Origin of the sequence: Flavisolibacter nicotianae, assembly GCF_003628535.1 — a bacterium.
Classification (GTDB): Bacteria; Bacteroidota; Bacteroidia; order Chitinophagales; family Chitinophagaceae; genus Flavisolibacter; species Flavisolibacter nicotianae.
The window spans coordinates 1-230,686 of record NZ_RBCI01000014.1; the positions used below are offsets into that span (position 1 = coordinate 1).

At 50.4% G+C, this 230,686-nt stretch carries 179 protein-coding genes, 2 tRNA genes and 2 pseudogenes; 71 read left to right on the forward strand and 112 right to left on the reverse strand.

The genetic code is table 11. From position 1 onward, the window contains the following. The 5 genes from D6024_RS26900 to D6024_RS22685 form a co-directional block, all read right to left on the reverse strand. On the reverse strand, nucleotides 1-1,696 hold a 1,696-nt coding region (locus D6024_RS26900), incomplete at its 3' end, for a glycine-rich domain-containing protein (protein WP_205573354.1). 559 nt (nucleotides 1,697-2,255) lie between these two features. Then, complete coding sequence (locus tag D6024_RS22665; RefSeq protein WP_121357110.1) at nucleotides 2,256-7,340, reverse strand: beta strand repeat-containing protein; 5,085 nt, start codon at nucleotides 7,338-7,340, stop codon at nucleotides 2,256-2,258. A gap of 915 nt (nucleotides 7,341-8,255) precedes the next feature. Next, nucleotides 8,256-8,519 carry a PID-CTERM protein-sorting domain-containing protein gene (locus tag D6024_RS22675; protein WP_121357297.1) on the reverse strand — a complete coding sequence of 88 codons (264 nt, stop codon included), beginning with the start codon at nucleotides 8,517-8,519 and terminating at the stop codon, nucleotides 8,256-8,258. Between the two features lie 143 nt (nucleotides 8,520-8,662). Beyond that, nucleotides 8,663-13,411, reverse strand: coding sequence for a T9SS type A sorting domain-containing protein (locus D6024_RS22680; RefSeq protein WP_121357112.1), 4,749 nt, complete (start codon nucleotides 13,409-13,411; stop codon nucleotides 8,663-8,665). Nucleotides 13,412-13,860: 449 nt separating this feature from the next. Continuing rightward, nucleotides 13,861-14,298, reverse strand: coding sequence for a type I restriction enzyme HsdR N-terminal domain-containing protein (locus tag D6024_RS22685; RefSeq protein WP_121357113.1), 438 nt, complete (start codon nucleotides 14,296-14,298; stop codon nucleotides 13,861-13,863). Nucleotides 14,299-14,427: 129 nt separating this feature from the next. Between D6024_RS22685 and D6024_RS22690 the strand changes: the two genes are divergently transcribed. The 3 genes from D6024_RS22690 to D6024_RS22700 all read left to right on the forward strand — a co-directional run bounded on the left by D6024_RS22690 (nucleotide 14,428) and on the right by D6024_RS22700 (nucleotide 17,385). After that, nucleotides 14,428-15,198, forward strand: coding sequence for an AMP nucleosidase (locus D6024_RS22690; protein ID WP_121357114.1), 771 nt, complete (start codon nucleotides 14,428-14,430; stop codon nucleotides 15,196-15,198). Between the two features lie 103 nt (nucleotides 15,199-15,301). Further along, on the forward strand, nucleotides 15,302-15,682 hold the full coding sequence (locus tag D6024_RS22695; protein WP_162944951.1) for a hypothetical protein: 381 nt from the start codon (nucleotides 15,302-15,304) through the stop codon (nucleotides 15,680-15,682). Between the two features lie 2 nt (nucleotides 15,683-15,684). Further along, complete coding sequence (locus D6024_RS22700) at nucleotides 15,685-17,385, forward strand: ABC transporter ATP-binding protein (RefSeq protein WP_121357116.1); 1,701 nt, start codon at nucleotides 15,685-15,687, stop codon at nucleotides 17,383-17,385. Nucleotides 17,386-17,391: 6 nt separating this feature from the next. On the opposite strand, the gene D6024_RS22705 is transcribed toward D6024_RS22700, so the two are convergent. After that, complete coding sequence (locus D6024_RS22705; RefSeq protein WP_121357117.1) at nucleotides 17,392-21,117, reverse strand: TraB/GumN family protein; 3,726 nt, start codon at nucleotides 21,115-21,117, stop codon at nucleotides 17,392-17,394. A gap of 231 nt (nucleotides 21,118-21,348) precedes the next feature. Here D6024_RS22705 and queA point away from each other — a divergent pair, with 231 nt between their 5' ends. Next, nucleotides 21,349-22,398: a tRNA preQ1(34) S-adenosylmethionine ribosyltransferase-isomerase QueA gene (gene queA, locus D6024_RS22710; protein WP_121357298.1), complete on the forward strand. Its 1,050-nt coding sequence runs from the start codon at nucleotides 21,349-21,351 to the stop codon at nucleotides 22,396-22,398. Nucleotides 22,399-22,487: 89 nt separating this feature from the next. Here queA and D6024_RS22715 read toward each other — a convergent pair whose 3' ends face one another. The 3 genes from D6024_RS22715 to D6024_RS22725 all read right to left on the reverse strand — a co-directional run bounded on the left by D6024_RS22715 (nucleotide 22,488) and on the right by D6024_RS22725 (nucleotide 25,789). After that, the gene (locus D6024_RS22715) at nucleotides 22,488-23,300 is read right to left on the reverse strand and encodes a hypothetical protein (RefSeq protein WP_162944952.1); all 813 of its coding nucleotides are present in this window, start codon (nucleotides 23,298-23,300) and stop codon (nucleotides 22,488-22,490) included. A 25-nt stretch (nucleotides 23,301-23,325) separates the two neighbouring features. Continuing rightward, nucleotides 23,326-24,648: an aspartate kinase gene (locus D6024_RS22720; protein ID WP_121357119.1), complete on the reverse strand. Its 1,323-nt coding sequence runs from the start codon at nucleotides 24,646-24,648 to the stop codon at nucleotides 23,326-23,328. A 61-nt stretch (nucleotides 24,649-24,709) separates the two neighbouring features. Continuing rightward, the gene (locus D6024_RS22725) at nucleotides 24,710-25,789 is read right to left on the reverse strand and encodes an Ldh family oxidoreductase (protein WP_121357120.1); all 1,080 of its coding nucleotides are present in this window, start codon (nucleotides 25,787-25,789) and stop codon (nucleotides 24,710-24,712) included. Between the two features lie 378 nt (nucleotides 25,790-26,167). On the opposite strand from D6024_RS22725, the gene D6024_RS22730 reads away from it, so the two are divergent. The 7 genes from D6024_RS22730 to D6024_RS22760 all read left to right on the forward strand — a co-directional run bounded on the left by D6024_RS22730 (nucleotide 26,168) and on the right by D6024_RS22760 (nucleotide 38,252). Next, nucleotides 26,168-28,171: a tetratricopeptide repeat-containing sensor histidine kinase gene (locus tag D6024_RS22730; protein ID WP_162944953.1), complete on the forward strand. Its 2,004-nt coding sequence runs from the start codon at nucleotides 26,168-26,170 to the stop codon at nucleotides 28,169-28,171. Between the two features lie 41 nt (nucleotides 28,172-28,212). Continuing rightward, on the forward strand, nucleotides 28,213-31,176 hold the full coding sequence (locus tag D6024_RS22735) for a SusC/RagA family TonB-linked outer membrane protein (protein ID WP_121357122.1): 2,964 nt from the start codon (nucleotides 28,213-28,215) through the stop codon (nucleotides 31,174-31,176). Between the two features lie 49 nt (nucleotides 31,177-31,225). Continuing rightward, nucleotides 31,226-32,755 (forward strand): RagB/SusD family nutrient uptake outer membrane protein, encoded by a 1,530-nt coding sequence (locus D6024_RS22740; protein ID WP_121357123.1) that lies wholly within the window; start codon nucleotides 31,226-31,228, stop codon nucleotides 32,753-32,755. 209 nt (nucleotides 32,756-32,964) lie between these two features. Then, nucleotides 32,965-35,994, forward strand: coding sequence for a sensor histidine kinase (locus D6024_RS22745; protein WP_162944954.1), 3,030 nt, complete (start codon nucleotides 32,965-32,967; stop codon nucleotides 35,992-35,994). After that, nucleotides 35,987-36,727, forward strand: coding sequence for a LytR/AlgR family response regulator transcription factor (locus D6024_RS22750; protein ID WP_121357125.1), 741 nt, complete (start codon nucleotides 35,987-35,989; stop codon nucleotides 36,725-36,727). Before D6024_RS22745 ends, D6024_RS22750 begins: the two co-directional genes overlap by 8 nt. A 210-nt stretch (nucleotides 36,728-36,937) precedes the next feature. Continuing rightward, nucleotides 36,938-37,426 carry a hypothetical protein gene (locus tag D6024_RS22755; RefSeq protein ID WP_121357126.1) on the forward strand — a complete coding sequence of 163 codons (489 nt, stop codon included), beginning with the start codon at nucleotides 36,938-36,940 and terminating at the stop codon, nucleotides 37,424-37,426. A gap of 169 nt (nucleotides 37,427-37,595) precedes the next feature. Then, nucleotides 37,596-38,252 carry a YdeI/OmpD-associated family protein gene (locus D6024_RS22760; protein ID WP_121357127.1) on the forward strand — a complete coding sequence of 219 codons (657 nt, stop codon included), beginning with the start codon at nucleotides 37,596-37,598 and terminating at the stop codon, nucleotides 38,250-38,252. A gap of 1 nt (nucleotide 38,253) precedes the next feature. Here the strand turns inward: D6024_RS22760 and D6024_RS22765 are convergent, their stop codons facing one another. Continuing rightward, nucleotides 38,254-39,381, reverse strand: coding sequence for a M14 family zinc carboxypeptidase (locus D6024_RS22765; protein ID WP_121357128.1), 1,128 nt, complete (start codon nucleotides 39,379-39,381; stop codon nucleotides 38,254-38,256). Nucleotides 39,382-39,527: 146 nt separating this feature from the next. Between D6024_RS22765 and D6024_RS22770 the strand changes: the two genes are divergently transcribed. Continuing rightward, nucleotides 39,528-40,934, forward strand: a complete 1,407-nt coding sequence (locus D6024_RS22770; protein WP_162944955.1) for a DUF4403 family protein — start codon at nucleotides 39,528-39,530, stop codon at nucleotides 40,932-40,934. On the opposite strand, the gene D6024_RS22775 is transcribed toward D6024_RS22770, so the two are convergent. Beyond that, nucleotides 40,917-41,471 carry a GtrA family protein gene (locus tag D6024_RS22775; protein WP_121357130.1) on the reverse strand — a complete coding sequence of 185 codons (555 nt, stop codon included), beginning with the start codon at nucleotides 41,469-41,471 and terminating at the stop codon, nucleotides 40,917-40,919. The two genes, D6024_RS22770 and D6024_RS22775, sit on opposite strands and share 18 nt — an antisense overlap. A 151-nt stretch (nucleotides 41,472-41,622) precedes the next feature. Here D6024_RS22775 and argS point away from each other — a divergent pair, with 151 nt between their 5' ends. The 3 genes from argS to D6024_RS22790 all read left to right on the forward strand — a co-directional run bounded on the left by argS (nucleotide 41,623) and on the right by D6024_RS22790 (nucleotide 44,535). Continuing rightward, complete coding sequence (gene argS, locus D6024_RS22780; protein ID WP_121357131.1) at nucleotides 41,623-43,533, forward strand: arginine--tRNA ligase; 1,911 nt, start codon at nucleotides 41,623-41,625, stop codon at nucleotides 43,531-43,533. Between the two features lie 77 nt (nucleotides 43,534-43,610). After that, a complete protein-coding gene (locus tag D6024_RS22785; RefSeq protein ID WP_121357132.1) occupies nucleotides 43,611-43,988 on the forward strand; it encodes a glyoxalase superfamily protein in 378 nt (125 codons plus the stop codon). A gap of 31 nt (nucleotides 43,989-44,019) precedes the next feature. After that, complete coding sequence (locus D6024_RS22790) at nucleotides 44,020-44,535, forward strand: hypothetical protein (RefSeq protein ID WP_162944956.1); 516 nt, start codon at nucleotides 44,020-44,022, stop codon at nucleotides 44,533-44,535. A 280-nt stretch (nucleotides 44,536-44,815) separates the two neighbouring features. Here D6024_RS22790 and D6024_RS22795 read toward each other — a convergent pair whose 3' ends face one another. From D6024_RS22795 to D6024_RS22805, 3 genes are all read right to left on the reverse strand, one after another. After that, nucleotides 44,816-45,181, reverse strand: a complete 366-nt coding sequence (locus tag D6024_RS22795; RefSeq protein ID WP_121357299.1) for a DMT family protein — start codon at nucleotides 45,179-45,181, stop codon at nucleotides 44,816-44,818. A gap of 350 nt (nucleotides 45,182-45,531) precedes the next feature. Further along, nucleotides 45,532-46,116 (reverse strand): peroxiredoxin-like family protein, encoded by a 585-nt coding sequence (locus D6024_RS22800; RefSeq protein WP_121357134.1) that lies wholly within the window; start codon nucleotides 46,114-46,116, stop codon nucleotides 45,532-45,534. 62 nt (nucleotides 46,117-46,178) lie between these two features. Beyond that, the gene (locus D6024_RS22805) at nucleotides 46,179-47,336 is read right to left on the reverse strand and encodes a galactokinase (RefSeq protein WP_121357135.1); all 1,158 of its coding nucleotides are present in this window, start codon (nucleotides 47,334-47,336) and stop codon (nucleotides 46,179-46,181) included. A gap of 211 nt (nucleotides 47,337-47,547) precedes the next feature. Between D6024_RS22805 and D6024_RS22810 the strand changes: the two genes are divergently transcribed. Next, complete coding sequence (locus D6024_RS22810) at nucleotides 47,548-48,672, forward strand: cellulase family glycosylhydrolase (protein WP_121357136.1); 1,125 nt, start codon at nucleotides 47,548-47,550, stop codon at nucleotides 48,670-48,672. Between the two features lie 106 nt (nucleotides 48,673-48,778). Here the strand turns inward: D6024_RS22810 and miaA are convergent, their stop codons facing one another. Continuing rightward, nucleotides 48,779-49,678 carry a tRNA (adenosine(37)-N6)-dimethylallyltransferase MiaA gene (gene miaA / locus D6024_RS22815; protein WP_121357137.1) on the reverse strand — a complete coding sequence of 300 codons (900 nt, stop codon included), beginning with the start codon at nucleotides 49,676-49,678 and terminating at the stop codon, nucleotides 48,779-48,781. Between the two features lie 306 nt (nucleotides 49,679-49,984). Between miaA and D6024_RS22825 the strand changes: the two genes are divergently transcribed. Beyond that, entirely contained in the window at nucleotides 49,985-50,410 is a 426-nt protein-coding gene (locus D6024_RS22825; RefSeq protein WP_121357139.1) for a nuclear transport factor 2 family protein, read from the forward strand. A gap of 217 nt (nucleotides 50,411-50,627) precedes the next feature. Here the strand turns inward: D6024_RS22825 and D6024_RS22830 are convergent, their stop codons facing one another. The 4 genes from D6024_RS22830 to D6024_RS22845 all read right to left on the reverse strand — a co-directional run bounded on the left by D6024_RS22830 (nucleotide 50,628) and on the right by D6024_RS22845 (nucleotide 54,461). Beyond that, nucleotides 50,628-51,200: an IS1096 element passenger TnpR family protein gene (locus tag D6024_RS22830; RefSeq protein ID WP_121357140.1), complete on the reverse strand. Its 573-nt coding sequence runs from the start codon at nucleotides 51,198-51,200 to the stop codon at nucleotides 50,628-50,630. A gap of 158 nt (nucleotides 51,201-51,358) precedes the next feature. Then, a complete protein-coding gene (locus D6024_RS22835; protein WP_121357141.1) occupies nucleotides 51,359-52,789 on the reverse strand; it encodes a CCA tRNA nucleotidyltransferase in 1,431 nt (476 codons plus the stop codon). 114 nt (nucleotides 52,790-52,903) lie between these two features. Further along, on the reverse strand, nucleotides 52,904-53,479 hold the full coding sequence (locus tag D6024_RS22840; RefSeq protein ID WP_121357300.1) for an L-threonylcarbamoyladenylate synthase: 576 nt from the start codon (nucleotides 53,477-53,479) through the stop codon (nucleotides 52,904-52,906). Continuing rightward, nucleotides 53,469-54,461 carry a glycosyltransferase family 9 protein gene (locus D6024_RS22845; protein ID WP_121357142.1) on the reverse strand — a complete coding sequence of 331 codons (993 nt, stop codon included), beginning with the start codon at nucleotides 54,459-54,461 and terminating at the stop codon, nucleotides 53,469-53,471. Before D6024_RS22845 ends, D6024_RS22840 begins: the two co-directional genes overlap by 11 nt. A 28-nt stretch (nucleotides 54,462-54,489) precedes the next feature. On the opposite strand from D6024_RS22845, the gene D6024_RS22850 reads away from it, so the two are divergent. From D6024_RS22850 to D6024_RS22865, 4 genes are all read left to right on the forward strand, one after another. Continuing rightward, nucleotides 54,490-55,302 (forward strand): 2,3,4,5-tetrahydropyridine-2,6-dicarboxylate N-succinyltransferase, encoded by an 813-nt coding sequence (locus D6024_RS22850; RefSeq protein ID WP_121357143.1) that lies wholly within the window; start codon nucleotides 54,490-54,492, stop codon nucleotides 55,300-55,302. Between the two features lie 27 nt (nucleotides 55,303-55,329). After that, nucleotides 55,330-56,349, forward strand: a complete 1,020-nt coding sequence (locus D6024_RS22855; protein WP_240410128.1) for a DMT family transporter — start codon at nucleotides 55,330-55,332, stop codon at nucleotides 56,347-56,349. Nucleotides 56,350-56,395: 46 nt separating this feature from the next. Continuing rightward, nucleotides 56,396-56,477, forward strand: a tRNA-Leu gene (locus tag D6024_RS22860). A 114-nt stretch (nucleotides 56,478-56,591) separates the two neighbouring features. After that, nucleotides 56,592-56,762 (forward strand): hypothetical protein, encoded by a 171-nt coding sequence (locus D6024_RS22865; protein ID WP_162944957.1) that lies wholly within the window; start codon nucleotides 56,592-56,594, stop codon nucleotides 56,760-56,762. A gap of 79 nt (nucleotides 56,763-56,841) precedes the next feature. Here the strand turns inward: D6024_RS22865 and D6024_RS22870 are convergent, their stop codons facing one another. Next, a complete protein-coding gene (locus tag D6024_RS22870; protein WP_121357145.1) occupies nucleotides 56,842-57,156 on the reverse strand; it encodes a hypothetical protein in 315 nt (104 codons plus the stop codon). A gap of 502 nt (nucleotides 57,157-57,658) precedes the next feature. Beyond that, the gene (locus D6024_RS22875) at nucleotides 57,659-58,585 is read right to left on the reverse strand and encodes a sterol desaturase family protein (RefSeq protein ID WP_121357146.1); all 927 of its coding nucleotides are present in this window, start codon (nucleotides 58,583-58,585) and stop codon (nucleotides 57,659-57,661) included. 322 nt (nucleotides 58,586-58,907) lie between these two features. Between D6024_RS22875 and D6024_RS22880 the strand changes: the two genes are divergently transcribed. The 3 genes from D6024_RS22880 to D6024_RS22890 all read left to right on the forward strand — a co-directional run bounded on the left by D6024_RS22880 (nucleotide 58,908) and on the right by D6024_RS22890 (nucleotide 67,260). Then, entirely contained in the window at nucleotides 58,908-63,227 is a 4,320-nt protein-coding gene (locus tag D6024_RS22880) for a T9SS type A sorting domain-containing protein (RefSeq protein ID WP_162944958.1), read from the forward strand. A gap of 135 nt (nucleotides 63,228-63,362) precedes the next feature. Continuing rightward, nucleotides 63,363-66,482, forward strand: coding sequence for a choice-of-anchor tandem repeat GloVer-containing protein (locus D6024_RS22885; RefSeq protein WP_121357148.1), 3,120 nt, complete (start codon nucleotides 63,363-63,365; stop codon nucleotides 66,480-66,482). 193 nt (nucleotides 66,483-66,675) lie between these two features. Then, nucleotides 66,676-67,260 carry a pentapeptide repeat-containing protein gene (locus D6024_RS22890; protein WP_121357149.1) on the forward strand — a complete coding sequence of 195 codons (585 nt, stop codon included), beginning with the start codon at nucleotides 66,676-66,678 and terminating at the stop codon, nucleotides 67,258-67,260. Nucleotides 67,261-67,274: 14 nt separating this feature from the next. Here D6024_RS22890 and D6024_RS22895 read toward each other — a convergent pair whose 3' ends face one another. Beyond that, entirely contained in the window at nucleotides 67,275-67,487 is a 213-nt protein-coding gene (locus tag D6024_RS22895) for a hypothetical protein (RefSeq protein WP_162944959.1), read from the reverse strand. Between the two features lie 226 nt (nucleotides 67,488-67,713). Between D6024_RS22895 and D6024_RS22900 the strand changes: the two genes are divergently transcribed. Continuing rightward, nucleotides 67,714-70,488, forward strand: a complete 2,775-nt coding sequence (locus tag D6024_RS22900; protein WP_121357151.1) for a TonB-dependent receptor — start codon at nucleotides 67,714-67,716, stop codon at nucleotides 70,486-70,488. A gap of 189 nt (nucleotides 70,489-70,677) precedes the next feature. On the opposite strand, the gene D6024_RS22905 is transcribed toward D6024_RS22900, so the two are convergent. Genes D6024_RS22905 through D6024_RS22915 form a run of 3 tightly spaced genes read right to left on the reverse strand, consistent with a single transcriptional unit; the run spans nucleotide 70,678 to nucleotide 73,881 of the window. Next, complete coding sequence (locus D6024_RS22905) at nucleotides 70,678-71,484, reverse strand: hypothetical protein (protein WP_121357152.1); 807 nt, start codon at nucleotides 71,482-71,484, stop codon at nucleotides 70,678-70,680. Between the two features lie 11 nt (nucleotides 71,485-71,495). Then, complete coding sequence (locus tag D6024_RS22910; RefSeq protein WP_162944960.1) at nucleotides 71,496-72,305, reverse strand: TssN family type VI secretion system protein; 810 nt, start codon at nucleotides 72,303-72,305, stop codon at nucleotides 71,496-71,498. A 43-nt stretch (nucleotides 72,306-72,348) separates the two neighbouring features. After that, nucleotides 72,349-73,881, reverse strand: coding sequence for an energy transducer TonB (locus tag D6024_RS22915; RefSeq protein ID WP_162944961.1), 1,533 nt, complete (start codon nucleotides 73,879-73,881; stop codon nucleotides 72,349-72,351). A gap of 312 nt (nucleotides 73,882-74,193) precedes the next feature. Between D6024_RS22915 and D6024_RS22925 the strand changes: the two genes are divergently transcribed. The 3 genes from D6024_RS22925 to D6024_RS22935 all read left to right on the forward strand — a co-directional run bounded on the left by D6024_RS22925 (nucleotide 74,194) and on the right by D6024_RS22935 (nucleotide 77,148). Continuing rightward, the gene (locus D6024_RS22925) at nucleotides 74,194-75,393 is read left to right on the forward strand and encodes an MFS transporter (protein WP_121357302.1); all 1,200 of its coding nucleotides are present in this window, start codon (nucleotides 74,194-74,196) and stop codon (nucleotides 75,391-75,393) included. Between the two features lie 144 nt (nucleotides 75,394-75,537). After that, the gene (locus tag D6024_RS22930) at nucleotides 75,538-75,933 is read left to right on the forward strand and encodes a cupin domain-containing protein (protein ID WP_240410139.1); all 396 of its coding nucleotides are present in this window, start codon (nucleotides 75,538-75,540) and stop codon (nucleotides 75,931-75,933) included. Between the two features lie 93 nt (nucleotides 75,934-76,026). Continuing rightward, nucleotides 76,027-77,148, forward strand: a complete 1,122-nt coding sequence (locus D6024_RS22935) for a Gfo/Idh/MocA family protein (protein ID WP_121357156.1) — start codon at nucleotides 76,027-76,029, stop codon at nucleotides 77,146-77,148. 49 nt (nucleotides 77,149-77,197) lie between these two features. On the opposite strand, the gene D6024_RS22940 is transcribed toward D6024_RS22935, so the two are convergent. Then, the gene (locus D6024_RS22940; RefSeq protein WP_240410129.1) at nucleotides 77,198-80,158 is read right to left on the reverse strand and encodes an FAD-binding and (Fe-S)-binding domain-containing protein; all 2,961 of its coding nucleotides are present in this window, start codon (nucleotides 80,156-80,158) and stop codon (nucleotides 77,198-77,200) included. A 170-nt stretch (nucleotides 80,159-80,328) separates the two neighbouring features. Between D6024_RS22940 and D6024_RS22945 the strand changes: the two genes are divergently transcribed. Both D6024_RS22945 and D6024_RS22950 read left to right on the forward strand, forming a co-directional pair. After that, the gene (locus D6024_RS22945) at nucleotides 80,329-80,802 is read left to right on the forward strand and encodes a nucleoside deaminase (protein WP_121357157.1); all 474 of its coding nucleotides are present in this window, start codon (nucleotides 80,329-80,331) and stop codon (nucleotides 80,800-80,802) included. Nucleotides 80,803-80,859: 57 nt separating this feature from the next. Continuing rightward, nucleotides 80,860-81,923 (forward strand): annotated as a pseudogene (locus D6024_RS22950) (NADH:flavin oxidoreductase/NADH oxidase). Nucleotides 81,924-82,064: 141 nt separating this feature from the next. On the opposite strand, the gene D6024_RS22955 reads toward D6024_RS22950, so the two are convergent. The 7 genes from D6024_RS22955 to D6024_RS22985 form a co-directional block, all read right to left on the reverse strand. Further along, nucleotides 82,065-82,547 carry a hypothetical protein gene (locus D6024_RS22955; protein ID WP_121357158.1) on the reverse strand — a complete coding sequence of 161 codons (483 nt, stop codon included), beginning with the start codon at nucleotides 82,545-82,547 and terminating at the stop codon, nucleotides 82,065-82,067. Between the two features lie 32 nt (nucleotides 82,548-82,579). Beyond that, a complete protein-coding gene (locus tag D6024_RS22960) occupies nucleotides 82,580-84,484 on the reverse strand; it encodes a protein kinase domain-containing protein (protein WP_121357159.1) in 1,905 nt (634 codons plus the stop codon). A gap of 268 nt (nucleotides 84,485-84,752) precedes the next feature. Then, entirely contained in the window at nucleotides 84,753-86,000 is a 1,248-nt protein-coding gene (locus tag D6024_RS22965; RefSeq protein WP_240410130.1) for a serine/threonine protein kinase, read from the reverse strand. Nucleotides 86,001-86,420: 420 nt separating this feature from the next. Beyond that, nucleotides 86,421-87,209 (reverse strand): FHA domain-containing protein, encoded by a 789-nt coding sequence (locus tag D6024_RS22970; protein ID WP_121357160.1) that lies wholly within the window; start codon nucleotides 87,207-87,209, stop codon nucleotides 86,421-86,423. Nucleotides 87,210-87,433: 224 nt separating this feature from the next. Continuing rightward, the gene (locus D6024_RS22975; RefSeq protein WP_121357161.1) at nucleotides 87,434-91,561 is read right to left on the reverse strand and encodes an FtsW/RodA/SpoVE family cell cycle protein; all 4,128 of its coding nucleotides are present in this window, start codon (nucleotides 91,559-91,561) and stop codon (nucleotides 87,434-87,436) included. A gap of 8 nt (nucleotides 91,562-91,569) precedes the next feature. Beyond that, nucleotides 91,570-92,970: a PP2C family protein-serine/threonine phosphatase gene (locus D6024_RS22980; protein WP_121357162.1), complete on the reverse strand. Its 1,401-nt coding sequence runs from the start codon at nucleotides 92,968-92,970 to the stop codon at nucleotides 91,570-91,572. A 93-nt stretch (nucleotides 92,971-93,063) separates the two neighbouring features. Further along, nucleotides 93,064-94,026: an FHA domain-containing protein gene (locus D6024_RS22985; protein ID WP_121357163.1), complete on the reverse strand. Its 963-nt coding sequence runs from the start codon at nucleotides 94,024-94,026 to the stop codon at nucleotides 93,064-93,066. Nucleotides 94,027-94,435: 409 nt separating this feature from the next. Here D6024_RS22985 and glgX point away from each other — a divergent pair, with 409 nt between their 5' ends. The 4 genes from glgX (at nucleotide 94,436) to D6024_RS23005 (ending at nucleotide 104,069) form a co-directional block, all read left to right on the forward strand. After that, nucleotides 94,436-96,562 carry a glycogen debranching protein GlgX gene (glgX, locus tag D6024_RS22990; RefSeq protein ID WP_121357164.1) on the forward strand — a complete coding sequence of 709 codons (2,127 nt, stop codon included), beginning with the start codon at nucleotides 94,436-94,438 and terminating at the stop codon, nucleotides 96,560-96,562. A gap of 2 nt (nucleotides 96,563-96,564) precedes the next feature. Further along, a complete protein-coding gene (gene treZ / locus D6024_RS22995) occupies nucleotides 96,565-98,385 on the forward strand; it encodes a malto-oligosyltrehalose trehalohydrolase (protein WP_121357165.1) in 1,821 nt (606 codons plus the stop codon). A gap of 19 nt (nucleotides 98,386-98,404) precedes the next feature. Further along, nucleotides 98,405-102,616, forward strand: a complete 4,212-nt coding sequence (gene treY / locus D6024_RS27355; protein WP_121357166.1) for a malto-oligosyltrehalose synthase — start codon at nucleotides 98,405-98,407, stop codon at nucleotides 102,614-102,616. A gap of 130 nt (nucleotides 102,617-102,746) precedes the next feature. After that, nucleotides 102,747-104,069 carry a DUF2130 domain-containing protein gene (locus tag D6024_RS23005; RefSeq protein WP_121357167.1) on the forward strand — a complete coding sequence of 441 codons (1,323 nt, stop codon included), beginning with the start codon at nucleotides 102,747-102,749 and terminating at the stop codon, nucleotides 104,067-104,069. Nucleotides 104,070-104,091: 22 nt separating this feature from the next. On the opposite strand, the gene D6024_RS23010 is transcribed toward D6024_RS23005, so the two are convergent. Next, nucleotides 104,092-104,772 carry a 4'-phosphopantetheinyl transferase family protein gene (locus D6024_RS23010; RefSeq protein ID WP_121357168.1) on the reverse strand — a complete coding sequence of 227 codons (681 nt, stop codon included), beginning with the start codon at nucleotides 104,770-104,772 and terminating at the stop codon, nucleotides 104,092-104,094. A 70-nt stretch (nucleotides 104,773-104,842) separates the two neighbouring features. Here D6024_RS23010 and dcd point away from each other — a divergent pair, with 70 nt between their 5' ends. After that, complete coding sequence (gene dcd / locus D6024_RS23015; protein WP_121357304.1) at nucleotides 104,843-105,379, forward strand: dCTP deaminase; 537 nt, start codon at nucleotides 104,843-104,845, stop codon at nucleotides 105,377-105,379. Between the two features lie 69 nt (nucleotides 105,380-105,448). On the opposite strand, the gene D6024_RS23020 is transcribed toward dcd, so the two are convergent. After that, on the reverse strand, nucleotides 105,449-108,007 hold the full coding sequence (locus D6024_RS23020; protein ID WP_121357169.1) for a WG repeat-containing protein: 2,559 nt from the start codon (nucleotides 108,005-108,007) through the stop codon (nucleotides 105,449-105,451). A 681-nt stretch (nucleotides 108,008-108,688) separates the two neighbouring features. Here D6024_RS23020 and D6024_RS23030 point away from each other — a divergent pair. After that, on the forward strand, nucleotides 108,689-109,798 hold the full coding sequence (locus D6024_RS23030) for a DUF2911 domain-containing protein (RefSeq protein WP_121357171.1): 1,110 nt from the start codon (nucleotides 108,689-108,691) through the stop codon (nucleotides 109,796-109,798). Nucleotides 109,799-110,017: 219 nt separating this feature from the next. On the opposite strand, the gene hisF is transcribed toward D6024_RS23030, so the two are convergent. The 4 genes from hisF to hisH are packed head-to-tail and all read right to left on the reverse strand — an operon-like array spanning nucleotide 110,018 to nucleotide 112,502. Further along, nucleotides 110,018-110,776, reverse strand: a complete 759-nt coding sequence (hisF, locus tag D6024_RS23035; protein WP_121357172.1) for an imidazole glycerol phosphate synthase subunit HisF — start codon at nucleotides 110,774-110,776, stop codon at nucleotides 110,018-110,020. Nucleotides 110,777-110,778: 2 nt separating this feature from the next. Then, nucleotides 110,779-111,498 carry a 1-(5-phosphoribosyl)-5-[(5-phosphoribosylamino)methylideneamino]imidazole-4-carboxamide isomerase gene (hisA, locus tag D6024_RS23040; RefSeq protein ID WP_121357173.1) on the reverse strand — a complete coding sequence of 240 codons (720 nt, stop codon included), beginning with the start codon at nucleotides 111,496-111,498 and terminating at the stop codon, nucleotides 110,779-110,781. A 29-nt stretch (nucleotides 111,499-111,527) separates the two neighbouring features. Further along, nucleotides 111,528-111,878, reverse strand: coding sequence for a four helix bundle protein (locus D6024_RS23045; RefSeq protein ID WP_121357174.1), 351 nt, complete (start codon nucleotides 111,876-111,878; stop codon nucleotides 111,528-111,530). A gap of 30 nt (nucleotides 111,879-111,908) precedes the next feature. Next, the gene (hisH, locus tag D6024_RS23050; protein ID WP_121357175.1) at nucleotides 111,909-112,502 is read right to left on the reverse strand and encodes an imidazole glycerol phosphate synthase subunit HisH; all 594 of its coding nucleotides are present in this window, start codon (nucleotides 112,500-112,502) and stop codon (nucleotides 111,909-111,911) included. A 104-nt stretch (nucleotides 112,503-112,606) separates the two neighbouring features. Here hisH and D6024_RS23055 point away from each other — a divergent pair. Then, nucleotides 112,607-112,679 (forward strand) — tRNA-Gly (locus tag D6024_RS23055). 76 nt (nucleotides 112,680-112,755) lie between these two features. Here the strand turns inward: D6024_RS23055 and trpA are convergent. The 9 genes from trpA to D6024_RS23100 all read right to left on the reverse strand — a co-directional run bounded on the left by trpA (nucleotide 112,756) and on the right by D6024_RS23100 (nucleotide 120,433). Then, a complete protein-coding gene (gene trpA, locus D6024_RS23060; protein ID WP_121357176.1) occupies nucleotides 112,756-113,526 on the reverse strand; it encodes a tryptophan synthase subunit alpha in 771 nt (256 codons plus the stop codon). After that, nucleotides 113,523-113,945, reverse strand: coding sequence for a DUF695 domain-containing protein (locus tag D6024_RS23065; protein WP_121357177.1), 423 nt, complete (start codon nucleotides 113,943-113,945; stop codon nucleotides 113,523-113,525). The genes trpA and D6024_RS23065 overlap by 4 nt, the downstream gene beginning before the upstream one ends. A 65-nt stretch (nucleotides 113,946-114,010) precedes the next feature. After that, entirely contained in the window at nucleotides 114,011-115,270 is a 1,260-nt protein-coding gene (trpB, locus tag D6024_RS23070) for a tryptophan synthase subunit beta (protein ID WP_121357178.1), read from the reverse strand. Between the two features lie 79 nt (nucleotides 115,271-115,349). Next, nucleotides 115,350-115,709, reverse strand: coding sequence for a cupin domain-containing protein (locus D6024_RS23075; protein WP_121357179.1), 360 nt, complete (start codon nucleotides 115,707-115,709; stop codon nucleotides 115,350-115,352). Further along, entirely contained in the window at nucleotides 115,696-116,379 is a 684-nt protein-coding gene (locus tag D6024_RS23080; protein ID WP_121357180.1) for a phosphoribosylanthranilate isomerase, read from the reverse strand. Before D6024_RS23080 ends, D6024_RS23075 begins: the two co-directional genes overlap by 14 nt. Nucleotides 116,380-116,497: 118 nt before the next feature. Next, a complete protein-coding gene (gene trpC, locus D6024_RS23085) occupies nucleotides 116,498-117,274 on the reverse strand; it encodes an indole-3-glycerol phosphate synthase TrpC (RefSeq protein ID WP_121357305.1) in 777 nt (258 codons plus the stop codon). A gap of 67 nt (nucleotides 117,275-117,341) precedes the next feature. Further along, nucleotides 117,342-118,334, reverse strand: a complete 993-nt coding sequence (gene trpD / locus D6024_RS23090; RefSeq protein WP_121357181.1) for an anthranilate phosphoribosyltransferase — start codon at nucleotides 118,332-118,334, stop codon at nucleotides 117,342-117,344. 102 nt (nucleotides 118,335-118,436) lie between these two features. Further along, the gene (locus D6024_RS23095; RefSeq protein ID WP_121357182.1) at nucleotides 118,437-119,009 is read right to left on the reverse strand and encodes an anthranilate synthase component II; all 573 of its coding nucleotides are present in this window, start codon (nucleotides 119,007-119,009) and stop codon (nucleotides 118,437-118,439) included. A gap of 8 nt (nucleotides 119,010-119,017) precedes the next feature. Next, nucleotides 119,018-120,433 (reverse strand): anthranilate synthase component I family protein, encoded by a 1,416-nt coding sequence (locus tag D6024_RS23100; RefSeq protein ID WP_121357183.1) that lies wholly within the window; start codon nucleotides 120,431-120,433, stop codon nucleotides 119,018-119,020. 159 nt (nucleotides 120,434-120,592) lie between these two features. Here D6024_RS23100 and D6024_RS23105 point away from each other — a divergent pair, with 159 nt between their 5' ends. Both D6024_RS23105 and D6024_RS23110 read left to right on the forward strand, forming a co-directional pair. Continuing rightward, on the forward strand, nucleotides 120,593-120,913 hold the full coding sequence (locus D6024_RS23105) for a GNAT family N-acetyltransferase (RefSeq protein ID WP_121357184.1): 321 nt from the start codon (nucleotides 120,593-120,595) through the stop codon (nucleotides 120,911-120,913). A gap of 87 nt (nucleotides 120,914-121,000) precedes the next feature. Beyond that, nucleotides 121,001-121,846 (forward strand): MBL fold metallo-hydrolase, encoded by an 846-nt coding sequence (locus D6024_RS23110; protein WP_121357185.1) that lies wholly within the window; start codon nucleotides 121,001-121,003, stop codon nucleotides 121,844-121,846. Here D6024_RS23110 and D6024_RS23115 read toward each other — a convergent pair. The 10 genes from D6024_RS23115 to ureA form a co-directional block, all read right to left on the reverse strand. Continuing rightward, nucleotides 121,841-122,812 (reverse strand): ABC transporter ATP-binding protein, encoded by a 972-nt coding sequence (locus tag D6024_RS23115; RefSeq protein WP_121357186.1) that lies wholly within the window; start codon nucleotides 122,810-122,812, stop codon nucleotides 121,841-121,843. The two genes, D6024_RS23110 and D6024_RS23115, sit on opposite strands and share 6 nt — an antisense overlap. A 640-nt stretch (nucleotides 122,813-123,452) precedes the next feature. Next, nucleotides 123,453-123,662, reverse strand: coding sequence for a hypothetical protein (locus D6024_RS23120; RefSeq protein ID WP_162944963.1), 210 nt, complete (start codon nucleotides 123,660-123,662; stop codon nucleotides 123,453-123,455). A 221-nt stretch (nucleotides 123,663-123,883) separates the two neighbouring features. Beyond that, complete coding sequence (locus D6024_RS23125; protein WP_121357188.1) at nucleotides 123,884-124,585, reverse strand: hypothetical protein; 702 nt, start codon at nucleotides 124,583-124,585, stop codon at nucleotides 123,884-123,886. Continuing rightward, the gene (locus D6024_RS23130) at nucleotides 124,575-125,396 is read right to left on the reverse strand and encodes an urease accessory protein UreD (protein WP_121357189.1); all 822 of its coding nucleotides are present in this window, start codon (nucleotides 125,394-125,396) and stop codon (nucleotides 124,575-124,577) included. Before D6024_RS23130 ends, D6024_RS23125 begins: the two co-directional genes overlap by 11 nt. After that, nucleotides 125,387-126,025 (reverse strand): urease accessory protein UreG, encoded by a 639-nt coding sequence (ureG, locus tag D6024_RS23135; RefSeq protein ID WP_121357190.1) that lies wholly within the window; start codon nucleotides 126,023-126,025, stop codon nucleotides 125,387-125,389. The genes D6024_RS23130 and ureG overlap by 10 nt, the downstream gene beginning before the upstream one ends. Nucleotides 126,026-126,396: 371 nt before the next feature. Further along, nucleotides 126,397-127,086 carry an urease accessory protein UreF gene (locus D6024_RS23145; RefSeq protein ID WP_121357191.1) on the reverse strand — a complete coding sequence of 230 codons (690 nt, stop codon included), beginning with the start codon at nucleotides 127,084-127,086 and terminating at the stop codon, nucleotides 126,397-126,399. Beyond that, nucleotides 127,079-127,594: an urease accessory protein UreE gene (locus D6024_RS23150; protein WP_121357192.1), complete on the reverse strand. Its 516-nt coding sequence runs from the start codon at nucleotides 127,592-127,594 to the stop codon at nucleotides 127,079-127,081. Before D6024_RS23150 ends, D6024_RS23145 begins: the two co-directional genes overlap by 8 nt. A gap of 26 nt (nucleotides 127,595-127,620) precedes the next feature. After that, nucleotides 127,621-129,342 carry an urease subunit alpha gene (gene ureC / locus D6024_RS23155; protein WP_121357193.1) on the reverse strand — a complete coding sequence of 574 codons (1,722 nt, stop codon included), beginning with the start codon at nucleotides 129,340-129,342 and terminating at the stop codon, nucleotides 127,621-127,623. Continuing rightward, nucleotides 129,339-129,713, reverse strand: a complete 375-nt coding sequence (locus tag D6024_RS23160) for an urease subunit beta (RefSeq protein WP_121357194.1) — start codon at nucleotides 129,711-129,713, stop codon at nucleotides 129,339-129,341. The genes ureC and D6024_RS23160 overlap by 4 nt, the downstream gene beginning before the upstream one ends. A gap of 103 nt (nucleotides 129,714-129,816) precedes the next feature. Further along, nucleotides 129,817-130,119 (reverse strand): urease subunit gamma, encoded by a 303-nt coding sequence (gene ureA, locus D6024_RS23165; RefSeq protein WP_121357195.1) that lies wholly within the window; start codon nucleotides 130,117-130,119, stop codon nucleotides 129,817-129,819. Between the two features lie 670 nt (nucleotides 130,120-130,789). On the opposite strand from ureA, the gene D6024_RS23170 reads away from it, so the two are divergent. The 4 genes from D6024_RS23170 (at nucleotide 130,790) to D6024_RS23185 (ending at nucleotide 135,433) form a co-directional block, all read left to right on the forward strand. Continuing rightward, complete coding sequence (locus D6024_RS23170) at nucleotides 130,790-132,718, forward strand: DUF3857 domain-containing protein (RefSeq protein WP_121357196.1); 1,929 nt, start codon at nucleotides 130,790-130,792, stop codon at nucleotides 132,716-132,718. A gap of 3 nt (nucleotides 132,719-132,721) precedes the next feature. Beyond that, nucleotides 132,722-134,623, forward strand: a complete 1,902-nt coding sequence (locus D6024_RS23175) for a DUF3857 domain-containing protein (protein ID WP_121357197.1) — start codon at nucleotides 132,722-132,724, stop codon at nucleotides 134,621-134,623. A 61-nt stretch (nucleotides 134,624-134,684) separates the two neighbouring features. Then, nucleotides 134,685-135,170, forward strand: coding sequence for a hypothetical protein (locus tag D6024_RS23180; RefSeq protein WP_162944964.1), 486 nt, complete (start codon nucleotides 134,685-134,687; stop codon nucleotides 135,168-135,170). A 29-nt stretch (nucleotides 135,171-135,199) separates the two neighbouring features. Beyond that, a complete protein-coding gene (locus tag D6024_RS23185) occupies nucleotides 135,200-135,433 on the forward strand; it encodes a hypothetical protein (protein WP_121357199.1) in 234 nt (77 codons plus the stop codon). Between the two features lie 75 nt (nucleotides 135,434-135,508). On the opposite strand, the gene D6024_RS23190 is transcribed toward D6024_RS23185, so the two are convergent. The 7 genes from D6024_RS23190 to D6024_RS23220 form a co-directional block, all read right to left on the reverse strand. Further along, nucleotides 135,509-135,850, reverse strand: a complete 342-nt coding sequence (locus tag D6024_RS23190; protein ID WP_121357200.1) for an L-rhamnose mutarotase — start codon at nucleotides 135,848-135,850, stop codon at nucleotides 135,509-135,511. 7 nt (nucleotides 135,851-135,857) lie between these two features. After that, complete coding sequence (locus D6024_RS23195) at nucleotides 135,858-136,892, reverse strand: nucleoside hydrolase (protein WP_121357201.1); 1,035 nt, start codon at nucleotides 136,890-136,892, stop codon at nucleotides 135,858-135,860. Between the two features lie 97 nt (nucleotides 136,893-136,989). Then, the gene (locus tag D6024_RS23200) at nucleotides 136,990-139,716 is read right to left on the reverse strand and encodes an alpha-L-rhamnosidase (protein ID WP_121357202.1); all 2,727 of its coding nucleotides are present in this window, start codon (nucleotides 139,714-139,716) and stop codon (nucleotides 136,990-136,992) included. Nucleotides 139,717-139,842: 126 nt separating this feature from the next. Further along, a complete protein-coding gene (locus D6024_RS23205) occupies nucleotides 139,843-141,648 on the reverse strand; it encodes an ABC transporter ATP-binding protein (RefSeq protein WP_121357203.1) in 1,806 nt (601 codons plus the stop codon). Between the two features lie 53 nt (nucleotides 141,649-141,701). Further along, complete coding sequence (locus D6024_RS23210; protein ID WP_121357204.1) at nucleotides 141,702-143,330, reverse strand: amidase; 1,629 nt, start codon at nucleotides 143,328-143,330, stop codon at nucleotides 141,702-141,704. 117 nt (nucleotides 143,331-143,447) lie between these two features. Next, nucleotides 143,448-143,834, reverse strand: coding sequence for a Dabb family protein (locus D6024_RS23215; protein WP_121357205.1), 387 nt, complete (start codon nucleotides 143,832-143,834; stop codon nucleotides 143,448-143,450). A gap of 109 nt (nucleotides 143,835-143,943) precedes the next feature. Then, nucleotides 143,944-146,028, reverse strand: coding sequence for a beta-galactosidase (locus D6024_RS23220; RefSeq protein ID WP_162944965.1), 2,085 nt, complete (start codon nucleotides 146,026-146,028; stop codon nucleotides 143,944-143,946). 670 nt (nucleotides 146,029-146,698) lie between these two features. On the opposite strand from D6024_RS23220, the gene D6024_RS23225 reads away from it, so the two are divergent. The 3 genes from D6024_RS23225 to D6024_RS23235 are packed head-to-tail and all read left to right on the forward strand — an operon-like array spanning nucleotide 146,699 to nucleotide 151,093. Beyond that, a complete protein-coding gene (locus D6024_RS23225; RefSeq protein ID WP_121357206.1) occupies nucleotides 146,699-149,236 on the forward strand; it encodes a PAS domain S-box protein in 2,538 nt (845 codons plus the stop codon). Continuing rightward, complete coding sequence (locus tag D6024_RS23230; protein ID WP_121357207.1) at nucleotides 149,229-149,666, forward strand: response regulator; 438 nt, start codon at nucleotides 149,229-149,231, stop codon at nucleotides 149,664-149,666. The genes D6024_RS23225 and D6024_RS23230 overlap by 8 nt, the downstream gene beginning before the upstream one ends. Further along, complete coding sequence (locus D6024_RS23235) at nucleotides 149,666-151,093, forward strand: ATP-binding response regulator (RefSeq protein ID WP_121357208.1); 1,428 nt, start codon at nucleotides 149,666-149,668, stop codon at nucleotides 151,091-151,093. Before D6024_RS23230 ends, D6024_RS23235 begins: the two co-directional genes overlap by 1 nt. 215 nt (nucleotides 151,094-151,308) lie before the next feature. Here D6024_RS23235 and D6024_RS23240 read toward each other — a convergent pair whose 3' ends face one another. Then, nucleotides 151,309-153,777: an outer membrane beta-barrel family protein gene (locus D6024_RS23240; protein ID WP_162944967.1), complete on the reverse strand. Its 2,469-nt coding sequence runs from the start codon at nucleotides 153,775-153,777 to the stop codon at nucleotides 151,309-151,311. A 136-nt stretch (nucleotides 153,778-153,913) separates the two neighbouring features. Further along, on the reverse strand, nucleotides 153,914-154,063 hold the full coding sequence (locus D6024_RS26905; protein ID WP_162944968.1) for a hypothetical protein: 150 nt from the start codon (nucleotides 154,061-154,063) through the stop codon (nucleotides 153,914-153,916). Nucleotides 154,064-154,144: 81 nt separating this feature from the next. Between D6024_RS26905 and D6024_RS23245 the strand changes: the two genes are divergently transcribed. After that, nucleotides 154,145-154,648, forward strand: a complete 504-nt coding sequence (locus D6024_RS23245; RefSeq protein WP_121357210.1) for a hypothetical protein — start codon at nucleotides 154,145-154,147, stop codon at nucleotides 154,646-154,648. Nucleotides 154,649-154,942: 294 nt separating this feature from the next. Here D6024_RS23245 and D6024_RS23250 read toward each other — a convergent pair whose 3' ends face one another. Together D6024_RS23250 and D6024_RS23255 are read right to left on the reverse strand one after the other, a co-directional pair. Beyond that, a complete protein-coding gene (locus D6024_RS23250; RefSeq protein WP_121357211.1) occupies nucleotides 154,943-155,965 on the reverse strand; it encodes a phosphatidylserine decarboxylase in 1,023 nt (340 codons plus the stop codon). 98 nt (nucleotides 155,966-156,063) lie between these two features. After that, complete coding sequence (locus tag D6024_RS23255) at nucleotides 156,064-156,966, reverse strand: cyanophycinase (protein WP_162944969.1); 903 nt, start codon at nucleotides 156,964-156,966, stop codon at nucleotides 156,064-156,066. Nucleotides 156,967-157,462: 496 nt separating this feature from the next. On the opposite strand from D6024_RS23255, the gene D6024_RS23260 reads away from it, so the two are divergent. Then, a complete protein-coding gene (locus D6024_RS23260; protein ID WP_162944970.1) occupies nucleotides 157,463-157,750 on the forward strand; it encodes an FAD:protein FMN transferase in 288 nt (95 codons plus the stop codon). 120 nt (nucleotides 157,751-157,870) lie between these two features. Here D6024_RS23260 and arr read toward each other — a convergent pair whose 3' ends face one another. From arr to D6024_RS23290, 7 genes are all read right to left on the reverse strand, one after another. Next, entirely contained in the window at nucleotides 157,871-158,287 is a 417-nt protein-coding gene (gene arr, locus D6024_RS23265) for an NAD(+)--rifampin ADP-ribosyltransferase (protein WP_317125286.1), read from the reverse strand. 278 nt (nucleotides 158,288-158,565) lie between these two features. Beyond that, nucleotides 158,566-159,069: a hypothetical protein gene (locus D6024_RS23270; RefSeq protein ID WP_121357214.1), complete on the reverse strand. Its 504-nt coding sequence runs from the start codon at nucleotides 159,067-159,069 to the stop codon at nucleotides 158,566-158,568. Between the two features lie 217 nt (nucleotides 159,070-159,286). Beyond that, nucleotides 159,287-159,466 (reverse strand): hypothetical protein, encoded by a 180-nt coding sequence (locus tag D6024_RS26910; RefSeq protein ID WP_162944971.1) that lies wholly within the window; start codon nucleotides 159,464-159,466, stop codon nucleotides 159,287-159,289. 30 nt (nucleotides 159,467-159,496) lie between these two features. After that, nucleotides 159,497-159,712, reverse strand: coding sequence for a hypothetical protein (locus D6024_RS23275; RefSeq protein WP_121357215.1), 216 nt, complete (start codon nucleotides 159,710-159,712; stop codon nucleotides 159,497-159,499). A 383-nt stretch (nucleotides 159,713-160,095) separates the two neighbouring features. Further along, entirely contained in the window at nucleotides 160,096-161,109 is a 1,014-nt protein-coding gene (locus tag D6024_RS23280) for a PAS domain-containing sensor histidine kinase (RefSeq protein ID WP_121357216.1), read from the reverse strand. Nucleotides 161,110-161,153: 44 nt separating this feature from the next. Further along, on the reverse strand, nucleotides 161,154-162,665 hold the full coding sequence (kaiC, locus tag D6024_RS23285) for a circadian clock protein KaiC (protein ID WP_121357217.1): 1,512 nt from the start codon (nucleotides 162,663-162,665) through the stop codon (nucleotides 161,154-161,156). Between the two features lies 1 nt (nucleotide 162,666). Next, a complete protein-coding gene (locus D6024_RS23290) occupies nucleotides 162,667-162,963 on the reverse strand; it encodes a circadian clock KaiB family protein (RefSeq protein WP_121357218.1) in 297 nt (98 codons plus the stop codon). Between the two features lie 540 nt (nucleotides 162,964-163,503). Between D6024_RS23290 and D6024_RS23295 the strand changes: the two genes are divergently transcribed. Further along, nucleotides 163,504-163,926, forward strand: coding sequence for a response regulator (locus D6024_RS23295; protein WP_121357219.1), 423 nt, complete (start codon nucleotides 163,504-163,506; stop codon nucleotides 163,924-163,926). A 33-nt stretch (nucleotides 163,927-163,959) separates the two neighbouring features. On the opposite strand, the gene D6024_RS23300 is transcribed toward D6024_RS23295, so the two are convergent. After that, on the reverse strand, nucleotides 163,960-165,045 hold the full coding sequence (locus tag D6024_RS23300) for a sensor histidine kinase (RefSeq protein WP_121357220.1): 1,086 nt from the start codon (nucleotides 165,043-165,045) through the stop codon (nucleotides 163,960-163,962). A gap of 273 nt (nucleotides 165,046-165,318) precedes the next feature. On the opposite strand from D6024_RS23300, the gene D6024_RS23305 reads away from it, so the two are divergent. After that, nucleotides 165,319-165,972 (forward strand): response regulator, encoded by a 654-nt coding sequence (locus D6024_RS23305; RefSeq protein ID WP_121357221.1) that lies wholly within the window; start codon nucleotides 165,319-165,321, stop codon nucleotides 165,970-165,972. Nucleotides 165,973-166,213: 241 nt separating this feature from the next. Here D6024_RS23305 and D6024_RS23310 read toward each other — a convergent pair whose 3' ends face one another. The 12 genes from D6024_RS23310 to D6024_RS23385 form a co-directional block, all read right to left on the reverse strand. Then, nucleotides 166,214-166,747, reverse strand: a complete 534-nt coding sequence (locus D6024_RS23310; protein ID WP_121357222.1) for a UpxY family transcription antiterminator — start codon at nucleotides 166,745-166,747, stop codon at nucleotides 166,214-166,216. Between the two features lie 487 nt (nucleotides 166,748-167,234). Further along, nucleotides 167,235-167,651, reverse strand: coding sequence for a response regulator (locus D6024_RS23320; RefSeq protein WP_121357224.1), 417 nt, complete (start codon nucleotides 167,649-167,651; stop codon nucleotides 167,235-167,237). A 762-nt stretch (nucleotides 167,652-168,413) separates the two neighbouring features. Beyond that, nucleotides 168,414-168,695 (reverse strand): hypothetical protein, encoded by a 282-nt coding sequence (locus D6024_RS23330; RefSeq protein WP_121357226.1) that lies wholly within the window; start codon nucleotides 168,693-168,695, stop codon nucleotides 168,414-168,416. A 594-nt stretch (nucleotides 168,696-169,289) separates the two neighbouring features. Then, nucleotides 169,290-169,943 carry a gluconate 2-dehydrogenase subunit 3 family protein gene (locus D6024_RS23335; RefSeq protein WP_121357227.1) on the reverse strand — a complete coding sequence of 218 codons (654 nt, stop codon included), beginning with the start codon at nucleotides 169,941-169,943 and terminating at the stop codon, nucleotides 169,290-169,292. 9 nt (nucleotides 169,944-169,952) lie between these two features. Continuing rightward, nucleotides 169,953-171,698, reverse strand: a complete 1,746-nt coding sequence (locus tag D6024_RS23340) for a GMC family oxidoreductase (protein WP_121357228.1) — start codon at nucleotides 171,696-171,698, stop codon at nucleotides 169,953-169,955. A 413-nt stretch (nucleotides 171,699-172,111) separates the two neighbouring features. Then, nucleotides 172,112-173,659, reverse strand: a complete 1,548-nt coding sequence (locus tag D6024_RS23345) for a RagB/SusD family nutrient uptake outer membrane protein (RefSeq protein ID WP_121357229.1) — start codon at nucleotides 173,657-173,659, stop codon at nucleotides 172,112-172,114. Between the two features lie 22 nt (nucleotides 173,660-173,681). Beyond that, on the reverse strand, nucleotides 173,682-176,831 hold the full coding sequence (locus tag D6024_RS23350) for a SusC/RagA family TonB-linked outer membrane protein (RefSeq protein WP_121357230.1): 3,150 nt from the start codon (nucleotides 176,829-176,831) through the stop codon (nucleotides 173,682-173,684). A gap of 431 nt (nucleotides 176,832-177,262) precedes the next feature. Next, nucleotides 177,263-178,000 carry a 3-keto-disaccharide hydrolase gene (locus tag D6024_RS23360; RefSeq protein WP_240410132.1) on the reverse strand — a complete coding sequence of 246 codons (738 nt, stop codon included), beginning with the start codon at nucleotides 177,998-178,000 and terminating at the stop codon, nucleotides 177,263-177,265. A 452-nt stretch (nucleotides 178,001-178,452) separates the two neighbouring features. After that, a complete protein-coding gene (locus tag D6024_RS23365) occupies nucleotides 178,453-180,669 on the reverse strand; it encodes an alpha-galactosidase (RefSeq protein WP_240410133.1) in 2,217 nt (738 codons plus the stop codon). Nucleotides 180,670-180,813: 144 nt separating this feature from the next. Next, entirely contained in the window at nucleotides 180,814-181,875 is a 1,062-nt protein-coding gene (locus D6024_RS23370) for an aldose epimerase family protein (RefSeq protein ID WP_121357233.1), read from the reverse strand. A 381-nt stretch (nucleotides 181,876-182,256) separates the two neighbouring features. Continuing rightward, nucleotides 182,257-184,035 carry a RagB/SusD family nutrient uptake outer membrane protein gene (locus tag D6024_RS23380; protein WP_121357235.1) on the reverse strand — a complete coding sequence of 593 codons (1,779 nt, stop codon included), beginning with the start codon at nucleotides 184,033-184,035 and terminating at the stop codon, nucleotides 182,257-182,259. 26 nt (nucleotides 184,036-184,061) lie between these two features. Next, nucleotides 184,062-187,232, reverse strand: a complete 3,171-nt coding sequence (locus D6024_RS23385) for a SusC/RagA family TonB-linked outer membrane protein (RefSeq protein WP_162944972.1) — start codon at nucleotides 187,230-187,232, stop codon at nucleotides 184,062-184,064. Between the two features lie 293 nt (nucleotides 187,233-187,525). Between D6024_RS23385 and D6024_RS23390 the strand changes: the two genes are divergently transcribed. Beyond that, on the forward strand, nucleotides 187,526-188,215 hold the full coding sequence (locus tag D6024_RS23390; protein WP_121357237.1) for a FadR/GntR family transcriptional regulator: 690 nt from the start codon (nucleotides 187,526-187,528) through the stop codon (nucleotides 188,213-188,215). Between the two features lie 135 nt (nucleotides 188,216-188,350). Here the strand turns inward: D6024_RS23390 and D6024_RS23395 are convergent, their stop codons facing one another. Continuing rightward, nucleotides 188,351-189,391: a hypothetical protein gene (locus D6024_RS23395; protein WP_162944973.1), complete on the reverse strand. Its 1,041-nt coding sequence runs from the start codon at nucleotides 189,389-189,391 to the stop codon at nucleotides 188,351-188,353. A gap of 25 nt (nucleotides 189,392-189,416) precedes the next feature. Further along, entirely contained in the window at nucleotides 189,417-190,229 is an 813-nt protein-coding gene (locus D6024_RS23400; RefSeq protein WP_121357239.1) for an SGNH/GDSL hydrolase family protein, read from the reverse strand. A gap of 109 nt (nucleotides 190,230-190,338) precedes the next feature. Between D6024_RS23400 and D6024_RS23405 the strand changes: the two genes are divergently transcribed. From D6024_RS23405 to D6024_RS23455, 11 genes are read left to right on the forward strand one after another with little or no spacing between them, the layout of a single operon-like run. Further along, nucleotides 190,339-191,283 (forward strand): succinylglutamate desuccinylase/aspartoacylase family protein, encoded by a 945-nt coding sequence (locus D6024_RS23405; protein ID WP_162944974.1) that lies wholly within the window; start codon nucleotides 190,339-190,341, stop codon nucleotides 191,281-191,283. Next, on the forward strand, nucleotides 191,273-192,085 hold the full coding sequence (locus D6024_RS23410) for an SDR family NAD(P)-dependent oxidoreductase (RefSeq protein ID WP_121357241.1): 813 nt from the start codon (nucleotides 191,273-191,275) through the stop codon (nucleotides 192,083-192,085). The genes D6024_RS23405 and D6024_RS23410 overlap by 11 nt, the downstream gene beginning before the upstream one ends. Beyond that, nucleotides 192,082-193,161, forward strand: a complete 1,080-nt coding sequence (locus D6024_RS23415) for a PLP-dependent lyase/thiolase (protein WP_162944975.1) — start codon at nucleotides 192,082-192,084, stop codon at nucleotides 193,159-193,161. The genes D6024_RS23410 and D6024_RS23415 overlap by 4 nt, the downstream gene beginning before the upstream one ends. A 4-nt stretch (nucleotides 193,162-193,165) precedes the next feature. Continuing rightward, on the forward strand, nucleotides 193,166-194,083 hold the full coding sequence (locus D6024_RS23420) for a dihydrodipicolinate synthase family protein (protein ID WP_121357243.1): 918 nt from the start codon (nucleotides 193,166-193,168) through the stop codon (nucleotides 194,081-194,083). An 11-nt stretch (nucleotides 194,084-194,094) separates the two neighbouring features. Then, on the forward strand, nucleotides 194,095-194,475 hold the full coding sequence (locus D6024_RS23425) for a RidA family protein (RefSeq protein WP_121357244.1): 381 nt from the start codon (nucleotides 194,095-194,097) through the stop codon (nucleotides 194,473-194,475). Beyond that, nucleotides 194,450-195,943 carry a M81 family metallopeptidase gene (locus D6024_RS23430; RefSeq protein ID WP_121357245.1) on the forward strand — a complete coding sequence of 498 codons (1,494 nt, stop codon included), beginning with the start codon at nucleotides 194,450-194,452 and terminating at the stop codon, nucleotides 195,941-195,943. The genes D6024_RS23425 and D6024_RS23430 overlap by 26 nt, the downstream gene beginning before the upstream one ends. Further along, nucleotides 195,940-196,761 (forward strand): SMP-30/gluconolactonase/LRE family protein, encoded by an 822-nt coding sequence (locus tag D6024_RS23435; RefSeq protein WP_121357246.1) that lies wholly within the window; start codon nucleotides 195,940-195,942, stop codon nucleotides 196,759-196,761. Before D6024_RS23430 ends, D6024_RS23435 begins: the two co-directional genes overlap by 4 nt. Then, entirely contained in the window at nucleotides 196,754-197,677 is a 924-nt protein-coding gene (locus D6024_RS23440) for an aldo/keto reductase (RefSeq protein WP_121357247.1), read from the forward strand. Before D6024_RS23435 ends, D6024_RS23440 begins: the two co-directional genes overlap by 8 nt. Beyond that, nucleotides 197,674-198,471 (forward strand): SDR family NAD(P)-dependent oxidoreductase, encoded by a 798-nt coding sequence (locus D6024_RS23445; RefSeq protein WP_121357248.1) that lies wholly within the window; start codon nucleotides 197,674-197,676, stop codon nucleotides 198,469-198,471. Before D6024_RS23440 ends, D6024_RS23445 begins: the two co-directional genes overlap by 4 nt. A gap of 14 nt (nucleotides 198,472-198,485) precedes the next feature. Further along, nucleotides 198,486-199,730, forward strand: a complete 1,245-nt coding sequence (locus tag D6024_RS23450; protein WP_205573355.1) for an MFS transporter — start codon at nucleotides 198,486-198,488, stop codon at nucleotides 199,728-199,730. An 8-nt stretch (nucleotides 199,731-199,738) separates the two neighbouring features. Then, nucleotides 199,739-201,049, forward strand: a complete 1,311-nt coding sequence (locus D6024_RS23455) for an aspartate aminotransferase family protein (protein WP_121357250.1) — start codon at nucleotides 199,739-199,741, stop codon at nucleotides 201,047-201,049. A 786-nt stretch (nucleotides 201,050-201,835) separates the two neighbouring features. Here the strand turns inward: D6024_RS23455 and D6024_RS23460 are convergent. Together D6024_RS23460 and D6024_RS23465 are read right to left on the reverse strand one after the other, a co-directional pair. Beyond that, the gene (locus D6024_RS23460; protein WP_121357251.1) at nucleotides 201,836-205,654 is read right to left on the reverse strand and encodes a T9SS type A sorting domain-containing protein; all 3,819 of its coding nucleotides are present in this window, start codon (nucleotides 205,652-205,654) and stop codon (nucleotides 201,836-201,838) included. A gap of 2,195 nt (nucleotides 205,655-207,849) precedes the next feature. Continuing rightward, nucleotides 207,850-208,020, reverse strand: coding sequence for a hypothetical protein (locus D6024_RS23465; RefSeq protein WP_162944976.1), 171 nt, complete (start codon nucleotides 208,018-208,020; stop codon nucleotides 207,850-207,852). Between the two features lie 278 nt (nucleotides 208,021-208,298). Here D6024_RS23465 and D6024_RS23470 point away from each other — a divergent pair, with 278 nt between their 5' ends. Beyond that, nucleotides 208,299-208,490, forward strand: coding sequence for a transposase (locus D6024_RS23470; RefSeq protein ID WP_162944977.1), 192 nt, complete (start codon nucleotides 208,299-208,301; stop codon nucleotides 208,488-208,490). A gap of 227 nt (nucleotides 208,491-208,717) precedes the next feature. Here D6024_RS23470 and D6024_RS23475 read toward each other — a convergent pair whose 3' ends face one another. The 9 genes from D6024_RS23475 to D6024_RS23520 form a co-directional block, all read right to left on the reverse strand. Beyond that, nucleotides 208,718-209,077, reverse strand: coding sequence for a hypothetical protein (locus D6024_RS23475; protein ID WP_121357254.1), 360 nt, complete (start codon nucleotides 209,075-209,077; stop codon nucleotides 208,718-208,720). A 273-nt stretch (nucleotides 209,078-209,350) separates the two neighbouring features. Continuing rightward, on the reverse strand, nucleotides 209,351-209,887 hold the full coding sequence (locus D6024_RS23480) for a dihydrofolate reductase family protein (protein WP_121357255.1): 537 nt from the start codon (nucleotides 209,885-209,887) through the stop codon (nucleotides 209,351-209,353). A gap of 1,813 nt (nucleotides 209,888-211,700) precedes the next feature. Further along, nucleotides 211,701-212,966 (reverse strand): PorY family sensor histidine kinase, encoded by a 1,266-nt coding sequence (locus D6024_RS23490; RefSeq protein ID WP_121357257.1) that lies wholly within the window; start codon nucleotides 212,964-212,966, stop codon nucleotides 211,701-211,703. Nucleotides 212,967-213,022: 56 nt separating this feature from the next. Next, the gene (locus D6024_RS23495; RefSeq protein WP_121357309.1) at nucleotides 213,023-213,700 is read right to left on the reverse strand and encodes a response regulator transcription factor; all 678 of its coding nucleotides are present in this window, start codon (nucleotides 213,698-213,700) and stop codon (nucleotides 213,023-213,025) included. Between the two features lie 97 nt (nucleotides 213,701-213,797). Continuing rightward, entirely contained in the window at nucleotides 213,798-215,294 is a 1,497-nt protein-coding gene (locus tag D6024_RS23500) for a trypsin-like peptidase domain-containing protein (RefSeq protein WP_121357258.1), read from the reverse strand. A gap of 326 nt (nucleotides 215,295-215,620) precedes the next feature. Continuing rightward, a complete protein-coding gene (locus D6024_RS23505; RefSeq protein WP_162944978.1) occupies nucleotides 215,621-215,908 on the reverse strand; it encodes a hypothetical protein in 288 nt (95 codons plus the stop codon). Between the two features lie 25 nt (nucleotides 215,909-215,933). Further along, nucleotides 215,934-216,938, reverse strand: coding sequence for a hypothetical protein (locus D6024_RS23510; RefSeq protein ID WP_121357260.1), 1,005 nt, complete (start codon nucleotides 216,936-216,938; stop codon nucleotides 215,934-215,936). Nucleotides 216,939-217,085: 147 nt separating this feature from the next. Beyond that, complete coding sequence (locus D6024_RS23515) at nucleotides 217,086-217,514, reverse strand: hypothetical protein (RefSeq protein WP_121357261.1); 429 nt, start codon at nucleotides 217,512-217,514, stop codon at nucleotides 217,086-217,088. Between the two features lie 60 nt (nucleotides 217,515-217,574). Then, the gene (locus D6024_RS23520) at nucleotides 217,575-217,784 is read right to left on the reverse strand and encodes a hypothetical protein (RefSeq protein ID WP_162944979.1); all 210 of its coding nucleotides are present in this window, start codon (nucleotides 217,782-217,784) and stop codon (nucleotides 217,575-217,577) included. A gap of 470 nt (nucleotides 217,785-218,254) precedes the next feature. On the opposite strand from D6024_RS23520, the gene D6024_RS23530 reads away from it, so the two are divergent. From D6024_RS23530 to D6024_RS23540, 3 genes and pseudogenes are all read left to right on the forward strand, one after another. Continuing rightward, nucleotides 218,255-220,102, forward strand: a complete 1,848-nt coding sequence (locus D6024_RS23530) for a sensor histidine kinase (RefSeq protein ID WP_162944980.1) — start codon at nucleotides 218,255-218,257, stop codon at nucleotides 220,100-220,102. Further along, nucleotides 220,068-220,676 (forward strand): response regulator, encoded by a 609-nt coding sequence (locus D6024_RS23535; protein ID WP_121357265.1) that lies wholly within the window; start codon nucleotides 220,068-220,070, stop codon nucleotides 220,674-220,676. The genes D6024_RS23530 and D6024_RS23535 overlap by 35 nt, the downstream gene beginning before the upstream one ends. A 369-nt stretch (nucleotides 220,677-221,045) precedes the next feature. Next, nucleotides 221,046-221,369 (forward strand): annotated as a pseudogene (locus D6024_RS23540) (integrase core domain-containing protein); the annotation flags it as partial. 103 nt (nucleotides 221,370-221,472) lie between these two features. Here D6024_RS23540 and D6024_RS23545 read toward each other — a convergent pair. The 5 genes from D6024_RS23545 to D6024_RS23565 all read right to left on the reverse strand — a co-directional run bounded on the left by D6024_RS23545 (nucleotide 221,473) and on the right by D6024_RS23565 (nucleotide 225,300). Continuing rightward, nucleotides 221,473-221,928 carry a chromate resistance protein ChrB domain-containing protein gene (locus D6024_RS23545; RefSeq protein ID WP_121357266.1) on the reverse strand — a complete coding sequence of 152 codons (456 nt, stop codon included), beginning with the start codon at nucleotides 221,926-221,928 and terminating at the stop codon, nucleotides 221,473-221,475. A 30-nt stretch (nucleotides 221,929-221,958) separates the two neighbouring features. Beyond that, entirely contained in the window at nucleotides 221,959-222,390 is a 432-nt protein-coding gene (locus D6024_RS23550) for a hypothetical protein (RefSeq protein ID WP_205573356.1), read from the reverse strand. Nucleotides 222,391-222,605: 215 nt separating this feature from the next. Then, a complete protein-coding gene (locus D6024_RS23555; protein ID WP_121357267.1) occupies nucleotides 222,606-223,460 on the reverse strand; it encodes a chromate resistance protein ChrB domain-containing protein in 855 nt (284 codons plus the stop codon). A 3-nt stretch (nucleotides 223,461-223,463) separates the two neighbouring features. Next, entirely contained in the window at nucleotides 223,464-224,465 is a 1,002-nt protein-coding gene (locus D6024_RS23560; protein ID WP_121357268.1) for a YncE family protein, read from the reverse strand. Between the two features lies 1 nt (nucleotide 224,466). After that, nucleotides 224,467-225,300, reverse strand: a complete 834-nt coding sequence (locus D6024_RS23565; RefSeq protein WP_240410134.1) for a DUF1259 domain-containing protein — start codon at nucleotides 225,298-225,300, stop codon at nucleotides 224,467-224,469. A gap of 181 nt (nucleotides 225,301-225,481) precedes the next feature. Here D6024_RS23565 and D6024_RS23570 point away from each other — a divergent pair, with 181 nt between their 5' ends. Together D6024_RS23570 and D6024_RS23575 are read left to right on the forward strand one after the other, a co-directional pair. After that, nucleotides 225,482-225,658, forward strand: a complete 177-nt coding sequence (locus tag D6024_RS23570; RefSeq protein ID WP_162944981.1) for a hypothetical protein — start codon at nucleotides 225,482-225,484, stop codon at nucleotides 225,656-225,658. Nucleotides 225,659-225,734: 76 nt separating this feature from the next. Further along, entirely contained in the window at nucleotides 225,735-226,184 is a 450-nt protein-coding gene (locus D6024_RS23575; protein WP_162944982.1) for a recombinase family protein, read from the forward strand. Between the two features lie 479 nt (nucleotides 226,185-226,663). On the opposite strand, the gene D6024_RS26915 is transcribed toward D6024_RS23575, so the two are convergent. Next, nucleotides 226,664-226,876: a hypothetical protein gene (locus tag D6024_RS26915; protein WP_162944983.1), complete on the reverse strand. Its 213-nt coding sequence runs from the start codon at nucleotides 226,874-226,876 to the stop codon at nucleotides 226,664-226,666. A 634-nt stretch (nucleotides 226,877-227,510) separates the two neighbouring features. Between D6024_RS26915 and D6024_RS23585 the strand changes: the two genes are divergently transcribed. Continuing rightward, nucleotides 227,511-228,062 (forward strand): response regulator, encoded by a 552-nt coding sequence (locus D6024_RS23585; protein ID WP_121357273.1) that lies wholly within the window; start codon nucleotides 227,511-227,513, stop codon nucleotides 228,060-228,062. Between the two features lie 224 nt (nucleotides 228,063-228,286). Here D6024_RS23585 and D6024_RS23590 read toward each other — a convergent pair whose 3' ends face one another. From D6024_RS23590 to D6024_RS23600, 4 genes are all read right to left on the reverse strand, one after another. Beyond that, entirely contained in the window at nucleotides 228,287-228,745 is a 459-nt protein-coding gene (locus D6024_RS23590) for a protein-L-isoaspartate O-methyltransferase family protein (RefSeq protein WP_240410135.1), read from the reverse strand. A 91-nt stretch (nucleotides 228,746-228,836) separates the two neighbouring features. Next, nucleotides 228,837-228,986: a hypothetical protein gene (locus D6024_RS27360; RefSeq protein ID WP_240410136.1), complete on the reverse strand. Its 150-nt coding sequence runs from the start codon at nucleotides 228,984-228,986 to the stop codon at nucleotides 228,837-228,839. Nucleotides 228,987-229,193: 207 nt separating this feature from the next. Then, entirely contained in the window at nucleotides 229,194-229,418 is a 225-nt protein-coding gene (locus D6024_RS23595) for a YidH family protein (RefSeq protein ID WP_121357274.1), read from the reverse strand. An 8-nt stretch (nucleotides 229,419-229,426) separates the two neighbouring features. Further along, nucleotides 229,427-229,951 (reverse strand): YciE/YciF ferroxidase family protein, encoded by a 525-nt coding sequence (locus D6024_RS23600; RefSeq protein ID WP_121357275.1) that lies wholly within the window; start codon nucleotides 229,949-229,951, stop codon nucleotides 229,427-229,429. Nucleotides 229,952-230,222: 271 nt separating this feature from the next. Between D6024_RS23600 and D6024_RS23605 the strand changes: the two genes are divergently transcribed. Together D6024_RS23605 and D6024_RS27650 are read left to right on the forward strand one after the other, a co-directional pair. Next, nucleotides 230,223-230,444, forward strand: coding sequence for an Hsp20/alpha crystallin family protein (locus tag D6024_RS23605; protein ID WP_121357276.1), 222 nt, complete (start codon nucleotides 230,223-230,225; stop codon nucleotides 230,442-230,444). Next, complete coding sequence (locus D6024_RS27650; protein ID WP_121357277.1) at nucleotides 230,419-230,622, forward strand: Hsp20/alpha crystallin family protein; 204 nt, start codon at nucleotides 230,419-230,421, stop codon at nucleotides 230,620-230,622. Before D6024_RS23605 ends, D6024_RS27650 begins: the two co-directional genes overlap by 26 nt. Nucleotides 230,623-230,686: the final 64 nt, after the last annotated feature.

Here is a 230,686-nt window from a genome sequence, read left to right on the forward strand (position 1 = left end):
TGTAGCTGATCGTTGAGACGCTGCCAGGCAAAAGACCCGTAAGGTTGATGGTGGCAGAGGAGTTCTCACAAACGGTTGCCGCCTGCGATGCCCCACTCAGCGTTGGCGTAGGGTTGACCGTGATGGTTTGTGTTCCGGACAGGCTATTGCTGCAACCCGGCGCACCGTCCTGGTAGGCCACGCTAACCAAGGTATAGGTGTAACTGCCCGAGGCCGTCGTTGGCTGGGCAACTGTTGCCGTTGCATTAGCCGGTACAGTGATCGTTTGTGTAGCGTTCGCCGGATCTTTATAGGTGACTATTACCGGTAAGCTTTGCGGATTTGAAAAGGTAATATTTGGTGAAGAGGCGTTTTGACATACTGTTACAGCTCCACTAAATGTTGCCGTCGGCGTGGTACGAACCGTGACAGTCGTGGTATTATTCGCTGCTACGTTTGTAATACAGTTGGCTGAACTTTTAATTGACGTAATTGTCACTGTTGTCGTTCCCGTACTGGCAAGTGAGGGGGTTGTGAAAGGCCCGGTTCCACCGGAAAATGTCATTGATGACGTGAGGCCTGTTGCTGCGTTTGGAGCCGAGAGATTATATGTTACCGTGTATGTTCCATTTGCCAGCGTAGAGGAATTAACGTTCAGTGTGGCAGAGCTTCCCACGCAGATCGTTGCAGAACCAATACTTAGGTTCGACAGATCGGGAGTTTGATTTACTGTGACAGAAGCCGTATTGTTCGCAGATAAAGCATTGCTAATAATTCCTGAAGCAATATTGGTAACTGTGACTGTGGTTGCACCGGCATTTGCTAAAACAGGCGTTGTGAAAGAGCCTGATCCTGCGGTTGTCACAACCATTGTTGCGGTGCCACTGCTAGAATTTGCACCACTTAAAGTATAACTGATTGTGTACGTTCCGGTCGGCAAATTTGAAGAATTGGCCGTTACGGAAACCGTGGTCGAATTTCCCGAACAAATCGGACTGGAAGCAGTTGTTGAGTTGAGCGGTCCATAGTAAGAAATTATGACCTGTCCGTCCGCACCTTTACCACCATTCTTACTTCCATTTGCGCCACCTCCACCTCCGCCTGGTGAACTTCCAGCAGACCCGTCTGAACCATTAGACGTTGAACCACTTCCACCTGATCCACCACCAGTTGGTGCAACTGCCCCTGTGACACCGCTGGCACTATTTCCATTTGCTGCAGTTCCTGCAGAGGAACCACCACCTCCACCTCCTGAGCCAGAACTTAAACCATTAGCGCCATTTCCTCCGTTGTAGGCAACATCGCCGATGCTTGCCAGTGCACTTCCACCCAAAGCACCGATGTTAGTGGTCGAAGTGTTGCCGCCCTTTGCTAAAATCGTTGCATTTGTACTGAACCAAGTGTCGCCACCTGCTGCTGTACTTGTACTTCCAAGTCCGACTGTTACAGTATATGTTTGACCAGGTATTACGCTAACCACTTTGCGTGCATATGCGCCTCCACCGCCACCGCCACCGTTAACACCAGAAACAGAACTGCCCCTTCCACCACCGCCCCATGCCTGGACAGTAATGCTTGTGACGTTTGCAGGGCAAAGCCAACTTCCACTAGTTGAGAAAGGTACTACTGTCTGTCCGTAAATTGTGTTGACAGTGAGTAAACATGTTATTAAAGAAATGAACGAGGGGAATATAGACTTGCGTAAAAATGTCTTCATAAGGCGTCGTTTAAGGGTTGAGTTGAAAAACCGGAAACAGGCAAATGGCGTGAATGGAAACCGGATCGAACACCGGGACGCAATGAGCCCAGTGGACTCAAGACGTTTACCGTCGCTGATACGAAGAAGGCGTGGGCTTTTTCCATAAAGCATTTTTGGCACTAGTGCTCGGTTTTCAAACGGGCGGTTCTACAGGGAAATGGAAATACAGGACCCCAAAAGCTGGTTTGTTCAAGCGGTTGGGGGATTATTTTCAATAAGGCTTTCGAGGAAGCTGGATGGATTTGGCTTTTGGACATGGACACAAGCAGTTGTTTCGACAGGAATGGATTCCGGTCGCAAGATAGACATATAAGAAGAATTATACAAGCGCCCCGCAAAGATTTCGGGTATGGGAAAACAGGGTTTGAACCGGCGCCCTTCCGTGCGACGGCGAAACCCTTCCTCCAGCCACCTTCTAACCCTCTGGGGCAACCGAAAAGAGATGTATGAGCAGTTGGCGATCAGCCATCAGTGGCCAGCGGTCAGCCATTGACAATTAGCCATTAAGAAAATTCTTCTACCTGATCCGTTCCAGCTTTTGGCGCAGAATCAACCCCTTGCCGCATCTCACTTCCAGCGTGTAGATTCCATCCGGAAGGCCCGGGGTCAAATCAAAATGCCAGGTTGCCGATCCACCGGCATGCGCTTTTGCCGCCTGCCAAACCAATTGATCAGCCATGTTGTAAAGTGCCAGGCGGTAATCGCCACCGGCCTGCCCCCGAAGCAGGAGATCAAAGCCGTTGCTTTTTACCGGGTTTGGAATGATGCCGGTGCCTGGAGCCAGGGATGCCGGAAGTGCTATCCTGATGATCTCTGAAAAGCTTACTTCTCCCCTTTGGTTCACCAGCCGCAGGCGGTAAAAACCCACCGGGAGCGGGGTCGTATCCCGCTGCCCGTAAACTTCCACACCCGTGCCACCCCGTGCTGCTACTGTGAACAGCGCGGCGAAATCGCGGCCATCCGCCCCTCTTTCGACCACATAGTGATTTTCCTCCTGCTCCCCGTCTACTTCCCAACGGAGGTCTACACAGGTGGAAATTGCCCGGGCCGTAAAGCTGCGCAGCCGAACCGGCAGGGTATTCAATGGAAGGCTACGGAAGACCAGGTAAAAGCGCTCCGGATTCGTTGCAGCCGCGTTACCGGCGACGGCAAACGGGTAGGACGCGGTGTCTTCCGGCAACGGCATTTCCGTTCCCAAATAGCGGTCAACCAGGACGGCCGTCAATCCCGACGAGGCAAAGCCAGTGGTTCTGAGCTCCAGCCGGTATTCTTTTTGCGACGCGTTCCACCATTTCAGGCGGACCGTATCGCCGGCATGGGGCAGAGCCTGTGCTGCCGCCACGACCAGTTCGTGGTTGTCTTTGCGGATCGCCAGATTTTCGTCGTTGTTGACGGCTTTTGTGATATCATCGCTCCCTGCAGGCCAACCAAATTCAGCCAAAACACCATCGAGTACGGTTTTCGTTCCGTTGAGGTCTGTTGTGAGGTTCACCGCCAGTTTTGCGGGGACAGCCTTGCCGTTACTGTTTTTTGCCTGTCGCAATACCGGGTGCATGGCCTCGCCGGTTGACTTGTGGGCCTGCCGAATGGTCAATGCTGTAGCCGACGGATTGCTAACCGGGACCACGAAAAAGCCTTCGCCGGACGCAATAACGGGGGAGACTATGGGATTAGCAAGGTTTCCACCGGGTACCGCTTCGTAGGCACCCGACCCATCCGGCTTGATGAGGGTGTAACCCCCGGCCGTGCCCAGCGCCGACTGCCAGATCCAGAAGTAAGGCTTCACGGCACCGGCATTGGCCGGATCATCGCAGATCTTTTGCCAGTCGATGGGTGAAGCGAAGGGATTCCCGACCAAGGTATGGCTTTGTGCCTGTATAACCGGGATGCTGTAACTATCCGATTCTTTCAAGCTTCCTCTTGCCCGAAGAACAACCGTATTTCCCGGTCCTGTGGATACAGAGCGATCGCCGCGCACAAAGAGCAGGTAAGCCTGGTGGTTGTCGAAGGCCCCGGAAATAGTTGTGGAGGAAAGCGGTTGCCAGGTTGCGTTGGCGTGGGAGACGGCGCCTTTGTACCACCGAACCGAGGCTGCAGCGGCGGCAATGGTCGACCAATAGTCGAACCCTTTTGCATTGGCGGCCGCCGCCGAACCCTGTTGCTGGCCTGTGACCAGGGTGCCGAATCCCGGCGAAAGATTGTCTGTCCCCGCACCGTTCCAGGTTCTCCCCTCCTGCCAGGCCGCATTGATGGAAGTGTTCAGGACCGGTGCCGTCAGCAGGCGCCAGCGCCGGTAGAGGTTTGCGATCGACCGTTCGACCGTGACGTTGGTTGCGCCAGCCAGGATCCCTTTGCGTTCGGCAACACGGGCTGTTTGCAGGTTGTTGGATTTCAGCACGAGGGATTGATTGGCCAGGTTCAGACTGCCGCCGGCAATGTTTAGCTCCCTGTAAATATTCAGCCTGGTCCCCAGGGTAACCGTGCCACCGTTGACAGTGAATGAACCCAAGGCATTCGAAACGCCATCCGTTGCCTGCGAAAAGTTGAATGTTGCATTGGCACCATTGCTCACCAGCGAGGACAGGCTGCTGCCGATAAAGGTGCCGGTGCCCGTGCAATTGCCGTTGATCGTCAGCTCTTTCCCGTTCAGGTTCACCGACCCGGCGATCATCGCCAGCGTGCCGCTGACCGTCTTGTCTGTATTGAGCACAAGGGCGGGGCTGCCTCCGCCACTGAGGTTTATTGTGAAATGGGAAGGTGCGTTCAGCGAAGGCCATTCCAACCCAGCGGTATAGGTTCGGCCCGCACCGCCGTCGATGTAGGCCAGCGTGGCGCCGGGCGGGAAAACCGGGCTGCTGCCGGCAAGTGCAGCCGTTCCACCGCGAATAAAGGTTTGGGTTACGGTAAACGGGACGGCCGCCGTTTTTGTGCCGCTGCCGGCCACCCGGAGATTGCTGTACACAAATCCCGGCGTGATCACCTGGTTTGCACCTTCGTATTCCACAGTAGACCCGGGGTTCAAAACCACTGCGGGATTGTTCGCACTTAAGACGGCAGCATTGATGGTTCCGTACAATCCATTTACCGAGGTGGTTTTTAAACTGCCACCGTTTTTGACCTTCAGGGTTGTACCTGCCTGCATCATTATCCCACTTAACGGCGCCGAAACATTGCTACCTGAAATCTCCATGTTGGCATATTGAATGGCCGGACCTCCACCCTGCCGCATGATACAGGTGGTGGTATTGGAATTTGTGAATTCGATAGTGGTTGCCGGCGACAGTGTGTATGTGCCAGCCAGGTCGGGTTTTGTACCGGTACCGCCAACTAAAAAACGGCTGGTTCCGGTCATCACCAGGCCATTTCCCAGGCCCCCGATGGAATGCAGGGACCCGTCGAGGATTACCGAACCGTCGATGGTGACTGCTCCTGCCAGCGCAATTGCGCTCGTGGGTGTTTTGGTTCCGGCGCCGCTAAAAACCAGGTTTTCATAGGCCAAGCTGGCCTGGACCGTTTGATCGCCCAGGCGGCCATAGTCGACGGTGCAACCCGGCACCAGGACCGGGACTAGCGAGGGAAGGCAGGTTCCCGATCCGACGAAGCCCTGTTGGTCGCGGGTGATGAACCGACCGCTGACCGTGACAGTTGGTGTACCGCCCAGAAAGGTGACGGCACTTTCTCCGCCATTATCGAAGGTTGCACCCGGCTGGACCAGCAACTGCGCATTGTTGTTCAGGTAAAGATTTTCCGTAGCCAGGCCGGAAAGCGCCATGGTTGCACCGACTGCGACGGTGCACGATCCCTGCACAATTAGATTTCCCCCGCCCTGTGCGGTCTTTTTCCCGGTTCCGGATATGTTGAGGTTGTGGTAGGCCGGGCCAGTCGTCGTGATGAGCTGATCGCCGCCCGCGTTGTAATCGATAGCAGAACCTGCAGCAAGACTGATTGAGAAATTGCCGGTCTTCAACGTACCCGAAGCGTTCACGAATCCGGCAGCATTGGCCGTTTTTACCATGCCCGTTGCCGCAACGGAAAAAGACGCCGTACCCGATGCGGTTTGCAATTGCGCGGTGCCGGCATCCAGTGTTCCGTTTATGACCATTTTGTTATTGGCAGAAAGCGTTTTGTTTGCTGTTAACGATGCCGCACAACCGCTTTCGATAGCCAGGTCGCTGTTGAGCCTTCCGGCACCGCCGATTTCTGCGGTTGCGCCGGTGAGATGGATGGTTGTTGCTGCCACCAGATCGCCGCTGCCGGTGATGCCATTCCGGATCTCCAGCGTTCCGGTCACAGCTTTGAGGTTGAGAGTCCGGCCTGCCGATACATCCAGTTCTCCAAGGATCGTCGTCGCACCGGGACCGCCAAGATTGGACGTATTGGGCGAATTGTAGCGAAAGACAGGAATGGCCGCGGCATCCTGCGCCGGGAAAAATGTACCGGTCATCGCCGGTGTTCCCGTATTGGTATATTCAAACACGGCCCCATCGGCATACCTGTAAGAAGGCGTCTGATAATTCAACACAGTGGTGTTTCCACTCAGTGTGAGCACCGCACCGGAGCCGACCCGGAAACTTGCGCCAGGGTTGAGTACCGGCGCAACCGCAGCCGCTATGTCGAAAACGCTTCCGGCGCCCTGCAGCACGATGTCATCGCCTGGCGAATCGGTTACCACCAGGTTGCCACCTGCGTAAACAATTCTGCCTCCCGGTTTCACTGCCAGCTTACCAATAACCAGATCACGGCTAACTGTCACCACGTGCCCACTTAAGATCGATATGCCTGCGGCAAGGCTGGAGGGAACGGTGTTGGTAGCAAGTGTCCACGTCAATCCATCCGGTGAGGATTCCCATGTATTCAGATCATTCCAGTTGCCACTGGCTCTCGTTCTGAAATATGCGGAAGATGCGGGGACCAGGGAAAGGGAAAAATCGTCGATTCCCATTCCAGCAGACGATGTTGGCGTTGCATCGGTCCAACGGAATGTAACGGTTGTGCCATCCGGGATATTCAATCCCACAATGTTCACGGGTGCGATGACGGTGCGATTCGCGTTGCTGTTCCCATCCACAGCCGCTGCGGCACCGGTGCCCGGCGTTGTAAATTCAAGTTCCGGTACAGCGGTCCATCCCGAAGCGGCATTCAGGGCCACATCGCCTAGCTGGTAGGAAAACGACAGCTTGTCCGCAACCCCGCTCAATCGCCATAGTTCACCAGTATACCCAACCGAAATTGTCGAAATCGTTTGCCCGGTGTTATTCGTAAATTTCCACCCAATGAACGACTGTAAATTACCGGATTGAAAAAAGCCGAAGGCCCGGTCGGTTGCGGGATTGATCCCCGATACACCAAAGCTATACGTGTCGCCGGCTGCGTTGCTCCCGGTACCGGCGAGGTAAGTCCCATTTTGGTTGATACCGGTTTCCAAAAAGGACCAGCCTTCTGCAAAAATTCCTCCCGACTGAGTAGCGGAGCCACTCGATACCAAGGCGTCAAAATTTTGCAGGACCGGCGTGTTGACCGTTGCCAGGCTGACCTGAGCCCATGTGAAGGTTCCCGGAATATTGATTGCCAGGAAAATGAAAACCCTGTATGGCTTTATCATGATTGCAGGTTTGATCGATCGCAGGAACGATGAATACGGCAATGCATTCGCGGCATGGCAGTAACGTTCATACCAAACCGAAAGGAAGGGAGGGAGATGTTGGCAGTCAGACGTCAAAAGTGAAACAGGGAAAATCTTTCGCTTCGTCGAGGACGTCTTTCTCACCATTCCCTTTTCCGTTTCACCACCAGTTGTCTCCTTCTTGAGCGGTTGGGCATCAGTTCTGCTTTTCATGGAAAAACAATTACAGCTTCCCGAGAGAAACGAATTGGAAAGGTTTGATCAGACGATATTCAAACCAGTCCTGGGTTGTGGTTACCATCTTCGCTACTGGGCTGTAAGAAAATAAGGGAGAGAGAGTCATTTTTTACAGCTAGTTATCCTGGTTGCTTCAGGGCCATTCTGCAGCCAAACCCGGTTCATCATCGGGAATCAGGCGATTTCTGCAGAAAACCCGGATAAATATAGTTAATATTTTATTTATATGTAATTTATCTTCAATTTATTTTTCGTGGGTTTCTCTTCTTATTTGTGATGAGGAGATGGTGGATGACGGATGAAAATAGGGCAATCGGCAATCAGACGTTGGTTGTAGGGGGAGTGTATAGCGACCCTATGGGGTCGGGCCAGGAAGTTCAAGCCGATTTCGTCCTTACAGGGCTTGCGAAATGTTTTTCGTTTGTCTGCCGGTTTACCGGCCGCTTGAGACATTTGTCCTTCGGGGTCAGCCCGAATCGCTGTCCTGGCAGCAGGTTGTTTCCTTCGGTCTGCCGGCGATTTAAAAATGTGCGTGATAACTTCTTTGTGAAGGAAAAAATATTGCCTGTGACAATTCCAGAATGTTACGTTGTTCTGAAACTGGATGCCCATCCCCTATTGCCAGGAAAGGTTGTGACGGAAGATGCATTGGATGATTTAGCCTAGCGTGTCGTAACCGGCACTTTCTTTCTTCTGGCCGGTGCTGTATTTCCTTACGCCATAAACCGCTCCTGCTGCCAAAAGAAAAACAAGGCCGCCGTCGAGGGGGCAGTAAGGATCGGGTTGTGTATCCGGGTCGGGGCTGGGCGGACATTCGGTAGGAGGCGGTTCGTCAAGTCCCGTCTGCGCCATCAGCATTTTACTCATGCCGAAAACGGAAAAAAAGAAAATGAAGACGATCTTTTTCAGGGCTTTCCTCATTACCGCTAGAATTGGGTTCAAATATAACAGAAAATCCTGCGAGATGGAAGTGCCGTTTTCCGGTACCGCTGAATGATCGACGAACTTTTGTGCCGGCAAGTCCAGCATGGCTTTTCCACTACAGGTAATCACCGGTTCCCGTGTTATTTTACCACCTGCAGGTTTTGCACTGTGCGCTGACCGGAACCATCCTTCACTTCAAGGTGATAGACTCCCGCCCCGATGTTTTGCGGCAATGCCAGCTTTTCGGCAAGCGTGCCACCGGTGTACTGAACGGTTTTGCGTAAAACCGTTTGCCCGGCCATCGTATACAGGGAAAGCGAATAGGTTCCCGGTAGCCTGTTCTGCAGCAAAAGACTACACTCATTGCCAAGAACCGGGTTTGGATACACGGCCATTGTTTGATTTGCCTTTTGCAACTGCACCTTTACAATGGCTGAATATTTTATCTCGCCATTACTCCCGGAAATTTTGACCCGGTAATAGTTCATGGCTGCCGGCTGGCCGTCCAAATACGTATAGGTTTTTTCGCCTGCTCCAGGCGTTTTTTCGATTGTTGCCAAGGGCGTGAAGGTAGCCGCGTCGACCGATCGCTCAACCTGGTAATTTTTGCAGTCCGTTTCATCGGTAACTGACCATTGGACAGAGACTTCTTTTGTGCTTTTTGCCTCCGCTTTTATGCCGGTGATCGAAAGCGGTAATGCAATGGCGGCACGGAAGGCAAGATAAAAACGCGAGGGATCTTTTGACGCAGCATCGGACGTCACGTTGAAAGAATAGGTTGTGGTTGCATCATTGGGATCCAGCGGCGTTTCTTTTTTCAGGAAGCGATCCCCAAGCACCGGCGCAAGGCCTGTACCGGTAAAGTTGACTGTTTTTAGTTCCAGCTGGTAAGGCTTACTTGTTGTATTCCACAACCGGAATTTCAGCGTATCGCCCAGTTGCGGCTCAGCTCCTGAGGTCACGATGTAATCACCGCCTGTTTTTTGTATGGAAAGGTTTTCGGAACTGTTGATCGCCTTGACCATGTTGTCGCCGGCCGCCGACCTGTACGTATCGTTGTACTGGGTGAGGGCACCGTCTACCAATACCGGGTTAGCATTGTCTGTTGCGTCGTATAAATTGACGTAGAGTTTTGCATCTTCACTACCCAAAAGCCGGAAGACCGAAATGCCCGGGGTGGCTGATGATTTTTGCGATTCTTTGAGGGTGATGGCATTATCGGCAGTGGCCGTTGCTGTTGGCATAACAAAGAATCCTTCACCGGAATGGATGTAGCGGTTGGCCGGTGACTGGCTTCCGTTTCCAGGGATCGCTTCGTACTGGCTGCTGCCCGCCGTTACCGGTCGCATCAGCACATAGCCACCGGAGGAGCCCAGAGAAGCCTGCCAGATATAAAAGGAAGACTGAATTTTGGTATTGTTGGCGTCGTAAACCGCCTTGAAATCCAGGGGAGACGCATAGGGATTCCCGATCAGCGTGTGTGTGTTTGCTTTGGAAACAGGCACTGTGAACGTTCCTTTCTTCAGGGTTCCCGTGGGCCGTAAGGTTGTTGCACCCGCGGCAGTGCCGGAGTAGACAGAACGATCGCCGCGAACAAACAACAGGTAGGCCTGGTTGCTGTTGAAAGCCGTTGCCGTTACCGTCGAGGAAACGGGCTGCCAGGATGCCTGGGAGTTGGTCGTCGCCGGAGCATAATAGCGCAGTGAGGCAGCGCCATTGGCAATGGCCGTCCAAAAATCGAATCCTTTTGCATTGGCTGCCGCAGCGGTCCCCTGCTGCTGACCGGTGATCAGGGTACCTGTGCCGGTGGCCGGAATGGTCGTCGTACCGTTCCAGGTACTGCCTTCCTGCCAGGCTGCACTGATGGTTGTATTCGACACCGGAGCGGTGACAAGGCGCCAGCGACGGCTGCTCCAGGCCGGGATATACCGTTCGACCGTTACATTGGTTTCTCCTGCGAGGGTGCCCCTGATCTCTGCTACATAGGCGGTCTTACTTGCACCAGATTTCAGCACCAGGTTTTTGGCCGCCAGGTCGAAGGTTCCGCCGGCAATGTTCAGTGCCGTATAAATATTCAGCTTGCTGCCCAGGGTTGCCGTACCCGATGAAACGGACATCAATGCCAGTGCATTGGTTGTGCCATCGGTTGTCTGATCGAAATTCAGCGTGCCTGCCACACCCGAAGCTGCAACGGTCAACGCCGACGCAGACGACCCGCGAAGTGAACCGGAGCCGGAGACCGTTCCGCCAAGTGTCAATGTTTTACCGTTCAATGCCAGGAAACCGGATTGCAGGGCCAGGGCCGTTGCTACGGTATAGTCGTCATTTATCGTCACGCCTGCCGCATTAGCGACTGTCAAATTTTTAATCGTTGCTGAAACGCTGCCGGCGGGTATGTTTTGTGCCGCCGAACCATTGAACACAAGGGATCCTGCTGCCGCGTTGATGGTGCCAGCGGACCGGTTGATGGTGCCTGAAATGGTTTGGGTACTCGTGCCCGCATCATAAGTTCCACCCGTGAGTACCAGTGAATTGCTAATCGTGGTGTTGTCGGCCGTTGATACCCCCGCCGTGTTGTTGATGGTGAGGTCTTTTACGCTACCGGTGAAGGTGCCGGCCGGGACCGATTGTGCCGCGGTGCCGCTAAAGACAATGCCACCGGCATTTGCGCTAATGGCGCCGGCTGTTCTTGCCACATTACCATTAATCGTAACCGTATTGGTGCCAACAGCAAATGTTCCTGCAGTCAGCGACAGAGAATTGCCAACGGTAAGGTTTCCTGCGGTTGTCACGCCGGCTGCGTTGTTGATAGCCAGGTCTTTCACACCGCCCGTGAACGTGTTGGCCGGGATGGTTTGCGCTGTTGTGCCACTGAAAACAACACCGCCTGCACCTGCGCCTATTACGCCGGCCGTTTTCGCCACATTACCATTAATCGTAACTGTATTGGAGCCAACAGCAAATGTTCCGGCAGTCAGCGACAAGGAATTGCCCACGGTGAGGTTTCCTGCGGTTGTTACGCCAGCTGCGTTGTTGATAGCCAGGTCTTTTACGCTACCGGTGAAGGTGCCGGCCGGAATGGTTTGCGCAACTGACCCGTTAATGATGAAAGCGCCATTACTTGCGTTTACCGTTCCACTGGTTTTGGTAATCGTGCCTTTGATTGTTTGCGTGGATGTCCCGGTGTTATAGGTTCCGGCATTCAGAGCCAGCGTACCGGTCAGGGTCAGGTCGGCATTCACATTGACGCCCGCTTCATTGCTGACCGTGAGATTGTTGACCGTAGTGGTAAAGATGCCCGCGGCAACGGTTTGGGCACTTGTTCCATTGAATGCTACTGTTCCGGTTGCCGCATTGATGCTGCCGGCGGACCGGGTTACGTTCCCACCCAGAGACAAAGTTGTCGTACCCAGCGCTAATGTTCCAGTCGCCAAATCCAGGGTATTGCTCACCGAGATATCGGACTGCGGTGTCAGCCCCATCGCGTTGTTGATGGTGAGGTCTTTTATGCTTCCGGTGAAGGTATTGGCCGGAATCGATTGTGCCGTTGTGCCACTGAAGACCATTGCACCGTTGCCGGCATTGATAGCCCCTGCGGACCTGGTAATGGACCCTTTTATCGTTTGGGTGCTTGAACCGGTATTGTAGGTTCCGGCAGTTAGCGCCAGGGTGCCTGTCAGGGTCAGATCTGCAGCTGTATTCACACCCAGTGAATTGTTTACCGTCAGGTTGTTGACGGTGCCGGCAAACACGCCTGCGGCAATGGTTTGAGCACTGCTTGTCCCATTAAATGCGATCGTTCCAGTTGCTGCGTTGATGGTGCCGGACGTACGAGTCATATTCCCACCAAGTGACAGGGTTGTCGTACCCAGGGCAAATGTTCCTGCCGACAGATCAAGGGTATTGCTTACGGTCATATTTGCTGCCGTTGTTACACCCTGTATATTATTGATGGTCAGGTTTTTTACCGCCCCGCTAAAGACGCCGGAAGGAATTGACTGGGGGACCGTACCGCTGAACGCGACGGTACCGCTTCCGGCCGATATAACCCCACTGGTCCGGCTGATCGAGCCTTTCACGGTCAGGGTTTTTGTGCCCGTTTCCAATGTACCCGAAGGCAGGCTTAACGTGCCCTGCAATGCCAGGTTGCCACCGAGAATGACCGTTGTTCCTATCCCGGTTACAGTCAGGTTATTATAGGTCGGTTCAAACGCCGTTCCGGACGTCAGCGACAAGCCCAGTGCGCTGTAATCCAGCAGCGTTTTGGATGTGTTAATGGTGGTCGCATTCAGCGTTACATTGTCAATCATCACTGCATTACTGACATTGTTGGCCGCGTTATAGGCATAAATCTTTAGAAAAAGGTAAGGCTGGTTTTCGGAGCCGGCAGGAAGGCTAAACTGCAGATTGGAAAAGGTTGTGGAAAGTGAAAGCGACCCTGTTGTCGACGCTACGTATGCTGATGAAGAGGGAGCCGTGGTCGATGTATTGGTTGCCCAAGCAATTGCAAGAAAGGTTCCCGTTGTCGATGCCATTGCATCCAGGCTCAGTGTCAAACCACTAAAACCGGACGTGTTCGTCATGAAACCAAAATAATCGCTTGTGCTGGCCCCGGGATTTGACCCAGGCCATTTGTTGCTGGAAAATGCGGTTCCGGCGGACGTTCCGTGGTTAAAAATCCCGGCACCTGCTGCGGCGATATCGATCGGTGTTGGCGGACTGTAGGTCCGTACAATGGAGGTGCTGCCTGAATTAATCGCCTGTTCGGGTGTTTGTTCAAGTGTTGTCCGTGACGAATTGTTCTCAAAATCGTAGTATAAGACAGGGACCTGCGCCGAGGCAGAAGCAGAAAGCAAAAGGGAAAACAGTAGCAGTACTGTCGTTTTCATTCCGGTACGATTTTTTAATAGAAACCCGTTCGTTTCTAAACAAGGATTTACGGATCGGGGACAAACATAGACTTTCCCCTCAAATTCTCCTAGTAGTTCTTACCGAGGAAACCTAAGTAATTCCACCTAGATTAGGTGGAATCCAATACAGGCAAGGGTTTCAGCGAAAATCGTTTGTTTGAAAAAAGTTATTCACACCGGGTTCATGCGTCTTCTGATGCGTATTTTTTACACGATCCTGACTCTCTGACCTTCCAGATAAACGGTTATCCACAAGCGATTCCGGGAACTCCCCTCTTTGTTAGCGGTTGATGAAATCCGGACCGAACAAACCTTGCGAAAGTGCCGTCCGTCGCCTTCATTTGCATTTTTTCTGCCGGCTGCTGCACCCGTTTTACCGATGCACATTTCGTTGTTAATGCAATTTTTAAAAAATTAAGGTAATCCACCTAGCGCCAACCGGGAAAGGCTGTTGAAAGTTCGAGGCTGCTGCCTGCTTTTTTCCAGGCGACCGTTGAAACGCCGTTACAGATGACGAGGTATTCGACCGGAACAGAAAGGTGGTAGCGGAGTGCCTGCTGCAGAACATCCTCGCTGAGCACCACGGCCGGGGCCTTGCATTCGACCAGCATCCAGGGCTGATGGCCGGCATCGTACACAAGAATATCGAACCGTTTTTTCAGCCCGTTGACAAAAATTTCCTTTTCGAGTGCAATGGCTTGTTTGGGATAGTGAAGGACAGTTGTAAAATAGGCCACCAGGTTTTGCCGCACCCATTCTTCTTCTGTTAACAGAAGCCAAGACTTGCGAATGGCATCGAAGATGTACTGCTTCTCCCCCTTTTTCTTGATCCGGAATTGCGGCGGCGGGAACGGCACCTGAATCATGCGTCAAACCTAGGACAAAAACAGTTCACGAGTTCGCGAGTTCACAAGTTCACCGTTTAGGCGCCAGGGTGGAGAGGGATTGCGCAAGTTCTCCGTAACCAACAAGCGAAGTTTTCTAAATTCGTGGCCATGAAGACGAAAGACGATATCGTACGGAACTGGCTGCCCCGGTATACCGGCCAGCCGTTGGAAAGCTTTGGGAAGTATATTTTATTGACGAATTTCAGCAATTACGTACGGCTTTTTGCCGAATGGCACCAGGTGGAGATCGGCGGCCCGGACAAACCGATGCAGTGCGCCACGGCCGACGGCATCACCATTATCAATTTCGGGATGGGCAGCCCGACGGCTGCCACCGTAATGGACCTGCTTACCGCGATCAACCCCGAAGCCGTGCTTTTCCTGGGAAAATGCGGCGGACTGAAAAAACGCAACAAACTGGGTGACCTGATCCTGCCGATCGCCGCCATTCGCGGGGAGGGTACATCGAACGATTACCTGCCGGAGGAAGTGCCTGCCCTGCCGGCCTTCGCCCTGCAAAAAGCCATTTCCACCACCATCCGCGATCACAGCGTGGACTATTGGACCGGAACCGTTTACACCACCAACCGCCGCGTGTGGGAGCACGATGAAGAGTTTAAAGCCTACCTGCAGAAAGTACGTGCCTATGCCATTGACATGGAAACGGCAACCATTTTCATGGTTGGATTTGCCAACCGCATTCCCACAGGGGCGCTACTGCTGGTGAGCGACCAGCCCATGACACCGGAAGGCGTGAAGACCGAGGAAAGCGATAAAAAAGTGACGGAGCAATACGTGGAGCGCCACCTCCGGATCGGGATCGATTCGCTGAAGCAACTGATCAATAACGGACTGACGGTACGGCACTTACGGTTTTGATATTGGATATTGGATATTTGATATTGGATATTCGTTATTTGTTATTGCGTTATTCATCTGACAGATGGGCATTGGCATTCTGCCTTGCCGTGACTATTTTTTTATGAAAGTACTCTTCATCAGCATCCTGGCCGCAGTGGCGCTGGTTCAGCAGAAATGCAACCGGGAAAGTCTTCCTGCCCACTGTTACAAGGGGCGACTGGAGATCAAAGCCATCTGCGGCAATTACACGATCTCGGTTTTGGAAGGCGCCATCGATTCTTCGCAGGTTGAAAACTCCTGGACGGACGAGAACACGAAGAAAACCTACCGTAAGGTGTTTGCACTGGCAAATCCCTGCAGCTTCCCCGATTCGATCCGCGAAGGACAGGAATTTTATTTTACACCTGGTACAACAGTTCAAAACTGCATGGTGTGCCAGGCTTATTATCCCAAACCCGCCAAAGCGCTTGCCATCCGGGTGCTTGACAAACCCTGCCGCTAACCATGGAGCCACTTCTCCGGATCGAAAACCTGTGCATTGATTTTGTGTCGGAAGGCCGAACCAACCGCGCCGTTGATTCTGTTTCCTTTGCTGTTGAAAGAGGGGAGATCGTTGCGCTGGTGGGTGAAAGCGGCTCGGGCAAGTCCGTCACGTCTCTTTCCATCCTGCAGCTTCTGCCCCAGCCGCCGGCGCGGTATGCGGCCGGCCGTATCCTGTTCAGCGAGGCAAACAACGAACCGGTTGACCTCCTGCAGCTTTCGCCACAGGCCATCCGCACCATCCGCGGCCACAAGATCGCCATGATCTTCCAGGAGCCCATGACCTCGTTAAACCCCGTCATGACCTGCGGCCAGCAGGTAAAGGAAGCCCTGCTTGTGCACAAAAAAATTTCCGGCGCCGAAGCCCGGCGACGAACCATCGACTGGTTTGAAAAGGTAAAGCTCCCCGAGCCGGAACGGCTGTTTGACCGTTATCCTCACCAATTGAGCGGCGGCCAGAAACAACGGGTGATGATTGCCATGGCCATGTGTTGCGAACCGTCGCTGCTGATCTGCGACGAGCCCACTACCGCACTGGATGTGACGGTGCAAAAAACCGTGCTGGAGCTGATCCGCCAGTTGCAGCAGGAACAGAACATGGGGGTCATTTTCATCACGCACGACCTGGGCGTGGTTGCAGAAATTGCCGACCGCGTGGCCATCCTTTACAAAGGCGCCATCGTGGAGGAAGGTGCAGTACAGGACATTTTCCGTGGGGCCAAACATCCCTACACCCAGGCCCTGATCCAGTGCCGGCCGGCCCTGCATTCCAAAGGAGAACGGCTGCCAACGGTGAGCGACTACCTGGAGAAAGAAAAGCCCGGCCCGGCCCTGCCAAAGCCGGCCGCTGCCCCGGCAAGAGGGGAAAGGGAAAGCCTGCTCCGGGTGGAAAACCTTTCGGTGAAATTTCCCGGAAAGACCAACCTGTTTGGCAAGCCAAAGGGATTTTTCACAGCGGTAGACGATGTGTGTTTTTCTCTCTTTAAAAACGAAACACTGGGACTGGTGGGAGAATCGGGCTGCGGGAAAACAACGCTTGGGCGCACCCTGCTCCGGCTCATCGAACCGACATCGGGCCAAATCGTTTACAACGGCCAGGATATCACCCGCCTTTCGAAACCGGCGGTAAAAGAACTGCGGAAAGAGGTGCAGCTGATCTTCCAGGATCCCTATTCTTCTCTCAATCCGCGCCTGACCATCGGCGATGCCATTGCCGAACCCATGCTGGTGGCCGGCATCGAACCCTCGCTGCGGGAGCGAAGGAAAAAAGTGGCTGCCCTGCTGGAACGGGTGAACCTGTCGGAGGCGATGATGAACCGGTATCCCCACGAATTCTCCGGCGGACAGCGGCAGCGCATCGTGATCGCCAGGGCACTGGCCCTCGATCCGGGTTTCGTGGTTTGTGATGAATCGGTATCGGCGCTGGATGTCAGCATACAGGCGCAGGTGCTGAACCTGCTGAACGATTTAAAAAGGGACCTCGGTCTGAGCCTGCTGTTTATTTCGCACGACCTGTCGGTTGTGCGGTATATGTGCGACAGTATCCTGGTGATGCGGGCCGGCAAAATCGTGGAAAGCGGGAACGCGGAAGAGGTGTACAACCATCCCCAACAGGCCTATACCCAAACGCTGATTGATGCTGTGCCGAAAATCCAGGTTTCGTAAACAGCACTACCGGTCGGTTCGCTCCCGAAAAGCGATGCCCTCTCCTGAAGACTCGTCTTCTTCGTAAAATTTTGCCGCGCTTTTTCGCCGGCTGTACAATCGCTTTTTCAGCAGCTTTTGAACCTGCTCTTCTTCGGATGTCCCCACAGCCAGCTTTGTACCGGTGAGTTGGGTGAACCCATAATCAATGTCCTTCTCTCCTGCTTCCACGACACTCGAAAATGTGAACTGCGTGCTGTCGGAAGGCAGGAGTCCAACGGTTGCCAGTTTCCAGGCATTCTCGCTCTTTTTTTCCTTGTATTTGAACACGTACACCTCTCCTTCCTGCTCACTGGCACAGATATGTTTTTTGGTGAGGAAGACCAGTGTGTCCGGACGATTGTATGCTTCCAGGTTCAATAAGAGGCTGCGGGAAAGGTCCAACTGATTTTTATATCTAGCCGGGAACAAAGCGGGCTTGTCCAGCTCCTGCAAGGCTTCCAGCAGCAAATAGCGGTATTGATCGAGGGCAGCAAATTCGTTGAGCACAGAACCGGGCACGGGCCTGTTGTTGCGAAGCAACAGCATCGCGATTTCAAACCGCAACTGCACGTCATTGCTTTTGCCCAACTGGCCAAGCATGGTGGCCACCTGCGGCTCGGCATCCCAAAACGGGAGGAGCAGCGCGGCATAGCGAACCAGTTCGGGGTTGCCGGGATCCAGCTGCGGCCGGGAATCGTCGTCGCTGTCGCCCTCTTTTTCATCCTGCCGGGCTTTTTCAATGGCCCTGGTTTTTTCCTGGATGGCCTGCTTTTTCAGTGCCTGTTTTGCTTCGAGCAAAAACCGCGGCAGGTAGGAAGCGTAAGCCTGCGGTGCCAGGAGGTTACTGTCCACCAGAAGCCCCATGAGGCGCAGCACCGGTTGCTCGTAGTCGTCGAGATTGAGCAGGGGCAGCAGGTCTTTGATAATACCTGCGGACAGGGAAAGACTATCGGACAAGCGATCAAAGAAAAAATTGTCACCGGGATCGCTGCTGCTATTCCGGTTGGTGCCGAGAACCGGCGGGTCGCCCTGTACCAGTTGGGCAAAGGTTGCAAAGGAATAGGCCGTTTTCTGCGCCAGCAGGGCGTCCAGCGCAGCGTATTGCAGTTCCAACGTATCACCAGCGGCGACATAGACCTCTTTCAAAAAATCCGACGCGTCTTTGATGGCAATGCCGGATAGGCCGTTGATAAAATCCTTTTTTACATCGAGGTAATTTTTTTCCTTCCATGAAAGGTTGCGGATGCCTTGCCGGAGTGCGGGGAAATCGGTGGAGTCGAAGACCACCGAACTGATATTTTTGATGGCTTTTTTGTGCAGCGAACTGTCGGGGCTAAACAACTGCGAAAAGAAGAAACCGCTCTTTTTCTTTTTCAGGTCCGCATCCTGCAGCAAGTCTTCCGGTTGAAAGGTCCGGAAAAAATCTGCGATAAACGAACTGCGGGCAGACAGGGTGTCCAGTTCCGTTTGCAGGCGGTAACCGCTGCCGCCACGGGCAAAGATTTTTCCTTTCAGCATGCGGCTGCTGTTGCGACCGCCCAATTCGTATTCGTACACCACCATCCCGCCGGACAGGGTGTCTCTTTTTTGCCAGCGCATCACCCACTGTTTCCGGAAGGCGGCCGAATCCTGCCGGTCTTTTTTCTCCGGCCGGGACACGTAGGCCGAGGGCTTGTACAGCGAAACGGCAATCTTCTCCCCCGTGGAGTCGCCTGCCACGAGGAGGCTGTTATAGGTTCCGTTGTCGACGAGGCTGTCGTCATCGTCGCTGCTTCCGAAGTAGGCTTCTTCGGGATACATCCGGAGCTTGTTTTTCTTTTCCAGCAAAACGGGAGTCTTCACCGAAAAACGCAAAAGTGTGTCGTGTTCCAGTTTCGATTCGCCGTATACAAAAGGCCGGATGGCAAAGGAGTTGAAAAACCGTTGCATCAGCCGGTTTTCCTTTTTTGCATTGCTGACCAGCGTGTAGTAGTGCGGCCCCTGGATAAGGAACCGGGCCACCGTGACGGTGCTGTCTTTGCAACGGTATCTGGCTTCCAGTGCCGGGTAGCCGTTTACGCTGATCCGTTGCCGCGAAAGATTCCTGCCGATGTTTTCCGAGGCGGCAAAGCTTTCTTCCATCAGGTCCAGGTCGAACGAATCTTCTTCCAAAAAATCGTGGTTGTGAATGTCGGTGCGAATGACCTCGACGGCGGTTTTGGACTCCGCATCATAGCCCGCACAGAGCCAGTCGCCTCCCTTATAGACCAGTGGTGCCTGTGGCATGTCGACTTCAAATCCACCCGAAGCCGGTTGCCATTTTTTCCAGGCGGTTTTTGTCTCGTTGAGCTGGATAGAACCGAAAAACCGTTCGGCTTCGGTGCCGCGGCTGACATAGTTGCCGTTGCCGCTCATTTTGAACACCAGCAGTTCAAAGGGCGTGATAAAAATGTTGTAGCGCTGAACATCGCCGCGACGGGTGCGGTTCAGAATGTCGAACCCGCGATAGCCGTTTTTCACCACCGGCCGTTTCGATAAAATTTTGCCGGGAATATTTTCGTAAAGCACACTGTCCAATTTGCGCAGCACGTCTGCTTCCGACTGGCCCATGATGGCGGCGTTGGTCATCACCCGCGTCACGAGATAGTAACTGCCGTTGACCATGTCGGCGTGCTGTTTCATATCGAAGCCGCTGCTGCCGCGGCCAAAACTGAAAAGCTTACCCGGCACCGCCACCGAATAAAAACCATCTTCTGCCGTTTGCCGGGAAAACTGCACCGGCACTTTCAGGCTTTCGAGGCTTTCCTTGTGACGGCTGTCCTGCTCCTGCATCCGGATGGGCCGCAGGAGGTAGCCTTTCTTTCGCAGCAGTTCGATCACGCCGCGGCTACCCGGCAGGTGGGCCGCTCCCACACCAACAAACAGCGGTGTTCCCGACCGGAGGATGGAGTCGATGGAGGCCGCCTGGATCTCGTTGCGGCGATACAGGAACTTCTCGTCGAAAGCGGCCGACTGGCTATTGACCTTGTTGATGGTATCGAGCAGGTCGAGGTTACCGGTGCGGTAAGCTTCTTCCATGCGTGCATAGGAAAAGTTGTCGTCGTAATCGTAGCTGCGGCTCTTTTTTTTCTCTTTGGCCGCGTCGGCATAGGCTTCTTTGACGAGCTGCATGCTTCCATCGAAATCCTCCACACCACAGACCTTTTTACCCAGTTTGCGGCCGGTCTGAAAAATGTGCAGGTCGAGATAGGTATCTTCTTCAAAATCGCCGGACGATTCGGAGTTGCTCCGGTAAAGAAAACTGTTCAACAGGGAAGGGCTGCTGTACAGCGCCGCTTCCACCGCTTTTTCAAATGATGCCAGTTTGAGGGAATTGATCGTGAGATAATCGCGGGGCGTGGTTTCGCCGCCTGCTGCACTGCGGTAGCGGCCCATCATCGCGTTCAGTCCTTCGCCTTCGAGGTCGTAACGGGAAAAATTTTCCTGCCAGGTTCCGGGATTGGTTTCAAGAGCTACCACATCTGCATGTCGGATGGCGTAATAAAACGAATCGGAAAGGTGGAAGACCATCTTGCTGCTCACGTGCATGGTACCAAAGAGGTAGGACGGTTTTTGTCCCTTGCCGGAGATCTCCCACAGAAGGCTGGGGTATTTCTCCGCTTTGATTTTTGTTTGGGAAAAAGACGGCGTCAATCCTAGGAAAACGGCACAGGCACAAAGCAGGCATTTCATGAAACGAAGCGATTGAATGGATAGAATGAGGACCCTGAAGGTAAGACAAAGGAAGGGGGTAAAATGTGGCCTGCGGAAAAAAATATCGACCGCACGTTGAAATCCCCTACTTTTGCGGCCTTTATATGCTAAATGACCAACCTCGGTGCCGTAAGACCGGGATTGGAAGAAACCCCTCTCCTTCGCACGCTGGTTTGTGTCAGTTGGCCTAAAATTTTTGAACTTAAGCCCATGAAGCTTTCACAATTCAAGTTTGACTTACCGCTCAATCTCATTGCCCAACATCCTGCTAAAAAACGTGAAGATGCCCGCATGATGGTCGTGAACCGCAAGACCGGAGAAATGGAGAACCGCCATTTCCGCGACATCCTCGACTACTTCGACGACAAGGATGTTTTCGTGGTGAACAACACCCGGGTATTCTCGGCCCGCATGTATGGCCGCAAAGAAAAAACCGGCGCCAAGATCGAAGTGTTCCTGCTCCGCGAACTGAACAAAGAACACCGCCTCTGGGATGTGATTGTTGATCCCGCAAGAAAGATCCGCGTGGGCAACAAGCTTTATTTCGGCGACACCGAAGAACTGGTGGCCGAAGTGATCGACAACACCACCAGCCGTGGCCGCACCATCAAATTCCTGTTTGAAGGCACCGACGACGAGTTTCGCCAAGTGCTGGACAAATACGGAGAAACGCCGCTTCCCAAATACATTAAGCGCAAGCCCGACGAAGAGGACCGCGAACGCTACCAGACGGTCTATGCCAAGCACGAAGGTGCCGTGGCTGCACCGACGGCCGGTTTGCACTTCAGCCGCGAACTGATCAAGCGTTGCGAGATCAAAGGGATTCGATTTGCGGAAGTCACCCTGCATACCGGGCTTGGTACGTTCCGCCCCATCGAAGTGGAAGACCTGAGCAAGCATAAAATGGACGCGGAATATTACCGCATCGAAGAAGCTGCATCCAAAGTGGTCAACAAGGCCAAGGAAGGCAGCCGCCGCATCTGCTCGATCGGCACCACGACCATGCGTGCCCTGGAAAGCTCGGTAACGGCACAGGGATATCTGAAACCGACGGAAGGCTGGACGAATATCTTTATCCACCCGCCCTACGATTTCAACATTGCCGATTCGCTGGTTACGAATTTCCATCTTCCCAAAACCAGTTTGCTCATTATGACCTGCGCCTTTGCCGGCTACGAGCTGACGATGGAAGCGTACAAAAAAGCCATCAAGGATAAATACCGTTTCTTCAGCTACGGTGATGCGCTGCTGGTGATTTAAGTGCGGATATTGGGATATTGAGATATTGAGATATCGAGATATTTTTCCCGGAAATAAAAAAAACGTCCTGTCAAAAGCAGGACGTTTTTTTATGCCCCGATGATAAAGAGGCAGATGGCACTCGTGCCCAGGCCATACAACAGTGTGAACAGCAGGATGGAAAAAATATAGAAGAACAGCTTGCGGACAACCGACAACCGGTTGAGACGGGCAAAATTGACCGACCACCAGGTTACCAGGCAAAAGCTGGTCAAAAAACAAAAGGTCATGATGCCGCTTTCCGTTGACGTGCCCTGGATCTGGTCGTATTGCATCCCGCAGCGGAAGACAAAGGCCAGCAGGGCGGCGATGCTAAAAAAGGCGTTGTTCAGGTAACAAAACAGCACATCGGATTCCCGCCTGGTTACCGGTACGCTAAACAGGAACCGGAGCAACCTGCCTGCCAGCACGGACAGAAGAATCTGTGCAAAATAAGCGAGGGCAAAAATGACGAAGATGATCAGCTCGAAAAACAGCTGGAAGATATCGTTGCCATATTTCTCCTGCAGGTCGTTGTTCACCGGGATCCAGCTTTGCTTGATCATAAAGATCAGCGCGGCCGTAAAGATCAGGGCCAGTTCGAAGGATTGCATCGCGTTTTCCTTGAAATCGTTTTTTTCGAACGGTGCTACCTTGAGCGAGGGCCGTTTAAAGAACCGGAACGACTCGCCGTAGTGACGAAAGTAGCGGCGAAAAAAGCCGAAGATCCCCCCAATAAAATCCTTTGGACCTTCGATAAAAATGGACCGAAAAACAGTCCCCAGTACGGAAGGCTGTTTTTCGGTCAGTTCTGTTTCAGCAACAAATTCGGCGTTTGTAACGATGTCGTTTCCAGGTACGGCTGGTGCAGTCAGATTTTCCATTTGCATGGGCAGATTGGTTGTGCGGCTAATTTAAGCCAAACAAGCCGGAATTCAGCCCTTTCAGCACGTCGGTTTTTTGTGCCGAGTCGACCAGCAGGGAAATGTTGTGGGCACTGCCGCCATAGGACACCATGCGCACATCCACGTTCTGCAGGCTTTCAAACACTTTTTTCAGCGTGTCGGGATGCGCGGCGATCTCGTTGCCCACAATGCAAATGATGGTTTGTCCTTTGTCGACACCGACCGTGCTAAAGCTTTCCAATTCCCGCACGATTTCCGTAAGCGAAGCGTCGTTGTCGATCGTTACCGACACGGCCACTTCGGAGGTGGTGATCATGTCGATGGGCGTGCGGTATTTTTCGAAAATCTCGAACACGCGGCGCAGGAAACCGTAGGCCAGCAGCATGCGGCTGCTCCTGATGTTGACGGCGGTGATGCTGTCTTTGGCTGCCACCGCTTTCACACCCACGGACGCCGCTTTTTCCACGATGATCGTCCCTTTTGCTTCGGGCTCCATGGTGTTGAGAAGCTTGACGGGAATGTTGTATTGCTGGGCGGGCCAGATGGATGCGGGGTGCAGGATCTTCGCGCCGAAGTAGGCCAGTTCCGCTGCTTCGTCAAAGCTCAATTGCTCGATGGGAATGGTTTTGTTGACCACGCGGGGGTCGTTGTTGTGCATGCCGCTGATATCGGTCCAGATCTCGCAAACAGATGCTTTGATAGCGGCCGCGATCAGCGAGGCGCTGTAGTCGCTGCCACCGCGTTTGAGGTTGTCCACCTCTCCTTTTGCATTGCGGCAGATATAGCCCTGCGTGATGAAAAGTTTTTTACCGGGGTGTTGCGCCAGCGCGGTTTTGATCTTTTCGCGGATCGCTTCCACCTGGGGTTCGTCGTTCGCATCGATGCTCATAAAGTCGAGCGCCGGCAGCAAGGCATGGTCGATGCCTTTTTCGCCGAGGTAAATGCTGAACAGTTTCGTGGACAGCAGTTCGCCCTGTGCAAGGATGTCCTTGTTGAGGGCTTCGTTATAGGAAATGCGGAGAATGATGTTGAGAAATTCAAAATGTTCTTTCAATACGTCTTCCGCCTTTTGCAGCGCTTCCGGTGTGGCCACCAGTTCTTTGATAAAAGACCTGTATTGCGCTTCCAGTGCGTCGATCTTTGTTTTGGCTTCGGCTTTGTTGTTGGCAGAAAGAAAATTACCGATTTCCACAAGGCTGTTGGTGGTACCGGAAACGGCACTCAGCACGACGATCTTGTCTTCGTTGTCTTTTGTAATCAGGTTGGCAACTTCGTGCATCCGGTGCGGCTTTCCCACAGAGGTGCCGCCAAATTTCATGACTTTCATTTTCGGAGAGCTGGTTTTTTAATGAGGCGTAAAGATAACCGCGGGATTTTTTAATCGATCGTCATACCAGGGGCAGGTCAAACTTTTCTCCCAGCGTTTTTAAATCGTCGACCACGGCCTGCAGGACCGGGATGCCAGCGTGTTTCCGCTCCGCTTCCATTTCCCGTTCCGGGTCGCCGGGGATGAGCACTTTTTCAAAGCCACCGGCTGTTTTGGCCGAACGGAAACGACGGATCCAGTTGTCCATGTGCTCCCTGAACTCCGATGCAGGACGGAAGGCATCCACCCGCATGGCGCCAAAAAAATGGCCGATGCCTTTGCCGGGCATGCCGGTCGGCATGGGCACATAGGCCGGGAAGGGCGGCACCCAGGGACCGTAATTGGCGCCGCTCAAAACGGCCGAAAAAATATCCACCACGGCACCCAATGCATAGCCTTTGTGGCTGCCGTGTTCACGGTCGCCGCCAAGCGGAAGCAGGGCACCGCCGTTTTTCAGTTCATGGGGATTCGTTGAGGGATGGCCGTCCTTGTCCTGTATCCAGCCCAAGGGCGCTTCTGCATTTTTACGCTGCAGGATCTCCAGCTTGCCGTTGGCTGCCGTGGTGGTGGCCAGGTCGGCAACAAAGGGCGGCTCTTCGCCTGCCGGGATCGAAACACAAATCGGGTTGGTGCCCAGCAGCCTCTCCACCGAAAATGTGGGTGAAACCAGGGGGCTTGCATTGGTCATGCAAATGCCGATCATGTCGTGCTCGAGGGCCATCATGGCGTGGTAGCCGGCGATTCCAAAATGATTGCTGTTTTGAACACTCACCCATCCCGTACCTACATTATTGGCCTTGTCGATGGCGATCTGCATGGCTTTGGGTGCCACTACCAGACCAAGACCGCTGTCGCCGTCGACCGTTGCGGTAGACGGTGTTTCGTGAAGAATTTTTATTACAGGTGTTGCATTGACACGCTTTGCTTCCCACAAACGCACATAGCCGCTCAGGCGGGCAATGCCGTGGGAGTCCACACCACGTATATCGGCTGAAAGTAAAACGTTGGTGGCCAGGGTGGCATCCTCTTCGGGACAGCCGATTTTCAGGAAGACGGATTTTGTAAAATCGAAAAGCTGTTGAAAAGAAAATACTGTAGACATGCGCAAAGAAACGAAAAAGTGTGTTTTAGGTTTGGCAGTTGGGGTTTAAGGCCATCATTCCAGGTCGCCCCTTCGCCTGGCTGTCTATTCCTAATTGCATTTGTTTTCGCTACCAACGACCCGTTTAAAACCGCCAGGTACTTCTGTAAACATCCAACTACCCATCGGCTGTAAGAATGTCCCTGCAAAAGAAATAGTTTCGAAAACCGGAGAAATGCTAACAGATGTTGTAACTTAATATTGAAACTTTTCATTATGTGGAGTTTCGTTTGCCACCGCCAGTCTAAGAGCTTCTGCGCATTTTTCTTTGCAGCCATCTTTTTTCTATCCTTCAACTGCCCCGCCCAAACCGAAAAGGAAGACAGCTTAAAAAATCGTTTGAAGCGATTGAAGGGCATCGCAAGAATTGATTGTTTACTGGAGCTTAGCCAGCAATACTTTGGTACACCCAAAAAAGATTCCATCTTCTACTACGCAGACAAGGCTGCTGAAGAAGCCCAAAAAATCAATTACAACCATGGGCTGGCGGTAGCGTGCCTGCGCAAATCAGGGTTCGCTGTTTGTTATCAAAACGACTTGCTCCAGGCAGAAAAACTGGCCCGGGAAGCGATCAGTTGGTTTAGCCGCACCGCTAACAAAAAAGAAATCACCCTCGCTTACCAGATCCTGGGCCGTGCACAAACCGATCAAAGCCTTTACGACGAAGCCCTGACGAACCTGAATCTTTTCCTGAAATGGGCGCAAATCACCAGCGACAGCGACTGGGTAGGGTTCAATCTTGAAACGATGACCGATATCTACCGGGAGCGCGGCGAATATGTGAAGCTCCTGGAAACACAACAGAAATTGATCCAGATGGATCGTGCGTCCGGCAATAACAACTATTATTCCTTTCACGAGTTATGGGTACTGGGCCTGATGTACCGGCTGTTGGAAGAATATGCCACAGCACTGCCCTTCTGGCGGAAGCTTTTCGTGGAAAGTCTGGGTGATCCTATCTCCTGCTGGAATCAGATGGAATATGCCGAATTGCTGACCCAGGCAGGCCAGGCCGACTCAGCCCTTTATTATTACAACAAATTTGATTCAGCCGGAGCAGCGCAAAAAGACCTGCGCTTTTTTCTACTCAGCAAAGGTGAATACTACCTGTATTTAAAACAATACAGTACCGCCCTGCCTTATTTCCGGAAAGCCCTTCTGCTTCACCAGCAACTGAACGACCGCCGGCAAACGAACCGGGCATTTCTTGATCTTGCCAAAACCTATGACGCATTACACAGGAATGATTCTGCCATTGCTTATGCGAGACAAGGATTAGCAATGGCTTTGCAAACAAAAGCAAAGCCCCTGATCCGTGACGGTTATAAAATTCTTTCCACGGTTTACGACCGCTTGCAGCAAAAGGATAGTGCCTATTTCTATTACCGGAATTATATCACCTTAAAAGACGCGGTAATGAACGATCAAACCAGGGGTAAAATGGCTGCTTATGATTACGAACATCGAATCGAAAACCTGGCGAATGAAAGGCAGTTGCAGCAACAGCAAATCGCACAAGCTTCCCTGCAAAAGAAATTGCTTCTTTTCGGCATAGCAGGACTCCTGCTGCTTGGCATTATCGTTTTGCGGAACATTCTGTTGAAACGAAAAAATGAAATCAATCGCCGAAAGCTTGCCGAAAGCCAACTTCAGCTCGAAAAACTGGAAGCAGAGCGAACGAAGGCCGAACTCCAGCAGCGAGCCACAGAACTCGAAATGCAGGCCCTTCGTGCCCAGATGAACCCGCACTTCATCTTCAATTCGCTGAATTCCATCAACCGGTTCATCCTGCAAAACAACCGGCAGGAAGCTTCCGAATACCTTACGAAATTCTCAAGACTAACGCGGTTGATCCTGCAAAACTCGCAATCGGCGCTCATTCCACTGGAAAGCGAACTGGAAGCCCTGCGGCTTTATTTGGAACTGGAAGCACTTCGTTTTGATCACCATTTTGTTTATACAATAAAGGTTGACGATGATCTCGACGTTTCGGCCCTCAGCGTTCCGCCGCTGACCATTCAGCCTTTTGTGGAAAACGCCATCTGGCATGGGTTGATGCACAAAGAAGAAAGGGGCCATTTGGAAATTGCCGTGTTTGAAAAGGAAGATCAGCTGTGTTTCCAAATCACCGACGATGGTATCGGCCGAAAAAAAGCGGCGGAGTTCAAAAGCAAATCAGCGGCTACGCACAAGGCAATGGGCATGCGCATAACCACTGACCGCATCGCCATGCTGCAGCAAAACAGTCTACAGAAACCTTTTTTCATCATCCACGACCTAGTGTTGCCCGACGGCAGCCCCGGCGGCACGGAAGTATGGCTACGCATTCCGGCAACCCTATAAATGAAAAACGTACGCCCTTTTGATAATCGCAAACAACGGTTATGAAAAAGAAGTACGCACCATGCAAAGGATTGCTCCCGTTAACGATGCTGTTGTTCACGGGCATCGTGGTCATTGCCCAGCCAAAAATTTCCGGAATCGTCCGCGGCGCGGAAGGCCTACCGCTGGCAGGTGTTACCATCGCGATCCAGGGCACACCAGTTGCCACGTCCAGTGCGGCAGATGGCAGCTTTTCCATTCTTGCCAAAAAGGGCGACGTCTTGATTTTTTCAACGGTTGGAAGAGAAAAGGCAATGGTCAAACTACTTGACCAGGTCTTTCTCAACATCAGTTTGCCATTCAACAGCAAAAGCCTGGAAGACGTGGTGATCATCGGGTATGGAACAAGTCAGAAGAGAGACCTAACAGGTGCCGTCGCGAAAATAACTGCCGGCGATTTCAATAAAGGCAACGTTACCGACCCGCTTCAACTGGTGCAGGGCAAGATCGCCGGCCTGTTGATCACTAAGCCGGGAGGCGATCCAAATGGCGAACTCACTGTTCGCATCCGTGGCGCCACTTCTCTGGAAGGGCAACCCCCGCTGGTTGTCATTGACGGTATGGCTATCGATGATTTCTATAAAGCCATTTCCACGCTCAATCCGGCCGACGTGGAATCGTTCACAGTTTTAAAGGATGCTTCTTCCGCCGCCATTTACGGCTCCAGGGGAGCGAACGGTGTATTGCTGATCACAACAAAAACCAGCCGGATTGCCAAACCGGTTGTGGCCTACGACGGATGGTGCGGGGTCGAACAAATTTCCCGCCGGTTTCAGGTATTAAATGCCTCGCAATGGAGAGCCGCTACGGCTGCACTCGGCGGTGCCAGCCTTGATCAGGGTGCTGACATGGACTGGCAAAGCGCTATCTCTCAACGGGCTTTTTCACACAGTCACACCATCAGTATTCGGGGCGGCACAGACGCCATGAATTATCGCGGCTCGATGGGATATATCAATCAGGAGGGAGTGATCATCAATACCGGGAAGGAAGTGATGACCGGCCGTTTGAACATTCACCAAAAAAGCCTGAATGAAAAACTGGCAGTCGACTACAACATCAATGCATCTGTTACCAATCGCACTCTGCTTTTCGACCAGTGGTCCACCGGTCTGACACGCACCGGTGGCAGTTTTACCTTTGACGTTGCCTCAGGCTATCTTCCCGTATGGCCGTCTTACAACCCTGACGGCTCTTATTTCAATATTGCCAACAACAGCTATTTAAACCCTCTTTTCCTGTTGAAGGAGATTGACAGGAAACAGCGGGAAAATTTTTTCCAGACCTCCGTCAAAGCAGATTATACGCTTCTAAAAGGACTGAATGCAGGAATATTGGGGGCGCTTTCAAGAGCCAACACCGTTCACGACTATTTCTATCCTGGTGTGAGGGAAAGAAATGACAAAGCAGAAGCCTCCAAATTCAACAACAACAAACAAAACTTCTCCGGCGACATTCATGTTCACTACCAGAAAAGCTTTCGAAAACAAACCGCAGAGATCACCGGTGTGTACGAATACAATCGATTTATCAATGATGGTTTTGGTGTAACAGCAAGAGGTTTCTTAGTTCCGCAACTCCTGAATAACAACCTGGGAACGGCGACCAATGTACAAACCGGCGATCTTTCTTCGTATAAGAATGAAGTGAAACTGATTTCGTTTTTAGGCCGGCTGGTTTATACGTATGACAACCGCATCATTTTTACAGCCAACTTCCGGCGAGACGGCTCTTCCAAATTTGGCAGCAACAACCGGTGGGGTAACTTTCCTTCTTTTGCTTTTGCCTGGCGGCTTGACCGTGCCGGTTTTCTCAAAAACAGCAAATGGCTGAATGATTTGAAATTGCGTGTGAGTTATGGATTTACCGGCAACCAGGAAAATTTGCCTCCTTATGCCTACCAGCAGCTTTATGGTCCCACCGGCCCTTACCTGTATAACGGGCAGGTGCTTCAAAGCTATGCGGTGGTTCAGGAGCCGAATCCGGACCTGAAATGGGAAGTCAGAAGATCGCTGAACATAGGCGCCGACTTCACCCTCTTCAACGATCGCCTTCATGGCACCATTGACGTATTTCACGATAAGACCAGCGACATGCTGTTTCTGTATGATCTTCCGCAGCCCCCTTTTTTATCGGATAAAGTCTCGGCCAATGCCGCAACTGCAACTAATAAAGGCACCGAAGTTACCCTAGATGCAACGCCACTCCTTACTAAAAACTGGAAATGGGATCTTCACTTCAATATCGGTACGCTCAAGAACAGGATCACGAATCTTTCCGGCCAGTTCAACGGAACTTCTCTTTCGATTACTAACCGTCACTACGGTTATGCGGAAGGAGCTGGTTTCAGCGGCACCTATGTTTCCGAATTAAAGCCCGGTTATCCTGCCGGTGTTTTTTGGTTGCCGCAATTTGCCGGTTTGGATGCTGACGGACATGCACTGTATAACAACTATGATGGGAACGGAAAGCTGTCCGGCACTTCGATGTTTTATACCGATAAGGACCGGGTTTTTATTGATCCGACGCCTAGATTTTCCTGGGGTTTTACAACGAACCTTACCTACAAGCGTTTTGATCTTTCATTTTTCCTCAGAGGCGTACAAGGGCAGAAAATATTTGCCAATTCCTTGTTGAATTTAGGCACCTCCGTCTTTCTGCCGGCCAGGAATGTGGGTGTTGATGCACTCACCAACGGTTTTGCCGATCAACCGCAACCTTCCTCGTACTGGGTCAAAGACGGATCCTTTGTGCGGCTTGACAATGTAACGGCAGGTTACCGTTTCAAAGGGACAAAAGACCTTGCGATTTTACGGCTCTATGTTACCGCATCCAACCTGCTCCTCCTGACGAAGTACAAAGGCATTGACCCAGAAATAAGGACCGAAGGCGCACAACGCTATATCGACAACCAGTATTACCCGAAAACAAAAGGTTTCCTGCTCGGTGTGAACATGGCGTTCTGATGGGACTTCCGGCCTTGTGACATATTCCTGGAAACAAAAAGAATGACACATGAAAAAAATCATTCAAATACCATCGGCCATCGGCCTTTTTATCCTGCTCCACTCCTGCACCAAACTGGAGACGAACGTATACGATAAAGTGACCCGTTTTTGGCAAACGCCGGAACAGGTAGCGGCAGGTGTTGCTCCTGCATACACCAAACTAAGAGATATCATGGCTCCCGATGGCATGTACGCCTTGCTGGAAATATCCTCGGATGAAATCATTGTTCCTACCCGTGGCGGCGACTGGGCTGACAACGGCATCTGGAGAGATCTATGGATGCATACCTGGACACCCGGCAGTTCCCCGGTTGAAAACGGATGGCAATTCCTTTACAGTGCCATTGCCCGGGTGAATACGATCTTAAAAACTGTGGAAGCATTGAATCCGAAACCTGCCACTTTCACTTCTATACAAGCCGAATTGAAGATCATACGGGCTTTTTACTACCTGCAGGCACTCGACCTGTTTGGCAATGTGCCCATTGTATATGAAAATGCCGATGTTTCCTGTCTCAAAAACACACCCCGTGCCGACGTATTTGCCTTTGTCGAAAAAGAGATCAAAGACAACCTGCCCCAGCTAACCACTGAGGTAAATTCGTACACCTATGGCCGGGCCACACAATGGTTTGCGTATGCCATGCTGGCCAAGCTGTATTTGAATGCGATGGTGTATACCGGGAGACCGCGTTGGGCAGATTGTATTGCCGCCTGTGATGCGATCCTGAACAGTAAGCATTACCTGTTGGAGACGGATTTCTTTGCCAATTTTTCCATTGCGAATGAAAGCTCCAAAGAAAACATTTTCGTGATTCCGTTCGACCGCGAAAAAGGCCTTGATTTTTTCGGCATCCAGCTTTTTACCCTGAACTATGTAAGCAATGCCAGTTTCGGGCTCGAAGCCGGAGGCGTGAATGGCTTATGCAGCCCGGCAGCCATCTATCAACAGTTTGACTCCCGGGACAGAAGACGGAAAATGTTCCTGGTTGGCCAGCAATACATCAACCAGGTAGAGGACCCGGCGCATTTGCAATACGACAGGTTGGGCCATCCGCTCATTTTTGACCCGGTCATCACCACGTTCAGAATCCCCTTTCCACAGGCAGAAGGTGCGGGTGCACGCTGTGCCAAATGGGAATTCAACAAACAGGGCTTTGGGAATATGAGCAATGATTTTGCTATTTACCGGCTTGCGGACATTATCCTGATGAAAGCCGAAGCGCAATTCCGGAACGGCGATGTTGCCGCTGCTCTCACCACCATTAACCAAAAGATTGGCGGTGTTTCCATCCGGAGCCGTGCAGGAATGCCGGACTTTTCCGCCGGCGAAATGAATCTCGACGGCTTGCAGGCGGAACGGGAAAGAGAGCTTTCCTGGGAGGGACACCGCCGCACGGACCTGATCCGCTTTGGCCACTTTACGGATGCAAGAACCCCGGAAAAGGGCGTGTCGGAAAACTATCGAACCATGTTCCCGATCCCTGAACCCGAATTGGCGAAAAATCCCTGCCTGGTGCAAAATCCGGGCTATTGAATCCGTGAAAGGTGAAACGTAAGATGTGAAAACGCAAAATGGCTCCCATGCTTTTGTTGGAGCGAAAATTTTACCATATGCTGCCCAAAAAGAGTGTTTACATCATCGCCACTAGTTTTTTGTTTTGGGTTTGTGTATCCGCGCAAGAACAATACCGGGCCATCCCCTGGGATGTAGAGCAGGGGCTTTCGCTTGGCATCGTCCATTGTATGCTGAAAGATGGCAATAAGTTTTTGTGGGTAGGTTCTGCCTTCGGTCTGAACCGGTTTGACGGCAGTCATTTCAAAAATTACTTCGGGGATAAAAACAATAACAGAACACTCAGCGGAGGTGTCATCCTCTCCCTTGTCGAAGACAGCCTGCACAATATCTGGATCGGAACTAATAAAGAGTTAGCCCGCTACGACAGCAAAGCAGATACCTTTTCCAATTTCTCGGCCTATGTTGATACCACCATAGCCGCCCCTTATACGATACCCTTCTGGGCTACCCGCAATGAAGTGTTTTGTATCGAAATGAAAGCAAGGATTTCGGCCTATGATATACACTCGTTTAAAAGAAGAACTGTTGTTGCGCATTTCCAGAACGACTGGGACTTTCAGCTGCTCAGGCCAGCTTGTTCCATTTTGGATGAAAGGACCCATGAGGTTTGGATGCTGGCTAAAGCCGGATTGCTGCAGGTTTCATTGGCTACCGGGAAACAAACCCCATACACTTTCCCCTGCCGCAGAAAGTTAAAGTTCCCAGGCTACGTTCATACCTCACAAGCCATGTGTTTTGACTCCAAAAGAAGGTTGATCTGGTTAAACACATCCGATGGACTCGTTCAGTTTAGCCTCAACGACAGGAGATTCGTTTCCATCGAAGAATTCGATCCAATTGTGAATACAAAGCCACAGCCGCATGAAGGCGCTTATTATGCCACCGATCGCATTGGCCTTGATTTGAAAGGCAGGGTTTGGACAGGAACTGTACCCAGGGGAATTCTCATTTATGATCCGGCAAACCGTTCGATCACACAACCCCGGATCGATAACGTCCAGGCAACTGTTTCCAATGCCCTCTCTCCTGCTTATTTTGACCGTGACGGACTCATTTGGGTCGTGGGTGGCGGAAAAGCATTCTATCAATTAAATCCAATCCGGCCTGCTGTTACACATTTCACGGCTGATCCGGCAAAGCCGTTTGCACTCAGCGATAACCATGTTGCTACCATTGTTCAGGGTCCCCATAAAAAGTTATGGATCGGCACGTGGAATGGCATCGACATTTTTGATCCGGTCACAGGTTCATTCCAGTTGCTAAGAGAGAAAGATTTGCCCGGCTTTAAAGGAAAGAACATTATGCCTTTGGCAATGGATTCCTCCCTTCAAACAACCTGGTTAAAAGCCTGGCCCCCGGACGCCTTGTTTGAAATGGATGTGGCATCCAGGAAGTGCAGGCTCATTCAAGTGAATGATACGGCCTGGAACCATCGAGTGAATTTGGGCGACATGGAAGCGGAAAGAGCGTTGCCGTTTCATAACGGATTTATCTTCCTGATGCAGGGCATCGGTATTTTTCGTGTTGAAAAAGAAAGTTTACTGGCAGAACCGATGCTTTCATTTTCCCAGGCGATTATCCAGATGGTTCCCCTGGGAGATCATTTCATTTTTCTGAACACACCGAATGCCGCCCATAACCTCACTTTTATCAAAAAATCGGGAAAGTGGATACTCAGCCCAAGCCCTCTGGACTCCATACGATGGTCCGTTATTTTTTTTAACAAAGAAGATCAATCTTTTTGGGTAGGAGAGCCAAGAGACATCCTCCACCTGGACAAGGACCTCCATCTCCTTCGTCGTTACTCCGAGGGATTTCCCGGTGTGCTTGTTTCTTCCTTGCTGGCAGATAATGACGGCAATATCTGGTTTGTAAATGGTCAAAATCAGATTTCGAAGCTCAACACAAGAAACGGCAAGTTTCTTTCTTTATCGGAGAGAGATGGCATGCCAAAACAAAAATTTTATTGGGAGCATGCACATCTAAAGGATGTTTATGGCAACCTGTATTTTGGCTCCCAGGAAGGATTCATTCAAATTCGTCCAGCTGAATTCGCGGACATCTATCCACCCTCCTTCGTCTATCTGAAGGCGATTAATATCAATCAAAAACCCGCTTTGCATTCGACTGGCGCCAACTATGTGGAGGAACTGTCTTTAAAGCACAATGAAAATAATCTCAACATCGAAACCGGCATCATCGATTATTATTCGGAAGGGAATAGCCGCCTACGCTACCAATTAGAAAACGTCAACAAAACCTGGCAATACGGTACCAACCCGTTTACCATCAATCTGGACGGTTTGCAGCCGGGACGATACCGGCTGGTGATGCAGGCTTCCAACGCTGTGGATGAATTCAATGGACCGGAGAAGATTTTGTGGATTACCATCCAACCACCCTGGTGGGGTACCTGGTGGTTCCGCGGATTAGCCGTTCTCTGCCTGGCTCTCATCTTCTATAGCCTGATCCGCTGGCGTCTTCACCAGAAATTCCGTATGCAACTGGAACGTACCAAAAAAGAAAAACAACTGGCCGAACTACAGCAACAAAAAACCGAACTGGAAATGCAAGCCTTACGGGCTCAGATGAACCCGCATTTCATTTTCAACTCTCTTAACTCAATTAACCATTTTATCTTGCAAAACAACAAACTGAAAGCTTCGGAATACCTGACGAAGTTTTCCCGTTTGGTACGTTTAATCCTGCAAAACTCCCAGGCACCATTGATCCCATTGGAAAGCGAATTGGAGGCTTTACAACTCTATTTGGAATTGGAGTCTATACGGTTTGATCACCATTTTGATTATGTCATTACCGTTCAGGATGATATTGATTCTTCGACAGTAATGGTCCCACCGCTTATCATTCAACCCTATGTAGAAAACGCCATCTGGCATGGGCTGATGCACAAAGAAGAAAAAGGTCATTTGCAGATCGGGATTGTGCAGCACGATGATACCTTGTATTGCACGATCACCGACGATGGTGTTGGGAGACAAAAAGCCGCCGAGCTAAAAAGCAAATCCGCCTCCAGCCACAAATCCATGGGCATGCGCATTACAGCGGATCGCATTGCCATGCTCAGGCAGAAAAAACAGCCCGGATTCTATGTTCGCATCACCGACCTTGCACTCCCTGATGGACGTGCCGGTGGAACGGAAGTCACACTACAAATACCGGTTCAATATGATTAAAGCGATTTTAATTGATGATGAAGCGCATTGCCTGGATACCCTCAGTATATTACTGCATGAATATTGCCCTGATGTGCAAATTATAGCCCGGTGCCGCTCCGGTAACGAAGGTTTGCAAGCCATCAAAAAAAGTAAACCCGATTTAATTTTTCTCGACATCGAAATGCCCGGCATGAACGGCTTTGAACTGCTGGAACAGTTTACCGAAATTCCGTTTGCCATCATCTTCACCACCAGTTATGATCAATATGCTATCAAAGCCATCCGTTTCAGTGCGCTGGATTATTTGCTCAAGCCCGTTGATCCCAACGAGCTGACCGGCGCCATCAAAAAAGTGCGGGAACAGCGTCATTTACCAATAGCCGAGCAATTCCAGATGCTGCTGAAGCAAATTCAAAACAAAGACCACCAGTTCAACAAGATTGCAGTGCCGACGGTAGAAGGCTTTGAATTGATCCCGGCCGATGAGGTCATCCGTTGCGAGGCAGATGACAACTACACTCATCTTTTCCTTAAGAACAAAAGCAAGATCACTGCCTGCCGCACCCTGAAAGAAATGGAGGAACAGCTTCGCGACTTTCCCTTTTTCATCCGGGTGCACCACTCCTATCTTGTCAACCTGAATGAAGTTACCAAATACATTCGCGGCGAGGGTGGCTACCTTGTGATGAGCGATGGCAGCACGGTGAACGTTTCGCGAAGCCGGAAAGAAGAACTATTAAAACGCTTCTGAACATTCAACCTTCAACAGAATTTTCTTAGGTCCTGCTCCTCTTCATTCATCCCTGATTTTTCCTGTCATCGGTCAAACCCGCAAGCAGCTTGCAAAGCCCGTTAATTACTCACCGTCTTTGACCATTCACTCACCGCCGTTAACGATGCGCCTTTTGACGTAGTAGCTTTCAATTGCAATTGAAAACATTCACCATAAAAACTTTGTTATATGAAAAAGCACTTCTTCCTGCTGGCAATTGTTCTGTCTACCGCGTTCTTTGCTTCATGGGGCCAGTTCAGGCCAACCGTTTTGACCGAACCTTCCACTGAACATTATGCGAAAGCCAACATACCGCTGATGGTGCAGGGAGAGTTCCGGCACGCGTATCCCAATGCAACTGATGATGCATGGGCAAAGCTCAAGACTGGATACTTTGTCAATTTCTCTTCTCAGGACGGCATCCACTGCAATGCCTGGCTGAACAAAAAGGGCAAGGTGATCGACCAGATTCGCTACCTGACCGAAGCCTACCTACCTGATCGCGTTCTCCGGCAGATCCACAACCTGGGTAGCTGCATTTCCATTGGATTGGTGAAGGAAGTTACAACAGAACTTGGCACTGCGTACCTGGTGACCATCGATGAAGGAGCTACCTGGAAAGTTCTACGCATCTCGGGCGAAGAAATGGAAGTTTATGAAGATCATAAGAAGGGATAAGCTTACTCATTCTGTCGCATAACAACTGCAACAACGCTCCTTTTCCCGGGAGCGTTTTTCTTTCATATTCACACATGCTTTAGCGTCAATTCTATCGGTGGTAAGGCTTTTTGCAAAATGGTTCCTAAAAGAAAAACCTTCTTATTTTCCAAGCGCCAAACAACCAATTATGCCGCACTCCAATGCAAAAAAATTGAAGATCAAAGAAGGTTATACATTGCTCACCATCAATGCACCAAAAGATTTCAAGACTGAGATCAGCGATTTGCCCGAGGATGTCAAAATTTCGGATAAATCAAAAACCTGCAATCAAATCCACTGGTTTGTCAAAGACAAAGCACAATTGGATGAAGAAGTGGAACAGGTCATCGCCCTGCTGAAAGATGATGTAACCTGCTGGATTTATTATCCCAAAGGCTCTTCGAAAATTCAAACCGATCTCACAAGAGACAAAGGCTGGGACAACCTTGGAAAACATCAGGACCTGCAGTGGTTAGGTTTAATTTCATTCAACGAAACCTGGTCGGCTTTTGCCCTGCGCTTGCAAACAGCCGGTGACCGGAAGAAAGAAGCGGCCCCAAAGGAACGTCCCATCCGGCATTATATCGATACCGCAAAAAAACAGGTATTGCTGCCCGATGACTTTTCGCATGCACTGAAAAACGCTGCGAAAGAAAACGCATTTTTTGATACGCTTTCCTTTACCAACAAAAAAGAATACGTGGAATGGATCGTGTCGGCCAAACGGGAAGAAACAAGAAAAACACGGGTGAGGGAATCCGTTGAACGCCTTGCCAAAGGCTGGAAGAACCCGTCTAACCGGTAGGTCAGTTTTCGGCGACAACCTCGTCGCCGGCCGAAGCCTCCACGAAATACGAACGCAAAAAATAGTGGCGCACTGCCGATGCATAAGCTTCCATGCTGGTGATTGCCCTTTCCCTCTCTGCGGCTGTTTTGTATTCCTGCGTTCGCTGATAACCGGGAAACTCCAGGGTGAACGTGCGAATGGCAGGACGGCTCAGCGAGACGTTTTCGGCACAGACAGCGGTACTGCACCAGGTACCCAGCGTAACGCCGCGGGTCGCCGGTTCACCGTCGGCCTGCTGAAAACTGCGCACCTGTTTTTTGCCTTTCGCTGCTGCGGGCGGATCGAGATGATAAAGAGCAGTGGGGTTTGCATCCAGCCGGTTGCCGGGGCAATCGCCGCCAAAAACCCGGATGTGCTCTGCCATCAGCAGGGCCAGTTCCCTGTCCGTCCCAAAACCCTGTGCATTTCCCCTGCAATCTGTCCGCGGATCGGCAAACACACCGGCTTTGCTTTCGTCGCGGATGCTGTGAAGGCTGAGCACACGGTGGGGTTGCCAGGTTTGAAGGAGTTGCAAGAGTGCCCTGTTTTCGTTTTCAATTTTGCGATGGAATGCATCCACGCTTTTTTCCTGTAAAAACGGCATTCCGGGCAAAGGCATCTGGCGATTCGGATCGGCTGTTCGACCGGATGTCTGTCGTCCCGTGTTTTTCTTCACCCGGTCCGTTTTGTCCAGCAGGGCCGCCTCGGCGTTATCGGGAAAGAGGGAGGGAATGATGATGACACTGTAATAAGGCCTGCGGTCTTCGGAGAGCTGGCTGATAAGTGTTGTGGCCAGTTCGATGGAAGACAATTCGGAGCCATGCATGCCGCCAATGACGAGAGCTTTTTTCCCGCTCAACCCCGGGAAGAAAAAAAGTTCCACCGGCTTTTTCTTCGCGGTGTACAAAAGCACGGCTTTTTGCGGCCTGCCGGACTGCACCAGTTCCACGATACTCACCGTCGGTTTACCTGAAGGTCCGGAAACCACCGTGGTCTCCTGTGTGTCGCCGGCCAGCCTGGTGCCATAGAGATAAACCAGTTCCGGTTCCTGCGCCAGCGTGACACAGAATGAATGGAAAAGCAGGACAAAAAGGAAAATGCTTTTCATACGCGGCTTTGGACAGTTAAAGCTAAAAAATTAAGCCGGTTTGTCGCGGATGCCTCATCGGCCCCGGGGCCGCTGTAAAAAGTTTAACGCCGGGGCTTATATTGCTTTCCTGTTTGCCGACGTTATACCGGCAGAATGACCAGGACATGCTGATTCAAAAAACATTCTTTTTTGTACTTATTCTGTTTGCCGAGACGGCTGTCTTTGCACAAACAAACCATCCGGAAGCTTTGCCGCTGTCGCAGATCGATATCCCGATCCAGATCAACCTGAAACCCTTTTATGCTCTGGCCGAGCGGAATGTGGACACGGTTTTCACATCGCCCAATTATCCCGAAGACTGGGTGCAGGCCGATTGCGCCACACGGTACAAATACCGCTTTCGCCGGTCGCCGCTGCGCATGAGCGTGAAAGGCACTACACTGGACCTGTCCTTTACCGGCTTTTACCAGATCAGCGGATCCACCCGGTTTTGCACCGGTGGCGGTACGGTGCTTTCACCCTGGACGCCTTCCTGCAACTGTGGCTTTGCCGAAGGCGAACGCAAGGTTGCCATCGGGTTTACCAGCACGTTCAACCTGCAGCCGAATTATGTACTGCAAACAAAGATCGTCCGCAAAGAACCCGTGGCCCAGGACAAATGCGAGGTGTGCTTCTGGGGACAGGATGTAACCAAAGACGTTCTCGACGGACTGAAGAAAGAACTGGATGCGTCCAAAAAAGCAATGGAGGATTCGTTCAGCGTGATTAATTTGAAGCCGTATCTGCAGCAGGCCTGGAACCTGCTGAATGATGCCTATACCATTCCCGGTATCGGTACCTTTCGCCTCAACCCAAAAAACATCCGCATGCAAAACCTTTCCGCCAGCAACGACCTTCTGAACATGAGCATCGGCATCACGGCTTCGCCTGTGGTTAGTTTTATAAAAGCTGCTCCCGCAAGTACGCCTCTGCCGGATCTGACCGCCGCCAACAGCCCCGGCGGCTTTTCGATCTTTCTGGAAGCGGCCCTGCAGTACGACTCGCTGAGTCGCGTGGTGAATGGCTACATGGCCGGTAAACGATTCGATCTTTCCGAGGGATTGTTTGCCCGGCATATCGTGGTAGACAACGTAACCCTGGCCGGCAACAGCGAAGGCAACCTGCTGATCAAGCTGGACTTCTCGGGCTCGTTCAACGGCAGTGCATTTTTCAACGGCAGGCCCACCTATAACGCCGCCACGCAAACCATCGAGGTTCAAAACCTGGACTACGACCTGCAAACAAAAAATCTTTTGCTCAAGACGGCGAAATGGCTGTTCAACGGGAAGATTGAATCAGAATTGAAAAAAGCGGCCAGCATCCCGCTCGGTACCTATTTCGCATCGGCGCAAAAAAGCCTGAATGGCTATCTCAACCGCGAGTGGGCAAAGGGAATAAAAGGGTCGGGTACTGTAAAGGATTTGCACCTGGTAAGTGCGGAAGCGCTGCCCCAGCACCTGCTGATCAAAACCGCCTGTGCCGGCGACCTGCGTGTGCAGGTTTCCGAAATCAATTTAAACTTCAATCGTTGAGGGCTCCAGCCGCTCCTGGGCGAGCGCCGTCTTTGCGGCATTGCCTGTTCGGAAGGAAAAGAAGCGCTGCGAAAAATAACTAAACAGAACCACGATCACCGCCGTTGCCATCAGGGAAAGGGTCGGGTGCTCGTTCCAGCCCAATGTTTCGATAAAGAATTTTAGGAGAATATAGTTCAGTCCCACGCAGGCCATGGCCACCATAAAATAACGCACCAATTGGATGCGGCGGCGCAGGTAAGAGCCCTGGAAAACAACGTACATGCTAAGGTAAAAGCCGATGGGAAAGGTGATGAAAAACGCCATGATAAAAGCCGCTACGTGCGGTTTGAAAGCCAGCGTTCCCAGGTGTAACACGTCTTTGTGCAACACGTAATTGTAAAACATGTGGTACAGGAAAATGTTGAACAGCGTGTTGCTGCCGCCGCAGGCTGCGTAGTGATAGGTTTGCAAGGGCATAAACCGTTTGAACAGCGGATAAAAAATATCCAGCATGGCAAAAATGGTTTCCCTGACCTTGTTGTGCACCTTTCGCATAAGGAGCGAATTTACCACCCTTTCTTTTTCCGGCCGGTAGAGAAATCGTTAAGAGTGGACAAAAAGCCGTCCGCCCTGAACACGCCCAGACCCCGGAGGTTTTTGATACCTCCGGGGTCTGGGCGTAAATTGCGCCCAAAATACAAAGAGAATGAGCCTTGTTGCGACGATTAAAGATGCGGCGGTAAAAGCGATCGGAGAAAAATTTAGCGTTGTAGTCACACCTGAAGAAATCACCATCAACCAAACCAAGCCCGAGTTTGAGGGCGACTATACCATTGTCCTTTTTACGCTGGTAAAGCAATTGCGGAAAGCGCCGGAACAACTCGGTGCTGAACTTGGCGAATACCTCGTCAGCCAGCAGCCCGATCTTTTCACCGCCTTTAACGTCATCAAGGGCTTTTTGAACCTGACCGTTGCAGACAACCTTTTTGTTCAGTTCCTGCAGGGGAATTACCGCAGCGAATCGATTGGTGCCGGCGCTGCCACCGGTCAAAAAGTGATGATCGAATACTCCTCTCCCAATACCAACAAACCACTGCACCTGGGCCACCTGCGCAACAATTTCCTGGGATGGAGCGTGGCCGAGATCCTGAAAAAGACCGGCAACGAGGTGATGAAGTCCTGCATCGTCAACGACCGCGGCATTCATATCTGCAAAAGCATGATCGCCTGGCAGCTCTATGGCAACGGCGCAACGCCGCAGTCGACGGGGACCAAAGGCGACCATTTTGTGGGCGACTATTACGTCAAATGCGAGAACGGCATCAAGCAGGAAGCCGAAGTGCTTTCCGCCAAAGTGCAAGCCGGCAACTATGAAGATTTTTCGGACCGCGATAAACAGCGGCTGCTCGAACTGGACGCAGCCACCAGTGCTGTGACCGGCACCACTGACAAAGACAAGGATAAACTAAAAAAGATTGCCGACGACCGCAAGGAGATCATCCGCGCCAACACGCCCATCATGAAAAAAGCGCAGGAAATGCTGCGCGACTGGGAGGCCGGCAAGCCGGAAGTGATCGACCTGTGGCGCAGGATGAATGGCTGGGTGTACGAAGGATTCGACGCCACGTACCAGCGCATCGGCAGCGACTTTGATAAAATTTATTACGAAAGCGAAACCTACCTGCTGGGAAAAAAATTCGTGGAGGAAGGCCTCGCCAAGGGTGTCTTTTACCGCAAGGACGACGGCAGCGTGTGGGTTGACCTGACGAAGGAAGGCCTGGATGAAAAGCTGGTGCTTCGCAAAGACGGCACGTCGGTGTACATCACGCAGGACCTTGGCCTGGCGCAGGAGAAATACGAGGACTTTCCGTACAACGAAAGCCTTTACGTGATCGCCGACGAGCAGAATTACCATATGACCGTGCTGGAGCTGACCCTGAAAAAACTGGGCGCACCTTATGCAGACGGCATTCACCACCTGAGCTACGGCATGGTGGAGCTGCCCAGCGGCCGTATGAAAAGCCGCGAGGGAACCGTGGTGGACGCCGACGACCTGGTGGATGAAATGGTGAAACAGGCAGAACGAGTCACCGCCGAAAAAAGCAACATTTCCGATTTCAGCCAGCAGGAACTTAAAGAGTTATATGAAACGATCGCCCTGGGTGCGCTGAAGTTTTTCCTGCTGAAAGTGGACCCCAAAAAGAAGATGGTCTTTAACCCCGAAGAGTCGATCGACTTCCAGGGCTTTACCGGGCCGTTCATTCAATACACCCACACACGGCTGAAGTCTATTTTGCGGAAGGAAGCACCGGCGGACAATGGACAATCGGCAATCGGCAACGGGCCACTACTGCCGCTGGAAAAACACCTCCTGCTCCTCCTGGAACAGTTCCCGGATGTGGTGCAGCAGGCAGGCACCGAACACAATCCTTCGGCCATTGCCAACTACGTGTATGCGGTAGCGAAAAGCTATAATTCGTTTTACACCGTGCACAGTGTGCTGAAGGCGGAAAGCGAGGAAAAGAAACAACTGCGCCTGCAGCTTTGCCAGCTGACGGCCGGCGTGATTAAAGAAGGCATGCAGTTGCTGGGAATCCGGGTGCCGGAGAGGATGTAGTGCGATGGTGGATATTAGATATTAGATATTGGATATTGAGATATTGGGATATTATTTTTTTAAACCACGTTTTTATTATGGCGGTTGTGAAACCTGTTTTGCGCATTTTTGATTACCAGCGGGCTGTTGAACACTACGTACACTGGTTGGGGTTCCAGATTGACTGGGAGCACCGGTTTGAAGGGAATTCTCCGGTATACCTGCAGGTTTCGCGGGGGGATGTTGTGCTGCATCTTTCCGAACACAGCGGCGACGGCACACCAGGCTCCCGGGTTTTTATTGACAACTTTGACGACCTGGCAGCATACCATGCCGCTTTGCTGCAAAAGCAATACAAATACAACCGGCCGGGCATCCACGTTCCGTTCTATGATGAAAAGGCACTGGAAGTTACGGTCATCGATCCGTTCCATAACCAGTTGATTTTGGTAGAGCGGAATGTGGCAAAATCATAGACCTTTTTTTTCAACGATTGAATCCAACAGCATGAAAAGAGTTTTTCTTCTCGCTCTGCCTGTTTTGCTCTGGGCCTGCGGCAACAAAGCCGATAAAACCGCTGCCAACGACTCCAGCAAAACAGTTGTGGGAGAACAGGACACAACGGATGTACCGGAGTCGGAACTGCCGCCCACCGACCGGCAGAGTTATTACATCTGGATGGCCGACACGGAAGCGAAGACAAAAAAACAAAACCCCGTTGTGCATCCCTCCTTTTACAATGTGGACACGCTGATCACCGGCCTCAATGAAATGTACCCGCAGATCCGGCTGGAGAAAAGTCGTATCGGCCATGATACACTCTACACGAAGATTGCAAACGCCACCTATTTGACGGAACAAATGGGAAGTGCCGGGTCGGAGCAATACATTGCACAGGCGGTGCTGAACCTCACGGCTGTTCAGGGAATCAATTTTGTGCGTATTGATTTTGAAGAAGGCAGCCATGCGTCGCCGGACGTGTGGAGCAAAAACAGTTTCAGCGATTACAAGGAAGTAAAGTAAGGGTGGGTTGTGAAGGGTGCATGCAGAAGCGCATTAAATCAACCTGCTAATTTCTTGTGCAACCCCGTCATCCTGGCTCCATTGGGCCTTTTCAGGGCTTTGGTATCGTTACAGATCCCGCCTCCGCCGGTTCTCACCGCCGGCTGCGAACAGAAAAGCCCTTCGGGCTTTTCCTGAAATAAAACATTTCCTATTACTGTATCCGTTCTTATCACACTACATCACTCACTATTCACCATTGACAATTTACCATTCACGCCACAGATTTGTGTGCCGGTTTTTAGCGAAAGGCAAAGAACACGGCCCCGACCAGCAACAGGGCGGCAATGCCGTGGTTATAGGTCAGGTGTTCGCCGCTAAAAAAGACCCGGGCAAACAGGACAAAGATGGTGAGTGTAATGACTTCCTGGATCACCTTGAGTTGAAAGAGCGAGAAGGGTCCGCCGTTTTCCCTGAAGCCATACCGGTTGGCCGGTACCTGGAAGCAATACTCGAAAAAAGCCAGCCCCCAGCTTACCAATACAAACGTGATCAACCCTGCTTTTTGCAGCCAGCCCCATTCCTTAAATTTCAGGTGTCCGTACCAGGCGAGGGTCATGAAGATGTTGGAAACGATGAGTAAGCCAATCGTGAGAAGACCTTTCATAGGCGGCAAATATACACCTCGCCCCGCCCCCCCAACCAAACGGATTTCTGTTTTCCTTCTCCTTTTGGAGAACGTGGCCAAAGGCCGGATGAGGCCGAGCGGAAAACACAATGCACGAAGGCCAGCGTCGCCCCAATGCTTTTTACCTGCGTAAGAACACCATCTCTTGAAGAGATGGCGTTTTCTGTTGTCCAGATGTGTTCAGAACGCTGAAGTGTACCGTTCGTCGGGATAAACCGTGCAAGAGACGCTCAATGTCTATTCTTTCGCCGGCGACAAAAAAACCTTCATCAATAAAGATGAAGGTTTTCCTATTTCGAAACAACGCAAGAAGCGGTGGCCGAAGCGGTTCAATTGATGTTCTTCAAAATCTCTTTTACCGATACACGGTTGCGGTAATTCTCGTCGAAGTAGCGGAAGGTAACCGAGCCTTCCCTATTGATGACATAAACAGCCGGTACGGGCAGCATGGCCACTTTTTGCGCATTTTGTTTGAGCAGGTCAATACCACCAACCTTGTAGCGGTTCAGAGTCCGGTCGTCTACCTGGAAAGCCACCTGGTAGTTCGACGCCACCTTCATGTCTTCGTCGCGGAGGATAGGAAAAATAGCCCCTGTTTTTTTAACGGTCGAATCAATTCCTTCTTCCGTTTCGGGAGTGATGGCCACCACCTGCGCTCCTTTCGCCTGGATGAGCGCCAGGGAATCCTGGAAGGCTTTCAGCTCGCGGTTGCAGAAGGGACACCAGTTGCCGCGGTAAAACAGCAGCACCACGGGTCCTTTCTTGCGCAGCTCTTTCAGGGAGACGTCTACCCCCCTCTGGTCTTTGAGTTTGAATTCAGGAGCTTTGGAGTTGATGAAAAGCCCTTCGGGTTTTTGGGCCTGTGCCGCCAAAACAACTAGGGCAGCAAAAAGGGAGACGAATGCTTTTTTCATAAAAACGCTTGTCTCCCAAAAATAGTTGCTGGCCGTTTTCCACGACGGGGATTAACAGTTTCTTACGCCAGCGAGGTACCATCGTCCGGCAGGGCGATATAAGAGGTCAGTTGCAGGCCCATCGCTTCTTCGTACCGCTTACTGAGTTCAGCCACCAATGGCTCGATGGCATCTTCCCGGACAATGTTGATGGTACAGCCGCCAAAGCCGCCCCCCATCATACGGGACCCGACAACCGCTTCGTTACCACGAACCGCATCCACCAAAAAGTCAAGCTCCCTGCAGCTTACTTCGTATTCGTGCTGCAGGCCGTCGTGCGAGCCGTACATTTTTTTGCCCAGTGTCGCCAGGTCGCCGGCTTTCAGCGCCTCGCAGGCCGTGAGCAGCCGCTTGTTCTCTTCTACAATAAACTTGCAGCGGCGGTAAACGGTTTCGTTCACGGGCTTTACATGCCGGTCGAGCATTTCCAGGTTGGCGTCGCGTAGGCTTTCCACCTTTTCGCCGCCTTCCTGCAACAGCCGCACGCCTTCGGCGCACTCCTGCCGGCGGGTGTTGTATTCAGATGAAGAAAGCGAGTGCTTCACATTGGTGTTCAGGAGAAGAATTTTATGGCCCTTCAGGTCGAGGGGAACATATTCATAATCGAGGATGCGGCAGTCGAGGCGAAGGGCATGGCCCGCCTTTCCGAACGTGGAGGCAAACATGTCCATGATGCCGCACATCACACCGGCAAAAGTGTGCTCGGCCTTCTGGGCAATTTTTGTCTGCTCCATTTTGTCGAAGTCCAGGCCAAAGCATTGCTTCAGCGCAAAAGCCGTGGCACATTCCACCGCGGCGGAAGATGACAGGCCGGCGCCGACCGGCACATCGCCATCAATATTCAGGTTGAAACCCCCAAGCTTGTGCCCCCGTTTGTTCAACTGGTCCACCACGCCCAGGATGTAATTGGCCCAGTGCTTGTCGCTGATGGCTACTCCCAGTACGGTGCTTTGCTCTTCTTCCCTGAATTCTTCGGAGTACAAAACGATCCGGTCGTCGTCGCGTTTGGCAATGCCGATGTAGATGGCTTTATCGATGGCAGCCGGCAACACAAAGCCGTTGTTGTAGTCGGTATGCTCGCCGATCACGTTTACCCGTCCCGGTGACCGCACCACAATAGGTTCTGCGCCAAAGCGCTGTTGAAACCGTTCCCTGACGCTGCTGCTTAACTGATGGTTCATATCCCTAAAAATTATGTGAAAAACCGTCGCAAATAACGGCCAGTTTGGGCGATTAAAAAAGGGCTTTTTTCATTCGACCTATCTTTCTCCCGCTTCACCGATAAAATGCAGAGAAAACCCGAAAATGGCTTGACAAGGTTAACCTTTTCGAACAATTTTGGGTCCTAATCACCACGAAAAAAATCCAAACACTTTTTAATCCTTTGAACATATGATTGCCACCCAAAACACCGTGCCTTTTGCCGCCCATGATTCCGAACTTGCCTACCGCTGGACCGCTGAGAAAGCCCAGGAATGGATGGAGAAAAACGGCTGGCTTGTCGGCTGCAACTACATCCCCAGCAACGCCATCAACCAGCTGGAAATGTGGCAGGCCGAAACCTTTTCACCGGAACTGATCGACAAAGAGCTGGGCTGGGCTGCCAGCCTGGGTTTCAATACCGTTCGGGTGTTCCTGCACAACCTCCTTTGGGACCAGGACAGCCAGGGTTTTCTCAACCGCATTAATACCTTCCTGGACATCGCTTACAAATACAAGATCCGGACGATGCTGGTGCTGTTCGACGCCGTTTGGGACCCTTTCCCGAAACTGGGCGTACAACCGCAACCCAAGCACAACGTGCACAACTCCGGCTGGGTACAAAGTCCGGGGTATGATGTGCTGAACAACCCTGCCCGCTACGACAGCCTGCACGCCTATGTGCACGGTGTTGTTTCCCATTTTAAAAACGACGAGCGGGTGCTGATCTGGGACCTGTACAACGAGCCGGATAACATGAACCTGACCTCGTACAAGGACGACGATTACATTGTGCACAAGGCCGAACTGTCAATGGCCCTGCTGAAAAAGACCATCAACTGGGTGCGGGTGATCAATCCCACGCAGCCCATCACCATGGCGCCCTGGCAAAACGAGTGGGGTTGCGATAGCCGCATCACGGCCCTGGACAACTACATGTTCAGCCATTCCGACATTGTGAGCTTTCATTGCTACGAGAACCGCGAAGGCATGGAAAGACGAATCCGGGACATCCAGCGCTACGGCCGCCCGATGCTCTGCACCGAGTACATGGCCCGGATGTTCAACAGCACCTTCCAGGAAATCCTGCCCCTGTTCAAGCAATACGGCATCGGCGCTTACAACTGGGGATTTGTGGCCGGTAAGTCGCAGACGCACTGCCCCTGGGACAGCTGGCAGATTCGCTACGAAAACGAGCCGGAACTTTGGTTCCATGACATCTTCCGCGAGAACGGTGAGCCCTACATCCGGGAGGAAGTGGAATTCTTAAAGGGCATGTTGAAGAAGCAACAGGAGAAGGCGTTGCAGGTGGCGTAGGGAAGCAGATATTGGGATATTAGTTATTGGATATTAGGAATTGGGGTGAAGGAAGGTTGCGTGAAATCCGAATATTTTAAAAAAGGCTGTCTTAGGATAGCCTTTTTTAATGGGGTAAGGCGTTGATAACAGTGGTTGCATCGGGCGGGAACCATTGGTATTCCCTGTCTTTACGGAACCAGGTAAGCTGTCGCTTGGCGTAACGGCGGGTATTTAACCTGATCGCTTCCACGGCGTCGTGCAGGGTGGTTTCACCATTGAAAAAATCAAAGAGTTCGCGGTAGCCAACCGTCTGCAGGGCATTCAGGTGCTGGTATGGCAGCAGGGCTCTCACCTCTTCCTGCAGGCCGTGTTCCATCATCAGGTCAACGCGGTGATTAATCCGTTGGTACAATTGCTCTCTTGGCAGATCCAGGGCGATCCTGACAGTCTCAAAGTCCCGCCTCTTTTTTTCGCCTGTGCGAAAGGAAAGAATGGATTGCCCGGTAGCTTTCACGATCTCAAGGGCCCGCATCATGCGCTGGGGATTGTGTATTTCTCCTTTTTCGTAAAACAGCGGGTCGAGAAGTTTGACCTGGTGCTGCAACCATTCCAGGCCGTTTTCACGGTAGGCGTCCACCACTTCAGCGTGTAACACTTCGGGCACATCCGGGATCGTATCCATGCCCTCTGTAAACGCTTTAATGTACAAACCTGTGCCTCCAACCATCACCACGTGATCGTGCTTTTTGAACAACTCCGTCGCTTTCGCCAAAGCGAAGGCTTCAAACGTAGCGGCCGTGACCTTTTGGTGAATCGAATGCGAGGCGATAAAATGGTGCTGGACTTCGGCCAGTTCTTCTGCGGACGGACGTGCCACGCCGATATTCAGTTCTTTAAAACACTGGCGGCTGTCGGCAGAGATGATCTCCGTTTGCAGGTGTTTGGCAACGGCAATGCCAATGGCTGTTTTTCCGACGGCAGTGGGCCCGGCAATGATGATGACCGTTTTGTTTTTCTGCGACACAGGATGAAAAATAAAGGCTCAAAGAAATGAATTTATTTGAGAGCGGGGAAAGAGCACCGGCGGATCGCATAGATTGGCTTTTACTATTTCACATCAATTCCCGCCCGGAGGAAAAAGTCGAAGCGACCATTAGCAGGCCGGCCGCACGGTTGGTGTTCTTGAAATGGTTAGCCCGAAGCCCCGGGCCTGTTTCCCGGCTTGTTCCGCAGTATTATTTTTTTTAATTTAACATGCCTTCCCTTCTGATTACACCGCTCTCCGGTGAAAGCTGCAAACCAATTATTCATCACTTCAAAAATCAGAATCATGAATCCACGCAATGCAGAATTATCAGCCATTACCCAGGTCGTTAACAAGTATGCCGAAGGCTGTCACAAAGGTGATGTCGCGCTGCTTCGCGAAGCATTTCATCCAAATGCAATGATGTACGGAAGCAGCGGCGAACAAACCATTGTAACACCGATAGAAGGTCTTTATGCCTTCATTGAGGCCAATGAACCACCTGCCAAAACCGGTGAGCCGCACCAATGCTTTATTTCTTCCATCCATTACGAAGGCGGTGCGGCAAATGTCGAAATGGTACAGGAGTCAGGTTATGGGCATGACTATATCAACTATTTTCAGCTCGTGAAGGTAGAAGGGAAATGGCTGATCGTTAGCAAGACCTACAATGCCACTCCGACAAAAAAGGAAAAAATTGAAGAAGAGAAACTGGCATTTCATACATCGTAATACCAGCCCTTGTTTTGATTAATGTATACAAAAAGAAAAGAGCCGATGATGGCTCTTTTCCTGTTAATCATATCACGGTTGCAGCCTGGTTTCTGCCGTGAGCGGCAAGAGAAATACCGCAGCTTCAAGTATTGATTCGACAGTACTCTTAGCGAAACAGTTTAAGACATCGTTCTCCTAGCGTTTACAAATTCTTATGTGAGACATTCGGTCCAGCTTAAAACTCCTCTTCGCTGCTGCCGCTTTCCTCACTGCCAAATTCATCGTTGCCGGTGTTGCCCTCCTCGCCTTCTTCGCCAAAGCCTTCGGCGCCTTTGGTGAGGTCGTATTTTTCTTCCACGTCGGCAAAGCGTTCGCCCAGCAGGCTCTTGGTGCCGTACTGGCTTGGTGGAATGCCTTCCTTGCGCACAATGGACGGGTAGGTCACCTTTGGATTTTCCTCCTTGGTTACATTGATCAATTCGACCAAAAAGGTCCAGCCCTTGACAAAATCGTAGAGGTAAATGAATTTCTGGTTGGGGTCCTTGATCTCGGAACCGATGGTGGTGTCCTTCATCAGCAACGGCGGCGCTTTGTAGGTCCGGTTGGGGTACTGTTCCAGCGAGATTTCTCTTCCCCGCTGCCAGTTGTCGTTGCTGCGGAAAAACGTGGCGCCGTGTTTGGTATCGAACTCAAATGCCTTTAAAATCGTTTCGTGCAGTTCAAAAAAACTTTGCTTGTGCCGGATGGCAATATCACGGTACACGCTGTCATCTTCTTCAAAATAGATCCTGAATTTCAGTATGGCCATAGCTCAGTTTAAACAAACGTAAACCTCAAATATAAGAAAAAGCGAGTAGTGAGTAGCAAGTGGCGAGTGGCCTTTTCGCTCTTTCTTTTCTGTCTTTAACAATCAGCCTTTCAACAAACCGAAATCGTGGAGAACAGACCGAACAAAATGGCTAAATACTACTCGCTGCTTGCTATTGGCTTTAGTCCGCATTCCCGCCCTTTTTGTAACATAAACGCAAAGGCCGCATCGTAATTATTGTCGATAACGCCATCGAGGATCGCATCTTTAATGGCATCCTTGATAACCCCCACCGGTTTAGAAGGCGGAATGCCAAAGGTCTGCATGATCATTTCCCCGGTGATCGGCGGCTGCCAGGAGCGGATACGGTCCTTCTCTTCGACCTCCCTGCAACGCTGCCGCACCAATTCAAAATTTTCCAGAAAGCGCCGCACCTTGAATTTGTTTTTCGAAGTAATGTCCGATTCGCAGAGGATCATCAGGTCGTCGAAATCCTCGCCGGCATCAAAGAGAAGGCGGCGAATGGCCGAGTTGGTGATCTCTTCTTTTGTAAGGGAAATCGGCCGGAGGTGCAGTTCCACCAGTTTGCGAACATATTTCATTTGGTCACCCAGGGGCAATTTCAGGTGCTTGAAAATTTTGGGCACCATGCGGCCGCCTACGACTTCGTGTCCATGAAAGGTCCAGCCGTGGCCGTCTTCGAAACGCTTGGTTGGGGGTTTGCCGATGTCGTGGAGGATGGCCGCCCAGCGCAGCCAGAGGTTTTTCGACCGGTCGGCTGCATTGTCGAGCACCTGCAGGGTATGATAAAAATTGTCCTTGTGGCCCATGCCATCGATATACTCCGCACCGGCCAGGTCGACCATTTGCGGAAAGATCAGTTGCAGCAGCCCCGTATCGTAAAGCAGTTTAAACCCGATGGACGGTTTTGCGCTCAGGATGATCTTGTTGAGTTCATCCGAGATGCGCTCCTGCGAAATGATCCGTATTCGGTCTTTCTGTTCCCTGATGGCACGAAGCGTGGCGGGGTAAATGGAGAAATCCAACTGCGCGGCAAAGCGGATGGCCCGCATCATGCGCAGGGGATCGTCGCTGAAGGTTTGCGCCGGCTCCAGCGGCGTGCGGATAATGCCGTTCTTCAGGTCTTCGATGCCGTTGAACGGATCGACCAGGGTGCCAAAATCTTCCTTGTTTAGCGACACTGCCAGGGCATTGATGGTAAAATCCCTTCGCCACTGGTCGTCTTCGATGGTGCCGGGCTCCACGTCGGGCTTGCGGGAATGGCGCTTGTAGCTTTCCTTGCGTGCCCCTACAAATTCCAGGTCAAAACCATCGGCCAGCCGGAAATGGGCGGTTCCAAAATTCTTGAACAGGCTCACTTTCGGATGCGGCACAAAACGCCGGGATGCCATCGAGGCCAGTTGCAACGCATCGCCCACGCAGACAAAATCGGCATCCTTGGTCGGCCGCCCCAGCAGCTTGTCCCGCACAAAACCGCCGACCAGGTAACAGGGCAATCCCAACTCCCCGGCGGCCTCCCCAACCTTGTGAAATATCCGGAGTTCCTTTTCGCTACACGTAATTTCCATCAGGCGGCAAAGCTAAGAGAGTTTGGGGTTTGGTGTTGGGAGTTTGGGGTTGGGTGTTCGAGGTTCGATGTTCAATCTTGCGGGGCCGTCTTTTCTTATGCTTTTTGGACTTGCCTATTTCCGGATGTAGTCAAATTCGCCGTTGCCCTTCCAGCGGATGATCTGCGATGGCTGCGACGGCGTTTTATCGTCCTGGCGCCATTTCGCGATGTAATCAACCTGGGCTTTGACCGCTTCGCTGATCTCGTCGTAAAAACGTGGTGAGGGCTGGCCGCTGATGTTGGCCGAGGTGGATACAAGGGGTTTGCGCAGACGGCGCACCAGGTGGCGACAAAACTCGTCCTGCACAATGCGGATGGCAATGGAACCGTCTTCGGCCACCAGTGCGTCGGGAAGGTTGATGGCGCCATCGAAAATGACGGTCGTGGGTTTTGTCTGTCCTTCGATAAAATCGAAAACGGCCGGGTCGGGCGCTGCAACGTATTGCAGGATGTCGCGTTCGTCGGCCACGAGGATGATAAGGCTTTTGCTGTCGTCGCGTTGCTTGATGCGGTAAATTTCCCGGATGGCCGCTTCGTTAGTTGCATCGCAACCCAGGCCCCAGATCGTGTCTGTCGGGTACAGGATTACCTGCCCGTTTCGCAGGGCCAGCAGGGCCGCTTCCACTTCGCGGCTAAAATCAATTTCCATATTCTCTTCTTTCATTAACGGTTTGAATGATCGTGGCCGTTTCCAGCCGTTCGAGGCATTGTGGTGTAGCAAAACGCACACAGACATTTTTGGTGCAGGGCTCGCAGGAAAGTTGTCCCAGGCGAGTCACCCTCACAGCCGTTTTGTTGTACGGCGCCGTGTTGGCCTCGTTGCCGGCCCCGAACAGCACGACGGTCTGGGTACCGAGGGCATTGGCCAGGTGTGCCGGGCCGGAGTCGGTCGTCAGCACAACACGGGCTGTAGCAAGAACCTGCGCCAGCTCACCCAGCGAGGTTTTACCGGCAAGCGACTCAATGCCTTCCTTGTTTTGCAGGCCCGCGAAGACCTGTTCCACAAAGGCTTTTTCGGCCGGCCCACCGACCAGGAAGATTTTTCCGGGCAGGGCTTTCCGCGCCGCATCGATCACTTCAACAGCCTTGGACACCGTGAGCCTGCGGGAAGAGGCTTCCGAATTCACGTTAATCACCGTGGCATTTTCCTTTGCGAATGCATGGTGGAGCGAAACGGAAACTGCCCTGGCTTTTTTGCCGGTAAACTGTTCCAGCAGGTTCACGTATTCTTCTACGCGGTGAAGCCCTTTGGGTTTGACGAAGGCGTTTGTCAGCAAAATTTCGCGTCCTTCTTTTTTGAAGCCAATGCGCTTTTTTGCGCCGGTAGCAAAACCCATCAGGGCAGAGGAAAACGAATCCGGGAACGAAATGTACAGGTCAAATGGTCCTTGTTGTTTGATCATCCGGCCAAAGCGCCAAAGCCCTTTGGGACCCGGGTAGCCGGCTTTGCTGAAAACAAACTGCTGCTCTGTTGGCGGGAAAAAAGGCAGGAGGTCCTGCAGGCCTTTTTTGACAATCACGCTAACCGTGGCGCCGGGAAAGAAATGTTGTACCTGCTGCAGGGCTCCCGCCGCCATCACCATGTCGCCCAACCAATTTGGCAACCGAACCAGAATTCTCGTCTTCTCCATTTAAGTTTGCAAAAATAATTTTTGACCCATGAATTTGAGAGAAACTATCGAGCAAGCCTGGCAGAACCGAGAAATGATGTCCTACCAGGCATTCCAGGAATCGGTGCGCAAGGTAATTGAAGAGGTAGATAAAGGTCGTTTGCGGGTAGCCGAACCCACGGCAAATGGCTGGCAGGTCAACGAGTGGGTAAAGCAGGCCATCCTTCTTTATTTCGGCATCCAGCCGATGCAAACCTGGAGCGTCGAACCGTTCGAGTTTTACGATAAAATGCTGCTGAAAAAAAATTATAAAGATTTGGGGGTTCGTGCCGTTCCCCATGCGGTTGCCCGTTATGGTGCCTACATTGCCAAAAACGTTGTGCTGATGCCGTCGTATGTCAACATCGGCGCTTACGTGGATGAAGGCACCATGGTCGATACCTGGGCCACGGTTGGCAGTTGCGCACAGATTGGAAAAGGCGTGCACCTAAGCGGCGGCGTAGGCATTGGCGGTGTACTGGAGCCCCTGCAGGCATCACCGGTGATCATCGAGGATGGTGTGTTCGTCGGCTCCCGCTGTATCGTTGTAGAAGGTGTGCGGGTGGAAAAAGAAGCGGTGCTTGGCGCGAACGTGGCTCTTACGCAATCGACTAAGATCATCGATGTCAGCGGCAGCGAACCGGTGGAATACCGCGGCCGTGTGCCGGCCCGCAGCGTGGTGATCCCGGGCAGTTACCAGAAGAAATTCCCGGCCGGTGACTACAGCGTGAGTTGCGCCCTGATCATCGGGCAGCGCAAAGCCAGCACCGACCTGAAAACAAGCCTGAACGACGCCCTGCGTGATTTTAATGTTGCCGTATAATACCAGGCCTCCTGCGGGAGGCTTTTTTTGAACCACGAAGGCACAACCAACCAACGAAAGATTCCCGTAAATGACCTCGTTGCCCGCGACCGTCGTGGTTTTGCATTAGAGATGAACAAATCCACACAAAAGGCTCCCTTACCACTTGCGGGTTTTCTGTTTACACTGCTGGGGGCCATCCTGTTTTCCACCAAAGCCATTTTTGTCAAGAAAGCTTTTTTTGCAACCGGTGTCGATGCCGTGACACTGCTTGCATTGCGCATGCTGTTCTCTCTGCCGTTTTACCTTTTCGCCGCTGTCCTGGTCAGCCGGCAGGCGGCCAATGTGCCGATGACAAAAAGAGAATGGGCAGCGACCATCTTCCTTGGACTTTTTGGCTATTATCTCAGCAGCCTGTTTGATTTTATCGGCCTGCAATACATCTCCGCCGGCCTGGAACGGCTGATCCTTTTTCTCTATCCAACATTCGCCGTGTTGATCAACTTTTTAGTTTTCCGGCAACCTGTCTTGCGCAATCAATGGCTGGCCCTCGTACTGACTTATCTCGGGATCGGCATCGCCTTCGTGGGTGAAGTAAGGCTCGATTCGGGCAGCAGCGGATTTTGGTGGGGAAGTTTCTGTGTCGCCGTTTGCGCCGTCACCTACGCCATTTACCTGGCCGGGAGCGGCAGGGTCATTCCGCGGACCGGGTCGAACAAGTTTACTGCCTATGCCATGCTTGCCGCGACGGCCGGTGTGCTGCTACATTATGTCGTTACCAGAAAATCCGTCGACGGTTTGCTGAACAGCGCCCTTATTCCGTACGGGATTTTGCTGGCCGTTATTGCAACGGTCATTCCCACCTTTTTCCTGGCACAAGGCATGAAACGGATTGGCGCCAACAACGTGGCCATTCTCTCGAGTATCGGGCCGGTATCGACCATCGTACAGGCCCATTATGTGCTGGGTGAAAAAATCTTTGGCGAGCAAATCATCGGCACCTTGTTGGTCATTGCCGGGATTTTGCTGCTTAGCTGGAAACCGCAAAAAAAGTTGTTGGAAGTTTGAAACAGTTTCCTCTATATTTGCAACCCCAAGTACGAAGTACGCGGATGCCCAGGTGGCGAAATTGGTAGACGCACCGTCTTCAGGTGGCGGCGCCGCGAGGTGTGCTGGTTCGAATCCAGTCCTGGGCACAAAAAAGCTCCGAATTTTCGGAGCTTTTTTGTGCCCAGGATCGCCATAAAAAATCACGTTGCCTTGTGATGCCGGTCATGACAAAACAAACAGTGAGCTGGCAAATTTGCCTGATGAAAATTGCCACCTTGGTCGTTAGTCTTTTCCTGGGCGCTACTTGCTTTGCGCAACCTTCCAAAAAAAAATTGTCGGTCGGGATTGAGCAGGATGATCTCCCCTACCTGACAGGGGTTATTTTGCCGGTGCCTGGGCCGGGAAAGACCATTGGCGTGGCCGTGTACTGACGGCCTGCGTTACCAAACCTGATTTCATCCAGAAAAAAGGATTCACGAACAACGTACTGGCCTATGCGCTGCTGGCGGATTATTTTTTGAAAAAAACAGGGATGGTTGGTGGGCCGGCGGCGGCCCTGTGTTTTGGAAGAGCAGCATTCAGACAATGCAAAAAACCAGCGCTGCCCACCACCAAAACAGGTTGCTCAACAGCAGCTTCGGGTATACTATTCCACCTGGCTACCGACTTTATAAGGACGGTATATCCGTATCCCGGTTTTCGAATTCGGAATTCAAAAAGTTCGATTATACATGTATAAGTAATACCAATCAGCAATTGGAGAAATGCAGCTTTTACAAGGTATTGCTCTAAAGGCAAACCCAGGTAAACAAACGGAAACTGCATAACGCATTGGTTCCGGCCAAGCAACCGTTTCTGCCTGCCTGTTCGTTTTAAAAATTGTTCTGCAAAAATGACGAGTCGTTGCCTGCACGGATAAAAATTGTGCAGCCATCGACCCGTCAGCAGTCGGACAACAAGCGGCCTGTTTACATGGTCAGTTTGTAAAGAACGACGAGCAGTGTGATTAAGCAGCCAAAGAAAATGAAGGCTCCGGTCCTTTCGGAAATGTTTCTGAACAGATTCATAAAGTAGGTTTTAAAAATGGTGGAAGTTCAGAGGAAGGGATACGGAAATTCAGAGGAGGAAGTGGAGCAAAAATAATGGCTGCCGGATAAATTACAAAACATCTCTCCAGATTTTAATCGCACTCTTATCTCCGGCGATTGCCGCAGTCAAATTGCTTTTCCAGCGCGAAGGAATTACCCGGTGACAGATGAAGGCTGAAAGATGTCCGCAGACAGAAAAGCAGTGGGAAAATTTTTCGTCGTTGGTCGTGCAGGAAAGATCATTGCATTTGCCCACTGCATATTTTTTCGGTAGCAACGGAATTCAGTGTTGCTGCAACTCCCTGTGCTTTCGAACGTAATTCCCTGACCGTTTTGCTGCTGCCATCGTGGCTCCAGCCGGGCGGTTTGATCAAATAGGCAAAACCCTTCTGAATGGATCCGGACCTGCGTGCTTCCTGCAGCAATTCTTTCCATGTTTTGAATGCAACGATGAAGGGGTTAAACGAACCAATATTATTGGTGAGGCCGTAGGTGGGCTTTTCTTCTTCGGGCTGAAACGTACCAAACAGGCGGTCCCAGATAATCAGGATTCCCCCGTGGTTTTTGTCGAGGTATTTGAGGTTGGTGCCATGATGTACGCGGTGATGCGACGGCGTGTTCAACACGTATTCCAACGGCGCAGGCAATTTGTCCACCACTTCGGTGTGTATCCAGAACTGGTAGATCAAACTGATTTGCTGCATAAAGAGAATCCAAACCGGATGAAAACCCAGCAGCGGCATCCAAGCCCAGAAGAGAAAGGCACCGGTGGCATTGCCCTTCCATGTTTGCCGCAACGCGGCCGCCAGGTTATAGTGCTGCGAGGAATGGTGCACCACGTGCGAAGCCCAAAACCAGTTTACGTTGTGTGCCGTGCGGTGAAACCAATAGTAGGAAAAATCATCGGCAAAAAACAGGAGCACCCAGTACCACCCCACATGAAAATCAAGATCGAAAAACCGGTACCGATAGAGAAATGTAAACAGTCCCCAGATCATGGCCCTGGTGGCAAAGCCGATGACCACATTGCCGATGCCAAGCGACAAACTGCTCCAGGTATCTTTTGTTTCATAAAGATGCCTGTTCTCCCTGTATGAAAACCAGGCTTCCAGTGAGAGCAACAAAAGAAAGCCGGGAATAGCATAGTAAAGAATGGCGGGAGGCATGGATCTAAGGTAAGACAATAGCGCAAAACCAATCTTGCTGACGTAAAGGGTAGCTCTGCCTTGTCAGTGACGCTGGTGATGACCATCAGTTTACCCGTTGATGGCTATCATTCAAGGCAATTCCTATTGCCGGTATTTTAGCTTTTTGGAATTTCTGAAAGCTTTTTTACGCTTTGAAAAGAAAGCGGCAAACATTCTGGGTGTTGAAATTTTTTTTATCACTACGCAGGCTCTTCAGTAATTATTTATACCCTGAATGTTTCCCACTCCAATCAGTCTCCACTTAGATTTCTGCCATTCATACACAACAAAACTTATTGTTATGAAAATTCTACTTCTGTCCTGCATTCTCCTTTTCATGCCCCATAGCAGCAAGGAACAAGTTACCGGACGGGACCCGCTCAAATGGCCCTTTGCAAAGACGTCTATCTGGAACATGCCTATTCATAAAAATGCAGTATATACTAAAGCGCACATTGTGGTTAATGATACAACCTCCTTGTCAGCTGAAGAAGATATTGTAATCCAAACACCAAATGAACCCATGATGCCCGTCTACAAAAACTGGTCTGGATGGGATTCTCGTTATAATCGCTGTCGGGGTCCTGTCTATATCGACGTTGGCGAGAATGGAAAAGACACCGTCCTAGCGGATGGTACAATTTACTTTTATGCACCAATCCCACGGAACTGGATTTATGCGCCAGAAACATGGAATGTGCACCGCCCAGATGCCTGTACGGCTATTCTGCTTCCGAATGGCAGTTTTGAGCAAACTAACCCAATTGCCAAATGCTATCCCGACACCATTACATCAGCAACACACAATTACCCTCCGGATTCCTGTGTGCTAAAGGGAGAATGTATAAGGGGCGAACATGGGGGAAGTGGTTTATCATCTATTGGAGGTACAATTCGCTACGATGAAATTTCAGCCGGAATCATTCCACATGCCTTGAAATTTTTAATGTGGGGAGCTCTGAATTATTACAAGGGTGATGTTGCACTAGCGAGCGATGGACACAGATGGCCTGCAACTAAAGAAGATCATGGTTATAAAAATATTAAAGATAGTTTTTCTTATTATGGCAGTACAGACACAGCAATGCGCATAGGTGCACTCTTGGCCATTCACCGAAATATCAATCTTGTGAAAATACCCGAGGGAAGTAAAATTTCAACCAGTGCTGCCGACACCTGCCTCAATTGCACAGGTAACCTACTGCAACTTGAATCTTTGCCAGGGATGATCATCGCCAAGGCGTTACAGGATTATGGTGCCTATGCGGTGGATAATTCAGCAAGAGATGAATTTTATATTTCAGTCGAAAGGAATGCCAATGGCCGAAGGGTAATAGACGAATTCACAAGATTGTTTAGTGATACATTGGAGATTGGCCCCGGAAGAACATCAAAACTCCTTGGAGATACTCCATGGGGTCGCGATATCAAGCGTATTTTCAAAAACCTTTTTGTCATCAGCAATAACACTGGTCCTGATAATATTGGTGGTGGCCCAACGGCGGACACAGTCAATAGAAGAGCACCCATGGCTCCGGAATTCTACCCTTTTCTTGCCCCTGGTCAAAGCTTCACGCATACAGCATTTACACCGGATGGAAAAATCATCGGCCTTATACAACAAGCTGGCTTGAACCGGATTTACCGCTACAACCTTGACAAAACCTTGGATCTTTCATTTGGCAATGCCGGAATGATAGATATCGACTCGGCCGTGTTCAATATTAATCCCGTATTTAGCGATTCGAATTTGCCTGCTGGTATAACCGTTGACAAAAGCGAAAGGATCATCGTAGCAGAAAAATTTACCTATCACATTGGCAGCACGCCGGTCACCGATTATTTTCTGCGCCGTTACAACAGTAACGGAACCGTCGATGTCTCTTTTGCCAAGAACGGGAAAACCGATGCTATTGCACAGGACAACCCTTTTTATCCAGTGTGGTTTGGTCCGCTGGCTGTACAAAATGATAACAAGATCGTGATGACGTCAGCTCACTACGCAAGAAGCGGGTATTCACACTATATATCGCTAATACGGTTGAATTCGAATGGAAGCATAGATTTCACCACTCATTCAGATCCTTTAATTCAATCAAACGGAGATGATTTCGTACCCATGTCTCTCCTGATTAAACATGATGGGAAAATTGTGCTTCAAGCGCAAAAGTATTCTTATTCTTATGTGCTCAATGATTACGTGGACTCCATGCTGCTGCTCCGTTTGCAAAGCGACGGGTCGTTTGATCCTACTTTTGGCAAAGGCGGTGCGGCAATTTATGACCTGCGTGTTGACCGATTTGACAGGCAACGAATGGCCGAGCAAAGTGATGGAAAAATTGTTGTTGCTACGCACGACAATAAACTTGTTCGTTTCAGAAACGATGGTACAATTGACGCAAGTTTTGGACTGAATGGAGTTGTGCAGGGATTGATGTCACCCGCCAACAAGTTGCTTATTCACTATAACGATAAAACGCTCATTCCTGATGACAAAATACTCGTTGGGGGTGGATCAGGCGGAAACTTTGCAATTGCCCGCCTCAACAAGAATGGCTCAGTTGACCGGAGATTTGGAACTGAAGGAATGATTACAACCGATTTTGGTGGAACTGAGGCCATAGAAAATATGGCGTTAATAGACGATCAGATATATGTCTATGGTAATGGCCTTTTTACTACTTACGAAAACACGCCTGACTTTATCAAAACTGCTTTTCAAAAGGATGGCAAGTTAATAGCAATAATCGAACAGGATCGATTGAATAAGCTTTACCGTTTCAACACTAACGGCACACCGGATGCCTCTTTTGGAAACGGTGGGGTAATGATAATTGACTCTGCAGAAATGCAAAACAAGGTCATATCCTTACCTGGTTTTGTCAGCTTAAATATTCTCCATGACCTTGCTCTCGATAGCAACGGAAGAATTATTGTCGCCGAGATTTTTAAAAATTGGATCAATGTAGGCGCTTACTCGAAATCGTACCGTCTAACCCGGTTTGACAGCAACGGCAATCCTGACAACAGCTTTGGCTCCAATGGCAGCGCTGAGGAAATTTATTCGCATCGGGTGGATGATCCCACCAAACCCATTTTCCAATTTGGACAACTGGCCATTCAAAGCGATAACAAGCCTGTGCTTACCTACGGTTATTGGCTACGAACCAACAATACCAATTATACTATTCTGCTTCGGTTGAATGAAGACGGTACAGCTGATTTACCATTCAATACCAACCCAACCGTTCCAGGTGTTTTAACAGGTTACTTACCCGCGGCCCTTGTTATCCAGCACAACGGCCGTATAGTGGTACAGGTCAGGAACACTGAAAACAATTCCGTTGTTCTTGCTGGCCTTACAACCGACGGATCAATCGACCTTTCTTTTGGAGGACATGGCACAGGCATCAGCAGCGGGTTTGGTGCAGGGCTGGTTGCTGTTCTCGCAAGGGATGCCATTCTTGTTGCCAGAAATGATTTCGGCACGATGATCAAAACAACTCCTGATGGCTTTTTTGACCCGCAGTTTAGCATTGTAAATCTTCCTTTCCCAGTATCAAAGGTCGTTGCCGCCAATTCGGGTCAATTCTATCTTGGAGGCACGCTAAACGGCGATTTTGCCCTGGCACGGTATAATGACAGCCAGAAGGATCCAACCTTTGGCAACGACGGCATCATTACTTCTGACTTTGGCGGCACCGAAGGCATCGAGAACATGGCACTTGTTGGTAAAATCATGTACGCTTACGGCAATGGAATTCTTACCTCCTATCCAACCAGTCCCTGCGTGCCTCCTGTTCTTCGCAATGACCTGACGATCGTCCTTGATGCTTCCTGCACCGGCAATGACGGGCAGGTTTCCCTTCTTCCTTTATCCGGCACGCCACCATTCCTGTACTCTCTCAATGGCGGAACGAGCTATGTGGAAGGACCCAATAGTGGCTACTCCTTCCAAAATCTTGCAGCCGGCATCTACCAGCTTCGAATCAAAGATGCTGACGGCTGCGAGAGTGACATTGTCACAAGAGAAATCAGAAAAATCTATGGCGGTCCGCTGTTCCGGAACGACGGTACGATTGTCCTGGATGCCAGTTGCGGCGCCAATGATGGCAACATCTCCATTATTCCCACCTGCGGGGCCGCACCGTTTATGTACTCCATTGACGGCGGGACAAACTATGTGGAAGGACCGGCGACAGGCTATACGTTCCAAAACCTCGCCCCGGGTCGCTACCAGCTGCGGCTGAAAGACAACTATGGCAACGAGTCCGCGATTGTCACAAGAAATGTCAGACCCAACATGTACGGACCCTGTGCTTTTGTCTCAACCGTTCGTACACCGGCAGGTGTCGGACAAGAAGTTCAGCCTGCAAGTGTGCAGGTATATCCGAACCCAGGCAAAGGATTGTTTCGGTTATCTACCCGGCACTTTGTTTCAACGGTTGCACAAATGACCGTTTTGGATGCCCAGGGAAACGTCGTGCAGCAAAAGCAGGTGAATACACATGATGGAAATAGTTACGGCCTAGACCTTCGCGGCAAAGCCAAAGGAGTTTACCTGGTAAGATTCGTCGGAAGCAAGGGTGAGGCATTGAGCACCCGGATCATCATCCAGTAACGCATCGCAAAACACAAAGCTTCCGGCTTCTATTGCCGGAAGCTTTTTCCGCGGTAACCCGTACCCCCTTTACCCTGAAAGTTTTGTACACACTTCGAGAAAGACGATTCTTTTTCAACCTCGAAATTTTACAACATGAAACAATCTCTATTCGCACTATTCTTTTCTCTTTTCGGTCATTTCACTTTAGTGGCCCAACCTTACCTGTATGGTACCACCCCGAAGGGTGGCCTCAAGGACTCAGGATTGTTATTTGTATTCAATGTAGTCACCAATCAAATTTTCCCCTTGTATTCCTTTACAAGGGCCGCCGGCTATTCGCCTGTAGGCAGTCTGCTCAAGGCCGCCGGTGACAAGTTGTATGGAACAACCTTACAAGGCGGCAGCTTTGACCAGGGCGTTCTTTTTTCCTATGACCCGTCTACGGGCACCTATTGCAAGCTGAAAGAATTTACAGGTACCGATGGCCGCCTTCCCAGTGGCAGCCTGGCACAGGATGCATCCGGCAAGGTCTACGGTACAACAGGCGTTGGAAACAATGACTATAACGGTACGATCTATTCCTATGATCCCGCAACAAAGACTTTTGCCAATTTGTATGATTTTACCGGACCGGAAGGTGCCTACCCTGTTGGAGGCCTTGTGCTGGCCTCCAATGGAAAACTTTATGGAACAACCCTGCACGACGGATCGCCGGATTTTGGCGTGGCGTTTTGCTTTGATCCGTCAACAAAGGTCTATACCAGGATCCGCACGTTTGATGGTGCGGATGGCCTCTATCCCCAAAGTCCTTTGCTGCTGGCCGGCAATGGCAAAATCTACGGCGTGACTCCCGCCGGAGGTGCCAACAACAATGGTGTTATCTTTTCCATTGACCCTGCCAACAATTCCTTTTCCAGGCTCTATGATTTTACGGTGGCAGACGGCTCCTCTCTTAGTGCCGGTTTGCTGCAGGCAACAGATGGCAAACTTTATGGGGTAACCTTAAGCGGCGGCGCGCACAGGGGTGGAACCATTTTTTCTTTCGATCCGGCGACCAACAGCTTTTCAAGCGAGTATTCTTTTGCAGGACCGGAAGGTTACGCCCCGAACGGCGGCCTGATGGAAGCGTCGAACGGAAAGCTTTATGGAACCACAACAAAAGGCGGCGTATATAATTTGGGCACCCTCTTTTCGTTTGACCAGGCTACCAAAGTCCTTACCAAGTCAAAAGATTTTAGTGGCGCCAACGGAAAAGACCCTTTAGCCAGCTTAACGGAATCGGTCGCACCTCTACCTGGGCGCAATTATGTACGGCTGGGTCACTCTTTTGTTAGCACGGCATTTACAAAAGAAGGTCAATTGGTTGGCGTCAACAGTACTGCCTTGGTCAACAATATCTACCGTTACAATACCGATGGAACACCGGATGCTTCGTTTGGGAGCGGCGGCGTGGCGGAAATTGATTCAATGTTCATCGTTGGCAACAACGACCGGTATGATCCCTACCACCTATTAGATGACACCAGTAACCAGCTGTTAACGGTGACTGTCGACAGCACCGGCCGGATAATTGTCAATGAACAGGTAGAATTTGCCTATGGCCCATGGATACCACCACAAACCTTGCGTGATGAAAGACTGACCCGTTTTACGAAAGAAGGCACAATCGATTATAGCTTTTCCGAGCACGGAAAAATTTATGCGGGCCTGGCACCCGGTTATGAACATAACCCCGGACCGATCGCCGTGCAAAAAGATTCAAAAATCATCTTTACCTATCGCCAAGACCAATTTGCCATATTTTGGCGACTCACCGAAACCGGGATGAGTGATTATTTCACCAGGTTTTATTGGGATAATTATTACCAGTACAGCGTCCCCGTGGGCATTGCCTTTCAGGAGAATGGGAAAATGGTCATGGAGCTAAAGAAAATAGGATCGCCTGTTGACTCCGTGGTGTTCATACGCTTAAACAGCGATGGATCGTTTGATCCTTCGTTTGGAGACGGGGGAAAGGTTGCCCACCCTTTTGTGGTGCCCGCAAATCTGTCCGCTGAAAATTTACGACCGGAATACTGGCAATTACTGGCGGTGCAAAGCGATGAAAAAATCATATTCGGAACCAGCGATAACAAGCTTATCCGCCTGAATGCAAACGGAAGCCATGATGCGAGCTTTGGCAACAATGGAATGGTAGACTCGTCGATGGCGATTGGCCGCATACTGGTTGGGAATGATGATAAAATCTATGTTGGAGGATCGCAAAACGGTGATTTTGCGCTGGCCCGTTACAATGCCAGCGGCAACCTTGATCCGTCCTTTGGAAACGGCGGCCTCCTTGTTGACGATTTTGGCGGGACAGAGAGTATTCAGAACATGGCTATCGTCGGCCATACACTCTATGCGTTTGGAACCGGCATCCTGACCTCCTACCAGCTCAATGCCTGTATACCTCTGACCTTCCTGAACGATGCTACCATTGTATTGGATGCGAGCTGCACCGGTAACGATGGCAACATCTCTCTTATTCCCGTCACCGGCAACCCTCCTTTCCAGTATTCCATTGATGGCGGGGCAACGTACGCCGAAGGAGGGGCAAAAGGCCATACATTCCAGAACCTTGCACCGGGCACATACCAGCTTCGCATGAAAGATACCGATGGTTGTGAGAGCGAGATTGTAACAAGAGAGGTCCGACGCATTTTTGGCGGCCCGACCTTCCGTAACGACCAGACAATTGTGCTGGATGCAAGTTGTAGCGGCGGTGATGGCAAAATCTCGATTATCCCAACCTGCGGCGCAGTGCCTTTCCACTACAGCATTGACGGCGGGGCCAACTATGTTACCGGTCCTGATGGCGGCTACACTTTCCAAAACCTCGCTGCCGGCACTTACCACCTTCGACTCAAAGATGGCTACGGCAGGGAATCAGCAATCGTCACAAGAAATGTCAGGCCCAACATGTACGGACCCTGTGCCGGGTCCGCAGCAAAAAGCAGCCTGCGCTCAACGGCTATGAGCGATCATAAAATTCTTGTACAGGCTTATCCCAATCCCACAACCGGTATGACCCAACTGCGCCTGGAAAATACCAGTGGTGCCGTGCACATACTTGTTGTTGACAGCAAGGGCGTCGAGATTATCAGTAAGTCTGCGGTTGCAACTGAAGATTCTCCAATTGTGATTGACCTCTCTAAAAATGCCAAAGGACTTTACCTCATCAGAGTTGTCGGCAATACCGGAGCATCAGCCACCAAAGTTCTTTTGCACTAAAACAACCTGCTCCGATAAAACCTCCCGTCAAAAACCGGGAGGTTTTTTGAAACAATTTTTTTTCTGCTGTAGTCCTTCACGACTTTCACGCCTCGGTCGAAATACGCTTTTTGCATGCCGCGAAGCAATGACGTCAATCCTTCAAGGTCACCCTTTTTGCTGCGGCGTAAATGAGCAGTATCTTTCCCGGCTTATGAGTGATGTCTTTGAAACCGACAAAACATTTGATGGCGTGGATTTCAGCCAAACCTTTTTCCGTAAAGGGGAGTACGATGGCTGCAACTTTATCAACTGCGACTTCAGCCATACCGATCTTTCCAGTACGCAATTCATCGACTGCTCTTTTATGGCCTGCAACCTGAGTTTGGCAAAACTGGCCAAAACAACCTTGCAGGACATCCACTTCAAAAACTGTAAACTACTGGGGCTTCGCTTTGACGAGTGCAGCGGTTTTGGCCTGGCGGTAAAATTTGAAAACTGCCAACTCAACCACGCCTGCTTTGCCGGCACAAAACTGAAAGGAACCTTGTTTACCAACACCCAATTGCAGGAAGTGGATTTTACCGATTCGGATTTAACCGGCGCCTCGTTTCACCACTGTGATTTGAAAAATGCCGTTTTCGAAAATACGCTGCTTCAAAAAGCAGACTTCCGCACCGCTTCCAATTATGCAATCGACCCCGAGATCAACCGGGTAAAGGGTGCGAAATTTTCACTTCCCGACGTACTGGCATTACTTGATAAATACGGAATACAGGTCGACCCGGGGGCGCACTGAAAATGTGCAGGAAATCAATCAATGGGTTGCGCTTGCACGGCAAGATTTTGGGCATTCAGGTCGACGACCAAAAATTCAGGTTCTGCAGTTGTGTTCTGCAGGTACTGGCTGTTTTCCGCCATGAGACGACGTTTCAGCTTTCCCATATAACCGGGCTGAGAGATCTGATGAACATTCACACCGACAGAGGCAATAAAATCATTGCCGAGATACATCACAAGTTGCATAGGGTAGCGCAGTAGAACGCAAAGTAAGCTGTCAAAGAAATGCAAGCCGCAATCGCACCCTGCAAATCTGCATGACTAAGGGATATTCTTAGAAGCCCGTAAAAAAATCCTCACAAAACCTTTAGCCGCTCATTGCCTTCTTCCCCGCCTGCCTTGTCAAATCAGGCGAAATGCCCGCGGTTCGTATTAAATTTATATAGATCTAAGTCCAACCAAACCTTTTTTTATGCAAAAGTTGATGGCGCTTGCCCTTGTGCTTTTTGTGTTGTTCTGTATAAAAGCCGGGGCACAGACCAACACGGTCAGCGGCCGTGTGGTGACAGGCAGCGGCCAGCCCGTTGCCGGTGCATCGGTTGTTGTAAAAGGAACCAACCGTGGCGTGACAGCAAATGATAGCGGTGCCTTTACGATTGCCGTGTCGTTGAACGACGTATTGCAGGTGAGCAGCGCGGGCTTTGTGGCCGCTGAACTGCCGGTAAACGGCGCGAAAACCGTTGTCGTCACGCTATACGAAACATCGGCTGATCTGCAGCAACTGGTGCTGGTGGGTTCACGCAGGGCCGGGCGGGTAAAAACCGAGACGGCTGTTCCGGTTGATGTCATCCCGGTTGGCGTGCCGCAACCAACGTCCCGCACCGATGTCACCTCACTCCTCAACTTTACAGCTCCTTCGTTCAACTACAACAAGCAAAGCGGGTCGGATGGTGCCGACCACATCGACCTTGCCACCCTACGCGGCCTCGGTCCCGATCAAACCCTTGTGCTGGTCAATGGCAAACGCCGTCACCAAACGGCTTTTGTTTCGGTGTTCGGCACCCGTGGCCGCGGCAATTCGGGTACCGACCTGAATGCGATTCCCATTTCCTCCATCGACCGCATTGAAATCCTTCGCGACGGCGCTTCGGCACAATACGGGTCGGATGCCATCGCAGGCGTTATCAACATCATTCTGAAAAACAGTGTCAGGCGTCTTACCGGAAACGTGAGCACGTCGGCCTACCTCGACAACGACTTCAACCCCGCTTATAAAAACGGCCTGGGTCAGTACGAATACGGCGACAAACTGGATGGAAAAGCAGCGAGTGCCGGGCTGGATTATGGCCTGCCACTCGGTACAAAAGGCGGTTACCTCAACCTTTCGGCCGATTATTTTACGTTGGGTAAAACTTACCGGCAGGTGCTGGATACAACCGACCCGGTAAAAAATGCAAAGGCTCTCCCGATCAATTCCTACCGGCGTGCCAACGGAGACGGTTCACTCGACATGGCGGGAGCCGGCTTTCAACTGGAAGTGCCGACCAGCCAGACCGTGCGATTTTATTCGTTTGGCAATTACAACCACAAAAGCTCCGATGCCTTTGCGTTTACCCGCAACTTTTCGGCACGTCCGGAGCGCTTTCCTACCGATGGCAGCGGCAACCTGATCCCGGTTGCAGGCATCATCAAAACCACGTCCGACGGGGAAAGCTATTTTAACCCGCACATCCAAACCAAAATCGCCGACATTTCGTGGGCGGCGGGTATTCGCGGGAAAAGTCCACGAACCGGCTGGAACTGGGATTTGAGCAATATCGTCGGCTACAACCGGTTTCATTTTTTTGGCGACAAAACGTTCAATGCGTCCCTGGGTCCCAACAAGACTCATTTCGATGACGGCGGATTCCAGTTTTTGCAAAACACGGCCAACCTGAATTTCAGCCGCGAATACAATACCATTGCACAAGGCTTTAACCTGGCCTTTGGCGCCGAGTACCGGTATGAACGGTACACCATTTTCGCCGGCGAGGCCGACTCGTATAAAAACTACAATCCTGACAAGGCCACCGGCTCGCAGGGCTTTCCTGGTTTTCAACCCGCCGACGAAGTAAAAGCCAACCGCTCCAACGTGGCAGCTTATGTGGACGTGGAACTCGACGTCACCAAACGCTGGCTGCTCAATGGCGCGGTTCGGGTGGAGAATTACAGTGATTTTGGCTTTACCCATAATTACAAACTGGCCACCCGCATCAAGGCCGCCAAGCACTTCAACCTGCGTGGCTCTGTGAGCACGGGCTTCCGGGCACCGTCGCTGCAACAGATCAACTACAGCTCCACGTTCACTACTGTGCAAGGGGGAGTGATTGCGGAGGTAAAGATTGCACCGAATTACAGTTCCATTACAAAGGCAGCCGGCATTCCGGAATTGAAGCAGGAACGTTCGGTAAATGCCAGTGTCGGCTTTGCCTTTACGCCAGGCACCGCTTTCAGCCTGACAGTAGATGGCTACTGGGTTGCGATCAAAGACCGCGTGGTGCTTTCGGGCCAGTTCGATGCCACCAATCCCAATATCGACCCAGCCCTGGCCGCCGAAATGAACCGGCTGCGGGTGGGACTTGCGCAGTTCTTTGCCAATGCCGTCAACACCACTAACAAAGGCATAGACGTGGTGGCCGATTACAACAAGCGCTGGGGAAGCAACCGCTTGCGGCTGCTCTTTGCAGGCAATGTGCAGGACATGAGCATCGACAAGATCAATGTTCCCAGCAAGCTTTCAGCAACGCAGGACCTTCGCCAGACGTTTCTGAGCGACCGGGAGCAGGCTTTTATCCTCGCTTCTGCCCCGCCACAAAAACTTGCGCTCAGTGCCGAATACGGAATGAAGAAATGGAGTGTGGGTAGCCGGCTGACCTATTTTGGGAAGGTGACGATTTTGGGCTATGGACAGGATGGCCTGGGTATCGATCCCAAAGTGCCGACAGATGCCGACCCAAACCGGCTCGTACGCGACGAATACATGTACAACGGTAAACTGACCACGGACGTTTACCTGACCTATGCGTTGACCAAAGGGCTGACCTGGCACCTCGGTGCGGACAACATCTTCAATGTGCATCCGAACCTGGGTGTGGCTGCCGGTGCAAAAGGATGGGCCTACAACAACGAACCCGCCGGACCATTTGACGCGGTGCAAATGGGCGGAAACGGCAGGAAATTATTTACCCGCATTGCTATTAATTTCTAAACGACCCGATATAGGACGGCGATTTTTCGGGAGCCTTGAAAGGATTTATACGATGGAAGATGACCGATAACAGATGGTGGATGACAGCAGAGAAACCATTCTATTTTTTCCCGGACGATTCCTGCTGGCTGGCGGGTATGCGGAACCCGTGAAAGTAAATGTTTCCCATCGACCCTGAAATCCGCCCAATTAATTTTTACCGGAACGCGATGTCTGCAATTGGTTCAGGAGACGCCGGTTATCTTCCACTACTTCTTTGTAAGCCGTTTTAAGCGCACTGGACTCATTGATCGTTTGGTCGCTGGTGGTTTTCAGTTTGTCGTAAGCGGCTTTCATTTTTTCGTATTTCACTTTCCATTCCGCACCGTCCGTCTTTTCCTGCCCGGCTGGCGGCAGGGCATTCAGCCTGCTTTGCAGCGAAGCAATGGTCCGGTCCTTTTCCTGCAAGGATGCACCGCTTTGCGATTCTAATTCCTGTATCCTTTGCTCTTTCTGTACCAGGATGCCTTTCAGTTCATTCATTTCTTCCGTTGCTGCACTGCTGCCGCCAACCGCAGGTACGCTCTTCAGCAATGTTGCGGTCTTTACGAGGCTGACCTGTTTTCCCGCTTCCTGCCGGAAGGCATCGAGCAAAGCCTGGAGATCTTGTTTTTCTGTTGCTGCCAGCGAGGCATTGGCAATGCGAATGCTGTCGAGCAGGGAGGAGAAACGGTCGCTCTCCTTCTGCAGGTTCTGCGCAGCATCCCGTGAAGTTGATTTCATGGCGTAAGCCGAACAGGCACTCAAAACCCTGTCCATTTCCCGGTGCAGAAGCGGATCGACTGACAACCGGGTATCGGCTTTTATTGTCGTCGCTGATTCCCTGCCGCCTTTCTCAGCCGGGACATGTTTCAGGAACGAAGAAAGGACAATAAAAAACAACAGGACGCTCAGGGTGTAGACACCATAGAATTTCCGTTTGGCAGCATTCCTGTTCGCTAATTTGGGTGTTTCCATGTTTCAATCATTTATTCCGGTTCACCGGTTTCCTGCAAGACATTTTCTTCTTCTACTCGCACGGCATAAATCACGTTTCCGTATTTGATCCTGTTTTGCGACAACGTCAGCCCTGGGTCCAGTGCCCGTTTCCACAAAAGCCGGTCGGGGGTTAAAAAGACCCAGCGATAGGGTTCACCGTTTTCATCCAGGAGAGGAATGTCGTATCCGCTTTGGCGTTTTTGTTTCTGCGCAATATCAACCAGTATCTCTCCCGGCTTCAGGCGTACGGAAGGCAAAAAATCAACCGACAGCCTGTCTTCCCGTCCTTCTCCCAGAATGATTTTAAAACACACAGGAATACCGTTTACATAAATGGCCGGGTAGGTGGCAGACAACTCACTGACAGGGTACCAGGTCTTCATGCCTGCCGCCGATACCTGGTTGTAGAGGCGGTACACATCGAGTACGGTAAACGGCAGTAAAAAAGCACTCGGCCCCGAAACCATGAAGAGCCAGGTAAAACGGCTTTGCGAAAAATAAAAAAGCGCAAACAACAGTACAAGGGTACCGGCCAGCGAAAATGTGAAAAGCCATCGTTGTGTTGCCGAAAAGCCGGGAAGTTCTTTGTTCAGCAGAAAAACATGGGCGGTGCCGGCAACCAGGAAAAGCAGGGCCTCCAACAAGAGAAATACGCTTTCATTTGAGAAAAAAGCGATGACCATGCACACAATAAACGTGAGCAAAACAAGGATGAAACTCGTGGCCATCGCTCCTTTCTGCTGGCCCAGTTTATCTGTCAGCATCGTTTTACCTGTCATCCGGAAAGTGTCCTGTTCCATAATTCGCCTGTAAAGAAATTAAAAATTGCAGAACCGGGGTCATTTACCTGTTTCCCGCTTCACCTTCAGCGCCCCTGAATGTCACGGGCAGCATCAGGAGGGTTTCCGTAGCCGTTCCCCGAAGGGCGGCCGGTTTCCATTTGGGCATCTTCCGCAAAACCCGTTTCACTTCCTGGTCGAACACATAGCCCGCCGATTCCACCACACGGATATCGCGACAGCTTCCGTCCGCATCAACCAGGAACGACACCAACACCTTTTTTTGCTCCGCCGGTTTTAACTCCGACGGGTTGAGAATATTTTTTCGTAGAAAGCTGGCCAAGCCTGCCTCGCCGCCCGGGAATTCCGCATCGGTTTGAATGAGGGGCACCTTCCCGGTTTTCTGCTTCGGCAATCTTGCTGCCACCTGCGCTCCCTTAACCCCGGCAAAAGCCGGTTCATTGTCCTGCTGCTCCAACACCTCAACCTGCTTCTTGTTGCGGAGTACTATCACCCGTTTGCCCTCGCGCCGTTCGACTTTCCCTACGACCTTCACTTTCTTGTTCACGTAATCCACTTCCGGTGTGCCAAAACCGGGAAGGTCTTCATTTGCGATCACCAACGAAAGTGTTGCGCCGCTATCCGGTGTACCCATGGAAAGATAGGTTTCTTTGGCTGCCGAATCTCCCACAAACGCTAACGCAAAAATTTTACCAGATACGGTTACAGAATCGCCTTCAAAATAACCCACCTCCGAAACACTAACGGGACTGGTCAGCCGGATTTGCTCCTTGCTGTGAATAATAAGTGTCGGAGTGTTGTCTTTCATTTCCACCAATCCACTGATGCAAACATCCTTGTCGACATAGCGTTTCTCCGGCACATTGTTGAACCGCGGACGGTCTGGCTCCAGGATCAGGACATTAACGGCCGGATCGGAGAAATGCGCCTGCAGGTTCAATAACGTTGGCCCGTTCTCCGAGCCGCGGAAATAGCGAGTTTGATAAACGTGGCTGCAAAACGTGACACTGTCGCCAATATGACCACGAATGTCACCGAGGTTGATGGGCAGTACCGTTTGGGCCAGGTTGTTTTTTTGCCATTCGGTCATTAACATCTCGCTGGCCTTTTTCACCTTTTCGCTGTTTTCTTTTGGAATGGCGAGGTCGGAAAACGAGTTAAAACTGTATTTGCGGATCCCGGCCAGTTCCAGCCGGCTCAGGGCAGAAAGCGCAGCCGCGTTTAGCGCATACCGGTGGTCATAGGTATTTTGGACAAGTCCCGGCTCAAAACTTTGCAGCCCTGTCGCGTGAAGCGTTACCGTGCTGTCGTTGGAAAAAAGAAGGATCAATTCGTTCCCGGCATCGATCGTGGAAGCGCCCCAGCCGGACCCGTTGAGGTTCATATACAATGAGGATCCCAGGGCGGAAAGTGAAATTGAAAGTTTGGTTTTGGGCGGCAGCCCCGCAACAGGCAAAGGCTGCATTTCAATGCGCTGCTTTTTTAAAAACCGGTCGTATTCGTTCGTTTTCACCTCCTGTGACAAAAGGGTGAAAGGGAAAAGAAACAGCAAAATCTGTAAGGTCAACAACTTCATGGTGTTCATCGTTTAACATCTGGGGGCTGTTTCACGGGTGAAGGATGGCGAACGCACAGCCGGCAGCATCCCGCGCCAGCTTGTCAACCAAACGATTTTTACCGACAGGATAAGGGGCAATACGGGTTGAAAATAAAACGAATCTCCCGCCCGGCAAACATTTTTTGCCCGGCGGCAGGGCTGTTTTTCCTTCGCAGTATGTTGTTAAATGCTTGATAACCACGGCAAAGCCGGGTTCTCTTCCACTGTTTATGAAAAACTTTGACCGGCAACGGGCCCGTCCCGCCTTCCCTTTACCTTTGCACCCTTCCCATGCAAAATCAACGGATCTATACATTAAAGTTCTGGCTGCTCTGCTCCAGTTCCTTCCTGTTTTCTTCGAGCTTCAACATGCTGATCCCCGAACTGCCGGCTTACCTGAGCAGCCTGGGCGGCAGTGCCTACAAGGGCTATATCATTGGTTTGTTTACCATCACGGCCGGCCTGTCGCGGCCTTTCAGCGGGCGGCTCACCGACACCATCGGGCGGGTTCCGGTGATGGCGATCGGATCGTTGGTGTGCGTGGTTTGCAGCCTGCTTTACCCGATGCTAACAACAGTTGCCGGCTTTTTGCTGTTGCGGCTGTTGCATGGGTTTTCCACCGGCTTTAAACCCACCGCCACAGCCGCCTACATTGCCGATGTCGTACCGTTTTATCGTTGGGGCGAGGCCATGGGGATTCACGGGCTTTGCTTCAGCACGGGCCTTGCCATCGGGCCGGCCCTGGGTGGATTGATCACCGCTTATTTTCCCATCTCTGTTCTTTTTTACTGCTCCTCCTTTTTTGCTTTTGGCTCTATTATTATCCTGATGAACCTGAAGGAAACGCACCCCGACAAGCAACGCTTTCATCCCAAGCTTTTGCGCATCCGCTGGAAAGATGTGTTTGAGCCGCTGGTATGGCCTGCAGCCGTAATCACATTTTTAGGTTACATCAGTTATGGGGCCATCCTGACGCTGATTCCCGACTGGAGTGAACACCTGGGTGTAAAAAACAAGGGCACGTTTTACGTGGTCTTCACCGTTTCTTCCCTCCTTGTTCGCCTGCTTGCCGGTAAATTGTCCGACCGGAAAGGCCGGGTGTTCGTATTGAAAATTGCGCTGGTCATCATGATTGTTTCTGTTGTGCTCCTGGGCCTTGCTTCCTCGGTCACCTCGCTGCTGGCGGGCGGTTTTGTTTATGGGCTGAGTACGGGTCTTTTCTCCCCGGCCACGTCTGCCTGGACGGCCGACCTTAGCCACGAACAACACCGTGGCCGCGGCATGGCGACGATGTACATTTCGCTGGAAGCGGGTATTGGAATCGGCGCCATGGTTGCCGGCTGGCTTTTTCGCGATCACCTGTACATGATCCCTCCTATCTTTTACGGCTGTGCGCTGGTTGCCGGTGCCGGGTTGATTTACCTGCTGTATTATCATCCTTTATTGCAAGAAGCGGCCAGCGACCCGGCGCGAACCCTGGAAGAAGTTTAACACACAAACGGCCACCTACGCCGGGAAAAAACAACGACACATGACATCCAAGCAACTCATCGACCAACTCCACTTGCAACCACATCCCGAAGGCGGATTTTATAAGAGGTTTATCGCTCCGAAGGCCGCATCGAAGCCGCCTGCCTGCCCCAGGGTTTTGGCGGCGACCGGAATTATGCCACCTCCATTTATTATCTTTTGCAGAGGGGAGACTTTTCGGCCTTTCACCGGATTCAGAGCGACGAGATCTGGCATTTTTATACCGGAGGACATCTTTCCCTTCACCTCATCGATCAACAGGGTCACTACGAACGCCACACCTTAGGCGACGCACCCGGAAGCGGTGCGCAATTCCAGGTTGTGATGCCGGCCGGTGTTTGGTTCGCCGCGGAGCCAGCGCCGGGAACCGACTTCACGCTGGCTGGCTGCACGGTTTCACCGGGCTTTGATTTCAGGGATTTTGAACTGGCCCACAAGGATACCCTTCGGGAGCAGTACCCGGTGCACAGCGAAATCATTGAACGTCTTTGCCGGCTGTGAATGGTGTTGAAAAAAGGCTGAAATTGCAGAAGGCCGTTGGCAAATACTCTTTGAAGATTCGTTCATTCCGCTGCCCGTTTAAAAAATACAACCATGCAATCACGTCGTCATTTCCTGCAAAATCTATCGGTTACGGCCCTTGGCCTTCCCCTGCTGAACAGTGCCGGGTTTCCCTTTGAGCAAAACAGTTTCGCACCAGCCGCTGATGGTGCCGTGCTGCGGGTGGCGCTCATGGGCCTGGGCAGCTATGCCAACAGGGTGGCAGACGCGATGCGGGACTGCAAGCGGGCCAAACTTGTTGGTGTGGTGAGCGGAACGCCGTCGAAAATCACCGACTGGCAGCGCCGTTTTTCCATCCCCGAAAAAAACTGTTATGATTACACGAGTTTCGATCGCATCAAAGACAACCCGGAAATTGATGCCGTGTATGTTACCACACCCAATGGGCTTCACCACGATCACGTGATCCGCGCTGCCAGGGCCGGCAAGCAGGTGATCTGCGAAAAACCAATGGCCATCAATGCCCGGGAAGGCCGTGAAATGGTGGATGCTTGCAAAAAAGCCGGCGTGCAACTGCTGGTTGGCTACCGCATGCATTTCGAACCCAAAACCGTCGAAGTAATCCGGATGCGGCAAAATGGCGAATTCGGGAAGATCCTTTTCTTCCAGGGCTTGTCGGGCTTTCGCATTGGCGATCCAAGCCAGTGGCGGCTAAACAAGACCCTCGCCGGCGGTGGCGCCATGATGGACATTGGCATTTACTCCATCAACGGTGCCCGCTACATGATCGGTGAAGAACCAGTGTGGGTTACGGCACAGGAAACCAAAACCGACCCGCAAAAATTTAAAGAAGGCGTTGATGAAACGATCCAGTTTCAACTCGGTTTTCCCGGTGGCGCCGTGGCCTCCTGCCTGTCGACCTACAGCATGAACAACCTGGATAAATTTTTTCTCAACGGCGACAAAGGCTTTGCCGAACTGCAGCCGGCCACTGGTTACGGACCCATTGAAGGACGCACACACAAGGGTCTTCTTACGCAACCGCACATCACGCACCAAACGATCCAGATGGATGAAATGGCCGCTATTCTTCTGGATGGAAAAAAGCCGCTCGTTCCCGTCGACGGCGAAGAGGCGGTAAAAGATTTAACGATCATCGACGCGATCTACCAGGCGGTGAAAACGGGACAGCGGGTGGCATTGAAGCTTCACTAAAAATGAGTCAAAGGGAAAAGGCAGCCTTTGGCTGCCTTTTCCCTTTGACTCATCCTTTTACCTTTTCTTTCAAGGCATCGTACAATACTTCGACAGTGTGCAGGGCTTTGCGGCCGGTGCCATCCTTGATCTGGTGACGGCAACTGGTTCCGGGAGCCGCGATGATCACGTCTTTCGCACTGTTGCGCACAGCCGGCAGTAACACCAGTTCGCCAATCTTCATCGAGATGTCGTAGTGCTCCGCTTCATAACCGAATGAACCGGCCATGCCGCAGCAACCCGAAGGGATGACTTCCACCGTATAGTTATTGGGGAAAGACAAAATTTTCACGGAAGGCGTCACAGAACTCAGCGCTTTTTGCTGGCAGTGTCCATGCAGTTTGATCGTTCTTTTTTCGGTGGTAAAAAGTTCTTTGGGAATGTTGCCGTTCGTCATTTCCTGGGCCAGGAATTCATCGATTAGCCAGGCATTTTTTGCCAGGCTTTTGGCGGCTTCCAGGTTCTCATCATCGGCCAGGTCCACATATTCATCGCGGAAGGTCAGGATCGCGGAAGGTTCAATCCCGATCAGCGGCGTTGCTTCAGAAATGATGTTGCGCAATAAAGCAACGTTCCGGTTGGCGATCTTTTTGGCTTCTCTTACCAATCCCTTCGAAAGCCATGCACGGCCGCTTTCTTCGTGTTTCGGAATCACGACTTCATACCCCAAGCGTTCGAGCAGCAGGATGGCCTTTATGCCGATTTCGGTGTCGTTGTAATTCGTGAATTCATCACAAAAAAGATAGACTTTCCGGTTTGACGTTTCAGGTTTCACGTTTGACCTTTGGTGTTTCTTCCACCATTTGTACAAGGTTGTTTTGTACATCGTCGGCATGGAACGCTTCACCGCAAACCCGGATGTTTTCTTTACCAGGCTGCTGACCCCCGGTGCCGTCATTGCAAAATTGTAAAGGGATGGAGCAATCGCACCCAGCTTCGCCGACTTGCTGAAATTGGCGATCAGCTTCGAACGGAACGGCACACCGTTGGCATCGTAATACTGCTGCAGGAATTCGGCTTTCAGCTTGGCCATGTCCACGTTCGAAGGACATTCCGATTTGCAGCCTTTGCAACTGAGGCAAAGGTCCATCACATCCAGGATCTCTTTGTGGTCGAAGCGGTTGATCTTGGTGGAGCGGGTCAGCATTTCCCGCAACATGTTGGCCCTTGCCCTTGTCGTGTCTTTTTCATTTCGGGTAGCCATGAACGATGGACACATGGTGCCACCCGATAATTGCGACTTGCGGCAGTCGCCGGAGCCGTTGCACTGCTCCGCGTGTTGCAGGATGTCCTGGTTGTGAAAACGAAAAACGGTCTTGAACGCCGGCGTTTGCTGCCCCGGCTCATAGCGCAGCATGGTGTTCATCGACGGCGTGTCAACAATCTTGTGCGGGTTGAAGATATTGCCCGGATCCCAGGTGTACTTGAGCGTTTTCAGCAGGTTGTAGTTTTTCTCTCCCACCATCTGGCGAATGAACTCACCACGCAGGCGGCCATCGCCGTGTTCACCGCTCAGGGAGCCATTGTATTTTTTGACAAGGGTGGCAATTTCTTCTGCAATGGTGCGAAACAACCGGTTCCCTTCTTCGGTTTTGAGGTTGATAATCGGACGCAGGTGCAGCTCTCCGGAGCCTGCATGCGCATAGTGCACAGAGTAAAGATTGTGCTTCGTCAAAATTTCATTGAACTCACGGATATAAGCCGGCAGGTCATTCACATCCACTGCCGTGTCTTCAATCACCGGCACTGCTTTTTCATCACCGGGCAGGTTGCTCAGCAAGCCAAGGCCAGCCTTGCGCAGCGTCCAGATCTTTTTCGTGTCGTCGCCAAACAGCAGGGGGAAATGAAAACCCAATCCTGCTGCCCGCATCTCCTCTTCCACGTTTTTTGCTATCGCCACGATCTCCTCCCGGGTTGGCCGGGTAAATTCGATCACGAGAATGGCACCGGGGTCGCCCTGTACAAAAAAGCGGTTCTTGCGTTGCTCGATATTGTCTTTAGTGCATTCGAGAATAAAATGGTCGATCAATTCACTGGCACTCGGACGATATTTTAAGGCAATGAGATTGGCATGAAGTGATTCGTCGATGTTGTGAAAATGCACACACAGCAGCCCCACTTCTTTGGGCGGCAGCGGAACGACATTGAGCTTGATCTCGGTGAGCAGGGCCAGGGTCCCTTCCGATCCCGCCAGCAGGCTGCAGAAATTAAAATCCGGTCCGCCGGCCGTAAACGGTGCCATTTCCAGCAACATGTCCACTGCATAACCGGTGTTGCGCCGCTCCACTGTTTTCTTGGGAAACTCTTTGCGGATTTCCTCCGCATTGCCGTAATCGCCCAGGAGGCTGCGCACGGTTTTGTAAATCGTTGCTTCCAGCGAATCGCCTTCGCATTTTTGGTGAAATTCATCAAGCCCGATGGCTTTGAATTCCGCTTCGGTCCCGTCGCTCAGCAAGGCTTTCACTTCCAGCAAATGCTCCCGGGTGCTCCGGTACACAACCGAGTTGGAGCCGCAGGAATTGTTTCCCACCATGCCGCCGATCATCGCACGGTTGGCCGTGGAGGTTTCGGGTCCAAAAAGGAGACCGTGTGGTTTCAAAAACAGGTTGAGTTCATCGCGAACAACCCCTGGCTGCACCCGCACCCATCCTTCCTCTTTGTTCAGTTCGAGGATGCGATTGAAATATTTGGATACGTCCACCACGATGCCATTGCCCACCACCTGTCCGGCCAGCGAGGTACCGGCCGTACGGGGAATCAGCGAGGTTTTTTCGGCCTGCGCAAACCGGATGAGTTTTTTAAGGTCATCGATCGTTCGGGGAATGGCTACGGCCATGGGCAGTTCGCGGTAGGCCGACGCATCGGTGGCATACAAAACCCGCATGGTGTCGTCGAAAAAAAATTCGCCTTCGAGTTGCCCGCCTAGTTGCTGCAAGGCCGCTTTTTGCTGGGTAGAAAGTTGCTGGTTCAAGATGTCCAAATTTAGGCCGGTGGCCTTTGCCGGCAAAAAAGAGAAAGCGGCAAAACACGATTTTTAGTTCCCGGTCTTCCCTGCCAAACCGCCGCCTGTGCTGCGTTTGCAGGGCGATCAAATCGGATGGCCAGATTTGTTTTTGTACATTTCGGCCCTAATCGAACCGGATGACCAGAGAGGAAAAATTTATGCGGGAAGCCATACAGCTTTCGAAAGCCGGCAGCGACGCCAACGAAGGCGGACCGTTTGGCTGTGTGATTGTCAAGAATGACGAGATCATCGGGAGAGGAAACAACAAAGTGCTCCTGACCAACGACCCTACCGCTCATGCAGAAGTCGTTGCCATCCGCGATGCCTGTCGAAAACTGGGCAGCTTCCAGCTCGACGACTGCGAGGTCTATACATCCTGCGAACCCTGCCCCATGTGCCTTGGCGCCCTGTACTGGGCTCGCCCCAAAATCATCTACTTTGCCAATAACCGAAAGGATGCTGCCGACATTGGTTTCGATGATTCACTGATCTACCAGGAAGTTTGCACCCCGCTTTCGGAACGAAAAATCCCCATCGAGTCGATTGGCCGCGACGAAGCCCTCCGCGTGTTTCGCGAATGGCAGGCCCGCGGCGACAAATTTGTTTACTAGCCGTTCCGGCAAATCCAGCCTACACAGGTGGACGGAATTTTGCTACACCTTCAGTCTATGGCAAAACTCTTTGAATCGTTACAACTCGGACGCATTTTACTCAGGAACAGGATCGCCGTTTCGCCCATGTGCCAATACAGCAGCGTGGATGGCTTTGCCAACAACTGGCACCTTGTTCACCTCGGCAGCCGCGCCGTCGGTGGTGCAGGGCTCGTCTTTACCGAAGCTACAGCGGTTTCACCGGAAGGTCGAATTTCACCGGATGACCTGGGGATCTGGAAGGACGAACACGTGGAATTCCTGCAAGGCATAACAAAATTTATCAGGGCACAGGGGCTGTTCCGGGTATCCAACTGGCCCATGCCGGCCGCAAGGCAAGTCAACATTCGCCTTTTAAAGGCGGCCAACCGCTAACAGCTGCAGAAGGTGCCTGGCAAACACTTTCTGCCAGTGCCATTCCCTTCAAAGAAGGCTCGCCGGTGCCTGTTGCTCTTGACAAAGCCGGCATCGAAAAAGTCACCAGCGATTTTCGCAAGGCTACGCAAAGAGCCATCGACGCCGGGTTCGAGGTCATCGAAATTCATGCGGCTCATGGCTATCTCTTCCACGAATTTTATTCGCCCCTGAGCAACCACCGGGAGGATGAATACGGTGGCAGGTTTGAGAACCGCATCCGTTTGCTGCTCGAGGCAATCGAGGCCGTTCAATCCGTTCTCCCGCCCCAGTTCCCCTTGCTGGTTCGCATCTCGGCAACCGACTGGGTGGACGATGGCTGGAACATCGACGATTCGGTACGCCTTGCAACAATCCTGAAGGAGACGGGTATTCACCTGGTCGACTGCTCGAGTGGCGGCAACGGCAGCGGTGCAAAAATTCCTGTCGGCCCGCTCTACCAGGTTCCGTTTGCCAGCCGGATACGAAAGGAAACGGGCATCCTGACCGGTGCGGTGGGCCTGATCACGACTGCCCAACAGGCAGAGGAAATTTTACAAAACGAAGAGGCCGACCTGGTCCTGCTGGCACGCCAGTTATTGCGGGACCCTTATTTCCCGCTGCATGCGGCAAAAGAACTGGGAATTGATGTTCCCTGGCCGGACCAGTATCTTAGGGCAAAACAATAGAGGATAGTAGGATATTGGGATATTTGATATTGAGATAGTGGAATAATGAATTACTCATTTCCTAACCTTCATTAACCCACCAATTTCATAACCAAATAAGCCATTATCCTACTATCTCAATCTCTTAAGAACGCCTGTCTTTCACTGTGCCGTATCTTCCTTCTTTTTGTCTTTTTTGAAGATGCTGAAAATCTTGTCCACGAATTTCCGGAGTCCTTTGCGATCCTTTTTTTCTTTTACCACCAACGTATCCGGGGCTTTGATCTCCGGCTTGGGTGGTTCTTTTTTGGCCACAGTGTCGCCGGGCACGGCATATAGCACGGAGGAATAAATGAGTTTATGCTGCTCATTGTCCTTCCACACCGGCTGCGACGGGTTGGGAATGAAAATGCCTTTATCCATCAGGCCCTGGACGACATTGGGAATTTGTTTGGCTGTTTGCCAGGTTTTCCCGTCGGTTGTAACAAAAAGGTAGTCTTTGTTGGCCGAATCGAAATATACATTGGCTCTTGGGTAGTAATAATACTGCGGTTGCAGGGTTACCGGCTTTTTCTCCTCTTTTTTTTCATTGTTGCAGGCAAGCAAAATAAGCAGGGAAAAAAGCAAAAGGAAACGTGGGTTCATGCCAACAGGTATTCAAATGCCATTCCACAACCTTACCGCGGCTGTGTATTCAGGTTCAATTCGTCGAGCAGCTTGCGGGCCGTGGTATCGCCGCCATTGGCTGCCTGTGATAGCAGCTGCCTTGCTTTGTCCACGTCTTTGGTGTAGCTGCACTGGTTATAATTGTTGATCTGCAGCCAGGCCGGGTTTTCGGCAAAGAGGTAAAGCACACCCAGCGTCCGTTTTGCCGGGAGGTAGCCGGCATCGCTTGCCTTCATCAGCAGGGACAAGGCCTGTGTGCAATTCACCGAGGGATTTTTTCCCTGCAGGCCATAATTCCCTGCCTGGTAAAGTGCCTCCGGCACGTTGAACGTCGACAAAAAATTATAGATCGTCAGGGCTTCTTCCATCTGGTTGGTGCGTACATAGCCCGCTGCCAAGGTAAGCTGGGTTTTGATCTCGTCCTGTGTGGGTTCGCGGTTTTGCTGCTGTTGTTGTCTTGCATTCCATTCGTCGGCCGTCAGCAGGTTGTCTTTGCGCAGCCAGCCTTTTGAAGTTTGCCCGCGGCTGTTGGTAAACTCCGTGTACACAAAACCGTTTTGATCTTCATAGGCGGTGATTGGGTCGCCTTTAGAAAGAAATGCATTGCGCTTCGTGGAGGCATCGGGCTCGTTGTGAAAATAGGTTTTATCCGCGCTGACCCTGTATTCGCCAATCGCCACATTTTGTTTCGGCTGCGTAACCGGGTTGCTTGCCACCTCCTTCTTTTCTTCGGGTTCTTTCGGTTTTGTGTTCGACCTGATCAGCGCATAGGCAAGACCACTGGCAACCAGCAAGGTAAAAAGGAAAGCTAGGATCCAGGCTGAATTGCGTCGCGTGTTGCCCCCGTAATCGTCCTGGCCCGGGTAGCGTTCCGCGCCGGCCGTTACGGGCTGAGGCAGCGGCTGCGAACGCAACCGCACCAACTCGGCATCTTTTGCGGCGAGCTGTTGCTGTAGTTGCTGTTTTTCTTTCAGCAGTTTTTCGGCCTGGTACTGCCAGGGGTTGTGCTCGGTCAGCACTTCGGCACGGTAAGTTCCCACGCTGCTTGTCAAAATATGATTGTGCAGTTCGATGCCGTTGGCAAAACGTTCCTGTGGTTTTTTGCGCAGGCAACGATAGATTAGACTGAGAAGCCACTCTGGCACCTGCATTTCTTTTTCTTTTTTCTCCGGGCTCCAGCTATCCGGCAGATGCTGGCGGCGCAGGTCTTTCAGGTCGGGCGGTGTTTGATCGAGGTGCGCCAGCATCACCATGTTCCGTGCCGACTCGCTGTTGTCTTTCAGCGGAAAGGGCACCTGTCCTGCCAGCAGTTCAAAAAGGATCACACCAAATCCGTACACGTCTGTTTGAAAAAGAAGCTGCCCTTCGCTTTGTTCCGGGGCCATGAATTCGATGGCGCCTGCATGACGCAGTGAAGTACGCCGCTGCTCATCACTCATTGCGGCCAGGCCGAAATCGAGCAGCATGTAGTTGCCGGTGTGCTTGTTGAACTTGACGTTGTTGCTTTTGATGTCGCCGTGTTTGACATCGAGCCTGTGGCAGTGCGCCAGCGCATTGGAAAGCTGGATGGTGAAAACAGGATCATGCGGCGGCTTGAGCAGATCTTCCAGGTCGGGCCCCTCAATGAATTCCATTTCAATAAAGGGAAAGGAACCCGAATCGGTAAAACCGTGATTAAGAATCTTAACGACGTTCGGGTTGGGCTCTTCGTTGACCTTTTTCAGCTTCCGCACCTCGTTTTGAAATGATACATAAGCTTTATCCTGTTCGCTTTCGCTGTAGATAGGCGTCGGCAACAGTTTGACTGCCGTGATGATTTCTCCGATCCGCTTTGCTTTGTACACCGAGCCCTGGCCCCCTGTCTTCAGGGCACCCATATTTTCCAGTCCTTCCGTAATAGTGAACACTTTCGCCATTGCGTAAATTTAACGCTCTGCCGAATACTGCCGTTGTTCAGCGAGAGGAATTAACAGCGAGACCGCAGGTTTTACCCAAACGGAGATGTAAAGAGGCCGACCGGACGTTTTCCCGGCAGGAACGGCAGAATGTATTTCTCCGCAAAAATGTTTGGTCTACATAAAATATTTTGTCCGCATCTGCGACTTGCCACAACAGGAACCTGTGCAAACGGCAGCGTTTTGCAGGGGCAATTCAACAGCACGAACAGCGGATGCGCAACACAAGTCAGCGCCTGTCGGCTGCCTGGTCGTGGACAGTCGTATCTTTTTTCGCGGGTTTTTCTTTCAAGAACTTTTCTACTGCTTTTTCGGGATTTACCGGCGTTGTTTCTTCCGGTGTTTTTTTCTCGTCTGTCGCCGCATCTTCTGGCAGACCTTCGTCGGTGCTCTGCTTCTCTGTGCCATCTTTTGCAACCGAGTCGGCTGCCTGTTTTTTCTTTTGCTCTTTTAGCTGCCGCTTGGCAGCACTCTTGTTTTCCGAAACCACCGAGGTGATTTGCTCACGGGTTGCGGAAGCCGTATCTCCGGCCGGGTAGGATTCTGTAGCCGTTGTGTTTGTACCTGCCACAGCCGAACGATGAAAAACCCAACCGTAAACCGCCAGCCCCGTGGCAAGGAACAACAAGGTCAGTACCGTAGCGAAGGCCGACCTGGAAACCGTTTTTCGTTCGGTGCCACCGTCTGTGTCCAGCACCGGTTGCCGGCGCAATTCTTCCAGCTCCCGGTCCTGCCGCGCCACGATGGCTTTCAGGTCCTGCACTTCGTAATTCTTTTCGGCCATTGCCGACTGCCACCGGGAATCCTCCGTTCGCACAAGGCCCGCCACTTCGGCAGTAAAGAGCCGGTGATGTGTGATAAACTCGTGCAGGTCCTCGCCGTTGGCAAAGCGGTCTTCGGGCCTTTTCTGCAGGCATTTTCCAATCAGGTTAAGGAGCCATTCGGGCACCTGCATTTCCAGCGCCTTTTTTTCTTCCGGCCAACCAGGCGGCAGCATCGAAGCCCGAAGGGAAAGCAGGTCGGGTGGCGTCGCTTCCATGTGGGCTACCATCACTTTATTCCGTGCCGTTTCACTGTTGCCGTCAAGCGGGAAGGGCACCCGGCCGGCCAGCATTTCAAACAACACGATGCCAAAGCTGTATACATCGGTCCCGAAAAACATTTTGCCTTCGTTCTGTTCCGGTGCCATGAATTCGATGGCTCCCGCATGTCGAAGGGAGGTACGCCGCTCCTCGTCGGAAAGCATGGCCAGGCCGAAATCGAGCAGCATGTAGTTGCCGGTGTGCTTGTTGAACTTGACGTTGTTGCTTTTGATGTCGCCGTGTTTGACATCGAGCCTGTGGCAGTGCGCCAGCGCATTGGAAAGCTGTGATGGTGAAAACAGGATCATGCGGCGGCTTGAGCAGGTCGCAAAGATCCGGGCCGTCGATGTATTCCATTTCGATAAAGGGAAACCCTCCGGTTTCGCTGATGCCATAGCTTAGCAGCTTTACCACGTTTGGATTGGGCTCTTCGGCCACCCGCTGCAGCTTTTTGACTTCGTTGACAAAATCGCGGTAATGCTTGTCGTCTTCGCTTTGCGAAAAAACGGGTGTTGGCAGGAGTTTGATGGCGGTGATGATCTCTCCCACTCGCCGTCCTTTGTAAACAGAACCCTGTCCGCCGGTACGGATGGCGCCCATGTTCTCTAAACCCTCGGTGATCGTAAACACTTTTGACACGTCGCTTCGTTTTTATAGGTTAGAATAACAATGATATTGGATATTCGAAATTCGATATTTGAAAGTCGCTTATTGCCTAAGTGGCACCGCGTAAACGGTATCAAAAGAATATTATCCCGTCTAGCACAATCCCAATATCGAATATCCTAATATCTACTATCTCAATATCTACTATCTCAATCTCGTTCCACGTAACTGAACTGCAGCAAGGCCGATTCGCCCAAAACAATCTGGTCGCCTTCCTGCAAATGATGGCCAATATGAGTCGACTGCAGGCGAAGCACGTCGCCGCTGCCTGTCTGCACTTTGATCTTGTTGCGCGGCGGTATGCCCCCTTCATCGGCATACAGGAAAAAGCCACCAACCTCCTTATTCCACTCAATGTGCGCATGCTGGCGGCTGATGTATTTGTTGCTGCTGTTCTGGCTTGCCGAAGAAAAAGCAATGTCATTTTCACGCAGAAACCCTTCCGCCGTCTGCACACGTTTTTCCCGGCCGATACAGACTTTGCCGCCTTTGCTCGTCAGGATGTACAGCTCTTTTTCGGCTTCCCCGCTTGCCACCCGCAGGTAAGCCGTGGTGGGCGTCGTCAGTGTCGGTTGCTTTCGGGTAGAAACATGCAGGGCTACCGGCAAGTCCTTTGCCTTGATCGCCTCCGCCGGCAATGCAGGCACGAACAAAAGTTCCAGTGCCGCGTTGTGCGGTAATTGAAGCGCATAATCATCGGCAATGCGCTGCACCTCTTCCTCCCTGAACTTGTCCGGCTGGTCCAGGTACACGGACGCTTCGTACAGGTGTTTTTCCTCATCGGTTGGCGATAGAAACAGTTGCAGACCTTTGATGTTCACGCCTTCGCCTCCCTCCCATTTTTGCAACTGGTCTTTAATGAATTGCAACAAGCCATGCCGGATCGTTTTGACATCCGGGGCCGATGCTTCGCCTTTTTGTTTAAACAAATCGAACATACTGATGGTGGTGATTTTGTTTTATTCTTATTCAAGAAACAGTCCAGATTTTGAAACCCGGCCCTCAATCCTCTAAGAGTCACGCAGCACTTCCACAACCCTCGCTTTGACAAGCCCCTTCACGGCCCATGTTTGTCTGCCAACTGAGGCTTTTTGTTTTTTTGTCCCGGCGACAAACTATCGGTTTAGCTTCCGTTGCGTCGCACCTTTCAACGTCCAGAACGCTATTGGGCAGGCAACGTTACTGGCTGAGCCTGGCCTTGTACGGCAGCCGGTCCTGCTTTGGAGGGCTGTGCCGTTTCAAAACTCCGGATGTAACCGTACTTCTGCAAAACCGGGATAACATGTGTACCGGCGAGACGGACCGCCACGCTGGACCCTTTGGTTTTTTCGATGCGGACACAAACAACCACGTGCCCGGTTCCCTTGTTTTTTGGGGCAAAAAATACATACCATCCGTCGTTGATGCGTTCGCCTTTGAGGATACGTTCCGGCGTACCGGTTTTCCCCGCAACCGTAAACCCGCCCAGCTTATCTTTCTTGTTGGCACTTTGCTCTTTCATGTATTTCGTCATCAGCGCGGCTGCCTGCGGCTCTTTCAGCAGCGGAACGCCCTGTTCCGGTGCCAGCGTCGAGTCGCTTATTTTCATCACGTACCGGTTGTGCATCATGGTGCCGCCGTTGGCAATCGCCGATGCCACACGTGCCATGGCAGCCGGTGTGGCAATCAGTTCGCCCTGCCCCCAGGCCATGCCCGAGATTCCGCGGCCACGGGTGCGGTGAATGTCATTGGGATTGTAAGAGCGGATGCTGGTAAATTCTGTCTTGCGCCAGATGGACTTCCACCGCTCCCACTGTTCGGGGTTGTTCATGTTGCCGTCGTAATAGTAGCCGCCCACACCCCGAAGGAAAAGACCGGCCTTCAGGTAGATATCACCCATTTCCTCTTCGAGCCGGAATTCGTTCGCCAGGCGAATGAAGAAGGGGTTGTTTGATTTAACAATGCCGCGTTCGATGTTGATATTACCGGTTTCGTCCGGCTCTTCGCTGCGGGTGCGGATCAGGTCTCCCGGCCGAACCAAAATCGTCTTGGTTGCTGCGGCCAGTCCCAGTTTGTTAAATGCCGCGGAAGCCGTGATCAGTTTGGCCGTAGAACCGGGTTGCGACGCATAGGTAAACCCGATGTCCCTTGTGCTGAGCAGGTAGGGCAAACGGTTCAGTTCCGCATTGGTCAGGCTCATCCGCTCCGGGTCGTTCACCGGTGGTGCCGGGTACATGGCCGATGCCAGCACATCACCCGTATTGTCTTCCATCACCACGACCGAAATCCGGCTGTTCTTCAGCGTATCGAGTGTTTGCAGCGACTGTTGCAACTGGGTTTGCAAGCCTGCGTCCATGGTCAATTGCACATCGCGGTTTCGTTCCTTGAACTTTTCCACTTCGGCGCTGTTGATGCCGGCAAGCAGCAGGGGTGCCAGGGCACTGAAGTCACGCTTGGCCACCTGCATTTCCACTTCCGTTCGGGGCAAAAAGCGGTTTTCGCGGAAGCGGCTTGCCCTGACGGCAAACTTGGTTTCCGGTGCCGGGAAGCCTCTCAGTTCGGCCATGTGCTCGTATTCGGCAAAATAGCCATTGGGACTTCCCATAAAAGCGCCGGTATTCATATCACCAACCCAGAAAAACATCGACTCGTAAAACGGATAGTAGCGGTCGAGGCGCTTGTGCGCCAGCGACTGGAGCGCCGTCGGGTTCAGGCCGGCGGAGATCAGCGAGTCCTGCTGCTGCAAATATTGTTGCGGGTTGCCGGTTGCCAGAACGCGGCCGTTCCGGTCGAGCAGGTTGCCGGCACCAATCCGGTTCATCAAAATTGCGATGCGGGGATTGTAACTGAACATCCGTGCGCCACTGCGATCAGCAACCAATGCAGGCTGTACCACCCATTTGGAGGGGTTGAACAAATATTTTCCCACGCTGGCACCAAGCAGGCTCACACCGGCAATGGCGGCAAGCAGGGCAGGCATGATGTTGTGGTCCTGTTGCCTGGCAATGAATCGCATTTGCGCCGGCGAACCCTGGATGATGGAAGCCGATAAAAGAAAGCCCGCCGCGACCATGTTGGCAATGAGCGAAGAACCGCCGTAACTCATAAACGGCAGCGAGACTCCCGATAGCGGCAGGGCGCCAACCGATCCTCCTGCGATCAGTAAAAATTGGACAAAGGTGCAGATGCCGATGCCGGCACAGAGGTAGAAAAGAAAGGGCGTTCCCGTTTGTCGCCCAATCAAAATAGACCGGTGCAGGTAAAGCAGGAAGGCAATGAACACACAGATGATTCCCGCCCAGCCAAATTCTTCACCCATCGACGGCAGGATCATATCGGTGTGTGCTTCCGGGATGGTTTTGGCAAAGCCTTCGCCGATCCCCTGCCCCTGCACACCGCCACTGCTCATGGCCCAAAGGCCGTTGGCAATCTGGTCGCCGCCAAATACTTCGTTGTTCCAGGGATCCTGCCAGATCGCTTTACGGTCTACCAGCCGCTGCACAGGACCGGGAAACGCTTTTTCGATGTAGGGAATTTTATCCAGTAACAGGAAGCCGGCCATCACGACCATAACCATGATTGCCGATTCGGCCAGTTGTTTTTTGACAAACAGGGTGAAAAGCACGAGCAGGCCAAGGGTGATGGCCGTGGCGAGGAGAACATTGTTGCCGGTCAGCCAGATGGTGCCGACATAAACGATGGCGGTTCCAACCGCGTAGGCAAAATCGCCCCGGGAAAAGGAAAACAGGATGATGAATGTAAAACAAGCCACCATGGCCGGACCCAGGTCACCGAGAATAAGGAACAGTCCCAATGATGCCAGGATAGCGATCAGTGCAAAACCGAAAAATTGCCAGCGCTTTTGCCAGCGGCCGTATTCGGAAATAAATTTTTCATTCGTGGCAAAATAGCCGGCCAGGAAAACCACGATCAGGAACTTTACAATCTCGCTGGGCTGAAAGCCAAACAGGTTTACTTTCACGCCGCTGCCTTCAGGGCCTGAACCAAACAAAATGGTGAGCAGCAAAAGTCCCATTGCCAAAACCGCCCAGGGCCAGCCGTTGGCCGCCTTGCTGTTGGTCCGGAAAAAGAAGAGACGGAACAAACCAGAATCGGTAGTAAACCGGCGCAGGTTGAACAACTGCAGGATGGCCATGCCGGCAATTCCCCCAACGAAATAGATCAATGTGCTCTTGCCAAAAAAGCGGTCACGCAACGGATCCTGCAGCGATAGCAGGGTTAAAAACGAAATTCCGGTCAGCAGCATCAGCACGGGCAGGATGAGTTGATCCGCGGAAGGAAAGCGAAGGGAAAGAAAAAGGTGCAGCAAAAAAAAGCCGGCAAAAAAAACAGCCACGATGATCCAGTACCAACGCGAGACTTCGTCGGGCATGCGAACGATCAGGGCTTTTTCCTTTCGCAGGTTGTTGAAGTCGCGGGTGGAAAACATTTTGATTGTATGCGGTGAGCCGGAAAAACGAAAGTTCGCGTCTTTATTAAGTTCCTGAACGCCTTTGGATGCGCCGAACTGGTAACCGGGTTTCAGCGGCAATACCTCGTAGGCCTCGTTACCTGGCAGGCCATCAAAAACAAAATTTCCGTTGCCATCCGTGCGTGCATAAGCAGCCAGAGACACCAGCTGCCGGCGATTGCCCGAGTCGAGGCGATAGGTTCTGACCAGTGTCGGCGTGGTGTTCACCACCGTCCGCCCTTCATCCTGGATTTCTTCACTGTACACACTGTCCTGCGGAATGATCATGTTCAGGCGAACCAGTACACCGGCCATCGCTTTTTCATCCTTTGCCTGGATGGTTCCCCTGATGGCGTGTTTCCCCATGCCCAGACCAACCTCCGACGGAAGCTTCGGCGGGTTGCGCCGCTCCGCATCGAAGCGTAGCGAGTCGGTACCGGCAAACCCAATCAGGATCCGTGAAAGTTTGGCCCGGCGGCGAAAGGATTCCCCGCCTTTTGCATAGGCTTCATCGGTATTGATTTCAAAGACACGCTTGTTCAGTTCCCCGATGTTATCAATTTCGTTGCCGCTGCTGAACCCCTGCGCAGCAACGGCACGAATGAGAGCTACATCCTGCGGGTCTTCGAAGTAAAATCCTTTTTGCAGCAGGTTCGCCAGGTTCTCTGCAGGTTTGGGCGCATTCAGGTTCACCATCGAACCATCGGCCAGGCGACGCGGCACTTCGGCAAAATCTTTTTCCAGCACCGAATACAATTGCATAAAAATGTACAGCAACACAGCCCCGATGGCGAACAGGAAAACACGTTCTAAATTTCTACTCCGGATAAAAGAAGCCATGGTCTCGGTTATTTGGGTAACGAATTAGGAGTCACAAGAAAGGTATCGCGAAGCGTTCCGCTCAGGGCACTGTCGGCCGGTAAAAGCAACTGCCGCTGCACCGGCACTTTGCAATTCAGAAATTGCACGTTGCGCAATTGCACACCCTTGCCCTGCAGCACAAGAGCAACAGGAAAATTTTGAAAGACCATGTTTTGAAGCGAAAGGAATTTATTGTTGGCTGTCACAAAAAATGCCGGTCCTGCAAACGCCGAGTCGGCGCGGAAAACAACGCCACGGCCGTCAATTAGCAATGTATCCTGGCGCACGTATAACGTGTCGCCAACTGCAATGGATTTGCCGAAACCCGACTCCGTAAGCACCAGGGAATGTTGTGCAAGTCCCAGGCTGTCTGCTACTTTCTTTTCTGCGTCGTTAGGACTGTAGGCGGCAACGAACACCGGCTTTTTCTCCTGTGCATTGTTGCGGAAGAGCAACCATAAAACAGCGGCTGCCAACAGGAAGCAAAGCACCACGAGAAAGAGAACGATCTCGTTTCGTTTACGGGCTTTGGAAGGCACGGGGACTTCCGGGGTTTTTTCCGCCGGCGTCACTACGGGAACCGGTTCTTTCCGTTCGTTTTTTTTTGTGAGAACGGGTTTGGTGGCCCGCAAACGAACCGGTTTTTTGTTATTGCTGACGATGACCACCGTGATGTTGTCTTTTCCGCCGGCATTGTTGGCCGCGTCGATCAGGGCTTTTGCCTTGTCGGCCAGCGGGGCGCCGGAAAGCAGGATGGAACTCATCGCACGGTTGTCGACCAGGTCACTCAACCCATCGCTGCAAAGCAGGAGCATGTCGCCCGGCAAAAACGGTGATGAACCCGTTTCGATATAATCTGATTTCACGTCGATCTGCGGATCAAAGCCGAGGGCTTTGTTGATCTCGTTGCGCTTGGGATGCGCCATCGCCTCTTTTTCCGACAAGCGACCACTGTCTTCGAGGAAACCGACAAAGGAATGGTCCTTGGTTAGTTTTACGAGCGACTGGTCGCGGAGAAGATAAAGTCTTGTGTCGCCGACATGCGCATAGTAAAACTGGTTGCTTTCCACGTCGACAAGGGCGATGGTCAGCACGCAGGCCATCTGACTGTTCCCTTTGTTGTTGATCTTCTCCTGGTAGATGGCCTGGTTGGCCTGCAGCAGGCCTTCGCGAAGCGTTTGCACCGGGTCGGCCGCCACGGTTTGCAATTGTTTCCGAATCGTTTCCCGTGCGATCTCCGCTGCCACTTCACCGCCTTCGTAGCCACCTACGCCGTCAATAACGCAGGCCACGATCCAGCCATTGGAAAGTTTTTCCGCAAGAAACGTATCCTCGTTGTTATCCCTGATCCGTCCTGTATGGGTAACGCCAACAAAATTTTCAGCCATTCTTCCTGTGGGTGTTTTTGATTTCAGCAAAATGGGCAATGAGCATGAACACACAAATGCCGAGAAGTACCAGTGAGATAATGGATGACATGGTTAGGGTTTAAAAATGTTAACGCCGACGATGCCGTTCAACAGGATGCGTGAATTGAACGGCAGCTCGATCCACTGCGGATTCGCTTCACTGCTATGCAAAACATCCCGTTCGTTCAGCACCGTTTTTTCGCCGAATGAGGCGAGATAAAATTTATTCTCGTTCTTGTTATAACGGATGCGCAGGTGCGGTGAATTCACCCAGTCCGACGGAATTTTAAAATAGTCGCCGCTTTCATTTTTCTCCTCTTTTCCCGTGACAGTGATTTCCTCGTCGCGCATGAAATATTCGATTTTTTTGCCGGCAAATTCCTTGTCGGGAATGATGGTCTCGAACCGCGCCAGTGCATTTACCGAAGCCGGTGCCTTCACCTGCCGCTCATCGTAAACAAGGTCTTCGCGGTAGGGCACTTCGTAATAGCCTTCGCTGTAAAAATGAAAGCCCTTGAGAATATCAGGGTTGATGTCGAAGGTTTGGGCAATACCGGTCTGCCGGGGAATAAAGGTCACCCGCAGGTTTTCGGCCGACTGCGTATTGGGCGCTGTATCGGGCAACAGTTTTCCAATGAAGCTGATGTCGCCCCTTGCATAATCGGGGTGCGAAACAAAGCGGAAGATCCACCGGCTTGCAGACGGTTCCACCGTTTTTCCCAGGCCGCGGTATTCTTTGAGCAGGTCGTAAAACTTTTTCAGCGATTCGTGCACGATGATGCCAAAAATGCCTTTTTTATTTTCCATGAAATGATGGTAGTCCTCGGGGTTGAGGCAAATAATGTATTCATGGTAAAAGACCACCCTGTCGGCAAACGAAAGTTCTTCGATCGACTCCCGGAATTTTTCGATGATATAGCGATAGACGTTATTGGGCGTCAGCGATGGCGGCGTGTTGTCCACACGGTCGGCTTCTTTTTTTAAAAAGAAATCGTGAAGACCAATGCGTTGCCAGAAAGATTGTTTCGACTTCATGCAAATTTGTTAGCGTCGTAAATGTACAGCAATCCACTAATGAAAAGGCTGTCGCTAAAATTGTGTTGATGTGCTTAAATTTTTATGCCGTAGGGTTGGCTTTCCAACTTTATTTTTATTCGTTGGGTTCCCCTTATTTATTTCTTACGGTTACTGCGATTCAGTTCCACCTCGCACACCAACGGTTTTCTCCTATAACGCAGGTTGCCTCGTTAAATTGCCAGGGTGCATTTGCGGCCGCTTTGTCTTCACACCAGTTTCCATCTGGCAACAACATACCATTCCTGAATGAGTGACCGACATATCTGATCGGATAAACGGCAAAAACGCTTTTGCCTGAATGACAACAGGTGTTGCGTGGCAGGAAAATTGAAATCAATAAACACATCCACAAAACATATCGAACCAAATGAAGGTTACACATTACCCGGGTTACCCATTTCCACTTGGTGCCACCTGGGATGGGCAGGGCGTTAATTTTGCACTGTACAGCGAAAACGCAACGGCCATTGAACTTTGCCTGTTCAGCAGCGACGACGAAAATGTGGAGTCGGCACGGATACGCGTCAAAGAACAAACACACCATATCTGGCACACCTACGTTCCGGGACTGGGTCCCGGCCAGCTTTACGGTTACCGTGTGTACGGACCGTATGAACCCCAAGCCGGCCACCGGTTCAATCCCAATAAATTGCTGATCGATCCGTACGCAAAAGCGATTTCCGGTACGATCGATTGGGACAATGCGCTTTTTGGGTACGAAATGGGACACCCGGACGAAGACCAGAGCTTTTCCGACCAGGACAGCGCTCCGTTTATACCCAAGTCCGTTGTCATTGACCCGCGGTTCGATTGGGAAGGCGACAAGCTGCCCCGCATCGCCTATCACCGGAGTATTATTTACGAAACCCACGTGAAAGGATTCACGCAATTGCATCCCGGGATACCGGAAGATATCCGCGGCACCTATGCCGCCATTGCGCACCCGGTGACCATTCAATACCTCAAGGAATTGGGCATTACTGCCATTGAACTGATGCCCGTTCACCACTTCGTCACCGACAAGTTTTTACACGATAAAAATCTCACGAACTACTGGGGCTATAACACGATCGGTTTTTTTGCTCCCGATGTTCGCTATTCCAGCCAGGGTCATCGGGGCGAACAGGTGTACGAGTTCAAGAACATGGTGAAGGAACTGCACAAGGTTGGCATCGAGGTGATTCTCGACGTGGTGTACAACCATACAGCCGAAGGCAACCATCTCGGCCCGACGCTTTCCTTTCGCGGCATCGATAACCTGTCATACTACCGCCTTACCGACGACAAGCGTTTCTACATGGATTATACCGGCACAGGTAACACCCTCAATGCCATGATGCCGAATGTTCTTCGCCTGATCATGGACAGCCTGCGGTACTGGGTGTTGGAAATGCATGTCGACGGGTTTCGCTTCGACCTTGCCGCATCGCTGGCGAGAGAGTTGCACGAAGTGGACCGTCTGGGCTCTTTTTTCGACATCATCCACCAGGATCCTGTGATCTCCCAGGCAAAACTAATTGCCGAACCATGGGACATTGGCGAAGGCGGCTACCAGGTGGGAAACTTTCCGCCCGGCTGGGCGGAATGGAATGGAAAATACCGCGACTGCATGCGGGACTACTGGCGGGGTGCCGAAAGCATGCTGGGCGAATTTGCCCTGCGCTTTACCGGCAGTCCCGACCTCTATGCCGACAACAACCGTCAACCAACGGCCAGCGTCAATTTCATTACAGCGCACGACGGCTTTACACTCCGCGACCTTGTCTCGTACAACGAAAAACACAACGAGGCCAACGGTGAAGGCAACAACGATGGGGAGAATCACAACCGGAGCTGGAACTGCGGCGTTGAAGGCGATACCAGCGATGCAGCCGTACTTGCGTTGCGCCAGCGCCAGGTGCGAAACTTCCTCACGACACTGTTCCTGTCGCAGGGCGTGCCCATGATCGTGGCGGGCGATGAATTGGGACGAACGCAAAAGGGAAATAACAACGCCTATTGCCAGGACAATGAAATTTCGTGGGTCGACTGGCAAGGCGCCGACACGGATTTGCTGACCTACACGAAAAAGCTCATACATTTTTGCAAACGTCATCCTGTTTTCAATCGCCGCAACTGGTTCAAAGGACAGCCGATCAAGGGCATTGGCCTGGAAGACATCGCCTGGTTCAAACCCGACGGCACCGAAATGAGCGACGAAAACTGGAACCAGGATTTTGCAAAATCGCTTGGCATTTTTCTCAACGGCAAAGGCCTGCGCCATGTGGGTCCAAAGGGAGAACACATCATTGACGATAATTTCTTTCTCATCTTCAATGCGCACCACGACAGCCTGACGTTTAAACTGCCTCCCCTGAAGTTTGGACGCCGGTGGACCACTGTGCTGGATATGGCCCGGAATTTTTTAGAAGAAACCGGTCCGGTTTTCAGTGCCGGAAAAATTGTACAGGTAGAAGGACGGTCCGTTCTTCTTTTAAAAGAACCAATGAAATAACCATGGAGCCAATTGCTATTTCGAAGCGAACGGTCGGTGTGAACTTCCGCGACGACGGCCGGGCCGAAATCCGGCTATGGGCGCCACTTGCAGAGCAGGTTGCAATCCTATCCGGTGAAACAACCATTGCCCTGGAAAAGGAGGATCCCGGTTATTGGATAACCGTTACCGACAGGCTCCACGAAGGCTCCCGGTACCGCATCCGGATTGACGACCGAAACCCCTTCCCTGATCCAACATCCCTGTCGCAGCCCGACGGTGTTCATGGCCCTTCGGAGGCCGTTGACCTGACCGGTTTCCAGTGGCAGCAAAACGGGTGGACCAACCTGCCGCTTGAAGACTACATCATCTACGAGTTGCATACCGGCACCTTCACTAGCGAAGGCACATTTGCTTCGCTGGAAGAAAAACTGGATCACCTGAAAGAGCTTGGCGTGACGGCGATCGAACTCATGCCGGTGGCACAGTTTCCCGGCAGCCGCAACTGGGGCTACGACGGTGTGTATCCTTTCGCCGTGCAAAATTCGTATGGCGGTCCGCACGGCCTGCAACACCTGGTCGACGCCTGTCATCAAAAAGGCCTGGCGGTGATCCTGGACGTGGTGTACAACCACCTGGGACCTGAAGGAAATTATTTCGGCGAGCTGGGACCATTCTTCACACGAAAGTACCATACCCCCTGGGGCAGTGCCGTCAACTTCGATGATCGCTGGTGCGATGGCGTTCGCCGCATGGTTGTGGAAAATGCGCTGATGTGGTGCCGCGATTTTCACATCGATGCCCTGCGGATCGACGCAGCGCATGCCATCAGGGATTTCAGTGCTGTTCATATCCTGAAAGAGCTGCGGCTGCGGCTCGATGAATTGATGCAGAAGACAGGAAAAAAGTATTACCTGATCGTCGAACAGGACTTGAACGACACACGCTACATCGACCCGTTGCACAACGGCGGTTACGGCATGGACGCACAGTGGATCGACGAGTTTCACCATGCCTTGCGGGTAACGACCGGGCAGGCGCAAACAGGCTACTACGAAGACTTCAACGGCATCGAAGACCTGGCCAGGGCTTACCGCGATGCGTACGTGTACACGGGCCAATGGTCGCCGCACCGGAAGCGTTTTTTTGGCACGACGACAGAAAATTGCGCAGGAAAGCAGTTTGTTGTTTTCTCGCAAAACCACGATCATATCGGCAACCGCATGCTGGGCGAACGGACAGGCCGGTTGCTTTCCTTCGAGATGCAAAAACTGGTGGCTGCCGCCGTGCTTTTAAGTCCTTACTTGCCCCTGTTGTTCATGGGTGAAGAATGGGGCGAGACCCAGCCTTTCCTCTACTTTGTCAGCCACTCCGATGAAGCGCTTGCCGAAGCGGTGCGCACGGGAAGAAAGAAAGAATTTGCAGCCTTCCATACCGAAGGCGAACCGCCTGACCCGATGGCCGACGACACCTTTCACCAATCCCGCCTGCACTGGCATCTGATGACAGACGAAAAACACGATGCGATGCTGGCGTTTTACAAAGCCCTCATCCAACTGCGCAAACGGGAACGGGCCTTGCGAACCTTGAACCGAAAGGCATTGGCAGTGGATGTGAACAGCGAAAACCAGGTACTTGTGTTGCACCGCTGGACGGCCGACAGCAAGGTTATTTGCCTGCTGAACTTTTCAACCGAACAACGTCTTCATTCGCTCGACCGGACATCGGAGTGGCAGGCACTGCTCTGCTCTGCCGGTTCGGAATGGGGCGGGCCGGGCTGCATACAGTCATCCGGACACGGTATCACGCTGCAACCGCAATCGGTCAGCGTTTTCAAACGATAATTTTTTTTTACTATTCAACATGTTCAACCCCATCTCGACATACCGCGTACAGCTTCATAAAGATTTTCCACTCAGCGACCTTGAAAAGATCATTCCATACCTGCAGCAAATGGGTATCGGCACGCTGTATGCGTCGCCCATCTTTACGGCAGTTCCCGGCAGTGTTCATGGTTATGATTCGGTGGATCCCCTGCATGTAAACCCGGAGATCGGTACCGGGGAACAGCTTCGTAACGTGGCGCAACAACTGGCGGACAGCAACATTCACTGGTTGCAGGATATCGTTCCCAATCACATGGCCTTCGATCACCGCAATGGCTGGCTGGCGGATGTATTGGAAAAAGGGCAACAGTCTGCGTACGCCTCTTTTTTTGACATTGCGTGGACCTCTCCGCTTTTCAACGGCAAATTGATGGTGCCGTTTTTGGGCAAGTCGCTGGAAGACGCTGTGCAGGACGGCGAGTTAAAAATCGTGGTGGAAGAAGGCCGGCTCTTCCTCGCCTATTTTGATAGCCGCTGGCCACTGAAGACAGGCTCCTACGTCACGCTTCTGCGCCCCGCAGCCGGCAACGACGCACTGGAAACCCTGCTGCAGGAACTTGACATTTTGCACAAAACGGAAGACAGTCTCCAACTGCAAAAAGGCTGGGAAGAGTTTCTGTTGCAACTGCGGTCGCTGATGAAGAACGAGCGGGTAAGCCAGGCCATTCTCCAGGCCATTGACCAGTATAACCAAGACCCGCAAGCCCTCCTCGCCCTGGCCAAAGAGCAACACTACCAGCTTTGCCACTGGCAAGAAACGGATCACCGCATCAACTATCGCCGCTTCTTTACCGTGAATGGCCTGATCTGCCTGAATATCCAGGACGAGAATGTGTTGCATACGCACCATGCCTTCCTGCAAACGCTCGTCAGCGAAGGTTTGATCCGGGGTTTGCGCATCGATCACATTGACGGTTTGTACAACCCGGCCGAATACCTTCATCGCCTGCGTGCCCGCAGCGGTGATGAGATCTACATCGTTGTCGAAAAAATACTGGAACGCGGGGAGCAGCTACCGGGCGACTGGCCGGTACAGGGCACAACCGGTTACGATTTTCTCTCGCAGGTCAACAACCTTTTCACCCATCAAAAAGCCGAAGAATCGTTCACCGAATTTTACCAGGACCTCACCGGAAATTATAGCAGCATCGAACAGCAGTTGCACAACAAAAAAGCCCTGATCCTGGAACAGCACATGGGCGGCGAACTGGAAAATCTTTATCGTCTCCTGTTGCAATTGAACATCGTTGACAAACGAACACTGGCCCGCATCCCTTCGGAAGACCTGAAAACGGTGATTGGCGAGTTCCTCGTGCAATGCCCTGTGTACCGGTTCTACGGCAGTCAATTCCCATTGTCGGGAGAAGAGGAAGATGCCCTGCGCCAGATTTTCAACCGCCTGCTGCGAACCGAAGAATCGCAGGAAGCGGTCCGCATCCTGGAAGCGGTCTTCCTGCAAAGACCCCATGAGGGCAATGCGGAAATGAACGATCGCATCCGCCAGTTCTACCAGCGTTGCATGCAGTTTACCGGGCCGCTGATGGCTAAGGGTGTCGAAGATACCCTGATGTACACCTGCAACCGCTTTATCGGGCACAATGAAGTTGGCGATTCACCGGAAGCCTTTGGTGAATCCATCGAGGGCTTTCACCAGCAAATGCAGTCAAAGCAACAACGGTGGCCGCTTTCGCTCAACGCAACAGCCACCCACGATACCAAACGCGGCGAAGACGCCCGTGCACGGTTAAACGTTTTGACCGACCTGCACGACGAATGGCTGGCAGCCGTTGCAGAATGGCGGAACCTGAACAAAGAACTGGTGAAAGGCGACCTGCCGGATGCGAATGACGAATACCTGATTTACCAGGCTTTGACAGCCAACTATCCCCTGCCGGGCGAAGACGAAGACGATTTTGCCAACCGCTTCCAGGCATACATCCGCAAAGCAGTGCGGGAAGCCAAGATCCATTCCAACTGGACATCACCGAATGAAGCATACGAAACCGCGGCAACCTCGTTTGCACTGGCACTGCTCGACAAAAGCAAGCCATTCTGGAAAAGTTTTTCGGCTTTCCTGGAAACCATTGCCGAACATGGCGTCATCAATTCGCTTTCGCAGGTTCTGTTGAAATTCACCTGCCCGGGTGTGCCTGATGTATACCAGGGCTGCGAACTGTGGGACTACAGCTTTGTCGATCCCGATAACCGGCGTCCCGTCGACTATGAAAGACGCCTGCAATTGCTCCAGGCATTCGAAGAAAAAAGCGAAGAGGAACTGTTCGACCATCTCTGGGAAAACCGATTCAATGGAAGCGCAAAGCTGTGGCTTGTGCGGACTATGCTGCAGATGCGAAAGGGTAACCCGGATGCCTTTGCCGAAGGCGAATACATTCCGTTGCAGGTAGAGGGACATTACCGCAATCACGTACTGGCGTTTGCCCGCCGGCACAAGCGGTCGGTACACGTGGTGGCCATTCCCCTGCACACGGCGATCATCAGCAAAGAACAGGGACGTCCGTTTTTTGAAGTCGACTGGAAAGACACAAAGATCAACCTGCCGCGGGAGATCGAAAGCAACCTGGAAGCACAGTTCAATAAAGCGACTGTTGAAAAAGGGAAAGGACTGCTGCCGGGTGAATTGTTCAACCGCTTCCCCGTGGCCATTCTTCGCGGCCGCCAGGCGATCAATGAAAGAGGCGCCGGTATTCTTCTCCACCTCACTTCTCTCCCTTCGCCATTCGGGGTTGGAGACATGGGACCGGAGGCAAGAGCTTTTGCAGATTTCCTGTACCGCAGCAAACAAAAATACTGGCAACTGCTTCCGCTGAATCCCACGGAAGAAGGCCAGGGCCATTCACCCTACAGTGCGCTTTCAAGCAAGGCCGGTTATCCTTTGCTGCTTTCGCCAGAACGTATGGTAAACGACGGTTTGCTGCAACCCGAAGACCTCCAACGGCATCACCTGCCGCGGGAAAGCCGGGCCAATTTCCGCGAAGCCGAGCGGGTAAAGAACGCCCTTTTCGACAAAGCCTTTGCCGCCTTCGTGCAAGCCAAAGAATCACCACTGCAGGATTCGTTTCGACAATTCCAAAAATCCGAAAAAGACTGGCTGGATGATTTTGCCCTCTTTATCCTGCTAAAAAAACAGGCCGGCGGCAAGCCCTGGTACGAATGGCCGGATGCGTATAAAAAACGAAACGAAGAGGCGCTGAAAAAGCTGGCCGACGGTCATCGTCGTGAGATCCGGAAAATCAAGTGGCTCCAGTTCATGTTTTCGCGGCAGTGGCACGAGTTGCGCGACTATTGCAACAGCCGCAACATCAAACTCATTGGCGACATTCCTTTTTATATTTCGTACGACAGTGCCGACGTATGGGCCAACAAAGAAATCTTTGCGCTCGACGAAGAGGGTAAACGCACCGGCATGGCAGGTGTGCCGCCGGATTCGTTCAGTGCCGACGGGCAGTTGTGGGGCATGCCGGTGTTTCGCTGGGATGTGCTGAAAGAAACAGGCTATCACTGGTGGGTGGAAAGGCTGAAGAAAAACCGCGAACTGTTCGACATGGTGCGACTGGACCATTTCCGGGCTTTTGCGGCCTACTGGGAGGTAGCGGAAGGCGAACAAACAGCAAAAAACGGTCAGTGGATTGAGGGACCGGGTTCGGATTTCTTCCACGCCATGGAAAAGGAATTGGGACAATTGCCGTTTGTGGCCGAAGACCTGGGCGACATTGACGAACAGGTGTTGAAACTTCGCGACGAATTCAGGCTACCGGGCATGAAGGTGCTGCAGTTTGCCTTTGGAGAAGACATGCCACAGTCGGACTACATCCCGCACAATTACGACAAAGACTTCCTGGTGTATACGGGAACACACGACAACAACACAACGGTAGGCTGGTATAAAACAGAAGCTAACGAAGACATCCGCCGGCGCATCCACCACTATACCGCCACAGAGGTCAACGAACGGACGATTCACCAGGTCTTTGCACGCCTGGCCTATGGGTCTGTGGCGGCCATTGCCATCCTGCCCATCCAGGATGTGCTGGGACTGGACGAATCGGCACGGATGAATGTGCCGTCGTCTGCCGAAAATAACTGGGCCTGGCGACTGACACCCGGGCAGATTAGCCCAAACACCGAACAACAGTTGCTCGAATGGACTCGGACCTATAACCGGGAATAAAAAACGGTCAGCTTAAACACCTGAAAAACAAGCGAAAGGCTGCCGGGAGGCGGTCTTTTTTTGTGCAGGACTTTTCCACATTGGCTAAAATTTTTAGGAAGAGGCGTTATTTTGCTAAAAAAGAACCGCAATGGCTACGCACATAAAATGTCCCAATTGCTCGCATGCGTTTGACGTGGAGGAGGTTTTGTCTTCTGATGTGGAGCAAAAGCTGAAGCTGCAATACGAGAAAAAACTCCAGCAATCCCTCTCCCAGATCGAAAGTGAACGAAGAAGGCTGGAAGCCCAGCAAACCGAATTTGAAGAAAAACGCAAAAAGCAAAACGAGATCTTCCAGGAGCGGTTGCAGCAGGAGCGGCAAAGGCTGGAGCAGCAGGCGGCCTCGGAAAAAGAAAAGCTGCAGGCCGAGTTGCAGCAACAACTCCGCAAATCCATCGGCCAGGATTACGAAAACCAGTTGCGCGTCTTGAAAGAGTCCGAGCGGGAAAAAGAAGAAAAACTGCGGACGGCCCAACAAAAAGAACTGGAGTTCATGCGCCGCGAAAAAGAGCTGCAGACCAAGGAAAGCGAACTGGAACTGCAACTTCAAAAAAAGCTGCTGCAGGAAAAAGCCGGCCTCCTCGAACAATTCCGGAAGGACGAAGAGCAACGCATTGCCATCAAAGAGGAAGAACATCTTTTCCGGATGAAGGACCTGCAAATGCAACTGGACGAGCAAAAAAAGCTGATTGAAGAAATGAAGAAAAGAGCCGAGCAGGGCTCCATGCAGCGCCAGGGCGAAGTACAGGAACTGCTGCTCGAAGAAATGCTGAAAGACCATTTCCCGTTTGATATCGTTGGCGAAGTGGGCAAGGGTGTGGAAGGCGCCGACTGCATCCAGATCGTGCGCAACCACCTGGGACAGGATTGCGGAAAGATCATCTTTGAAAGCAAGCGCACCAAGACCTTCCAGCAATCGTGGATCGAAAAATTAAAGACCGATATGCGGGCCAAGGGCGCCGATGTTGCCATCATTGTCACCCAGGCTTATCCCAAAGACTTCAAATGCTTTGGCGAACTGGATGGCGTTTGGGTTTGCTCGTTTGGCGAAGTAATTGCCCTGACGACTGCCATGCGCCACACTATCATCCGCATCGCCGAAACAAAAAAAGGCGAGGAAAACAAGGGCGAAAAAATGCAGATGCTTTACGACTACCTGACCGGTATTGAATTCCGCCAGCAGATGGAGTCGATCGTGGAAGGTTTCCTGGCGATGAAAATCTCGATTGAGAAAGAACGCCTCCAAATGGAAAAGCTGTGGAAAGAGCGGGAGAAACAATTGCAAAAAGTGCTGTTGAGCACATCGGGCTTATATGGGTCGATCAAAGGCATTGCTGGCGCATCGGTGGGCAATATCCCGCTGCTGGACGAGGGATCGGAAAATGGCCACGAACAGCCCTTGCTGGTAAAGTAGCGGACCCAAAAGGAAACGGCACTTATTTTACCACCCAGGCCAGGCAAAGCTGGTCGAACAACCGGTAATGTACCGTTAACGGCCACTCCTGCTTTTCGGATCGAAAAGCTCCCTCGAAACTTCCGGAAGGCTGCAGCGAAAATGGCTGCAGCCTTATCATTTCACTAAAGTCGACGTTGCCATAGCTCCACCATTTGAATATGGCTTCCTTGGCCGACCAAAGCAAGGTGAGTTTGGAGTCGGGAGTTTGGCGTTTGGCGTTTGCGTTGTATGGCGTGTATTCCTGCTTGTTGCTTGCTGCCTGGAGCTTGCGGCTGTTTTCACTCACCATGGCCAGCTCTTCTTCGTGCAAAAACTTGTGCTTGATCTTTTCCACTTTTGGCGATGGCACTTCGATATCGAGTCCGACGCGTTTGTTCTTACTCACGATAACGGCGGCATAGTCGCTGCAGTGTGAAATGGAAAAGTGATAGGCTTCGTCTTCGAGATAGGGCTTTCGTGTGTCGGCAATCCTGATCAGCTCCAACGGAAAATCCGGGAACAGGAAGCGCAACAGGTAACGTCCGGCAAGGTGTTGCTGCCGCTTGTGGGGATGGGTGATCTCCCGCTGCAGCGGTACGTGGAAAAATGCTTCCTCCTCTTCAATCTTCCAGATGGCCAGTCTTGTTCGATCGTCGATTTCCTGTTGAAAAAAAATGGGCATTGTTTGCTGTTCCGGGTTTATTTTGCCGGGATCAAAGATCAAATTTCAAACGTCAAACCACAAATCGTTCATGATTTTATCGGACAAACGTATTTTGGAGGAGATGGAGCAAGGCACCATCAAGATTGTGCCCTACAGCCGCGAGTGCCTGGGCAGCAACAGCTATGATGTGCACCTGGGGAAAACGCTGGCTACTTACCGCGAACACATCCTGGACGCGAAAAAGCACAACGAGATTGAGTACTTTGACATTCCCGAAGAAGGCTTTGTTTTGTACCCGCATATTTTTTACCTCGGTGTTACCCTGGAATATACCGAAACGCATGTGCATGTCCCCTTCCTTGAAGGCAAATCGTCGACCGGTCGTTTGGGCATCGACATTCATGCAACGGCGGGCAAAGGCGATGTTGGGTTTTGTGGCAACTGGACGCTGGAAATTTCCGTCAAACAACCGGTGAAAGTCTATGCCGGTATGCCGGTGGGCCAGCTCATTTATTTCCCTGTCGATGGCGAGATCGAAATAAAGTATAACCAGAAAGCGAATGCCAAGTACAGTGGTCAACCCAACCGCCCCGTTGAGAGCATGATGTGGAAGAACAGGTTTTAAGGGACCGATTTATTCCGCTAAAAAGATTTCCAACAAGTCCCCTCAACCCGTCAATCACGGATCTACCCGCTATTTCCACATTTCCCTGTCTGTTACAGGATAGTATACCGCTGATGCAATGACAACCGTTGGCTTGCCTTTTACCAGGTCGTTCACTTTGGAAAATTGAAACCTGTCTGTTTTCTTTCCCCCTTCAAAAAACACCTCCAGGTATCCGTTATCAACCCGCCAATAACCCTTCGCTTTTTTTGCAACAGGCGACGACCAGGTCTCTTCTGTTCCATCCGCTCTCAGGTCCATGTAATAGTCTTCTTTATTCCATGCCGTTTTCCATAAACCAACGATAGAAAGATCAACCGTGCCATTGAGCTTTACAGGGGGCTCCACAAGTTTTACGGGAACAACGGTAGCATTTCTACCCGGCGATGGTGTTGGTGCATTGCTGACATCCCATGGCTTTCTCTGTGTCATTGGGAAGTAGGGCCTGTATTCTCCTGTACCCTGCCCCCATTCGATCACTAGGGCCGGCCCGTTTTGCGGATCATTTCGCTTCAGAAGTCTGAGCGGCAGAACCTCTTTTTTTCCTTCGGGAAGAAACGCGATCACCCCGCCATCAACCCTCCAAAAATTTTTATGATTTGGTGGCGGTGCAGATGAAGTCAACAAGTCTGACCAATAGTCATAGGTACCGTCAGCCCGGAAGATATAATAGCCATTAAAGTTCATCCCCGGATCGTGGTACCGCCAGGTTCCGACAATAGCCGGGTCAATGCTGCCGTTCATGGGAAGGGGAGGTATGGCAGGTTTTACCGTCTCTTCCCCGGTTTCCGTTTTCAGGCTTACGCTTTGGGGAGCGGAGGCTGTCGTGGAGGAGGGCCTATTGATTTCAAATTCCCGCCCGTCTTTTTTCACTTTGGCTTTGCCATCGATAAAAGCTTCGGCCTGGTCATATTGGGGAGGAATCACTTCCCTGCCGGTCTTGTCGACAAAGCCCCATTGATTGTTGTATTCAACCGCGGCCAGGCCTTCACTGAAGCCAAAATAAACATCAACGTCCTGGTATTTCGGTGGCACCACCTCCTTCCCTGTCCAGTCCACAAAACCCCATTTGCCGTTCAACTGGACGGCGGCAAAGCCGTCCTGAAATCCCATAATAAAGTCATTTCCAACGCGCTGGTATTTTGGTGCAACCACTTCGTTCCCCGTGTTATCGATAAAGCCCCATTTATCGTTCACCTGTACGGCTGCCCTGTCATCACTAAAAAAGAATCCATCATCGTATTTTAGGGGAATCACCTCCCTTCCCGTTTTATCAACATAGCCGGATTTATCGTTTAAGACAACTAAAGACAGCCCTTCACTGAAGCCAAGGACAGCCTGGTATTTTAGCGGAATGACTTCCTTGCCGGTTTTGTCGACAAAGCCCCATTTATCGTTTCGCTTTACGCCTCCCAAACCTTCTACAAACGAAAACCCATCCTGGTATTTTGCCTGGATCACTGCCTGGCCTGATTTGTTTTTGAAACCGTATTTACCGTCGGCAGTCTTGAAGACTTCCAACGCTTCCTGTGCATCCATGGCAGATTTTTGCGGATGGTTAATGGTCGAATAAACGCCGTTCTGAATCACTTTGGCCTCGCCGTTGTGAAAGTCGAACGTTCCATCGTATTTCAGGCTGATGACTAACTTCCCGGTTTTATCAATAAAGCCGCATTTACCGTCCACGAAAACCGCCGACAGGCCTTCGCTAAAATCCCGCGAAGCGTCCCATTTCAAGGGGATCACTTCTTTGCCCGTATTGTCGATAAATCCCATTTTTTTATTCAACTCAACGGCAGCCATTCCTTCTTTAAAACTGCGAAAGCCGTCATATTTCGGGGGTATCACTTCCTTCCCGGTTTTATCAATAAAACCGTATTTCTTGCTCAATTCAACAGCGGCCAGGCGATCCCTAAAATTCCAAACATGATCATAGATGAAAGGCACTACCACCTTACCGGTTTTATCCACAAAGCCCCATTTGTCGTTTAACTGCACGCCCAATAAACCCTCGGGGAAACTCGTGCATGACTGGTATTTAACAGGTACAACTTCGTTTCCGGCCTTATCCACAAACCCCCATTTCTTGCCCATGGCCACAGCAGCCAAATCCTTGTGAAAGATATTTACGGCATCGTATTTCAGGGCCGTCACCTCCCTTCCCGCACTGTTGATAAAGCCCCATTTATCCTCCAGTTTAACGGCAGCCATTCCCTCGTTAAAATCATCGACATAGGTATATTTTACCGGGCTTATTTCTTTGCCCTCCTTGTTTACAAAACCCCACTTTCCGTTCAGTTTAACGGCACCAAACCCCTCGTTGAAGTTGCCTGTATTTTCGTATTTAAACGGCGTAATCTCTCTGCCGGTTTTATCCACAAAGGCCCAATTGCCATTTTGCTTGACGGCTGCCAATCCTTCTCTAAAATCACTCACATTCTCATACTTTGCTGGAATCACAATTTGGCCCTCTTTATTTTTAAATCCGAACTTGCCATTCGCCTCCTTGTAGTAATTTAACGAAGGTTGCGCATGCGAACAGGACGTAAAGAACAACAGGTTAAAAAGCCAAAAAAGAACTGCTTTCATGTCATGATTTTTTTAGTGTTGTCGATTTAAAGAGCTGCACGTTGCCGGCTTCCGGCTGAAGACTACTCCTTTAACGAAAGAGACGGTGTACGGCCAACTTTACACACCAACAATGTTTTACCGGTTCCTGGTATACTCATAAATCGCAGTAGAGATGTGGCAGACAAGTGGCCGAGCTCGAACCGTCCCGCCTGCAACCTTTTACCATTCATATCCTGAAAAGAAAACCGCCCCTCTTGTGAATCATTGCTTCAGTGAAGTTTTGGGAAACCGTCGTCCACCCACTGGTAGCATTTGTTTTGTTTTGCCGGATTGCCCCTCACCTTTTGGAAAGTAAAAAAAGCTTTCTTCGCCTGGACAGCGCCTGAGATAAATGGCAGGAACAAAAGTCCGGTTGCAATCAACAGCAATACGACGAAGTACCTTTTCATCCGAATGACAGTTTAAAACGAAGAATAGCTGGGTTATTTCGAGTGTCATTCCTTAGGATAAATTCTACATCCAGTCAATTTGTTTTTTAGGAGAAGGATATTATAAAGATAAAAATAAGATACTTGATTCCTTCCGGTTTATCACCACTTATCCAACGCATTGACCGCTCCTTTTTTGTTTACCACATCAATAAAAAACCCAGGACCGTACTCTCTGGTTTGCCATAGATTCAAACGTAAAATAACTGCCATGAAACGTTTGCTGGTTGGAATGCTATTCACAAGTTTTCTTTCATCCACGTTTGCCCAAATCACCCTAACCCAACTGCCCAGCGGCGGCAATAAAAAAGCTTTCGTGGGCGAACGCATTGGACTGACTGATGTCACCATCCATTACGACCGTCCTGGTGTAAAAGGCCGCGAAGGAAAGATCTGGGGAGGCCTGGTGCCGGTTGGATACATCGACCAGGGGTTTGGCAACAGCAAGGCAGCGCCCTGGCGGGCCGGTGCCAACGAGAACACTACCATCGAGTTTTCGAATGACGTAAAGATCGAAGGACAGCCGTTGAAGAAAGGAAAGTACGGCCTTTTTATTGCGTATGACCCCAACGAATCGACTGTCATCTTTTCCAATAACTCCACCTCGTGGGGCAGCTTTTATTACAACGACAAAGAAGATGCGCTGCGGGTAAAGGTAAAGCCCGTGAAAATGGACAAAAGCGTGGAATGGCTGAAGTACGAATTCTTAAATCAAACCGAGAATGCTGCAACAGTTGCCCTCGAATGGGAGGCCCTGCAATTTCCCTTTAAAGTGGAGACGGATTATATCCACGACCAGATTGCGTCCTTTCAAAATGAGTTGCGCACCGAGAAAGGCTTTTTCTGGCTGGCCTGGAACCAGGCAGCCCAATGGTGCCTGCAACACAATGTGAACCTGGAACAGGCCTTGCAGTGGGCCGATTCGGCTTCGGGACCGTCGTTTGGCGGCGCTGCCCTCTTTACCCCGAAAGCCACCAAGGCCCAGATCCTGCAAAAGCTGGGAAGAGAAGACGAAGCGATGGTGCTGATGAAACAGGCTTTACCGCTGGCAAGTATGAATGAAATGCACATGTATGCCCGTTCGCTCATCGCCATGAAAAAACCGAAGGAAGCCATGGATGTTTTCCAGGCGAACTACAAGAAAAACCCGGCGCAGTTTACCACGCTGGTTGGACTGGCCAGGGGTTATTCGGCTAACAGTGATTTTAAAAATGCATTGAAATATGCCGAACAGGCCTTGCCGCTTGCTCCCGATGCACAAAACAAAAACAGCGTGGCGGCGATGATCGATAAGCTAAAGAAAGGACAGGATGTAAATTGAGGGGATAATAGATAATAGATATTAGATATTGGATATTGGGATATTTATTAGCGCATTCTCATTCTGATATGGTCTAGGTCTTTTCGTGGTGCAGAATAGATTTTTCCGCTCTGCTGATTGTCACTCCGTCATGTCTTTAGTGGCGTTTTTTTTATTCTTGTGATTAACAGGCAGAACCGACCGGCTGCAGGTTCTCCGTCTGACCTTGGCCTCTGTGGTTCAAAGACGCACGGCAATATTTTGCTTCGCGAGAAAAGTTTTCAGCGCCGGTATTTCAATTTCCTTGAAGTGGAAGACGCTGGCTGCCAGGGCCGCATCGGCATGCGCCTTGAGAAAAACGTCGGCAAAATGCTGCATCGTGCCGCCACCACCGGAAGCAATGATGGGAATGGGCAAGGCATCGGAAAATTGTTGGGTAATGTCCAATGCAAAACCGGCTTTCGTACCATCGTGATTCATGGACGTAAGCAAGATTTCCCCGGCGCCCAGGTCAACGGCTTTTTTAGCCCAGTCGAAACATTTGGCATTGGTTTTTGTACGGCCGCCATGCAGGTACACATACCATTCGCCGTCTTCCTCCTGCCGGGTATCAATGGCCAGAACGACACACTGGCTGCCCGCCGTATTGGCAATATCGGTAATGACTTGCGGGTTTTGAAAGGCCGCCGTGTTGATAGAGATTTTGTCCGCGCCGTTATTCAGCAATACAGACACGTCTTCCACGGTTTTAATGCCGCCACCAACAGTAAACGGGATATTGATGGTGTGGGCTACACGCTTTACCAGTTCGGCCAGCGTCTTTCGTCTTTCCACTGTTGCCGTGATGTCCAAAAACACCAGTTCATCGGCGCCCTGTTTGGCATAATTCGCCGCCAGTTCCACCGGGTCGCCGGCATCACGCAGGTTGACGAAATTGGTGCCTTTCACCGTTCTTCCGTCTTTGATATCCAAACAAGGTATAATTCTCTTTGCCAGCATAATTATGTATTCAGCTTTTTTAAGTCGGTCAATGCGATCCTACCTTCATAAATGGCTTTGCCAATGATGACGCCCCTGCAGCCAATGTCCTGCAGTTGGTATACATCATCTATCGAACTCACGCCACCACTGGCGATAAAGTGCAGGTCCGGAAATTTTTTAATAATGCTTTTGTACAGCTCCGTAGAGGGACCTTCCAATGCGCCGTCCTTGGCAACATCGGTGCAGAAGATTTGCTTCACGCCTTTTTGCAGGTAGTCCTCGATAAAGTCATAGATCCAGATTTCCGTTTGCTCCAGCCAGCCGCTGATGGTGAGTTTCTCTCCTTTGACATCCGCACCGAGCAGGAACTTTTCCGCTCCCCATTTTTGCAGCCATTGCACAAAGGTTTCTTTTTCCTTTACGGCCATGCTGCCAACCGTAGCCAATGCTGCACCGGAGTCAAAGACAATCTGCACATCTTTTTCCGATTTGATGCCGCCGCCAAAATCCACGATCATTGATGTTTTGCCGGCAATCATTTCCAGCACCTTCCAGTTCTTCACGGCGCCGGCTTTGGCGCCATCGAGGTCCACGAGATGCAAGCGCCGCAAGCCGGCATCTTCAAATTGCCGGGCCACCTCTAAAGGGTGTTCGTTGTAAATTTTTTTCTGCGAATAATCGCCGTGCGTCAGCCTCACGCATTTGCCTTCAATGATGTCAATAGCGGGAATGATTTCCATTAGAAGTGTTGAATGTTGAATGTTGAATTTTAAATAGTGGATTGCGCTGTTTTTACAATCTTGGTAAGAACATTTATGATATTTTCAATGGCATTTAAATGATTTTCATATTCCACCTGAACAAGTTTACTTTTTTCCAACAACCGTAACCAATACCGAGTTTCTCTTGCTTCTTTGGACGCAATTGCCATTTTCGCTATAAAGTCTTTTTTGGTCTGACCGGCCACTGCTTCCTCAACATTTGCACCGATACTTGTCCCTGATCGTAAAAGCTGTTTGGAAAGGACAAATTCCTTTTGATCTGTCATTTTTTTGTACAGCTCGATTATTTGTAAAGCAAAATCAAATGTCATTGAAACAATGAGATTGTCTTTATTCATTATTCAACATTTAGCATTTAGCATTCAACATTACAGAAGTTCCAAAAAGTTTTTAATGATCTGATCGCCCGTTTCGGCGCTTTTTTCCGTGTGAAACTGCACGCCGTAGAAGTTATCCTTTTTCACCGCTGCCGCATACTCCAGGCCGTAATTGCAGTTCGCAATGGTATACTCACTGTCGTCGGCATAGTAGCTGTGCACGTTGTAGATGTAGCTGTTTTCCGGAACGTTCTTGAAAAGGTCTGATTTCAAATCGTAGATCGTGTTCCAGCCAACCTGTGGAATTTTGATCAGCTCCTTGCCGCTTTGAAATTTCTTCACCTTTACAGGCACAATGCCCAAACAGGTCGTATCATTTTCTTCCGAATGCTCACACAACAACTGCATACCCACGCAAATGCCGAGCACCGGTTGTTCCAGCTCTTTGATCACCTGATCCAGGTTGTTCTGGCGCAGGCTGTTCATGGCGCTACTCGCCTCTCCCACACCGGGAAAAATCACCTTATCCGCTGCCTTTATTTTTTCGGCTTTGTCGGTCACTTCTGCCTGAACGCCCAGCCGCTCGAGGGCCACCAGCACCGACTGGATATTTCCCGCGTTGTATTTGATAATTGCCAGTTTCATACTAATGTTTAAAGTTTAGTGTTCAAGGTTTAATGTTTGGTGGAAGAGAAAGCCAGCGACGCTTGTAACTTTAAACATTAAACCTTAAACTTGTAACGTCGTCCGCGGAAGTAGCTCACCTGGTAGAGCGACAGCTTCCCAAGCTGTAGGTAGCGGGTTCGAGTCCCGTCTTCCGCTCAGGAAATGAGGAATGTTGAATGTTGAATTTTAACTAGACGATCATTCGAGATTCCTCATTTTTCTTTTATCATTCCTACCTCAATATTCCCGTTAAAAATTCTTTCGTTGCCGTTTCCACATCGTTTCCGTTTTCCAGGGCTTTGATGTAGGCACTGCCAATGATTGCACCGGCCGTGTATTTCGCTGCCATAGCAAACGTTGCCTTGTCTTTAATGCCAAAGCCTACCAGGACGGGATTTTTCAAGCCCATTCCCTGCAACCTTTGCAAGTAAGATTCCACGGGAGAAAAGTCTTTGTCCGAGCCGGTGATGCTCGACGACGAAACAGCATACAAAAAGCCGGTGCTCAGGCTATCGAGTTTTTTGATCCTTTCTTCCGACGTTTCCGGCGTTACCAAAAAGATAAAGTCAAGGCCCTGCTTTTGAATGACGGCAGCGTATTCTTTTTCGTATTCAAACATGGGAATGTCCGGAATGATCAGGCCATCAATACCCACCTCGGCCGCCTTTGCACAAAATTTCTCGAAGCCGTATTGCAACAGCGGATTAAGGTATCCCATCAGCACCACGGGCACGGTGATTTCCTTGCGAAAGTCCGCTAACTGTTCAAACAACGTCGCGATGGTCATGCCATTTTGCAAAGCCTTTGTACCACTTGCCTGGATCACCGGGCCATCGGCCAGCGGGTCACTGTACGGCATTCCCAGTTCAATGAGGTCGGCGCCGTTGTTTTGCAGGGCTTTCATCACAGCCAGGGTGCTGTTCAGTTCAGGATAACCTGCTGTGCAGTACACATTCAATACATTGTTCTTCTTGCGTGTAAAAAGTTCTGTAAGTCTGCTCATAACAATTCGTAAAAAGCCGAAACATTCATCCATTCCGGGTCGGCCTCTATTTCGTAAAACGTTTCCCGTTCAACCGTTGAAAGGTAGTAATTCAGAAAGCCATCCACCTTCTCCACCTCTTTCGTATAAAAAATGATCTCCCGTTTGCGGAACGCTGTTGTGTGCCCCACGTGCACGGTTTGCGTTTGCTCTTCCAGGTAGTCAATCATCTTGCTTTCCACGTCCAGCAGGTAATCATATTCTTTTTCATCCGGGTGACCGAATTCATTGTAGGTATCCGGGATGATCTCGATCAGAACGGCATTCGGATGTTCTGCCTGTACGGCTTTATCAGCCAGGTCTTTGTTGATAATTGCCAGAGCCGGATAACCTTCCACTTCAAATTCAAATCCCGTGTATGTTGCCGTTTTGCTGCTCATGTTTGAAATTTTAAATTTTGAATGCTAAATGCTGAATAAAGATTCTCCCATTCAACATGCAGCATTTATATTTCATCATTCTGCTCCATCACCCGCATGTAGGTGGCCAGGTCTTTATCGCCACGTCCGCTCAGACAGATCACGATGGTCTCTTCTTTTTTTAATTCCAATTGATTCAATGCCGAAAAGGCGTGTGCACTTTCCAGTGCTGGGATGATGCCTTCCAGCTTTGCCACTTCAAAGGCGGCTTTCAGGGCTTCTTCATCCGTTGCCGACAGGAACCGTCCGCGACCGCTGTCGAACAGGTGTGCATGCAGCGGCCCGATACCGGGATAGTCCAGCCCCGCCGAAATGCTGTGCGGTTCCACCACCTGGCCATCTTCCGTTTGCATCACCAGCGAGCGGCTGCCGTGCAATACGCCGTCCCGCCCCAGTTGCGTGGTGGCTGCACTCTTACCCGAATGCACACCTTCCCCCGCGGCTTCGACGGCAATCAATTCAACACTTTTCTCGTCCAAAAAATGATAGAAAGCGCCGGCTGCATTGGAGCCGCCACCCACACAGGCGATCACTTTACCCGGCAATTCGCTACCGGTTTTTTCCTTCAACTGCCAGCGCACCTCTTTGGAGATCACGCTCTGGAAACGGGCCACCATATCGGGATAAGGATGCGGCCCTACCACGCTGCCGATGATATAATGGGTGTCGTGCGGGTTGTTGATCCAGTCGCGGATAGCTTCATTGGTTGCATCCTTGAGGGTTTTGCTGCCACTGGTTGCCGGGATCACTTTTGCACCCAGCATTTTCATGCGGGCCACGTTCGGCGCCTGCCGCTCGATGTCTTTTTCACCCATGTACACTATGCACTCAATCCCCTTTAGTGCACAAACTGTTGCCGTGGCCACGCCGTGCTGGCCTGCACCTGTTTCGGCAATAATCCGTTTTTTTCCAAGGCGCAAGGCCAGCAGAATTTGTCCTACGGTATTGTTCACTTTGTGTGCGCCGGTATGACAAAGATCTTCCCGCTTTAAGAAAATCTGCGTGCCATACTGCCTGCTCAGCCGCTCCGCAAAATAGAGCGGTGTTGGCCGGCCCACGTAATCGTGAAGTAATTGCTGGTATTCGCCTTGAAACGAAGGCTCGTGCATGATCTCCAGGTAGCGTGTCCGCAATTCTTCCACGTTGCGGTGCAACATTTCCGGGATGTAGGCCCCGCCAAAACGGCCGTAGTAGCCGTTTTCGTCCGGCACAAAATTGCTCCGCGAAAGCTTGTATTCCGCTGCAGATCCCTGCTCTTCCAATTTTCTGGTTATGTGATAACTCATTTGATTTTATTTTATCATTGAACCGGGGTATGTGTGCTGCCTGAAATTGATGGGGCAACTTTTGTTAGCATCCCGTTCATCACACCCATTCCAGTTCAGATTTTGTCTGTTCATTCAGGACGTTGCCGGTATTCAGTGTTGATGCCGGTTCAAACAACATCACCCACACTTCTTCATCGGCCACCGGTTTGTGCTCCACGCCTCTTGGAACAACCAGCATATCGCCTTCGGCCAGCTCAATACTTTTATCCCGAAGCTCCATGCGAAAACTTCCCTTGAGTACGAAGAATGCTTCGTCTTCATCCGTATGTTGATGCCATACGAATTCGCCTTTCAGCTTTGCCAGCTTCACTTGTTGCCCGTTTAATTCACCCACAATTTTCGGACTCCAATTCTCACTGATCAGCGCAAATTTCTGAAGTAGATTAACCTTGTCCATTGGCTGTCTTTAATTCAGCAATAAATTGTTTCACTTTTTCCATGTCCTTTACGCCGGGTGCCGTCTCAAACCGGCTGTTGATATCTACAGAAATCATATCCTTTGCCACCCCGGTCGCCATGAAGGTCTTCACCAGTTCCGCATCGGTTGGCTCGATGCCACCACTCAGGAAAAAGGGCTTTTGAATATCGAGGTCACGCAGGCGGTTCCAGTCAAATTTCCGCCCGGTTCCGCCGTAAAGCATTTTGTTTTCCCGCTCGCCTTTTGGCGCCGGCACGCCGGTGTCAAAAAGGAAAAAATCACTGTCGGCATAATAGTCTTTGATCATCCACATCACGTGGTCGTTTTCTGCAAACCGGAAGGCTTTGATGACATCAATATTGGCAACAATCTTCTGGCATTCGTAGGGTGTTTCCCGTCCATGCAACTGCACCATATCCAAACCAAATTCGTCGATCCGCCGCATCACTTCTTCATACGAGGCATCTACAAATACGCCGACTTTGTAAAGCTTGACCCGCGCTTTCTTCACTTCGGGACCGGTCATTCCTGCTTTGGTTACAAAGCGCGGACTCGGGGGGTAAAAAATAAAACCGGCGTAATTGACTTCCATTTCGGACAAAGCGTAGAGTTGCTCGAGTTGGGTGATACCGCAGACCTTTACTTTCATCGGATTGCTTTTAAGTGTTTTTGACGAATAGCAAAAGCAATCGCAGCACAGCATCCGTTCGCCCGTTTTCGTTGAGCACCGATGCCGGAAAGCTTTAAAGATACGTTCCTTCCCTCAATCATAAACTATACGCAAATTCTTTAAACGCAGCCATCGGGCTTGGCTGTTTCATAAAATATTCGCCGATCAAAAAGCCCCTAAATCCATGCTGTTTCAGGTACTGAATATTCTTCACATCATTGATCCCGCTTTCTGCCACCTTGATAAACCTGTCATCGATCTGCTGTGCCAGGCGAACCGAATGTTCGAGGTCCACCTCAAAATTTTTGAGGTTGCGATTGTTCACACCCACCAGGTCTACCGTGTCGCAAATATGATCCAACTCGCTTTCTTCGTGCAGTTCCAGCAGCACTTCCAGCCCGAGGTTTTTTGCCGCCGTCGAAAGCGTTCTGACCTCCCGCGGTGAGAGGCAGGCTGCAATCAGCAGGATAACATCCGCGCCAAATGCTTTCGCTTCCACCAGCTGGTACTCGTCGATCATGAAATCCTTGCGCAGGAGCGGCAAACCATTGTCCCTTGCCGCCACCAGGTCATCGAGCGAGCCGCCAAAAAACTTCTGGTCGGTCAGAATGGAAATGCCGGAAGCCCCGTAGCCGAAATAGGCTTTGGTCACGGCCTCCACGCTGTCGCGGTTGTTGATAACGCCTTTCGATGGCGACTTTCGCTTGTATTCGGCAATGATGCCGGTCTTGCGTTCGTCAAGCAAGGATTTTTTCAGCGAAAAACAGGGCCGGCTGTAATACCGTTGGCTCTCCAGGACATCCGCCGGCCAGTCTTTTTTCCGTTGCGCCACTTCGCGTTTTTTATGGTCGATAATCGTTTCTAAAATATTCATGACAGAACCATTGTTGTACAATCAAATCAAAAGACAGGTTTTGATTTTTTGCCGTTTGAATTTTGCCTTATTGCAATGCGATCAATTTTTGAAATGCCTGGTAGGCCTTGCCGCTTTCAAGACTTTCCACGGCTGCATCGTAAGCGTCGTCGTACTGCCCGTACTCGCCCATGCAATTGAGTGCCATGGCTGCATTGGCCAGCACCACGGCATTCTGTGCCCAGGTGCCTTCCCCTTTCAAAATTTTCAGGAAAATCTTTGCCGCTTCTTCCACCGTTGCCCCGCCGTGAAGATCGACAGGCGACACCACCCGTTTGCCGATCTGTTCGGCCGAGAGCACTTTTTCGCCTGCATTGGTGATCACCTTCGTGTCGTTAGTCAGCGAAATCTCGTCGTAGCCATCCAGGCCGTGAATAATGGTAAACGGCTTTCCTTCCTGCTGCAGCAGGTAGTTATACACACGGGCCATTTCGAGGTTGTAAACACCCACCAACTGGTATTCCGGCTTGGCCGGATTCACCATTGGTCCCAGCATATTGAAAAAAGTGCGGAAGCCAATGTTTTTGCGGATCGTCGCCACCGCTTTCAGGGCCGGGTGAAACAGCGGCGCATGAAGAAAGGTAAAACCGGCTTCGTCCAACTCCTTCTTTAAGCCGTCGCTGTTGTTTTTGAATTTGTATCCCAGGGTTTCCATCACATTGGACGCCCCACTCACAGAGGTCGCGCCGTAGTTGCCATGCTTGGCTACTTTTTTACCGGCGCCGGCCACGACGAGGCAGGACAGCGTAGAGATGTTGAACGTGTTTTTTCCGTCGCCGCCGGTACCCACAATGTCCATCACCTTGTAACCATTCAAATCGACCGGTACCGCCAGCTCGAGCAGTCCATCACGAAAGCCCTGCAGCTCCGCGATGGTGATGCTGCGCATCAGGTAGACGGTCATAAAAGCCGTCAGTTCTACATCGTTGGAAGTGCCTTTGGCAATGTTGAGCATAATCTCCTTCGCCTGCTGGCGGGTAAGGGTTTTGTGCTCAAATAATTGTTGTAAAATCTTTTTCATCAAACACAAATTTTTTCACGAATTGCACGTTGTTTTGTCTATCAACCGGCCCCTATTCACTGCGATCTTATTATTCCACTACCCCACCATCGCGTATCCCGTTCAGGCTTTTAACCAGTTTCGCAAAATGGTTTCCCCGTCGGGTGTCAGTACGCTTTCGGGATGGAACTGCACACCCTGGATATCGTAGGTTTTGTGCTGCAGCGCCATAATATAGCCGTTGTCGTCTTTGGCCGTTACCTCCAGCACGTCGGGAAAGCCCTCAGTGCTTACCACCCAACTGTGGTAGCGACCAACGGGAATTTGCGCCGGCAAACCTTTAAATAACTGGCAATCGGCAACATCCAATTGACAATTGAGCGCCACACCGTGGTAAACAGTGGACAGGTTCACCAGCGTGCCGCCAAAAGCTTCACCAATTGCCTGGTGCCCCAGGCACACCCCCAGGATGGATTTGCTGGCTGCGTATTCGCTGATCAGGGACAGCAACCGGCCGGCTTCGGAAGGGATACCGGGACCGGGAGACAAAATGATCTTGTCGTAGTTCTTCACGTTTTCCAGCGGAATTTCATCGTTGCGAAAGACGTCTACATCAATGCTTGCATCCACTTGTTTTACCAGGTGAACAAGATTGTAGGTAAACGAGTCGTAGTTATCAAAAACCAATAGTTTCATCACCGTTCTTAACAGATTGACTCTGCCATTTGAATGGCAGATTTGAGTGCATTTAATTTATTGTTGACTTCCTGCAGTTCACTTTCCGGGTTGCTGGCGGCTACGATGCCGGCGCCCCCCTGCAGGTAAAGCGTATTGTCTTTACTCAACAGCGTACGGATCATGATCGCGTGGTTGCAGGACCCGTCAAAACCGACAAAGCCAATGGCGCCCCCATAAAAGCTCCGTGCGGTGGGCTCGTACGCATTGATCAACTGCATGGCTTTGAATTTCGGTGCCCCGCTCAATGTGCCGGCCGGGAAGGTCTTGAACAGCACTTCAAACGGGTTCGTGCCTTCTTTCACATCGCCGGTCACCTCGCTCACCATGTGAATGACGTGGGAGTAAAACTGGATTTGTTTGTAGTGCGTTACCTGCACGTTGCTGCAAACCGTGCTCAGGTCGTTTCTTGCCAGGTCCACCAGCATAACGTGCTCGGCATTTTCTTTCGGGTCTTTGGTCAGTTCGTCGGCCCGTTGCTCGTCAATCCTGTCATCACCCGAGCGGCGGAACGTTCCGGCAATCGGGTGGATCACAGCCTTTCCGTTGCGGATGATCAGTTGTGCTTCCGGCGAGGAGCCGGCCAGTTTGTAGTCGCCATAATCGAAAAAGAAGAGATAAGGAGACGGGTTGATGTTGCGCAGGGCCCGGTAAACATTGAATTCGTCGCCGGCGAACCGCTGCTGAAAACGGCGGCTCAGCACGATCTGGAACACGTCGCCACGGTGGCAACTGGCAATTCCTTTTTTTACGATCTCCCTGTAATCGCTGTCCTCCATGTTAGAGCTTTCATCACCCACGACTTTGAAGGGATAGACAGGAACGTCCTTGCTGTTAATCAGGCTTTCCACAACTGCCCCTTCGCTCTCGATCCCTGCCAGCTTGTTTTCCAGCAGCAACAATTCGTCGCGGTAGTGATTGATGGCAATAACGTATTGGTACAGCCGGTAACGGGCAAACGGGATCTGGTTGCTGGTGTCTTCCGGCTCCCGGAATTGAATCGTTTCAAAAAACTGGACGGCATCGAAGGTAAAATAGCCAAACAAGCCCTGCGCAAACCGGGTCAGCCTGGGATTTTCGGACCTTACCTCGAACTGCTGTGTAAAGTCCCAAAGAATGTTTTTCAGCTCTTCGTTGGTGCGCAGCGACGTTTGTTCCGCATTTTGACCAGGGAACTTTGTTTCCACCACGCCATCCTTGATCTCGATACCGCCAATGGCGTTGATACAGATAAACGAGTAGCTGTTTTCTGCCGCATGGTGATCGGTACTTTCCAGCAGGACGGTATCGTGGAAACGATCACGCAGGCGCAGGTAGATGCCGACAGGTGTGTACACATCTGCGAGCATTTTCTTTACCGTTGTTTCAATTTGAATCTTTTTCATAAAGACTAATAAAAAAACCCCGCAAGCAGCGGGGTTCTAATATGGTGAATAAACAATAGCGATTGCTATACAGAACCCCGATCAGCGTTTGTATGCCACCACCAAAATTTATTGTTGATTGATTTCATTTGATTGCAAATATGCGGTAGAATAGCTGATTTGGCAAACTTTTTTTTTAGCTTTAAAAAAACACACACGATGACCATTCAACATAAAGAAAACCCGCAGCGGGGCCTGTTTTTCGTTGAAGACGAAGGCGACGTAGTTGCAGAAATCGTTTATGCCAAAAGCAGCGACAACATCCTCATTATCGAACATACCGAAGTGGACGAAGCCCTCCGTGACGGCAACATCGGCTACGAACTGGTACACAAAACAGCTGATTATGCCCGCATGCACGGTATGAAAGTGTCGCCGGTCTGCCCGTTTGCCAAGGCGGTATTCGACAAAAAGCCGGAATGGGCGGACCTGCTTGCATAAATATTCGCCAAACCGCGGCCAGCCGCGGTTTTTACCCGGTTCCCAGGAAAAATAAAAGAAGCAAAAGCCTTTTCTTTGTGGTTCACTATGAGCTTGTTTGTTTGTTCAATCGCATCCGGAAGCAACGGCAATTGCTATTACGTGGGAAACGAAACCGAAGCGGTTCTGATCGACGCGGGCATTCCCTGCAAAGAGATTGAGACCCGGATGAAACGGTCGGGGCTTTCGCTGCAAAACGTAAAAGCCGTTTTTGTTTCGCACGAGCATACCGACCATATTTCCGGTTTGCCCGTGCTGGCAAAAAAACACCAGCTCCCCATCTTTATTACCACGCCGACACTGCGGAACAGCAAGCTCCGGTTTGAAAAGGAATTGCTCAACGATTTTTCCGGCGATGTTCCCGTTATCATTGGCGACCTCACGGTCACGGCGTTTTCCAAGCGGCACGATGCTGCCGACCCGTACAGCTTTACGGTTAGTGGAAACGGGGTGAACGTTGGCGTCATCACAGATATCGGCAGGGCCTGCGAAAATGTAATCGGGCATTTCAGCCAGTGCCACGCGGCGTTTTTGGAATCGAACTACGATGAAGAAATGCTGCTAAAGGGAAGCTATCCCTGGTACCTGAAAAACCGCATCCGCAACGGGCAGGGACACCTGTCAAACCGGGAAGCCCTCGATCTTTTCCTGGGGCACCGGTCGCAGCAGCTCTCGCACCTTTTTCTCTCGCACCTGTCGCGTAACAACAACTGCCCCAAACTGGTGGAGGAACTGTTCACCACGCATGCCAACGGCGTGAAGATGATCGTTGCCAGCCGTTTCCAGGAATCAGCGGTTTATCAAATTCAAGGGCTGAGCAAACTGGCGCCAAATAATTTCGACGTTCATGTCTCCCAGCCGCAGTTGACGTTTACATTTGATTCCTCGCTATAAATACCAACAGTTTTCCCGGTTTACGGCAGCCTTCACCCTGTCTCCTTTTTGAAATCCGGTGCTGTTGGTTTTGATCCACAGCCTCGTTGCCCCGTACACCACGTCCAGTTCGTAATAACTTCCGAAAAAGTGTGCCGCACTGACCAGTCCAGCGCCACCGTCTGTCTTTTCCAAACGGATATTTTCCGGCCGGATAAAAAGCCTCTCCCCTTCCGCCGGCACGATCGAAAAAATGGTTTTGGCCTCTTCTGCAGTCAGCAGGTTGTAGTCGCCAAACAATCCGCCGATATACTCGTTTACAGGCTGGCGGTACAATTTTTCCGGTGCCGCCTTTTGGATAATGGTCCCTCCTTTCAGCACCAGCACTTCCTCCGCCCAGGGCAATACATCCATGGGATCGTGCGACACCATGATACAGGCCGTTTTGCCTTCCCGCACGATGTCGTCAAGAACCGTTTTCAGGATTTGCTTGTGAATTCCATCCAGGTTGGAAAAAGGCTCGTCCAGCAGCAGCAACCGTGGCAGCGTTGTCAGGAGGCGGGCCAGGGCCGTGCGTTGCCGTTCTCCGCCGGAAAGCTGGTCTGTTCTCCGTGTCAACAAGTGATCGACCTGGCAAAGGGCATAAATGCGGTGTCGCTCTTCTTCTCCCACCAGGCTGGCCATTTCGAGATAATCGTCGAGTTTGTAATTGTTCCGCAGTTCGAAATGCTGCGACAGGTAGGCAATGTGTTTGTGACCCGGCAAGAGTTTTTCGTCGGGCCCGGCTACCCGTTGTCCTTCAAAAAAGATGTTTCCGCTGTCGGGTTGAACAAGGCCGGCAATTGCTTTGAGCAAGGTTGTTTTACCCGAACCGGTTTCGCCGGCGACCGCCAAACGCTTGAATGACTGGTAGGAAAAACTAACGTCGTTCAGAACAAGTGTCTCTTTATTCGATTTTCGAAGCCGCGAAACATGCAGGAGATCCATAAAAGGTCAAATGTATCCCGTTTCATTGCATGTTTTGCTTCCAATCTTTTCCCGCCGCCCGGCGGTCGGGAAAGGTTGAATTGTCCGGCACTGTAAAGAAATACGCTTGGCATTGCAGCGAAAGGTGTTGCCGGCTGATATGCGATTGGTGCTACAAAGCTATTTCCGTTCGCCGTTTTGCAGACCAGTCTGCCAGGCCAACTTTTCTCATGCTGCGCCCAAAGGTCAATGCGCTGAACCTGTTTGACGTTTGTTTTCCTGCTTTACACGCAGGTAAGATGCCGGTTGCTACAGGCCACCGGTCCGGCATTCTTCGAAAAAAATAAGGGAAAACACAGACCCGGAAAAAGGATTTTCCGTCTCCAAAACACGCTTACAATCGTAATTAAAAATGCGTGAAACCCTTTACAGGAAAGGGTTTTAATCATTCCTTTAACAGTTTCGGCATAGTAACACCGAGAAAAAGTTGTTGCAACAACTTTATTTATCGATTCTACATTTGTACCAGAAGAGCAAACGATACGAGATCAGAACGCTCTTCCTTTAAGTCGAACTCAACTACTTTTCATATAGCAAGCAATCGTTAGCGTCCGCTGTTTCTACAGTGGACTTTTTTTTGTCCCTATGTGTCGCAAACGGGTTATGCAATTTCGGCTTCGGCCACTTCTGCAACGACTTTTTCCTGCCCCGGCATTTCACCTTTCGATGTCCTGGCCATGGCCTGGAAAAATGAGCCGTCTTCTGCTTTTTTCACTTCACTCAGGCTTTCAAACCCCTGCGACCGTAACTGGCTGACATAAATCTCCAGTTCCCGCTCATTGAAACAGATGGCAGCAATGTGCATTTTCATCGAATAAAAGTACAGGATCAGCCGATTTGCCGGCACAGCAATTTTCCACATTGCCAGGCTCGAAACGGAACCGTCGTCATGCCTATATATTCAACTGTAAGATCGTCCTGATAAAAGAAAGAATTGCACACCTGGATAAAAAAAGAGGACTACGCTGCCGTCGGCAACAGCGGCAATGGTTGCAACACCCGTAAAAGTTGTTTTGCCGCCTGGGAAACTACCTACCAACCCATGAACACCATTCCGGCGCCGCAAAGCAAAACGGACAACCCGCCGATTGCATGCATGTAACGTTCCAGTTTTTCTGTTTTCAACAACGAAAACCCGTAAAAACCGGCGGTCACCATCAGGATCATCGTTGCCAGTGTACAAATGGTGTACACCACAACCAGTAGAGTCATGCCCGTCCACGAATTTTTGGCTGCAGGGAAATAGAGCAGGGGAATCATGGGTTCGCAGGGACCAAGCAAAAAAATCAAAAACATCACCCAGGGAGTCACTTTGTGGCGCTCCTGTTGGGTCAATGCCGCACCGTGTTTATGTTCGTAAACGTACATGGAACCATCTGCATGAAGGTCGAAATGTTTGTGCACATGGTCTTGCCTTGCCCGGAAGAGTCCCCAGGTGGCGTAGGCGGCGCCAAAACCCAGCAAGACCCAACCGGCCAGGCCTCCGCGTACCGATTCGAGCCAGCTGAGTTTCGAAAGCGACCAGCCAATAGCAGCTCCGCCGAGACCCAGCAACACGGAACTCCACACATGCCCGCATCCGCAGACAATCGTCCAGAAAACAGTTCGACCCCACCCCCAGCCTCTTGCCTTTGCCAACGCCAGGAAAGGCAGGTAATGATCGGGGCCGGCAATGGTGTGCAAAAATGAAACGCTGATGGCCGTCAAGGCCAGCACTTCCAATTCAGGCGACATGCGATTCCAGTTTTTTGGGTGAACCAACTAGTGCCGTTTGCAGTACTGACCCGAGCTGTCGTTGCAGGGTAAACAATTCTTCGGCTTTGTATCCGAGCATGCGCACTATGATCCCGTTTACCGGCAGTGCGCTAACACCGAAACGAATGCCCGCAAGATTGTCCAGCGTTTGCACCACGAGATCGATGGTGGCCTGTACGTTGACTTGTTCATCGATAAAAAGCAATGTAGACTGGTGTGTAAACCCTTCCCATTGTCCGATGGCGTGCAGATTGGTTTCGCCGGGTTGCAGAACGAGGTTTTCTTTTACGACCAGCCGTTCATTCAGGAAGATTTCCGTAAGCCCGTGATAAAGTGAGAACTGAAAGATCTCGCCGTTGAGTTTCCGGCCACAGCTGATCACTTCTCCCCAAAGCAAGCGACACCCCTTCTCCAAATAAATGGCGGCCTGCGAGCGGAGCACGGCGCCCTTGTGCAATACCAACGGGTGCGGCAGAAAGGCAAACGTGCTGGCAGTTTTCAACCGTACGACAAATTTCTGCACGGCCCCCTGTTTCATCTGGAAAACGCGTTGGTAGGACTGGGTTTCCACTGTCAGCATGCACCCTTCTGCTACGTCAATCGCCAGGTCGTACCCATCATTGTCAAGGATACCCGGCGATGCGTTCATGAGCATGAGCTGGAGGTCTGCCCGCAGCTTATCCTCTGTTGTATTAACGATTTTGAAGGGCTGTGTACAGAAGGACCGGGAAACGATCGTCCGTCCCTGCCGCAAGGCTGTTGCGATATGGAGGCTGGCAGTTAACGGCATAAAAGAACCTCTTCGCCCTCTTCGGTCAGTGCATATTTTTTAATCCAGCTAATCACTTTATCCAACCCTTCCAGCGACATCAGGTTGGTAAAAACAAAGGGCTCTCCCCTGCGCATTTTTTTGGCGTCACGCTCCATCACCTCCAGGCTGGCACCCACATAGGGAGCAAGGTCGATTTTATTAATGATCAGCAGGTCGGACCGCGTGATACCGGGACCACCTTTGCGCGGAATTTTATCGCCTTCGGCAACGTCGATCACGAAGATGGTCACATCAGCGAGGTCGGGGCTGAAGGTGGCCGAAAGATTGTCACCCCCGCTTTCGATAAAAAGAATCTGCAGGTCGGGAAAGCGAGCCGCCATTTCCTCCACGGCTTCAAGGTTCATGCTGGCGTCTTCACGGATAGCCGTGTGCGGGCAGCCGCCTGTTTCCACGCCGATGATCCGTTCGGGTGGAAGCAGGCTATTCTGCGTCAGGAACTCGGCATCCTCTCTTGTGTAGATATCGTTGGTGATTACTGCGAGGCTGTAGTCTTTGTTCATCTGCCGGCTCAAGCGTTCGATCAGCGCGGTTTTGCCTGACCCAACCGGGCCGGCAATTCCAATTTTAACGTAGGTTCTATCTTGCATTTTTATTGTTGTGACCAGGGTCTTTTGCTTCGATTGAGCACCGGTTGCGTCGCACACTTGTGCGCCTGGAATCTCTTTTCTGCAACCGGCAGCCGTCGCTGTTTTATTTTGATTTTGTCTTCATTGCCGGCTTTACTGAATTGGAAGAACTGCGTGAAATTCCAAAACCCGGCACTAATAGTATCCTTTTCTATCTTGCCTGATTCTATTTTACTTCAATCTTCAATCTTCAATCTTCAATCTTCAATCTTCAATCTTCAATCTTCAATCTTCAATCTTCAATCTTCAATCTTCAATCTTCAATCTTCAATCTTCAATCTTCAATATTCAATCTTCAATATTCAATCTTCAATATTCAATCTTCAATTTCCTCACGACATATACAACCGCGAATACAATTGTTCGTGTTGCATGCAACGCAGATCGAATCCGGTGCAGCACCAGCCGATCAACGTCCTGTCCGGAGTGAGCGCCTTTCCAGCCAAATCCGTAATCAGGTGATGAAGGGAAAACAGGATTTCCTGCCCGTCCTGTTGTCCCAGCGGGATCAACTTGACGCTGTTGGTTACCATCCCCACCGCAGCATTGTAAAAGAATGCACTCAGGGCTTCCTGTTTGGGAATGTTCAGTACAGATGCAAACAACCCAAAAACGACACAATAATGTCCCGCAGCAACATTGCTTTCGATTTCTTTCCAAAAGGCATCGGCAAGCGAATTGGCACAATGCGGTGTAAAAATCTTCAGCAGCCGCAGTCCCAGCTTTTGACTGGCCTGCCGCATTTCCCGCGGCAGTTTGACAGCCGTGCATTCGGCATCCAGCCGCACCAGGGCCCAGACGTCCTTCTCCTGTGCTGCATCGTAGGCCAGTGAGACAAAGGCCGCATCGGTATAGAAAAGGTTTTGTGCCAATTGTGCCCGGATAAATTCGTTCGCACTCACCTTGTCTTTGACAATCCCGTATTGCACATAGGTTTCCAAACCGGCCGAATGCGAGAAACCGCCGATCGGCAATGTCGGATCGGAAAGCTGCAAAAGCGAAAGCAGTTGCGCACTAGTCATTGGATGGCGCCGTGAGTTTCAAAATTTTTGAAAAAAAACTTTCCCTGTTCTCACCCGGATGTGTGTGAGGCAGAACAGTCGTACGAAGCGGATGGAGCAGTTTGCGCTTTTGCGTTAGCGGTTCAAAACCCGCTGCCTGCAACTGCCGGTACACGGGGGCTTCGAACGGAAGAAGAAGACAATCTTCCTCAAAGAAAAGCGGCAGGTGCTTGTTGCCAATCTCATACGCCGCATACGCCACCTGGTACAGTGAGGCCGGCCTGAGCACGATTGCATCGGTTGCCAGCACCTCCACCACGACGATGCATTTTTCATCGGCGTATAGCACGTCATCCTGTTGCAGGTATTGCGCTTCCGCCAGGAACTTCAGCGTAATTTCTTTTCCCGAACCCGTGCGCTTGTGCAGGATTCGCTTGCGGGTTTCGTACCACTCCAGCGGCAGGCGATCGATCGCACGGCCTTCGTCGCGGAAGGTGGCGAGGTTGCCCAGCTTTTCTTTAATAACCATATCACATCCTTTTAAGGCTTCAAAAATCAAAACAAAAAATACCGTTGCGCCAGCGGCACGACGGTCACCGGTTCACAGGTCAGGTGAACGCCGTCCACTTTGACTTCATAGTTTTCGGGATTCACATCAATTTGCGGTGTTTGATCGTTGTGGATCAAATCCTTTTTTGAAACGGCCCGGCACCCCTTTACCGCCATCACCCGTTTTTGCAACGAATAATTTTGAATAGTCCCGTTATCGATTGCCGCCTGCGACACAAAGGTCAGGCAGGTCTGGTGCAACGCCTTTCCGAAAGCACCGAACATGTGCCGGTAGATCACCGGCTGCGGTGTGGGAATGGACGCATTGGGATCGCCCATTTTGCTGCCGATGATCATCCCGCCTTTGATGATCATTTCCGGCTTGGCACCAAACAGTGCCGGTTTCCAAAGCACGAGGTCTGCCAGCTTGCCGTGTTCCAGTGAACCCACCATCGCTGCAATGCCATGCGTAATGGCCGGGTTGATTGTGTATTTGGCGACATACCGCTTTACACGGAAATTGTCGTTCTGCGCTTCGCTATCTTCCGGCAGGAAGCCGCGTTGCTTTTTCATTTTATCGGCTGTCTGCCAGGTACGGGTGATCACTTCGGCCACCCGCCCCATGGCCTGCGAATCGGAACTCATCATGCTGAAAACGCCCATGTCGTGCAAAATGTCTTCCGCCGCAATGGTTTCGGGGCGAATGCGGCTATCGGCAAAGGCCACGTCTTCCGGGACATTTTTATCGAGGTGATGACAAACCATCAGCATGTCCAGGTGTTCGTCGATGGTATTGACCGTGAACGGCCTTGTCGGGTTGGTCGACGACGGCAGCACGTTGGGATACATGGCCGCCTTGATGATATCCGGCGCATGTCCGCCGCCGGCTCCTTCCGTATGAAAGGTATGGATCACTCTTCCGTTGATGGCGTTGATCGTATCCTCCAAAAAGCCGCCTTCATTCAGGGTGTCGGTGTGAATGGCCACCTGGATGTCGTAGGCGTCGGCCACCTGCAGCGCCGCATCAATGACAGCCGGTGTAGAACCCCAGTCTTCGTGTATTTTCAATCCGCAGGCCCCGGCTTCGATCTGCTCTGCAAGCGGTTCGGTGGACGAACAATTGCCTTTCCCGAAAAAGCCAAGGTTCATGGGAAACGCGTCGGCCGACTCCAGCATTTTCCGGATAGACCAGGCACCCGGCGTTACGGTTGTGGCATTGGTGCCGTCGGCTGGTCCCGTGCCGCCTCCCAGCATGGTGGTAATGCCGCTAAACAGCGCATGGTCGACCAGTTGCGGACAGATAAAATGAATGTGTGTATCGATACCGCCGGCAGTGGCAATCAGGCCTGCGCCGCCATGGACCTCGGTGGACGCCCCAATGACCATGTTGGGACTGACGCCATCCATCGTATCGGGGTTGCCGGCCTTCCCGATGCCCACAATTTTTCCCTCCCTGATGCCAATATCGCCTTTGACAATACCCCAATGATCGATGACCACTACGCTGGTGATCACCATGTCCAGCACCCCTTCGTCCCGCTTTGCCCTTGCCGATTGGGCCATACCATCGCGGATGGTTTTGCCGCCGCCAAACTTTGCTTCGTCTCCGTAAACAGTGAAATCTTTTTCAATCTCGATAAACAGGTCCGTGTCCGCCAGGCGAATCTTATCCCCTGTTGTAGGACCATACATGTTGGCATATTTTATCCGGCTGATACGAAAACTCATTCGGGACTGGTTTTAAACGATTGGTTGTTTACTTTTTCCAGAGCGGTTGCTTTGGTTGTTTCCGAAAGGACATCGCCATTGGCAAGACCACTGAAGCCGTAGACCTTTTTTGCGCCTCCAAAGCTCACCAGCGCCACTTCCTTTTCTTCGCCCGGCTCAAAACGCACAGCCGTTCCGGCCGGTATGTCGAGGCGCATGCCAAAGGCTTTTGCCCTGTCAAATGCCATTTGCCGGTTGACTTCAAAAAAATGAAAATGCGATCCGACCTGCACGGGCCTGTCGCCGGTATTGACCACGGTAAGTTTCGCCGTCGCACGTCCTGCGTTGCCTTCAATCGCGCCGTCCGTTAAAATGTATTCGCCGGGAATCATGTGTAAAATGAGTCGTGTTAAAATGGTTGCTGAAATATTTCGGAATTCGTTCTGTGTGTGTGTGGGCGACCAGCTATTCACCCGTTCGCGACCAAAGATTCACCTACCGTATGGGCTGGTGAACGGTTACGAGTTTGGTTCCATCGGGGAAGGTTGCCTCGATCTGGATTTCATCGATCATGTCAGCCACGCCTTCCATCACATCGCTACGGGAAAGCAGCGTAGCGCCATACGACATCAACTCAGCGACCGTTTTCCCATCACGGGCACCTTCCTGCAGTTGGCTGCTGATGAGCGCAATGGCTTCCGGGTAATTTAACTTAAGGCCGCGGTCTTTTCGCTTTTGGGCCAATTCGCCCGCCAGGAAAAGCAAGAGCTTTTCCGATTCTCGGGGTGTCAGGTGCATTGCTGAAGATTTGTTGGGTTAAAAACGAATGTTCATAAAACAAGCAGGCAACGGTAAATTACAGTTTTTCTTCTACTTACAGAAAAGGAGATGAGGGAAGGCACAAAAAAAAGGCAACGAAGGACAGTATTTTTTTAGCAATCTTTTTTGTTTTCCAAAAATTGCCCTATACTTGTGCAGCAAAATTTTCGCTAAAGACAGCGTACGCTACCGATTGCTTGTTGTATGAAGTATTTTCTTTAGTCCTTTTAACGCGACGCTTCGATTGCTTTTTTTTATAACGATTGCTTGCTTTACAATTCACCGCTGATTCAAATCTCGCTTGCTGCCGGCTGTTTCCCCTACTAAGTTTTGTTTCGTTTTACGAATCCCAACAGTGCAGATTTTTATTGCAAACCCTTGCCCCTACAGGCTTTCATTTTTTTAAAGTTTAAACACCCAACCGTTTAGGCATTGCGGCAACCAATGTTGCGTTCCTTCCATTTACGTGAATTCCATCGAAACCTGCCTCGTACTTTCCTGTATCCCGGCAAACATCCTTTGTACAGGTAAAAACCCCGGAAAAAAGGGCAGTCCTACATTTGCCCGGTTCGCACAATTCTTCTAATATTGGCCTTTCATTTAGCTGCATCCATCCAATAGATGCAATACAGACAACCAAAACTAACGTATGTCGATTCAGTCCTACTTCAAAACATGGCTTGCATTGTGTTTTTGCCTTTCCCTGAGTATTCGTTCATCGGCCCAGTCGGAATCACCGGCCTTCGGTGAAACGTCTGCCGAAGAACGCGAGATGAAAGAGTGTCCCTTCGACCGCAGTGCCGACGCAGTGATTCTGCTCGACCATGCTGTGGCCTACTTCAACGACCAGTACAACCTGATTACGGAAAGGCGTATTCGCCTGAAAATCCTGAAAGAAAAGGGCATTGGCCGGGGCGACATCAACATTCCTTTTTACAGCGGTGAGGGTTTCGAATTCCTCCGCGACATTGAAGCCCAGGTGACCACTCCCGGCAGCAATGGCACGTTTACTGTTACCACCCTGGAGCGAAAGAACATCTTCGAGCGGAAGATCAACAGTCTTTACTCTGTGATCAGTTTTGCATTGCCTAATATTAAAGTCGGCAGCATCATCGACTATAAGTACATCAGCACCATGAAAAGCTATGGCGGCTTGCGACGCTGGGAATTTCAAAAAGAAATCCCCGTGATCACCAGTTCGTACGAGTTGGCGCCGATAGCCAATTCCGAATTTGCCTATTCGGTTTACCGCACAAATAACTTACCGGTTGAGGTTACGCCTAACAAAGAGGCCGGAAAGGTCCGTTTCGTGATGCACAACATTCCCGGTTTAAGGGACGAAGTATACACCGCCAGCACCCGCAACTTTTTGCAACGGGTCAATTTCCAGTTTGCCAGTTTTACCAACTATTACGGTAAAACCAATTACTCCGCGACCTGGCAACAGCTGGCAACGGAATTGATCGATGAACCCGGCTTTGGCTCGCAGGCAAAAAAAGACCTTTCGGGCACCGCCTTTCTGAAAGGCCTTTCGCCATCCCTGGCACCAGCTGAAAAAGTGAAAACGATTTATGATTTTGTGCGTTCCAACATTACCTGGAACAATTTCACATCGAAGTACTGCGAAGACGGCGTGAAAAACATCCTGGAAAAGAAAAAAGGAAACAGCGGCGACATCAACCTACTTCTTGTGAGCCTGCTGAAAAGCGCGGGTCTCGATGCCTATCCACTGCTGGTGAGTGAACGGGATAATGGATTGATCGATACCACCTACTCTTATCTCGAACAGTTCAACAAAGTCGTGGCCTTTGTCTCCTGCAACGGGACTGACTACGTGCTGGACGGCACCGACCAGAATACGCCGTTTTTCATGGTACCCACCGATCTGCTCAACACGATCGGTTTTTTGGTGGACAAGAAAAAACACCGCTTCATTTATTTCAAAGATCTCCCCCACAAGCAACGCGAATCGATTCGCCTGCTGGCCTCGATCAGCGAAGAGGGCATGCTGGAAGGATCCGCCACTGTTTCAAACGGCGAATATGCCAAACTGGAAAAGGTGAGCCGCTATAAATCCGACCAGGCACGCTACCAGGAAGCGCTGGTAAAACCCTATTCGTTCCTGAAGGTCGATTCGTTTTCCCTGGCCGGTTTAAAAAACGATTCCGCAATGCTGGAACAACAGATTCGTTTCCATTCGACCTTGAAAAAATCGGGCGGTTATTACCTGCTGAACACAAACCTCTTTACCGGGTTGAACGAAAATCCGTTTATCACGCAGTACCGGTTTACCGATATTGATTTCGGTTCGAAATACAGTGGTGTGGTCGTCGGCAGCTTTATCCTGCCGGCCTCCTTTGCAACAGAAGCGCTGCCCGCCAACAAGAAACTGGTATCGCAGGATAGAACCATGTCGGTAAGCCGGATCATGGAGAAAAAAGAGAATATCTTGAATGTGCGCTATGTGATAGAGATCAACCGTGAGCGGTTCGTTGCAGACGAATACGAAATGGTGAAAGGCTTTTTTAAAGAAATGGTTGATCTGCTGAACGAACCCGTTTTACTAAAATCCAACTAATCCATGCGCCAGGCTATTACGTTTATCTTTTGCTGTTTTATCGTGCGGTCTGTTCAGGGCCAGCAATCGACACCTTCATTCGCCACAACACCGATACCCGAAGAGTTGAAAAAAGATGCCGATGTTGTCTACCGGCTGGACGAGGGAATCCTGAACATTGCCTCCGCTTCTGAATATACCCTGAAAGTTCACCAGGTTGTAACCCTGCTCAATGCGGAGGGTGCACAGTTTCTTCATCACCGGCTGGGAACGGATAAGTTTTACAAAGTCGAAGACGTTACCATCAACATGTACGATGCCCTGGGCTTGCTTCGGAAAACCTATGGGAAAAAAGATTTTGAAACCGAAGCGGCGTTCGACGGGTTTTCGTTGGTAACTGACGACAAAGTGATGAAATTATACACGCCGGCACCGACCTATCCCTGTACCGTTGACGTGCAATACACCATCCACGCAACCGGCTACATAGAGTTGCCAAACTGGTTTATCAATTACCATCGCTCCTCCACGGAGCGCTTCCGTTACGAGGTCAACGTGCCATCGGCACTGGATATCCGGCACCGCACCCTGAATATGGCCATCACGCCGCAGGTAAGCGAAACGGGCAACCAGAAACACTATATGTGGGAAACGAAGAACGTGATGGCAAAATGGCTGGAAAGCGACGGCTACGAAACGGCCCGGTACCTGCCGCAGGTAGAAGTGGCACCCAATGAATTTTCGTACGATGGCTTCAAGGGAAGCTTTCGCACCTGGCAGGACTTCGGGGCATGGACCTTTCAGTTGTACGAGGAAAAAACACCTTTCAGCGAACAGCGGCAGGCAGAGATCAAAGACCTGCTTAGCGGTGCAACCAGCCGCGATGAAAAAATCAGGATCCTTTACCGCTACCTGCAGCAAAATATGCGCTATGTCAGCATTCAGCTTGGCATTGGTGGCTTCCGGCCTTTTCCCGTGAAATTTGTGGACGAGAAAAAGTATGGCGACTGCAAGGCACTCACCAATTACATGCGTTGTCTCCTGCGTGTTGCGGGCATCAAAGCCTACCCGGCCCTGATCAATGCAGGCGCCAACAAAATCCCGGCCGACCCGCAATTTCCCAGCGATCCGTTTAACCACGTGATCCTCTGCATTCCGGGTGAGAAAGACTCTACCTGGCTGGAATGCACCAGCACCACGTCGCTGACAGGCGAACTGGGACCGTTTACCGAAAACAAAAAAGCCCTGCTGCTGACCGAGAATGGCGGCGTTCTGGTAAACACGCCAAAATCAGACTACCACGCCAACCGCCTTCTTACAAAAAACACGGTTACGCTCGACGCCGAAGGCGGAGCCGTCATCCAAAACCGGCTCGAAAGCAGCGGCGAAACGACTTCATTTTATAAGTACATCGTGCAGCTCGACACCGACGCACAAAAAGAACAGCTGGTCAAAACGCTTCATTACAAAGAGCCCGATGAATTGGCGGTCTCTGCCCAGGGCGAAACACCGGCAGCCGCATTTGCCTTGCAGCGCTCCTATAGCAAACTGTATGATTTTAAAAGTGGCAACAAGTATTTTTTCCCGCTTTGCATTCAACCACTGGCAATTGAAAGGCTGCTATCGGCGAAGCGGGAAACCGACTTCCTGTTTTCCTACCCGTATGAAAAAAGAGACACGACGGTTTTCCTGTTGCCGCCAGGCTTCAGTCCTGATATGCTCCCCGCCGACAAGGAGCTACAAACTTCGTACAGCCAGTATAGGCGGTCCATTCGTTTTGACAAAACAACCAACCAGGTAACGGTAGTAAGCTGGCTGTTGCTGTCGCAACATGTCGTCAAACCGCTGGAGTATGCAGGCGTTGTGCAGTTTTTTAAAACGGTCGCCACGCTGGAAGAGGAAAACCTGGTGCTGGTAAAACAATAAAGCAAGGTTTGACAATATCTCTGCAGCCCCTATCTTTACGCCCAATCCAAATCCTAACGCTATGATTAGCCTAAAAAAGATCTTCCGGCCGACTCCACACCTTCTCACTGTGTCGAAAACGGAAAAGGAGTTGCTGGAGTATTTTCTTTGTTCGCGAAGCGAATACGACAACTGGCTTCTCCTGCATCCCCAACCCAAGATCCGGTTCAAGTTTTATTTCCCGACGGCCATTGATTTTTATTTCGACGGCGCAAAATTGTTCACCGCCTATTTTAAGAAAGGAGCAGCAGACGAGCCCGTGCTTTCGGAACTGAAGATGAGCAAGGCCAATTACTCCTCCATCCGGTCCTCGAATTGGAAACCGTTCGAAGAGGTCATGATAAAGTTTTTAAACTACCTGGAAGAAACCAACCGGGTTGTTGTGGTGCAAAACACCAAACCGCTGCACGATTACCTGGCGATTTGCAAGGAAACCGCCGCCGGTAACAAAGCTGGCAAGGTGGACGAGCCCCTGCCTTTTTGGGGACGTTCGCAAAGCATGGTGTAAATTTTGCATCTTTATCAAACCATTGATCCATGATTGCCATGCAAAATTGTTCGCTTCATTTCCAGACCGTTTCGGACCTCTGCTCTTTCATCAAGGCCATCCACCTGCGCAATTTTCTTCTGCTGGGTAAAAAGTCGATCCTCATTGCGTCCTATACCGACGCCTCTCTCCAGTTGGCCATACAAAGCTATAAGGCAACCCGCGTCGATTCGACGGAGCTTTTCCAGGTCGCTGCCTGTTATTTTGGTGAGGCTGTTTGCTGACCCTGCCAATTGGCGGCTGCCTGCATACTTCCGGCACCCTACGATCTGCAAGATTGCCATCGCTGCTGGCGCCGTTTAGTTTTCACCAAGGCTGAATATCCTGTCCATTAACCGCCATTTTTCACCAGGGGCGGCACCGGGCAAAGCCAGCTGGTAGTGCCACATGCGCTCTTCCCATTCCTGAACCCTGGCATTTCCGCTGTCTGCCTCCTGCTTTTTTTCGAAAGAAAAACTTTCATCCACTTCCATGATCATAAACAGGCGGTTGCCCGTACGGTAAATCTCCATTTCCCGGATGCCGGCCGAGCGGATGGATTGGAGAATTTCCGGCCACACGTTTTGATGATAGGCCTCGTATTCGGCAATCAATTGCGGATCGTCTTTCAGATCAAGTGCAAGGCAATAACGTCTGTTCATCGTGAAGTCAAAATTTTTTGATTGTGTTTGGCGCTTCGTTTTTACTGCCGGCCGGCTGGTGCATCATCATGCGGTTGATTTGGTCCTGCATCACATCAGGAGAAAGTTTTTCCACGATGTAAGCATGGCTACCGGCACCGTCTTGCCAGGCGTTGCGGCCATCCGGCGAAACCGTCATCGTTCCCCGGTGCAGCGTGTAAGAAGGCGCATACCCATTTACGGCAACCAGTACCGCCGTTTCGTCCCAACTCATCCTGCCGGCACTGTCCTCTTTCGCCAGGGGCAGGGAAATGCGAAAAACATCTTTTACAGGACTCTTGCTGATGGCCTTGTTCTGTACCAGCGGAAGGCCGGTCTTGATTTTCCGGCCAATCTCAAAACCGCTGAACAGGATGGGTGAAGGCCAGCGTTCAAAAACCCATTGTGAGGCGGCTGCGTCTTTCTCCACATTGAATTCTTTCCCGGACGGAAAGCTGCCGGCCATGCTCACCAGTTGTTTTACTTTTTTCCGCACCAGCTCCTCTCCCGTCAATGCAGAATACCGGTCGGCGCCGGAATGCAAAAGATTGGCCAGGTTGGTGAAAAAGCCCACCGTAATGATCGTGACCGACGTGTCGGGCTGTGTTGCAAGGAGTTGACGGTAAAGTGCAACGGCGTCGGCTACCTCGTCGTTGTGCCTGATGTGGTGCGGATAGTTGGCAATGACTGTATCGCTCCAGTGTTGCCAGTCCCGCAATGTAAGGGCTTCCCCTTTTGGAACACCGATCGGAAGGGTTGGCCGGTTGAAATAGGTGTTGAAAACATTGAAGACGGCGGCAACCCCGTCATATTTGGTTGACGCCATCGTGGCGAGGATCTTCACCTTTCCGCTGTCGGCAAACGCATGCAGGATGGCGATGGCGCCGACATCATCATAATCCGGTCCCATATCGCTGTCGAAGATGACCGGAACCGGCCTTGCGGACTGCCCTATTGCTGCGTGACAAAACGCGAATAAACCCAGGCAGCAAAGCAGGCCGCTAGCAAAGACAGATTTCATCATGCTATCCCTGTTTTCATTGAAGTGATTCAGCTAAAAATTCTGTGCGCTGCAACTACCTAAGAAGGCTGGTGCAGTGCCGTTCGGTCCCGGCCATTTTTTATTCGGCAGATGCAAAGGAATACCGTCCCGAGCCGAGTTCCACCACGGCATATTTCCCCTCTATGCCTTTCAGCTTTGCCTCTTTCAAAGCAGACAGTGGCTGCCCGCCTTCCGTGATTCCTTCCGGCGATTTTGCCGGGATGTAGACCGTGGCCGAGGTATTGGCCGGGATTTCCACATCGAAGTGCAAGGTTCCGCCATCCTGTTTCCAGTGCGAGCTGACAACGCCGTAATAGGTTTGCAAGTCTGCCGACGCCGACGTGATCTTGTCGGTTGGATGCGGCTGGATAACAATCTTTTTGTATCCCGGAGCCGAAGGATCCGTGTCGATGCCAGCCATGACACGGTACATCCAGTCGCCGATAGCGCCATACGCATAATGATTGAATGAATTCATGCCCGGCGTCTGGAACGTCGAATCCGGCTTCTGCCCGTCCCACCGCTCCCAGATGGTTGTTGCTCCCATCTTCACCGGGTAGAGCCACGACGGATAGGTTTCCTGCAGCAGCAACTGGTAAGCTACGTCGGTGTAACCAAAACGGGAAAGCACATGGCACAAATAGGGTGTTCCCAGAAAGCCTGTTGTCAGGTGGTTGTTGTAGCTCCGGATGTTTTGCACCAGCCGCTCTGCGGCCTGGGCACGGAGGGCTTCGGGCAGCAAATCGAATTGCAGTGCCAGCACATAAGCCGTTTGCGAACTGGATACGAGGCGCCCGGAAGGAGTGACATATTCTTTCAGAAAAGCGTCTTTTATCCGCTGCAACAGGGCAGAGTAGGTTGCCACGTCTTCCTGCTTGCCGAGCACCGTAGCGGCATTGATCAGCAACTGGGTCGAATAGGCATAAAAGGCCTGTGCGATCAGGTATTTGTCGGTAATGGCCGATCGGCCGTCGTTGTCGTCTTCGGGCCTGTAGAAAAGCCAGTCGCCGAAATGAAAGCCCTTGTTCCAGAGATCATTGGTGCTGTTGTTCTGCATAAAGCCAACCCAGGCCTTCATGCTGGAATACTGGTTTCCCAAAACCTTGCGGTCGCCGTAGGCCAGGTAAACCGTCCACGGAACAACCGTTGCCACATCGGCCCAACCAGCTGATCCACCGGAACCGGGGCCAAGCACATTGGGTATTACGAAAGGCACCGAACCGCTGGGAGACTGGTCGGCGGCCACATCCCGAAGCCATTTTGCAAAAAAGCTGTGGACGTTCCGGTTATACGAGGCCGTACGGGCAAACACCTGCGCATCGCCGGTCCAGCCCAGGCGTTCGTCCCGCTGCGGGCAATCGGTTGGCACATCAAGGAAATTGCCCCGCTGCCCCCACTGGATGTTGTGTTGAAGTTGATTCAGCAAGGGGTTGGACGTCGTGAATGTACCGGTTGCAGGCATATCGGAATACAGCGCTGTTGCCGTCAGGTTTTCGGGACGCAGTTCGCCGGGAAAGCCGTCCACCTTCACATAGCGAAAGCCCTGGAACGTAAAATGGGGTTCGTAGACTTCTTCTCCCCCACCGTTGAGGATATACGTATTTTGTTGCCTGGCCGCCCGCAGGTTGGCCGTGTAGAAATTGCCCGCCTTGTCCAGCACTTCGGCATGCGAGATGGAAACCTGGTCGCCGCGTTTGCCCCGCACTTTCAGTTGCACAAGCCCCACCAGGTTCTGCCCGAAGTCGGCAACCAGTTCGCCTTTCGGCGTGCGGAAAATCCGCTGCGGCGTGAAAATTTCGTGTTTGATGACGGGTTCATTGTAGGTGGCAACCAGCGTGGTCTTCGGGGCTTCCATTGTGCGTACGGCAGACCAGGACTGATCGTTGTAAGATGCCGTGTTCCAGCCGGTTTTTTCTTCCCGTGCATCGTAGCGTTCACCGTGGTAAATTTCGGCACTCCGGATGGCGCCTGTCGAAGACTTCCAGCTTCCGTCTGAAACCACGGTCTCCTTCGTTCCATCAGTATAGGTGATATCGAGCTGAAACAGCAGTGCCAGGTTTTTCCCATACGCATCCCTGTTGGCTTCCCACCCGATTGCGCCGCGGTACCAACCGTTGGCCAGCATCATTCCAACCGCATTGTTGCCGGTTTGCATCAACGACGTCACGTCGTACACCTGGTACTGCAATCGCTTGTTGTAACTTGTCCAACCGGGAGTCAGGAAAGCGTTGCCGATGCGATGGCCATTGAGGGACGCTTCGTACAACCCCAGCGAGGTTATGGAGGCCGTTGCCGACAACACCTTTTTTGCAGCGGTGAAAGACTTGCGGAAGTAGGGACTTGGCCGCTGTATGCTGTCTTCCGTGTAACCGATGGTGATCCATTTGGCCTTCCAGTCGTCGGGCTTTAGCATGCCCATTTGCCAGGACGACGGACTGCTCCAGTCAGAGGCTTTCCCGCTGTTGTCCCAGACTCTTACCTGCCAGAAATATTTTTTCCCCGCCTCCAGCGGCGCACCGCCGTAAGGCACCAGCACCGATTGATCCGACGCCACCTTGCCGCTGTTCCACCGGAGGTTCTTTCCATTCTTCATCGACGATACATTGTCGGCCACCCTGATCTCGTAAGCGGTTTGCAATACGTTTCGTTTGTTGGTTTCGAGTTGCCAGGTCAGGCGGGGTTGCGACTGATCGACACCCACCGGGTCCGCCTTGTTTTCGCAGAGCAGGTGAACGAGTTTTGTCTGGGCGAAGAGAGAAAGGTTTGCAAGGGTCAATAAAAGCAAAACAAAAAAGCTTCTTTTCATTGTCGCAAGTTTTAGTAATGGCAACGGTGCCTATGCATTGATTTTGGAAGATAAGACATCAATGCATGGGAAACGAAGACCTGTCCAAAAAGGATGATTTGCGCGAAGGAAATCGCCGGCTTCTTTTTAGCGGTAACCCTTCGCCTGTAAGTGGAAAAGCTCGGCATAGCGGCCGTTGAGCGCCAGCAGTTCTTCGTGACTTCCCACCTCCAGCAATTCGCCTTTATCCAGTACGAGGATGCGGTCGGCCATGCGAACAGTGGAGAACCGGTGTGAAATCAATACGGCCGTTTTCCCGCGGGTCAATTCGGCAAACCTCTGAAAAACCTCGTATTCGGCCCGGGCATCCAGCGCCGATGTCGGCTCATCCAAAATCAACAACTGGGCTTCTTTCATGTAGGCCCTGGCCAAGGCAATTTTTTGCCACTCGCCACCCGACAACTCTACACCCTGTCCGAAGCGGCGGCCCAGTTGCTGGTCGTAGCGGCCGGGCAGGCGTTGCACCAGCAAATCGGCGAGGCTTTTACGGGATGCCTCCTCGATGCGTTCCCTGTTTTCTTTTTCGGTGATGTTGCCCACCGCCACGTTTTGCGCCACTGTCATCTGGTAGCGGATGTAGTCCTGGAAAATGACACCCACGTTCCGGCGCAGTTCAAAAAGATCATATTCCCGCAGGTCATAGCCGTCAAGCAGGATGCGTCCCTCCGAGGGATCGTACAGCCTTGCCAGCAGCTTCACCAGCGTGGTCTTGCCGGCACCGTTTTCTCCTACCAGGGCCAGCTTTTCCCCGGCGCGAAGCGTAAAATTCAAATGACGGTTGGCCCATCGTTCCGAATTGGCGTATGTAAAACCAACGTTCTCGAACGTAAAGCCGGTTTGAATCGGCTGAGGAAACGGCCGGGCCGACGGCTGCGGTGTAATACGTGGGCTGATCTCAAAAAAGTCAAAAAAATCCTGCAGGTAAATGGCGCCTTGCGAAACGGTGGTAAAGCGGGAAAGAATGTTTTCCAGCCCGCTCCGCAACTGCCGGAAAGAACCCGCCAGGAAGGTCAGGCTCCCAATGGATATTTTACCGCTGATGGTCGCCGCAATGATGTAGGCATAGGCGCCGTAATAACCGGCAGTGCCCAGCAGGGAAAAAGCCGTGCCCCACAGGGAACGTTTCACTGCAAGCGCTTTGTTGTCCGCATAAAACTTTTGCGACAACTGACGAAAACGATCTGCCAGGAAGCCGGAGAGATTAAACAGCTTGACTTCTTTTGCGGTTTCGTCGCTGGCGCCGATGTAGCGGATATAATCCAGTTCCCGTCGCTCCGGAGTATGGCGGCGATTGAGCGAATAGCTTTTGTCATTAAAATATGATTCGCCGAGGAAGGCCGGCAACACCGCTACCGATAACAACAGGAGAAGCCAAGGGTTGAAGACGACCAACCCGGAAGCAAGAAAACCCATGGTAATAAAATCCTGCACCTGCCCCAGCACCTGCGACAGGAGCACGGTGCGTCCGACGGTTTGCTGGCGGGCACGCTCCAGTTTGTCGTAAAAGGTTGGATCTTCAAACTGTTCCAGGTCCAGTGTCGCCGCATGGTTCATGATCTCGATGGACGTGTAATTCGCAAACAGGTCACCCAGCATGCTGTCAACAAGTGTGGTGGCCCGGCTCAGGGCATCGGACAGCACAGCCAGGCCAAATTCGATTGCCACCAGTTCCCAAAGCATCGTATGTGAAACCTGCTCGTGCTGGGTGAGAAACACCACCTGGTCGACAATCAGTTTTCCAACATACAAGACAGCGACCGGGATTGCCGAGCGCAGAAGCCGGAGCGTGGCATTCAGCAAGGTGTAGGACGGGCTGGTTTGCCACACCAATTTGAAAAATCGGGGCAGGTTGCCCAATGCAGAAAACCGGTCTTTTAGCGTGATATCGCTCATGCGTTAACCCTTACCGTTATACACGTAAAAAAAATAGAGGCACCCATTCATTTCTATCCCCTTTCTGTACCGGGAACAACCGGCCGGATAAAGGCGGGAACGATCCGGCTTTTTGTTGCCTGCTCAAATGCATAGGCCAGCCGGATGATCTCACCTTCCTGGTAGGCACCGGCAACAAAAGAAAGACCGACCGGTAATCCGTGCACGGCACCCATGGGAACCGTGATGTGGGGATAACCCGCCATGGCTGCAGGCGGACAAAAGTAAAACCCGGTATCGTAATCGCCGTTGATCAGGTCCGTGCAACCTGCGGGTCCAATGCTGGTTGCGCAAATGGCCTGCAAATCGTTTTGTTGCAGGATGTCGTCGATGATCTTTTTCGTACTGGTCGTCTTTGCGAGGGCCTCCCTGTATGCCTGGCTATCCAGTCCGCCCAGGGCATTGCTTGTTTCCAGAATTTCCTGCTTGAAATACGGCATGGCCTTCGCTTCGTTTTTCCGATTGAAGGCAATCACATCTGCCAGTGTTTTCACCGGTGCGTTGGAGCCCGAAAGGTAGCGGTTGACACCATCCTTAAACTCGTATTGCAACACGGCAAATTCGGCACCGCCAACGCCTTCCCGAACGGCTTTCAACAACTCTATTTCAATGATCGTCGCCCCGCTTTTTTTCAACACGTCGATCGCGTTCCGGTAAAGGCCTACCACGCCTTCGTGCCCACTGAGAAAACTTTTTTCAATGCCGATCCGTTTTCCACGCAGACCATTTGCATCCAAAAAACGGGTGTAGTCTTTTTCTGTTTTTCCCTTGCTCTCACCTGTTACAGTGTCGGCCGGATCCATACCCGCCAAAACGCTTAACAGGATGGCTGCGTCTTTGACGGTGCGGGCCATTGGTCCTGCCGTGTCCTGCGTGGCGGAAATAGGAATGATCCCGCTGCGGCTGACCAAACCAATGGTGGGCTTAATGCCGACGATACCATTGAACGAGGAGGGTGCAATCACAGAACCATCGGTCTCCGTTCCCACGGCTACGGCACAAAAGTTGGCCGACACGGCTGCGCCGGAACCCGAGCTGGAGCCGCTCGGATTGCGATCGAGGATGTAGGGGTTTTTGGTTTGTCCGCCCCGGCTGCTCCATCCGCTGGTCGACCGGGTGGAGCGGAAGTTGGCCCATTCACTCAAATTGGTCTTCCCCAAAATCACGGCACCGGCATCGCGAAGCTGCCTGACCACGAAGGCATCTTTTGCTGCCTTGTTTCCCGCCAGGGCCAATGCACCGGCCGTGGTCATCATTTTGTCGGCTGTGTCGATGTTGTCTTTGATCAGGACAGGAATACCGTGAAGGGGTCCGCGCAGTTTCCCTGCTTTTCGTTCGGCATCCATTTGATCGGCGATCTTCAATGCATCCGGGTTTATTTCGATTACCGAATTGATGGCCGGGCCATTTTTATCGTGACTGGCAATGCGTTTTAAATATTGTTCGGTAATGAACCGCGACGTGTACACACCGCTTCGCATTTTTTGCTGGAGCACGTCGATGGTAACCTCTTCCAGCAGGAAACTTGCAGCGCCGGAGTCCTGTGCTTTTGAGTCGGTGGCATTGGCCAGGGCCATGCCTGGAATGGGCGCAATGGCCAAACCGGCAAGCGAACTATTTTTCAGAAAGTGTCGTCTGTTCATCCTTTAAAAATAGGATGAAAACAGGTGCAGGAATTTACACGGAAAGTTTTCCACGAAAAAGGAAACCAGGTTTACCGCGGAAGCCTTAGGCCGGTTTCTGCGACCCGGCTAACAACTTTATTTATTCACCCAGTAATCAACCACAACTACCTTGTCCAGATACGGTTTCAAAATGGCACCAAAGGCTTTGTGTGCCGGGTGCGGCAGGTAAATATCCCGCCCTTTTTCGCTGTCGAAGGTGAGAAAGAAACAGTGTGTCAACCCTTCGTTCAGCTTTTCCGGGCTGTTGTTGATTCCCCATTCAAACCCTTTGATCTCTTTGATCTTTGAGGGCAGCGCACGGAAGGCCTCTTCCACTTTTTGAATATCCTGCGGCGACGTGCCATCCTTGAACCTGAAGAGGACAACATGGCGAAGTTGTTTTTGCGTGGTGTTGTTTGACGATTGCGCATGCATAACGGCTACTGTTAGCAGCAGGAGAAAAAGAACTGCGAACCTTTTCATTGTGCTGTGGTTTTTAAATTTCAAGTTTCGATGGTAAGATCTGGCAAATTAGGCCGAACATTCCGAAGCCGCGTTTCGTTCACCAGGCAATTTACTGGGTTTGCGTCCCTTATTGCTCTTCAATGATTTCAAATCCCCAGGGCGGTAAAACAAGTTTCGTCTGCGGGGGCAGCGCTGCCCCGGAAAGCAATTTCGTTGCTTTTTTGTATGGATACAGAACTGTTTGTGGCTGGCCCGAATAATTCAAATAATAGCGGACCGTTTTCCCTAGCCCGTTCACTCCCGACTTTAGAATAACCGGGAATTTCAGGTCCTGGTCTTTGCCCCAGAGACCAGCCGCTTTCACCGCATTTTCCAAAATCTTTTCGGTCACCTCGTTGCTGGTGAGGCAGCCAATGTAGGTGGCCAACCCTTTGCCATAGTTGTTTTGGGTGATAGCTGCGTATTTGCCCCAGTACGGATGATCGTACCAGGCCAGCACCCTGGCCGTGGTGGGCTGAAGCAGTTCCATCCATTTATGTACCTTGTTTTGCTCGGGGCCAACATGGAAAGGGTTGCCTTTTAACGACACCTCGTTCCCGGGATTGGTAAACTGGCTATAGGTTACGCCACAGGCTTCACTGATAATACCCGGTTGGCGCACGGTCCGCACCTTTACGTTCTCGTTGGAAAAACCGGACTTGAACGTGAAGACGGCCTGCCCGCCGTTTCTGACGTAGTTGTTTAACCGCCGGAGCAAACTGTCGGGTGCCGCATACAGTGCAGGAACCACGATCAATTTATATTTCTCCAATTCCGTTGTGGACGGATCGATCAGGTCAACGCCAACGTTCATGCGGTAAAACGCATCGTACATCGGCCGCAAAATCGTATTGTAATTTTCACTCCCGATCGGGAAAGAATTAAAAGCCGTCAGCGCTTCGTTACTAAACAGGATGGCGACCCTGTTTTGTTTTTTAAGATTCAACAAATGAGGGCTTAAGCGCCGGAAATCGGCGCCGATTGTTTTGGCTTCTTCATAGGTGGGATTGGGTTCGAAGTCGTGGCTGAGCAACCCTTTCCAGTAGGTCTCGATTGCGTTGTGAAGGGAATGCCAGTGCCAGTAGGAAACCATATTGGCACCGGAAGCGAGGTGACTGAAGGCCTGCAGCCGCAACTGGCCGGGGAAGGGCACCCATTCGGCAAAGCCCTGCGCCTCCGTTTCGATAACCAGGTAATTCTGTCCGCCTTTCATCGACCGGGCCACATCACCACCAAAGGAAATCTCTGTTCCCGTGAGGCTGTTTTGCGATGGATGGTAGATATCGATGCCGGCAATGTCCAGTGCTTTTGCTGCCGCAAAATGATCCACGTCGGGTTGTATGCCGTAAGAATAACCGCGCCATTCCAGGTCGAAGTTTTGCGTGATAAACTGGCTGGGCTTTTTGTACTCCCGTACAATTTTCGCCTGCCAGGCTAAATAGCTGGTCACAAGTGAGCGTTGAAATTTCCTGAATTCGGCCGAAAGACTGGCATTGATGCTGCCGTTTGCCGAAGGGAAATCGTCCCAGTTATTGATCCGGTTACTCCAGTAGTCCAGTCCAAAGGCTTTATTGAGACTATCCAGCGAAGGGAATTTCGCCTTCATGTAGGCAACAAACTGTTTCTGTACGTTTGGCCCGCTGGTTTCGTACGACTTTGTTTCATTGTCTACCTGGTAGCCAATCACCGCCGGGTGATCTTTTACATGCGCCAGCAATTTGCGAATGACGTTTTCCGCGGCCTCCAAAAAGTACGGATTGGTGATGTCCATGTTCTGGCGGGCACCGTATTGATTTTGCCCTCTTGGCGTAATGGCAAGAACATCGGGATGTTTTTTTACCAGCCAGGTGGGCACGGCATATGTCGGTGTGCCGATGATCACTTTGATACCGGCGTCGTTCATGGCCTTCAACACCCGGTCGATGTGCGAAAAATCAAACACGCCTTCCTGCGGCTCAAGGGTACCCCAGGTTGACTCGGCGATGCGGACAACATTGATCCCTGCCTCTTTCATCATTTGCACATCCTTGTCCAGCCGTTCGTACGGCATGTATTCATCGTAGTAGGCCACGCCAAACAACAGTCGGTCGGGTTGAAACTGCGCAGCGGCTTGCTGCAAAAACAGCAGCGAAAGAAGGCTTGCGATCAGTGAAGAAAGTAAACTGTTTTTCATGCAACCGGAATCAAAATGACGAAAAAAACGGCACCGTTCTACCAGGAATAACGGGCCGTTAATCTACTGTTTTTTCCACTTGTGTGCCAGGTGACCGAAAAACGAACAGTCAAACCAGGCTGACGTCCGATGACTTTCCGTTCAGCTATTGGGCAGACCTGCTTTTCTTTGTTCGGCCGGAAGTTGATTTGACCTTTTAAACTGGCAGCGACGTAATTGCTTCATGTAAGCTGTCCTGCAAACGATAACGAGTCGGGTTAAAACGTTGGACTTTGCACCTGTTCATCACCGTCTCGGCCGGCCCATCGTTACTTGCCTGACCGATAACGGCTGATCCGCTTCCACCTGGCAATTCCGAACTTCTTTTTTTGTTCACTCCTCCATGCTATTGGACTACATTTCCAGTTTCGATCGTTCACCGGCCAGGTCGTGTTGCCACGTTTACGTTTGGCTCATTGCTTTTGATACGATTTCAAAATAGATTTTCCATGAGCCTACCCATTTAGGTGGAATCCCCTATATCACAATATTTTATCTATACTGTTTAACTTTTAGCCGACAGATAAATTATTTTTGAAACACGTTCGCTTTCAGTTAAATACAGCCATTATCCAACATCCTAACCGGTATTCGAGGAGATAATGCATAGTTGAAAAACACCCTAAACCACATGAAACCACAAAAGTTATCTTTTGAAAAAAAGATTCTTGTTTTCTTTTTTCTGACCCTCATTTTGATTTCGGTAATTGTATTTCTTTCGATCAGAATAAATACTGAAACAAAATCCACGAGGAACTGGGTTTCACTTACAGAAAAGGTTTTGTCTCTTGCGGATTCGCTCCAAAACGACGAGCAGGAAGTTGTCATTCAATCCAGGAGCTTTATTCTGACTGCAAACGAAAACTATCTGTTGTCGTATACGGCCACCAATGCATCCCTCCAACGGAATTTGGCGCGGCTTCGCCAGTTTACAAGAGAAAACCGTTGGCAACAAAAAAAGGTCGATTCGTTACAAGCGATTTACATGGGTTATTTGCCGATACGGCAACAGGCCATCAACTTGCGAAGACAGAAAAACTTCCAGTTAGCCGATGTAGTGCAATTGATCTATAAAGCAGACACAGTGCTGGCACAATTACGGGACATCTTCCATTCTCTCAAATCCGAACAAAAACAACTGTTGAATGACAGAAAAGCCGCTTACCAAAAAAATGTTGAGTTTAGCGCCTGGGTCGTGCGGATCCTCCTGTTGCTTTTTGTTTTCGCCATCCTCCTTGCTTTTTATCTCGTTTACCGGAATTCTGTCAATCGCAGAAAAGCGGAATTGGCTTTGCGCAAAAGCGAAGAGCTGGTCAAAAGCATCATCCATTATGCCCCGATTTTGGTGAACGTGAAAGACCGTTCGGGTAAATACATACTGGCCAATCAACAGTTTGCTACGGCTATCCAGGCAGATGCGGAACATATGATCGGAAAAACCTGTGAGGGAATCATTCCGCCGGCAATCGAGGCATTGGTCAACAAAGAGGATAATGAGGTCATCAAACACGGTCAACCGGTTGAACTGATGATCGACCTTGACGCACCTGGCGGGAAGCACACTTTTCTTACCTCAAAATTCCCGCTTTATGATGACAAGGGAAGCCTCTATGCCATTGGCACAACAGCCATTGATATAACGCCGCTGAAAACCTCTCACGAAGCCCTCTTAAAAAGTTTCGAAAATCAGCAGAAAATTCTGGATGGCCTGCAACAGGCGCTTCGCACTTCGCTGGACCTGCTTTGCATCATCGATGGAAACGGAGAATTTATCATGCTCAGCGATACCGTCAGGCAGTTATTGGGCTACGCGCCGAAGGAACTGATGCACAAAAAATTCATGGACTTCGTGGTGGAAAGCGATCGGTCGCAAACCGCTGTCATTGCACGGCAAATCATGGACGGAGAACCCGTTGCAGATTTTACAAACCATTACCGGAAAAAAGATGGTTCCATCATTCCCATTATCTGGTCTGCAACCTGGTCGGCAGAAGACAAGTTGATGTATTGCATTGCCCGCAACGGGTCCGAACGGGTGAAAACGGCCCGGCAGCTAGCGCAAAGCGAAACAAGGCTCCTTCACGCCCAAAAAATTGCCCGGTTGGGTAACTGGGACTGGGACTTGCGGAACAACACATGGTCCTGTTCGGATGAAATCTATCACCTGTTTGGTGTTGCGAAAGAAACAATCACGAATACGCAGCAATTCCTGCTTGACTCAATCCACCCGGAGGACAAACAGCAACTGGTAAACGCAAGAGAAAGCCTTCTTGCGAAGGGTGGGAAAATCGATATCGAACACCGGATCATCACAGCCAACGGTGCCATCCTTTTTGTACACACGAAAGGGGAAGTGAGTCTTGACAATGAGGGCCATCCTTTCTGGTTCAGCGGCACCATGCAGGACATTACAGAGCGAAAACGGTCAGAGCTCCAAATGAAGCAGCTTAACTCGGACCTTGAAAAAAGAGCGGAGGAATTAAAAGCATCCAATGCTGAACTGGAACGCTTCGCCTATGTAGCCTCGCACGACCTGCAGGAACCCTTGCGCATGGTGACGAGTTTTTTAGCCCTGCTGCAAAAAAAACACCAGAACGAGTTTGACGAAACGTCGAAAAAATATATCCATTTCGCTGTAGATGGCGCGGAACGCATGAAAGGATTGATCCAGGACCTGTTGCATTATTCCCGGGTCGGGGCTTCTGCAGAAGCCTTCGGCACTGTTGATTTGAATGTTCTGATCAAGGAACTGCAAACTGTGTTTGCGCCTGCACTCAGAGAAAACATGGGCATTTTGAACGTTCAACCCCTGCCCGTTGTTTCCGGTCACAAAATGCAATTACACCAACTGTTTCAAAACCTGATTGGCAATGCGCTGAAGTACCGGAGCTCGCAAAATCCTTTCATTGAGGTGGGCTGTACGGACGAGAAAGAATATTGGCGCTTTTTTGTCAAGGATAACGGGATCGGAATTGACCAACGTTATTTTGATAAGATTTTCATCATCTTTCAGCGCCTGCATACAAGAACCGATTACAGCGGCACCGGCATCGGCCTGGCCATCTGCAAAAAAATTGTCGAGCGGCACGGCGGAAAAATTTGGGTAAAGTCCGAGCCGGGTCAAGGCTCCACTTTCTATTTCACGTTAAAAAAATCACACAATGCTTAAAGAGGTCCGTATTTTATTGGTTGAAGACAACGAAGGCGACATTGTTTTAACAATGGAAGCGCTGAAAGAGGCGAAGATCAGAAATGAGATCGATGTGGTAAAGGATGGGGAAGCAGCCTTGCAGTTCCTTCGCAAAGCAGGTGTGTATAAAGAAGCATCGACACCCGATCTTATTTTTCTCGACATCAACCTTCCCAAAATCGACGGCATGGAAATCCTTTCCATCATTAAGAACGATGAGCAGTTAAAAGTGATTCCTGTGATCATGCTGACAACCTCTGATGCCGAGCGGGACATCATGAAATCGTACTATAATCATGCAAACTGCTATATCACAAAGCCCGTCGATTTAGACAAGTTTATGTCGATCATTCAAACCATCAAAAACTTTTGGATCAATATTGTAAAACTTCCGAAAACCAACGACTAATGCCTCATACCAACAAACCCTTAACCATCCTCATTGTCGAAGACAACGAAGGTGATTTTTTCTTATTCGAAGCCTACCTCAGGCAAACGAATGTGCCAATTAAAAATCTCTACCACGCCAGGTCGCTGGCAGACGTGCCCACAGAAGAACGCGGGATCGATCTTGTATTTCTCGATTTAAGCCTGCCAGACAGTGGCGGTGTGGAATCGTTTATTTCCCTCAACCAAACGTTTCCCCGTATTCCGATTGTGGTTTTGTCCGGCTTAGCCGATGAAGGCATGGCCCTGGAGTGTATCACACAGGGTGCGCAGGATTACCTCCTGAAAAATGAACTCAACGAACGCTTTCTGGAAAAATCAATCAATTACAGCATTGAACGAAAGAAATCACTGGAGGAAATCCGCTCAATTAACCGGCAATATGAGTTGATTGGCAATGTAACGGAAGATGTGATCTGGAATTGGGAAATCGAACCCCAACGCATTTCCTACGGCAAAAAATCGTTTTTAGGCTATTCCGATACGGAGATTTTATCTACACTGGATTGGTGGTGCGATAAGATCCACCCGGATGACAAACCACATGTGATGCAGAAAATTTCTGCGGTCGTTGAAAAAAGACAGGGCGATTTACAAGTAGAATACCGGTTTCGGTCTGCAGACAACACGTACCAGCATATGTATAGCAGGGGCGTTATTCTGCCAACCAACAATGATGGAGATCGACACATGATCGGTGCCATGATGAACATCACCGAACAGAAGAAGCTGCAGGAGAAACTGCTTGCAGCCCAAATCAACTTCCAGCGGCAAATAACAGAAGCCGTGTTGCTGGGACAGGAAAAGCAAAAGGAAGAAATTGGCAAAGAATTACACGACAACATTAACCAGATCCTGGCATCGGTAAAACTTTACCTGGAAACCGGACTGGGAAACGCATCGCTTAAAGATGAGATGCTGATGATGAGCCGAAAAAATATTTTGTATGCGATCGATGAAATTCGTAAACTGTCTCATTCACTCGTCCCCCCTACTTTTAACGGCCTTGGATTCGTAGATGCCGTCAGGAATTTGGTAGAAGAATTGAATGCAACCAGTCAATTCCACATCTCGCTTTCGATATCGGCGTTTTCCGAAACCGAATTGGACGAAACAAAAAAACTAATGATTTTCCGGATCATCCAGGAACAACTGAACAACATTATCAAGTATGCAAAAGCCCAGGAAGTCCGGTTAACATTGGCCATGACCGATATGGCTATCAAACTATCAATTTCCGACGATGGCATTGGGTTTGACATGTCGAAAAAATCAAAAGGAATCGGGCTAAAAAACATTGACAGCCGTGTAGCCTATTATTCCGGGGAGGCCAACCTTTATTCGGAGCCGGGAAAAGGAACGACCCTGGAAGTGCGTTTGCCTGTTTAAATCCATGCAGGCTGGCCCTATCCCATTGCCCCAAAAAACCGGCTAAGGAGAGTCTTCGTTTGGTATTTCCTTCAATTGCGACGGTCTTTTAAAGAGGACTAAAAACCAATGGGACCGCTTTTATGATCACTGCGATCTTATCGGGCGGCAGCCGCTCAAGATAAAAATGCCCCTTTTTTCAAAGGGGCATTTTTGCACGGAAAAAAAGAAAACACTTATTGCTGGCTGCCACCCACGCGGTTTTGTTCTTCCTGCGAGCTGCCTGTGCGGCGGCGTTGCTGCGGAGGGCCATTCTGGCCTTTACTGAAGCGGTAGGTAAACGTGAGTGCCACACGACGGTTGTCCCACCGGTTCAATACAAAGGCATCGATGTTGCCCAGCTTCACATCCACTTTGGCTTTTTGCACATAAAACGGATCGTAAATATTCAGTTTCAGGTTGGCTTTGTTGTTCAGCAGTTGTTTGGCAAATCCAAAAGAGAAAACGCCCATGGGCCTGATCAGGTACATGCCTGTTTCCTGCGCGGCACTGCGGTAAAAGCCGCTGATCTCGGCCGACCATGTTTTGGCAAACCGGAACACCTGGTTGCCGCTGAACATAAAGGTTGCCAGCTTTACATCCAGATCGGTATTGTTCACAAGGCCTTTGTAATGGTTGTAATTGACGTTGGAAAATAAGCTGGTCGTCCACCATTTGGTGAGCGAGGCATTGTAACTGAGGGAAAGGCCGAGAACCTTGCGGCTGGCAATATTTTCCTTTGTCTGGTAGGTCACTTTTGTTTCGTCGTTCTGCTTCAAAATATCATTCAGGATGTCGGTCGTGGAGGTATAATTCAACGTCGTATTCAGTGCACTCTTGTAGTTATGCGACAGCTCGATGTTGTGCGTGAATTGCGGCATCAGGGTCGGGTTGCCCTGGCGGAAGGTGTACTGGTCCAGGAAGTACTGGAAGGGATTCATGTCCTGGTAATTGGGCCGCTCAATGCGCCGGCCGTACGACAGGCTGAAGGTATTCTTGTCGTTTGCGTTGTAACTGATATAGGCCGTGGGAAAGAATTGCGTGTGGCTGCGATGAAACGTGCTGTCCTTTTGCGTTGCATTGCCCATTTGGTTGCCGTCGGCAACGGTATTCTCGGCCCGCAGGCCCGCCTGGAAGCCCCAGCCTTTCAACTGCCGGCTAACGTTGACATAGGCCGCATTGATGTTCTCGGTGTATAAAAAATGATTGCTGCGGGTGTTATCGATATACCAGCCATCGCTTTGCCTGTCGTAGCGGGTGTACTGCGCATCGTTGTCGGTAGATACGTAGCTGCTTTTTACCCCGGCTTCCACTTTGGCTCCGTCTTTCAATGCCCTGACATAATCGGCTTTGCCGCTGTAGATGATGATGTCGGAAGGCAGGTTGCCGCGAAGAAGGAACGGATCGGAAAGCAATGCGCCGCCCGGGCTGTAGTTATAATTGTCGGAGACCTGTTTGGTACCGGTGGTGTAGCGCAGGTAATCGAAATCGGCAGTCAGTTCGTGACCGGTTCCCGGCAACACCCGCTTGAAATTCAGGTTACCGCCAATGTTGTTCCAGCGGTCGCGGTTTTCAGTAAAGGCCGTGTTAAACGAGTCAATGGCACCTGCACCGTTTTTAATGTCGGCCCGGCCCCGGTTTTGCCAAAGACCCGGGCGGGTGGTACCGTTCACCAAGATGCCGATCGTGGTCTTTGCGTTGAGATTGTAATCAAGTCCAACCCGGCCGTTGTAGTTGGTGCTATGATTGCGCTGGTTGGCCACCTGGTCAAATACAGCCGTTACTTCGCCGCTGCTGTTGCGGAACGTGCGCAGCAAGGTTTGGTCGTTGAAGCCCGACCAGTACGAATAACTGAAATTGGAAAAGAGGTTCAACCTGGGTGTGCGGTAATTGAACTGCACGCTGTTTGGCGACTTGGGATAACGGCCCTGCACATAACCCAGGTTAATGGCACCGTTGAAACCACGCAGGGTGCTTTTCTTGGTGCGCAGGTTGATGATACCCGAGTTGCCGGCCGCATCAAATTTTGCCGAAGGCTGCGTCATGATCTCGATCTGGTCGAGTTGGTTGGCCGGCATGTTGCGCAGGAGGTTGGCAAGATCCTGCCCGCTCAAATAGGTTTGCTTTCCATCCATCAGCACAACAATTCCCTGCTTTCCTTTCAGGCTGATATTGCCATCGCGGTCAACCGAAATGCCGGGAGATTTTTCCAGCACTTCAAGCACCGTGGAACCGGCATTGGTGGGTGAGGCATCCACGTTCACCACCATTTTATCGATCTTGTTTTCTACCAGCGGTCTTCTTGCCTGCACGGTCACGCTGGATAAACTGGCAGCACTGGCCGCAAGCGTAATGGCCGGCAGTTCCAGCGACTGGCCCTGGCTTAGCGTAAAGGATTTGCTGGTGGCTTTTGCATACCCCACGTTAGAAACGGCCAGCAGGTAACTGCCGTCTTTGACGCCGTTGAATTCAAATGTTCCCGTCGCTTCCGACAGGGCAACTTTTACCAGCGCAGAGTCAGATGCTTTCAACAGCGAAACCGTGGCAGCGGGAACTGCCTTTCCGGATTCGTCGTTTACAGTTCCCAGGATTTTCGTGGTGTTCTGCGCAGTGGCAGAAAAGAGGCCGGCGATAAAGAAACAAAAGAGCAAAGAGGCCGTTCGCATGAATGACAGGTTTTTTAATTCGGGCAAAAATGTTCTTTGCCGCCTAGCTTTTTGCAGGAAATGTGATGAACGTCTAAATCCTGATGTAAAGGGAGAAGAAATGCATCGACGGAATTTTCAACGGTAACGCCCAACCCTATCCCGAATAAAGAAGGGTAAATGGAACACCAAATTCAACATTTGCATTCCACGTACCGTCGGCCGGCAACAGTTCTTTTTCGCCTGCCCTGAAACGTTCGATTCGAATAACAACAACCGGGTTGCTGACCGGAAGAAGACGGATCACCGCAGAACACGCCGGTTTGTGTAAAAAATTTGTGGCTCGCCGGCCAGCCTGTAAAAAGGTGAATTGCCGTAATATTGGCCCATGACGTATTCGATCGATTGGCTCGTGCAGCACTATGCTCCGTTTTTTGATTCGTTTGGCATTGACAGCCGAACGCTTGTCAGTCATTTTGCGGAGTGGAAAGAAAAGAGCAACAGCGATTCGGTACGCGACTATTTGTGGTATTTGTTTCATGTATTGCTGGGTGAAACAAAAAAGCAGGTAACGAAGGCAGCCGACTATCATCGTAACCTTCATGAAATTTATTTGAAGATGCTGGAGTTCCGCGTGTCGGTGGAAGAGCAGAAGGACAACCAATTGGTACAACTGATTATCCGGAACAAAATACAGCAATGGCAGCATGAATTGCCATACCCCTTTCACCTCCAGGCGATTTCGTTAAACTGCTGTCCGTATTGCGAACGCATCAACGGGCAATTCTTCGAACCCGAACAGGTCATAGAAGACCCCTATTTTGCCTCTGCCCACTGCACCAACGAACAGGGCTGCAGTTGTGGGTACATTCCCGTCAAGCTGGAAAACTAAGTGCTTCGGAATTGCGTTTCACAAACCTGTAAAAGCAACGGAAAAAATTATGGAAAGCCCGGGCCTTGCAAAACCTGCTTTCCATTGCGATGGCGGAATTAAAACCACACATTGAATTCCGGTAAAGTGAATGCGGATGTTCACCCGGTATGGCCGAAGCGGCAACGTAAACGACCTGGTAAAAGGCTGCCCGTATTTCCCGGCAGGTGTATCAGGAAGCGCTGCAGCATGAACCTGTTAAGCGACTCTGGCATTGCACCAGAATTTCGTTCGCTTATCGGTATTTATGTCACACTATTTCGCATGACCGATTTCTTCACCCTGCCTGTACTTTTTTTCCTCCGCTGTCAGCACAATTTTGCCGGCCTGGAATAGCAGGATAAAATCGGAGCCGCCAAATGCGAAGTAGCCAACTTCGTCGCCTTTTGTCAACACGGCGCCTTCATCTACGATAAAATTCACCGATGAGATATGTCCCATGCCAACCGGAATCAAGGCAATATAACCTACGGCGGAATCCAGGACCAGGCACCCGCGGGTATGGGTAAACTGGAAGCCCAAATCATCGATGTTTTCCAACGTGCCGTCGGGCTTTCTGGCCTCGGTTATCCATGTCCGTCCGGGAATTTTCCTGATTTCCACCACCCTGCCGCTCACCGGAACGTGGTAGCGGTGGTAATCCGAAACACTCAAAAAACTATGCGTCAGCAGGCCGCCTTTAAATACTTCTTTGTAAGCACTGTCGCCAAGAAGGTCCGCTACCGCGTACGTTGTGCCTTTTGCAGTTACTGACAGGCTTTCATCAATCGTCCACTGTCCCTTGTACTCACTGTCTGTTGGAGATACAATGACCCGGTCATCACAAAGGCCTGCAATAGGCCGTTTGCCCGGCTTGATCTGGCGTGCCAAAAACTGGTTGTACGTCAGCCAGCCGCTGGGTCCTTTTACATAGTCTTCGATGCGGTAGTCCGGGTTGTTGATAAAATCCGGCAGCGTTTCCGCCGATGCAGTAGTGTCCATAAAATCACCCCTCGTTCGCACAAATTCATTCATCCAGTCGTTAAACGCTTCATTCTTTTTCAGCAGTTGACCCGGTGAATGGCTGATCACAAAATAAAATTCACGCACGGTAGGCATCAGTTCTTTTTCTCTCGGAATATGGGTAAGAATGGCGTTCAAATACGAATAAAATGCTTCCAGGCTTCCCAAACCGGGCCAAGCGGCTTTTTCCAGAGAGGTTTGCAGTGCATCTTTCAGAACCGGGTCTGCCTGTAGCAGGTCGATCAGTTTCTTTACGATTTTTTGTTGCTCCGCCATCGTTTGTATTTGGGTGTAAGTGTCTCTTTTTTTTGTTGACCGGCGCCGGCAAACGGTTGAAATGTCCTTTGCCTAAAACCATTGCACACCTGGCCGCCTTACTTGTGAGGCGGGTTGACCTCGGAGATCGTGTAGGTATCGCCGTCAGCCAATAAATGAACGGAAAGATTTCTTGCCGTAATCGGTTTGTCTTCGGAGAATCGCTTAATGTTGGCTTCCTGAATTTGAAATCCTTCAATCACCACAACCAGTCCACTACCCATAACAAGTAGGTCCCGGCCGTTTTTTACGATGATGCAGGTGTCTTCCTCTATGCCAATGCCGATGCTGGTTGGATTGGTGATCACCACCTGTGCCATGCGCACAAACCGGCCGCGGTGGACAAAATGCGTGTCAATACAAACGTCTTTCAGGAACTCCAATCCCATCGCTACCTTGATCTCTCCTCCCAGTTCCTGCACGTCCTGGCTGCCGGCGTAGATCATGGGTGTGGACAAGGCCATGGCACCCGCGCTGGTACCGGCAATCACAACCGGCTCATGTATGTAGCGTTCTTTTAGGGCCGTTAAAAACTGTGTTCCCCCGTAAATGGCGGTCAGCAAAAGCTGGTCGCCGCCCGAAAAGAAAAAGGCATCGGCCCGTTTGATCCGTTCTTCCAAAGGATCATCCAACACCTCCTGCCGCGTTGCGTGATGAATATGGCCAACCGTCGAGATTCCAATTTTTTCAAAGGCATGTTTGTAATCGTTGAATGATTCGGCGCCTTCGCTGCTGGCCGTCGTGATGATCTCCACCACCGGCTCCCGCTTATGGGTCGCATCCTTAAACGCCTGCAGCACCTCCAGTTTAATAAAATCAGCCGGCTTTTTTTTGTTTTCCGGCGCCTCTTCTCCTTTGTTCTCTTTTCCGCCAATGACCACCAGCACGCCTGCCGGAATGGGTGCATGATTTTCCTTGCTTTTCTTATCGATGGATCGTTTGCCTGGTTGTTTGACTTTCATCGTAAACCTTTCTCCCGCTTCCCGTGCAATTTTTGCACCAGTGGTTTCTTGTTCTGCCGCTGTGCATGAATCGCAAGCCTCATTCCGGCGGCCGGAATCCTGCTGGCCCAATGGCTATCCGGTCAAGGCGAAGGCGGCTTTCCATTGCCTGCCGTCCGGCTTTGCCCTTTCAGCCTTTTCTCCATTCCCCGATACATTTCATTCATTCATTCACCAATAAGTGGATTCTTGCATTAAACAAAGCAATGACGACCGGTCTATCGGCATTGAAACACCAAAGCCTATTATTTCAATTCTACTCATTCACCCGATCCATTCATGTATTGCCTGGCGTTCATCAAACAGTAATGAACGTGCAGCAGCCTTTCCGGCCTTTACTGGCGGTGCAAGCTTTCGTTGCCGTAGGCCTAGAAAAACAATGCACGTCGTTGCGAAGTGTGATTGGCAAACCACAGCGTAACCAGGATCATTTTTCGCCAGGAAGCAAATCTGGAAAATGCTCGCTGAAAAAAACACAATGGAAGAAGCAAGGTGCTGGAAACGCACATCGTTGCTCATGGGCAACCAGTTTGAGATTACCGTTGTGTCGCAGGATGAAGACTGGGCCGGACAGCTCATTGATATGGCCGTGGACAAGATCCGCCGGATTGAGAAACGACTCACCACGTTTAAGGACGACGGTGAAACAGCCCTGATCAACCGGAACGCCGGCGTGCAACGGGTGAAGGTCAGCGAAGAGGATTTCGAGAACCTCCTTCTGCATGACAGGTTTGCCGAATCCTGATTCAGTCCTGCCAAAAACCGGAACCGGTTGATTCATGTTCGCAGTAAAACTTGTGTGCCGCAAAAGACGACCGTGGTCGAGCGTCTTCGGCTTTCCAGGTATTTGCGCTAGACTTCCTGCTTAGTCTTCGATGGCTTCAATACCAAGTTCCTTCAATCGGTCAAGGTGGGCCTTCATGGCATTGAGTAGTTCCGGCGGATGCCCATGCCATTCCATAACCTCACCGGTAACACGAAGCGGGCTGCGGGAACGATACGATTTTGTCGGATTACCGGGGAATTTCTTGTCTGTCAAATTAGGATCATCCTCAAACGGCCCTGTCGGCTCCACGGTATAAATCCTGCCTGTGCCCTCCCCCCAGGCAAGTTCCGCTCCCCAGACAGCCGCATCAAGTGTCGCAGTGAGATAAACAAAGGATGCCAGCTTTCTTTTCCCGTAGTTGGAAGCAAAGCCGGGTGCAATCAGGTCGCCCTGCTTTAGATCCGCCTTTGTGCCGTGATAGAAGGACTGCAAATCCGCGTCACTGGCAGGCTCCATCGGCTTGTCTTCGTTTTTATCGGTTTTCATTGTCATGCTATTTCTTGCCAGGCGTTTTACACCTTTTTGATTACTTGTAAAATCAGGCACAATGGCTGCAACTTTTTATCCGTGTGCCGGTTTGATTGCTGATTAGCGAAAGAAAATTACGCAGAATTCTGCCTTTCGAATGGTGATGCATACCTTCTGGACAGAAAAATTTTTATTGTGTAAACCGGTTTATTTTTTTGATGAATACCACTAGCAAGTTCGCTGAAGCAATTTGCCGAAAGCCGCTTTCATTTTATTTGCTCTTCCAGCATTTTTTCAAACACGCCGGTTGATCTTGGCGATGCACGGAGGAAGGGTTGATAGGACGTATCCAACGGGGTATTGTACCGCAGGTTCACCAGGTTGACAACAACGTAGGTCTGGCTGTCGTTGAGGGCTTTGATCCGAATATTCCATTCACCTGTAACCGAGGTAAGAACGAGGGGCTTGTTTTTGTAAATGATCCTCTCCACCACTACCCAGGCGCGGGGATTGTTCAGTTTTCCTTTTTTGTTTTCGTAGGACCAGGGCAGATTGGTTTGGCTGGATTTTATCAGCCCGCTGGCGCTATCGACCAGGCGAACCGACAGGCCGTTTCTGGAAAAGAAAGAAAACAGGTTGTTCCAAACCCTGGCTTTCGACTTCCCGCTGACCTGTTCGTACAGGCCTGGAATATAGGGGTTGCGCAGGCGAATCACCGCGGACACACAGCCAAGAAAAAAAAGGGAAAAACCAAGCAGCAAAATTTTCATCCGGTTTGAAATTCTTCCGATGATATTACACAAATATTCAAAAAATGCAAAACACCGCTGCTTACAGGATGCTGGCTTCCGCACAACATTTCGTTGTACGCTACCAGGCATCCACTGTTCCTGTTGCATTTCCTGTCGAACAGATGACGCGGCGAAAGCCGGGCTGCTTTTTCAAAGAGCCCACTGACGACCGGACGAAAGGCCTGTCGTCGAAACTTTATCGTGTGTACAATCCCTGCCCTGTCTTCCGCAGCAATCCCAACGTGCTGAACGTTTCGAGCAGGCTTTCGATCTGCTGCTGCCTTGCTGCTTTGGTCACTGCCTTCGACGATTTGAAGCCCTTGTTTACATCGCCGGCAGAAACCGGGTGCTGGGATTGTTGCAACAACCTCTGCACGGCCTGCGACCATTCTGCCAGGGTCTTTGGTCATTCCACCCCTTCGGGGCTTCCCGTTTCCGCTTTTACCTCGTTTGCCTCTATACTGATGCCGGCCTGCTGCACGCCCCGGGGATTCTGGTAGTCCGGACGAAGCCAGCGCACCAGGCCACGGGCTTCTTCGGCGGTCCGCTTTGAGGCACCGGAGGCTTTCCAGCGGGTGATAAAGTTTTCGATCGCGGATGGGGATGTTGCCGGCCTGTTCACAAGGTCTTTTTTGCAGTTAGAAGTTGGATGCAAATATGCACCGTTCCGCCAAACGGTAGCGAACCTTTCATCAGCCTGCGTACGAGGGCCGGTCAGCGTTGGAAAGCATCTCTTCGGGTTGGGACAAGGGAGATCTTTGTGGCTGTCATTCCACCCCCCGCACAACAAGAACCATTTTTTCAAAATAGATGAAAGCCCTTGCACACAAGGAGAGCGGCAAGGTCTGCCCGGGCAATTCGAAAGGCACGAAAACGCCTTGCAGAAGATACCGGTTCCTGCAATGACAAGCGTAACCGCCAAAACATGATCAGCGGCAACAGGCAGGATCGTGTGGTTAAGGAATCCTTCAGCGCACCAAATTCGCCGTCAACCGGCACTCGTATTTATGCGCTTTTTGCCAGGCTGAACGTAAACCGGGAACCCTGGCCAGGCTCGCTGCTGACCGCTATTTTCCCGCCATGCGTTTCGACAATCTTTTTGCAGATCGTCAGGCCGATTCCTGACCCTTCTTTCGCAACCTCCTTCAACCGGTGAAAGGGCAAAAACACCTTTTCCGCATAAGCGCTGTCGAAACCAATTCCATTGTCGGTAATGCAGATCTCAACAGACTCGTTGCTCTCCAGTTGCTTAACCGTGATCCGAGGTGCCTCTCCCTGTTTTGCATACTTCATGGCATTCGAGATGATATTTAAAAACAACTGGTGCATTTGAATCCTGACCGCCCTGATCGTCGGCAACTCTTCTACCCTGATGATGGCCCTGGTTTCGGCGATCATGATTTCCAGGTCACACAAAACGTCCTTTACGACTTCATTAAGATCGACGGCCGTAAATTCAAACGATTCTTTTGAGGTCTTGGCGAATTCCGCGATGCCGTTCATGAGCATCCGCATGCGAACGGCCGCATCATGTATCTTGTTCAGCAGGTCCTGTGTATTTTCTTTTGACGTTGTATCCAGCTTGTGCAGCAGCATTTCCGAGTACAGCGTAATCTTGCGCAAAGGCTCCTTTAAATCGTGCGATGCCAGGGATGCATATTGCTCCAGGTCGTCGTTGGTGCTTTCCAGCTTTTGTTTTTGCAGCTCCAGCTCTTGCGAGGCTTTGACCAGCGCCGTAATATCGCGAATCGACAGGACGCATGCATCCTGGCCCTTCCACGGGATAGCTGATGCCAGTAATTGCACAATCAGCAGCTCACCGTTTCTCACCAGCTCAATCTGCTGCACTTCGTTTGGCGCGACCGGAAAGCCAAAGCTCTGCCCCGTTAATTTCTCTGCCGGCTGGCCTAACAGTTTCTCTGCCGCGTTGTTTACATAGAGAATCTGTCCTTCCTTATTCACAATTAAAACACCATCTAAAAGATAATCGAGAATCAAATCAGATAAATGATGATTCATGGGTATGCTTGGTTTTGTATGGTTTTTTGCTTCCAACGTAGTTTTTAAGCGTTTTCATTGGGTATGGGCAGGCCGCCGAGAATGCCGCTGAGCATTTGAAACCGTTTGGCATTGATGGTCATGCCATTCCCTTTTATGTCGAATTCGTAAATGCCCTTTGTGTGCATCGAGCCGCGCATTTTTAAAATGGTGATGACGCGATGGATATCGCCGAACACTTCGGCATACCGCAGCAGGATAATGGTATCGGTGATCGTGGAAATGTGGCTGTCTGTCACCGAGGTTCCACCAACGATACTGGCGCTGGTAGAGGTAAAAACCGCGGTGATTTCCTTCTTTTTCAAATAAGAGGTAAGGGCAATCAGGAATTCCCTGAAGTTCTTTTTGCTGCTGCCCCTTTCGATGGCGGAAAGGCTGTCCAGTGCAAAGCGGGTCGGATGAAATTCGTCGACCAGCTTCTGGATATTCAGCAGGTGCTCTTCCAGGCTCGCAGTTTCGGGGTAGATGGCGTGGATCTGCAGTTTGCCGGCACGTTCCATTTTTTCGAAATCGACGCCCCAGCTTTTTGCATTCCGCACAAGCTGCTCGCGACTTTCCTCATAGGCGAGGAACAAAGTTTTTTCCCGCCCCGAAAAACCACCCTTGATGAATTCCGTAACCATCAATGTTTTGCCGGTCCCGGTGGCGCCGGAAATCAGCACAATGGAGTCTTTGAAAAAACCGCCGCAGCACATGGTATCCAATTGAGCGTTGCCCGAGGTAACACGGGTTTCATGGGAGCGCTGTGTTAATTGCAATCGCGTCAGCGGAATGATCACCAGGCCCTTCACCGGATCGATCACAAACGATTGTTCGCCGGCACTGTGCACAGAACCACGGTATTTTAAAATTTCGATGGTCCGTCTTCTTTTTTCCTGCTCCAGTACATTGCGTAAAATCACCACATTGTCGGTAATATATTCCTCAACGCCGAAACGTGATACAAGGCCGTATTCCTCCAGCCGTTCGCTGGTGATGATCGTCACCACGTTCTTCTGTTTTAAAAAGGCAATAATCTTTAGCAACTCGCGGCGTATAAGGGAAGGATCTTCAAAATGATGAAAAAGTGAGCCGATGGAATCAAGAACGATCCGTTTTGCCTTGACCTCTTTGATAGCCGCATCAATCCGAAGGATTAACGCCTCGAGGTCATATTCTCCAACAATCCTTGTTTGCGCTTCAAATGGCAGCGATGCATCCACGAAACGCCAGCGGTTATTATTTTCATGGGTGGCAATGTCCCAACCGAATGAATTCACATTATTCGTGAGGTCATGCACGTTTTCTTCAAACGTGACAAAAATGCCCGACTCGTTAAACTGCCGAATGCCCTCGATCAGGAACTGGCAGGCAAAGATCGTTTTGCCGCTACCCGAACTCCCCGACACCAGTGTTGTTCGTCCCTTCGGCAAACCGCCAAAGCTGATTTCTTCAAACCCACTAATCCCCGTTTTTACTTTGTTTAAGCCAGTTTGGTCTTTTTGTTTTGAACCTGGTTTTGGACTTGCTTTCTTCATTTTATGTCTGGTTAGTTACGTCTTCGATAAGGAAATTCAACGCCATCGTGGCTCTGCTGCTTTCGATAAAATCACCAATCGTTCGTCTTTGTGGCGCCGGCTTTTCCCTCGCGATCGTTGGCGTAGCAAGTATTTTGTTTGCCTCTGCTTCACCCGGGTACCGGACAATGTCGACGACGTCGATCTGGTAGGATCCTGCCGGCAAGGCTGTTGCACAGGCCTTGCGAAAAGAAGCGACACTCTCCTTGTTCCGGGTATTCAAACCGGCTATATAAATCTTAAAAACTAGCTTCGTCATAGTTCGGTCCTTCCGTACAATTGCAGGGAGGAAAAAGTTGCCTGTCCTGTTTGGTGAAGTTCTCTGTTGCCTGTCATTTTATACCTGTTTATTGATCGTACCCATACCGTCCTTGCGACGGGAAATCTGCAAGTGCGAATTCGTGTAGATTATATTCCGGTTCTCCCCGGCTATCAACACTGCCGGGACCTGCTTCATACAATAGGTGTGCCTGCATAATGGCGGTTGGGTAGGGTCGCTTTTCCACCATCATCGATATCGTTTACTGGCGCCCAAAACCATTCACCCCGCATGTCGGCAAATGCAACGACGCTTCGGCTTTTCGTCTATTCCTTTTCCGGCCATACCCACGAAAAGACATACAACGCCTCTCGTAAGTTATTGCCGGCAGCCACTCTCAGGACGTTGTCAATTACACCGCCCGGCGGTAAAGGTGAGGTGAATAAGAGGTAGCGCCTGTCGAATAATAACGACATTTCAGATAAAGTGCTGTCCTGCGCTTTACTTTGTAATCAATCCCTGCTGTTAAACAGATCATACATGAACAACAAGCAAGTATCCATACTTTATGCCGAAGACGATGAAGAAGACCGTTTCATTTTCCTGGAAGCCGTACGGGGTGCCAACAAAAATATCCACATTATCAATGTCCGAAACGGGCAGGATGTACTCAATCATTTAGGGAATGTTGAATCGGAGCACGAACTCCCGTCGGCCATTGTATCTGATTTACAGATGCCGCTCTGCGATGGCCTGGATATGTTGCGGGCTGTTCGGCAGGAACCGCGCTGGAGCGCTATCCCTGTTATCCTCTTTACCACATCCTCGAGCCGTACCGATATTTCCACCGCCACAAAACTGGGTGCCCAGGCCTACTTTACGAAGCCGGCGACCTACCAGGAATACATTGAGCAGGTGAAAGAGATCCTTGAAATCTGCAAAGAAACCAGTTACAGCAGGTAACCCGAATCCACTCCTGCGTGAACGAATGGTTGATCAACCATCCTTCAACGGAATTTGCACTTCAACGGTACAACCGTCACCCGGGTTCGAAAGAATATTGATCACACCATTCATGACAGCTACCCGGCTTTTCATGTTCTGAAATCCAAGCCCGGACTTTTTTTCCGCCTGCTGAAAACCCTTTCCATCGTCTTTTATCGACAGCTTCAGCACGTCATCAACAAATTCGATGTTGATGAAAAAGTTTTTTGCTTCCGCGTGTTTGATGACGTTGGATAGTTGTTCCTGCACAATACGCAAAACAGCCACTTTAACCTTCGACTCGATCAGCGCTTCGTCTGGTAAATGGATTGATTTATGGATATTGATAGAACCGGATGACATAACCTGGGAAAGCAGGGTTTCGATGGCATTGGTCATACTTTCCTCTTCCTGCGATGTGCTCAACAGCGCCTGCGAAATGTTTTTGATTTCCTTCACGGCTTTATCCAGAAGGTCGTAGCCCGCCTGGAGCATCTCCTTTTCGAATGTTTCTTTTTCCAGGACTCTCCCGATGTAGAGGCGTGCGGTGAGAAGGATTTGATTGACATTGTCGTGAAGTTCGCGGCTGATTTCCATCCGCTCCAGTTCCTGCGTTGTAGAAATTGCGTCTGTGATCTGCTGTTGTGTGGTCTGGTCCTGGTGCATCAACTGGTGGCGCAGGGACACCTTGTCTGTCACTTCCTCTACCGAGTGAATAATGGCTACCAGCTGGCCCTTCTCATTAAACACTGGTTTGTTCAATGGATTCCAATACCGCATTTCGAACTCACGGGTGCCGGGTTTCTGTATATCATACCGTTGAATACTCATGCGATGGCTCCTGCCCGTACGCATCACCTCACGCAACGACAGCGTCAGGTTTTTTACACCCGTAGCCTGCAGGTCTGTAGGATTGTCGGGAAAGACATCGAACAGAGGTTTACCAAAAATCGAATCTGTTGAATTGGTCAGCGCCAGGTAGTCTTTTGTTGCATATAAAATAATAAATTCGTCGCCAGGATGCAGGATTAAAAAGCATCCGGGCAACACGTCAAATAAGGCCCTATTTAAAATCATATGCTCACTCCATTCCATCATGTTATGCCTCGTTTTAGTCTTTCTTTTATCCACCACTCTTTTTCCCAATGCAATCGTTGTTCCTCCTTGCTTGAGAACATTCACATCTGTTTTAACAACGAAAAGGTGTAAATAATCAACTGGTTTTCAACTGCCTGATTCTCCCACCTGTTCTCTTTAACAAAAAGGGCACAAATATTTTTTTATTTCGGTATACAGCTTGTAAATGAATGATGCGCCTCTTGTAGAAGAAAAACGACAAGTCAATTTATTTCTGTAAAAAAAACTGACACTATGCCTGTAAAAAATGTTTTATTGGTAGACGATCATCAGGTAATTCGTACGGGGATCAAGGTGATTTTGCGGGATTACTTTACACAGCTAAACATCTTTGAAGCTGCAGATGGTGAAGGCGCCTTGCGCATCGTAAAAAAGGAAAGAGTGGATCTCATCTTACTTGACCTGCAGTTGCCGAATACCGACACAATTGGTCTTATTGAGCTGATTTCGATCAAATATCCGCGGTGCTATATTTTGGTCTTTTCAATACTGTCGGAATTCATCTATGCCAGAAGAATGCTTCGGGCAGGAGCCTCGGGCTATCTTCCAAAAGACGCATCGCAGGAAGAAATTAAACGGGCCCTCGATTTTGCCTTTGCCAATAAAAAATATATCAGTCCAACAATGTCGGAACTGTTGGTGAACGAAGTCGCCGGCAAAACGCAGGAAAGTCCATTTGAGGTGTTGTCGCACCGCGAATTCGAAATTTCAAGCTTGTTACTGGCCGGAAACAACCTGGCAAAGATTTCGGAGTTGCTCAATATCAAGCCTTCAACGGCTGGAACCTATAAAGCACGAATTTTTGAAAAGCTGCAGATCACTTCCATGTTTGAACTGAAGGAAATTGCAATTTTATACCGGTTTTCTCCCATGACGGGGAGTCTATGATTGGCAATGCCGGAAGATCGGATGGCGGATAGTCTGCCAGGATCGGCCGGCAAACGGTAAGGACGCGTTTTTATATACCAAGATTGTTATTCATGAGAGAACATGACATGACATGACCTGCCCTGCGATAGACGAAAGATGGAATCAATCGATTTCCGATGTGGCAACAAGGCAACAAACAGGCTGGCTTTTGCTGAATGCGACATAAGTCGGGAGAGATCATTTCCTGCCCATACATTGTTCACGCCCTTTTGGTGCTTGCGCCAACTTCAGGGGCAGCCACCAATTCAACTCCGGCTTTTTCCACCTCAGCCACCAGTGCATAGCCCAGGGAAGGAAGGTAGACTTTCACCGTTTTGTGGTGAACTTCCAAAACGACACCTTCCCTGCACGATAGCGGTCCTTGCGTGATTTGTACACGGTCTTCTACCCGAATGCGAGCCTTTTCAACCTGCACGCCTTTGTGTGCATCCAGGAATTCCTGGATACTCATGATCTCTTCTTCCCGGATTCGGGCCGGCTTTCCCAACCAGTAAACAAAGTTGAGTACGCCGCCCGTTTTTCGCACGTCGACCTGCTCAGCAGCCGTTATACAAACGAAGACATAGGAGGTAAATAGCGGCTCATCGATCCATTTTTTGCGGTCGTGCCACTGTTTAAGCACTTTGTTGAGTGGGCAATAATTGGTGATCCCTTTTCGCGAGAGAAGGTCGGCAACCTTTTTCTCCCATTTGGGTTTGGTGTACACGGCGTACCAGGAGGCGGCTGGCTTCATATTGTATGATTTACGGATGATGTGTCCATACCATGCATGGTATGAATACAAGCCGGCCGGTAAAGGTGGTTGTCAGACGCTGCTTTTGGCTATGGGTTTAATAGGCGCAAAACTTTCTTTCTGCTTTTCGCCGTTTGCGATCTGCCGGATGGGCCAGCGAAACATACGGTCCAGGTCCTCCGCAGTATTTGTTGTAAAAAAACCGGCAGCTCCGTGAGACATTCTACGAAACAGCAATGGAAGCAAAAAAACTGTCGACTTTACAGAAGGCGATTGCTGAAAACGGGTTGTTGCCGGAACAACAGACATCATTGATCAATACTTCCCTATTTCGGTACACAAAAGTACCAGCGTGCACAACCGTTCTTGTGCGAGACACCGGGCTGTGCACCTCATTAATGTAAGGCATTGGACTGTCAGGAGCCAGTGGGTAAATAAGCAAAGCTGGAATGAAAACTACAGCTTCCAGGTTGGCGCGGCCATCCACTCACGCAATGTTACAAAGCTGGAGCAATTCTGTGATGACACTTTTAAAACCCTGGTATGAGCTCGGCTTCGTTCGGATGGGTACACCATATTTTGCACAGGCCTGCCGGTCGCGGACATTGTTGGAGGTCGTAAAGACAGCCACGTTCAATGTCCTGTACCGTTCATCGGCTTTGATATGGGCAAGGGTTTCCAGCCCGTTGAGTTTGGGCATGTTGACATCGAGAACAACGAGGCAGGGAAACTGCGACGGATCGCGGATCGAGTCCAGGTAGTGTAAAACTGCGCAGCCGCTTTCGACCGCCGCAACGTTGCAGGAGGTGGTGATTGTGTGAACAATCTCGCAGATAACGCTCAGGTCATCCTGGTCGTCATCAGCCCAGAGAATGGTGTATGGCTTTGAACGTGTTGTCTTCATCTTGTAATTGCCCGCTCTGCACAGACGGAATGGTTTGTTCTTTCAATGGGTAACGGATGAAGACGTAAAATCAGGGCGCAAGATAGGCTGAACGGCAGCCGGGGAAAGCCATCGTTCGGCAGGAGGGTAAAAAACATCGTTGAAGGATTCGGCGGGGAGGTTTCCGGATGGCTGAACGAAGTAAAGGGACAAGCATCGCCATTAAAGTGATTAGGTGCGGATTTGTGAAACCGAGATTCTCCAGGTCCTATGCCCTTGCAGAAAGGCTGGTTCTTTTGCACAACTTGCTGCGCATCAGAAACCGTGGTAAAAAAAGCCACAAAAACCGCTCCGCTGGCCGGTCATGGCCTGGAAGCACGTTTCATTACACGCAACACGACGAGGGGAAAACCGGTTTGTAACGGCCTGTTCACGATGAGGTCTTCGTATTTTTCCAACCGGCAGTCAATGGCTCTTGGTCCCCAGGCAGCAGGTTCGCTGTCACCTATTACAGTGCCATTGGTTGGATTTATTTCCTTTACCAAACATTTATCATCATACATTTTAAGGACCAGAATTTACGATTGTACAAAACAGTGGTATGACTGAAATGCAATCTGGTGCCCATTCTAACCAGGGTAACAATACCCTTATCTAAAAAACACAGGTGAATGCGCTGAAGCTACTGCGCTATTTCTTTGTGAAGGAACGCTCGACCCCTTCCCCGGTAAGACCACCAGCAGTTCGCCTACCAGTTCCCGCTACAGTAGAAGCACACGGGCATCAGCCCTGCCCGGAGAGTTTGTTAGCAAACACCAGGTTTTGTTTTTCGGCGGCTACCAGAACAGCGAGCAGGAGATCTTGTACCTTGGACAATGCGGGGTCATCCACCGGTAACCCATTTTCGGGTTTAAAGGAAAATTGCCCCCCCGGAAGAAGGGTGCGCAATTCCTCGTCGAGCAACATGATTGTGATGGTTTCTTTGCCGGCGCATTGGGTGAGGCAGACGATCGCCGTGTATTCGTTGTTCCTATAGGTAAATGGCGTGGTAAATAGACGTGCCACAGCAAAAAAGGGTTTAACGATCTGGTTGAACCGGCTGCTATGGTATCAATTGTATTGTCAGGACGACCAATAAAATAACAGAAGGAACAAAGAGGTCTTAGGAAAGGTACGCAGTTTTACCGATATGTGACGCATTTTGTGAATGTGTAGCAGACTGGGCGCTTTCGCCGCTTATAAAAATTGGAAATGCCCGGGATAGCTTCAATTGGAAAGAACGTCATCAAGTAGTTTTATGCGAACAGAGGTGTCTACCCGACAGCATGCTGCTTGTCATCTTTGCTCAAACAAGAGAGATGCCTTTTCCAACAGAAGGCATTGCTTACGAAACATGCAAAAAACCAGTTTAGCTACTTTATGTCCTCAAGGACCGATGCGGATTTCACATTTTGGTAAAGAAAACCGCGAAGCGTGCAAACGGATGTGCAGCTGCCGCTGCGGTAAAATGATGCAACGGGTGATGGTGACAGCGCTGCTGTTTGCGTAGTCAGACTAATAACCTAAACCTAATTTTTCCCGATCCCTCCCGGTTTGGTTGCGGAGAGATCAGGAAAAAACCAGGTTTGAATGAGCGTAATAATGGTAATGCTCCAACCGTTACACAGCGGGACCGGGTTTGAATGTGACGTCTTCCAGCCCGTATTGTTTGATAATTTCCGGTGGAACACCTTCCCATTTGTTGGGCCGGTTACCCACGTAACCCAAATCCTCGATACCCATTTTACTGGAGAAAAACCCGCTGGCCACCAGGTTTCGCAGGCGGTTGAAAAAGGCCACGCCCTGCTGCATCTCGGGCTTTGCTTTCTCCGGGTAGGCTATGGCATCCACCAGTTCGAGTTGCTGCTTTTGGGCACAATCCTTAAAGGACTTTCCGTACCGGTTCAGGCTTTGCACATCCAGCCAGCGTAAACCGCCGCGCATGGGCAGTTGGTGGTCGGGCATGTCCTTGACGATAAACTCAATAAACTCCGGCACTTTCGCATCGGAAGCACTTCCCGAGCGGTCGTCTTTTGGAATAATAATATCACCCAGCACCGTAATGGTTGCCATTTCGTGCGCCGTAAAAAACGTTTCCGCCCGAAGCGCTTTATCTCTTTCGATCTCGCCTGCCTGCCTGTCGCTGTTGGCTTCCTTGTCGGCGGCCGTTTCCGGGGCCGTTTTTTCTTTTTCCTTTGGTTTGCAAGCATCCACCAGCACACTTGCAGAAAGCGTAGTGATGCCGATAGCTTTTAATGACTCACGCCTGTTCATACGTTTCTTTTAAGATTGAAGGTTAAGTTTTTTGCCTTGTTGCACGATGTATTCCGCTGTGCGCATGGACAAGGCAAGGATGGTCCAGGTGGCATTTTTATCCGACTGCTGCACCGTTGGCGCCCCATCCACCACAAAGAGATTTTTGCAGTCATGGGCCTGGCACCATTTGTTCAGCACCGATTTTTTGGGATCGTTGCCCATTCTTGCGGTTCCCACTTCGTGAATGATGCGGCCGGGTGCTTCCAGTCCCCACATATCTTCTTCGCTGTGCGGCTGGCTGGTTGGGATCGCCCCCATTTCGTGAATGATCCTCGTAAAGGTCTCCTGCATGTGCTTTGCCTGGTTGATTTCGTCGCTGGTCCATTTGTAATGAAAGCGCAAAACCGGAATGCCGTATTTGTCGACTACGTTCGGATCGATCTCGCAATAGTTGTCGATGCGGGCCATGCCCACACCGCGGCCGGCCATGCCGAAAGTCGTTCCAAAAAAACGGCGGTAATCATCTTTGAGCGAAGCACCGTACCCGCCGGCATCCTTCATTTTGCCGTCACGGCCGGGCACCTTGCCGTTTAGTTTGGGCACGCCACCACCGTAGCCATATCCCGGCATTCCCATGCCGCCGCCAAACTCGATGTGGTAGCCACGGGGAAAATCCAGTTTCTTGTTATCCTGCATCCAGGGACCATAAATATGAATGCTGCCGGCACCGTCTTCGTTGTAGCGTTTGCGGTCCAGCAATTGCGGCAAAAACCCGGACTGCGAAGCCCCCGTGGAGTCCTGCAAATATTTTCCCACCAGGCCGCTGCTGTTGGCCAGCCCGTTGGGATACACGGTCGACTTGGAGTTGAGCATGATCCGGGCCGACTCGCAGGCGCTGGCAGCCAGGATCACGGTTTTGCCGTTCACCTGGTACTCCTGCATATCGTCTTTGCTGACATACGATACACCGGTTGCCTGCCCGTTTTTATCGGTCAGCACTTCCCGCACCATGGCATTTGAGATCAGCTCGAGGTTGCCGGTCTTCAGTGCGGGGATCACCAGGCACGACGACGCCGAAAAGTCCGCGTAAACCTTGCAGCTTCGGCCACACTGCCCGCAGAAAAAACACTGGCCCCTGTCCTTGTTGCCGGGCAGGGCTGCGGTTAACACGGAGCCCCTTCCGGGGATCACTTTGACACCGGCCTTCGCCGCCCCTTTCATGATAAACAACTCGGGCAGGCGCGGTTTGGGTGGCGGAAGAAAAATGCCATCGGGTTCGTTTTCCAACCCTTCGACGGACCCATAGATACCGATCAGGCGATCGACCTTGTCGTAGTAGGGCTTTACCTCGTCGTAGGTAATGGGCCAGCGTTCGCTCACACCGTCATCGGGCTGAAAATCCTTTGGGCCGAAGCGCAGTGAAATACGTCCCCAGTGGTTGGTGCGGCCGCCGAGCATGCGGGAGCGGAACCAGTCGAACTGAGTATTGTCTTTTTTGGTATAGGGCTCCCCTTCCAGCTCCCAGCCGCCAAAGGCAGCATCAAAATCGCCAAAGGGCCGCACCTTGGTACCGGCGCCCCGCCGCGGCGATTCGTAGGAGTATTTCAATTGCGCCGAGTGAAGGCGTGGATCAAAATAAGGGCCCGCTTCCAGCATCAGGACTTTGATGCCGGCATGGGCCAAAACATAAGCCGCCATGCCACCGCCGGCTCCGGAGCCAACAATGACAACATCATAGGGCTTCGCTGATTTTTTAATCTGTAAATCGTCCATAATCTTTTTTTGTGCGTAAAAGTGGAATAGTAAAAACGGAAGCTATAAAAATCCGTCAAAAATGATTACCAATTGCATTACCGCAGTTTTGTTGAAGAAATCGTCTTCCTGACCAGGCCTTCGTATGATCACCAGCCGCCATTGTCTTTACAGGTCTGTATCATTTCCAGCAATGGCAGAAGGCAGAAAATGAAGCAACGTATCATTTGACCAAGATCCAACTGTCTGCATCCATTAATTGCCAGATCACCAAACGGGTACTGTCAATTTAAACTTACCCAACGCCTAGTGACTGTTTTTATTGGACTGTCCTTTGATCTCTTTCATGCTTCGCGGTACGAACAGGTTTGCAAGCTAATAAAAAAAGCAGCCATACCGGTATCATAACCGGCATGGCTGCATAATGAAACCGGTTAATTATAACCAGGATTGTTTGGTTTCAGATTCGGGTTGTTTTGCATTTCGGCCGTTGGCAATGGAAACAGCAGGTGTTTTTCCTGCAATGTTGCACCGTTGTCGGGAAATTTGTGGCCGACAAAATTGTCAAAGGCGTTGGTTGCCTCGTTGTACACTTTCCGGAGGCGCACCATGTCGAACCAGGTGATCTGTTCGTAACAGAGCTCGTGCCAGCGTTCTCTCCACACGGCTTCCCGGAAACTGGCCTGGTTAAACGTTCCCAGCGCCGGCGTGGTCAGGCCTGCGCGGCTCCGGATGGCGTTGAGCGCATCCCAGGCCCCCTGTGTAGGTCCGCCCACCTCGTTTTGTGCCTCGGCAAAGGTTAACAGTACTTGCGCATACCGCATGTTCATCCAGTTAAGGCTGCTGGTAGCGGTACCTTTCACTCCCGCGGTGCCGTTTGCAATGATGTCAAAGTGCTTGAAAATATAAGGAGCCGAGAGGTTTTTCAAGGCCCCGTTCCCCCCATCATAATACGACGTATAAAAGAAGCCCTGCCTGTCAACAGTACGCTTATCGCCGGCTTCAAAGGAATTGTAAAACTGCAGCGTCGGCACTGTCGATCCGATCTCTGTGCCATAGGCCGACACGTCTTTGAAATTCGGCAGCAGGATCCCCTGGTTCGGATTGTCGGCAACACCGGAGAGGTATTGAAGTTCAAAGATCTGCTCCGTTCTATTTTCCATAGATATGCTGTGCAAATCCATGTAGTTGGTGAACAGGCTAAATTGATTGCTGGCAATCACTTCGTTTGCCTTGTCGGCAGCCAGCTTGTAATAGGCCGCTCCTTTGTTCAGAGGCTGACCCGCCATGGTCAGGTACACTTCCGCCAGCAGCGATTTAACAGCGCCCATCGAAGCCCGCCCCGTGGCATCGGTCCACGACAAACCGGCACCTTCGGCTTCCACCAAATCATCCACGATTTGTTTGTAAACCGTTTCTTTTGCCGTGCGGCCCGGCAACAAATCGGGTGAGGTGGCATCCACGGGTTTGGTGATAAGCGGCACATCGCCAAACAACCGTACAAGGTAGAAGTAAGACCAGGCACGAAGAAATCTTGCCTCACCCAATACCCGCTTTTTTTGCGCTTCGTCCATGGGATTGATATTGGGAACTTTTTCCAGGACAAGGTTGGTTTGGGCAATCACGCTGTAGGCGCCGTTCCACCAGTTGTTTACAAACACATTGTCGCCATTGTACGAAAGGCCGATCAGGTTATTCAAATCGGTGTTTTGCCCCGTTTCCGTTTTGGCCGTGCCGGTTACCATTTCTACCATCGAAAAATTGTTGGCGAAAATTCCCGCGCCGCCGTTGATGAACCGCGTTTGCGCATAAGCGGCAGCAATTGCCGCGTCGGCATGAGCCGGGACGGTGTAATACGTATCCGGCGACAGGTTTGAAGGGTCAACATCTTTGTCTTCCAGCCATTTGCTGCACCCGGTTCCTTGTATCAGAAGGACCAGCAAGGCCAGTTTGCTTATATATTTTTTAAGTATGGATTGCATATCGTTATGTTTTGTTGCGTGATTAAAAGCTTGCATTGATACCGAGCATATAGATCGTCGGCTTGGGATAATCAAAAAACGTTTGTCCCTGGGCGAAAGCATTACCGTAAGTCGTTACTTCCGGGTCGTTACCGGAGAACTTGGTTGCCAGGAAAAAGTTCTGAACAGAGCCATAGACCCTTAACCGGCTCAGGCGCAGCTTCTGCACAGTCGCAGGAGAGAAATTATATCCCAGCAAGAGGTTCTTTCCCCGTAAGAACGAGCCGTCTTCAATCCAATGGCTATCCACGTTGGTCACATAGCCGGCCCTTGTATCGCGGATGGCGGCGATCATCGTATTGTTGTTGCCCTTACCCGGATCGTAGGCATCCAGTACAGTGCTGAAGCTATTGGCGATAGAGACACGGTCTTCGCCGGAGTGGTGCGTCTGGTTCAGCACATCATTGCCGTACATGTATTGCAGTTCCACCAGCAGCTCCCAGGTTTTATACCGGAAGGTGTTGAAAAAACCACCCCAGCCTTTCGGGTTGCCATTCCCAATAATCACACGGTCGGCATCGTTGATAGCATAGTCGCCGTTCACGTCGAGGTATTTCAGATCGCCGGGCAAAATGGGCTTGCCACCACGATAGCTGGCATATTTTGCCGCTTCCGCTCTTTCGGCTTCGGTCCACACACCCAGGCGCACAAGTCCCCAGAAAGAACCCACCGGTTCTCCGACCTTGATGATACCTGTATTGGACAGGAAGTTGGGGTTACCGGAGAAAATAGGTGCCGGCGTTGCCAGCGAAAGCACTTTGTTGCGGTTCATCGAAATATTGAATGTACTTGTCCAGGTAAAATCCTTTTTACTGATGTTAACTGTATTCAGGGTTAATTCCAGACCCTTGTTTTCCATGCTGCCGATATTCTTGGTGATGGAGCTAAAACCACTGGAGCGGGGCACCGGGGCCGCCAGCAACATATCGGTTGTTTTCCGGTAATAGATATCTCCTTCCAGCGATACACGGTTATTCCACAAACCCAGTTCCATACCAAAATCGTATTGGGCTGTTTTCTCCCACTTCAAATCCGGATTGGCCAGGCGGTTGGTGCCAACGCCGGTCACCCGCTGGTTGTTAAAAACAGCCGTGTAAGAACCCAACAATGCATCGGAAGAATAAGGCCCGATCTCGGAGTTACCGGTTTGTCCATAGCTGGTGCGCAGCTTCAGGTTGGAGATCAGGCTGTTGTCACGCAGGAAGTCCTCGTCGGACACACGCCAGGCCAGGGCTGCAGAAGGGAAGAAAGCATATTTGTGGTTTGTACCAAATTTAGAGGAACCGTCTGCCCTGCCGGTAACGGTCAGCAGGTATTTGTTACGGAAGGTATAGTTGATGCGCCCAAAATACGAGTTGAAGGCAAAGCCGCTGGCATTGGAACGCCCTGCATTTTGCTGGCTGCCGGCGCCGATGTTGTTATACGAGAAATAATCGGTAGAATAGTTTTGCGAGTTGGCACCGATGCTAAAAAAATCGGTGGCCTGCCACGAAAGTCCCAGAACGCCGTTGAACACATGGTCGTTACCCAGTTTTTTGTTGTAGGTAAAATAGTTTTCCGACGACCAATAGGTTTCGCGGCTGTTGCCCACGTCGGCTGTACCATTCTGGTCGCGGGAAATCTGGTCCAGTGTACGGCCGCTGTATTGGTTGGCTGCACGGGTTACGATGCTCACACCAAGCTGGCTGCGGAATTCCAGGTCACGGGTCAGGCCGATGTTCGTGTACACATTGCCCAGCGAGGTTTGCGTATTGACGAGAAACTTCCGGTCCGTTAGAATGTGAACCGGGTTGGAACCACCCTCCGCACCGGGATACTGGTAGTTTTCAGCCCAGGTGCCATCAGCGTATTTTACCGGCAGGAAGGGAAAGGCCTCTGTAATCATCCGCACGGAATTCAAGCCACCTGTGCCCTGGTCTACAATATTTTCCTCCTGGTTGTTATAGCTTAAGCTGCCACCGAAACGCAGCCAGTCCCTTACCCTTGTGTCCATGGTAAAACGGGCCGAATAACGTTTCAGGTAAGAGTTCAGTAGCAGACCGTTTTCGTTTCGATAACCCAGGAAAACGCCGTAGGTGTTGTCCGCGGTGCCACCCGTAATTCCCAATTGGTGATTCTGTGTCAATTCATTTTGCGTGGACTCTTTTAACCAGTCCGTATTGTACAACGGATTGCCGTTCGCATCAAAAAGCAGTGGCAGTTTTTTGCGCTTCTCCCGCGGGTCAACCACGTTGGCGTAGTTGCCAGCAGCCCAACCTGCCGGATCATAAATCTTGATGTTGTCATAAGCCAGGTTTTCTACCGCCAGGTATTGCTGTGCGTTCAGCATTTTAACCCGGTGCGGACCAATGGTCGGCACGCTGAAATCGGCATCGTAGGTAATTCGCGGCACGCCGGCGGTTCCGCGTTTCGTGGTAATCAAAATCACACCGTTGGCGCCACGGGCTCCATAGATCGCCGTCGCCGATGCATCTTTCAAGATCTCGATCGAGGCAATGTCGTTGGGATTGATATAGTCGATGCTGTTGCTCAATTGGGTTTGGCTGCCGGTGGGCAAATACACACCGTCAATCACGTAAAGTGGGTTGTTCGAAGAGTTGATGGAACTGAAGCCACGGATCCGGATGTTGGTTTGCCCGCCCGGCCGGCCCGAATTGGTATTGACCTGCACACCGGCAACCCTGCCGGCCAGGGCCTCGTTGACGGAAGCCGCGGGACGCTCCTGTAACTGTGCTGTTTTGACCGAACCGACAGAACCGGTCAGATCGGATTTGCGACGGGTGCCATAGCCCACCACAACCACTTCGTTCATAGATTGAGTCGAGGGCTGCAGCGTGGCATTGACCTCGCCGGATGTGCCAATAGACACTTCTTTTTCGGTATAACCGACAGCCGAAAAAATGAGCGACCGGATGTTCTGCGGAACGGAGAGGCTGAAGGAACCATCCGAACCGGTGGTGGTGCCAACCGTGCTGCCTTTTGCCCGCACCGAAACATCCGCGATGCCGGCACCTGTTGCCTGGTCGGTGATTTTACCTGTGACCGTTCGGTTTTGCGCATAGGCAAAATGCGAAAGCAGGAAGAAAACAGCGCATAGGTAGAAGCCATGCCTGAAGGGTGATCTTTGTTTCATATACAAGTGTTGGTTTGGTGAAGAATGTTCAAAACAATGCTAGCCTGTATCCGATTCGTGAAAAACGTTTACAGCTTCCCGCGATACGAGGTCGCGGCAAAAAACAAATGTTTCAAAAGTGTACGTACAAGGGCAAACAGCAGGTTCAGATGCCCGGTTTGCTGTTCCTTAGGCATGGCGGATGGTGATGCGGCCAATGACCGGGATTCAAACTCACAAATGACAAGAAGAAGCGGGGAAATGCTGCCTTACCGGGAAAATTATCAACGGATTTCAAGGCTGCTGCGTGTAAATAGTTTTTCATTTTCGTTTCGTATGGTTAATCGCCCGGCTCTGGTTGACTTCGCCGGACTTAAAGATAAAGCAATCAAGGTCTGTAAAACAACCCTTCGAGGCTGCCTTCGCAATGCTAATACGGCCTGCACACCTTCTTACAGCGTCCGGAGTTTTACATTGCGGAATGCAACTTCGTAGCCATGATCCTGGAAGGCAATTTTCCCGGAAGGGGTAACATCAAAGTCCTTCCAGGTTTTGAATTTGCTGCCGGCGATCATTGCCTTCCATTCCTCACTTCCCTGTTGTACATCGAGCGTTTTTTGGCCGTTAAAATAAAATGTCAGGTGCCCGTTTTTCTGGATGATGCGTACGTCGTTCCACTGTCCCACGGGTTTGGGCTTCGAAAGCGAAGCCGTACCGGTCACATCATAGAGCAGGCCAGCCAGGTGATTTTCTTTTTTATTGTCCTCCGCCTTTTCGTTGTCGAGGATCTGCATTTCAGGCCCTGTCGCCCACGTGTTCGCGAACTTCGGCGCTTCTTTTACGTTGAAGATAATTCCGCTGTTTCCGCCTTCCGAAATCCGCCATTGCAACGAAAGTTCGTAATTTTCATAGTCACTGTTGGTGACAAGATCCTCCATTCCACGGCTGGTTTTTTCCCGGGGATTCATGACGAGTGCCCCATCGACCACCTTCCAGTTTTTGCTAACGGTATCCCTGTTATAGGTATGCCAGCCGCTGGTTGTTTGGCCATCAAAAAGCAAAACCCACCCTTCCTTTTTTTCTTTCGTGGTTAAGACATTTGGCTGCTCACCGGCAAGCTGGCTCCTGCTTGCGGAGCACCCCATAAAGACACCGGCACTTAAAAAAATCAGGTAAAATGACTTGCGCATCATGGTTGTTTTTCACTTGATAAAATCAGAATTTCGTTTAGGGCGCCTTTGCTGATTATCGACGCTGCAGCAATCGCTGCCTTTTTGCCGTCAGCTGCAATCGGACACCCGGCAGGGTCGATTCAGGCCAAAATCACTCCTGCCGATTTCTAAAAGTAACGGTTTTGCATCACCGTGGAATCATTTGTTTTCCCCAATGTGCACAGTTTGTGAATCGCCGGCATTTTTGCCAGCAACCGGTGAATCCTCCTGATAAAGGTCAGATAGTGACACAGCGCTACTCGCATTTGCAGCAGCCCATTCTTTTACTCCGTCGATCAAGATTTGCAAAGGCCGCTACTGCCGAATAAAAAATAACCGACGCAACGCAGTCACCCTTAGACTCTGTTTGCGTTAATTATGGAAATGAGCATCGAATGCGAAACGGCTCAACACCGGTTGGCCATTTATTTCTAACGATTTGCCTGTGTTAGTTTAATGACAACACTGTTCCTGCCAGAGCGCACATCGGGATTGAAACCAACCGTCATCAGGTATTCGCCGGTATATGTCTTGTCCGACAAGATCGATGAAGTCGTTCCGGGATAAAGGTTCACCTCCCGCAAACGGTAGCTCTTTTCCGGCGCCAGTCCTTTCAGACGGATGGGCAGTGTACTGCCTGCCGCAAACCTCCCCGACACCAGGTAATTGAATAAAACACCGTTGGCCTTATCCTTGTCCAGATAAAGAACCGACGCCACACTGTTTTGCCGTGGATCTGTAAGCCTGTACTGGTCGCCCTGCCATATGACAGCCTTGACAGAATCGTATTGCTTTACGGCACCCTGGCAATAGGCCAGTTCCTCGGGCTTTAGCTTGCTGACAACAATATCAAAACCCAGCTTGCCCATCATAGCCACGTCTGTCCGGTACTTGATGGACTGTCTTCCCCAATCGGTCACGTGATTTGAAGACGCAATCGCGGGAAAGAAATACGAATATTCCCACTGGATGAAAATGCGTTCCAGCGGGTCGGTATTGTCACTGGGCCAATACTCCGTAAAGTATTGCAAGGCGGCATAATCCGTGCGGCCACCGCCGCCTGAGCAAAGCATCATTGGAACGGTTGGATACTTGCCACGAATTCTTTCCAGGACTTTGTAAAGCCCCCGAACGTATTCGATATACAAATGGGTTTGGTTTTTTAAATGCGCCGAGTAGGCGTTGTAAATAACCGCATTGCAATCCCATTTGATGTAAGCCAGTGTGGGGTTCTTTTCCAAAAGGCCATCAACTACGCCGAAGACAAAATCCTGCACTTTCGGATTGCTTAAATCCAGCACTAATTGGTTACGGAAATAGTGCTCCTCCCTTCCGGGCTGCCGGATGATCCAGTCCGGATGTTTTTCATATAACTCGCTTTTGGGGTTGACCATTTCGGGCTCTATCCAAATGCCAAATTTCACATCATTGGCTGTTGCTTCTTTAACCAAATAGGAAATTCCATTGGGCAGCTTTTGACGGTTTTCCTCCCAGTCGCCAAGGCCGGCATGGTCATCATTTCGCGGGTACTTGTTGGCAAACCAGCCATCGTCCAACAGGAACAGGTCGACACCAAGCTTTTTCGTATCCTTCAGCAGGGCAGCGAGCTTCTCTTCATTAAAGTTGAAATAGGTCGCTTCCCAGTTGTTGAGGAGGGTGAGGCGGGTGCCTTTGCCGTCAACCAGTCTGTAATTCCGGGCCCAGTCGTGCAGGTTCCGGCTTGCCTTTCCTTTGCCCTGGTGGGAAAGCGTATACAAAAAGGCAGGCGTGGTAAACTCTTCGCCCGACTTCAGGAAATAGGTTGATGCAAAATTATTCATACCGGCCAGCAGGCGGAGGTTATCCTGGTAATCCACTTCCAGATCGATGCGAAAATTACCGGTCCACGAAAGAGAGCCAAACAAAACAGTTCCTTCATCTTCGGTGGCCGGCTTATCGAGCGACACCATAAAAAGCGCTGGCTGAAACAGGTTGGCCCGTGTACCCAGTTTTGAATCGAGTGTTTTGATGCCGTGGGTCAGTAAGGTTTCCTCGGGCTGCATTTCTCTCGCCCAGTCGCCGTGATACTGGCGAAGCCAGTAACTGCCAGCCTTTAGCTGCAGGTTGGCAGAAGCAAATTTGGAAAGTGTCACCTGCCCCTTTTCCTTGTGCCTGATGACACACCACTGTTCAACGATATCTTCTTTCACATAAGTTTTATAGTAAAGTGTTACCCAGAACGGATAGAGACTATCCTTCAAAACAACACTTGTGAGAGAACTGTTGTTATCGACCCGCTCCGTTTTGTGACTGCTGTATCTCAGGTCAAGCGACGTGTTGCCGTCGGCATGAACAACAGCAATGGCCGGTTCGGCCAGGTTGCGGGATCCTGCCGATGTATAGGCAGATGCCAGCACGTTAGAATAATCTGCAGTTTGCCGGTAGGCGCCGGAGATGTTGTTGTATTCTTCCGAATGCGAAAGTTTTTCTCCCAGGTAAAGAATGTTGACATCTTTGGTCGGACTAACTTTCAAGACCAGGGCATTGGTTTTTGTCTCTACCGGGATCAGAATCTCCTGTGCAGAAGCCCTGGCGATAAAACAAACAGACAGCGCAAGGAAAACGATGGTGCGATGATTACAACGAAATAGCAGCATAACCTGTTTCATAACTAGATTCATTTTTACTTCTTTCTTGACGAATGGCGAGTCCCGGAGGTTTGTATAGCAAATGTGCTGAAAGGACAGTTGGGTGTTTGTTGAATTTACGCGATGATTGACTGTGTGAAAATTTACACGGCTCACCCAAAACGATCAGCCCGTGTCAACAGGCTGATTTGCCGTTTGGAAGTGGAACGACGTTGTTTTTGCATAAAGCTCACCCGGACGCAAAACCGCCGATGGAAAACCGGGCTGGTTAGGCGCATCGGGAAAGGCCTGTGTTTCCAGCGCCACAGCACTGTGCTGGTGATACACATTACCATGATAACCGGCCAGGGTGCCATCCCACCAATTTGCCGTATACAGTTGCATGCCCGGCATATTGGTATATACCGTCATCAAACGGCCCGAAAACGGTTCGTATAAAGAAGCCGCTGTGGCAGACGTACGACGGTTATTGTTCAGGACATAGTTGTGATCATATCCCCTTTCTGCTGTCAGTTCTCCAATGTACTGTCCAATCGGTTTCGAAGTTGTAAAATCGAAAGGTGTATCTCTTACCCTTTCAATTACTCCCGACGGTGTGTTGTTTTCATTTTTTACGGTGTAGTAGTCGGCATTTATTTTCAAGTAATGATCAGATATGGATTCCTGTACGAATCCCGACAGGTTAAAATAGCTGTGATTGGACAGGCTCACGATTGTCGGCTTATCTGTACTTGCCCGGTAATCGACAATGAGGCAGTTTTCGTTGGTTAACCGGTACGAGATAAAAACCCGGAGGTTTCCCGGATAGCCCTCTTCCCCGTCCCTGCTAAAATAGGAAAACGTCACCCCGCATTGCTCGTCGCTGTCGATCATGCTCTCTACCTGCCAAACCTTCCTGTTGAAACCGGAAAAGCCACCGTGCAGGTGATTCACACCGTCGTTGAGCGATAACTGCCAGGTTTTTCCATCGAGCGTAAACCTTCCTCCCGCAATGCGATTGGCAAAACGGCCAACCACGCAACCAAAATAGGGATGATCGGCCGCATAGTCGGACAGGTGACGAAAACCGGCCACGATATTTTGTTTATTCCCCTTCCTGTCCGGCGTCAAAATCGAAACGATCGTACAGCCATAGTTCATGATCTCTACTGCAACGTCACCAATGGTGAGTTGAAAGAGAAAAACATCTTCACCCTTCAGCCGACCAAACAATTGTTTTGAGAGCATGATAATCTCTGAATTCGTTTATTGCTTACTGGCAAGCGCCGTTGACTGTACACTCCTGCCCATGCAAGGTAACTGTCTTCGCCGCTTTCTTCAATGGAGTAAAACATGGATTGAATGGATTTTTTTCTCGTTGAAAAAACTGATCCTCGAAAAAAGCCTTGCGGTCAACCGCAGACGACTGTGCCCGGCAAAATATCATGTTATCGATTCCTCCAAAAACGGTTCTGCGTCACTTACAAAAAATGGCCTGAGCGCAGCACCTGACGACTACCTGTTTTGTTTTAGAGATTGGCAGATTCACACCGGTTTTTATTTCTACAAAAACAAAAAACAGTTCTTCCGTTTTGCGAAAGAACTGTTTCAAACTTCCGTTTATATCCATTACGGGTGATCCCAGCCTGGATTTTGCATAAGATTTTTATTCAGGAGCAACTCGGTAAACGGCAACGGTGCATAGTATTTGTAATCCGGATACTCGGGCTTTAAATTCAGCTGGTACAACAACCTGCCCTTCGTTCCTTCCGACAATTTTGCAATGCCGTTGTTGATCTTGAAATAGTACACTCCAGCCACCGGCGATGCAGGATTGTTTGTCACAAACGCCACATCGGGTTTACCATCGCTGTTCAGGTCAAGCAACTGTCCTTCCTGCGGCACATAGATGCCGTCTTTTTCTTTCTCGAGCAGCTTTCCCAGTTTCCAGCGCTTCAGGTCCGTGTACCGGAATCCTTCCATCGCCAGTTCAATGTCTCTTTCCCTGCGAATCTCCATCAACGGAATGGAGGTGACGTCACTGTAAAAATTCGTTTGCATATACGTGTCCAAAGTGGTAGGCATCGCCACATTCGTAATGCCGGCTCTTTTGCGCAGCAAAGCGATTGTTTGGTTCCAGTCATCTTCGGTGAACGTACCCAATTCCGCTTTTGCTTCCGCATAGTTTAACAGCACTTCGGCATACCGGATCACCGGGATGGAATTGTAACTGTTTCCAACCAAGTCCAGTTTGGGATCATCCAGTGAGAATTTCACAACCTGGTAGCCCGATACGGCCGCTGCCGCCAGGTAAGGCGCTGCCAGCGTGCCATCGGAGCGCTTATAGCCCGGTGTGCGGATGGTTTGCGCCAAACGGGCATCCCTACCCAACGTTTCAAACTGGAACTGGATGGTATCGTATCCCGGCACATCGGTGAAGCGGGTACCATCAGCTTTGAGGTAGGTATTCACAAAGCGCTTGACAAGCGAAGGCTGATATTTCCCATAGTTAGAGAAAAAGCCTGTTGCGTTGTGATAGATTTTCTGCCCGTCGTTGTAAACCCTGGCCAGGATTACTTCGTTGGCCAGCGGCGATTGGCTGATAAATAGATTGCGGTAATCTTTCGTGGGTGAGTTGGTGTTGTTGAGCGTATACTGCCCGCCGGTCATCACTTCTTTGGCCGCATTGGCGGCATCGTTCAGCCATGCCGTTGCGGTACCCGCCAGGTTCAATTCGGTGTGATACTTCCGGTAGGTACCTTCATAAAGACAGATCCGCGACTTCAGCGCCAGTGCTGTCCATTTGGAAATAGTGGAAGCCGAACTGCTTTTGACATTGCTGATATTAGCGACTGCAAAATTCAGGTCCGCCAAAACAGAGTCCATCACCAGTGTTCGCGGATCACGGGCACGATACAGATCCGGGTCTGCGGAGGTCAGCACATGGCCGTACCAGGGCACGTCGCCAAACATATTGACCTTGTCATAATAAAACCAGGCCCTGAAAAAACGGGCAATGCCGGCATAGTGGTTTTTGCGTTCAGCCGGAATGTTTGCCTGGTTGTAATGCTCCAGGAAATAATTGATGTTGCGCAGATCGCCCCAGCTCCAACCCTGGGCATCCTTGCTGGTAAAGCCGCCGTGCAGGTAGGTATTCTTCTGGTCCCAAACAGTTTGGTCGCTCAGCACGTTTCCATGAAGGTAATAGCCCTGGATGACGCCGGACTCGCCGTAGACTGCCTGGGCAGAGGGCACCATCTGGTAAAACGAATTCACATAAAGCTGCAGGTCCTGCTCGTTGGAAAATGCCTGCGTGGGAGTCAGTGTGTCGAGCGGGTATTTTTCCAGGTTCTTTTTACAGGAAACCAGGACCAGCAGGAAAACTATGATAGAGAGATTTCGGATCATTGTGTAAGCTTGAAGGTGAGCAAAAATTAAAAGGTCAGGTTGACGCCAACTGTCATGGTTTTCAAATTCGGATAGTTGTTGTTGTTGTAGCGCTGCCCGCTTTCAAAATCCAACGTTTCTACATCGATGCCTTTGGCAATCTTGTAAAGCGGAGACGTGGTCCAGATGTTTTGTGCGGAAACATACACCTGAAGATTGCTGATTCCGGCTTTTGCAATTGCTTTCTTTGGAATTGAATACCCCAACGAAATATTTTTCAACCGCAAATAGCTGACATCCTGCAGGTATTTTGTTTGGGGCTGCAACTCCCTGTCACCATACACCAATGGTGCCCGGTAACGGGGCCAGTAGGAATTTGGATCGCCGCCATTCAGCGACCAGTTGTTTTCCAGGGTGTGCTTGGGAATGATGCTGTACCAAACGTTGTATTGTCCCCAGAATTCAGTCGTATTGAAATACCAGTCACGTTTTCCAACGCCCTGGAAGAAGGCCGTCAGGTTGAAATTGTTCCACTCAAAATCCGTGGTGATGCCATAAGTATATCGTGGCCGAGAATTGCCGATGACCGACCAGTCGCCGTGATCGTCGAGGGTGCGTTTACCCTTGTTGATTTTGCCGTCGCCGTTCAGGTCTTTGAACTTGATGTCGCCGGGCAGTGGTTTGTTGCCCGCGGAAACCTGGATGGCACTTTGATCCGCATGCTTGAGAATGTCGTCCGCCGAGGTAAACAAACCTTCCGTGGTGTAGCCCCAGATGTCGCCGACCCGCTGGCCAACATAATAATTGGTAATGAAGGTGTAGGGCTCGTAGTCAATCAGGTCACCGGGATTGTTGTACTTGGTGATGGTGGAGACGTTATCGGCAAGCGTCAGGCGAACGTTGTAAGAAAGCGGTTTGGGAAGCCGAATCCGGTCGTTCCAGGTGACCGAAACTTCAAAGCCTTTTGTGACCAGGTCGGCATAGTTGCCCCGCGGCACACCGGAACCAAAAACGGCCGGCAGGCTTGGACCCGCAGTGACCATGTTGTAGGTTTTCCGCTGGTACACATCCACACTTCCCCTCAACCGCGATTGGAACAATCCAAAATCAAGGCCGCCGTTCAGCGTTGTGGCTGTCTCCCAGGTAAAATTGTCGGCAAGGGCCGCTGGGTTGCGGATGTACGAAGGGCGGCCGCCGTCGATGAGCACCGGTGACGTGGAGGCCCGCAATTGTTCCAGGTAGAGATAGGGTCCGATCTGGCTGTTGCCCAGCGAACCATAGGAGCCGCGGAGTTTCAGTTCTGTCAGCCAGCTTACATTGTCCTTCAGGAACGACTCTTCAGAGATCCGCCAACCGGCCGACACCGAAGGGAAAAAGCCAAACTGTTGGGTTTCGGGAAACTTGGACGAGCCGTCGTAGCGACCGTTCACCTCCAGCAGGTATTTGTTGTCGAAGCTGTAGTTGAGCCGTGCAAAGGCCCCGTTGTTGGCCCATTCGTAACCGCCGCCCGAGATGGCCATATTTTGTCCCACGGCCAGGTTAAAATCGTTCAGATCCGGGATCAGCAACTGGTCTTTGGAGACGCCCAGCGATTCGTAACGCACCGTTTCATAGTTATCCCCGATCAGGATTTTGAAATAGTTTTTACCGATGGTTTTCGAATAGTCGGCGTACAGGTTATAGGTGAGATACGTATTCTTTGCGAGGGATTTTGCCAAAGAACTAGTCGCTGTACTGCTGATCACACCGGGTTTTACACTGTATGAAAGCGGCGTTACTTTGTCGTCAACGGAACTGTTGGTGATCCAGTGCGACAGATCGCCTTTGATGTTCAGGCTATTCTTAAAAAACGATGCTGCAAAGCCGGCATTGTTTTGCTGAAAGGTTTGCTTGCTGGTCACTAGGTTGCCGCCGGTGAGGGCACCGGCACTGTTGGCAAACGTACTGGTCATCGTTCCGTCTGGGTTGTACATCATCGCCAGCGGTGTACCGTTTCCAAAGACGTTCAGTGCCTGCCAGATGTTGAACCGGAAAGGATTGGTGTAATTAAAGCTCGAAAACGTGGTTCCGGCATTCACTTTCAGCCAGTCGGTCACCTGTACGCCGCCTTTGGCCCGGAAGTCATAGCGATTGTAGTTGTCAGAGCGCAGATTGAAAATACCCTCCTGTTTGTAAATTTTACCCGAAGCCATATAATCAACTTTCTCCGAACCGCCAGACATGCTGATGGCATTTTCAATGGACGCAATCGAGCTTTTGTAGAGGTCATTGTACCAGTCAGAATTCCCATAGTAAACATAGTTGCCATTCACCGGGTTCACCGTAATGTCCGGAAGCTGTCCGGGGTGTTCCGAGCGGTATTTGAGCGAATCGAGGTAAGAGTCGGAAAAAGGCAGGCCACTCGATCCGATGGAGGAAGGTGTTTGCGAATAGTCGTACCAGCCGCCATACGTCTCTTTGTATAATTTGGCCCATGTATAGCCATCGGTCACAACGTCTGGCTTGTTGCTGGGTTTGTTGAAGCTGTAATTACTCGAGAAATTAATTCTCGCTTTGTTTCTCCCCGGGTTTTTGGTTGTAATGAGGATGACCCCAAACGCACCACGGGAACCGTAAATGGACGCGGAGGCTGCGTCTTTCAATACGGTAATGCTGGCCACGTCTTCAGGGTTCACGTTTCGCGGATCGCCTGAAACCCCATCGATCAGGATCAGGGCTTCACCACCAGCCCCGATTGACGTAAGTCCCCGTACGTTCCAGGCCGGCGCAGACGTTGGCCGTCCGCTGGTGTAATTGATGTTGAGGTTTGGAATAACCCCTTCCAATGCCCGGCTGATGTCGGTAACAGGGCGGTTTTCAAAATATTTACTGGTGATCTGATCAACAGCCCCGGTCAGGTTGGCTTTTTTTTGCGTGCCGTATCCCACCACGACGACTTCATTCATCGCCTTAACATCTTTCTCCAATTGAACATTGAGGACGGTGCTGCCTGCAACGGCAACCTCCCGGGGCAGATAGCCGACAAAAGAAAAGATCAGGGTATCGCTCCCGGATGGCGCATTGATCTCAAAATGCCCGTTGACATCGGAAATCGCACCGGCGCTGCCGTGCTTCAGCACAACATTCACACCGCTGAGCGCTGCTCCATTTGGGTCTTTGACGCTTCCGCTGATCCTGCGCTGGGCATAACCCTGAACAGAAAGAAAAAGAAATAGCACGAAAACACTTCTGGTCAGAAGTGCCTTTAGTCGCACCAAGTAAAGAGGGGTCCTTTTTGGAATACCCGGCAAGCAAAATTTTCTCATGACGATTTGTTTAGTGGTCTTTATTTAGCAGAACGTTTAACACCAACAGCGGCAACATAAATAAATATGTCGTACATTTGTACTTCAAATATATGACTTATTTAACAAAACAAAAACCTCTCGTATTTTTTTTAAATTTGCCTATATTCTTACATGATTTTCGTCCGCAACCACCCCAATAGTTTTCAAATTTTACCTTCAATACTATGCAGCTCACCAAAATAAAACCGATCGAGAACCTGACACAGGTCGACAAGATCGAGCAGGCATTGCAAGAATATTTTGAACGTGCCAACCTCCAGCCGGGCGACTCCATTCCCAAGGAAATGGACCTGGCCAAAGCGTTGGGTGTCAGCCGGACTGCCTTGCGGGAAGCCTTGTCGCGGTTCAAAACACTGGGTTTGATCGAAAGCAGAAAGAACAAGGGCATGACGCTTTCCTTTCCCGACCTGTTTTTGAACATGGAGCGGGTGATGTCGCCCAAGTTGCTCGGCGGGCAAACTCTCAATGATATTTTCGAACTGCGGCTGGTGCTGGAGATTGGAATTTGCGAGCTTTTGTTCAAACGCAAGAACATCCAGAATTTGCTGGAACTGAAAAGCATCGTGGAGAAGGAAGAAAAAGCCACGAACAAAAAGGAGATCCTGAAATATGACATAGAGTTTCATTCCATGCTTTATAAAATGTCGGGCAATGAAACCATGCTGCGGTTTCAAAAACTGCTGATCCCCATCTTTAACCATGTGTACCAGGAGTTGCACCTGGAAGAACAGCCCCTGCGAAACAACGAGATCACACACCGGGACCTTTACAATACGCTGAAAGACGGCGACCCGGATGAGTTCCGCACGAAAATGAAAAAACACCTGAGCCCCTATCTCAAGGATATTATTTGAGGAACAACTTCATTTGCTTCGAATGAAAAAGGTGATGGGCATTTACCATCACCTTTTTCATTCAGGTATTCTTGCCAAAGCTGTTTACGCCAGCGGAAAGGCTTTGCTATCTACAATGGCAAACGTTGTGATCTTTTATTTCTCCTTCAACCGGAGTTTGACCCGGTAGTAGGAAAACTTCCGGCCGCCTTTGTCATAATCGCTGTGCACCATGTTGGTGGCATAATAGTAAAGCCAATACGTGTCTTTCCCGGCAGCGACCAGGCCCGGTGCCACAATCCCCCAATTGGCCTGTGCTCCGTCCAGCAGGGCACTCGTCAGGTCAACACTGGTCAGGATGGGCTGCCCTTTGTACATATAGGCAAGCCCAAATTTGATGGCGTTGTTCTTTTCATTGAAGAATGTAGGAAACAAAACATCCAGGTCAGCACTCACATTGGCAGCGGCTGGGTTGTAGAGGTGGGGAAAATCGCTGCTGAAATCCGCAGTTAAAATATTGTGCGGCGCCACCAGGGTGTTCCAATTGATGTCCGTCACGGCCAGGCCAATGGTGCGATACCGAATGTTGTTTTGCATTTCCCAGTGCCGCAGGTAGATATAATAACGGTTATCGCGACGGATAACGGAAAACTGAGAATCGTGTTTCTCATTCCAGAGCACCCGTTTGTTGACCCAATGAAGCCCGTCCTTCGACTCTTCGATAAAGGTTTTTTCCCTGAACTTGTCTGTGCTGTCTTTGGCCGTATAGATCATTTTATACGGATAAACCGCTGCAGGCTCAATGAAAACATCCTGCTCGACAATGCCATCTTTTTGCGGGTGTCCTGTTCCCCGCAAGATGTTGTTTGGCTGGCCCGGCACTTCTTTGATCCAGTGTTCGCCGTCGGTCGAATGGGCATAAACAAGGTAATCAGAATAATCGTCTTTGCGGCGGTTGTCCCAGGACGAATACCACATTTGCCATTTATCACTGCCTAGTTTTAAGACTTTGAAATACCCCATCATCTGCTCTTCCCAGGGGAGCGTTTGGGTCAGCACCGTTTGCCGGCTGCCCTTTACAACATCCAGCGTAAACGGCATATCAGCCGTACTGTAGCGGACAAAAGTACGGGAGCTGGCGCATCCGAGGAAGAGAATACAAATACTGCAAGTCAAATAAAAGAAAAGACGCTTCATGCTTCTTGTTTGGTTCGTGTATAAATCAGCAGAACGGAACATGGCCGCTACAGGTAAAGGAACGATCGTCGCAAATGTCCAGGTGCTGGAAAAGCAGGCGGGCCATTTCCAGGTGGCCTTTCCCGTTGGGGTGCAAGGGATCGTTCCGCCATTTTTCAGCCACAACCTTTTCCTGATTGACCTCCCAGGAACGCCAGTGATCAATCAGGATCAGGTTATGCTGGTCGGCTAGTTTCCGCATTGTTTCAACAAAGAAGGGCAAATCACTTCGCTCATTCTTCGTTGGGTCAGCCCCCATTTCAATCGTGTTCGGCGTTTGCAGGACCGGTATGGCCTTGAGAGCACGGATCTTCTGCACCAGTGTTTCGAGATTTTTCCCGTATTCTTCTACCGGGATACGGCGGCTTTTGGCCGCATCATTGGTGCCGATCATAAGCGAGACCACAGCGGGTGAAAACTGGGCGATCCGCCAGTCGAAATCGGCAAGAATTTCTCTGGTTGTCTGGCCGCTGACGGCCGTATTGATGATAAAATCTCTGGAACGGTTCATTTCAAACCGCACATGTTCCGAAAAAATTTCCGGGTACGAACGGTAACCCAGCGTGTGCTTAGCCCCTTGCGTTATGCTGTCACCGGTAAAGATCCATTTCATCGGTTTTTGCCTGTCAGCGATGGCGGCCTTCAGTGCCTGCAGATCGTCAATCTGCCTCGTGGCTGCCTTCACTGGCGAACAGGAAGCCAGGACCTCCTGACCCAACAGCGATGCCGCACCCAAAGACAAGGCACTACGGAATGATTTAACTAGGAAATTTCGCCGGCTTTGCGTTTGCTCATGCATGGTTCTGCCATTTAAAAAATAAATGTACGTACATATGTACTACATATTTACACTTTTCTTCCCTATCTTTATTCGCAGGTAGAAACCGCCAAACTTAACCCAGAAGATTTTGCTCGCCAAAGCCAATCATACCCACTTCGATTCCTTTGTAGCCAAAGCCAGCTTTGCCGGGCCGCATGTCCTGATCATTGCCGGCGTGCACGGTGATGAAGTAGAACCCATGCTGGCAGCCATCCGGCTTTCCAAAACACTTGAAGGCAGTTTGAAAAAAGGCCGTGTCACAATCGTACCGGTAGCCAACCAATCTGCTTTTGCACGGAACAGCCGTGTTGGAGAAGACAACCTCGACCTGGCGCGGACCCTGCCCGGCAAAAAAGGAGGAAGTGTCACGGAAGAACTGGCTTATACCCTAAGCCGGGTGATCGAAAAAGTCGATTTCCTGCTTGATCTGCATACCGGTGGTGGCCTTTTTGATATCCTCCCCCTCACCGGCTATCTCTTGCACCCTGATGAAACTATCCTGAAACAGCAACAACAAATGGCGGAAGCATTCAATCTGCCGGTGATCTGGGGAACCGACAGCCAGGTGCAGGGACGGACGCTTTCGGTGGCCAGAGACTTCCGCATCCCGGCTATTTACGCCGAGTGCAGAGGAGGCCTTTCCGTCAACAAGCAAACAGTTCGGCGGTACGAAAAAGGCTGCTTGCGTGTGCTGGCGGCGCTTGGTATGACTGCTCCAATCAGCGGTTCGGCCAATAAGGTGGATTACTGGCTGGAAGACAACAACCCCGGACAGGGACACCTGCAGGTAAAGCTGCCTTCGCCGGCGTGCGGCATCTTTCTTCCGGCCGTTAGCCTTGGACGACAGGTTACGAAAGGAAAGCTGCTGGGTCAGATTGTCAACCCATTGACACAAATAAAAACAAGTGTCAGGGCCCCGGAAGACGGGTTGGTTTTCATGCTGCGCATCCCCGCTATCGTGCAGGAAGGCGATTCTCTTGGCGGTATCCTGCCCATCACACAAAAAGGCAAAAAACGGATTCATGCAAGCTAACGTAGCCATCATCACAGGTGCATCGAGAGGAATTGGCCGGGAAACAGCCCTGGCCTTTGCCGCAGCCGGCTATCACACAGCCGTTGTTGCCAACAACCAGGCGGCGCTGGACCAGGTAAAACAGGAAATAGAAACCCATTACCAAACCCAATGCCTGGTCTGCGCCGGCGATTTGCACGACCTCACCTTCACGCAGTCGATTGCAGCAACGGTTCGTGAGCACTTCGGCCGGATTGATGTACTGGTCAACAATGCCGCCTGGCGCACCATTGAAACGATGCGCACCATTACCGCGGAAACCTGGGAAAAAACGCTGCGGATCTGTGTGACGGCACCCGCCTTTCTTGCACAAAGCTGCGCAGCGTTGATGGAAGAAAACAGCTCGGGTGGCTGCGTGATCAATATTTCCAGCATCATGTCGCAAAAGGCTGGTGGCAACAGCCCGGCCTACATAGCCAGCAAGGGTGCGATGGAAAGTCTCACAAAAGAGTTGGCCGTGACCTATGGCCGCAGCGGTATCCGGGTGCTGTGTGTACGGCCCGGCGTAATCGATACGGACATGAGCAGTGACTATGTTTCGGAAGAAGGCGACGACATCAGCCGGCTGATGACCGACGAGTTGTTACAACTGACACCCGTTTGCCGAAAGGGAACAGGCCAGGATATTGCCCAGGCACTGGTCTGGCTTTCTTCGCCTGACGCCGCCTATATCACCGGCTGCGACCTCACCATCGATGGCGGCCTGTCGGCGAACTTCAGCAGCTATTTTATTAAAAACCTTCAATTCCCAAAAGAATATTGAAAACGGTTGTACACGATAAAAAAAACGAGATCACCATTTCCAGCCGGTTTTCGATTGGCGAAGGCCATACACCATTGATCCCATCCCGCTTTATCGGGCCATCAATGGGACTGAAAAATCTTTATTTCAAGCTGGAAAATTTAAACCCGACAGGCTCATACAAAGACCGGTTTGCGGCAGCGTTTATTGGAACACTCCTGCAGAAAAAAGTCCCCTTTTGCCTCGCCACGTCCAGCGGCAACACCGGTGCGGCGCTTGCGGCTTATTGTGCCGCAGCCAATATCCCTTGCTACGTGGTGGTTGTGGACAATGCACCCGCCGACAAGATCCGGCAAATGCATGCCTATGGCGCCAAAACCCTGATGGTGGGAGGATTTGGCATCAACACCGGCATTACCAATGCTGTTTTTTCCGGACTGGAACAACTGGCAAAAGCTAAAGAAGTTTCCCTCCCCATAAGTGCCTATCGTTATTGCCCCGAAGGCATGCAGGGAGTTGAAAGCATAGCAGAAGAAGTCCTGAGAGACTTGAACCGAGAAGTTGATCACCTGTTTTCACCAGCAGGTGGTGGAGGGCTCACGTTGGCTGTGGCCAACGGCGTTCTTTCGTCTGTCACTCCAACGTCGTGCAGAGTGCATTGCGTGCAGCCCCTTGGCAACAACACCATCGCCGGTGCCCTGCGCAACGGACTTGCCAACGCAGTGGAAGTGCCGAGATCAACCACCACTGTCAGCGGCCTGCAGGTGCCGGGCATCCTGGATGGCAACGAAACGCTGCAACGGTGCCGGCAAACAGGCGGAACCGGGTTTGTAGTGACTGACGAAGCGGTTTACAACATGCAAACAACACTGGCCCGAAAAGAAGGCATTTTCTGCGAAGCTGCAGCAGCCGTTAGCGTCAGTGGGCTCGCCGAAGCCGTGCAAAATAGTGAGGTTGAGCCAGACGACACCATCGTTTGCCTGATCACCGGATCGGGTTTCAAAGACATGAATTCACCGGCCAGAAATACAGGGACAAAATCCATCGAAACAAAATATTCTGTTGACAATCTATTCCAATTTTTAGCAACCATATAAGCAAATGACCCAATTTAAAAAGCAACTACAAGGCGTGTGGCCGGCCATGTTTACCCCGGTGAATAACGAGGGCAAACTGAACGTAGCCGAACTGGAGAAACTGATCGAAATGCTGGTCAAGGAAGGTGCCGATGGCCTTTACATCCTGGGCTCTACGGGTCAGGGATTTCTTTTCAGCGAGGCCGAAAGAAAAGAAATTACGGAGTTGGTGGTGCAGATGGTACGCAAACGAGTTGGCGTGATCGTGCAGGTGGGTGCCATCAGCACGGAAGAAAGCATGCGGCTGGCCTGCCATGCGGCAAGAACCGGAGCCGACGCCATCTCTTCGGTCGGGCCAATCTATTACGGGCTTTCCGGCAACATGGCGTTTGAGCATTACCGCAGAATATCCTTTGCCTCCGACCTGCCGTTTATTCCTTACCAGATTGGCCATGCCACCAACAAAGTCCTGATCGAAAAGCTCATGGACATTCCCAACATTGTCGGCATGAAACTGACCACGCTGAATTTGCTCGAGATCAGCAGCGTGTACCGGCAAACGGGAGGCACCTGGCAATTGTTCAGCGGCGCCGATGAACTGATCTGTCAGGCAGCGCTGTGCGGGACGGCCGGCGCCATCGGTTCGACCTACAACGTGTTGCCTTCTTCTTTCAAACAAGTAAGGGAGCGTTTCCTGGCCGGCGAAGTAGCAATGGCCAATGAGTTCATGCTCACTTTCCAAAACCTTATTGAGGACATTCTCCCGGTGATCTGGTCGTTTTACCGGCGGGCCATGATCCTGAAGCACAACATCGACATTGGCGATCCCAAACCACCCCTGCTGGCACAGCCGCTTCGGTGGAACGACGAACAAATTCTTCAGATGGTTAACAGCCTCGAAGAGATCGTCAGCCACCATGTAACCCCAATGATAAATCACTAATCATTACACCAATGAGTATACGTTATTATAAAGGCGGCGACATGCCGGATAGTCACCTACCCTTCAGTCCCGCCGTGGAAGCGGGGCCTTTTATCTTTATTTCCGGCCAGGCTTCCGTTGACAAAAACGGAAAGATCGTCAACGACAGTTTTGAAAACGAATGCCGCCGGTCTTTCGAAAATGTGCACAGCATTTTGCAGGCCACCGGTCTTGATTTCAGCGATGTCGTTCAGGTCAGAAATTATGTCGGCCGCCAGGAAGACCTCCAACGTTTCAACGAGATCTACAGGGAGTTTTTTTCGGAACCTTACCCTGCCCGTACAACCCTGATCGGCTGCCTGGGTACCTTGCTAAAATTTGAAGTGGATGTCGTTGCCTACCGGAAGCCATAAGACTTTTCGCATTGCCATCCTGGGCATCTACCACGAGTCCAACACCTTTGTTCCGGCGTCAACAACGCTGGCGGATTTTCAAAACAGCCGCTGGCTGAAAGGAACTGCCCTTTTGGACGCCTATCGCAATGCCTTTCATGAACTGGGTGGTGCCATCGAGGTTTTTTCGGAAACCAACGTGGAGATGGTGCCGGTGTTTTATGCAGAAACAACACCCGGTGGAACCATCACCAGCGAGGCATATGCGGCTTTGCAAGAGGAGTTGCTGAACGAACTGGCAAGCGCCTTGCCGGTTGACGCCTGCTTTGTGGTGCCGCACGGCGCCGCCGTGGCCGAAAACCACCGGGACATGGATGGCGAATGGCTTTCTGCACTCCGGCAGTTCCTCGGCAAAGCAATACCTATTGTTGGTACACTGGACCCCCATGCGAATGTCAGTCCGCTGATGGCTGGCGCTACACAGGCACTGTTCCCGTACCGCACCAATCCGCACATTGATCAGCGGGAAACCGGTCGCCGTGCTGCCCATTTTTTGCTCTCAATCTTACAGAACAATAGCAGGCCGGTGCAACGTCTGTGGCAGTCACCAGTTGCCATCAGCATTGAGCAGCAACACACGGAAGCGGATCCCTGCAAAAGCCTGTACCAATTTGTGCGATCGCTGGAAGAAAAATATCCCTGCACGCAGGTTGAGATTGCACTTGGTTTTCCCTATGCGGATGTACCCGAAATGGGCACCTCTCTGCTTTTGATCAGCGAAAACGGCAACACAGATTTTGAAGCAATCGAACAAGAGTTGACTGCTTATTTTTTGCAGCACAAAAAAAGCTTTGCTGCGACAAAAAAAACGGTTGAAGAAACCTTGCAGCGAATACCAAGTAGCCCGAAGCCTGTTTTGTTATTGGACATGGGCGACAACGTTGGTGGCGGCAGTGCCGGCGACAGTACCTTCCTGCTCGAAAAGCTGGAAAGTACAACCCACAAAACACTCATCTGCCTGTACGCTCCCGAAGCAGTAGCCGCTTGCAAAAAACAAAAAGATGAACAAGCATTTCTACTCTCGTTTGGCTGCCATCCGGAAAGCGCTAAAGCATTTACAACAATATCTACCCTGCTCGGCCGCTACGATGGAAAGTTTGCAGAAGAAAAACCAAGGCACGGAGGACAGAAGACATTCGACATGGGAGACACAGCCGTGATCAGAACAGAAAAAGGGAACACTGTCCTCCTGCACAGCAAGCGCATGCCGCCGTTCAGTCTTGCGCAGATCACCAGTTGCGGCATCGATCCAAAAGACTTTGATGTGATCATTGCAAAAGGCGTCAATGCACCCATTGCAGCATACAAAGACGTTTGCCCGACGATTTTACAGGCCAACACACCCGGTGTGACACAGGCCGATATGACACAGTTTCTCTATCAGCACCGGCGAAAACCCCTCTACCCTTTCGAAAACGTTGACACATGAGAAAAATCACTGGCCATACAAAACTCTTTTCACTGCCTTTTTACACGGAAGGGCCTGTGGTAGATGAAATGGGAAACATCTTTGTCACAACCCTGCAGGGCGGCACCATTCTGAAGATGGCGCCGGGCAAAGAACCAGTGGTTTGGGCACACCTGACTTGCCCCAACGGACAGGTGCGGCTGCCCAACGGTGACCACGTGGTTTGCGACTGTCAATCGGCAGCGCTGGTACACTTTACTTCGTCCGGCGAATTCCTGCAAAATGTCATAAAAGACTTTTGTGCCGGTATGCCCGTGAAGACTCCCAATGATGTCATTGTCGATAATGCCGGGAATCTTTATTTCACAGATTCGATACGTCATGAGGGCAGCGTTTTTTTTATTGGTGCCGATGGTTCTCAAAAAGTCATCGCCAGCCAGCTTGACTATCCCAACGGACTCGCTTTGTCCAAGGACGAAAAAACGTTGTTCGTCGCGGAAAGTTATCAGAACCGTATACTTGCTTTCGAACTTTCATTTGACGGCCAGAAGAAAGAATCAAATGTCTTTGCCAACTTACCCGAACACCCTTCAGGTGAGGCGATCAACAACCTGCCCGATGGAATCAAAGTGGATGAAGAGCGTTGCCTTTGGGTAGCCCATTACGGCATGGGAAAGATCCATCGCATCCTCCCTGATGGAAGCATTAGCCAGTCCATCGATCTGCCGTTTCCTCTAGGGAGTAATATTTTTATCAGCAATCAAACAATCATTGTCACTGGCGGTTACGGTGAACCCGGGCCGGGTGGCGTTTACCAAATAGCTTTGGCCAATGAATGAGCCCCTAACGTTATCGAAGCTGACCCTCGGCACCGTGCAACTGGGCCTGCCCTATGGCGTGGCCAATACGAGTGGTCAGCCTGAGACAAGCTATAGCCACGAGTTGTTGCAGTTTGCACTTGACAAGGGCATCCGCATACTCGACACCGCCAGAGCGTATGGCAATGCGGAGCAGGTCATCGGCAGCTTCGCAAACCGGAAATACTTCACCTGCATTTCCAAGTTCAAATTAAGTCCAGAAGCACTCGATAATCCGTCGCTGGCCATAGCGGAAGCAAGACAAAGTGCAATCACCTCCTGCGAAATGTTGAACGTCGATTGCCTCCCGGTTTTGTTGTTTCACAAAGGACCTGAGGAGCCAATTGAGAAAGTTGCCTCTCTCCTGCCCCTCATCTTTAAAACCTTGAAGAGTGAAGGGCTGATTGGTGAAGGCGGGCTTTCGGCTTACACACCGGATGAATTAATATGTATACGGGACTGGGAAACCATCCGTTCGGTTCAGGTGCCGATGAATGTTTTCGACACGCGGTTACTGCAAGGAAATCTTTTGCAAACACTTGCTGAAAAGAACGTTCGCGTTTTTGTACGCAGCGTGTACCTGCAAGGCTTGCTCCTGATGGAAACGCACCCACCGCATTTATCTTTTGCAAAACCCTATCTTGACCAACTGGAAGCAATAGCAAAAAAAGCTGATCGGACCATCAAAGAACTGGCCTTTGCATTTGTAAGAGATACACCCGGTGTCAGCAGCATCGTGGTAGGTGCTGAAACAATCGGGCAAGTGCAGGAGAACATCGAACTTTTGGCAACACCGCCGTTGCCCGAACACATAACATCCGAAATCAAGCAGCGTTTCGCTGCCGTACCGCTGGATCTCATCACACCGGCACGTTGGCCGCAAAAACAAACAACATGAAGGTAACCGAGCTCTATCATCTTACGGGGAAAACGACGATTGTCACTGGTGGCACCGGGCTGTTTGGCAAACCCATCTCTTTTGCCCTGGCAGAAGCCGGGGCCCACGTAATCATTGCGTCAAGAAACGAGGAAAGCTGCAAAGCCGTTGCCCAAGAAATCAGGCAGAACGGCTACCAGGCCGAAGGTGCTTTTTTAGACCTAGGTGATGAAAAAAGCATTCTGGCGTTGGTTGACAAGGTTACAGCAATGCACAACCGAATTGACATACTGGTGAACAATGCTGTCTCGCGGGAAAACTATAAAAAGCTGGAAGAAACGACAGCCGAAGACTGGGAAACGGCGCAACACATCAACGCCACCGGTTTAATGCTCATCAACAAAGCCGTGGTGCAGCAGATGGTGAATCAGGGAAAAGGCAGCATCGTCAACATCGGTTCCATACAGGGAGCGGTGGGTCCAAACTTCGAAGTTTATGGATCAACGGGCATGACAAGCCCACTCAATTACACGTATGACAAATGGGGCATGGTGGGCCTTACCAAATGGATGGCAAATGCTTATGGCAAACACAACATCCGCGTGAACTGCATCAGCCCCGGTGGCTATGGGCCAGGCATTGAAGCCTCGTTTGGCGAAAATGAATTCACTGAAAATTACAAGCGGCTGACGCCCCTGCGCCGGTTTGTCTACGATGACGACATCAAAGGTCCCGTTGTCTTTTTGGCTTCAGAAGCATCGGCTTATATCACAGGGCACAATCTTCTTGTTGACGGCGGCTGGACAAGCTGGTAGAACCAATGTTTGCGATGGAAAAAACAACAACGCCTGCAGAAAAAAAGGAAACGCTTCCGCCCAGGGCCTGGCTGGCGGTCGTCCTGCTTTTTTTTGTCGGTCTGCTCAATTATCTCGACCGGAACACCATCACCACCATGCACACGTCCATCACCGTGGCGATCCCGATGTCGGATAAACAGTTCAGCCTTCTCACGGCTGTTTTTCTTTGGGTCTATGGACTGTTCAGTCCCTTCGCCGGCTACCTGGCCGACCGCTTTGGCCGCAGCCGCATTATTATCACCAGCCTTTTTATTTGGTCGGCGGTGACTTGGCTCACGGCACATGCTGCCAATTTTGAGCAGCTTTTGGCTACCCGGGCACTGATGGGATTGAGTGAAGCCTGTTACATTCCGGCGGCGCTTGCCCTGATCTCCGACTACCACAAAGGCTCAACGCAATCCACAGCGACAGGCATTCACATGGCCGGCGTTTTTATCGGTGCCAGCCTGGGTTTTGTTGGCGGCTGGATCGCGGAAGATCATAGCTGGAATTTAGCGTTTACCATTTTTGGTGGCATTGGAATCGTGTATGCGATCGTGATCGCGTTTTTGCTGAAAGATCCACCACAAGAAAAGCTAAATGATCCCGCTTCAACTCTTCCGGCTGAACAGGGTAATTTTTTCAGGACGATCAAAGAGTTATTCTCCATTCCTTCGTTTTACGCGATGCTCGCCTTTTGGAGTTTACTGAGCATCGTCGCCTGGTTGATCACCGCCTGGCTGCCCACGTTTTACCTGCAGCGGTTCCATCTCTCGCAGAAGATGGCCGGCGTCTATGCAACGGCTTACCTGTACCCGGCATCCGTTGCCGGTCTTGTGCTTGGCGGGATTATGACCGATCAATGGAGTAAAAAAAACCGGCGGGCCCGCATGCTGGTGCCGGCACTGGGGCTTTGCGTCGCAACACCAATGGTTTTTCTGGCAAGCGATACAACAATCCTTACCCTTGCCATTTTATTTTTTATGATCTATGCCTTCACCAAGGCCTTCAGCGATACCAACATGATGCCGATCCTATCCACCATTGCCACAAAAGAAAAACGGGCAACGGGTTACGGCATTTTAAACCTGTTTAGCTGCATTGTCGGTGGCATTGGTATCTACGCCGGCGGCTACCTGCGGGATGCGGAGGTGAGCTTCACCACCATTTTCCGGTGGGCTTCTTTTCTGATCCCGGTTTGCATTGTGCTTTTACTCCTTATCAAGTCGAAAAAATAAAAAGCTTTATGCCTGTCGAGAATCGCTACCAAAAATCATCTGACCTGTTGCGCCGAAGCAAAAACGTTCTTGCCGGGGGCGTGTCATCTGAATTCCGGAAATACAATCATCCGCATGCCCTGTTTTACACCCACGGTTGCGGCAGCCGAATTTATGATGTGGACGGCAACGAATACCTTGATTTTACCCTGAGCCAGGGACCGCTCATTCTGGGACATTCGCACCCAAAGGTGCTTGCGGCCATCAGCGATTATTCGGAAGAAGGACAACTTTTTGCGGGGCAACATATCCGGGAACTGGAGTTGGCCGAAACCATTCAGCGACTTATCCCTTCTGCCGAACGGATGCGCTTTTGCCTGGACGGCTCGGAAGCCGTGCAGACTGCCTTGCGCATTGCCAGGGCAAAAACCGGCCGGCCGAAATTCCTGCGCTTTGAAGGGCATTACCATGGCTGGCTGGACAATGTGGCCTGGGGACTTTCCACTCCATCGCCGGAAGCATTGGGCTCACAGGAACACCCAACTGTTTTTCCCTGGAGTGCGGGACTTGCGGATGGCGCAAAGGATGAATTCGTGATCCTTCCCTGGAACGACGCTGACCTGCTGGCAAAAACCCTTGCCGAACAATACCACGAAATTGCTGCTGTCATCACCGAGCCTGTTATGTGCAACAACGGCTGCATTGAACCACGCGAAGGTTACCTTGAGGAGATGCGCCGTCTTTGCGATCAATATGGAATTACGCTCATTTTTGACGAAGTGATCACCGGTTTTCGCCTGGGACTGAGCGGAGCACAAGGACGCTTCAACATCACGCCTGACGTGTCCATCTTTGCCAAGGCCATTGCCAGCGGCTACCCGATCAGCGCCATTGTGGGCAAACAAGAGTGGATGCAACTGATCGAAGACGGCACGGTGATCCATGCAGGCACGATGAACTCCGGAAACAGTTCGGTAGCTGCAGCCCTTGCCACCATCAACGTACTGGAAACAGAAAACCCTTATCCCCGGATGTATACGCTGGGAAATGAGCTGATGGAAGGCTTACGACAACTTGCTTCGGAAGCCGGCCACAACCTGCTGGTGCAAGGACCCGGGCCTGTTTTTCACACGGGCTTTACCAATGCAAATTCCGTAAACGACTTCCGCGACACACTGAAATATGATAAAGCAAAACTAAATCGGTTCATTAGCGGCATGCACGACAGAGGCATTCGTATCATTGGAAGAGGGCTGTGGTATATCAGCGCGGCTCACACAAAGGATGATATCTCGCTGGCTTTGCGGGAAGCGAAAGCTGTACTGAAAACCATGATTTAAAAAGTGATCTGCAAAAGCGAGCGGGCGGAAAAAGGCAGTTCTGCTGATAGCCGCTACAGACAAGAGTTTCAGCCAAAACAAAAAAAGGCAACTCCTCAAAAATATGGAGTTGTCCCGTCAGGTGGAGCTGTGCAAACAGTATCAGCACTTTTGACCCGAGATAGAAAACCAGGAGCAAACCTTCGATGAATTGCACGTTCAAGCGCAATATGCTGACTTGCTAGACTTGAACGAAAAATCGATATTCTGTATTTAAATACCCGGCGTGTAGCCGGCCACGGCATTTTATACCACCAGATTCGTTACCGTGACTTCTTTGGAAGCAATAAAAATTATTTTGTTGACAGTTTGCGGCACATGTAAGCCTCTCAAAATAGACAAACAAAAAACAGTATATTTTTTTTTGCATAAACAGACGGTTTAGGCCAGCGTGGCTTTCTTACGTACGTCGAACCGCAAGCACCCAGATCACCAGCTTAAAAAATGCATGCCTTTTTCTCCACTGTTCTTGCACCAGAACAAAAAAATTTCTGCAATCCAATCCAGGCCTTCATTTCCTTCGTCCATTTTTTCCAACTCCTCCCAAAACCGCCGACTGTTATCCAACAACCGGGTGAATTATCGAGGCTGCTCCTGCCCTGTTGAACTATTTCACCCCCCAATCAACAATCGCATGCAAAAGAAATATCGACTCTTTTGTGGGTGAAATTCCTGCCTGTTTCTGAGTTTCGTGCTATTCGCCGTTTCAGGCTTTGCTTCCTCGCACCGGGCCTCCCCGCCCATTTCTCAGCGAATCACAACAAAGGAAACCTGCTCCTGCCTGCCGTCCGGCGCAGCCAGCACAAGCGTATAAGTTCCGCCAGCAAGATCCCTGGCCGAGACTGGGTATACAGCAAGGCCGCCACTGTATTGCACTGCCTGAACCCTCAGCAACTGGCCGCTGGCCGTAAAAAGGCGCACTGTGTAGCGGCCCGGCGACTTGCCGCTGAGGACCAGGTTGGTGGTGGCAGCTTTAACCGGGTTGGGAAAAACGAAAGCCGGCTTTCCTTCCGGTGTGACAGGAAGCGCACGGGCCTGCCTTGCCGTTGCCGCGGCCGTTCTGAAACGGATCACAAAACGCCGGGGGTCTTTACTCGCACTGTCATTTGTGAGCCCAAACGCATAATCCGTCTCCTCTCCGGTGAGCGGCACTTCCGTCTCCTGCCGGCTATAGCGGTCGTAAAGGACAGCCTTTGGTCCCTGGGCCAAAAAGCCGGAACCCTTGAAGGTAAAATGATACCCGCGTTCAGCCGCATTCCAAAGCCGCAGTTGCAGGGAATCGCCGCTCTGGACACCACCCCTGCTGGCAACGATCAGGTTTTCCGCCCCGTCAGGAATCGAGAGGTTCTCTTCGATGTTGGCGAGTTTGGCAATGCCGCCACACTTTTCCGGCGAGGCGCCATACTGCGCCAGTACACCGTCCAGCCGGATGTTTTCACCGTCCACCTGTGCATAAAGGTTCACGCTTAGTTTGGCCACTTCCGTTCTCACCTGGCGGAAAACGGAAAAGCCGGGCTGTCCGTTGGATTTATGGGTTTCCTGCAGGGTGAGGGTGTTTCCAGTGGCCGCATTGGTTGCCGGCACCACGAAAAAGCCTTCTCCGGAACCAATAATGGGTTCGATGGCAGAACCAGATCCGGTGCCGCCGGCCGGTATGGCCTCGTAACCGCCGGTAGCTGACGGCTGCATGACCATATAGCCCCCGCTTGTTCCCTGGCCGGCATTCCAGATCCAGTAGTAAGGTTGAATTTTGGTGCTGTTGTCAGCATACAGCTTTCTGAAATCAAGCGGTGAGGCATAGGGGTTGCCAACCAGGACATGGCTATACGTTACCGGAACAGGGATGGTGTAGGCCACGGCCTGTTTCAGGGTTCCTTTGGCGCGGAGCGTAGTGGTCCCGCCTGCGGTGCCGGTCGATACCGTGCGGTCGCCGCGAATAAAGACCAGATAGGCTTCAAGATTGGAAAAGCCGGGGCTGATGGTATTTTCTAATGGCACCCAGTTGGCGTTGATGTTGCTGTTTGAGGGAACGTATTTCCTTATAGAAGCCGAGCTGCCGGCAACAGCCGTCCAGAAGTCGAAACCATTGTCAGTGGCCGTAGCGGAAGTTCCCTGGGCATTGCCGGTGATCAACGTGCCGTAGCCACTCATCTCGTTATTACTGCCGTTCCAGGAACGCCCTTCCTGCCAGGCATCGTGAACAGAGATCCCGGCAACAGGGGAGGTCACCAGCCGCCAGCGACGGTTGCTAAAAGCCGGGATATAGCGTTCTACTGTTACCTTGCCCGTGATCGCATTGCCGGTGCTGCTGCCGTTGTTGGTAAGATCACTTACTCTTGCCGTTGTGGCCGACCCCGACTTCAGGGTCAGGTAATCATTCGTGGCCAGGGTCTTGTTGCTCACCGCACCAAAGCTCAATGCCCCGGTCAGGTTCAGCTCACCCGCAAGGTTCACATCGTTGCTGATCACCAGGTTTTGCACCGTATTGCCGGCAAACAGGCCGGCAGAAAGGGTTTGAACCGTACTGCCGCTGAATTCAATGGTCCCGGCTGTTGCGTCGAAGACGCCGCCGTTGTTGGTAACACTGCCAAATATCTGCAGTTTGCCGTTCACGGTGAGGTAGGGGCTAAAGCCGCCACCGTTAAGGGTCAGGTTGCGCACTTCGCCGGTGACAGCCGGTTTGATGGTGGGATAGCCGTCGATCACATCAGCGGGGATCACCGCATCGGTGGAACGGGTGGGCACCCCGCACGACCAGTTGCTGGCCACCTCCCAGGCGGTACCGCTCGTGGCACCGGAGCCGGGCAAGGGGCCCTGCCAGGTGGTAACAGAGGGAGGAGCGGTAGAAACGGTGACACTGTTGGACGCCAGGTTGCCACAGGGGGCATTGCTTTTGACAAGCACGGAATACGTGCCGGCATCTGTCGCCGCATCATAGGTTTTCCGGTATTCAGCACCGGTGGCGCCGGCAATGGCGGCGCCGTTCAGGTACCACTGGTAGCCTGCAGCATTGGTGGCCCCTACCGAAAGGATCATCGTGCTGTTGTGGCACACAGCTTTGGAAACCGGCTGTTTTGTGATCACAGGCGGCTGGTTGACAGTCAGCACAGCAACATTGCTGTAGTTAACGGGACAGGCAGAGGGTCCACCCAGCACGGCCCGGTACTGGTAACTGTTCATACTGGCAGCCGCATTGCTGATGGTCAGCTTTGTCGACGTCGTGCCGCTTGTGTTTATGGTGTAAATGCTGTTGCTGGTCACGGTGGTCCAGGAACTGCCGTTGTCGGTGCTTACCTCCCATTTCAGCGAACTGGCATTGGAGGCGTTGAGGGTAATGGTGGCTGCCCCACTGGTACAAACCGAAACAGATTGCGGCTGGGAAGTGATGGCTGGCCCGTCAACGGCGGTAAGCAGGCCTTCCATGGTGTTAGTACAACCGGTAGCATCATCGGTACCGGTGACCTTGTAGCTCCATTTCCCGTCGGGGGTTTGCACAAACTCGAGGGTTCCTCCTACCCCCGGCACGGTAAAGTTTTGTCCCGGGGGCGTGTTCCCGCCCGGGTTGACAGAGTTGAAGGTATACGTGACGCCTTCCTGCGAGCCGCTCAAGGTAAAGGTAGCCGGAGTACCGTTGGTGCAAAAAGCACCGGTAGCTCCATCCGGCCCAGTCAAGGTGAACGCAGTGGGTAGGTCATTGATCTTGATGCCGGTGGTGGCCTTCAGGTCCGAACAGCCCGTACTGGCCACCGTGTACAAAATCGTGTAGGTTCCGGCGGCACTGTTGGTCACATCAATCACACCGGTCGTGCTGTTGATGGAAAGGCCTGCCGGCGTGGCGGAATAAAGGCCGCCGCCAACGCCACTAACAGTGGGGCTTGCCGTAGTGTTGGGGTCTTTGCAATAAGTAGTTTTAGGATAAGTGATGGTTGCTACAGACGGGCAGGCATAACCGCGGATGTTTACGCCTTTCAGATTAAACCCCGTGTTTTGTGTTGCCAGGCCCCACACATAGATACGTACAGAAAGAGTTTGTCCTGCGCTAACGGTGAGATTTGGCGAATTGAGGGTGGTGGTGGCCCAGGTGGCGGTTGGAGTGAGCGTGTTGCCCGTAAAGACAGCGGTAGTGTTTGTAGACAAAAAATACTGAACCTGAAAAGAGGCGTTTGTAGATGTCCCATCTGAAAGATTGCAGGAAAAGCTGAATTCGGAAAGGGTAAAGGCAAAGTTGTTGGCCGGTGAAACGGAGAATTCAAGGTAACCGGATCTGGCCTGGGAAGTCCCGTTCAGTTTTGTGAACGTTGCGCCTTTGTCGGCAGAATACACTGCATTGGAAGCACCACTGACAACCAGGTTTCCAGCCGTTAGATTACCGGCGACGGTAGCCGTACCACTGCTGGTCAACGGCCAGGAGGCGGAACTGTTCTGCGCCGATGCGGCCCCGAACAGCAAGATACAAAGAACGGTGGCCATCACTTGCAACCGGTGCTGGTTGACAAAGCAGGCCCTGAAAAAAGTACGCAATACGGTTTTTCCTGCGCCTGTACGCAGCGTGATCCTGTGTTTCATAAAGACGAATTTGACACGCGAAGTGTGATTTCTTACGGATGATCTTTCGCAGGAAATTGGCGAAAACGCGGCCTGTGCAAAAAAGATTTACAGCGAGGGAGCAGTTTTCATTTGGGTTTTTCAGGGGACTGGACGGGTTGATTATTAAATAAAGGTACGGTTATCCGAAAGTTTGGATTTGAGGCGCAAAATAAATTAGGTTTTTGAGTTTTACAACTTCCCTTGCAGCTGCAACGCTACAGTCATAAAAACGGCAGCGCAGTATAGAAAGCCGGTTGCGCAGCTGCTTTTACTTTGGTCAGCCCCTAGGTTGTACAACAGCTGGTAAAGAGTGGTTACAGGGTTGACGTATGCGAAGAACTGCAAGTCCCAGGAATAGAAAATGACATTACAAAGAGGCGTAAAAGACCTGAATAAATATCAGTGCATTTTTATAAATTTTGCGGCTAAAGGCGGCTTTCTTTACCCTAGATAGTGCTAGGAAAAGGTTGTTTTGGTATTCACTGATTTCTTCACAAAGCTCGGCTTCCCCTTCGACAGGCGGCAAGGAACTTCGGCATAAAAAAAATACTTACCCTAGAAGTGGCGCTGGCCGTCACATTGTACGGAAAGAAAGCTGGAATAAACCTTCGATACAACGAAGGTCCAGGTGCTCGAATCAGGCCATGATAAAGACAAATTTGGACTTGAGCTACTAAGCAAAGAAGTCAGTATTCTGTATTTTGCACGGGAGAAAAAAGAAGGCAGGATAAAAATCCCGCCTTGTTATATGTTCCAATATTCATCAAAAAGTCCAATAACAAATTTCCAAAGACTGCCCCTCTTTTACCCACAACAATTCAACGTCTGACTGCCGCATGACCGAAAAAAAGCCCCCTCCTTTTCAGAGGGGACCTCTATGCGAAGAATGGGAATGGGTACCTTGGTTTCAAAGAGACAGCGTAATAGGGCGTCCGTTTTACAGGGTCAAAAGCCACACAGCCTGGTGATGTAGCCTGACACTGCTTTTTCATTGCGTAATGGACAAAAACGGGTAAAGCCGTGGGTAAGAAGGCGGGCAAGGCAAAAGGTTTAATGCCGGATGAAAGTTTCCCTGCCTTAGATTTGCCCCCTCTTATAAGCAGTTAGTTTTGGTTACGCCCCTTGTGTCTACAAGGGGTTCTTTTTTTCTCTGCCTGGTCCGTCGTAGTATACAATGACCGAAGCCAAGAAAGCGTAATTCGACAGTTACAATATAGCGGAGGCAAAATACCTGCAGCAGTAACTGGTGGGAAGAAAAGCCGTTTTACAGGAGAGCGGTGTGAGCAATTGGGCAGCTTTTCTTAGCGTGAATGTCGTTGAGAGATTAGTTGTACTTACCGTCTACGCTATTTAAATAAATACACATCGGGACATTTCCTGTCTCCACCCGGACATTTCCTGTCTTTTATACTACAGACCCTCTATGAAGAGAGGGTCTTGCTTTCCGGAAACTATTTATTATTAGGGAACTGGCAACAAAAAGCCCCAACTAGAAAGAGGGGGCTACGGATTAAACTTAAATGAAATGAAGGGTAAACATAAAGCACAGCCCGGTAAAATCAAAGAGTCGATATAGAAAACCAATAGAATATTGAAAACCAGCGCCTTGGATTTCATTAGGTGCTGCGCAATAAATGAATGTAAATGACCTTTTAAGAAAAACGATAATCGAGGCAAACGCAAAAAGGTTCAGGACTGTCCTGTGCTTTGTGATATAAAAGAAAAGGCCTGCTGTTGAAACAGAGGCCGATGATTAAAAACAAAAATGAGCGATGCATGGCATAAAGATCAACTCCTGTACCACGGATCAGGTTGGGAATAAAATGTCAATAGGCCGTGTCTTCCCTTTGCCTTGGACACAGCCAGGAAAACAAAAATCCCTCCTTATGGGAGGGACAGGCCTGTACTGACGGATCGGTTTACGTAACGTTTTCGTCTACTTGTTTTCTTGGGGTATATCGGATCAATAACGGGCTTTCAAGGGAACAAAACGGAGAATTGACAAGGCAGTGTTCTGGCATACCTGCTTCTCCATCGGTAGGCCGGCCGTAAGGCTTCAACCAACCGCTACCGCAAACCTAACGGAATTCTTGGCAAGAAAGAAATCGGATTCATATACAGAACGGCACAACTATGCCAGTGAAGGCAGATGTGAAAACTAGCCTGAAACGCAATTATTCTACTCCCCTGTTCGGGAATGCTGCAGGATGGGCGGTTTTCCGCCTTGAAAGTTGAATGGAAAGCTGCGTCACTTCGTGGCGTTTATCCCGGAGGTCTTTCCACGGCACACCGCTGAGCAGAAGTGCATTGAGTTCCTGAAGTTTCGTTTCATAGAGAGTTTGCATGACTGCAATATCCAGGGTACTCCATTCTCGTTCCATGTTCCAACTTCCTCCCGTGTTTTGTACTGAGATCAGTCACAAACAAACAAAAATGGTGCTAAAAGGTCTGCCACGACAGTCAAAAACACGAGATTAATAGGCTTCAAACCAATCCGATAGTTTACGAAAGGAAGCCCGGCCGTCGGTGCCAAGGAAAAAGGATGCCACTCATTTCCCATATCGTATAGGACATAAAAGTCGATTTGGAGTCCTTAAATGGACTTAAACAGATCAAAGACACCATGGATAAATACCTCTATGACCAGATGCACGAGCGGCTGCAAACCCGAAAGGCCAAACAAATGAAAAAGCTCCGATGGGCTACCGTTGAACCGGTGATCGGCACGCTGGTGAACTCTTTGGGCATACGCCGGGTGAACACCAGAGAGATCAAACCGGCCAACAAATGCGTGCTGATGGCATCGGTCTGTTAAAACCTCAAACGCCTGCTCAAATGGACAAGTGAAAACCTCAAAAACACCGAAGAAACACTTGCAAACTGCTTTTTTATGCTGTGACTTCTAACAGCGCAGCAGATCAGAAAAAGCTGGCTGAAGGTGGCTGTTAGTAGATGAAGAGCCAACAGGATCCAAATAAGCGAAAACAGATTTTAAGAACTGAGTTGTGCAACAGCCACTGCTGTTAGCAGCGTCTGGAAGGGCTATCGAACTCTTAAAGTCCTTTCTTGACCTTCTTCGGGGAATATATAAAATTCCATTGTCAACTTACCAGATGTAAATAAGGTTTCACCGACAAAGTCAAACGGTTGAAGAATGACAGTATCCTTCTGTGTTATAGCTTCAGCAAAACAATACCTGTAAGTTTTCTCCACTTTGATAGGCTTAGTTAGCTTTCCGCTCCTTACTTCATTGAAGAAGTAGTCCTTGCCCGAAATTTTGACGTGAAGTGATTTAAAATCCTCTCGTGAGCTGTTCTTGAAGTTCACATAAACGCCTTGTGGCTTTTTGTCAAACCCACATAGTAAGAGAATAAATACTATAAAACAAACTATTTGTCTCATATAAAAAGTCTGGTTGCAACGCTGCTAACGGTTTACGTATTAGCGATGGGAAATTTGAAAAACGTCAGCTCAACATTTGTACAAAGGCCGATAGAATTATAAATGTTGAGCTTATTACTGTCAGGCCCCTATTGCTGCAATACGCTCCTATGTTTACAATTGAGTAAATTCAGTTAAGGGGATCAATAACATATTCGAAAGAACAAAGGGCGGAATAAAATGTTCAATACGCTTGTTAGCGGTTCGGGCTTTCTTGTCTCACTGTTATATTTCTTATTTGTCAACACGTTTGTAATGGAGTTGTGTTAATCCTGTGTCAAATGATTTTACGCTTACAAATTCAAGTTGCTGTTCAGGTCTGTTGTCATTAAATAGTCTTATCCCATTACCAACCAAAATCGGTATAACGGAAATAATAAATTCATCTATCAAGTCGTGTTGTAAAAGCTCATTGATAATTTCTGCTCCACCATCACAATAAATGTTTTTTCCGTTTTCAGATTTTAGTCGTTGCACCAAGTCCGTCAAATTTCCTGAATAAAAGTTGGTTCTACCAACACTTGGTCTTTCAGTTCTTGTTATTACATACACGTCTCGCTGTCCATTGTCGTAATGAGAAGCACCAATTTCTTTACGTACATAATCATAAGTCTTTCTACCAATAATTAAAGTGTCGATGGTTGCCGTGAAGTCCGCATAACCGTAATCTTCTCCTTCCTTTTCTACTAATTTCAAAAAACTAAGGTCGTCTTTAGGTTTGGAAATGTAGCCGTCTAAACTTGTTGCTATAAAAAGAGATAATTTTCGCATTTTTCTTTTTTAAGTTCTTGTTGCATTATCTGTCTGGGTCGTCCGTCGCCTGACCGCTAACATCTACCGGCTTGCTGCTGTGCTGGATTTCAGCGTTCGGTCAGCCAAAACAAAAGCCGATAAATGTTTTATTGTTCAAGATAAATTCTTTAGCTGAATGATGTTGTGTCTGCCTGAACTGCCGCCCATTGTAGTACAGGTGATGAAGTTTATTTGTCCGCCAGCATAGCGGGAACCCGTTGTGAGTGTTGCGGAAGGCAACTAACCGGCAGTTCCTCCCGAAGCAAAACAGGCGATCGTCACTTTTACTACCATTGCAATCATTGTGGGCAGCAACGTATTCGTGCTCAAAAACGCACGACATCATGGCAAACATTCTTTTTGAATTTAAAGTAAACGGACAGGCAAAGGAACTTTATGAAACCATAGTTAAAAAGCTGCTGCCAAAAAAGCAAACCTAGGTACGCCCAATTGCCAAAATACAGGCCGAGATCAAACAAGTGCAAAGCCGCCTTGATGCACTCGATGATAACCTGATGGACAAAGTTATTGACGCGGCCAGCTATGCCAAAGCTAAGACCCGTTTTACCACAGAGCTACAGAAGTTGTAGGCAGAACTAGAAAGTCAAAGTTCCACTTTAAGTGAGTTTCAGAAGTTTTTAAAGACAGGCATTCATCTGTTGGAAAACCTGCCGGATTTCTACCGGAAAAGCAGCCTGGAAACAAAACGAGAAGTGGTGTGTTCGATCTTTCCTGAAAAGATCCAAATTTCTGAAAACAAGAGTCGACCACCAAAAATCAACAAGGCCGTTCTGCTTATATCCGCCATGGACAAGGGTTTCAACTCAAAGAAAAGGGACAACTCTTCAAAAATTTAGAGTTGTCCCTTCAGGTGGAGCTGACCGAACAGTTATCGAACACCTTATTGGAAGAATTAATAATATTTTTCAGCTAAAACATTGATATTGTGATATTTATCTCTCCAGCCATTTTTCCTCCTGGTGTTCGATAATTGTCCGGTCAGCTATCAGGCCATTTGTGTGCAAGTCAGAAAAACAGGAACAAACCTTCGTTCTATCTAAGGTCAGAGTGCCCATTTAGCCGTTCATGTAAACTACTCAAGCCAATAGAGTAAAAGAACCGGAAAAGCCATTACACAGTGCATAGCTCGGTCAGCTACCCGCCTATTTTATCACCACCTCGGCTATTTTTGCGTAGCAAGTTGTTGAGCACCGAAAATCCCATTCCACTTCTCTCCTATCCATTTCCATCATTGGCTGAATCGAGCGATGTGACCTTCGATCTATCGAAGGTGGATGTACACTATTCTGCGCGGCAACCTGAAGCGCTTAGAAAAGCAAGTCATGCATTGAGGGAGAAATATCCATACCCTAATTATTGGGGAGGATTTATCTGTCAGGGTAAAAATGAGCCAATTAGATTGACAGAGAGTGAGTAGAAGTTCAAGATGGAAAGATGCATTAATTTGTGATATTTCAATACATGTGAGACAATGGTTAATTAACTTTTCTGTTTTGGGCGCTGCTAATTTAAAAGGATTCTCCGCTTTTCGTTGCTTGTATTTCATTAATTTTCAATGGATTGGAGATTGGTTCGAAAACCTTCATCCAAGGTATAAGTAGTTCATCAAGAATGGTTAGTGAAAGGAAAAATGTAAGGTTCCCCACTTTTCGACTGGTGAGGTTAGAAATATCAACGGGTAATGGATTGGAATGGGCCCTATTGAAAAGCAGCGGTTTTTACATCTAAGAACAATCATCACTATGTTGCCCGTTTTCCTATCAGTAAGTTGTTATACGTGCCTGATACAAAAACGATGGAAGCCATCGTCGTATTGGTAGGAAATGGATAAATGCGATGTGTCGGCAATCCGTTTTGCGATGGCTAACCCTAAACCGGTGGAAGGATCCGTGCCAATTTGGGAGGCATGGAACCGCTGAAAAAGGTCCTGTGCATCAATGGCAAGAAGATTGCTGGTGTTGCTGAGGCAATACTCCTTGTTATTAATCCGAATATTTATTTTTCCACCATTGAAATTGTATTTGATGGCATTGCCCAATAAGTTGCTTACCAGTGAATCCGCCAGGAAGAGATGCAGCATAGCGGTAAAGTCACTTTCAACATGCATTTCCACGGATAGTTTTTTGTCTTTAATCATTTCATCAAAAAGGCGCAAATATTTTTGAGTGGTAGCTGCCAGGCTGATCGTTTCAGTGCCTTCAAACTGGTGGTTTTCAATTTTTGCCAGTAATAATAACGATTGATTCAGTTTGCTTAACCGGCTTAAAGCCTCCGTCGCCTGGGCAATCGTGCCTAGCTGGGCGTCATTCAGGTTCCTGTCCTGCAACAAGAGTTCGAGCTTGGAAAGGGCAACAGCAAGAGGAGTCTGCATTTCATGAGCTATATTCTCTGTAAACTCTTTCATATTCAGGTAGTCACTCTGAATTTTTTGCACCATGGTATTCAGTGTGGCATTCAGCTCATTGAACTCTTTAATGTTGGTTTCTTCAAAGCGAATACCTTCTATTTTCTGCAGTTCCAGGTGGCGCACCTTTTGGAGGGATGCCTGGAATGGCCTCCAGATACGTTTGTTGATAACCCAATTGAACAGAAGGGTGGCTCCAAATAATCCGGCAAAGACCAGCAACAGGATGGAGGTGATGTTCGTCACCAGGGCCAGTTTTTGTTCCTGGGATTTACGGATGACAATCTGGTACGTGATGCCGTTGACGTTCACCACATGTGCCAGCTGCCGGTACGGGATCTGCACACTGGCTCTGGCCTTGGTGCCGCTGGTGTTGGACAACTCCGGGTAGGCGGTGGGTGGATCCTGTGTCGGGTATATGAGCAGGTCGGGTGACCTCAGAATGAAATTGGTGCCATCGGCCGTTGCCGTTTCCAGATACTGCAACCATTGTGCTTCTTCATACACCAGCTCCTTGTCCGCCTGCTCATTGATTTGCGTACTGTACAGCCGGAACAGGAGATAGCCGGCAGCCACCAAAAGGGGAACCATGGCCAGTAGGAAATACAGCGTTGTTTTTGTCAGTAATCGCATGCCCTATTTTTTTGTTTTCCTGCAAGAGTCCAGGTGGCTTTTATGCATTTCAGCTTTTAGTTGTCCGTAAACCGGTAACCCACTCCGTGAACCGTTTTGATGTAGTCCGCAGCGCCTGCATCGATCAATTTCTTGCGCAAATTTTTTATGTGCGTATAGATAAAATCATAATTGCTTACCTGTTCATATTCATCTCCCCAAACGTGGGTGGCAATAGCGGCTTTCGTTAAGACCCGCCTCTGGTTGGCAATAAAATATTCCAGCAGGCGGTATTCTTTTTCGGTCAGGTCTAACCCCTTATTATGAACACTTACTCTTTGTGCATCGGGCTCCAGCCGGATTTCATGAAAGGAGATGGCTTTGCTGCCGCTAAAGTTGCGCCGCCGGATAATGGCCTGTATACGGGCACTAAGCTCCGAGAGATGAAAGGGCTTGGTGAGGTAATCATCCGATCCCAGTTCCAGGCCGGCAAGTTTATCCTCCAGCGAGGTGCGGGCAGAGGTGATAATAATACCTGCTTTTGCTTCTATAGCTTTTAACTCTTTCACGATGTCCAGTCCACTGCCATATGGCAGGTTGATGTCAATGATCACGCAATCATAATTGTATTGCCGTACCTTTTGCAGACCGGCTCTGAACTCAGACACAGCTTCACAAACAAACCCCTGTTGTTCCAGGTAGGTCTGCATGGACTCCCGCAAGGCCGGTTCGTCTTCAATAATCAAAAGTTTCATGGACATAAAAGTACCCCTTTCAAAAAACCGGTGCATAAAAATGCCCCACCGCAAGGATGGGGCTTTTATAACTGAAATCAATATGAAAATGAGTTTGTTACTGAAGGTCATTCAATGCATATTGATATTCCCGCTGGGGATTGTTTGGGTAAATCCCGCTCATGATCGCACTGCTGCCGGCTTTTTGCAGGGCCAGCCTCAGTTCGTCTACAGTTGTAATTTTTTGGTCATTGATTTTTGTAATTATAAAACCTTCTTTGATACGTGTCTGTTCCGTCAGGGCACCTGGCACCAGCGACTTTACAGTCACGCCACCACCAATGCCCAGTTGGGCGGCTTGTGCCTTGGGTACGGCTTCAAATGTGGCACCCAGGCTTTCTAAGGCTTGCTCCTTCAGGCTGGCATACACTCCGGATTCACCTTTCAGGGTAGTAGTGGCTGTTTTCTCGGCACCATTGCGCTGGAAACCAATGCTCACTTTATCACCGGGACGCATAGTCGCAATCTTTTCAATGATCTGTGTACCACTGGTAACGGATGTGCCGTTTATTTTGGTAATGAAGTCACCTTTCTGAATGCCTGCAGCGGCAGCGGCACTGTTTTGAGCCACCTCCATTACAAACACACCTTCACCCTCCTTCACATCATACTTTTGGCGGTCTTCATCGCTCATTTGATCGTTGCCAAACATAACACCGAGGTAAGCTCTTTTTGTACTGCCGTACTTAACGATATCCGTAGCAATTTTATTGACCATATTGGAAGGAATGGCGTATCCGTAGCCGGCATAGGAGCCGGTAGGTGAAGCAATGGCACTGTTGATGCCAATCAGGTCCCCATCCGCATTTACCAGGGCGCCACCGCTGTTACCAGGGTTGATTGCAGCGTCCGTTTGAATAAACGCCTCTAAAGGGGTCTTGCTGTTCTGGCTATTGATACCGATACTCCTGGACTTCGCACTAACGATTCCTGAGGTTACCGTCACATCTAAGTTCAGTGGATAGCCAACGGCCAATACCGACTGTCCCAAATGTACATTGTCCGAGTTGGCAAAGTTCAGGTAAGGAAGGTTGGTGGCTTCGATTTTTACAATCGCCAGGTCACTGCTTGGGTCTTTGCCCACTACTTTTCCCTTGTAGGACTTGTTATTGCTCAGGGTAATAGATAATTCATCGGCGCCATCTACCACGTGGTTATTGGTAACGATGTAACCATCGGCACTGATGATCACACCAGAGCCGGAAGCACGCCTGGGCTGGGCCTGCATATTTCCCTGGCCTCCAAACATGTCGTTAAGATCATCGCCAAAGAAATCCTTGAACGGATTGTTTTGCAGGTCTGGCGCACCGGCTTGCCTGGCTTTTGTCAGGGTTTTAATGTGTACTACTGCCGGTACTGCTCTCTTAGCCGCTTTTTCAAAGTCTATCGCAGGGTCGGCTGTTGCTGTATAGCTCGCATTTTTGAATAGAGAAGCCTTTTGGCTACTGTCTAAGCCGGGCAAATGATTTTGCTGGTACTGGCTGAAGCCCCACAGACTTCCAAGGGAAGTGGCGGCGGCAACTGCTACCGTTGCAAATGATTGTTTTATTGTCATGGTTATGATCCTTTTGTTTACAATGCAATCTTACCATGCAGTTCTGTAGCAGTTCTGAAGATTTCTGTAAAGAGGTTGTTAAACGCTGGTTTCTGAATGTGCCTTTATAAAATGCGTACCTATCCATCGCCTTGGTATGAGGGATCTAAGGCACCGGAGGTTTTAACCTCGAAGACAAAATTTACTGGCAGGGCTGGCAGTTACCGGAAGATGGTTACGGTTCCTTTTTCATACTTCATCTTACCCCGGCAAGTTGTTGAGTACCGGATTCGGCCGTCCACTCCCCTCTTCACCATTTCACCTTTGGCAGAATCAAGAAGGGAAACCTACGATATATCGTAGGTTGAAGCGCAAAACCGCGCTTCAGCTGGTATTTTGAAAAAAGGCGATACTTTATTACTGGCCACTCTAAATATCGTTTGTACCATATCCTTTCCATCCCTGAAGAAACTATTATCGAAATATGACTTTATATAGGCTACCGTTTCTTCATAAGTGGGCTTGCCCTCAATGTTTTTTATTTTACTGGCTGTAGTAGACTTTTGGGGTGTTTGAGCCTTTATCGCTGGTGCAGCCAGGCAGGTGGCAACCAAAAAAAACAATATTTTTTTCATCGTCAATTATAGAGATCTAAAAACTTTAAAACGAAATAGGATCCGGTGCGCCACAGAGTTTACGCAAGTGCTCGAAAGCTTTGTAAATTTTCTCCTCTTTATATTGTGAGGCATTAAAACTATCGAAGGCTGTATTCCACAAAGGCAAATGCATAACCGGAGTAGCTGATTTTCCCTTTTCTACAAACCAAAGTCCTACCTGAAGGCAACCACCCCTAAAACCTTCTCCAGTAACAATTTTTATTTCTTCAACATTTGAAAGATCAATTTTGTAGCTTTTCGCTTCGCTGGAAGTTGAGTACGATTTATTTACATCCCATACATAACTGCTGATCAAATAAACATGACCATTGATGTGTTCACCAACTGTGGCAGAGCGGCTTTTGTATTTCACGAGATTGCAGAACAAGTCATTACTTTTCCCGTCTTTTAAGAAGGCATTGATGTAATTCGTAGTTTCCTGGAAGGAAGGCTTTCCTTCAATGTTTTTTATTTTACTGCTGGTGATAACAGCTGTTTTAAAAAGGTTTCCTTTTGCTATTACGATCTGCTTTAGCCTATTAGCAGCAATTTCCAAGTCTTTTATTTTACCTTCTTCGGAAGATGAAATGTTAAAGTAAAGGTCCTTACCAATTTCATTTTCTCTATCTTTCACCAAGTTTGTTTCCTTATCAATGCCGAAGGATTCGCGGGTTACTTGATTTGTTTTAAAGGAAAAGAAAACCATGATATCTTCATCAACAGCTTTAGGCTTTATAATACTCACCTTTTCAAAGTCTGCCCAGTTGATGTTGGAAAAAGTTTCTTTATTAATAGAATATTTCCAATCCTGTGTTTCAACAAATGTTCCACCTGTAAAGGAAGCCGAACGGATAAAATCATGTTTTTTAGCACTTGCATTACCCGTCTGAGCCATTTGATTTATAAAATTGACACAATCCTCGGCCGTAGAAGTGGCGGTTATTTGTTGTGCCCTGACAGCTATGGTGCATAGAAGAAAGAAAGAAAAAATATAAGAAAGCTTTTTCATTTTGGTATTTTTTTGAAGAGTACGTTTTATTCACAGAGTATAATATTACCGAGTAGCAACCGGCTGCAGAATGTTCTAAAGTTTTTGCAGTTGAATCGCATGGGAAAGGATTGGTTTAAATAAGTAAAACCATACTGTAAAAACGATTTACTTCAGGTTTTCACAGCTAAATCCAAAATTGGTAGTTACCACATTATATCCCTTTTCTTTTTGTTCAGCTATCCATTCCGTCAGGCGCTGTTCGGCATGGGCTTTTGATTTCAACTGGTCATAAGTACTGAACTTTTTACGGTCAATCATTTGAAAGTTATTGTTTTCACCATAAGGAAAAGCTTCTGTATAATACGCCTTCAGGTGACTACTAAAGCTTCTTTTGGCTTCAGCAAAGAAATCAATGTCCCTGTATTTATTGCATTCTGTGTAACCTGGAAAATAAATAATCCGGCTGGCGTAACCTGTATGATCCTTCCATACGCCATCTACAACGATAAAAGCATAATAACCTTCATCAGCTGGTTTGGATTTAAATGACAGGAGGGGCAATAAAGCGATCAGAAATAAACTCAGAAGTTTCATAGTTTTCATTGTTTGTTTTAACGGTTGATTTATGTTAAATGGGATATATAACGTAAACACTCATGCAGCATGACAAAGAGTAAATGGGAAAAAGGTTATTTCAATAGTACGAATACCAGCAGTTTCTTTTCCTTTAATAGTCTTGGTAGCCGATTCAATATATCGAACACATTCCTGTGCAGAAGAAGTGATGGAAATAGTTTGGGCTTTCAACACGCCTGCAGCCAGGCAGCAGATAGCTAAGAACAGCAGTTGTTTCAATTGTTTCATTTTCATTAGACGGATTGTCTTTCTTTCGACAGTGTCGCTGCAAAGACGGTAGCCGGATGCTTGTCCATTGCAGATTCCAGCCAATTTAGCCGGCGTATAGTATTCGTTTCAATCCCATTGATCCTGTCAATAATAAATAACAGAAGGGAGTTGCTTTCCTTTATAAAAATTTTTATTGTACGGAAATAAATCCGCTGCAAATGTAGAAGCCCGTAAAAAGCAGCGCAATACCCCAAAGGGAGTAAATTTTTATGCGGCTATAGAAAATGACTGCCCTCCTCCCTATCTTGCAAACCGTTACAACCGCCGATAAGGAACACAAGGCATACATGGGGAAGGAAAGTTGTCCGGCGCAACGAATGCGTGAATCCATCGCCGCCTTTTGTTTCAGCGTTCGAATCAGGCTGCTGTCCTTCGTTTTATTTATGAACCGGAAAGTCCTTCTCCTCTTTTTCACAGTCTTCTTCTTTATGGTAAAAGCTGCGGCGCAGCTCTCCTTGTTTTACAACAACACGCCGGTGCCTTTGCCACAGACTGGAATTTGGATTTTCAGAGACGGCTCCGGTCAGCACGACCTGTCCCGCTACAACCAGGTGCATTCTCTTTTTACCGGTTATGCAAAAAACAACGCTTCCTTCAGCTACAAAAACCAAATGGTATGGATTAAGGTGGAAGTGACTACATTTTCAAAGAGCAACGACAGCCTGGCCTATCTCGTCATCCGCAATCCGCACATCAACTTTTTGCAGGTGGGTTTTTTGCAGCAGGATACCTTGCTGAAATCCTTCCCGCTCACCGGCGACCACCTGCCCTTCCGTTCCCGGGCCGTAAATCATACCGATTATGTGTTCCCGATTCCCGCTAATTTTCACCTGTCAACAGGCGCCGTCCTTATCCTGGCCGACAAGCGGCTCGAACAGCTAACCGTGCCCATTCAATTTTTTTCGGAGGACGGCTTCATGGAATATACCGCTGACAAAAACATGCTGGCCGGATTGATCTTCGGACTGAGTATTTTTTTGTTTGTCTTCAACCTGTTTTTGTTCTGGCAAATGCGGGAACAGCTATTTGTGTTCTACGGCTTGTACATCCTGATGATCGTGTTGTACATCATGGCCGATTACGGCTATGCTTTCATGCATTTGTTCCCCCGCCATCCGGCGCCGGCCGATTTTATGCGGCCGCTGACCATTTCGCTGGCGACGGTACTTTACGTTTTCTTTTGCCTGGAGCTGATGGAACTGAAAACCAACTTGCCGGTTGTTCATAAATGGATGCGGCGGGTAATGGTGACCTTTTTGATCCTGCTTGCCGTATTGCTTGTTACGGGCAGCCGGTCCACGGCCGGCATCATTGTTTGGCAACGGGCCATGCAGCCCATTCTCACACTATTTGGCGCGGCCAACCTTGTGTTGGCTATTGTGGCCTGGCGCAAAAAAATAAAATGGGCCCGCATAGTGGTTGCCACCACACTGGTGCTGTGGATCAGCAGCGGCCTTTATGGTGCTTTTATTTCAGGCACACTTCCCGATACGCTGTTCACCCGCAACCTGCTGAACTTTGGCTTCCTGACCGATATCTGCATCCTGGCCTTTTCCCTTTCGCTGCGTTTTAAGCATTATAAAGAGCAATCGGAAAAGCTGCTGCGAAAAACGCAGATCCAGGAACATCAGATCTTTAAATCGGTAACCGATTACCAGGAGAAGGAACTAAAGCGGCTTAGCAGTTTGCTGCACGACTCGGTTGGCGCCCGGTTAAGCGCCCTGCGACTGACGCTTGAAAACGGGACCGGCCTTTCGCAGGACCATAAAATCAATGAAGCACTGCTTGGCATCAATGAAGTGTCAAACGAGGTGCGTCATTTTTCGCACAGCCTGTCCCCCATCCTGCTGCAACAAAAAGGAATCGGCAAAGCACTACAACAGTATGTGGACAGCATCAACAAAAACAGGAAGCTGTTCATTCAGTTCGAAATGATCGGCTCCCGCCAGAAGACATCGTTTCGTTACGAGCTGCTCATTTATAATATCGCGCAGGAATTAATTCAGAACATTATCAAACATGCAAATGCATCGGAAGCCATTGTGCAGGTGGTGCTGGAGGAAGAGGTTGTCTCCATTTTTGCAGAGGATAACGGACGCGGATTTGACACCAGCTTGGTAAAAGAAGGGCTGGGTTTTACCCAAATCCGTCAATTGGTTAACTTCGTGAACGGAAGACTTGACATCAGGTCTTCGCTAAACAAAGGCACCCAAATATCGATTGAATTTTTCACCTTACCCGATGCAAGTACCGATCCGACTCTTAATCGCCGATGATCATCCCGTGTTTATTGAAGGTTTTCTAAACATCCTCCAAGCTCATTCTAATTACGAAGTTGTTGCCACAGCGGTAACCGGCGATGAGGTTTTAAGAAAGATTGCCGCTGCGGAGCCGCACATAGCACTGCTGGATGTAAACATGCCCAACACGAACGGCCTGGAACTAGTGAAGAAAATAAAAAGGGCATGGCCGGCCACCCGCATTATTCTTATTACTATGTATATGCCTGCTGATATAGGCGTGGAAACAAGGAACGAAGAAATTGACGGCTATATTCTCAAAAACTCCGGTAGCCAGGTGATCTTGGATGCATTGGATGAAGTGAAGAACGGAGAGAAATATTTTGACCCGAACATTGAATCTTTCAACCACCATACCAACGATCATTTTCCGAAACAGCTAAAATTAAGCTCCCGGGAAAAAGAAATCCTGCAATTGATCAGGGCCGGGCATAGCAATAAGGAAATTGCCGCCCGCCTGTACCTCAGTGAGCTGACCATTAAAACTCATAGAAAAAATATCATGAAAAAAATGGGGGCTCGCAACCTGGCCGAGTTGCTGCGAACGTAATGGCACATGAACGAAAAAGAGTGGACGCCTCCTTCAAAAATTAAAAATCCAGCTATTGTAATCACTCTTCCTGCAAAACAGGAGCTTTTTCACTTTTAACCCTTGCCTGGCAAGGGATTGAACACCCAATTTAGTGCTGCTCTCCTATCCAACTCGGCACCAATGGCAAAATCGAGAGCTTCGACCTACGATCTGTCGTAGGTGTCATTTCGGGATGATGATGAAAACAAAAGAATTCTTGAAAACGAAAGCTGTTTATGTTTGAAAGAGTTCTCAAAACGACCCAAAACGACGCAAAACGAGGGTAGTTCACCCTGGCGTCACCTTTTTCTTTTTTGCAAGTGTAATAAGCTGATAAATAACCACTTACCCGAAATGATTCGAGTCCCTCAGGAGCCACAGAGTAAGTTTCAAAATCAGTCAATCCCTTGCAGGGCAAGAGAAAACGGAATTACAATTCAATATATCCAACCAGGAAAATCGATGCAAAACGGATACATTGAACGTTTAAACAGAGTGTATCGAGAAGCAGTTGTTGATGTCTATCTGTACTTTGATCTGTACCAGGTGAAACAACTAACGGCCGAGTGGATGGACGAACACAACTGCAGAGGGCCCCATGAAGCACTAAATAACCATACCCCTGAAGAATGGAAAAACAAGGTAGTTAATAATGAAACTACTCTGACCTAAAACTGTCTGTGAAAAGGGGTACTTACACAGCTTTAGGAAGTATAGCACCAGTTGGTACAGGGAGTAGGTTTGAACGGTAACCGCTTCCTTTGGGGGTTGCATTTCACTGTAAACTTGGAGTCCAGGTGTGTTTTTCATCTTGTACATATTTGGCCCAGCTGTAAAGTGCATCGTAGATCTTTAGCCCTATCGCCAGTTGCTGGTGGTCATCAGTGTAATTGTGGGAAAGGCCAGCGGAGATGGCCCATAAACCCGCCGCTTGCGGGGCCAGGTCAAAGCGGTCTGTGTCAGCACCCCGCACGATGGTAGCCAGTTGATGGAGTGCAGGATCGGACAACTGGTGTCTTTTAACAATGTAGTCGAAGGTGCATTGCTCCCCATAGTGGGAGTATTCCGCACCTGGGATGTCGTAGGGGATCGCCCCCCGTTTCTCCGCTTCAGAAAACACCTTGTCTTTCGGCACATAGATAAATTCCGCGTCAGGATCGACAAAGCGTTTGATGAGCCACGGACAAGCGATCCGATCAATCTTGGGGCGTTCGCGGGTGATCCATTTCATATCAAAACAATTTGGTTGTTTCAGGATAAATCAAAAAGCAATTCCGAATTGGATGCCCACAGTTGCCGACGTGGGCTGGTTGTTGCCAAAACGCACGGGCAGCGGAACGGCCACGAAGTAGCTGGTGTTTGTGTTCTTCACGATCACCTTGTTCAATACAGGTGTAAAGCCATACCGCCCTGCTGTTTCAAATGCGGCCCGTCCAGCAAACGTCAACCCGTGTCCCAAGGCCCACAAAACACCAGGGTGGATCAACAGATTATTGGTTTTGCTGGCGTTGTTTTCTGCTTTTACAAAGGGAACGATCTCCAGTGAAAAACCAACCTTGGGACTTTTCCAGATGTTGATCCCCAGCGGCATTCCCACCGTGTAGGAGTGCTCGAAGTTCTTGGTGGTACCCGTTTCGGAGAAGGTAACCAGCGGGTGCACGATCCCAACATAGCCAACAATTCTGGGGAACACGGGTGCTGGGGATTGGGCCTGTGCGTTAAGGGACGGGCACGCAAAAACCGATGCCGCCATCGGGAAAAGCAGGAGCTTTACACGGGTTCTGATGATGTTCGGTAATGTAGCGATGCCAAGGGTGTAAGATCCTCTGTGTTTCAGTATAATCATTTTGTCTGGTCTGTTATTTGACCGCAATCTACCTGGAACATGCTGCTGAGAATAGAACAGGATTAACCATTTGTACCACCTTTACCTTTTTGCAACGTTTTTCGGTAGGCGGACGGGCTTTCCCCTTGCTGTTGCTTAAAGGTTCGGGTAAAATGGCTTTGGTCGGAAAAGCCCGTGAGATAGGCGATCTCGGTCAGGGAATACGTGGTGGTTTGCAGAAGCTCCAGGGCCTTTTCAATGCGGCGCTTACGGATGTATTCTCCGAATGATAAGTTGTCAAAGTATTTGGAAAACTCCCGCGAGAGGTAAGCGGGGTGAATGTCGAGGTCTTTGGAGATCTCTTTTAAAGTCAGGTTGGTGTCGATCTGATCCTGGATCATGTCTTTGAGTTCTTTGGCCCAGGCGGGGATCTTTTTACCTTTTGATTTCTGCTGTAGGAACTGGTGGAACACATCCAGCAGCAAGTGTTCAACGGGGTTCTGCGTGTGCCGTTCCTTTTGCAGATGCTTAGCCCAACTGTACAGGGCATCATAAAGCATCATGCCTTTTTGAAGCAATTCCTGATCGTTGGGTGTGTTGTGCGAAAGCCCCGCTGAAATGGCCCATAACCCAGCTACTTGCGGGGCCAGATCATGTCTGTCGGTATCGGCACCACGGACAATGACCGCGAGGGTGTGCACGGCAGGATCGGTGATCTTGTATTTTTCAATGAAGTAGTCGAAGGTGCACAGGTCTTTGTAGTGGGTGAACTCCACATCAGGTACATCGAAGGGCACGGCTCCCCACTCTTCGGCTTTGGCTTTCACCTGATCGTGCGGAACGTAGATGATTTCCGCCTCCTTATCAATGAACCGTAGGATCAGCCAGGGACAAGCGATGCGGTCAATTTTGGGGCGCTCTCTGGTGATCCACTTCATGTTCTATTTTGTTTGATACACTAAAAGCTCGGTCTCTTTACCCGATGCAGCCCGTACACCGACAACATAGAGGTGTAGCATGGGAATGAGTAAAGAGGTTCTGGCACCACTTCGGGTGGCAACATTCGCAATTTTGATGAACTTGTGTCCTTCTTCCTGAAAGATGTTAACGGTACCGTTCCCGCCGCTGATGTAAACACGGTGGCTCTGGGGATCGTAATACAGGTCATCTGTGTCACCAACGATGTCCACGGTACCCATAGGGTTCCCGCTTTGCGTGTTAATGATCTCCATCTTTGCTGGCCTACGGTAACCGACAAAGATGCGGTGGCCGCTGGTGTCACTGGCCATCGGGAAGTTGGATGATAAATCGTTGTTGCTCCACCGTTTCACCAGCTTCATGGCTTTGAGATCTACTACACCAACGCTGTGATCATCTGGAAGGTTCACATAAAGAGAATGTAGCGCCTTGTCCAGTTGAAAACCTTCTGGGTGTGCAGGAAGTTTGATGTCTGCCACTTGCTGGTGGGAGTCGGCGTCAATGACTGCAATACCTCCCGCTCCGTACCCAACGTAGATCTTCCGTTCCAGGCTATCGTAACGAACATCGTCTGCGTCGGACGATAGCTTGACGGTTGCTTTCTTTTCAAATGTTCGGGCATCGTAGAAGTAACAGGCACCGCTGCCACCGTTGGCAACAAAAATTTCCTGATGCTGCGGAATGTACCCGACACCCTGGGGTTCGTCAAGGCCCGTGATGGAATGGAGTGCCTTCCCTGATGGCAAGTGGATTACCTCCAGCGTATTGTTGCCCAATGCGGCCATGTATACCACCTGGTCTTTCAGGTTCACGTCCATGTGGTCCAGGCGTCCTTTTACATCGGGGAGAGACACTTCTTTGAGCAATTGTAGGTGTTCCGTTCCCATGACAGGCTGGCTCTGGCAACTGGAGAACAAACAGCATGTAACCAGCACCAGGAAGCTGTATTTGTAGTGTTGCCGCATCTCAATGATTGTTCATTTGCATATTGTGAGTTCCCGTGGACGGTTTGTTTTTGCCTGTCTGGTCCAGTGCCGCTTTGAGACCTTTGGCCAGTGTTTCCGCACTACCGACACCCCAATAATGTAGAAAGAAGATCCTGGGTTGTTCGTGCACCATGTGGTTGTGCACGGCCACCACTTCAATCCCATTTTCCACCAGTGCTTTGATCACACCAGCCACTTCATCCTCCAGCATGGTGAAGTCTCCCGCCACCGCTGCATGATCGGGTGTGCCTTGGAAGGCCGCCCAGGTATTGAAGCCCAGAAAGGTGGTTACGGGTGCGCCGTGTTCGGTGAGTTTAACGTCGGGGCGTCCGATGGTGTATTTGTACACCCCTTTGCTCATATCAGCTTTGTAACCGAGGATCTCGTCCAGCCGTTTTGTGTCGAGGGTGTTTTCTACCGTTCCATTCGATGCGGTACCTTTTGACGGATCGCCTCCACGGACTTCCTTTATTTTGTCCAGAACAGCTTTGGCTTTTTGCGCCATTTGTTCTGTTGGCCCTGAGCCGCCGATGTGCATATACATGACGTTGGGATGGTTACGGACAAAATGGTTGTGGATAGCGGTAATGGTAAGGCCCTGACGGATGACTTCCTGTTGCACGGGTTTTAGATCCGTTTCTGAAAGTACCAGGTCTCCCATCACCATTGCACCCGCTGAAACAGGTGTGAAGGCCACCCAGGTTCCAAGGCCCATCGCTGGGATGATTTTAAAGCTATCTACTTCAATGTTCAAATCGTTTTGGGGAACGATGATCTTGTACGCACCGTTGTTTGCGGTGCCCTTCAAATCCATTACACGGGTAATAACTGCTGTATCAAGGACCCTTCCAATTGGTCCAGCTTTATGGTTTTGCTGTGCCTTAGCGGCTAGAGAGGTGATCAGAACAACCGCCAGCGGCAATATGACAAATGGATTAGTGAAGCGATGTATAAACTTCATTATACAAGTGTTTGCTTTCAAATTTAAGATAGTTGTGCTCATTCACTATCCAAAAGTCATCGATGCACTGGTGGAAACAGATGGGATCATGACCGAGCTTGACCAGCTGAATAAGTCCTTACCCCAGCGCAAGGATCGTGTTTTGAAACTATCCACCGCACCGACTTTCGGTGGAAGAAAAACATCTCTGTTGTGGCCACGCTTTTTTTGAAAATGACCCCGCGCCAGTAGTGGGTTTCAGGCCACAAAAAGAACAGGGTTTTTCGACCACACTAGAACCACCACACATGAAAGTCGCCATCTATATCAGGGTATCAACAACAGGAAAAGGTCAGGACGCAGACAACCAGCGGGAGGTCCTTAGGGAGTACTGCCAACGTATGGGTTACCAGATCCACGATGAATACAGGGATGAAGTGTCGGGCGGCACCGCGGAGCGGCCAGCGTTCAAGCGTTTGTTTGAGGACGCTGCGAAGCGGTGGTTCGATCTGGCGCTGTTCTGGTCCTTGGATCGGTGGAGCCGTGAAGGTACCAGGGCCACCATCCGATACATGGAACAACTGGAGAGCTACGGGATCAACTATAGAAGTTATACGGAACAGTACATCGAGTCGTCTGGGAGCTTCAAAGATGTCATCCTTGCGCTTTTGAGCACGTTGGCACGTCTGGAGAAAATCAGGCTCTTTGAGCGTGTAGGGGCTGGGCTTGCCAGGAGCAAAAAGTGTACGCGTAGATGAAATTTCGCCGGCGCATACACTTCCACTAAAGTATTCCTCTTTCAAAATTTGTCAAATGGGTGCATTTATTTGCTGATCGATCATCGTAGACCGTTTGTTTCGTCAAGAGTGTGTTATGGAGTACCCAAGCGACCTCTCCCCGCTTTTCAACCGCACTTACCTGGCAAATTCAAGCACTACACGATCTGTCAAACGTTACTAAAGTTCGTGGCCCTATTGATCATTTCAATTTGCTTCGACAGAAAGCTAATTATTTCGGAACCTGTTCCCAAAACGGACCAACGACGCAAAACATGGGGGCCTGAGGTTCAATATTACCGGTGAAATCGCTAATGGGACTCGAAACGGGCAGAGAGGAACGAGTATTGGTTTCGGTGCAAGTTTCGTTTCTTCACCGCTGCACTGAAGGAAGTCCACTTGATTTTGTTCGCAAAAGAGTGAAGACAATTGGAAAGCTGAAGCTGCACTCAAACAATGGATTAATTAAAGCAGAGATGAATCAGATGGGAGGTTTCCGGAGTTTGAACAGGAGCTGCCCCATATTCATCACGTGCCAAACAAAGTTCGGACTCGGAAAAGCGGGCAATCAGGATGCGCTGCTTGCATAGCAAGAGAAAGTCAGGGAGTTTTGCCGCCTTTAAAAAACGGCAGGTTTCTTCAATGGAAGAAAAGTACAGCGAACGTGGAATCACGGAGTAAATAGGTTAAAGTTAAATATGATCGTTGCAACGGTAAACAGCCCATTTGCCTGATGGTGCTGAATCTGCTGGCAACGAAACAAATCTATGGCGCCGCTGAAAGGTGGAGAATAGCATGTTTATGTGATTTCTTTGAAAAACAAAGACGCCCCTGTAAAGACAGAGGCCGCACCAAACGGATCTGTTTATCGGTTAAGGAACAGCCAAGTCGTTGCTATTTTTCGCCTTTTTAAACCTTATTGCCCAAAGGGCTTCTGCCCGATGCAGGAGGTATTTTAATCGATAGCGGAAGCGGTGAAGATTCATCTGAAAGAGCTTTTGCGTTCATAGAAACGGATTTGGTTAATAAGTTAAACCCTGTCAACGACAGTCCGTATTTCCACAGGCAACGCTATCTCCGATAAGACTTACAAACACGATCGACAACATGACTGATCTTGGCTATATCCGAATCGGCATCTAACCACTGGTGACCGGAAATGTCTTGGCTTCAGCTGCATGGACCGAATAGTTGTCATCATTCCAGTCATGGCTATTCGTTTCCGGAGTGCACGTAAAATTGGTACAATTTTCCGGTAGGCTTTGTCTGGGAATGGTAGTTGATTTAGAAACGCCAAAAACCTTACGAATGCCAACAAAAATAAAGGTGCTCCTTGTTGAAGACAATGCAGACGAACGTTTGTTCATGAAGGAAGGATTTGTTCAAAGTGGTCTCTATGAGGTCATCGGTGAAGCTGAAAACGGGAACGATCTGCTGGAACTCCTCAATTCATCCAACACTTATCTACCCGATGTCATCCTCTCTGATTTGAATATGCCTGGCAGAAATGGTTATGAAGTAATCCTGGATATAAAGACCAACCGTGCGTTCGCTCAGATTCCGGTCATCATCCTTACCACAGCTCCTTTAAAACCCTATGCGAAACGCTGCAAAGAACTGGGCGCTTGCGCCTATTACACAAAGCCCGATACGTTTCTGGAATACAAAGAATTTGCGGAAAAAATTTATGAAGATGTGAACGCTTGCATCAGTAAAACAAACCTTGAATATAGCAGTGTAAAGCAAGCAAGGGAAAACTTTGTTCAAAATCTTGGATTGCTGACGAGGCTGATTTTTCGCTCCCTTCAAGGTGATACCAGGTGGCAAATAACAGATTATTTGGCTCGGCAGGCAAACTGATTTTTGCTAAAGTGCTGTAGGTATTCAAATAAAAAGCTGGTAAAAAAGTTACAAACTCCGATAAACAGTTTTACCAACAATTCAATGATTACACCCTGTAAACATTGAATTATGCCGGTATTCTCCCGTACATTTTGTCGAAATCAGTATCACCATCCTTCCTTTCGTTTAACTTTTTGTCTTGTATAGCATCCTTGTTAGGTAGAGAAAGTGCTATGCCAAAATCAATTATCGCTATCGTTATTCCCTCTAAGGAAACCGAACGCCTTTTTCCTGCCCTCCAGCATGGAGACAAAGGAAAAGGCGCCAAACCGTTCCTCATTTACTTCACCGCCAGCAAGTTTGATCAGGCGAATCATCCGCTGTGATTCACCGTGCTCACCAAAGGGCAAAACCATCATGCCGCCTGTCTTTAACTGCCGAACCAATACTTGTGAAATCTGGGGTGCGGCTGCGGTCAGGACAATTTTGTCAAAGGGTGCATAGCGGGGCAAACCCTCATAGCCATCGCCATAAAAGAACTGGAGAATGGGATAACGTTGCAAATACTCAAAATGCTGGCAGCGGTCAAAGAGCTTCTTTTGGCGTTCGATGGTAAATACATCCGCGCCCATCTCTGCCAGCAGGGCTGCCTGATAGGCACTTCCCGTACCAATCTCCAACACTTTGTCAAGCGGCTGCACTTGCTAGAGCGCTGTTTGGTCGGCGACCCTGTAAGGTTGCTAGATGGTTTGACCGTGGCCGATGGGAAATGCCTTGTCCATATAGGCCATGTCATCCTGCTGGCTGTGCATAAAGAAGTGATGGGGGACCATTGGCAACGGCGCCCAACACATTTGCATCATCGATGCGCTTTGCCCGGATTTCGTCCACCAGCCGTAGTCTGCGCTCCAGATGTTGTGGTGTGTCAATTGTCGGTCGCATAAGGGTTCATTTAAAAAATCAAGATGCGTTTCAAAAAGTAAAGATGGCCCTCCAAACCGGAAAGGCCATCTTCATTTCCCGTCACCGGCAGCAGCCGGCGCAGGTTGTACAGGTCCATTCTCCATCTCACCGAGGTGAGGCACCTGTAAAAAAACTCTATTCACATTTGTCTCTTTTGTAAGTCACAGACTTTGTGCCAGAATGAATTTATTTTCTGCTTTTTCCACCCATGAGCAAAAGCACAATGCCCCCGGCAATGACAAGCCCACCCACTACCGGCGGCCAGGTGACTGTCTTGGTTTCTTTGGTAGAGATGTCAATCGTGCCGGTATCCAGCACCTTTTTCTTTTGCTGAAAGCTGAACCCGCCGGTAACAATCATGGCAAAGCCGAAAAGTAGTAAGGCAATTCCAATAATGGTGTTTCCTCTCATGGTTATGCTTATTGTTCTTTACCCGCCTGGTAGTTGATGCCGCTCTCTGCAATCTGCGTAAGCAGGAAGTCGGCTCCTTTTTCTTCTTCCAGGGTTTGCCCCAACAATTCCTTGGCTTCCATGAGCCCCAGTGTTTTGGCCAGTTGCGCCAGGCCACCATAGGTGGCTATTTCATAATGCTCCGCTTTTTGGGCAGCGAAGATGATGCCCACATCCCGTTGTGCACTGCCGTCATCTGTTTCATCAATGATGTCTTCGCTCTCATCTAAAATGCCGGCCATGGCAGGACATTTCTTGCCATCAGCTTCTTCGCCAAGCAGGGCAAACACCTGCCCCAGGCGCTCAACGTGGGTTCTTGTCTGCCCCATGTGATTACCCAACGCATCTTTTAACTGTTTTGTGGTAGCGGCTGCCTGAAGCTTTGGCAACTTCTTGACCAGCTTTTTCTCCACCCAATAGATGTCCCGCAATTGCTCCAGGAAGAATTCCTTTAGTTTGGAGTCCTGAAGGGTTGTTGAAAACTGTGTTTCCATAAGATTTTTTCAAAGAGGCCGAAAGAATGGTGCCAGACAGTTTCTAACAGCCGCAGCAGAAGGTCTTTGAAGGCTTGGTTTTTGGTTCGTTGGATGTAAACAACAGAGATGAAATACCTCATCGTGATGTTTCTTTTATTTTTTGCCGCTTGCAACTATAGAAGCAACACTCTACCATAGAAGCCAATGTTATCATCACTGTTTTTAAACAAACCCAACATCCGAAATGGTATAGTTTTTCGGCCGTTCCGTCAACCCTTTCTCTTCTGAGATGGCAGACATCACTAGACGTCACAGTGGCGGGATTTTTTCAACCTGGATTTCTTCAGAAACCACGGTGAGAAACTCCCAATTACCAGCGGTAAACAACTGTGAAGACAAGAAATGCTACATTGTTGATGTGGTGGCCCTTGGTTTCAAGAATGATGATTTCCAGATCAATATGGATGACGACCTTCTGACCATCAGTGCCGAAACCAAACAGGAAAGGTGAAAATGAAAAATACTACAGTCCGCGAGAATACAGCAATAGTTCCTTTACCCGCTCCTTCCAGCTACCCGAGAATGCGCAGGCGGAATCCATCAACACAAAGTTCGGGGATGGCGTGTTGAAAATCACCATTCCGGAAACAGAGCAGAAGCTAAAAAGCTGTCAGGCAGATCAACATTGAGTAAAAACCCTATTCATGACCCATTAAAAACAGGCTCAATGGAAAAAGGACCCCTATCAAAATT

Bases quoted from the DNA above. Each gene is read 5' to 3' on its own strand.
- D6024_RS22665 (WP_121357110.1), bottom strand. From the start codon at position 7,340: ATGATAAAGCCATACAGGGTTTTCATTTTCCTGGCAATCAATATTCCG.
- D6024_RS22675 (WP_121357297.1), bottom strand. From the start codon at position 8,519: ATGAGGAAAGCCCTGAAAAAGATCGTCTTCATTTTCTTTTTTTCCGTT.
- D6024_RS22680 (WP_121357112.1), bottom strand. From the start codon at position 13,411: ATGAAAACGACAGTACTGCTACTGTTTTCCCTTTTGCTTTCTGCTTCT.
- D6024_RS22685 (WP_121357113.1), bottom strand. From the start codon at position 14,298: ATGATTCAGGTGCCGTTCCCGCCGCCGCAATTCCGGATCAAGAAAAAG.
- D6024_RS22690 (WP_121357114.1), top strand. From the start codon at position 14,428: ATGAAGACGAAAGACGATATCGTACGGAACTGGCTGCCCCGGTATACC.
- D6024_RS22695 (WP_162944951.1), top strand. From the start codon at position 15,302: ATGAAAGTACTCTTCATCAGCATCCTGGCCGCAGTGGCGCTGGTTCAG.
- D6024_RS22700 (WP_121357116.1), top strand. From the start codon at position 15,685: ATGGAGCCACTTCTCCGGATCGAAAACCTGTGCATTGATTTTGTGTCG.
- D6024_RS22705 (WP_121357117.1), bottom strand. From the start codon at position 21,117: ATGAAATGCCTGCTTTGTGCCTGTGCCGTTTTCCTAGGATTGACGCCG.
- queA (WP_121357298.1), top strand. From the start codon at position 21,349: ATGAAGCTTTCACAATTCAAGTTTGACTTACCGCTCAATCTCATTGCC.
- D6024_RS22715 (WP_162944952.1), bottom strand. From the start codon at position 23,300: ATGGAAAATCTGACTGCACCAGCCGTACCTGGAAACGACATCGTTACA.
- D6024_RS22720 (WP_121357119.1), bottom strand. From the start codon at position 24,648: ATGAAAGTCATGAAATTTGGCGGCACCTCTGTGGGAAAGCCGCACCGG.
- D6024_RS22725 (WP_121357120.1), bottom strand. From the start codon at position 25,789: ATGTCTACAGTATTTTCTTTTCAACAGCTTTTCGATTTTACAAAATCC.
- D6024_RS22735 (WP_121357122.1), top strand. From the start codon at position 28,213: ATGAAAAAGAAGTACGCACCATGCAAAGGATTGCTCCCGTTAACGATG.
- D6024_RS22740 (WP_121357123.1), top strand. From the start codon at position 31,226: ATGAAAAAAATCATTCAAATACCATCGGCCATCGGCCTTTTTATCCTG.
- D6024_RS22745 (WP_162944954.1), top strand. From the start codon at position 32,965: ATGCTGAAAGATGGCAATAAGTTTTTGTGGGTAGGTTCTGCCTTCGGT.
- D6024_RS22750 (WP_121357125.1), top strand. From the start codon at position 35,987: ATGATTAAAGCGATTTTAATTGATGATGAAGCGCATTGCCTGGATACC.
- D6024_RS22755 (WP_121357126.1), top strand. From the start codon at position 36,938: ATGAAAAAGCACTTCTTCCTGCTGGCAATTGTTCTGTCTACCGCGTTC.
- D6024_RS22760 (WP_121357127.1), top strand. From the start codon at position 37,596: ATGCCGCACTCCAATGCAAAAAAATTGAAGATCAAAGAAGGTTATACA.
- D6024_RS22765 (WP_121357128.1), bottom strand. From the start codon at position 39,381: ATGAAAAGCATTTTCCTTTTTGTCCTGCTTTTCCATTCATTCTGTGTC.
- D6024_RS22770 (WP_162944955.1), top strand. From the start codon at position 39,528: ATGCTGATTCAAAAAACATTCTTTTTTGTACTTATTCTGTTTGCCGAG.
- D6024_RS22775 (WP_121357130.1), bottom strand. From the start codon at position 41,471: ATGCGAAAGGTGCACAACAAGGTCAGGGAAACCATTTTTGCCATGCTG.
- argS (WP_121357131.1), top strand. From the start codon at position 41,623: ATGAGCCTTGTTGCGACGATTAAAGATGCGGCGGTAAAAGCGATCGGA.
- D6024_RS22785 (WP_121357132.1), top strand. From the start codon at position 43,611: ATGGCGGTTGTGAAACCTGTTTTGCGCATTTTTGATTACCAGCGGGCT.
- D6024_RS22790 (WP_162944956.1), top strand. From the start codon at position 44,020: ATGAAAAGAGTTTTTCTTCTCGCTCTGCCTGTTTTGCTCTGGGCCTGC.
- D6024_RS22795 (WP_121357299.1), bottom strand. From the start codon at position 45,181: ATGAAAGGTCTTCTCACGATTGGCTTACTCATCGTTTCCAACATCTTC.
- D6024_RS22800 (WP_121357134.1), bottom strand. From the start codon at position 46,116: ATGAAAAAAGCATTCGTCTCCCTTTTTGCTGCCCTAGTTGTTTTGGCG.
- D6024_RS22805 (WP_121357135.1), bottom strand. From the start codon at position 47,336: ATGAACCATCAGTTAAGCAGCAGCGTCAGGGAACGGTTTCAACAGCGC.
- D6024_RS22810 (WP_121357136.1), top strand. From the start codon at position 47,548: ATGATTGCCACCCAAAACACCGTGCCTTTTGCCGCCCATGATTCCGAA.
- D6024_RS22825 (WP_121357139.1), top strand. From the start codon at position 49,985: ATGAATCCACGCAATGCAGAATTATCAGCCATTACCCAGGTCGTTAAC.
- D6024_RS22830 (WP_121357140.1), bottom strand. From the start codon at position 51,200: ATGGCCATACTGAAATTCAGGATCTATTTTGAAGAAGATGACAGCGTG.
- D6024_RS22835 (WP_121357141.1), bottom strand. From the start codon at position 52,789: ATGGAAATTACGTGTAGCGAAAAGGAACTCCGGATATTTCACAAGGTT.
- D6024_RS22840 (WP_121357300.1), bottom strand. From the start codon at position 53,479: ATGGAAATTGATTTTAGCCGCGAAGTGGAAGCGGCCCTGCTGGCCCTG.
- D6024_RS22845 (WP_121357142.1), bottom strand. From the start codon at position 54,461: ATGGAGAAGACGAGAATTCTGGTTCGGTTGCCAAATTGGTTGGGCGAC.
- D6024_RS22850 (WP_121357143.1), top strand. From the start codon at position 54,490: ATGAATTTGAGAGAAACTATCGAGCAAGCCTGGCAGAACCGAGAAATG.
- D6024_RS22865 (WP_162944957.1), top strand. From the start codon at position 56,592: ATGAAAATTGCCACCTTGGTCGTTAGTCTTTTCCTGGGCGCTACTTGC.
- D6024_RS22870 (WP_121357145.1), bottom strand. From the start codon at position 57,156: ATGCAGTTTCCGTTTGTTTACCTGGGTTTGCCTTTAGAGCAATACCTT.
- D6024_RS22875 (WP_121357146.1), bottom strand. From the start codon at position 58,585: ATGCCTCCCGCCATTCTTTACTATGCTATTCCCGGCTTTCTTTTGTTG.
- D6024_RS22880 (WP_162944958.1), top strand. From the start codon at position 58,908: ATGAAAATTCTACTTCTGTCCTGCATTCTCCTTTTCATGCCCCATAGC.
- D6024_RS22885 (WP_121357148.1), top strand. From the start codon at position 63,363: ATGAAACAATCTCTATTCGCACTATTCTTTTCTCTTTTCGGTCATTTC.
- D6024_RS22890 (WP_121357149.1), top strand. From the start codon at position 66,676: ATGAGTGATGTCTTTGAAACCGACAAAACATTTGATGGCGTGGATTTC.
- D6024_RS22895 (WP_162944959.1), bottom strand. From the start codon at position 67,487: ATGCAACTTGTGATGTATCTCGGCAATGATTTTATTGCCTCTGTCGGT.
- D6024_RS22900 (WP_121357151.1), top strand. From the start codon at position 67,714: ATGCAAAAGTTGATGGCGCTTGCCCTTGTGCTTTTTGTGTTGTTCTGT.
- D6024_RS22905 (WP_121357152.1), bottom strand. From the start codon at position 71,484: ATGGAAACACCCAAATTAGCGAACAGGAATGCTGCCAAACGGAAATTC.
- D6024_RS22910 (WP_162944960.1), bottom strand. From the start codon at position 72,305: ATGGAACAGGACACTTTCCGGATGACAGGTAAAACGATGCTGACAGAT.
- D6024_RS22915 (WP_162944961.1), bottom strand. From the start codon at position 73,881: ATGAAGTTGTTGACCTTACAGATTTTGCTGTTTCTTTTCCCTTTCACC.
- D6024_RS22925 (WP_121357302.1), top strand. From the start codon at position 74,194: ATGCAAAATCAACGGATCTATACATTAAAGTTCTGGCTGCTCTGCTCC.
- D6024_RS22935 (WP_121357156.1), top strand. From the start codon at position 76,027: ATGCAATCACGTCGTCATTTCCTGCAAAATCTATCGGTTACGGCCCTT.
- D6024_RS22945 (WP_121357157.1), top strand. From the start codon at position 80,329: ATGACCAGAGAGGAAAAATTTATGCGGGAAGCCATACAGCTTTCGAAA.
- D6024_RS22955 (WP_121357158.1), bottom strand. From the start codon at position 82,547: ATGAACCCACGTTTCCTTTTGCTTTTTTCCCTGCTTATTTTGCTTGCC.
- D6024_RS22960 (WP_121357159.1), bottom strand. From the start codon at position 84,484: ATGGCGAAAGTGTTCACTATTACGGAAGGACTGGAAAATATGGGTGCC.
- D6024_RS22965 (WP_240410130.1), bottom strand. From the start codon at position 86,000: ATGGCATCAGCGAAACCGGAGGGTTTCCCTTTATCGAAATGGAATACA.
- D6024_RS22970 (WP_121357160.1), bottom strand. From the start codon at position 87,209: ATGTTCGATTTGTTTAAACAAAAAGGCGAAGCATCGGCCCCGGATGTC.
- D6024_RS22975 (WP_121357161.1), bottom strand. From the start codon at position 91,561: ATGGCTTCTTTTATCCGGAGTAGAAATTTAGAACGTGTTTTCCTGTTC.
- D6024_RS22980 (WP_121357162.1), bottom strand. From the start codon at position 92,970: ATGGCTGAAAATTTTGTTGGCGTTACCCATACAGGACGGATCAGGGAT.
- D6024_RS22985 (WP_121357163.1), bottom strand. From the start codon at position 94,026: ATGAAGTCGAAACAATCTTTCTGGCAACGCATTGGTCTTCACGATTTC.
- glgX (WP_121357164.1), top strand. From the start codon at position 94,436: ATGAAGGTTACACATTACCCGGGTTACCCATTTCCACTTGGTGCCACC.
- treZ (WP_121357165.1), top strand. From the start codon at position 96,565: ATGGAGCCAATTGCTATTTCGAAGCGAACGGTCGGTGTGAACTTCCGC.
- treY (WP_121357166.1), top strand. From the start codon at position 98,405: ATGTTCAACCCCATCTCGACATACCGCGTACAGCTTCATAAAGATTTT.
- D6024_RS23005 (WP_121357167.1), top strand. From the start codon at position 102,747: ATGGCTACGCACATAAAATGTCCCAATTGCTCGCATGCGTTTGACGTG.
- D6024_RS23010 (WP_121357168.1), bottom strand. From the start codon at position 104,772: ATGCCCATTTTTTTTCAACAGGAAATCGACGATCGAACAAGACTGGCC.
- dcd (WP_121357304.1), top strand. From the start codon at position 104,843: ATGATTTTATCGGACAAACGTATTTTGGAGGAGATGGAGCAAGGCACC.
- D6024_RS23020 (WP_121357169.1), bottom strand. From the start codon at position 108,007: ATGAAAGCAGTTCTTTTTTGGCTTTTTAACCTGTTGTTCTTTACGTCC.
- D6024_RS23030 (WP_121357171.1), top strand. From the start codon at position 108,689: ATGAAACGTTTGCTGGTTGGAATGCTATTCACAAGTTTTCTTTCATCC.
- hisF (WP_121357172.1), bottom strand. From the start codon at position 110,776: ATGCTGGCAAAGAGAATTATACCTTGTTTGGATATCAAAGACGGAAGA.
- hisA (WP_121357173.1), bottom strand. From the start codon at position 111,498: ATGGAAATCATTCCCGCTATTGACATCATTGAAGGCAAATGCGTGAGG.
- D6024_RS23045 (WP_121357174.1), bottom strand. From the start codon at position 111,878: ATGAATAAAGACAATCTCATTGTTTCAATGACATTTGATTTTGCTTTA.
- hisH (WP_121357175.1), bottom strand. From the start codon at position 112,502: ATGAAACTGGCAATTATCAAATACAACGCGGGAAATATCCAGTCGGTG.
- trpA (WP_121357176.1), bottom strand. From the start codon at position 113,526: ATGAGCAGACTTACAGAACTTTTTACACGCAAGAAGAACAATGTATTG.
- D6024_RS23065 (WP_121357177.1), bottom strand. From the start codon at position 113,945: ATGAGCAGCAAAACGGCAACATACACGGGATTTGAATTTGAAGTGGAA.
- trpB (WP_121357178.1), bottom strand. From the start codon at position 115,270: ATGAGTTATCACATAACCAGAAAATTGGAAGAGCAGGGATCTGCAGCG.
- D6024_RS23075 (WP_121357179.1), bottom strand. From the start codon at position 115,709: ATGGACAAGGTTAATCTACTTCAGAAATTTGCGCTGATCAGTGAGAAT.
- D6024_RS23080 (WP_121357180.1), bottom strand. From the start codon at position 116,379: ATGAAAGTAAAGGTCTGCGGTATCACCCAACTCGAGCAACTCTACGCT.
- trpC (WP_121357305.1), bottom strand. From the start codon at position 117,274: ATGAATATTTTAGAAACGATTATCGACCATAAAAAACGCGAAGTGGCG.
- trpD (WP_121357181.1), bottom strand. From the start codon at position 118,334: ATGAAAAAGATTTTACAACAATTATTTGAGCACAAAACCCTTACCCGC.
- D6024_RS23095 (WP_121357182.1), bottom strand. From the start codon at position 119,009: ATGAAACTATTGGTTTTTGATAACTACGACTCGTTTACCTACAATCTT.
- D6024_RS23100 (WP_121357183.1), bottom strand. From the start codon at position 120,433: ATGAAAAAGATTCAAATTGAAACAACGGTAAAGAAAATGCTCGCAGAT.
- D6024_RS23110 (WP_121357185.1), top strand. From the start codon at position 121,001: ATGAGCTTGTTTGTTTGTTCAATCGCATCCGGAAGCAACGGCAATTGC.
- D6024_RS23115 (WP_121357186.1), bottom strand. From the start codon at position 122,812: ATGGATCTCCTGCATGTTTCGCGGCTTCGAAAATCGAATAAAGAGACA.
- D6024_RS23120 (WP_162944963.1), bottom strand. From the start codon at position 123,662: ATGAAAATGCACATTGCTGCCATCTGTTTCAATGAGCGGGAACTGGAG.
- D6024_RS23125 (WP_121357188.1), bottom strand. From the start codon at position 124,585: ATGTCGCCTGAATTGGAAGTGCTGGCCTTGACGGCCATCAGCGTTTCA.
- D6024_RS23130 (WP_121357189.1), bottom strand. From the start codon at position 125,396: ATGCCGTTAACTGCCAGCCTCCATATCGCAACAGCCTTGCGGCAGGGA.
- ureG (WP_121357190.1), bottom strand. From the start codon at position 126,025: ATGCAAGATAGAACCTACGTTAAAATTGGAATTGCCGGCCCGGTTGGG.
- D6024_RS23145 (WP_121357191.1), bottom strand. From the start codon at position 127,086: ATGACTAGTGCGCAACTGCTTTCGCTTTTGCAGCTTTCCGATCCGACA.
- D6024_RS23150 (WP_121357192.1), bottom strand. From the start codon at position 127,594: ATGGTTATTAAAGAAAAGCTGGGCAACCTCGCCACCTTCCGCGACGAA.
- ureC (WP_121357193.1), bottom strand. From the start codon at position 129,342: ATGAGTTTTCGTATCAGCCGGATAAAATATGCCAACATGTATGGTCCT.
- D6024_RS23160 (WP_121357194.1), bottom strand. From the start codon at position 129,713: ATGATTCCCGGCGAATACATTTTAACGGACGGCGCGATTGAAGGCAAC.
- ureA (WP_121357195.1), bottom strand. From the start codon at position 130,119: ATGCACCTGACACCCCGAGAATCGGAAAAGCTCTTGCTTTTCCTGGCG.
- D6024_RS23170 (WP_121357196.1), top strand. From the start codon at position 130,790: ATGTCGATTCAGTCCTACTTCAAAACATGGCTTGCATTGTGTTTTTGC.
- D6024_RS23175 (WP_121357197.1), top strand. From the start codon at position 132,722: ATGCGCCAGGCTATTACGTTTATCTTTTGCTGTTTTATCGTGCGGTCT.
- D6024_RS23180 (WP_162944964.1), top strand. From the start codon at position 134,685: ATGATTAGCCTAAAAAAGATCTTCCGGCCGACTCCACACCTTCTCACT.
- D6024_RS23185 (WP_121357199.1), top strand. From the start codon at position 135,200: ATGATTGCCATGCAAAATTGTTCGCTTCATTTCCAGACCGTTTCGGAC.
- D6024_RS23190 (WP_121357200.1), bottom strand. From the start codon at position 135,850: ATGAACAGACGTTATTGCCTTGCACTTGATCTGAAAGACGATCCGCAA.
- D6024_RS23195 (WP_121357201.1), bottom strand. From the start codon at position 136,892: ATGATGAAATCTGTCTTTGCTAGCGGCCTGCTTTGCTGCCTGGGTTTA.
- D6024_RS23200 (WP_121357202.1), bottom strand. From the start codon at position 139,716: ATGAAAAGAAGCTTTTTTGTTTTGCTTTTATTGACCCTTGCAAACCTT.
- D6024_RS23205 (WP_121357203.1), bottom strand. From the start codon at position 141,648: ATGAGCGATATCACGCTAAAAGACCGGTTTTCTGCATTGGGCAACCTG.
- D6024_RS23210 (WP_121357204.1), bottom strand. From the start codon at position 143,330: ATGAACAGACGACACTTTCTGAAAAATAGTTCGCTTGCCGGTTTGGCC.
- D6024_RS23215 (WP_121357205.1), bottom strand. From the start codon at position 143,834: ATGAAAAGGTTCGCAGTTCTTTTTCTCCTGCTGCTAACAGTAGCCGTT.
- D6024_RS23220 (WP_162944965.1), bottom strand. From the start codon at position 146,028: ATGAAAAACAGTTTACTTTCTTCACTGATCGCAAGCCTTCTTTCGCTG.
- D6024_RS23225 (WP_121357206.1), top strand. From the start codon at position 146,699: ATGAAACCACAAAAGTTATCTTTTGAAAAAAAGATTCTTGTTTTCTTT.
- D6024_RS23230 (WP_121357207.1), top strand. From the start codon at position 149,229: ATGCTTAAAGAGGTCCGTATTTTATTGGTTGAAGACAACGAAGGCGAC.
- D6024_RS23235 (WP_121357208.1), top strand. From the start codon at position 149,666: ATGCCTCATACCAACAAACCCTTAACCATCCTCATTGTCGAAGACAAC.
- D6024_RS23240 (WP_162944967.1), bottom strand. From the start codon at position 153,777: ATGCGAACGGCCTCTTTGCTCTTTTGTTTCTTTATCGCCGGCCTCTTT.
- D6024_RS23245 (WP_121357210.1), top strand. From the start codon at position 154,145: ATGACGTATTCGATCGATTGGCTCGTGCAGCACTATGCTCCGTTTTTT.
- D6024_RS23250 (WP_121357211.1), bottom strand. From the start codon at position 155,965: ATGGCGGAGCAACAAAAAATCGTAAAGAAACTGATCGACCTGCTACAG.
- D6024_RS23255 (WP_162944969.1), bottom strand. From the start codon at position 156,966: ATGAAAGTCAAACAACCAGGCAAACGATCCATCGATAAGAAAAGCAAG.
- D6024_RS23260 (WP_162944970.1), top strand. From the start codon at position 157,463: ATGCTCGCTGAAAAAAACACAATGGAAGAAGCAAGGTGCTGGAAACGC.
- arr (WP_317125286.1), bottom strand. From the start codon at position 158,287: ATGGAGCCTGCCAGTGACGCGGATTTGCAGTCCTTCTATCACGGCACA.
- D6024_RS23270 (WP_121357214.1), bottom strand. From the start codon at position 159,069: ATGAAAATTTTGCTGCTTGGTTTTTCCCTTTTTTTTCTTGGCTGTGTG.
- D6024_RS23280 (WP_121357216.1), bottom strand. From the start codon at position 161,109: ATGAATCATCATTTATCTGATTTGATTCTCGATTATCTTTTAGATGGT.
- kaiC (WP_121357217.1), bottom strand. From the start codon at position 162,665: ATGAAGAAAGCAAGTCCAAAACCAGGTTCAAAACAAAAAGACCAAACT.
- D6024_RS23290 (WP_121357218.1), bottom strand. From the start codon at position 162,963: ATGACGAAGCTAGTTTTTAAGATTTATATAGCCGGTTTGAATACCCGG.
- D6024_RS23295 (WP_121357219.1), top strand. From the start codon at position 163,504: ATGAACAACAAGCAAGTATCCATACTTTATGCCGAAGACGATGAAGAA.
- D6024_RS23300 (WP_121357220.1), bottom strand. From the start codon at position 165,045: ATGATGGAATGGAGTGAGCATATGATTTTAAATAGGGCCTTATTTGAC.
- D6024_RS23305 (WP_121357221.1), top strand. From the start codon at position 165,319: ATGCCTGTAAAAAATGTTTTATTGGTAGACGATCATCAGGTAATTCGT.
- D6024_RS23310 (WP_121357222.1), bottom strand. From the start codon at position 166,747: ATGAAGCCAGCCGCCTCCTGGTACGCCGTGTACACCAAACCCAAATGG.
- D6024_RS23320 (WP_121357224.1), bottom strand. From the start codon at position 167,651: ATGAAGACAACACGTTCAAAGCCATACACCATTCTCTGGGCTGATGAC.
- D6024_RS23335 (WP_121357227.1), bottom strand. From the start codon at position 169,943: ATGAACAGGCGTGAGTCATTAAAAGCTATCGGCATCACTACGCTTTCT.
- D6024_RS23340 (WP_121357228.1), bottom strand. From the start codon at position 171,698: ATGGACGATTTACAGATTAAAAAATCAGCGAAGCCCTATGATGTTGTC.
- D6024_RS23345 (WP_121357229.1), bottom strand. From the start codon at position 173,659: ATGCAATCCATACTTAAAAAATATATAAGCAAACTGGCCTTGCTGGTC.
- D6024_RS23350 (WP_121357230.1), bottom strand. From the start codon at position 176,831: ATGAAACAAAGATCACCCTTCAGGCATGGCTTCTACCTATGCGCTGTT.
- D6024_RS23360 (WP_240410132.1), bottom strand. From the start codon at position 178,000: ATGCGCAAGTCATTTTACCTGATTTTTTTAAGTGCCGGTGTCTTTATG.
- D6024_RS23365 (WP_240410133.1), bottom strand. From the start codon at position 180,669: ATGAAACAGGTTATGCTGCTATTTCGTTGTAATCATCGCACCATCGTT.
- D6024_RS23370 (WP_121357233.1), bottom strand. From the start codon at position 181,875: ATGCTCTCAAAACAATTGTTTGGTCGGCTGAAGGGTGAAGATGTTTTT.
- D6024_RS23380 (WP_121357235.1), bottom strand. From the start codon at position 184,035: ATGATCCGAAATCTCTCTATCATAGTTTTCCTGCTGGTCCTGGTTTCC.
- D6024_RS23390 (WP_121357237.1), top strand. From the start codon at position 187,526: ATGCAGCTCACCAAAATAAAACCGATCGAGAACCTGACACAGGTCGAC.
- D6024_RS23395 (WP_162944973.1), bottom strand. From the start codon at position 189,391: ATGAAGCGTCTTTTCTTTTATTTGACTTGCAGTATTTGTATTCTCTTC.
- D6024_RS23400 (WP_121357239.1), bottom strand. From the start codon at position 190,229: ATGCATGAGCAAACGCAAAGCCGGCGAAATTTCCTAGTTAAATCATTC.
- D6024_RS23410 (WP_121357241.1), top strand. From the start codon at position 191,273: ATGCAAGCTAACGTAGCCATCATCACAGGTGCATCGAGAGGAATTGGC.
- D6024_RS23420 (WP_121357243.1), top strand. From the start codon at position 193,166: ATGACCCAATTTAAAAAGCAACTACAAGGCGTGTGGCCGGCCATGTTT.
- D6024_RS23425 (WP_121357244.1), top strand. From the start codon at position 194,095: ATGAGTATACGTTATTATAAAGGCGGCGACATGCCGGATAGTCACCTA.
- D6024_RS23430 (WP_121357245.1), top strand. From the start codon at position 194,450: ATGTCGTTGCCTACCGGAAGCCATAAGACTTTTCGCATTGCCATCCTG.
- D6024_RS23435 (WP_121357246.1), top strand. From the start codon at position 195,940: ATGAGAAAAATCACTGGCCATACAAAACTCTTTTCACTGCCTTTTTAC.
- D6024_RS23440 (WP_121357247.1), top strand. From the start codon at position 196,754: ATGAATGAGCCCCTAACGTTATCGAAGCTGACCCTCGGCACCGTGCAA.
- D6024_RS23445 (WP_121357248.1), top strand. From the start codon at position 197,674: ATGAAGGTAACCGAGCTCTATCATCTTACGGGGAAAACGACGATTGTC.
- D6024_RS23450 (WP_205573355.1), top strand. From the start codon at position 198,486: ATGGAAAAAACAACAACGCCTGCAGAAAAAAAGGAAACGCTTCCGCCC.
- D6024_RS23455 (WP_121357250.1), top strand. From the start codon at position 199,739: ATGCCTGTCGAGAATCGCTACCAAAAATCATCTGACCTGTTGCGCCGA.
- D6024_RS23460 (WP_121357251.1), bottom strand. From the start codon at position 205,654: ATGAAACACAGGATCACGCTGCGTACAGGCGCAGGAAAAACCGTATTG.
- D6024_RS23465 (WP_162944976.1), bottom strand. From the start codon at position 208,020: ATGCAAACTCTCTATGAAACGAAACTTCAGGAACTCAATGCACTTCTG.
- D6024_RS23470 (WP_162944977.1), top strand. From the start codon at position 208,299: ATGGATAAATACCTCTATGACCAGATGCACGAGCGGCTGCAAACCCGA.
- D6024_RS23475 (WP_121357254.1), bottom strand. From the start codon at position 209,077: ATGAGACAAATAGTTTGTTTTATAGTATTTATTCTCTTACTATGTGGG.
- D6024_RS23480 (WP_121357255.1), bottom strand. From the start codon at position 209,887: ATGCGAAAATTATCTCTTTTTATAGCAACAAGTTTAGACGGCTACATT.
- D6024_RS23490 (WP_121357257.1), bottom strand. From the start codon at position 212,966: ATGCGATTACTGACAAAAACAACGCTGTATTTCCTACTGGCCATGGTT.
- D6024_RS23495 (WP_121357309.1), bottom strand. From the start codon at position 213,700: ATGAAACTTTTGATTATTGAAGACGAACCGGCCTTGCGGGAGTCCATG.
- D6024_RS23500 (WP_121357258.1), bottom strand. From the start codon at position 215,294: ATGACAATAAAACAATCATTTGCAACGGTAGCAGTTGCCGCCGCCACT.
- D6024_RS23505 (WP_162944978.1), bottom strand. From the start codon at position 215,908: ATGAAAAAAATATTGTTTTTTTTGGTTGCCACCTGCCTGGCTGCACCA.
- D6024_RS23510 (WP_121357260.1), bottom strand. From the start codon at position 216,938: ATGAAAAAGCTTTCTTATATTTTTTCTTTCTTTCTTCTATGCACCATA.
- D6024_RS23515 (WP_121357261.1), bottom strand. From the start codon at position 217,514: ATGAAACTTCTGAGTTTATTTCTGATCGCTTTATTGCCCCTCCTGTCA.
- D6024_RS23520 (WP_162944979.1), bottom strand. From the start codon at position 217,784: ATGAAACAATTGAAACAACTGCTGTTCTTAGCTATCTGCTGCCTGGCT.
- D6024_RS23530 (WP_162944980.1), top strand. From the start codon at position 218,255: ATGGTAAAAGCTGCGGCGCAGCTCTCCTTGTTTTACAACAACACGCCG.
- D6024_RS23535 (WP_121357265.1), top strand. From the start codon at position 220,068: ATGCAAGTACCGATCCGACTCTTAATCGCCGATGATCATCCCGTGTTT.
- D6024_RS23545 (WP_121357266.1), bottom strand. From the start codon at position 221,928: ATGAAATGGATCACCCGCGAACGCCCCAAGATTGATCGGATCGCTTGT.
- D6024_RS23555 (WP_121357267.1), bottom strand. From the start codon at position 223,460: ATGAAGTGGATCACCAGAGAGCGCCCCAAAATTGACCGCATCGCTTGT.
- D6024_RS23560 (WP_121357268.1), bottom strand. From the start codon at position 224,465: ATGCGGCAACACTACAAATACAGCTTCCTGGTGCTGGTTACATGCTGT.
- D6024_RS23565 (WP_240410134.1), bottom strand. From the start codon at position 225,300: ATGGATTTGAAGGGCACCGCAAACAACGGTGCGTACAAGATCATCGTT.
- D6024_RS23575 (WP_162944982.1), top strand. From the start codon at position 225,735: ATGAAAGTCGCCATCTATATCAGGGTATCAACAACAGGAAAAGGTCAG.
- D6024_RS23585 (WP_121357273.1), top strand. From the start codon at position 227,511: ATGCCAACAAAAATAAAGGTGCTCCTTGTTGAAGACAATGCAGACGAA.
- D6024_RS27360 (WP_240410136.1), bottom strand. From the start codon at position 228,986: ATGCGACCGACAATTGACACACCACAACATCTGGAGCGCAGACTACGG.
- D6024_RS23595 (WP_121357274.1), bottom strand. From the start codon at position 229,418: ATGAGAGGAAACACCATTATTGGAATTGCCTTACTACTTTTCGGCTTT.
- D6024_RS23600 (WP_121357275.1), bottom strand. From the start codon at position 229,951: ATGGAAACACAGTTTTCAACAACCCTTCAGGACTCCAAACTAAAGGAA.
- D6024_RS23605 (WP_121357276.1), top strand. From the start codon at position 230,223: ATGGCAGACATCACTAGACGTCACAGTGGCGGGATTTTTTCAACCTGG.